The organism is Cellulosimicrobium sp. Marseille-Q8652 (assembly GCF_965112045.1).
In genome coordinates this window covers 1777095-2005457 of the sequence record NZ_CBCOPS010000002.1, presented here as the reverse complement: position 1 = coordinate 2005457, position 228363 = coordinate 1777095, and the positions used below count along the sequence as shown (strand labels likewise).

General features: G+C 73.7%; 209 protein-coding genes, 7 tRNA genes, 1 other RNA gene and 3 pseudogenes (2 of these 220 running past the window's edge). 108 read left to right on the top strand and 112 right to left on the bottom strand.

The window, feature by feature from the left end; all coding sequences use genetic code 11:
* On the bottom strand, positions 1-1319 hold the 5' portion of the coding sequence (locus ACWPWV_RS19060) for an acetyl/propionyl/methylcrotonyl-CoA carboxylase subunit alpha (RefSeq protein WP_454044453.1). It extends 484 nt beyond the left edge of the window; the window shows 1319 of its 1803 coding nt (coding positions 1-1319); it begins with the start codon at positions 1317-1319; the stop codon falls past the left edge of the window.
* A 183-nt stretch (positions 1320-1502) separates the two neighbouring features.
* Positions 1503-2186: a Maf family protein gene (locus tag ACWPWV_RS19055; protein ID WP_454044452.1), complete on the bottom strand. Its 684-nt coding sequence runs from the start codon at positions 2184-2186 to the stop codon at positions 1503-1505.
* Between the two features lie 158 nt (positions 2187-2344).
* Here ACWPWV_RS19055 and ACWPWV_RS19050 point away from each other — a divergent pair, with 158 nt between their 5' ends.
* Together ACWPWV_RS19050 and ACWPWV_RS19045 are read left to right on the top strand one after the other, a co-directional pair.
* The gene (locus ACWPWV_RS19050; protein WP_454044451.1) at positions 2345-2797 is read left to right on the top strand and encodes a hypothetical protein; all 453 of its coding nucleotides are present in this window, start codon (positions 2345-2347) and stop codon (positions 2795-2797) included.
* A gap of 310 nt (positions 2798-3107) precedes the next feature.
* The gene (locus ACWPWV_RS19045; protein ID WP_454044450.1) at positions 3108-3611 is read left to right on the top strand and encodes a DUF3885 domain-containing protein; all 504 of its coding nucleotides are present in this window, start codon (positions 3108-3110) and stop codon (positions 3609-3611) included.
* A 131-nt stretch (positions 3612-3742) separates the two neighbouring features.
* On the opposite strand, the gene ACWPWV_RS19040 is transcribed toward ACWPWV_RS19045, so the two are convergent.
* Genes ACWPWV_RS19040 through ACWPWV_RS19015 form a run of 6 tightly spaced genes read right to left on the bottom strand, consistent with a single transcriptional unit; the run spans position 3743 to position 9618 of the window.
* Complete coding sequence (locus ACWPWV_RS19040; protein ID WP_454044449.1) at positions 3743-4663, bottom strand: AEC family transporter; 921 nt, start codon at positions 4661-4663, stop codon at positions 3743-3745.
* Between the two features lie 3 nt (positions 4664-4666).
* On the bottom strand, positions 4667-6406 hold the full coding sequence (locus tag ACWPWV_RS19035) for a DUF885 domain-containing protein (protein WP_454044448.1): 1740 nt from the start codon (positions 6404-6406) through the stop codon (positions 4667-4669).
* Between the two features lie 42 nt (positions 6407-6448).
* A complete protein-coding gene (locus ACWPWV_RS19030; RefSeq protein WP_454044447.1) occupies positions 6449-7174 on the bottom strand; it encodes a hypothetical protein in 726 nt (241 codons plus the stop codon).
* On the bottom strand, positions 7171-7425 hold the full coding sequence (locus ACWPWV_RS19025; RefSeq protein WP_454044446.1) for an acyl-CoA carboxylase epsilon subunit: 255 nt from the start codon (positions 7423-7425) through the stop codon (positions 7171-7173). Before ACWPWV_RS19025 ends, ACWPWV_RS19030 begins: the two co-directional genes overlap by 4 nt.
* On the bottom strand, positions 7422-7967 hold the full coding sequence (locus tag ACWPWV_RS19020; RefSeq protein WP_454044445.1) for a hypothetical protein: 546 nt from the start codon (positions 7965-7967) through the stop codon (positions 7422-7424). Before ACWPWV_RS19020 ends, ACWPWV_RS19025 begins: the two co-directional genes overlap by 4 nt.
* Positions 7968-8013: 46 nt before the next feature.
* The gene (locus tag ACWPWV_RS19015) at positions 8014-9618 is read right to left on the bottom strand and encodes an acyl-CoA carboxylase subunit beta (RefSeq protein WP_454044604.1); all 1605 of its coding nucleotides are present in this window, start codon (positions 9616-9618) and stop codon (positions 8014-8016) included.
* 191 nt (positions 9619-9809) lie between these two features.
* Here ACWPWV_RS19015 and ACWPWV_RS19010 point away from each other — a divergent pair, with 191 nt between their 5' ends.
* Complete coding sequence (locus tag ACWPWV_RS19010; RefSeq protein WP_454044444.1) at positions 9810-10688, top strand: biotin--[acetyl-CoA-carboxylase] ligase; 879 nt, start codon at positions 9810-9812, stop codon at positions 10686-10688.
* A gap of 64 nt (positions 10689-10752) precedes the next feature.
* The gene (locus ACWPWV_RS19005) at positions 10753-11937 is read left to right on the top strand and encodes an adenylate/guanylate cyclase domain-containing protein (RefSeq protein ID WP_454044443.1); all 1185 of its coding nucleotides are present in this window, start codon (positions 10753-10755) and stop codon (positions 11935-11937) included.
* Between the two features lie 4 nt (positions 11938-11941).
* Here ACWPWV_RS19005 and ACWPWV_RS19000 read toward each other — a convergent pair whose 3' ends face one another.
* A complete protein-coding gene (locus tag ACWPWV_RS19000) occupies positions 11942-12706 on the bottom strand; it encodes an SOS response-associated peptidase (RefSeq protein ID WP_454044442.1) in 765 nt (254 codons plus the stop codon).
* Between the two features lie 119 nt (positions 12707-12825).
* Between ACWPWV_RS19000 and ACWPWV_RS18995 the strand changes: the two genes are divergently transcribed.
* From ACWPWV_RS18995 to ACWPWV_RS18985, 3 genes are all read left to right on the top strand, one after another.
* Positions 12826-14061: a multidrug effflux MFS transporter gene (locus tag ACWPWV_RS18995; protein ID WP_454044441.1), complete on the top strand. Its 1236-nt coding sequence runs from the start codon at positions 12826-12828 to the stop codon at positions 14059-14061.
* 86 nt (positions 14062-14147) lie between these two features.
* Positions 14148-16436: an esterase-like activity of phytase family protein gene (locus tag ACWPWV_RS18990; protein WP_454044440.1), complete on the top strand. Its 2289-nt coding sequence runs from the start codon at positions 14148-14150 to the stop codon at positions 16434-16436.
* A 139-nt stretch (positions 16437-16575) separates the two neighbouring features.
* Positions 16576-17901: an LCP family glycopolymer transferase gene (locus ACWPWV_RS18985; RefSeq protein ID WP_454044439.1), complete on the top strand. Its 1326-nt coding sequence runs from the start codon at positions 16576-16578 to the stop codon at positions 17899-17901.
* A 6-nt stretch (positions 17902-17907) separates the two neighbouring features.
* On the opposite strand, the gene ACWPWV_RS18980 is transcribed toward ACWPWV_RS18985, so the two are convergent.
* Positions 17908-19146 (bottom strand): pyridoxal phosphate-dependent aminotransferase, encoded by a 1239-nt coding sequence (locus ACWPWV_RS18980; protein ID WP_454044438.1) that lies wholly within the window; start codon positions 19144-19146, stop codon positions 17908-17910.
* A 202-nt stretch (positions 19147-19348) separates the two neighbouring features.
* On the opposite strand from ACWPWV_RS18980, the gene ACWPWV_RS18975 reads away from it, so the two are divergent.
* The 16 genes from ACWPWV_RS18975 (at position 19349) to ssrA (ending at position 32770) form a co-directional block, all read left to right on the top strand.
* The gene (locus ACWPWV_RS18975) at positions 19349-20635 is read left to right on the top strand and encodes a CpaF family protein (RefSeq protein ID WP_454044437.1); all 1287 of its coding nucleotides are present in this window, start codon (positions 19349-19351) and stop codon (positions 20633-20635) included.
* Between the two features lies 1 nt (position 20636).
* A complete protein-coding gene (locus ACWPWV_RS18970) occupies positions 20637-21497 on the top strand; it encodes a type II secretion system F family protein (protein WP_454044436.1) in 861 nt (286 codons plus the stop codon).
* Positions 21494-22435, top strand: a complete 942-nt coding sequence (locus ACWPWV_RS18965; RefSeq protein WP_454044435.1) for a type II secretion system F family protein — start codon at positions 21494-21496, stop codon at positions 22433-22435. The genes ACWPWV_RS18970 and ACWPWV_RS18965 overlap by 4 nt, the downstream gene beginning before the upstream one ends.
* A gap of 120 nt (positions 22436-22555) precedes the next feature.
* Positions 22556-22774 carry a hypothetical protein gene (locus ACWPWV_RS18960; RefSeq protein WP_454044434.1) on the top strand — a complete coding sequence of 73 codons (219 nt, stop codon included), beginning with the start codon at positions 22556-22558 and terminating at the stop codon, positions 22772-22774.
* Between the two features lie 125 nt (positions 22775-22899).
* A complete protein-coding gene (locus ACWPWV_RS18955) occupies positions 22900-23247 on the top strand; it encodes a TadE/TadG family type IV pilus assembly protein (RefSeq protein WP_454044433.1) in 348 nt (115 codons plus the stop codon).
* On the top strand, positions 23244-23807 hold the full coding sequence (locus ACWPWV_RS18950) for a pilus assembly protein (protein ID WP_454044432.1): 564 nt from the start codon (positions 23244-23246) through the stop codon (positions 23805-23807). The genes ACWPWV_RS18955 and ACWPWV_RS18950 overlap by 4 nt, the downstream gene beginning before the upstream one ends.
* On the top strand, positions 23804-24355 hold the full coding sequence (locus ACWPWV_RS18945; RefSeq protein WP_454044431.1) for a pilus assembly protein TadG-related protein: 552 nt from the start codon (positions 23804-23806) through the stop codon (positions 24353-24355). The genes ACWPWV_RS18950 and ACWPWV_RS18945 overlap by 4 nt, the downstream gene beginning before the upstream one ends.
* Before the next feature lie 173 nt (positions 24356-24528).
* The gene (locus tag ACWPWV_RS18940; protein WP_454044430.1) at positions 24529-25182 is read left to right on the top strand and encodes a hypothetical protein; all 654 of its coding nucleotides are present in this window, start codon (positions 24529-24531) and stop codon (positions 25180-25182) included.
* A gap of 144 nt (positions 25183-25326) precedes the next feature.
* Positions 25327-26541, top strand: a complete 1215-nt coding sequence (locus ACWPWV_RS18935) for a hypothetical protein (RefSeq protein WP_454044429.1) — start codon at positions 25327-25329, stop codon at positions 26539-26541.
* Between the two features lie 85 nt (positions 26542-26626).
* Positions 26627-27751 carry a peptide chain release factor 2 gene (gene prfB, locus ACWPWV_RS18930; protein ID WP_454044428.1) on the top strand — a complete coding sequence of 375 codons (1125 nt, stop codon included), beginning with the start codon at positions 26627-26629 and terminating at the stop codon, positions 27749-27751.
* 150 nt (positions 27752-27901) lie between these two features.
* Positions 27902-28795, top strand: coding sequence for a cell division ATP-binding protein FtsE (gene ftsE / locus ACWPWV_RS18925; RefSeq protein ID WP_454044427.1), 894 nt, complete (start codon positions 27902-27904; stop codon positions 28793-28795).
* A 5-nt stretch (positions 28796-28800) separates the two neighbouring features.
* On the top strand, positions 28801-29712 hold the full coding sequence (gene ftsX / locus ACWPWV_RS18920) for a permease-like cell division protein FtsX (RefSeq protein ID WP_454044426.1): 912 nt from the start codon (positions 28801-28803) through the stop codon (positions 29710-29712).
* 1 nt (position 29713) lies between these two features.
* Entirely contained in the window at positions 29714-31165 is a 1452-nt protein-coding gene (locus ACWPWV_RS18915) for a peptidoglycan DD-metalloendopeptidase family protein (RefSeq protein ID WP_454044425.1), read from the top strand.
* Positions 31166-31286: 121 nt separating this feature from the next.
* Positions 31287-31757: an SsrA-binding protein SmpB gene (gene smpB, locus ACWPWV_RS18910; RefSeq protein ID WP_454044424.1), complete on the top strand. Its 471-nt coding sequence runs from the start codon at positions 31287-31289 to the stop codon at positions 31755-31757.
* A gap of 121 nt (positions 31758-31878) precedes the next feature.
* Positions 31879-32292, top strand: coding sequence for a hypothetical protein (locus ACWPWV_RS18905; RefSeq protein ID WP_454044423.1), 414 nt, complete (start codon positions 31879-31881; stop codon positions 32290-32292).
* A gap of 111 nt (positions 32293-32403) precedes the next feature.
* Positions 32404-32770, top strand: a transfer-messenger RNA (tmRNA) gene (ssrA, locus tag ACWPWV_RS18900).
* A 571-nt stretch (positions 32771-33341) separates the two neighbouring features.
* Here the strand turns inward: ssrA and ACWPWV_RS18895 are convergent.
* Entirely contained in the window at positions 33342-33590 is a 249-nt protein-coding gene (locus ACWPWV_RS18895) for a hypothetical protein (RefSeq protein WP_454044422.1), read from the bottom strand.
* Positions 33591-33680: 90 nt separating this feature from the next.
* Here ACWPWV_RS18895 and ACWPWV_RS18890 point away from each other — a divergent pair, with 90 nt between their 5' ends.
* Together ACWPWV_RS18890 and ACWPWV_RS18885 are read left to right on the top strand one after the other, a co-directional pair.
* A complete protein-coding gene (locus ACWPWV_RS18890; RefSeq protein ID WP_454044421.1) occupies positions 33681-33890 on the top strand; it encodes a type II toxin-antitoxin system HicA family toxin in 210 nt (69 codons plus the stop codon).
* Positions 33887-34333 (top strand): hypothetical protein, encoded by a 447-nt coding sequence (locus tag ACWPWV_RS18885; protein WP_454044420.1) that lies wholly within the window; start codon positions 33887-33889, stop codon positions 34331-34333. The genes ACWPWV_RS18890 and ACWPWV_RS18885 overlap by 4 nt, the downstream gene beginning before the upstream one ends.
* A gap of 61 nt (positions 34334-34394) precedes the next feature.
* Here the strand turns inward: ACWPWV_RS18885 and ACWPWV_RS18880 are convergent, their stop codons facing one another.
* The 14 genes from ACWPWV_RS18880 to ACWPWV_RS18815 form a co-directional block, all read right to left on the bottom strand.
* Entirely contained in the window at positions 34395-37364 is a 2970-nt protein-coding gene (locus ACWPWV_RS18880) for a fibronectin type III domain-containing protein (protein ID WP_454044419.1), read from the bottom strand.
* 158 nt (positions 37365-37522) lie between these two features.
* Positions 37523-37792 carry a hypothetical protein gene (locus tag ACWPWV_RS18875; RefSeq protein ID WP_454044418.1) on the bottom strand — a complete coding sequence of 90 codons (270 nt, stop codon included), beginning with the start codon at positions 37790-37792 and terminating at the stop codon, positions 37523-37525.
* A 3-nt stretch (positions 37793-37795) separates the two neighbouring features.
* Positions 37796-38707 carry a peptidoglycan recognition protein family protein gene (locus tag ACWPWV_RS18870; RefSeq protein WP_454044417.1) on the bottom strand — a complete coding sequence of 304 codons (912 nt, stop codon included), beginning with the start codon at positions 38705-38707 and terminating at the stop codon, positions 37796-37798.
* A 68-nt stretch (positions 38708-38775) separates the two neighbouring features.
* Positions 38776-39021, bottom strand: a complete 246-nt coding sequence (locus tag ACWPWV_RS18865) for a hypothetical protein (RefSeq protein ID WP_454044416.1) — start codon at positions 39019-39021, stop codon at positions 38776-38778.
* Between the two features lie 15 nt (positions 39022-39036).
* Complete coding sequence (locus tag ACWPWV_RS18860) at positions 39037-39483, bottom strand: hypothetical protein (protein ID WP_454044415.1); 447 nt, start codon at positions 39481-39483, stop codon at positions 39037-39039.
* Complete coding sequence (locus ACWPWV_RS18855; RefSeq protein WP_454044414.1) at positions 39476-39631, bottom strand: hypothetical protein; 156 nt, start codon at positions 39629-39631, stop codon at positions 39476-39478. The genes ACWPWV_RS18860 and ACWPWV_RS18855 overlap by 8 nt, the downstream gene beginning before the upstream one ends.
* Positions 39631-40263: a hypothetical protein gene (locus tag ACWPWV_RS18850; protein WP_454044413.1), complete on the bottom strand. Its 633-nt coding sequence runs from the start codon at positions 40261-40263 to the stop codon at positions 39631-39633. Before ACWPWV_RS18850 ends, ACWPWV_RS18855 begins: the two co-directional genes overlap by 1 nt.
* Positions 40264-40266: 3 nt before the next feature.
* Positions 40267-40488 (bottom strand): hypothetical protein, encoded by a 222-nt coding sequence (locus tag ACWPWV_RS18845; protein WP_454044412.1) that lies wholly within the window; start codon positions 40486-40488, stop codon positions 40267-40269.
* 8 nt (positions 40489-40496) lie between these two features.
* Complete coding sequence (locus ACWPWV_RS18840) at positions 40497-41351, bottom strand: hypothetical protein (RefSeq protein WP_454044411.1); 855 nt, start codon at positions 41349-41351, stop codon at positions 40497-40499.
* Positions 41348-42505, bottom strand: coding sequence for a DUF5047 domain-containing protein (locus tag ACWPWV_RS18835; RefSeq protein ID WP_454044410.1), 1158 nt, complete (start codon positions 42503-42505; stop codon positions 41348-41350). The genes ACWPWV_RS18840 and ACWPWV_RS18835 overlap by 4 nt, the downstream gene beginning before the upstream one ends.
* A gap of 9 nt (positions 42506-42514) precedes the next feature.
* Positions 42515-43318 carry a hypothetical protein gene (locus tag ACWPWV_RS18830; protein WP_454044409.1) on the bottom strand — a complete coding sequence of 268 codons (804 nt, stop codon included), beginning with the start codon at positions 43316-43318 and terminating at the stop codon, positions 42515-42517.
* A gap of 1 nt (position 43319) precedes the next feature.
* Entirely contained in the window at positions 43320-46091 is a 2772-nt protein-coding gene (locus ACWPWV_RS18825) for a phage tail tape measure protein (protein WP_454044408.1), read from the bottom strand.
* 269 nt (positions 46092-46360) lie between these two features.
* Positions 46361-46780 (bottom strand): DUF7426 family protein, encoded by a 420-nt coding sequence (locus tag ACWPWV_RS18820; protein ID WP_454044407.1) that lies wholly within the window; start codon positions 46778-46780, stop codon positions 46361-46363.
* On the bottom strand, positions 46780-47259 hold the full coding sequence (locus ACWPWV_RS18815; protein WP_454044406.1) for a phage tail tube protein: 480 nt from the start codon (positions 47257-47259) through the stop codon (positions 46780-46782). The genes ACWPWV_RS18820 and ACWPWV_RS18815 overlap by 1 nt, the downstream gene beginning before the upstream one ends.
* Before the next feature lie 148 nt (positions 47260-47407).
* Here ACWPWV_RS18815 and ACWPWV_RS18810 point away from each other — a divergent pair, with 148 nt between their 5' ends.
* Positions 47408-48220: a hypothetical protein gene (locus ACWPWV_RS18810; RefSeq protein ID WP_454044405.1), complete on the top strand. Its 813-nt coding sequence runs from the start codon at positions 47408-47410 to the stop codon at positions 48218-48220.
* Positions 48221-48442: 222 nt separating this feature from the next.
* On the opposite strand, the gene ACWPWV_RS18805 is transcribed toward ACWPWV_RS18810, so the two are convergent.
* The 3 genes from ACWPWV_RS18805 to ACWPWV_RS18795 form a co-directional block, all read right to left on the bottom strand.
* The gene (locus ACWPWV_RS18805; protein ID WP_454044404.1) at positions 48443-49405 is read right to left on the bottom strand and encodes a hypothetical protein; all 963 of its coding nucleotides are present in this window, start codon (positions 49403-49405) and stop codon (positions 48443-48445) included.
* Between the two features lie 422 nt (positions 49406-49827).
* A complete protein-coding gene (locus tag ACWPWV_RS18800) occupies positions 49828-50058 on the bottom strand; it encodes a hypothetical protein (protein WP_454044403.1) in 231 nt (76 codons plus the stop codon).
* 637 nt (positions 50059-50695) lie between these two features.
* The gene (locus tag ACWPWV_RS18795; RefSeq protein WP_454044402.1) at positions 50696-50950 is read right to left on the bottom strand and encodes a hypothetical protein; all 255 of its coding nucleotides are present in this window, start codon (positions 50948-50950) and stop codon (positions 50696-50698) included.
* Positions 50951-51012: 62 nt separating this feature from the next.
* On the opposite strand from ACWPWV_RS18795, the gene ACWPWV_RS18790 reads away from it, so the two are divergent.
* Together ACWPWV_RS18790 and ACWPWV_RS18785 are read left to right on the top strand one after the other, a co-directional pair.
* Positions 51013-51828 (top strand): hypothetical protein, encoded by an 816-nt coding sequence (locus ACWPWV_RS18790; RefSeq protein ID WP_454044401.1) that lies wholly within the window; start codon positions 51013-51015, stop codon positions 51826-51828.
* Positions 51829-51926: 98 nt separating this feature from the next.
* Positions 51927-53069 carry a PIN-like domain-containing protein gene (locus ACWPWV_RS18785; RefSeq protein ID WP_454044400.1) on the top strand — a complete coding sequence of 381 codons (1143 nt, stop codon included), beginning with the start codon at positions 51927-51929 and terminating at the stop codon, positions 53067-53069.
* A gap of 38 nt (positions 53070-53107) precedes the next feature.
* Here the strand turns inward: ACWPWV_RS18785 and ACWPWV_RS18780 are convergent, their stop codons facing one another.
* The 17 genes and pseudogenes from ACWPWV_RS18780 to ACWPWV_RS18700 all read right to left on the bottom strand — a co-directional run bounded on the left by ACWPWV_RS18780 (position 53108) and on the right by ACWPWV_RS18700 (position 64296).
* Positions 53108-53488, bottom strand: coding sequence for a hypothetical protein (locus ACWPWV_RS18780; RefSeq protein WP_454044399.1), 381 nt, complete (start codon positions 53486-53488; stop codon positions 53108-53110).
* Positions 53488-53949 carry a hypothetical protein gene (locus ACWPWV_RS18775; protein ID WP_454044398.1) on the bottom strand — a complete coding sequence of 154 codons (462 nt, stop codon included), beginning with the start codon at positions 53947-53949 and terminating at the stop codon, positions 53488-53490. The genes ACWPWV_RS18780 and ACWPWV_RS18775 overlap by 1 nt, the downstream gene beginning before the upstream one ends.
* Positions 53949-54164: a hypothetical protein gene (locus ACWPWV_RS18770; RefSeq protein WP_454044397.1), complete on the bottom strand. Its 216-nt coding sequence runs from the start codon at positions 54162-54164 to the stop codon at positions 53949-53951. Before ACWPWV_RS18770 ends, ACWPWV_RS18775 begins: the two co-directional genes overlap by 1 nt.
* Before the next feature lie 177 nt (positions 54165-54341).
* Positions 54342-54554: a hypothetical protein gene (locus tag ACWPWV_RS18765; protein ID WP_454044396.1), complete on the bottom strand. Its 213-nt coding sequence runs from the start codon at positions 54552-54554 to the stop codon at positions 54342-54344.
* Entirely contained in the window at positions 54551-55822 is a 1272-nt protein-coding gene (locus ACWPWV_RS18760; protein WP_454044395.1) for a replicative DNA helicase, read from the bottom strand. The genes ACWPWV_RS18765 and ACWPWV_RS18760 overlap by 4 nt, the downstream gene beginning before the upstream one ends.
* Positions 55819-56658, bottom strand: a complete 840-nt coding sequence (locus tag ACWPWV_RS18755) for a hypothetical protein (RefSeq protein WP_454044394.1) — start codon at positions 56656-56658, stop codon at positions 55819-55821. The genes ACWPWV_RS18760 and ACWPWV_RS18755 overlap by 4 nt, the downstream gene beginning before the upstream one ends.
* Positions 56658-57131, bottom strand: a complete 474-nt coding sequence (locus ACWPWV_RS18750; RefSeq protein WP_454044393.1) for a hypothetical protein — start codon at positions 57129-57131, stop codon at positions 56658-56660. Before ACWPWV_RS18750 ends, ACWPWV_RS18755 begins: the two co-directional genes overlap by 1 nt.
* On the bottom strand, positions 57128-57511 hold the full coding sequence (locus ACWPWV_RS18745) for a hypothetical protein (protein ID WP_454044392.1): 384 nt from the start codon (positions 57509-57511) through the stop codon (positions 57128-57130). Before ACWPWV_RS18745 ends, ACWPWV_RS18750 begins: the two co-directional genes overlap by 4 nt.
* The gene (locus tag ACWPWV_RS18740) at positions 57508-59154 is read right to left on the bottom strand and encodes a DNA cytosine methyltransferase (RefSeq protein WP_454044391.1); all 1647 of its coding nucleotides are present in this window, start codon (positions 59152-59154) and stop codon (positions 57508-57510) included. Before ACWPWV_RS18740 ends, ACWPWV_RS18745 begins: the two co-directional genes overlap by 4 nt.
* Positions 59155-59311: 157 nt before the next feature.
* Entirely contained in the window at positions 59312-59770 is a 459-nt protein-coding gene (locus ACWPWV_RS18735; RefSeq protein ID WP_454044390.1) for a single-stranded DNA-binding protein, read from the bottom strand.
* A 1-nt stretch (position 59771) separates the two neighbouring features.
* Positions 59772-60017 (bottom strand): glutaredoxin family protein, encoded by a 246-nt coding sequence (locus tag ACWPWV_RS18730; RefSeq protein WP_454044389.1) that lies wholly within the window; start codon positions 60015-60017, stop codon positions 59772-59774.
* Between the two features lie 417 nt (positions 60018-60434).
* On the bottom strand, positions 60435-60614 hold the full coding sequence (locus tag ACWPWV_RS18725; RefSeq protein WP_454044613.1) for a helix-turn-helix domain-containing protein: 180 nt from the start codon (positions 60612-60614) through the stop codon (positions 60435-60437).
* Between the two features lie 166 nt (positions 60615-60780).
* Positions 60781-61017 (bottom strand): annotated as a pseudogene (locus ACWPWV_RS18720) (DUF2637 domain-containing protein); the annotation flags it as partial.
* Between the two features lie 56 nt (positions 61018-61073).
* Complete coding sequence (locus ACWPWV_RS18715; protein ID WP_454044388.1) at positions 61074-61214, bottom strand: hypothetical protein; 141 nt, start codon at positions 61212-61214, stop codon at positions 61074-61076.
* A 195-nt stretch (positions 61215-61409) separates the two neighbouring features.
* Positions 61410-63110 (bottom strand): phage recombination protein Bet, encoded by a 1701-nt coding sequence (bet, locus tag ACWPWV_RS18710; protein WP_454044387.1) that lies wholly within the window; start codon positions 63108-63110, stop codon positions 61410-61412.
* Between the two features lie 217 nt (positions 63111-63327).
* Positions 63328-63576 (bottom strand): hypothetical protein, encoded by a 249-nt coding sequence (locus ACWPWV_RS18705; protein WP_454044386.1) that lies wholly within the window; start codon positions 63574-63576, stop codon positions 63328-63330.
* Between the two features lie 252 nt (positions 63577-63828).
* A complete protein-coding gene (locus tag ACWPWV_RS18700) occupies positions 63829-64296 on the bottom strand; it encodes a hypothetical protein (protein ID WP_454044385.1) in 468 nt (155 codons plus the stop codon).
* Positions 64297-64497: 201 nt separating this feature from the next.
* On the opposite strand from ACWPWV_RS18700, the gene ACWPWV_RS18695 reads away from it, so the two are divergent.
* Together ACWPWV_RS18695 and ACWPWV_RS18690 are read left to right on the top strand one after the other, a co-directional pair.
* On the top strand, positions 64498-64890 hold the full coding sequence (locus ACWPWV_RS18695; RefSeq protein ID WP_454044384.1) for a helix-turn-helix domain-containing protein: 393 nt from the start codon (positions 64498-64500) through the stop codon (positions 64888-64890).
* A 12-nt stretch (positions 64891-64902) separates the two neighbouring features.
* Positions 64903-65349: an ImmA/IrrE family metallo-endopeptidase gene (locus tag ACWPWV_RS18690; protein ID WP_454044383.1), complete on the top strand. Its 447-nt coding sequence runs from the start codon at positions 64903-64905 to the stop codon at positions 65347-65349.
* 19 nt (positions 65350-65368) lie between these two features.
* On the opposite strand, the gene ACWPWV_RS18685 is transcribed toward ACWPWV_RS18690, so the two are convergent.
* The 3 genes from ACWPWV_RS18685 to ACWPWV_RS18675 form a co-directional block, all read right to left on the bottom strand.
* The gene (locus tag ACWPWV_RS18685) at positions 65369-65830 is read right to left on the bottom strand and encodes a tyrosine-type recombinase/integrase (RefSeq protein WP_454044382.1); all 462 of its coding nucleotides are present in this window, start codon (positions 65828-65830) and stop codon (positions 65369-65371) included.
* 894 nt (positions 65831-66724) lie between these two features.
* Complete coding sequence (locus ACWPWV_RS18680; protein ID WP_454044381.1) at positions 66725-67078, bottom strand: hypothetical protein; 354 nt, start codon at positions 67076-67078, stop codon at positions 66725-66727.
* On the bottom strand, positions 67071-68075 hold the full coding sequence (locus tag ACWPWV_RS18675) for a DUF4349 domain-containing protein (protein WP_454044380.1): 1005 nt from the start codon (positions 68073-68075) through the stop codon (positions 67071-67073). Before ACWPWV_RS18675 ends, ACWPWV_RS18680 begins: the two co-directional genes overlap by 8 nt.
* A 108-nt stretch (positions 68076-68183) precedes the next feature.
* On the opposite strand from ACWPWV_RS18675, the gene ACWPWV_RS18670 reads away from it, so the two are divergent.
* The 9 genes from ACWPWV_RS18670 to ACWPWV_RS18630 all read left to right on the top strand — a co-directional run bounded on the left by ACWPWV_RS18670 (position 68184) and on the right by ACWPWV_RS18630 (position 78074).
* A complete protein-coding gene (locus ACWPWV_RS18670) occupies positions 68184-69107 on the top strand; it encodes a PfkB family carbohydrate kinase (RefSeq protein WP_454044379.1) in 924 nt (307 codons plus the stop codon).
* A 155-nt stretch (positions 69108-69262) separates the two neighbouring features.
* The gene (locus ACWPWV_RS18665) at positions 69263-70423 is read left to right on the top strand and encodes an ROK family protein (protein WP_454044378.1); all 1161 of its coding nucleotides are present in this window, start codon (positions 69263-69265) and stop codon (positions 70421-70423) included.
* 202 nt (positions 70424-70625) lie between these two features.
* Entirely contained in the window at positions 70626-71957 is a 1332-nt protein-coding gene (locus tag ACWPWV_RS18660; RefSeq protein WP_454044377.1) for an extracellular solute-binding protein, read from the top strand.
* A gap of 91 nt (positions 71958-72048) precedes the next feature.
* Positions 72049-73014, top strand: a complete 966-nt coding sequence (locus ACWPWV_RS18655) for a carbohydrate ABC transporter permease (RefSeq protein ID WP_454044376.1) — start codon at positions 72049-72051, stop codon at positions 73012-73014.
* A complete protein-coding gene (locus ACWPWV_RS18650; RefSeq protein WP_454044375.1) occupies positions 73011-73925 on the top strand; it encodes a carbohydrate ABC transporter permease in 915 nt (304 codons plus the stop codon). The genes ACWPWV_RS18655 and ACWPWV_RS18650 overlap by 4 nt, the downstream gene beginning before the upstream one ends.
* Position 73926: 1 nt before the next feature.
* Positions 73927-74964, top strand: a complete 1038-nt coding sequence (locus ACWPWV_RS18645; protein WP_454044374.1) for an ROK family protein — start codon at positions 73927-73929, stop codon at positions 74962-74964.
* A complete protein-coding gene (gene nagB, locus ACWPWV_RS18640; RefSeq protein WP_454044373.1) occupies positions 74964-75746 on the top strand; it encodes a glucosamine-6-phosphate deaminase in 783 nt (260 codons plus the stop codon). Before ACWPWV_RS18645 ends, nagB begins: the two co-directional genes overlap by 1 nt.
* 142 nt (positions 75747-75888) lie before the next feature.
* A complete protein-coding gene (locus ACWPWV_RS18635) occupies positions 75889-76224 on the top strand; it encodes a DUF3039 domain-containing protein (protein ID WP_454044372.1) in 336 nt (111 codons plus the stop codon).
* Positions 76221-78074, top strand: a complete 1854-nt coding sequence (locus ACWPWV_RS18630) for a DEAD/DEAH box helicase (RefSeq protein ID WP_454044371.1) — start codon at positions 76221-76223, stop codon at positions 78072-78074. The genes ACWPWV_RS18635 and ACWPWV_RS18630 overlap by 4 nt, the downstream gene beginning before the upstream one ends.
* Before the next feature lie 35 nt (positions 78075-78109).
* Here the strand turns inward: ACWPWV_RS18630 and ACWPWV_RS18625 are convergent, their stop codons facing one another.
* A complete protein-coding gene (locus ACWPWV_RS18625) occupies positions 78110-79540 on the bottom strand; it encodes a nicotinate phosphoribosyltransferase (RefSeq protein WP_454044370.1) in 1431 nt (476 codons plus the stop codon).
* Between the two features lie 98 nt (positions 79541-79638).
* Here ACWPWV_RS18625 and clpS point away from each other — a divergent pair, with 98 nt between their 5' ends.
* The 6 genes from clpS to ACWPWV_RS18595 all read left to right on the top strand — a co-directional run bounded on the left by clpS (position 79639) and on the right by ACWPWV_RS18595 (position 83874).
* The gene (gene clpS / locus ACWPWV_RS18620; protein WP_454044603.1) at positions 79639-79941 is read left to right on the top strand and encodes an ATP-dependent Clp protease adapter ClpS; all 303 of its coding nucleotides are present in this window, start codon (positions 79639-79641) and stop codon (positions 79939-79941) included.
* On the top strand, positions 79938-80624 hold the full coding sequence (locus ACWPWV_RS18615) for a DUF2017 family protein (protein WP_454044369.1): 687 nt from the start codon (positions 79938-79940) through the stop codon (positions 80622-80624). The genes clpS and ACWPWV_RS18615 overlap by 4 nt, the downstream gene beginning before the upstream one ends.
* 87 nt (positions 80625-80711) lie before the next feature.
* Positions 80712-81515, top strand: a complete 804-nt coding sequence (gene murI, locus ACWPWV_RS18610) for a glutamate racemase (RefSeq protein ID WP_454044368.1) — start codon at positions 80712-80714, stop codon at positions 81513-81515.
* A complete protein-coding gene (locus ACWPWV_RS18605; RefSeq protein WP_454044367.1) occupies positions 81515-82345 on the top strand; it encodes an MBL fold metallo-hydrolase in 831 nt (276 codons plus the stop codon). The genes murI and ACWPWV_RS18605 overlap by 1 nt, the downstream gene beginning before the upstream one ends.
* A gap of 39 nt (positions 82346-82384) precedes the next feature.
* On the top strand, positions 82385-83149 hold the full coding sequence (rph, locus tag ACWPWV_RS18600) for a ribonuclease PH (protein ID WP_454044366.1): 765 nt from the start codon (positions 82385-82387) through the stop codon (positions 83147-83149).
* Between the two features lie 53 nt (positions 83150-83202).
* Positions 83203-83874 (top strand): non-canonical purine NTP pyrophosphatase, encoded by a 672-nt coding sequence (locus ACWPWV_RS18595; protein WP_454044602.1) that lies wholly within the window; start codon positions 83203-83205, stop codon positions 83872-83874.
* Positions 83875-83919: 45 nt separating this feature from the next.
* Here ACWPWV_RS18595 and ACWPWV_RS18590 read toward each other — a convergent pair whose 3' ends face one another.
* On the bottom strand, positions 83920-84390 hold the full coding sequence (locus tag ACWPWV_RS18590; RefSeq protein ID WP_454044365.1) for a DUF3054 domain-containing protein: 471 nt from the start codon (positions 84388-84390) through the stop codon (positions 83920-83922).
* 93 nt (positions 84391-84483) lie between these two features.
* Here ACWPWV_RS18590 and ACWPWV_RS18585 point away from each other — a divergent pair, with 93 nt between their 5' ends.
* Positions 84484-86118 (top strand): ABC-F family ATP-binding cassette domain-containing protein, encoded by a 1635-nt coding sequence (locus ACWPWV_RS18585; RefSeq protein WP_454044364.1) that lies wholly within the window; start codon positions 84484-84486, stop codon positions 86116-86118.
* A gap of 35 nt (positions 86119-86153) precedes the next feature.
* On the opposite strand, the gene ACWPWV_RS18580 is transcribed toward ACWPWV_RS18585, so the two are convergent.
* From ACWPWV_RS18580 to ACWPWV_RS18560, 5 genes are all read right to left on the bottom strand, one after another.
* Positions 86154-86693, bottom strand: a complete 540-nt coding sequence (locus ACWPWV_RS18580; protein ID WP_454044363.1) for a flavodoxin domain-containing protein — start codon at positions 86691-86693, stop codon at positions 86154-86156.
* Between the two features lie 164 nt (positions 86694-86857).
* Positions 86858-87541 carry a Pr6Pr family membrane protein gene (locus tag ACWPWV_RS18575; protein ID WP_454044362.1) on the bottom strand — a complete coding sequence of 228 codons (684 nt, stop codon included), beginning with the start codon at positions 87539-87541 and terminating at the stop codon, positions 86858-86860.
* Entirely contained in the window at positions 87538-88107 is a 570-nt protein-coding gene (locus ACWPWV_RS18570; protein WP_454044361.1) for an NUDIX hydrolase family protein, read from the bottom strand. The genes ACWPWV_RS18575 and ACWPWV_RS18570 overlap by 4 nt, the downstream gene beginning before the upstream one ends.
* Before the next feature lie 45 nt (positions 88108-88152).
* The gene (locus tag ACWPWV_RS18565; RefSeq protein ID WP_454044360.1) at positions 88153-89832 is read right to left on the bottom strand and encodes a pyridoxal phosphate-dependent decarboxylase family protein; all 1680 of its coding nucleotides are present in this window, start codon (positions 89830-89832) and stop codon (positions 88153-88155) included.
* The gene (locus ACWPWV_RS18560; protein ID WP_454044359.1) at positions 89801-91258 is read right to left on the bottom strand and encodes an MFS transporter; all 1458 of its coding nucleotides are present in this window, start codon (positions 91256-91258) and stop codon (positions 89801-89803) included. Before ACWPWV_RS18560 ends, ACWPWV_RS18565 begins: the two co-directional genes overlap by 32 nt.
* Positions 91259-91369: 111 nt before the next feature.
* Here ACWPWV_RS18560 and trxA point away from each other — a divergent pair, with 111 nt between their 5' ends.
* Positions 91370-91753: a thioredoxin gene (trxA, locus tag ACWPWV_RS18555; protein ID WP_454044358.1), complete on the top strand. Its 384-nt coding sequence runs from the start codon at positions 91370-91372 to the stop codon at positions 91751-91753.
* Between the two features lie 104 nt (positions 91754-91857).
* On the opposite strand, the gene ACWPWV_RS18550 is transcribed toward trxA, so the two are convergent.
* From ACWPWV_RS18550 to bcp, 3 genes are all read right to left on the bottom strand, one after another.
* Entirely contained in the window at positions 91858-95136 is a 3279-nt protein-coding gene (locus tag ACWPWV_RS18550; RefSeq protein ID WP_454044357.1) for a glycosyl hydrolase, read from the bottom strand.
* Between the two features lie 192 nt (positions 95137-95328).
* Positions 95329-95410, bottom strand: a tRNA-Leu gene (locus ACWPWV_RS18545).
* A 110-nt stretch (positions 95411-95520) separates the two neighbouring features.
* Positions 95521-96015: a thioredoxin-dependent thiol peroxidase gene (bcp, locus tag ACWPWV_RS18540; RefSeq protein ID WP_454044356.1), complete on the bottom strand. Its 495-nt coding sequence runs from the start codon at positions 96013-96015 to the stop codon at positions 95521-95523.
* A 120-nt stretch (positions 96016-96135) separates the two neighbouring features.
* Between bcp and ACWPWV_RS18535 the strand changes: the two genes are divergently transcribed.
* From ACWPWV_RS18535 to ACWPWV_RS18505, 7 genes are all read left to right on the top strand, one after another.
* Positions 96136-96432: a GroES family chaperonin gene (locus tag ACWPWV_RS18535; RefSeq protein ID WP_454044601.1), complete on the top strand. Its 297-nt coding sequence runs from the start codon at positions 96136-96138 to the stop codon at positions 96430-96432.
* 87 nt (positions 96433-96519) lie between these two features.
* Positions 96520-96595: transfer RNA gene (locus tag ACWPWV_RS18530), tRNA-Lys, on the top strand.
* Positions 96596-96708: 113 nt separating this feature from the next.
* Positions 96709-96784 (top strand) — tRNA-Lys (locus ACWPWV_RS18525).
* Positions 96785-97021: 237 nt separating this feature from the next.
* Entirely contained in the window at positions 97022-100834 is a 3813-nt protein-coding gene (locus ACWPWV_RS18520) for a hypothetical protein (RefSeq protein WP_454044355.1), read from the top strand.
* 99 nt (positions 100835-100933) lie between these two features.
* Entirely contained in the window at positions 100934-101725 is a 792-nt protein-coding gene (gene trmB, locus ACWPWV_RS18515) for a tRNA (guanosine(46)-N7)-methyltransferase TrmB (RefSeq protein ID WP_454044354.1), read from the top strand.
* A 183-nt stretch (positions 101726-101908) separates the two neighbouring features.
* Positions 101909-102259 carry a DUF485 domain-containing protein gene (locus ACWPWV_RS18510; RefSeq protein ID WP_454044353.1) on the top strand — a complete coding sequence of 117 codons (351 nt, stop codon included), beginning with the start codon at positions 101909-101911 and terminating at the stop codon, positions 102257-102259.
* Positions 102256-103902: a solute symporter family protein gene (locus tag ACWPWV_RS18505; RefSeq protein WP_454044352.1), complete on the top strand. Its 1647-nt coding sequence runs from the start codon at positions 102256-102258 to the stop codon at positions 103900-103902. The genes ACWPWV_RS18510 and ACWPWV_RS18505 overlap by 4 nt, the downstream gene beginning before the upstream one ends.
* A 109-nt stretch (positions 103903-104011) precedes the next feature.
* Here the strand turns inward: ACWPWV_RS18505 and ACWPWV_RS18500 are convergent, their stop codons facing one another.
* Positions 104012-104287, bottom strand: a complete 276-nt coding sequence (locus ACWPWV_RS18500) for a hypothetical protein (RefSeq protein WP_454044351.1) — start codon at positions 104285-104287, stop codon at positions 104012-104014.
* 162 nt (positions 104288-104449) lie between these two features.
* Between ACWPWV_RS18500 and ACWPWV_RS18495 the strand changes: the two genes are divergently transcribed.
* Positions 104450-106033 (top strand): dihydrolipoyl dehydrogenase family protein, encoded by a 1584-nt coding sequence (locus ACWPWV_RS18495; protein WP_454044350.1) that lies wholly within the window; start codon positions 104450-104452, stop codon positions 106031-106033.
* Between the two features lie 56 nt (positions 106034-106089).
* Positions 106090-107013 (top strand): ATP-grasp domain-containing protein, encoded by a 924-nt coding sequence (locus tag ACWPWV_RS18490; protein ID WP_454044349.1) that lies wholly within the window; start codon positions 106090-106092, stop codon positions 107011-107013.
* 109 nt (positions 107014-107122) lie between these two features.
* Here ACWPWV_RS18490 and ACWPWV_RS18485 read toward each other — a convergent pair whose 3' ends face one another.
* The 7 genes from ACWPWV_RS18485 to ACWPWV_RS18455 all read right to left on the bottom strand — a co-directional run bounded on the left by ACWPWV_RS18485 (position 107123) and on the right by ACWPWV_RS18455 (position 111729).
* Complete coding sequence (locus tag ACWPWV_RS18485) at positions 107123-108037, bottom strand: ABC transporter substrate-binding protein (protein ID WP_454044348.1); 915 nt, start codon at positions 108035-108037, stop codon at positions 107123-107125.
* Between the two features lie 82 nt (positions 108038-108119).
* Positions 108120-108851 (bottom strand): ABC transporter permease, encoded by a 732-nt coding sequence (locus tag ACWPWV_RS18480; protein WP_454044347.1) that lies wholly within the window; start codon positions 108849-108851, stop codon positions 108120-108122.
* Positions 108848-109489, bottom strand: a complete 642-nt coding sequence (locus ACWPWV_RS18475; protein ID WP_454044346.1) for an ABC transporter permease — start codon at positions 109487-109489, stop codon at positions 108848-108850. The genes ACWPWV_RS18480 and ACWPWV_RS18475 overlap by 4 nt, the downstream gene beginning before the upstream one ends.
* Positions 109486-110307: an ABC transporter ATP-binding protein gene (locus tag ACWPWV_RS18470; protein WP_454044345.1), complete on the bottom strand. Its 822-nt coding sequence runs from the start codon at positions 110305-110307 to the stop codon at positions 109486-109488. Before ACWPWV_RS18470 ends, ACWPWV_RS18475 begins: the two co-directional genes overlap by 4 nt.
* A 231-nt stretch (positions 110308-110538) precedes the next feature.
* Positions 110539-110614, bottom strand: a tRNA-His gene (locus ACWPWV_RS18465).
* Between the two features lie 86 nt (positions 110615-110700).
* The gene (gene orn, locus ACWPWV_RS18460) at positions 110701-111402 is read right to left on the bottom strand and encodes an oligoribonuclease (RefSeq protein ID WP_454044344.1); all 702 of its coding nucleotides are present in this window, start codon (positions 111400-111402) and stop codon (positions 110701-110703) included.
* Between the two features lie 177 nt (positions 111403-111579).
* Positions 111580-111729 (bottom strand): hypothetical protein, encoded by a 150-nt coding sequence (locus ACWPWV_RS18455; protein WP_454044343.1) that lies wholly within the window; start codon positions 111727-111729, stop codon positions 111580-111582.
* A gap of 244 nt (positions 111730-111973) precedes the next feature.
* Between ACWPWV_RS18455 and ACWPWV_RS18450 the strand changes: the two genes are divergently transcribed.
* From ACWPWV_RS18450 to ACWPWV_RS18440, 3 genes are read left to right on the top strand one after another with little or no spacing between them, the layout of a single operon-like run.
* On the top strand, positions 111974-112768 hold the full coding sequence (locus ACWPWV_RS18450) for a phosphatase PAP2 family protein (protein WP_454044342.1): 795 nt from the start codon (positions 111974-111976) through the stop codon (positions 112766-112768).
* 43 nt (positions 112769-112811) lie between these two features.
* Positions 112812-113453: an ArsR/SmtB family transcription factor gene (locus ACWPWV_RS18445; RefSeq protein ID WP_454044341.1), complete on the top strand. Its 642-nt coding sequence runs from the start codon at positions 112812-112814 to the stop codon at positions 113451-113453.
* Positions 113450-114727 carry an MFS transporter gene (locus ACWPWV_RS18440; protein ID WP_454044340.1) on the top strand — a complete coding sequence of 426 codons (1278 nt, stop codon included), beginning with the start codon at positions 113450-113452 and terminating at the stop codon, positions 114725-114727. The genes ACWPWV_RS18445 and ACWPWV_RS18440 overlap by 4 nt, the downstream gene beginning before the upstream one ends.
* Positions 114728-114788: 61 nt before the next feature.
* Here the strand turns inward: ACWPWV_RS18440 and ACWPWV_RS18435 are convergent, their stop codons facing one another.
* From ACWPWV_RS18435 to ACWPWV_RS18415, 5 genes are all read right to left on the bottom strand, one after another.
* Positions 114789-115397, bottom strand: coding sequence for a CbiQ family ECF transporter T component (locus ACWPWV_RS18435; protein ID WP_454044339.1), 609 nt, complete (start codon positions 115395-115397; stop codon positions 114789-114791).
* Positions 115394-116155, bottom strand: coding sequence for an energy-coupling factor ABC transporter ATP-binding protein (locus ACWPWV_RS18430; protein ID WP_454044600.1), 762 nt, complete (start codon positions 116153-116155; stop codon positions 115394-115396). Before ACWPWV_RS18430 ends, ACWPWV_RS18435 begins: the two co-directional genes overlap by 4 nt.
* A gap of 86 nt (positions 116156-116241) precedes the next feature.
* Positions 116242-117492, bottom strand: coding sequence for a thiolase family protein (locus tag ACWPWV_RS18425; protein ID WP_454044338.1), 1251 nt, complete (start codon positions 117490-117492; stop codon positions 116242-116244).
* 26 nt (positions 117493-117518) lie between these two features.
* Positions 117519-119021 (bottom strand): class I adenylate-forming enzyme family protein, encoded by a 1503-nt coding sequence (locus ACWPWV_RS18420; RefSeq protein ID WP_454044337.1) that lies wholly within the window; start codon positions 119019-119021, stop codon positions 117519-117521.
* A 20-nt stretch (positions 119022-119041) separates the two neighbouring features.
* Positions 119042-119641 (bottom strand): biotin transporter BioY, encoded by a 600-nt coding sequence (locus ACWPWV_RS18415; RefSeq protein ID WP_454044336.1) that lies wholly within the window; start codon positions 119639-119641, stop codon positions 119042-119044.
* A 312-nt stretch (positions 119642-119953) separates the two neighbouring features.
* On the opposite strand from ACWPWV_RS18415, the gene ACWPWV_RS18410 reads away from it, so the two are divergent.
* Entirely contained in the window at positions 119954-120427 is a 474-nt protein-coding gene (locus tag ACWPWV_RS18410; RefSeq protein ID WP_454044335.1) for an Hsp20/alpha crystallin family protein, read from the top strand.
* 5 nt (positions 120428-120432) lie between these two features.
* Here ACWPWV_RS18410 and ACWPWV_RS18405 read toward each other — a convergent pair whose 3' ends face one another.
* The 10 genes from ACWPWV_RS18405 to ACWPWV_RS18360 form a co-directional block, all read right to left on the bottom strand.
* Positions 120433-121341 (bottom strand): FHA domain-containing protein, encoded by a 909-nt coding sequence (locus ACWPWV_RS18405; protein ID WP_454044334.1) that lies wholly within the window; start codon positions 121339-121341, stop codon positions 120433-120435.
* The gene (locus ACWPWV_RS18400; protein WP_454044333.1) at positions 121338-122618 is read right to left on the bottom strand and encodes a VWA domain-containing protein; all 1281 of its coding nucleotides are present in this window, start codon (positions 122616-122618) and stop codon (positions 121338-121340) included. Before ACWPWV_RS18400 ends, ACWPWV_RS18405 begins: the two co-directional genes overlap by 4 nt.
* 140 nt (positions 122619-122758) lie before the next feature.
* Positions 122759-124165 (bottom strand): PP2C family serine/threonine-protein phosphatase, encoded by a 1407-nt coding sequence (locus tag ACWPWV_RS18395; protein WP_454044332.1) that lies wholly within the window; start codon positions 124163-124165, stop codon positions 122759-122761.
* Positions 124162-126534 carry a tetratricopeptide repeat protein gene (locus tag ACWPWV_RS18390; protein ID WP_454044331.1) on the bottom strand — a complete coding sequence of 791 codons (2373 nt, stop codon included), beginning with the start codon at positions 126532-126534 and terminating at the stop codon, positions 124162-124164. The genes ACWPWV_RS18395 and ACWPWV_RS18390 overlap by 4 nt, the downstream gene beginning before the upstream one ends.
* Positions 126531-127637: a hypothetical protein gene (locus ACWPWV_RS18385; protein ID WP_454044330.1), complete on the bottom strand. Its 1107-nt coding sequence runs from the start codon at positions 127635-127637 to the stop codon at positions 126531-126533. The genes ACWPWV_RS18390 and ACWPWV_RS18385 overlap by 4 nt, the downstream gene beginning before the upstream one ends.
* Positions 127634-128680, bottom strand: a complete 1047-nt coding sequence (locus ACWPWV_RS18380) for a glutamate ABC transporter substrate-binding protein (RefSeq protein WP_454044329.1) — start codon at positions 128678-128680, stop codon at positions 127634-127636. Before ACWPWV_RS18380 ends, ACWPWV_RS18385 begins: the two co-directional genes overlap by 4 nt.
* The gene (locus ACWPWV_RS18375; RefSeq protein ID WP_454044328.1) at positions 128677-130017 is read right to left on the bottom strand and encodes a hypothetical protein; all 1341 of its coding nucleotides are present in this window, start codon (positions 130015-130017) and stop codon (positions 128677-128679) included. Before ACWPWV_RS18375 ends, ACWPWV_RS18380 begins: the two co-directional genes overlap by 4 nt.
* Complete coding sequence (locus ACWPWV_RS18370) at positions 130014-131687, bottom strand: AAA family ATPase (protein ID WP_454044327.1); 1674 nt, start codon at positions 131685-131687, stop codon at positions 130014-130016. Before ACWPWV_RS18370 ends, ACWPWV_RS18375 begins: the two co-directional genes overlap by 4 nt.
* Positions 131684-132241, bottom strand: coding sequence for a hypothetical protein (locus ACWPWV_RS18365; protein WP_454044326.1), 558 nt, complete (start codon positions 132239-132241; stop codon positions 131684-131686). The genes ACWPWV_RS18370 and ACWPWV_RS18365 overlap by 4 nt, the downstream gene beginning before the upstream one ends.
* A 97-nt stretch (positions 132242-132338) precedes the next feature.
* Positions 132339-133556, bottom strand: coding sequence for a toxic anion resistance protein (locus tag ACWPWV_RS18360; protein ID WP_454044325.1), 1218 nt, complete (start codon positions 133554-133556; stop codon positions 132339-132341).
* Between the two features lie 317 nt (positions 133557-133873).
* Between ACWPWV_RS18360 and ACWPWV_RS18355 the strand changes: the two genes are divergently transcribed.
* Together ACWPWV_RS18355 and ACWPWV_RS18350 are read left to right on the top strand one after the other, a co-directional pair.
* Positions 133874-134617: an SDR family NAD(P)-dependent oxidoreductase gene (locus ACWPWV_RS18355; protein WP_454044324.1), complete on the top strand. Its 744-nt coding sequence runs from the start codon at positions 133874-133876 to the stop codon at positions 134615-134617.
* Between the two features lie 46 nt (positions 134618-134663).
* On the top strand, positions 134664-135098 hold the full coding sequence (locus ACWPWV_RS18350) for a PPOX class F420-dependent oxidoreductase (protein WP_454044323.1): 435 nt from the start codon (positions 134664-134666) through the stop codon (positions 135096-135098).
* Between the two features lie 42 nt (positions 135099-135140).
* On the opposite strand, the gene ACWPWV_RS18345 is transcribed toward ACWPWV_RS18350, so the two are convergent.
* Positions 135141-135213: transfer RNA gene (locus ACWPWV_RS18345), tRNA-Arg, on the bottom strand.
* A gap of 158 nt (positions 135214-135371) precedes the next feature.
* Between ACWPWV_RS18345 and ACWPWV_RS18340 the strand changes: the two genes are divergently transcribed.
* The 7 genes and pseudogenes from ACWPWV_RS18340 to ACWPWV_RS18310 all read left to right on the top strand — a co-directional run.
* The gene (locus ACWPWV_RS18340) at positions 135372-137051 is read left to right on the top strand and encodes a GTPase (RefSeq protein WP_454044322.1); all 1680 of its coding nucleotides are present in this window, start codon (positions 135372-135374) and stop codon (positions 137049-137051) included.
* On the top strand, positions 137048-138634 hold the full coding sequence (locus ACWPWV_RS18335; RefSeq protein WP_454044321.1) for an ABC transporter: 1587 nt from the start codon (positions 137048-137050) through the stop codon (positions 138632-138634). The genes ACWPWV_RS18340 and ACWPWV_RS18335 overlap by 4 nt, the downstream gene beginning before the upstream one ends.
* 46 nt (positions 138635-138680) lie before the next feature.
* Positions 138681-139139, top strand: coding sequence for a single-stranded DNA-binding protein (locus ACWPWV_RS18330; protein ID WP_454044320.1), 459 nt, complete (start codon positions 138681-138683; stop codon positions 139137-139139).
* A 118-nt stretch (positions 139140-139257) separates the two neighbouring features.
* Positions 139258-140940 (top strand): energy-dependent translational throttle protein EttA, encoded by a 1683-nt coding sequence (gene ettA, locus ACWPWV_RS18325; protein WP_454044319.1) that lies wholly within the window; start codon positions 139258-139260, stop codon positions 140938-140940.
* Between the two features lie 332 nt (positions 140941-141272).
* Positions 141273-143342 (top strand): dynamin family protein, encoded by a 2070-nt coding sequence (locus tag ACWPWV_RS18320; RefSeq protein WP_454044318.1) that lies wholly within the window; start codon positions 141273-141275, stop codon positions 143340-143342.
* Positions 143339-145096, top strand: coding sequence for a GTPase (locus ACWPWV_RS18315; RefSeq protein ID WP_454044317.1), 1758 nt, complete (start codon positions 143339-143341; stop codon positions 145094-145096). Before ACWPWV_RS18320 ends, ACWPWV_RS18315 begins: the two co-directional genes overlap by 4 nt.
* Positions 145097-145275: 179 nt before the next feature.
* Positions 145276-145725: pseudogene (locus tag ACWPWV_RS18310) on the top strand (acyl-CoA thioesterase); the annotation flags it as partial.
* Here ACWPWV_RS18310 and ACWPWV_RS18305 read toward each other — a convergent pair.
* The 7 genes from ACWPWV_RS18305 to ACWPWV_RS18275 all read right to left on the bottom strand — a co-directional run bounded on the left by ACWPWV_RS18305 (position 145644) and on the right by ACWPWV_RS18275 (position 159540).
* On the bottom strand, positions 145644-148541 hold the full coding sequence (locus ACWPWV_RS18305; RefSeq protein WP_454044316.1) for a glycoside hydrolase family 9 protein: 2898 nt from the start codon (positions 148539-148541) through the stop codon (positions 145644-145646). The pseudogene ACWPWV_RS18310 and the gene ACWPWV_RS18305 sit on opposite strands and share 82 nt — an antisense overlap.
* 104 nt (positions 148542-148645) lie before the next feature.
* Entirely contained in the window at positions 148646-150232 is a 1587-nt protein-coding gene (locus ACWPWV_RS18300; RefSeq protein WP_454044315.1) for an SDR family oxidoreductase, read from the bottom strand.
* Positions 150229-151212: a DNA topoisomerase IB gene (locus ACWPWV_RS18295; protein WP_454044314.1), complete on the bottom strand. Its 984-nt coding sequence runs from the start codon at positions 151210-151212 to the stop codon at positions 150229-150231. The genes ACWPWV_RS18300 and ACWPWV_RS18295 overlap by 4 nt, the downstream gene beginning before the upstream one ends.
* Positions 151213-151355: 143 nt before the next feature.
* Positions 151356-154091 (bottom strand): cellulose binding domain-containing protein, encoded by a 2736-nt coding sequence (locus tag ACWPWV_RS18290; protein ID WP_454044313.1) that lies wholly within the window; start codon positions 154089-154091, stop codon positions 151356-151358.
* A 257-nt stretch (positions 154092-154348) separates the two neighbouring features.
* Positions 154349-155821, bottom strand: coding sequence for an endo-1,4-beta-xylanase (locus ACWPWV_RS18285; protein WP_454044312.1), 1473 nt, complete (start codon positions 155819-155821; stop codon positions 154349-154351).
* A gap of 184 nt (positions 155822-156005) precedes the next feature.
* Positions 156006-158306 carry a glycoside hydrolase family 6 protein gene (locus tag ACWPWV_RS18280; protein WP_454044311.1) on the bottom strand — a complete coding sequence of 767 codons (2301 nt, stop codon included), beginning with the start codon at positions 158304-158306 and terminating at the stop codon, positions 156006-156008.
* Positions 158307-158418: 112 nt separating this feature from the next.
* Positions 158419-159540 carry a LacI family DNA-binding transcriptional regulator gene (locus ACWPWV_RS18275; RefSeq protein WP_454044310.1) on the bottom strand — a complete coding sequence of 374 codons (1122 nt, stop codon included), beginning with the start codon at positions 159538-159540 and terminating at the stop codon, positions 158419-158421.
* 69 nt (positions 159541-159609) lie between these two features.
* Here ACWPWV_RS18275 and ACWPWV_RS18270 point away from each other — a divergent pair, with 69 nt between their 5' ends.
* Positions 159610-162426 (top strand): substrate-binding domain-containing protein, encoded by a 2817-nt coding sequence (locus tag ACWPWV_RS18270; protein WP_454044309.1) that lies wholly within the window; start codon positions 159610-159612, stop codon positions 162424-162426.
* A 107-nt stretch (positions 162427-162533) separates the two neighbouring features.
* Positions 162534-165275 (top strand): glycoside hydrolase family 48 protein, encoded by a 2742-nt coding sequence (locus tag ACWPWV_RS18265; RefSeq protein ID WP_454044308.1) that lies wholly within the window; start codon positions 162534-162536, stop codon positions 165273-165275.
* Between the two features lie 39 nt (positions 165276-165314).
* Here ACWPWV_RS18265 and ACWPWV_RS18260 read toward each other — a convergent pair whose 3' ends face one another.
* The 3 genes from ACWPWV_RS18260 to ptsP form a co-directional block, all read right to left on the bottom strand.
* The gene (locus tag ACWPWV_RS18260; protein ID WP_454044307.1) at positions 165315-166268 is read right to left on the bottom strand and encodes an acyl-CoA thioesterase; all 954 of its coding nucleotides are present in this window, start codon (positions 166266-166268) and stop codon (positions 165315-165317) included.
* Between the two features lie 67 nt (positions 166269-166335).
* Positions 166336-166764: a globin gene (locus ACWPWV_RS18255; RefSeq protein WP_454044599.1), complete on the bottom strand. Its 429-nt coding sequence runs from the start codon at positions 166762-166764 to the stop codon at positions 166336-166338.
* A gap of 106 nt (positions 166765-166870) precedes the next feature.
* Positions 166871-168568: a phosphoenolpyruvate--protein phosphotransferase gene (ptsP, locus tag ACWPWV_RS18250; protein ID WP_454044306.1), complete on the bottom strand. Its 1698-nt coding sequence runs from the start codon at positions 168566-168568 to the stop codon at positions 166871-166873.
* Between ptsP and ACWPWV_RS18245 the strand changes: the two genes are divergently transcribed.
* On the top strand, positions 168542-168997 hold the full coding sequence (locus tag ACWPWV_RS18245) for a glucose PTS transporter subunit EIIB (RefSeq protein WP_454044598.1): 456 nt from the start codon (positions 168542-168544) through the stop codon (positions 168995-168997). The genes ptsP and ACWPWV_RS18245 overlap by 27 nt on opposite strands.
* A 2-nt stretch (positions 168998-168999) precedes the next feature.
* Here the strand turns inward: ACWPWV_RS18245 and ACWPWV_RS18240 are convergent, their stop codons facing one another.
* Complete coding sequence (locus ACWPWV_RS18240) at positions 169000-170070, bottom strand: mechanosensitive ion channel family protein (protein WP_454044305.1); 1071 nt, start codon at positions 170068-170070, stop codon at positions 169000-169002.
* 72 nt (positions 170071-170142) lie between these two features.
* Here ACWPWV_RS18240 and malQ point away from each other — a divergent pair, with 72 nt between their 5' ends.
* Entirely contained in the window at positions 170143-172323 is a 2181-nt protein-coding gene (malQ, locus tag ACWPWV_RS18235; RefSeq protein ID WP_454044304.1) for a 4-alpha-glucanotransferase, read from the top strand.
* Positions 172324-172445: 122 nt separating this feature from the next.
* Here malQ and pepN read toward each other — a convergent pair whose 3' ends face one another.
* Complete coding sequence (gene pepN / locus ACWPWV_RS18230; protein WP_454044303.1) at positions 172446-175040, bottom strand: aminopeptidase N; 2595 nt, start codon at positions 175038-175040, stop codon at positions 172446-172448.
* A gap of 221 nt (positions 175041-175261) precedes the next feature.
* Between pepN and ACWPWV_RS18225 the strand changes: the two genes are divergently transcribed.
* Together ACWPWV_RS18225 and ACWPWV_RS18220 are read left to right on the top strand one after the other, a co-directional pair.
* A complete protein-coding gene (locus ACWPWV_RS18225) occupies positions 175262-175891 on the top strand; it encodes a mycothiol-dependent nitroreductase Rv2466c family protein (protein ID WP_454044597.1) in 630 nt (209 codons plus the stop codon).
* A gap of 842 nt (positions 175892-176733) precedes the next feature.
* Positions 176734-177198, top strand: a complete 465-nt coding sequence (locus tag ACWPWV_RS18220; RefSeq protein ID WP_454044302.1) for a hypothetical protein — start codon at positions 176734-176736, stop codon at positions 177196-177198.
* Between the two features lie 122 nt (positions 177199-177320).
* Here the strand turns inward: ACWPWV_RS18220 and ACWPWV_RS18215 are convergent, their stop codons facing one another.
* On the bottom strand, positions 177321-179378 hold the full coding sequence (locus ACWPWV_RS18215) for a M13 family metallopeptidase (RefSeq protein WP_454044301.1): 2058 nt from the start codon (positions 179376-179378) through the stop codon (positions 177321-177323).
* Positions 179379-179438: 60 nt separating this feature from the next.
* On the opposite strand from ACWPWV_RS18215, the gene ACWPWV_RS18210 reads away from it, so the two are divergent.
* Positions 179439-179900 carry a ribose-5-phosphate isomerase gene (locus ACWPWV_RS18210; protein WP_454044300.1) on the top strand — a complete coding sequence of 154 codons (462 nt, stop codon included), beginning with the start codon at positions 179439-179441 and terminating at the stop codon, positions 179898-179900.
* Position 179901: 1 nt separating this feature from the next.
* Entirely contained in the window at positions 179902-180954 is a 1053-nt protein-coding gene (locus ACWPWV_RS18205; RefSeq protein WP_454044299.1) for an Fpg/Nei family DNA glycosylase, read from the top strand.
* A gap of 8 nt (positions 180955-180962) precedes the next feature.
* Here the strand turns inward: ACWPWV_RS18205 and ACWPWV_RS18200 are convergent, their stop codons facing one another.
* Complete coding sequence (locus ACWPWV_RS18200; RefSeq protein WP_454044298.1) at positions 180963-182339, bottom strand: GNAT family N-acetyltransferase; 1377 nt, start codon at positions 182337-182339, stop codon at positions 180963-180965.
* 112 nt (positions 182340-182451) lie between these two features.
* Here ACWPWV_RS18200 and ACWPWV_RS18195 point away from each other — a divergent pair, with 112 nt between their 5' ends.
* Positions 182452-182844: an MGMT family protein gene (locus ACWPWV_RS18195; RefSeq protein ID WP_454044297.1), complete on the top strand. Its 393-nt coding sequence runs from the start codon at positions 182452-182454 to the stop codon at positions 182842-182844.
* Positions 182845-182871: 27 nt separating this feature from the next.
* On the opposite strand, the gene ACWPWV_RS18190 is transcribed toward ACWPWV_RS18195, so the two are convergent.
* The 4 genes from ACWPWV_RS18190 to ACWPWV_RS18175 all read right to left on the bottom strand — a co-directional run bounded on the left by ACWPWV_RS18190 (position 182872) and on the right by ACWPWV_RS18175 (position 186225).
* Positions 182872-183909 carry an LLM class F420-dependent oxidoreductase gene (locus ACWPWV_RS18190; RefSeq protein ID WP_454044296.1) on the bottom strand — a complete coding sequence of 346 codons (1038 nt, stop codon included), beginning with the start codon at positions 183907-183909 and terminating at the stop codon, positions 182872-182874.
* A gap of 166 nt (positions 183910-184075) precedes the next feature.
* A complete protein-coding gene (epsC, locus tag ACWPWV_RS18185; protein ID WP_454044596.1) occupies positions 184076-184699 on the bottom strand; it encodes a serine O-acetyltransferase EpsC in 624 nt (207 codons plus the stop codon).
* A 10-nt stretch (positions 184700-184709) separates the two neighbouring features.
* The gene (gene cysK, locus ACWPWV_RS18180; RefSeq protein WP_454044295.1) at positions 184710-185645 is read right to left on the bottom strand and encodes a cysteine synthase A; all 936 of its coding nucleotides are present in this window, start codon (positions 185643-185645) and stop codon (positions 184710-184712) included.
* 509 nt (positions 185646-186154) lie between these two features.
* Positions 186155-186225 (bottom strand) — tRNA-Gly (locus tag ACWPWV_RS18175).
* Between the two features lie 155 nt (positions 186226-186380).
* Here ACWPWV_RS18175 and ACWPWV_RS18170 point away from each other — a divergent pair.
* From ACWPWV_RS18170 to clpX, 6 genes and pseudogenes are all read left to right on the top strand, one after another.
* Positions 186381-186454, top strand: a tRNA-Pro gene (locus tag ACWPWV_RS18170).
* 41 nt (positions 186455-186495) lie between these two features.
* Positions 186496-186870: a cupin domain-containing protein gene (locus ACWPWV_RS18165; RefSeq protein ID WP_454044294.1), complete on the top strand. Its 375-nt coding sequence runs from the start codon at positions 186496-186498 to the stop codon at positions 186868-186870.
* Between the two features lie 202 nt (positions 186871-187072).
* Complete coding sequence (gene tig, locus ACWPWV_RS18160; RefSeq protein ID WP_454044293.1) at positions 187073-188536, top strand: trigger factor; 1464 nt, start codon at positions 187073-187075, stop codon at positions 188534-188536.
* 225 nt (positions 188537-188761) lie between these two features.
* The gene (locus ACWPWV_RS18155) at positions 188762-189409 is read left to right on the top strand and encodes an ATP-dependent Clp protease proteolytic subunit (protein ID WP_251153923.1); all 648 of its coding nucleotides are present in this window, start codon (positions 188762-188764) and stop codon (positions 189407-189409) included.
* A gap of 37 nt (positions 189410-189446) precedes the next feature.
* Positions 189447-190163 carry an ATP-dependent Clp protease proteolytic subunit gene (locus tag ACWPWV_RS18150; RefSeq protein ID WP_454044292.1) on the top strand — a complete coding sequence of 239 codons (717 nt, stop codon included), beginning with the start codon at positions 189447-189449 and terminating at the stop codon, positions 190161-190163.
* A gap of 241 nt (positions 190164-190404) precedes the next feature.
* Positions 190405-191636, top strand: a pseudogene (clpX, locus tag ACWPWV_RS18145) (ATP-dependent Clp protease ATP-binding subunit ClpX); the annotation flags it as partial.
* A gap of 94 nt (positions 191637-191730) precedes the next feature.
* Here the strand turns inward: clpX and ACWPWV_RS18140 are convergent.
* A complete protein-coding gene (locus ACWPWV_RS18140) occupies positions 191731-193548 on the bottom strand; it encodes an AMP-dependent synthetase/ligase (RefSeq protein WP_454044291.1) in 1818 nt (605 codons plus the stop codon).
* Positions 193549-193690: 142 nt separating this feature from the next.
* On the opposite strand from ACWPWV_RS18140, the gene ACWPWV_RS18135 reads away from it, so the two are divergent.
* Positions 193691-194059, top strand: a complete 369-nt coding sequence (locus ACWPWV_RS18135; protein WP_454044290.1) for a chorismate mutase — start codon at positions 193691-193693, stop codon at positions 194057-194059.
* Positions 194060-194189: 130 nt separating this feature from the next.
* On the top strand, positions 194190-195389 hold the full coding sequence (locus tag ACWPWV_RS18130; RefSeq protein WP_454044289.1) for a baeRF2 domain-containing protein: 1200 nt from the start codon (positions 194190-194192) through the stop codon (positions 195387-195389).
* Positions 195390-195456: 67 nt separating this feature from the next.
* Here ACWPWV_RS18130 and valS read toward each other — a convergent pair whose 3' ends face one another.
* Complete coding sequence (valS, locus tag ACWPWV_RS18125; protein ID WP_454044288.1) at positions 195457-198288, bottom strand: valine--tRNA ligase; 2832 nt, start codon at positions 198286-198288, stop codon at positions 195457-195459.
* Between the two features lie 91 nt (positions 198289-198379).
* Between valS and ACWPWV_RS18120 the strand changes: the two genes are divergently transcribed.
* The 3 genes from ACWPWV_RS18120 to ACWPWV_RS18110 are packed head-to-tail and all read left to right on the top strand — an operon-like array spanning position 198380 to position 200684.
* A complete protein-coding gene (locus ACWPWV_RS18120) occupies positions 198380-199384 on the top strand; it encodes a TIGR03557 family F420-dependent LLM class oxidoreductase (protein ID WP_454044287.1) in 1005 nt (334 codons plus the stop codon).
* The gene (cofE, locus tag ACWPWV_RS18115) at positions 199381-200271 is read left to right on the top strand and encodes a coenzyme F420-0:L-glutamate ligase (RefSeq protein ID WP_454044286.1); all 891 of its coding nucleotides are present in this window, start codon (positions 199381-199383) and stop codon (positions 200269-200271) included. The genes ACWPWV_RS18120 and cofE overlap by 4 nt, the downstream gene beginning before the upstream one ends.
* Before the next feature lie 26 nt (positions 200272-200297).
* Entirely contained in the window at positions 200298-200684 is a 387-nt protein-coding gene (locus tag ACWPWV_RS18110; protein WP_454044285.1) for a hypothetical protein, read from the top strand.
* Positions 200685-200721: 37 nt separating this feature from the next.
* Here ACWPWV_RS18110 and ACWPWV_RS18105 read toward each other — a convergent pair whose 3' ends face one another.
* The 4 genes from ACWPWV_RS18105 to ACWPWV_RS18090 form a co-directional block, all read right to left on the bottom strand.
* Positions 200722-201087 carry a VOC family protein gene (locus ACWPWV_RS18105; RefSeq protein ID WP_454044284.1) on the bottom strand — a complete coding sequence of 122 codons (366 nt, stop codon included), beginning with the start codon at positions 201085-201087 and terminating at the stop codon, positions 200722-200724.
* Between the two features lie 81 nt (positions 201088-201168).
* A complete protein-coding gene (locus tag ACWPWV_RS18100) occupies positions 201169-202383 on the bottom strand; it encodes an AI-2E family transporter (RefSeq protein ID WP_454044283.1) in 1215 nt (404 codons plus the stop codon).
* Positions 202384-202453: 70 nt separating this feature from the next.
* The gene (locus tag ACWPWV_RS18095) at positions 202454-203515 is read right to left on the bottom strand and encodes a glutathione S-transferase family protein (RefSeq protein WP_454044282.1); all 1062 of its coding nucleotides are present in this window, start codon (positions 203513-203515) and stop codon (positions 202454-202456) included.
* Between the two features lie 62 nt (positions 203516-203577).
* Entirely contained in the window at positions 203578-204174 is a 597-nt protein-coding gene (locus ACWPWV_RS18090) for an HhH-GPD-type base excision DNA repair protein (protein WP_454044281.1), read from the bottom strand.
* Between the two features lie 86 nt (positions 204175-204260).
* Here ACWPWV_RS18090 and ACWPWV_RS18085 point away from each other — a divergent pair, with 86 nt between their 5' ends.
* Positions 204261-204839 (top strand): AMIN-like domain-containing (lipo)protein, encoded by a 579-nt coding sequence (locus tag ACWPWV_RS18085; protein WP_454044280.1) that lies wholly within the window; start codon positions 204261-204263, stop codon positions 204837-204839.
* Positions 204840-204930: 91 nt separating this feature from the next.
* Here ACWPWV_RS18085 and ACWPWV_RS18080 read toward each other — a convergent pair whose 3' ends face one another.
* Complete coding sequence (locus tag ACWPWV_RS18080; RefSeq protein ID WP_454044279.1) at positions 204931-205332, bottom strand: nitroreductase family deazaflavin-dependent oxidoreductase; 402 nt, start codon at positions 205330-205332, stop codon at positions 204931-204933.
* A 49-nt stretch (positions 205333-205381) separates the two neighbouring features.
* Between ACWPWV_RS18080 and ACWPWV_RS18075 the strand changes: the two genes are divergently transcribed.
* Entirely contained in the window at positions 205382-205885 is a 504-nt protein-coding gene (locus tag ACWPWV_RS18075) for a metallophosphoesterase family protein (protein WP_454044278.1), read from the top strand.
* Between the two features lie 8 nt (positions 205886-205893).
* On the opposite strand, the gene ACWPWV_RS18070 is transcribed toward ACWPWV_RS18075, so the two are convergent.
* Positions 205894-206853: an AraC family transcriptional regulator gene (locus tag ACWPWV_RS18070; protein ID WP_454044277.1), complete on the bottom strand. Its 960-nt coding sequence runs from the start codon at positions 206851-206853 to the stop codon at positions 205894-205896.
* Positions 206854-207001: 148 nt separating this feature from the next.
* Here ACWPWV_RS18070 and ACWPWV_RS18065 point away from each other — a divergent pair, with 148 nt between their 5' ends.
* From ACWPWV_RS18065 to ACWPWV_RS18050, 4 genes are all read left to right on the top strand, one after another.
* A complete protein-coding gene (locus ACWPWV_RS18065; protein WP_454044276.1) occupies positions 207002-207949 on the top strand; it encodes an NmrA family transcriptional regulator in 948 nt (315 codons plus the stop codon).
* Entirely contained in the window at positions 207946-208404 is a 459-nt protein-coding gene (locus ACWPWV_RS18060) for an anthrone oxygenase family protein (RefSeq protein WP_454044275.1), read from the top strand. The genes ACWPWV_RS18065 and ACWPWV_RS18060 overlap by 4 nt, the downstream gene beginning before the upstream one ends.
* Before the next feature lie 65 nt (positions 208405-208469).
* Positions 208470-208910 (top strand): CoA-binding protein, encoded by a 441-nt coding sequence (locus ACWPWV_RS18055; protein WP_454044274.1) that lies wholly within the window; start codon positions 208470-208472, stop codon positions 208908-208910.
* Complete coding sequence (locus tag ACWPWV_RS18050; RefSeq protein WP_454044273.1) at positions 208907-209335, top strand: TIGR03667 family PPOX class F420-dependent oxidoreductase; 429 nt, start codon at positions 208907-208909, stop codon at positions 209333-209335. The genes ACWPWV_RS18055 and ACWPWV_RS18050 overlap by 4 nt, the downstream gene beginning before the upstream one ends.
* A 4-nt stretch (positions 209336-209339) precedes the next feature.
* Here ACWPWV_RS18050 and ACWPWV_RS18045 read toward each other — a convergent pair whose 3' ends face one another.
* Genes ACWPWV_RS18045 through ACWPWV_RS18035 form a run of 3 tightly spaced genes read right to left on the bottom strand, consistent with a single transcriptional unit; the run spans position 209340 to position 212433 of the window.
* Positions 209340-210272: an ATP-binding cassette domain-containing protein gene (locus tag ACWPWV_RS18045; protein WP_454044272.1), complete on the bottom strand. Its 933-nt coding sequence runs from the start codon at positions 210270-210272 to the stop codon at positions 209340-209342.
* A complete protein-coding gene (locus ACWPWV_RS18040) occupies positions 210269-211342 on the bottom strand; it encodes a putative F420-0 ABC transporter permease subunit (RefSeq protein WP_454044595.1) in 1074 nt (357 codons plus the stop codon). Before ACWPWV_RS18040 ends, ACWPWV_RS18045 begins: the two co-directional genes overlap by 4 nt.
* Positions 211343-211347: 5 nt before the next feature.
* A complete protein-coding gene (locus ACWPWV_RS18035) occupies positions 211348-212433 on the bottom strand; it encodes a putative F420-0 ABC transporter substrate-binding protein (protein WP_454044271.1) in 1086 nt (361 codons plus the stop codon).
* Between the two features lie 276 nt (positions 212434-212709).
* Between ACWPWV_RS18035 and ACWPWV_RS18030 the strand changes: the two genes are divergently transcribed.
* Positions 212710-213546 (top strand): SDR family oxidoreductase, encoded by an 837-nt coding sequence (locus ACWPWV_RS18030; protein ID WP_454044270.1) that lies wholly within the window; start codon positions 212710-212712, stop codon positions 213544-213546.
* 39 nt (positions 213547-213585) lie between these two features.
* Here ACWPWV_RS18030 and ACWPWV_RS18025 read toward each other — a convergent pair whose 3' ends face one another.
* Entirely contained in the window at positions 213586-214404 is an 819-nt protein-coding gene (locus ACWPWV_RS18025) for a class I SAM-dependent methyltransferase (protein ID WP_454044269.1), read from the bottom strand.
* A 179-nt stretch (positions 214405-214583) separates the two neighbouring features.
* Between ACWPWV_RS18025 and ACWPWV_RS18020 the strand changes: the two genes are divergently transcribed.
* The 12 genes from ACWPWV_RS18020 to ndk form a co-directional block, all read left to right on the top strand.
* Positions 214584-215261: a winged helix-turn-helix transcriptional regulator gene (locus ACWPWV_RS18020; RefSeq protein WP_454044268.1), complete on the top strand. Its 678-nt coding sequence runs from the start codon at positions 214584-214586 to the stop codon at positions 215259-215261.
* Positions 215262-215279: 18 nt separating this feature from the next.
* Positions 215280-216818 (top strand): molybdopterin-dependent oxidoreductase, encoded by a 1539-nt coding sequence (locus tag ACWPWV_RS18015; RefSeq protein WP_454044267.1) that lies wholly within the window; start codon positions 215280-215282, stop codon positions 216816-216818.
* A gap of 296 nt (positions 216819-217114) precedes the next feature.
* Complete coding sequence (locus tag ACWPWV_RS18010; protein WP_454044266.1) at positions 217115-217405, top strand: hypothetical protein; 291 nt, start codon at positions 217115-217117, stop codon at positions 217403-217405.
* Between the two features lie 155 nt (positions 217406-217560).
* Positions 217561-221004 carry an isoleucine--tRNA ligase gene (ileS, locus tag ACWPWV_RS18005; RefSeq protein ID WP_454044265.1) on the top strand — a complete coding sequence of 1148 codons (3444 nt, stop codon included), beginning with the start codon at positions 217561-217563 and terminating at the stop codon, positions 221002-221004.
* 110 nt (positions 221005-221114) lie between these two features.
* Positions 221115-222419 carry a bifunctional folylpolyglutamate synthase/dihydrofolate synthase gene (locus tag ACWPWV_RS18000; protein WP_454044594.1) on the top strand — a complete coding sequence of 435 codons (1305 nt, stop codon included), beginning with the start codon at positions 221115-221117 and terminating at the stop codon, positions 222417-222419.
* A gap of 100 nt (positions 222420-222519) precedes the next feature.
* A complete protein-coding gene (dhaK, locus tag ACWPWV_RS17995; protein ID WP_454044264.1) occupies positions 222520-223515 on the top strand; it encodes a dihydroxyacetone kinase subunit DhaK in 996 nt (331 codons plus the stop codon).
* 94 nt (positions 223516-223609) lie between these two features.
* On the top strand, positions 223610-224257 hold the full coding sequence (gene dhaL / locus ACWPWV_RS17990) for a dihydroxyacetone kinase subunit DhaL (protein WP_454044263.1): 648 nt from the start codon (positions 223610-223612) through the stop codon (positions 224255-224257).
* Positions 224258-224259: 2 nt separating this feature from the next.
* Positions 224260-225009, top strand: coding sequence for a dihydroxyacetone kinase phosphoryl donor subunit DhaM (gene dhaM / locus ACWPWV_RS17985; RefSeq protein ID WP_454044262.1), 750 nt, complete (start codon positions 224260-224262; stop codon positions 225007-225009).
* A 66-nt stretch (positions 225010-225075) separates the two neighbouring features.
* A complete protein-coding gene (locus ACWPWV_RS17980; protein WP_454044261.1) occupies positions 225076-225705 on the top strand; it encodes a TetR/AcrR family transcriptional regulator in 630 nt (209 codons plus the stop codon).
* A gap of 119 nt (positions 225706-225824) precedes the next feature.
* Complete coding sequence (locus tag ACWPWV_RS17975) at positions 225825-227567, top strand: MDR family MFS transporter (RefSeq protein ID WP_454044260.1); 1743 nt, start codon at positions 225825-225827, stop codon at positions 227565-227567.
* 4 nt (positions 227568-227571) lie between these two features.
* Entirely contained in the window at positions 227572-228072 is a 501-nt protein-coding gene (locus tag ACWPWV_RS17970) for a DUF4233 domain-containing protein (protein WP_454044259.1), read from the top strand.
* Between the two features lie 51 nt (positions 228073-228123).
* Positions 228124-228363: the 5' portion of a nucleoside-diphosphate kinase gene (gene ndk, locus ACWPWV_RS17965; RefSeq protein WP_454044258.1), read on the top strand. It continues 213 nt past the right edge of the window; the window shows 240 of its 453 coding nt (coding positions 1-240); its start codon is at positions 228124-228126; its stop codon lies beyond the right edge, outside the window.

Below are 228363 nucleotides of genomic sequence, written 5' to 3'. Positions count from 1 at the left end.
CCCGCGGGCACGAACGCCTCGGCGTCGAGCACGGCGCGGTGGAACGGGACGACGGTCGGGATGCCCTCGATCTCGAGCTCGCGCAGCGCGCGGCGCGACCGCTCGACCGCCTGCCGGCGCGTGGCACCCGTGACGATGACCTTGGCGATCATCGAGTCGAACGCGCCGGAGATCGTGTCGCCCTCGACGACGCCCGAGTCGACGCGCACGCCCGGACCGGACGGGAAGCGCAGGGTCGAGATGCGGCCCGGCGCGGGCAGGAAGTTCGCGGCCGGGTCCTCGCCGTTGATGCGGAACTCGATCGAGTGCCCCCGCGTGGCGACGGACGTGTACCCGAGCGGCTCGCCCGCGGCGATGCGCAGCTGCTCACGCACGAGGTCGATGCCGCTGATCTCCTCGGACACGGGGTGCTCGACCTGGAGACGCGTGTTGACCTCGAGGAACGAGATGGTGCCGTCGGCGCCGACGAGGAACTCGCACGTGCCCGCACCGACGTACCCGGCCTCGCGCAGGATCGCCTCGGACGCCTTGTAGAGCTCGGCCTCCTGCTCGGCGGTGAGGTACGGCGCGGGTGCCTCCTCGACGAGCTTCTGGTGCCGCCGCTGGAGCGAGCAGTCGCGCGTGGACACCACGACGACGGTGCCGTGCTCGTCGGCGAGGCACTGCGTCTCGACGTGGCGCGGGGTGTCGAGGTAGCGCTCGACGAAGCACTCGCCCCGCCCGAACGCGGCCACGGCCTCGCGGACCGCCGACTCGTAGAGCTCGTCGATCTCCTCCGCGACGCGCGCGACCTTGAGGCCACGGCCGCCGCCGCCGAACGCGGCCTTGATCGCGATCGGCAGGCCGTGCTCGGCCGCGAAGGCGTGCACCTCGCTCGCGTCGGCGACGGGGTCGGACGTGCCCGGGACGAGCGGCGCGCCGGCGCGCTGTGCGATGTGGCGCGCGCTCACCTTGTCGCCGAGCGCGTCGATCGCGGCGGGCGGCGGGCCGATCCACACGAGACCGGCGTCGATCACGGCCTGCGCGAAGCCGGCGTTCTCCGCGAGGAAGCCGTACCCGGGGTGCACCGCGTCGGCACCGGAGCGCCGCGCGACGTCCAGCAGCTTGTCGACGTCGAGGTAGGTCTCGGCCGCGCGGGCGCCGCCCAGCGCGAACGCCTCGTCGGCGACGCGCACGTGCAGGGCCTGACGGTCCGGGTCCGCGTAGACCGCGACCGACGCGACGCCGGCGTCGGCGCACGCGCGGGCGATCCGGACGGCGATCTCGCCGCGGTTCGCGATGAGGACCTTGGTCAGGGGGCGGGAGGGGTTCGCGGGCACGGCTCACGGTAACGCGTGGCCGGACCGCCGATCACGCTCCGGCGCCCGGTACCGGACAAGATTGGAGATGCGGCCAAGGCGCGTCCGGGGTGGTTGGAGGAAACCTCCATAGCGATCCCCGTACGGGAGCCTCGCGCGACACGAGGTTGTCCGGCACCGACAACTCCGCGCGCTCGTGAGGGCTCAGCCGCGGAGCTCGTGCCAGGCCACGCCGACCTCGTCGAGCATCTCCCGGACGAGCGGCAGGCTGATGCCGACGACGTTGTGGTGGTCGCCCTCGATGCGCTCGACGTACGGGCCGCCGATCCCGTCGACGGTGAACGCCCCGGCGACGTGCAGCGGCTCGCCCGTCGCGACGTAGGCGTCGATCTCCGCGTCGGTCAGGTCGGCGAAGTGGACGGTCGTCGAGGCGGTCGCGCCCAGCGTCGCTCCGGTGCCGCCGTCGTCGTGGTGGCGCAGGTCGACCAGCCAGTGGCCGGTGTGCAGCACGCCCGCGCGTCCGCGCATCGCGCGCCACCGCTCGCGCGCGTCGTCGGCGTCGCGCGGCTTGCCCAGGATGTCGCCGTCGAGCTCGAGCATCGAGTCGCACGCGACGAGGAGGTCGGCGTCGGCACCGTCGGCAGCTGCTCCGTCCACGGCGTCGTCCGCGCCGGCCTCGGCGTCGAGGACGCGCGCGACCTCCTCGGCCTTGGCGCGCGCCAGCACGAGCACGGCGTCGACGGGGGCGAGGTCGCCGTAGCGCTCCGCCGCGTCCCGCAGGACGGCGTCCTCGTCGACGTCGGACACGCGGACCGCCGGGTCCACGCCGGCCGAGCGCAGGGTCGTCAGGCGGGCAGGGGAGCGCGAGGCGAGCACGAGTCGGAGCACCCGCGCAGACTACCCGCCGCGCTGGTGCCACGAGCTGCCGACAGCCGTGTCAGTGGTCCGATGCCCAGTCGTCGGGCCGGAGCGGGGTGAGCGGTGGCATCGTCTCGCCGGGGACCGACCGCAGCCATCACTGCCACCCGCTCCGCTACAGTCCGAGCATGTCGAGGTTCGCATCGGGGCGCTGCAGCGTTGCCATCGCAGTGGTGTTCGGTGGTGCGGCCCTGGGCGGTTGTGCGGGGGTACCCGCCGGTTCTCTCGTCGCCGCACCAGCCGCCGATGCCGAGCCGGCCCAGGTGGTCCAAGCGGTCGTCGACGCCGTCAACGACCGCGATGCGGAGCTCGTCGCAGAGATAACGACGTCGGGCTTCCTCGACAGTTTGGAACGGACCTGGCTGGCCCACGGGTACCTGACCGAGGCGACCATCGGCGCGACGGTCGATGATGCGGGCACAGGAACTGCGTACGACGAGGCGAACACCGCTGCGGTGAACCTGACATTCACGCCCGAACAGGCCGACAGCTCGATGACGAACGGGGAGCCAGTCACCTGGGCCGTCCTGCTCGTGGAGCAGGGCGGCCGCTGGGTGGTCTTTGACATGGGAGCCGGCTAGGGCGCGTCTCCGTCATTCCGGGTGAGGCTCGCGGTGCTCTTGGCAGGGGCGTGTGCGTGATCGTCTGGAGTGATGGGCTGGCTTGCCGAGGGCCGCTACGCTCCCGCCCATGCGTCCGCCGCCAGCGCTCGATCTGCTTCGCTCCGGGCTTGAGTTCAGGGTCATGGGAGCGCGTGGTGCAGTGGCGAGCCTCTGGCGGCTCCTGCGAGGGCGCCATGGCGCGTTCACACGAGGAGAGGTCAGTGCGCGTGCGGTGCGACTCACCGCTATGTGGGAGCGCAGGTGGCCCGCTGTGGAGCCGCTGAGTCACATGGTGCGGGTCGAGTACCCCGACCGGTGGGTCCGGTTTCACAGCCTGAGCGAGTCGAGGCGATACGCGGAGAACGCGACCGACGACGAGGAGATCCTGCGACGGCATCGCACCGTCCTGCACGAGTTGCTCGGCTCTGCCGACTCCCGCGTCTGGAACGGCCTGCACGTGATCGGCGTCGACTGGGACTGGCGGGACGTGGCCGCGGGCTGGTCGAAGCGTCACCTGCCAGGGGCTTGGCCCTGGCGGATCAGCGATCCAGACGGCGACGACGGCCAGAGCTACCTCTGGGCAACGTCAGATCTGTCAGAGCAGGAGATCGAGGCACTCCTGCTCAGGGCAGCAGACGGCCAGTCTCACATCGTCATCGGCGCTCACGATCTCTCGTGGCTCTACTGCCCGTACGGCGGCGGAACCGACGTTCTGCTCCCGAGCACGGTCGAACGCGACGCCCTGAGAGGGCGCCACGCCGACTGGCTGTCGTCGTATCCAGGCGGACTCTGAACCAACCAGCGGCCCGGAGCGTCAAGGCTGAGGTAGCGAGGAGCGTCCTCGGTCGGTTCGCCGCAGAACGCACAGAGGTACCCAGGGTGGCTCACCGGCCGATCAGTCATGCTCGTGACCGTGAGTACTCCTCAGGACAGCAGCACGGCCGCGACGACGAGCACGACGGGTGACGCGAGCGTCGTGACGAGGATCGTGTCGCGCGCGAGGATCTCGCCGCGGCCGAACCGCGCCGCGTAGTTGTAGACGTTCTGGGCCGACGGCAGCGCGGCGAGCGTCACCGCGGCGGCGACCGCGGCGTCGTCGAACCCGAAGGCGTACCGCGCGACGACGAAGACGACGAGCGGCATGACGAGCAGCTTGACGCCGCTCGCGACCCAGACCGCCGCGCGCGCCTCGCCGCGCCGCAGCGGCCGGGTCCCGTGCAGCGACATCCCGAACGCGAGCAGGATCATCGGGATGGCCGCGCCGCCGAGGATGTCCAGCGGCGCCATGACGGCGACCGGCGGGGTCCAGCCCGTCAGCGAGACGACGGCGCCCGCGGCCGACCCGAGGATGATCGGGTTGCGCACGGGCTGCGCGAGGACGAAGCGCCACGACATCCGGCCGCTCGTCGTCGCGTCGAGGACGAGCAGGGCGACGGGCGCGAGGACGAGCAGCTGCAGCAGGATGACCGGCACGACGGCGGTCGCGTCGCCGAGCACGTAGACCGCGACGGGCAGGCCGATGTTGTTCGCGTTCACGTAGCCGGAGCCGACGGCGCCGACGGTGGCCTCCGGCGCGGGCAGGCGCAGCCACAGGCGGTTCGCGAGGACGAACACGCCGGCGGCCACGACGGCGCCCACCGCCGCGACCGCCAGCGGCGCCTGGACGAGCGCCGCGACGTCGGCCCGCGCGAGCACCGTGAACAGGAGAGCCGGGCTCGCGACGAAGAAGCCCACCTGGTTGAGCGCGGTCCTCGCGTCCGGGCCCCCGATGCGCAGCCGCGCGCACAGGTACCCGGCCGCGACGACCACGGCGATGATCGCGAAGCCGACCAGGACGTCCGTCACGCGTCAGGCCAGCGCGCCGCGCAGCACGTCCAGACCGACGGAGCCGAGGTTGAGCGCGCGCTCGTGGAACGCCTTGACGTCGAACGTCTCCCCGCGAGCCTCGGCGGCCGCGCGGGCCGCGTCGCGGGTCTGCTCCCACAGGCGCTGGCCGACCTTGTACGACGGCGCCTGGCCGGCCCACCCGAGGTAGCGGTCGAGCTCGAAGCGCACGAAGGACTCGGGCATGTTGACGTTGGCCCTGAGGAAGGTCCACGCCTTGTCCGCGTCCCAGATCCCGCCACCCCACTCCTCGGGCGCCGGCAGGCCGAGGTGGACGCCGATGTCGAGCACGACGCGCGCCGCGCGCATGCGCTGGGCGTCGAGCATGCCGAGCCGGTCGCCGTCGTCCTCGAGGAAGCCCAGGTCGGCCATGAGGCGCTCCGCGTACAGGGCCCAGCCCTCGCCGTGTCCGGAGACCCAGCACGCGAGGCGGCGCCACGTGTTGAGCGTGGCCCGCGCGTACACCGCCTGGCCGCACTGGAGGTGGTGGCCGGGGACGCCCTCGTGGAAGACCGTCGTCTTCTCGCGCCACGTGTTGAACTCCGTGACGTCGGCGGGGACCGACCACCACATGCGGCCGGGGCGCGAGAAGTCGTCGCTCGGCGGCGTGTAGTAGATCCCGCCGGTCTGGGTGGGCGCGATCATGCACTCGAGGTCGAGGACCGGCGCGGGGATGTCGAAGTGCGTGCCGTTCAGCGCCGTGATGGCGGCGTCCGAGGTCTCCTGCATCCAGGACCGCAGGGCGTCGGTGCCCGTGAGCGTGCGGGACGGGTCGGCGTCGAGCGCGGCGACGGCGTCCTCGACGCTCGCGCCGGGGCCCGCGATCCGCTGCGCGATCTCCTCCTGCTCAGCGACGACGCGCGCGAGCTCCTCGAGCCCCCACGCGTACGTCTCGTCGAGGTCCACCTCGGCGCCGAGGAACGTCCGGGAGAGCAGCGCGTACCGCTCGCGCCCGACGGCGTCCTCGGTGCGCGCCTGCGGGGCGAGCGTCGTCTCGAGGAAGTCGGCCAGCCGCCCGTACGCCTCGCGCGCCGCGGCGGCACCGCGCTCGAGCTCGGCGCGAACGAGCGAGCACGCCGAGGAGTCGTCGAGGACCGCCGCGGCCTCCTCGCCCTGGACGAAGGTCGTGAAGAACGAGGTCTGCGCGTCGGCGAGCTCGCGCGACTGCTGCACGCCGATCCGGACCTGGCGGATCGCGGCGACGTCGCCGCGCGACGCGGCCTCGGCGAGCGACGCCATGTACCCGTCGACCGCGCTCGGCAGCCCGTTGAGGCGGGCCGCGACGTTCTCCCACGCCTCGACCGTGCCTGTCGGCATGAGGTCGAACACGTCGCGCAGCTCCTGCACGGGCGACGCGATGTTGTTGAGGCTCGCGAGCGTCTCGCCGGCCTCGTGCAGCTCCAGCTGGAGCCCGACGCGCTCGCGCATCGCGGCGAGGGTCACGCGGTCGACGTCGTCGACGGGCTCGAGGCCGTCGAGCTCGCGCAGCACCGCGCGGTCCGCCTCGGCGCGGGCCTCGTGGCCGGCGGGGGACAGGTCGGTCACCAGGTGGTCGTACCCGGTGAGGCCCATCGCCGTCGCCTGGAACGGGTCGAGCTCCGCGAGACGTGTCGTGTAGGCCTCGGCGACGGCGTCGATCGCGGTCGGCTCGCGGGTCACGGCGGGAGCGGCGGCAGGGTTACCGGAAGGGGTGGTGTCGGTCACGCCGCAGAGCCTACTCGCGCCGGCCCGGCTGCCTGCAGGTGGTCAGGCGCCGGGGCCCTGGTCCGGCGGCGCCTCGTGCCCGGCCGTGTGCGCGTCGTCGTCCCTGTCAGGCGTCCCCAGCGCGGCGAGGAGGTCGTCCGCCCAGTCCCGGTGGTAGCGCACGAGCAGGACGCCCGTGGCGTCCTCGTCGTCCCGAGCGTGCCAGACGGCGAGCGGGTCGCCTGCGCGCGGGCCGACGACCCCCGCCGGCACGACGACGCGCACCGGCCGGGAGAAGGTGTCGCCCGACGCGGGGGTCACGGTGAGAAGGCCGGCGACGGGAGCGTCCGTCGGTCGTGCCGACGGCGACGGCTCGGCGTCGCGTCGAGCGTCCGTGCCGCTGCCCGGCACCGGGCCCGTGGGCGTGAACGTGCCCGTCGCGCGGACCGGTGCGTCGAGCAGCGCCCGACGTCCCCGTCCGACCGCGGCCGCGCCGCGGTCGTCCAGGTAGCGCACGAGCGCGAGGAGCGCGGTCACGGCCAGCCCGATCGTCGCGGCGACGACGACGGCCTCGGGCACGGGCCAGTCGCGGCCGACCGCGAGGCGCTGGTAGACGATGAGGGCGACCGTCGGGACGAACGCGACCGCCCAGCCCCAGCGCCGCCAGGCGGCGACCCGGTCGGGCGCGGGGAGCGACGTCGGGTCGGTCTCCACCGCGTCCGGGGACGCCGGGAGCTCGACCAGGACCGATCGCACGGGCAGCCGGCGGATGCGCGCGCCGGCGCTCACGAGTGCAGGCTCCAGCGCCACGCGTCCGCGTTGTGGCGGCCCGACCGGCCGCCGAAGCTCTTCGCCGTCGCCCCGGCCCCGGTGCCGCGCAGCCCGCGGACGCGGTTGGTCCACTCCTCGACGGGTGCGACGTCGTCGGGCAGGTCCGACGCCGCCGCAGCGGCCGCGAGGCCCGCGACCAGCGCCGCGACCTCGACCTCGTCGGGCGTGCCGCGCACGACGCGCACGCTGGCACCGCGCTCCTCGGTCACCGGCCGCCCTCCGTCCCGTCGTCCTCGTCGTCCAGGTCGTCGAGCGCGTCGCCGCGCGACGCCGTCCACTCCACGACGTCGAAGCCCGAGTCCACGAGCCGCGCGACCACGGCGGAGCCGGCGTCGTCGAGGAGGCCGACCACGTCGTCGAGACCGACGTCCGTCGTCCCCGCCGGCGGTGCGACGACGAACCCGAGGTAGAACTCCTCCGCCACCTCGTCGCGCGACGTCTCGTCCCGCGGCGCAGCGTCCTCCGCGCCCTCCTCGGGCTCCCACACCGACGACGTGAGGTCGGGGTGCATGCCGAGCGACCCGTGCAGCGCGTCGAACAGGCGCGCGTTGAGCGTCCCGACCCGCTCCTCGAGCGCGAGGATGCGCGGGTCCTCGTCGGCCTCGTGCGCGCCGAACTCGGCGCGCACGCCGACCGCCGCCCCGACGTACTCGTGCAGCGCCGCCGCGAGGGCGTCGACCGCGGCGTGCATCGGCGCCGGGTCGACCGACCCCAGCGGGGCCGGCCCGTGCGTCGCGTCCTCGTGGCTCATGCGCGCTCCCTCCCCGTCGTGCGTGCCTGATCGTGCGTCCCGGCGCTCACAGCGGGATGTTCCCGTGCTTCTTCGGGGGCAGGCTCGCGCGCTTGGTGCGCAGCGCCCGCAGCGCGCGCACGACCTGCACGCGCGTCTCCGACGGCCGGATCACCGCGTCGACGTAGCCACGCTCCGCGGCGTCCCACGGGTTGACGATCGCGTCCTCGTACTCCGTGACGAGCCGCGCGCGCTCCGCCTCCACGTCCTCGCCCGCCTCGGCCGCCCGCTTGAGCGCGGCGCGCTGCAGGATGTTCACCGCGCCCCCCGCGCCCATGACGGCGACCTGCGCCGTCGGCCACGCGAGGTTGACGTCCGCGCCGAGCTGCTTGGACCCCATGACGATGTACGCGCCGCCGTACGCCTTGCGCGTGATGACGGTGACGAGCGGGACAGTGGCCTCGGCGTACGCGTAGATGAGCTTCGCGCCCCGGCGGATGATGCCCTGGTGCTCCTGGTCGACGCCCGGGAGGAAGCCCGGCACGTCGACGAGCGTGAGGACGGGGATGTTGAACGCGTCGCACGTGCGCACGAACCGCGCCGCCTTCTCCGCGGCGTCGATGTCGAGCGTCCCGGCCATCGACAGCGGCTGGTTCGCGACGACGCCCACCGACTGGCCCTCGACGTGCCCGAACCCGACCACGACGTTCTTCGCGAACAGCGGCTGCACCTCGAGGAACGCGCCCTCGTCGAGCACGTGCTCGATCACCGTGCGCATGTCGTAGGGCTGGGAGTCGGAGTCGGGGACCAGCGCGTCGAGCTCGAGGTCCTCGTCGGTCACCTCCAGCTCCGTGTCCTCCGGCGGGAACGACGGCGCGTCCGAGAGGTTGTTCTGCGGCAGGTAGGAGACGAGGTGGCGCACGTAGTCGATCGCGTCGTCCTCGTCCGTGCCCATGTAGTGCGCGACGCCCGACGTCGAGTTGTGCGTCAGCGCACCGCCCAGCTCCTCGAAGCCCACGTCCTCGCCCGTCACCGCACGGATGACGTCCGGGCCCGTGATGAACATGTTCGACGTCTTGTCCGCCATGACGATGAAGTCCGTCAGCGCGGGGGAGTACACGGCACCGCCCGCGCTCGGGCCGAGGATCAGCGAGATCTGCGGGATCACGCCCGACGACGCGACGTTGCGCCGGAAGATCTCCGCGAACTGCGTGAGCGCAGCGACGCCCTCCTGGATGCGCGCACCACCGCCGTCGCTGATGCCGATCAGCGGGACGCCCGTGCGCAGCGCGAGGTCCTGCACCTTGGTGATCTTCTGGCCGTGCACCTCGCCGAGGCTCCCGCCGAACACCGTGAAGTCCTGGCTGTAGACGCAGACCTGGCGCCCGTCGATCGTCCCGTGACCGACGACGACGCCGTCGCCCGCGAGCCGCTTCTTCTCCAGGCCGAAGTTGACCGAGCGGTGCTTCGCGAACGCGTCGAGCTCGACGAAGCTGCCCTCGTCGAGCAGGGCGTCGATCCGCTCGCGCGCCGTCTTCTTGCCGCGCGCGTGCTGCTTCTCGCGCGCCGCCTCCTCGGGGACGGCCGTCGCCTCGGCGCGCCGGCGGTCCAGGTCGGCGAGCTTCGCGGCCGTCCCGGTGAGGCGGGAGGCGTCGCCGTCCGCGGTCGTCACGGGCGCGTCGGTCGTCGTGGCAGGTTCGGTCACGACGTCGAGCCTAGTTGGTGGGTCGGACCACCTCGATGCGGTCCTCGCCAGCGCGGTGGGGCGCGACGTTGGTGGATGTCGACAAGCGTCGCGTCGTCCGCCGGCCCCGCCCGACGGCTCGGCGTGCCGGGATCGGCCGGTGGTGCAGGATGGGCGGCATGGTGAGCGTGCCCGACGGCGAGGACCGGCCCGGCGACCCGGCGCGGCCCGCGCTGCGGGCGGAGTTCCTGCGCGAGCTGCTCGTCCGGCCCGCGGGCCCGCTCGCGCGGCTCGAGGTCGTCGAGGAGTCGACGTCGACGAACGCCGAGCTCGCGCGGGCCGTCGCCGCGGACCCGGGCGCGTGGCCCGCGCCGGCGCTGCTCGTCGCGGAGCACCAGGGCGTCGGCCGGGGCCGGCTCGGGCGCTCGTGGACGACGCCGCCCCGCGCCGCGCTCCTCGGCTCGCTGCTCCTGCGGCCCGACGTGCCGCGCGAGGCGCTGAGCTGGCTGCCGCTGCTCGCCGGCCTGGCGACGGTCCGCGCGCTGCGTGCGACGGCGGGCGTCGACGCCGTCGTCAAGTGGCCCAACGACGTGCTCGTGCCGGACCCGGGCGCCGGCACGACGAGACCGCTGCGCAAGGTCGCCGGGATCCTCGCGGAGGTGCTCCCCGACGGCGGCGTCGTCGTGGGCGTCGGGCTCAACGTGACGCAGACGCGGGACGAGCTGCCCGTGCCGACCGCGACGTCGCTCGCCCTCGCCGGTGCCGCGACGACCGACCGCGAGGTGCTCCTCGTCGCGCTCGAGGAGGCGTTCCACGAGGTCGTGGTCCGGTGGCGGGACGCCGGCGGGGACGCGGGCCTCGCCGGGCTCGACGCCGACCTCGTCCGGGTCTGCACGACCATCGGCACCCGCGTGCGCGTCGAGCGGGTCGGCGGGGACGACCTCGTGGGCACGGCGACCGGGCTCGCCCCCGACGGCGGGCTCGTCCTCCGCCACGAGGACGGCACCACGAGCGTCCAGCGCAGCGGCGACGTCCACCACCTGCGGCCGCAGCCCTGACGCGCTCCTGACCCCGTCCCGGGGACCCCCGGACCCGGGCCTCGGCAGGTCGTAGGATCGCGGGGTGCCCGAGGAGAACGACGACGCCGCAGTCCGGAACGACGACGAGACGCGCCCGTCCGGCACGGGGAGCACCCCCGCGCACGCCTCGGGCATCGCCGCCGCCGCCGATGCCGATGCTGCTGACGCGGGCCTCGGTGCCGCGGCCGGTGCCGATGCCCGCGCCGGTGCCGACGACACCGGCGGCGCGGCCACCGAGGCCGTCCTCGACGAGGCGCTCCTCGGCGGGCCCCGCACGCTCACGGCCGAGCGCCTCGCGCAGCGCGCGGGGGTCGACGAGGCGCGGCTCCGCGCCTACTGGCAGGCCCTCGGGCTGCCGATCACGGAGGGCGAGGAGCGTGCGTTCACCGAGCTCGACGCCGAGGCGCTCGCGGACGTCTTCGCGTTCGCCGAGGCCGAGCAGCTCGACGAGCGCGCCCTGACGACGCTCATCCGCTCCACGGGCCACACGACGGAGCGCCTCGTCCTGTGGCAGGTCGAGGCCCTCGTGGAGCACCTCACGCGCCGGTTCGACCTCGACGACACGAGCGCACGGCTGCTCGTCCTCGACCGCCTGCCGGACCTGGCGCCGGTGCTCGAGGAGCAGCTCCTGCACGCGTGGAGGCGCCAGCTCGCCGCCGTCGCGGGGCGGTTCGCCGTCGAGTTCTCCCAGGCGCGCGACACGGCCGTCGACGAGCACGCCCTGCCGCTGCCGCGCGCCGTGGGGTTCGCGGACATCGTGTCGTTCACGCAGCGCACGCGCGGCCTCGGCTCGAGCGAGCTCGCCGAGTTCGTGCAGCTCTTCGAGACCAGCGCGCGCGACGTCATCACGGCCGCCGGCGGCCGGGTCGTCAAGACGATCGGGGACGCGGTCCTCTACGTCGCGGACGACGTGGCGACGGGCGCGCGCGTCGCGCTCGGCCTGGCGGCGGCCGGTGGCCGGGAGGAGGACGTCGACGTCCCGCCGGTCCGCGTGAGCCTCGTGTGGGGCAGGGTGCTCTCGCGGTTCGGCGACGTGTTCGGGCCGAGCGTGAACCTCGCGGCCCGCCTCGTGGACATCGCGGACCCGACGACGGTGCTCGTCGACCGCGACACCGCGGGCATGCTCGCGCGCGACCAGCGGTTCGCGCTCACCGCACAGCCGGAGCGCGAGGTCCAGGGCCTCGGCACGGTCGAGCCGGTCCGGCTGCAGTGGGCGTACCGGGGCTGACCGCTCAGACCGTCGCGAGCAGTCCGGGACCGTCGTTCGTCACCGCGTTGACGAGGGTCGAGACCTCGCGCGCCACCATCGGCACGTCGTCGTGCGGGCCGCCGAGGCCGAGGAGGTCCGCCGCGCCCTTCGCGTCGACGGCCGGGTCGAGCCAGGCGTCCCATGCGTCCGGGGGCAGCACGAGCGGCATGCGGTCGTGGATCTCGGCGAGGTACGGGGCGGCGTCGGTCGTGACGATCGTCGTGGACACGAGCCAGCGGTCGGGGTCGTCGTCGGCCTTGGTGCGGTCGCGCCAGAACTCGTAGAGCCCGGCGAACGCGGCACCGCGGCCCTCACCGGGCTCGATGTAGTACGGCTGCTTCGGGGTCCTGCCCCGCCGGGGCCGGGACTCGTCGCCCGCCGGGGACGCGCCGTCGGGCAGGGGCCGCCACTCGTAGTAGCCGTCCGCGGGGACGAGGCAGCGGCGGACGCCGAACGGCTTCGCGAACGCGGGCTTGTCGAGGATGGTCTCAGCCCGCGCGTTGATCATGCGGGCGCCGCCCGCGGGGCTCTTCGACCACGAGGGGACGAGTCCCCAGCGCGCGACGCGCAGCGAGCGCCGGACCTCGCCCGTGTCCTTCGCGGCGCGCTCGACGACGATGCGCACCGGGTCCGTGGGCGCCAGGTTCCACGACGGGGGCAGGAGCCGGGCGTCGTCGGCCACGTCGGCGACGGCGAACTCGTCGGCGAGGTCCTGGGCGTCCCGGAAGGAGGCGTAGCGTCCGCACATGCCTCCAGGGTGCCGCACGGCGCCCACAGACGTGCGGGCCGACGCACAGCACGTGGGGGAGAGCGGAATCACGTCGCCCGAGGCGACCACATCGTGATCGAATCGATACGATATCGACCATGCCCACCCCCTCGGTCGAGCCCGCCATGCCCCGACCGAGGTCCTCCGCACGCTGGGTCCTGCTGCTCGGCGCGCTCGCGACCCTCCCCGCGCTCACCGTCGACATGTACCTGCCGCTCCTGCCGGAGGTCGGCGCCGAGCTCGGGGCCCCGGACTCGCTCGCGCAGCTCACGCTGTCGGGCATGCTCGTCGGCGGCGCGGTCGGACAGCTCGTCATCGGCCCGCTCTCCGACCGGTACGGCCGCCGCCTGCCGGTGATGGTGGGCCTGACCCTGCACGTCGTGACGTCGCTGCTGTGCGCGCTCGCGCCGAACATCGGCATGCTCATCGCGCTGCGCGTCCTGCAGGGGTTCTTCAACGCGTCCGCCTCGGTCGTCGCGATCGCCGCGATCCGTGACCGGTTCACCGGGTCCGACGCCGCGCGCGTCCTCTCGCGGCTCATGCTCGTCATCGGCCTCGCACCGCTCCTCGCGCCGTCGATCGGCTCCTTCATCGGGGCGCACGCGTCGTGGCGGGCCGTGTTCTGGGTGCTCGCGCTGGGCGGGATCGTGCTCGCCGCGATCGTCGCGCTCTGGATGCCGGAGTCCCTGCCCCTCGAACGCCGTCGCCCGGCGGGCGCCCGGACCGTGCTGCGCGGGTACGGCAGCCTCCTGCGCGACCGGCACTTCGTCGCGCTCGCGGTCCTGCCGGGTCTCGGGCAGGCGGTCCTCATGAGCTACGTCGTGGGCTCGCCCTTCGTGCTCCAGGAGGGCTACGGGCTCAGCCACGGGCAGTTCGCCGCCCTGTTCGCGGTCAACGGCATCGGGCTCGTGCTGTCCGCGCAGCTCAACGCGTCCCTCGTGCGGCGCGTCGCGCCGATCCGGCTCCTGCGCACGGCGCTCGTCGTGCAGGGCGTCTTCGCGGTCGGGCTCGTCGTCGTCGCCGTGTCCGGCGCGGGCGGCCTCGGCGGGATCCTCGTGGCCCTCTTCCTCGTGCTCTCGTTGCAGGGGCTGATCCCGGCGAACGCGTCCGCGCTCGCGCTCTCGCGCCACGGCGAGATCGCGGGCACCGCCGCCGCGGTCATCGGCGCGTTCCAGTCGGGCGTGGCGGGTCTCGTGAGCCCGCTCGTCGGCGTCCTCGGGGGCGACGCGGTCGCCATGGCGACGGTCATGCTCGGCGCCGTCGTCGCCTCGCTGCTCGTGCTCGGGCTCGCCACGCCCGCGTTCCGCAAGGGCGGCTGGCACACGCCGGTCTGAGGTCGTCACCCGGCGGCCACCGAGTCGTCGTCGCCGCGTCGCCCGCAGGACATGCGGACGACGCCCGGCGGCGTTCTGCTGTCCTCATGAGACCCACAGCCGTGCTCAAGGTCGTCGCCGCCACGGTCGCCGCGACGCTCCTCCTCCCCGTGACCGCCAGCGCCGCACCGGCCCCGGGCGCCCCCTCCGACGCAGCGCGGAGCCAGGGCTCCGACGGGCAGGTCGGCGGGCACAGCGGCGGGCAAGGCCCCGGCCGCACCTGGACGACCGTCCCCACCCTGGTCGCCCGCGCCACCCTGTCGGCGGACCACCTCGAGGAGGGGCCGCCGTCGGGTGCTCTCGTGACGCCGGCCAACGGCCGGCAGGGCCCGTTCGCCGGGCAGGTCATCCCCGGCTTCTCGGCGACGGTCGACAACGGCGACGGCACGTTCTGGGCCCAGCCGGACAACGGCTTCGGCGCCAAGGGCAACTCGGCCGACTTCCTCCTGCGCCTGTACCGGGTGACGCCGCACTGGGAGACGGCGCGCGGCGGGGCGGGGGAGATCGAGGTCGGCGAGCACATCTCGCTGCGCGACCCCGACCACCGGCTCGACTTCGCGATCGTCCACGAGGACACCGACGAGCGGCTCCTCACGGGGGCCGACCTCGACATCGAGTCCGTCGTGCGCGCGAAGGACGGCAGCTTCTGGATCGGCGAGGAGTTCGGGCCGTTCCTCGTGCACGTCGACGCGACCGGCAAGGTCCTGTCCGCACCCGTCCCGTCCCCCGACGGCAAGTCACCCGCCAACCCGTACCTCGCGCCGGGCGAGACGCCGCGCGTCGGGTCGAGCCGCGGCTTCGAGGCGCTCGCCGGCTCGCGCGACGGCCGCTACCTCTACCCGGTGCTCGAGGGCGCGCTGCTCGGCGACGACCCGCGCGACCGCGTCGTGCGGCAGTTCGACACCCGTGCGGGCCGCTACACGGACCGCACGTGGACCTACCGCGTCGACACCGACGCGAACGTCGTGGGCGACGCCTTCCTCGTGGGCAAGGACGAGCTGCTCCTCGTCGAGCGCGACGACTTCGAGGGCGAGCAGTCCGTCATCAAGCGCGTGTACCGCGTCGACCTGAGCGAGCGCGACCGGGCCGGGAACCTGGAGAAGGAGCTCGTGCTCGACGCGCTGAAGATCGCCAACCCGCACGGCATCGGTGCCGGCGACGGCTACGGCACGGGCGCCCCGTTCGCGCTCCCCGTGCAGTCGTTCGAGACCGTGGTCCAGCTCCGCGACGGGCGCCTGCTCATCGGCAACGACAACAACTACCCGGGCAACGACGCGCGCGTCCCCGGCACGCCCGACGACACGGAGCTGGCCGTCGTCGAGCTGCGCCGCGAGAAGGTCGCCACCGACGACGTCACGGTCGTCGCGCACCGCGGCGCGAGCGGCTACCGCCCGGAGCACACGCTCGCCGCCTACGAGCTCGCCATCCAGCAGTGCGCCGACTACATCGAGCCGGACGTGGTCTCCACGAAGGACGGCGTGCTCGTCGCGCGGCACGAGAACGAGATCGGCGGCACGACGGACGTCGGCGCGCGAGCCGAGTTCGCCGACCGCCGCACGACCAAGGTGATCGACGGCGTGAGCCTCACCGGGTGGTTCACGGAGGACTTCACCCTCGCCGAGCTGCGCACGCTGCGCGCCAAGGAGCGCATCCCCGCCGTCCGGCCGGGCAACACCGCGTTCGACGGCCTCTACCCGGTCCCGACGCTCGCGGAGGTCCTCGACCTCGCCCGCCACTCCGAGACGTGCGACGGCGAGCAGGTCGGCGTGTACCCGGAGACCAAGCACCCGACGTACTTCGACTCGATCGGGCTGTCGCTCGAGGAGCCGCTCGTCGCGGCGCTGCGCGACGCGGGTCTCGACTCGAAGAAGGCCCCGGTGATCGTCCAGTCCTTCGAGACCTCCAACCTGCGCGAGCTCGACCGGATGACGAAGGTCGACCTCGCCCAGCTCGTCAGCAGCGCCGGCGCCCCGTACGACCTCGTCGCCGCCGGCGACCCGCGCACCTACGCCGACCTCGTGACGCGCTCCGGGCTGCGTGACATCGCCCGCTACGCCGACGGCGTCGGGCTCGAGAAGAACGTCATGATCCCGCGCCGCGCCGACGGCACCCTGGGCGAGCCCACCGGCGTCATCCGGGACGCCCACCGTGCGGGCCTCGAGGTGCACGGGTGGACGTTCCGCGCCGAGAACCAGTTCCTCCCGGCCGAGTTCCGCTCGAGCACCGACCCCGCGGCGCACGGCGACCTCGCGGGAGAGATCCGCCGGTTCCTCGACGCCGGGATGGACGGGTTCTTCACCGACCACCCGGACCTCGGGGTGGCCGCGACCCGCTGACGCGCGATCGTTCCTCGCCCCCGCGGGGCGTCGTCGGGCATCGTCCGACGGCGCCCCGCGGCGTCGTCTTCGCGTCCTCTTCACCGGTTCGGCGAGACGTCGCGCGCATGCCTCCCCGTGCTGGCCCTACCCTCAGGGGGTGCCCAGATCTTCCGAGCCGACAGCGCCCCGCGCATCGGGTGGCCCGCACCACGCCCGCAGGCTCGCCTCCCACCGCGTCGCGCGGGTCGTCGGCCTGGTCGTCACCGGTGCCCTGAGCTTCGCCGCCGTCGGTGCCGCGGCCGTCTACGTCGACCTCAAGTCGAAGATCACGGTGAGCGACGTCTCCGACCTCGTGGTGGGCGGACCGACCGTCGAGCCGCCGAAGGACCCCGACGACCCCTTCGCCGGCCGAGCCCTCAACATCCTCGTCATGGGCACCGACTACCGCGACGCCGAGAACGCGGCGCTCGCCGGCGAGGAGGAGGGGATGCGCTCCGACACGACGTTCATCGCGCACGTGTCGGGGGACCGCACGCGCATGGAGGTCGTCTCGATCCCGCGCGACTCGCTCGTCGAGATCCCGGCGTGCACCCTGCCCGACGGGTCGATGTCCTCGCCCCAGTTCGGCATGTTCAACTCCGCGTTCGAGATCGGCTCCGGCGGGGTCGACGACCTCGACCACGCCGCCGCGTGCACCATCACGACCGTCCAGGCGCTCACCGGCGTCCCCATCACGAACCACGTCGTCGTGAAGATGTCCGGCGTCATCGGCGTCGTCGACGCCATCGGCGGCGTGACGATGTGCTTCCCCGAGGACGTCGTGGGCGGGGTCCACTCGCCCGCCCTGAACATCCCCGCCGGCCAGCACGACCTCGACGGCCGGACGTCCATCGAGTTCCTGCGCGCGCGCAAGGGCCAGGGCATGGGCCTCGAGATGGGCAGCGACCTCGCCCGCATCCAGCGCCAGCAGGCATTCATCGACTCGGCCGTCCGGGAGGTCCTGTCGAAGGACCTCATCACCAACTCGCCGCAGCTCTACGGCATGATCCAGGCCGTGCTCAGCTCGATCAGCGCCGACCAGACCATCGCGGACCCGACGGCGCTCGCCGGGCTGGCGTTCAGCCTGCGGAACATCAACCCGTCCGAGGTCGTGTTCACCGAGCTCCCCGTGGTCGACTCGCAGCGTCAGCAGTACCGCGTCGAGTGGACCGCGGAGGCGGACGCCATCTGGCAGCGCCTCATCGCGGACGCGCCGCCGCCGGGCCACGAGGCGCCCGCCGACCCGCGCGACGACGCGACGACGGGCGACGGGGCGCAGGACCCGGGCACCGGCACGGAGCCCCCGGCCGACGGCGGTCAGCCTCCGGCCGACGCCGGGCAGCCGCCCGCCGACGGCGGGACCGACCCCGGGACGACCGACCCGGGCACCGCGCCCGCGGAGCCCACCCCGGAGGAGACGCTGCTGCCCGGGGTGTGCGGCTGACCCACCTCAGGGCCGACGCGTCGCGTCGAGGCGGGCCAGGCGGCCGACCGCCTCGTGGAGCACGTCCTCCCTCTTGACGAACGTGAAGCGGACGCGCGAGGCGAGAGCGCGGGCCGTCGTCGAGCCGGGCGTGCAGAACGCGCTCACCGGGACGCCCACGACGCCCGCGAGCCCGGGGAGCGCCCGGCACAGGGCGACGCCGTCGTCGAAGCCCAGCGGGGCGCCGTCGGCCACGACGAAGTAGGTGCCCTGCGGTACGAGGACCTCGAACCCCGCTGCGACGAGGCCCGCGCACAGCAGGTCGCGGCGCGCGGAGAGCGAGTCGGCGAGGGCGCGGGGCGTCTCGTCGTCGGACAGCGCGTCGGCGATCGCGGGCTGGAACGGCGCGCCCGACGTGTAGGTGAGGAACTGCTTGACCGTGCGCACCGCGGTGACGAGCGGCGCCGGGCCGTGCAGCCAGCCGATCTTCCAGCCGGTGAACGAGAACGTCTTGCCCGCCGACGAGATGGTGATCGTGCGGTCCCGCATCCCGGGGAGCGTCGCGATCGGCACGTGCTCGGTGTCGTCGAACGTCAGGTGCTCGTAGACCTCGTCGGTGACGACGACGGCGTCGTGACGGCGCGCGACGGCGGCGATCGCGTCGAGCTCGTCGAGCGTCAGCACCGTGCCCGTCGGGTTGTGCGGGGTGTTGACGAGGATGAGGCGCGTGCGGTCGGTGACGGCGTCGCGCAGGGCCTCGACGTCGAGGTGGAACCGGTCGGCGCCCGGGACGAGCGGCACCGTGACGTGGCGCGCCCCGGCGAGGGCGATGCTCGCCGCGTGGGAGTCGTAGAACGGCTCGAGCGTCACGACGTCGTCGCCCGGCCCCGCGAGCGCGAGGACCGTCGCGGCGATCGCCTCCGTCGCGCCGGTGGTCACGAGCACCTCGGTGTCCGGGTCGGGGTCGAGCCCGTAGTGGCGGTACTGGTGAGCCGCGATCGCGTTGCGCAGCTCGAGGATCCCGGGCCCCGGCGGGTACTGGTTGTGCCCCTCGTCGATCGCGCGCTGCGCCGCGTGCTTGACCGTCGCAGGGCCGTCGACGTCGGGGAAGCCCTGCCCCAGGTTGATCGCGCCCGTGCGCCGCGCGAGCTCGGTCATCTCGGCGAAGATCGTCGACGCGACCGTGCCGTCGGCGCGCAGGAGCCCCGTCGCGCGGGCGGCGTCCTGCCAGCGGCCGGGCGGGAGGGAGCCGGTCGGGGGAGTCATGCGCCGACCCTACTGGGCCGCCCCGCGCCCAGGATGTGGGACGCGCGGTGCGGTGCGCCCAGGGGGAACGGCGGGATTCCGCGGCTCACGCTGCCCTGTCCACAGGGGGTCTGCCGGAAGCGTCCGACATGCCCTACTCTCTGGCGCAGTTCGATCGGTGCGCGGCAACGGCTGCCGGGCAGGGGGAGCGGGGGACGCTCGGATGTCAGTCGACGCGCACGGCATCGCCGTGCTCGAGAGCGAGGTGCGCGAGCTCGTCCGGCGCCGCGGGGTCGACCCGGCGCGGGACCGGGCCGCGGTCGACCGGCTCGTCCGCGACGCGATCGCCGACTACGAGACCCGCAGCGCGATCGGGGCCGTCGCCCCGATCGTCGACCCGACCGGTGCCGGCCGCGCGGTGGTCGACGCCGTCGCCGGGCTCGGGCCGCTCCAGCAGTACCTCGACGACCCCGAGATCGAGGAGATCTGGATCAACGCACCGCACCAGGTGTTCGTCGCGCGCGGCGGCGAGTCGGAGCTGACGACGACGATCCTCACGCGTCAGCAGGTGCGCGACCTCGTCGAGCAGATGCTGCGCTCGTCCGGCAGGCGGCTCGACCTGTCGAGCCCGTTCGTCGACGCCGCGCTGCCCGGCGGGGAACGCCTCCACGTGGTCATCCCCGACGTCACCCGGGCCGACCTCGCCGTCAACATCCGCAAGCACGTGGTCCGGGCGGCGCACCTCGACGACCTGGTGCGCCTCGGGTCGCTCACCGCGCAGGCCGCGGCGTTCCTCGACGCCGCCGTGCGCGCGGGACTCAACATCCTCGTCGCGGGGGCGACCCAGGCGGGCAAGACGACGATGCTCAACGCGCTCGCCGGCTCCATCCCCCCGACGCAGCGCGTCGTCACGTGCGAGGAGGTCTTCGAGCTGCGGTTCGCCGTGCGCGACCTGGTGTCGATGCAGTGCCGCCAGCCGAGCCTCGAGGGGACGGGCGAGATCCCGCTTCGTCGCCTCGTGAAGGAGGCGCTGCGCATGCGCCCCGACCGCATCGTCATCGGCGAGGTCCGGGAGGCGGAGAGCTTCGACCTGCTGATCGCCCTCAACGCTGGAGTTCCGGGCGCGTGCACGATCCACGCCAACTCCGCCCGCGAGGCTCTCGCCAAGATGTGCACGCTGCCCCTGCTCGCGGGTGAGAACGTGTCGGACCGGTTCGTCGTGCCGACCGTCGCGTCGGCGATCGACGTCGTCGTCCACCTCGGCGTCGACGTGGACGGTCGGCGGCGGGTCCGCGAGATCCTCGGGGTCCCCGGCCGGGTCGAGGAAGGGGTCGTCGAGACGTCGGAGCTGTTCGTGCGGTCGGGCGATCGTCTGGTGCGTGCGGACGGGTACCCGCCCGCCGTCGACCGTTTCGCCCGGGCGGGGATCGATCTCGGTGCGGTGCTGCGCCACCCGCGACCCGACGAGCCCGGCGCGCTGCACGACGCCGCGTGGTCGGGGGTGCGCTGACGTGGGCGTCGTCGTCGGTCTGCTGCTCGGTGCGGGGCTCTTCTGCGTGTGGTGGTCGTGCTGGGAACCCGCGCCACGTCGCCCGCGTCGTGACGACGGCTGGTACGCCCGGACGCAGGACCTGCTCGTCCAGGCCGGAGCGCCGTCGGTCACGCCGGGCGCGCTCGTCGTCAGCAGCGTCGGGGTCTGCCTCGTCGTCGTCCTCGTGGCCGGCGTCCTGACGCGGTCGCTGACCATCGCGGCCTGCTTCGCCCTGATCGCCGCCTCGGCGCCCGCCGTGCTCGTCCGGTCCCGCGCGCGACGGCGGCGCGCACGGCTCCGCGACGTGTGGCCGGAGGTCGTGGACCACCTGGCGTCGGGCGTGCGCGCGGGTCTGTCGCTGCCCGAGGCCGTCGGCCAGCTCGGTGACCGGGGTCCCGCCGAGCTGCGGGGGCCGTTCCTGCTCTTCGCGCAGGACTACCGCGCGAGCGGGCGGTTCGGTGACTGCCTGGACGCCCTCAAGGGGCGCCTCGCGGACCCCGTGGCCGACCGCATCGTCGAGGCGTTGCGCCTCACCCGCGACGTCGGCGGGACGGATCTCGGACGGCTCCTGCGCACCCTGTCGGCGTTCCTCCGGGAGGACGCGCGGACGCGCGGCGAGCTCGAGGCGCGCCAGTCGTGGACGATCAACGGCGCGCGCCTCGCCGTGGCGGGACCGTGGGTGGTCCTCGCCTTCCTCGCGACCCGCCCCGAGACCGCCGCGGCGTACAACTCGGTGACCGGGGCGCTCGTCCTCGCCGGTGGCGCGGCGTGCACGGTCGTCGCGTACCAGCTCATGCTGCGGATCGGCCGGCTGCCGGAGGAGGAGAGGGTCCTGCGATGACCGCCTCCGACGTCTCCTGGGCCGGTGCTGCCGTCGGGGCGCTCGCCGGCCTCGGCATCCTCCTGGTCGCGTCGGGGGTGCGTGGTCGGGCCATCCGGCTCGACGAGCGGCTCGCGCCGTACCTGCGCACGCACGACGCGACCTCGGCGCTGCTGCGGGACCAGCCGGTGCGCACGCCGTTCCCGACGCTCGAGCGCCTCCTCGCGCCGTGGCTCGCGGACGCGGGACGGGCGTTCGACAGGCTCGGCTCCACGCGGGCCGAGATCCGGCGTCGGCTCGACCGGGCAGGTCGACGCGAGAGCGTCGACCAGTTCCGCGCGCGCCAGCTCGTGTGGGGCGTTCTCGGGCTGGCGGGCGGCACCCTGCTCGCGGTGCTGCTCGCCGCGACGCGCGGGTCCTCGGTCGTCGCGCTCCTGCTGCTCGCCCTGCTGTGCGGTGTGGGCGGGGTCCTGGCGTGCGACCAGCACCTCGCGCGCGCGGTCCGGCGGCGCGAGGAGCGCATGCTGGCGGAGTTCCCGACGGTGGCCGAGCTGCTCGCCCTCGCGGTGAGCGCGGGCGAGGGCCCCGTGGCCGCGTTGGAGCGGGTCGCCACGACGGCCCGTGGCGAGCTCTCGGCCGAGCTCGCGACGACGCTCGCGTCGGTGCGTGCTGGCACCCCGCTCACGCGGGCGCTCGAGCAGCTGGCCGACCGGACGTCTCTCGCGAGCCTGACGCGGTTCGCCGAGGGCGTGGCCGTCGCCGTGGAGCGCGGGACGCCACTCGCGGAGGTCCTGCGTGCCCAGGCGCAGGACGTCCGCGAGACGGGTCGTCGGTCGCTCATGGAGTCCGGAGGGCGCAAGGAGGTGCTCATGATGGTCCCGGTCGTGTTCCTCATCCTGCCCGTGACCGTCGTGTTCGCCGTCTTCCCCTCCGTCGCGACGCTGCGGATCGGCTTCTGACCAGCACGGGACGGCGGACCGGACGGACCGGGACGCCGGGCGGAGGGCGCCGCACGGACGACGGCGCACGGTGGGACGAACGGACGACCGAGACGCGGTCGCCGCGAAGGAGGGCACGAGATGCAGGGGTTCGTCAGCAGGGTCGCAGGAGCACCGTCCGCCGTCGCCCGGCGAGCGGTCCGGCGGTTGTCGGGGAGCGACGCAGAGCGCGGCGACGTCCCGGGCTGGGTGCTCATCACGCTCATGACCGCGGGTCTGGTCATCGCGCTCTGGGCGGTGGCAGGACCGGCGCTCACGGCCGCGTTCAGCGAGGCGATCAGCAGCGTCAGCGGACCCTGACCGTGTCGCGGTTCTCGCCGGCCCAGCGATCCTGGCCACCCCGTCGGTACGTGCCACGCCGGCGGTGTGCGCCGGCATCGGGGCCCGTCGCCCGGGCGCGGCGTGGTGAGCGCGGGTCCGCCGTCGTGGATTTCACCCTCGTCTCGATCCTCGTGCTGGTCCTGTTCCTGGGAGTGGTGCAGGTGGCTCTCGCGGTGCACGTGCGGTCGACCCTCGTCGACTGCGCAGCGGAGGGAGCGAGGCTCGCGGGACGCTCGGACCGGAGCCCTGCCGACGGCGTCGCCCGGACGAGAGAGCTCGTCGCCGCGTCGTTGTCGCAGCGCTACGCGCAGGACGTGACGGCCCGGGCGACCACGCTCGACGGGTTGGCGGTCGTCGAGGTGACGGTCTCGGCGCCGCTGCCCGTGGTCGGCCTGCTCGGTCCGTCGGGAGCGATCACGGTCGAGGGGCACGCGCTCGAGGAGGGCTCGTGAGGCGGTCGACGCGGTCGCCGCTGTCGACGGTGGGCGCACCGGTCCGTGGAGCGGTGCGCGGGGTCCGTCGCGCGCTGGGCGCCGTGGTCGGCCGCGCGGTCGGCCGGCGCCGCGCTGCCGACGATCTCGTGGAGCGCGGCAACGCCGTCGTGGAGTTCCTCGGTGTCGCGCTCGTGCTGCTCGTCCCCGTCCTGTATCTCGTGCTCACGCTGGGCAGGGTGCAGGCGGCGACGTTCGCCGTGGAGGGTTCGGCCCGGGAGGCGGCCCGCGCGTTCGTCACTGCGCCGTCGAGCGCCGACGGCGCGTCGCGCGCGGTCACGGCCGTCAGGATCGCCCTCGGTGACCAGGGGTTCTCGGACGTCGACCCCGCGGCCGCCCTCACGGTGACGTGCTCCGCGCAACCGTGCCTCGAGCCCGGGAGCGAGGTCGCCGCCCACGTCCGGGTCGAGGTCCCGCTGCCCCTCGTCCCGGCGTTCGTCCGGGACGCCGTGCCCCTGGCCGTGCCCGTCGAGGCGCGCTACGTGGCGGCGGTGGACGAGTACGCCGCGAGGCGACCGTGAGAGGGCGCGCGCAGTGGCGGCAGATGCCGGCGGCCCTGCCACGGCGTGCGCTCCGCGCGACCGTCCCGGGCGCCGGGAGGTCGGCCGGCGTCGTCGCCGGCGACCGGGAGAGCGGCCAGGTCACGCTCCTCACGTCGGCGTTCGTGGCGTTCGCGCTGCTGCTCGTGACGGTCGTCGTCAGCGCGACGCAGGTGCACCTCGAGCGCAAGCGCCTGTTCGACCTCGCCGACGCGCTCGCCCTGACGGCGGCGGACTCGATGACCCACGAGACCTTCTACCTCGGCGACGCGGTCCGGCCCGAGGAGGGTGCCGTCCTCACGCTCTCGGACGCGGACATCAGGTCGGACGTCCAGGAGTACCTGGAGCGTCACCCCGACGCCGTCGCCGGTCTCCACGACGTGCGCGTGGTGGCTTCGTCGACCCCCGACGGCCGCACCGCGGAGGTCTCGCTCGTCGCCGTCGCGCGACCCGCGATGGTCAGCTGGGTGACTCAGCTCTGGTCAGATGGCATCATCGTGCGTGCGGAGTCACGCGCAAGGGCGTGGTAGCCGTCGACCCGTTCGACGACGAACGATCAGGGAAGGACAGTGCGCAAGGGTGCGCGAGCGATCGCCCACCTCTTCGTTCACTTTCTTAACTTTGGTCGACCACCCATGTCCTTCCCTGTGCAACCGCGTGGTTCACCGTTATGGTGATCCGGTCCGACAACACCACTCCAACGATGGAGATCAACAACATGAATGCACGAGCAAGGAAGCAGCTCGTCGCCGGGGGTGCCCTCGGTGCGATGCTCATCGGCACGGTCGCTCTGTCGTCGGCCGCGTCGGCCGACCCGGGCGACACCACCGACGTCGAGGTCTCCGTCTCGATCGAGTCGACCGTCGAGCCGGGCAACCTCGCGTTCAGCGTGGCCGCCGACTCGACGTCGCTGAGCGAGGTCGACACGACGGTCGAGGGGACCCGCGAGTTCACGGGCACCCTGCCGACCGTCACGGTGACCGACACCCGCACGGCCGAGGAGGTCCCCGAGGGTGCCGCGTGGTACGTCCTCGGTCAGGCCACCGACTTCACGGGCACCGAGGGCCAGGAGCCCATCGGCGCCGAGAACCTCGGCTGGGCGCCCCAGCTCGAGGACGGCGGCGAGACCGGCCTGGTCGAGGCCGGCGAGCCGGTCGACCCGGCGCTCGAGGGTGACGACGACGAGTTCAACAACGTCGGCCTCGTCGACCAGGAGCTCCTCGTCTCGACCTTCGACTCGGCCGAGGTCAACCCCGAGGGCTCGTGGAGCGCGAACGCGGACCTCACGCTGCGCACCGCCGAGGACGTCGAGGGTGGCGACTACTCGTCGACCATCACGCTCTCCCTCTTCGAGTGAGCGTCGGCTGACCACCGGCAGCCCGGTCGCTGACCGGGCACGCACCGCCTGAGCGACGGCGGGTCGGGTCTCCTGTCGGCCACGTGCCGAGCGGAGCACCGGCCCGCCGTTCGCATGATCCCAGCACCGAGAAGGCACTTCCCCGTGAGCCCTGCACGAACCGTCCCCGCACGCCCCGTCCCCGAGCGAGACCGCGTCGTCGCACGCGCCGTGAGGACCCGTCGCCGCGCCGCGGCGACCCTCGCCGCGCTCGCCGTCGCGCTCCTGCCCGTCGGCCCGGCGCTCGCGAACCCGTCGGCGGACGTCGGCGCGACCGTGCCGCGCGACGTCGAGGACACCGTCACGTGGAGCGTGGCGCCCGCGGACGCGGACGGGCCCGACGGGCGACGCTGGGTCGAGCAGACGGTGGACCCCGGCGCGACCGTCGACGAGCACCTCGCCGTGACGAACTTCGGCGACGTCGCGGCGACGTTCGCCCTGGTGGCCGCCGACGGGTACCTGACCGACAAGGGTCGTTTCAACATGCTCCCCGCCGACCGGGAGTCCGTCGACGCCGGCACGTGGATCACGGTCCAGGAGGACGTCGAGGTCGGCCCGGGCGAGACGGTCGTCGTGCCGTACACCGTCACCGTGCCCGACAACGCGACCCCCGGCGACCACCCCGCGGGCATCGCGGCCTCGGTGAGCAGCGCCGGGACCGACGAGGGGGGCAACAGCGTCGGCGTGACGAGCCGCGTCGGCTTCCGCGTCATGACGCGGGTGACGGGCGAGGTCCAGCCCACGCTCACGGTGCCCGACGTCAGCGCCTCGTACGAACCGTCGTGGAACCCGTTCGCGCCGGGTTCGGTGCGCGTCTCCTACGACGTCGTGAACGACGGCAACATCCGCCTCGGCGCCGACAGCTCCGTCGAGACGTCGGCGCTCTTCGGGCTCGCGACGCAGGACGCCGCGGCGGAGCCGATCGCCGAGATCCTCCCGGGCGGGTCGCTGAGCCGCACGGTCGAGATCGACCAGGTCTGGCCGCTCGGCCCCGTCACCACCACGGTCACCGTCACGCCCGTCGCGGTCGCGGAGGACGAGATCGACGCTCCCCTCGAGCCGGTCACCACGACCGTCACCACGTGGGCGGTCCCGCTGCCGCAGCTCCTGCTGCTCGCGATCCTGCTCGTCCTGTTCCTCGGCATCCGCGACGAGCGCCGCCGCCGGCGCAGGCGGCTCGAGAACCTGCTCGCGAAGGCGCGCGACGAGGGACGCCAGGCCGCGGCCGGCGGCGCCGCGGCGGGCGCCGCTCCCGCGACGTCGCCGGAGCAGCCGGCGCCGACCTCGGGAGCACCGGGGAAGGGCGACCCGACGGCCTGAGTGCCGGTCGCCGTCGGGCACCTACGCCCATCACCGGACGCCAGGCGGCGACCCGCGCCCGCGAGGTCGCGTAACCTTGAACCTCGTGGCCACCATCGACTTTCCCGCCGAGATCAAGGCGCTGCGCAGCACGCTCCAGTCCATCGAGAGCGTGAGCGACCCGGAGGTCCTGCGCGCGAAGATCGCCGACCTGTCCGAGAAGGCGTCGGCGCCCGACCTGTGGGACGACCCGGACGCGGCGCAGAAGGTCACGTCCGCGCTCTCCTCCGCGCAGGGCGAGCTGGAGCGTGTGCGGAGCCTCGGCCAGCGCATCGACGACGTCGAGACCCTCGTCGAGATGGGTCAGGAGATGGGTGACGACCCGGACCTCGCCGCCGCCCTGGAGGAGGCCGAGGGGGAGATCGCCGCGATCCGCAAGGACCTCGACCAGCTCGAGGTGCGGACGCTCCTCGCCGGCGAGTACGACGCGCGCGAGGCCGTCGTGACGATCCGCTCGGGCGCCGGCGGCGTGGACGCCGCGGACTTCGCCGAGATGCTCCTGCGCATGTACCTGCGCTGGGCCGAGCGCCACGGCTACCCGACGACCGTGCTCGACACCTCCTACGCGGAGGAGGCAGGCCTGAAGTCGGCGACGTTCGAGGTCAAGGCGCCCTACGCGTTCGGGCACCTCTCGGTCGAGGCGGGCACGCACCGCCTCGTGCGCATCTCGCCCTTCGACAACCAGGGTCGCCGGCAGACGTCGTTCGCGGCCGTCGAGGTCATCCCGCTCATCGAGCAGACCGACTCGATCGAGATCCCCGAGTCGGAGATCAAGGTCGACGTGTTCCGCTCGTCGGGCCCGGGTGGTCAGTCCGTCAACACGACCGACTCGGCGGTGCGCATGACGCACATCCCGACGGGCATCGTCGTGTCGATGCAGAACGAGAAGTCGCAGATCCAGAACCGCGCCGCCGCGCTGCGCGTGCTCCAGTCCCGCCTGCTGCTCGTGCGCCAGGAGGAGGAGAGCGCGAAGAAGAAGGAGCTCGCGGGCGACATCAAGGCGAGCTGGGGCGACCAGATGCGCTCGTACGTGCTGCAGCCGTACCAGATGGTCAAGGACCTGCGCACGGAGCACGAGGTCGGCAACCCGTCCGCGGTGTTCGACGGCGACATCGACGACTTCATCGAGGCCGGGATCCGCTGGCGGCGCGGGGCTCAGGTCGACGCCTGACCACGCCGTCCACCCGTCCAGCGGGTGACTCGGGCAACGATCAGATGCGCGTGACCGCGGCGTGTCCGCCGCGGACGCTCGTGCGGCCGTGCCTACTCTCGATCGTCCGGCGAACGCGATTCGCTCCCTGACCCGAGAGTTGTGCCTGCCGTGATCCGCTTCGAGAACGTCTCCAAGGTCTACGCGCGCGGCGCGAGGCCCGCGGTCGACGACGTGTCCCTGGAGGTCCGGCGCGGCGAGTTCGTCTTCCTCGTCGGCGCGTCCGGCTCCGGGAAGTCGACGTGCCTGCACCTCATCCTGCGCGAGGAGCGGCCCACGAAGGGCAAGGTCTTCGTCGCGGGCCGCGACCTCGGTCGCCTGTCGTCCTGGAAGGTGCCGCACCTGCGGCGCCAGATCGGGGTCGTGTTCCAGGACTTCCGGCTCCTGCCGAACAAGACGGTCTTCGAGAACGTCGCGTTCGCGCTCCAGGTCATCGGGACGCCGCGGCACACGATCGCGATCACGGTGCCGGAGACGCTCGAGATGGTCGGGCTCAAGGGCAAGGAGAAGCGACGTCCGCACGAGCTGTCCGGGGGCGAGCAGCAGCGTGTCGCGATCGCCCGCGCGATGGTCAACCGACCGCCGATCCTGCTCGCCGACGAGCCGACCGGGAACCTCGACCCCACGACGTCGCTCGGCATCATGCGCCTGCTGGACCGGATCAACCGCACCGGCACCACGGTCGTCATGGCGACGCACGACGAGGAGATCGTCAACCAGATGCGCAAGCGCGTGCTCGAGCTCGACACCGGGTCGCTCGTGCGCGACCAGGCGCACGGCGCGTACGGCGCGCGCGGCCAGGTGATCCCCGACCCGACGGTCCCGCCCGCGCAGGACGCGCCCGAAGGGGTGCCCGAGCCACCGCTCGGCGACCCCGACCCCGTCACGGGGACCACCGGTGCAGCGCCGGGCGGCGCGCCCGCGTCCGCCCCGACGAGCGTCGTCGTCCGCCGCGAGAGCGCCCTGAAGGCCCGGCGGCACGCCGAGGCCGCGGCGGGGGAGTGAGCGGCGTGCGCCTCCAGTTCATCCTCACCGAGATCGGCCAGGGCCTGCGACGCAACCTGTCCATGACGGTCTCCGTGGTGCTCGTGACGTTCGTGTCGCTGACGTTCGTCGGGGCGTCCATGCTCCTGCAGACGCAGATCGACAAGCTCAAGGACGACTGGTACGACAAGGTCGAGGTCTCCGTCTTCCTCTGCCCCGTCGGCTCGCCGGAGCCGACGTGCGCGGCCGGGGAGGCCAGCCCTGAGCAGATCGCCGCCCTCGAGGACGTGTTCGAGGCCGAGCTCGGCGACGAGATCCAGACGGTGTACTTCGAGTCCAAGGACGACGCCTTCGAGGCGTTCACGGAGCGCTACCCCGACGGCTACCTCGGCACCGAGCTCACGGTCGAGGACATGCAGGCCTCGTTCCGGCTCAAGCTCACCAACCCGGAGAACTACGAGGTCGTGAACGACGTCGTCACGGGACGGCCGGGCGTCGAGGTGGTCGAGGACCAGCGCCGCATCTTCGACTCGCTGTTCCTCGCGCTCAACCGGGCGTCCCTGCTCTCCGCCGGGCTCGCGGCGGTCATGCTGCTCGCGGCGGTCCTGCTCATCACGACGACGATCCGGCTCTCCGCGCTCAGCCGGCGCCGGGAGACGGGGATCATGCGCCTCGTGGGCGCGTCCAACCTCTTCATCCAGCTCCCGTTCCTGCTCGAGGGGGCGATCGCGGCCGTCTTCGGCGCGCTGCTCGCCGTCGGGGGGCTCTGGGTCGGGGTCAAGTACCTCGTGACGGACTGGCTGTCGCAGTCGGTCACGTGGGTGGCCTACGTCGACGAGACGGACGTCCTGGCCATCGCGCCGGTCCTCGTCGGCATCGCGTTCCTGCTGGCGGCCATCTCCTCGGTCGTCACGCTCAACCGGCACACGAGGGTGTGAGATGACCTCCACGAACGCTCCCGCACGCCGCGGTGCGGGTCCAGCCGGCCGCCCGCCGCGCGCGTCCCGCTCGCCGCGCCGTCTCCTGGCCGCCGTCCTCGCCGCGGTCGTCCTCGTGACGGGCGTCGTCACGGGTGCGAGCGCCGACGACATCGACGACCGGCGCGCGGCCGCCGAGCGGCGGCAGCAGGAGATCCTCGGCAACCGCGAACAGCTCGCGGCCGAGCTCGAGGGCACCGACGCCGAGCTGCAGCAGGCGGTGCTCGACCTCCAGGAGATCGAGGCGCGGCTGCCCGTCGCGCAGGCCGAGCTCGAGGCGGCCGAGGCCGAGGTCGAGCGCACGCAGCGCGAGGCGGAGCTCCTGGCGCAGCGGCTGGAGGACGCGCTCGCCCAGGAGGCGTCGATCAACCAGGAGATCCAGCAGAGCGCGACCCAGGTGGCCGACGCGCGGTCGAGCATCGCCGAGATGGCGCGGAGCGCGTACCGGGGCCAGGGCGACGTGTCGAGCCTCGGCATCGTCACCGGGGCCGAGAGCACCGAGGAGTTCATCGAGGAGTACGCCGCCTCGTCGACCGCCGCGCGCAGCCAGTCCAGGACGCTCCAGGAGCTCCAGGAGGCGGAGGCGGTCGGACGCAACCGCGAGGCACGCCTCGAAGCCGTCCGCGAGACGATCACCGACCTCAAGGCGCAGGCGGACCAGAACGTCGTTGAGGCGCAGGCCGCCCGCAAGGCCGCTGCCGACCGCAAGGCCGAGGTCGAGCAGCTCATCGTCGAGCAGCAGGCCAAGAAGGCGACGATCGAGGACCGCAAGGCCGCGGCGCTGAAGCAGATCGATCAGAACGAGAAGGACCAGGCGTCGCTGCAGAGCGAGCTCAAGGGCATCATCGCGGAGCAGGCGGAGCGGGACCGCCGGATCGCCGAGGAGGCCGAGCGTCGTCGTCAGGAGGAGGAGCGCCGCCGCCAGGAGCAGCAGAACCAGCAGAACCAGGGTGGCGGCGGCGGTGGCGGCGGCGGGGGAGGCGGCAGCGTCGCGCCCGCCCCGCCCCCTCCGACGTCGAGCGGTCTGTCGTACCCGACGGCCGTGCCGCACATCACGTCGGGCTACGGCATGCGCCTGCACCCGACCCTCGGCATCTGGCGCCTGCACGCCGGGACCGACTTCCGTGCCTACTGCGGGACCCCCATCATCGCGTCGGCGTCCGGCACCGTGCTCTTCGCGCGACGCTACGGCGGCCTGGGCAACCAGGTCCTCGTCAACCACGGCATCATGGGCGGGCAGAGCGTCATGTCGAGCTACAACCACCTGTCGCGGTTCGCGGTCTCGCCGGGCCAGTGGGTCGACAAGGGCTCGATCGTCGGGTACTCGGGCAACACGGGCACCTCGAGCGCGTGCCACCTCCACTTCGAGGTCTACGTCGACGGGAACACCGTCGACCCGATGAGCCGGTTGTAGCCGCACCTGCGGGATAATCGGTACCGGGCGGCGTCGGGCACCCGTAGCCTGACGTGCCGGCGGACGACCGCGCACGCGCAGCCGACGAGCATCATCAGACCCACGAGGACGGTAGGACGACATGGCGAAGGACAGCGGCCGCAAGGTCGTCGCCAGCAACCGCAAGGCACGCCACGACTACGTGATCGAGGACGTGTACGAGGCGGGGATCGTCCTCAGCGGCACCGAGGTCAAGGCCCTGCGGATGGGTCGCGCGTCCCTCGTCGACGGCTACGTCGACGTCGACCGCGGCGAGGCGTGGCTCGAGAACGTCCACATCCCCGAGTACACCGAGGGGACGTGGAACAACCACGCCCCGCGGCGCAAGCGCAAGCTCCTGCTGCACAAGGAGGAGATCCTGCGCCTGGAGGCGAAGACGCGCGAGAAGGGCCACACGGTCGTCCCGCTGCAGCTCTACTTCCTCGACGGCCGCGCCAAGGTCGAGATCGCGCTCGCGCGCGGCAAGAAGGAGTACGACAAGCGCCACGCGCTGCGCGAGAAGCAGGACAACCGCGAGGCCCAGCGCGCGATGCGCCAGCGCGAGATGCGCTGACGCCGGCACCGCTCCCGTCGCGCTCGGACCGGCGGGTCGGGGCTGGTGGACGCGCCCGTGGCGTCGTACGGTCGAGACCGGCCGCCTGCAGGGGCGGCGCCCGTCGTCGACAGGAGGACCCATGGTCAAGCTGCGCCAGTACATCCCGCGTCTCGCCGCAGGCGCGTTCATCCTCAACTCCGGCCTGAGCAAGCGCGACGCCGACGACGAGGCGGCGCAGGGCTACCACGGCATGGCCTCCGGGGTGTACCCGTTCCTCGGCGAGATGGAGCCGAAGCAGTTCACGAAGTCGCTCTCGACCGCCGAGATCGCGCTCGGTGCCGCGCTCGTCACGCCGTTCGTCCCCACGGCCCTCGTCGCACCCGCACTCGCCGCCTTCTCCGCGGGCCTCGTGGGCCTCTACCTCAAGACGCCGGGCATGACGCGCGAGGACGGGTTCCGGCCGAGCGACCAGGGCATCGGCCTCGCGAAGGACGTCTTCCTCCTCGGCATCGCCGGCGGACTGCTCGCCGACGTGCTGAGCCGCAAGAAGTAGCGCGGCGCGGAAATACGGGGGCGTGCGCGCGCGTTGATCCCGTAGGCTGTACCTGCTGCACCACCCGACGGGCTCGTCCCGCCGGGAGGCGCGGTGGTTGACAACTGCACAGGGGGTGATCGGTTTCGACGGTGGTCGTGCTTCGAGGAGAAGCGGGCCGAGGATGCAGACTTATCTCGTAAACGATGTCTGCAAACTACAGGTGCCGATAACAAGCGCACCGACTTCGCACTCGCCGCCTGAGCGAGTCCTGAAGTCCGTCAGCCCGAGCTAGCTCTCGACTCGGATCCTGGCGTCATCTAGAGAGCCACTGCTCGCAGTCCTCGTCACCGGGGCTGCGGGGACTCCTTGGTGACTGAGCCCGTCCGCACCTCGTCTGCGTGAGTGCGGGGGCCGAGAAAAGCTGCAGCAGACTGCGCCCGGAGAAGTCCTCGATCGGCGTCACCGGACCGGGGTTCGATTCCCCGCACCTCCACGAACGTAGTCGCAGGTCAGGCCAGGTTTCTGGTCTCACCTGAATGCAGCGTCAACACACGGTGTCAACATCGCGTGCGGACGAGACTACAACGAATGCCCGCCAGGCCCACAAGGCTTGGCGGGCATTCGTGCATTCGCGTCCTGAGGTAGCCTCCAACGGTGCCTGGCTGGACGAGCCCCGACGACCTCGCCGACGAGTTCGGAGTCACCCCCTCAGCCGTGCGCAGATGGCTGCGGGACAACGTTCCGCGCACTACCCGTGGGCCGTGGCGGATCTCGGACGATGTGGCCGCCCGGGCACGTGAGCACTTCAAGGCGACGGAGCCCGCGCGCACGCGGAGCGCGGGGGTGTGTGAAGTGGAGGGCTGCGAACGCCCCACGACCGCGCGCGGGCTGTGCCGGATGCACTACAACCGGTGGCACCGGACCGGGCGTGTCGACGGCATGGGCTCCGGCGCCCACCAGCTCGCGAAGACGCACTGCCCTCATGGGCACGAGTACACGCCTGAGAACACGATCGTGTACCCCTCGGACGGGCGGCGACGGTGCCGGACGTGCCGGTTCGGGGAGGGTTAGAGCGGCGAGCACGCCTCGGTTCGCACCCATGCCGTCCACGCGCCCCATCCCTCGTACTCGGTGGAGAACGCGAGCAGTCCGCGGGCGCGATGTGTCACGACGCCCTCCACGGTGACGACGGCGCCGCCGTAGGTGAGCGCGCGGCACCTCGCCGGCCGCGGCGGGTCGAACGGTTCGGCGCGCTGCGGCGGGGCGGCCTGCTGCTGGATCAACTTGGAGAAGTCGCGGGTCTCGGGGGCGCGCATGGGTGAAGTCTCGCGCGCGCGTGTGACACGATGGCGAAACCGTCTAGCCCCCCTTGACGATTGACCTCTAGGGGGACTAGAGTTATGGTCATGACGAAGCCGATGAGACTCCGGGACGTGGAGGCCGCGTTGCGCGCCGCAGGCTGCAAGGTCCTGCGCGACAACGGACGCCACACCGTGTGGGGCTGCCCGTGCGGCAAGCACACCGCCCCGGTGCCTCGTCACACGCAGATCACCGCCGGGGTGGTCCGATCGATCATCAAGCAGATGCCCTGCTTGGAGGAGGGGTGGTTGCAGTGAGCACCACGTACACCGCCACCGCGACCCGAGAGGGCCGCTGGTGGGTCATCGAGGTCGAGGGCGTCGGCGCCACCCAGGTCCGTGCGCTGCGCGACGCCGCCGACGAGGCGCGGGACATGGTCGCGATCACGCTCGACGTTCCCGCGGAGGACGTGCTCATCGACCTTCGACCTCAGATCAGCAAGGACGCGCTCGAGGAGATCCAGGAGGCGAGGAGTGCCGCAGAGGCCGCCGCTACTGCTCAGGCTCTCGCGGCCGGCAAGATCCGGCACGCCGCTTCCCGGCTCGAGTGCGCAGGGCTCACGCGCGCCGACGTCGCCGTCGTGCTTGGCGTGTCACCGCAGCGCGTCTCGCAGCTCCTCGCGTCGCTCAAGCTGCCCCACACGCACGTCGCGGAGTCCGCTGCCGGGCTGAGCAAAGACAGCCTGAACCTCGGCTCCTGAACGCACGAACGCCCCCGCCCAGCCGGAAGGCTGAGCGGGGGCGTTCGTGTTACCGGACTCGTCAGGCGATCCCGTATGCCGCCTTCAGGAAGGCCGTGACGTCGGCGACCTCCTGCGTCGTCCACGCGCGGTCGTCGGCGTAGATCTTCGACCACGACAGGGTCTCACCGGCGGCGTAGACCGTCAGGTACTTCATCACCGTGACGTCGGTCCATGATGTGTCGGACGTGGCGTGCGCGACGCCGTTGACCCACAGGGACACCGCGCCGCTGCCGCCCGCGTACGTCATGACGAGCACGGCCGGTGTGGCGGGCGCCAGCACCATCCCGTTCACCGCCTCGCCGCCAGCCGTGCCGCGAGCTGACGTCTTCGTGGTGTCGGCTCCGAGGTACCCGTCCCACTGCGGGTCGGTCCCGGCGGGGCGGATCTGCGCGATCTTCCGGAACGTCGACAGGTCCCCGACCTTGACGACCATCGCGAGGCTGCGCAGGTCTCGGTTCGCCCGGACGTCGTACGCCGTCTGCGTTGCGAACACGGTGTCACCGGTGGCCCACGACTGGCCGCCGGACGTCACGACGGATGCACCCTGGTTCGCGGCCAGCCAGCGGATGAGGTCGACCCCCGTCTCCGTGCCCTGGTTCTGGAACGCGCCGCGCTTCGTCGGAACGTCCGGATGCACGGTGCTAACCGCGGCGTCGTACACGAGCGCGACGCCGTCGATGGGGAAGGCGCCGGGCTCGGGCGTCTCGGCCAGCGTCGAGACGGTCGTCGAGCCGGGCGTCAGGGACTCGTTCCCCGCGGCGTCCACGGCCCACACCAGGACCTCGTAGTCGCGGTCCGGGGTGAGGCCGGTCAGGTCCGCGTACAGGGTCGTGACCTCCTGCTCCGGCACCTCGCCGCCCACCCGGTAGTGGTCGACGCCCTGATCGTCGGTCGCGGCCGACCACGGCACCCGCGCGCTCGTCGTCGTGACGTTGATCGGCGCGCCCACGACGGGCGTGCTCGGCCGGGTCGTGTCGGACGGGGGCGCGGTCGTCGCGGCCGTGTGTGGGTCGGACCACAGCAGCGACGCGTTGCCCGCGGCGTCGCGTGCCTGCACCTCGAACGTGTACGACGTCGACGGCGTCAGCCCCGTGACGGTGCGCGTCGTCCCGGTGAACCACCCTGACGGCGTGCCGCCGTTCGTGCGGGTGCGGTACTGCGCACCTGGCTCGGGCGCCGTCCACACGAGCGTGATCGTCGTGCTCGTCGACGCGGTGTTGTCAAGCCCGGTCGGCGCGGCGGGCGGCGTGGTGTCCACCGGCGGCGTCGTGCCGTCACCGACGGGCATGAGGTCGAGCGCGCGCACGACGGCGCGCACCTTGCGCGCGAGCGCGCGGTGCGCGTTGCCGTTCATGTGCATCCCGTCGGAGAACAGCAGCGACGGCGGGATGTTGCCCGCGGCCAGCGCCGCGGTGTCCTCCGTCGTCGGGGCCACGCCCGACCACGTGAGCGCGTCCGTGCGCAGGAACGTCGACAGGGCGATGTGCCGGCCGCCGAGCGCGGCGCGCAGCGCCTGCTCCGTGCCGGCGTACCGGGCCGGGTTCGCCGGATCGTAAGACGTGATCGCGATGAACCGTCCGGCGTAGTGCCGGTCGACGGCGAGGAACGCGTCGATGCGCTCGGCCTCCGTCACGCCGTGCCCGGCGTCGTTCCCGCCCGAGACCATGATCGCGAGCTTGCCGCGGTGCCCCTGCGCCCGGTCGGAGCGGAACGGGGTGCCGGGCAGCACAGTGACCGCAGGGCCCGGGGTCGTGCGGTGGAACGTCTTCGGGGACTGCGGGTCGGTGTTCCCCGACCAGTGCCCGTGCGCCTCGACGGGCTGCCCGGCGTCGTCGACGCCCGGCACGGTGCCGGAGTGCATCTCGTACTCGGCCTGCAGCGCGCGCGGGTCAGGCTCGAGGGCCACCGTCTGCACGCTGCCTGTCGTGGGGATCGGGCCGGCGAACGTCACGTCGACGCGCAGCGCGCCGGCCATGCCGCCGATCGCCAGCGTGTCCGCGCCGCCGTACCCCTGCCCGGAGACCGGCACGCCGAGCTCGGTCGAGAGCGTCTCGTGGAAGAGCTCGGTCTCGTCGTAGTGCTGATCGGTCGACACGAGAGAGTCGCCGAACACGACGGCCTCGGCGCGCTCGCCACCCGTGCCGCCACCGGGGGCGTCGTCGCCGCGGTCACCCTTCGGGCCCCGCAGATCCTCGAGCTGCACCAGGTCGGTCCACGTCGCGTCGCCCTCGTGACGGGACTGGATCGCGGTCCCGTTGTTGCGCACCTCGAGCTCGCGGCCGTCGTCGCCGGAGATGGCGGCGAGCGCGACGACGTCGGTCCACGTCGCCGCCCCGACGGGCCGGGCCTGCAGGTGAGTCGCGCTCGTGCGCCACTCCGTGCCCGGGCCCGCGTCGCCCTTCGCGCCCTTGAGCGACGCGAGCCACTCGGTGGCCGTGCCGACGAACCCGTTCGCGACCGCGACCTGGTACGCGGACGCACCCGGCTGCCCCTGCGACGGCGGCAGGGCCTCGAGCGCCGCGGCGATCAGGTCGTGCACCTGCTGCTCCGTGAGACCGGCCGGAGGCGGGTTCTCCGTGAGGTAGGCAGCGACGGCGTCCGCGATCGGCAGCGTCTCGACGATCGAGCGCAGCGCGCCGAGCTCGACCGCCCAAGCCGCCTCCGGCTCGGCCGCCGGGTCGAGCGTCTTGGGGTCGACGTCAACGAGGTCGCGGTACCGGACCGGCTCCTCGGAGTCAGGCACGAGCACGTGCCGCTGCTCGCCGCCCTCCGTGTTCTCGAACACGCGCCAGCACCAGCCCGGGCCCGTCGGGTCGACAGTCGCCACGGCCTCACCATCGACGATCTGCACGTCGAAGCTCAGCGGCAGCACCACGACATCGGGATCCGCGTCACGACGACGCGTCGGGGTCCACGTGAGCTTGCCCCGCTTCACGGGTTCGGTGCCGCCGTCGATCGGGCGGCTCAGCGCGATGCGCACCTGGGTCACAGGGTTCTCCTTGGCTCTGGTCCCGTGCTGGGTCGTGCGCGTCCGGGCAAGGCGGTTCGCCAGCGCAGCCCGAGCACGCCGGAGGACCGCTCTCCAAGGCGGAGACGCGGTCCTCCAGGTCGTACAGCCGGCGGTTCGTCACCCACCGGTACTCCTCGTCAGGGTCGAACCTGACCACGCGCTGAGTGCTTGCGCTCGTACGTGGGCTCAGCCCGGGTACCCAGGAGGTAGCCGAACCACGGCCACCGGAGCTCGAGCGCACGCACGGCGGCGTAGTAGGCCGCGGTGATGAGGGCCGTCAGGCCGGAGATGAGGGAGTTCTGCGCGGACTCCTCGACCGGGATCCCTCGCAGCGACAGCCACGAGATGACGAACCCGACGGCGATCGGCACGACGGTGCGGACCAGGGAAAGGACGAAGTTGGTCATCGGTCAGCCCTTCTTCTTCGTGGCCTCGGGGGACTTGGAGATCTGCTCGCGCACGGCGGCGACGGAGAGGTTCTTCGCCATCCACGAGGCGACCTCGGGCTTGGTGGCGGTGCGTCCCAGGAACTCCCGGTAGGCGTACTCGACCGTCGCGCCCTCGGCGCGTGCCTTGCCGAACTCGGCCACGATCTCCTCGGGCTTGAGGTTCTTCTCGGCGGCGGACACGGTCCACCGGTCGACCTCGGCGGTGGAGCCCGAGCGCCCGATGCGGGTGCGGTACAGGGCCTCGATCAGTCCTCGCATGTCGTCGTCCTCCTGGACGTCGGGCACCGGCGCGGGGGCCGGGGCGTGGGTCGTGGTGGTGGGGGTCCGGCCGTCCGTGAGGGCGGGCAGGATCTCGTCGTGGATCTGGTGGATCACGGCGTCGGTCGGGCAGAGCTTTCCTCGTGCGCCGGAGGTCTTGACCCCGAGGGGCGAGCGCTGCAGGCGGCCGCCGAGTCGGCCGGTGGGGAAGTTGCCGTCCACGCCGAGCCGGTGCCAGCCGATCCCGGCGTCGGACGATGTCGCCGCGAGGCGCAGCGGGACGCCGTCGAGCTGGTGCGCGTCGCGGGCCAGGCGGATGAGCGCCTGGACCTGCGCCGGCGTCAGGGGGCCGTCCTTCCCGACGCACTCGACGGAGATGATGTGTGGCGCGCCGAAGTCGGCGGCGGACCGGCACGCGGAGTCGGCGAGCTGCACGGTGCGCCCGTCGCGGAAGATGACGAAGTTCGCGCCCGCGCGACCGGTGCGCCATGTCTCGATCGTTCGGGGGTCGCTCTCGCCGGCGGTGATGTGGACGGCGAGCTGGGTCTTGCGGGTGTGCACTATGGCGTTCATCCACGCCACGGGTGCGCGCTCGGCGCACGGGTACCAGGCCATCGTGGTCCTCCAGACATGACGAGACCCCGGTCGCCGTCGAGCGGGCCGGGGCCTAGGGTTCGGGTGGTTCAGTACTCGGGCCAGTGCCCGAGCTCGTCGTCGGTGGCGCCGTGCTTGACCGCGAGCAGGCGCGTGCGTTGCAGCGACTCCTCGAGGAGCCGACGCGCCTTGGCCTCCTTGTCGCGCTCCGCCCAGGCGGAGCGCTCCTCCTGCTGGCGGCCCTGGAACCACGCGACGATGTTGTCGAAGAGCTTGGTGAGGATGCTGCCCGCGCCCAGTGCGGTCGCGATCGCCACGAATGTTCCGGTGTCCACGCTGCCCCCGGGGGTCTAGAAGTCGGCGGCGGACGTGTCGGCCGGACGGTATGGTCGCTCGCGCACCCGTACCCACCGCACGAGTTGCATGCCCAGGACGAAGAGCACGAACCAGCTCTGCAGGAGGCGGTTGCCTGGCTGCTGCAGGTGCAGTGTGCCGAGGATCGCGAGGTAGATGCCGGCGGCGAGTGCGATCGAGGTGACGGCGGACCGCTCGAGCCAGTAGATGCCCGGCAGGGCGGCGACCGCGCCGAGGGTGCACCCGCCCGCGAGGAGGACGGTGAGCGCGGTCATCGCGGTCGAACCGATCTGTCCCTCGATCGACGTCGGTGGCGTGATGGTCGCGTAGATGCCCGCGCCCGCGCCCGCGAGGTACATGACGAAGTAGACGACGGAGATGACGCGGGGCTCGTTGACGTGCTGCCACAGGGCGCGCACGGCGCGCGTGATCCGGTCAGGCATCGTCCGGCTCCGGCTTCAGCTTCTCCCCGGCCAGGCACCCGCAGTGCGTGCACGTGGGCGCGAACGGGGTCGACGGGTCGTCGTCCTCGACGAGGCTGCCGTGCTGCTGGCACGAGGTGTTGGCGCACAGGTACTGCTGCGTGGTCATCAGGCGGGTCCTTCCCAGGTGGCGACGATGCGGGAGCCGGCGGGCGCGGTGGTCGTGCCGCCTGCGGACTGCGCGGCCAGGACTAGCGGCATCGTGCCGCCCGTGTGCGTGTAGAGGGTCGGGATCGTCCAGGCGCGGATCTCGCTCACTGCCGTGACCTGCAGGTCGGTGGTGAGGTTGTTACCGTCCGCGGAGCCGCGCAGGAACACGCTCGTCGGCGTCGAGCTCGACAGGACGAACAGCCACTCGATCCGGTACAGGCCCGCGGGCGCGCTCGACGGCAGGGACACGTTCGCCAGCGTCGTCATCGACCCGGAGCTGAACGACCCCGAGGTGCTGCGCCGGGTCTCGGCGGAGCGCGAGGAGATCGGGACGTCAGAGGATGCTCGCCACAGGTCGCGCCAGGTGCCGGACACGGCAGCCCAGACGACCAGGCTCGTGCCGGACCCGGTGACGGCGAGCTGCCCGTCCGTGGGGGACGGGTACGCGGTGTTGCGCGCGGCCGTGTTGGAGAACCGCGGGACGGCGCGCTGCAGGAGCGCGTAGTAGATCAGCGCGAGGTCGTCGGGGATCGCGGGCGGGTCGTCGTAGATCGGGAGGTCGACGCCCTGGATGAGGTCAGGGGTGGGCATGGGTCAGGCCTCCTCGGGCACGTGCGGGTCGGGGTAGTCCGCTGCGACGGCGACCACGCCGGTCGGGGTGATGACGAGCGACTTCACGGCGGCGGGGTCGAAGCCCATGGCGCGCATGACGTCGGAGGGCGAGGTGGTGGGGTCCACCGGGGTCGGCTCCTGCGGCGCGGCGGTCGTGCCGTCGCCGGCGAGCTCCTGCCCGCTGGCGTCTGCGTCTTCGGTCACGGGCGCTCCTAGGCGGGTGGGATGTAGTCGATGAGCAGGTCGACGTTGTCGGTCGTGCCCCAGGAGGTGAAGGCCTGGTCGGCTCGGTCGGAGTAGAACCCGACGCCGGTGATGGTCTCGGCGAGCCATGCGGTGACCCACGACGACGTCAGGTACAGGCGGGTGGTCTCGCCGCGGCCGAAGGCGGGGAAGGCCAGGGGCCCGAAGCCGGGGACCCAGTGCGGGGGCTGCCCGCCGCCCGGCGTGGTGCCGTCCATGTTCCCCACGGGCGGGTTGGACGGGGTGTGGTCGTGGCCGTACATGACCGGCGGGACGAGCGCGGGACCGCCGTCGTGCAGGATCCGGTACAGGACGATCGAGACGCCGGTGATCGTCGAACCCGAGGGCACGTGGGACGTGAGCGAGCCGAAGTAGAGCACGTTGGCGCGGTTCTCCATCCGCACCTGGACGTGCCCGACGCCGCCCTCCTGCACGGGGTGCTGGCCGGCCATGACGGTCCGCTTGCCCTCGAGGGTGGGGGAGTCCCACTGGTACCACCAGGGCCCGTAGGCCGCGGTGAAGTTCGCGGGGTTGATCTTCGACCAGTTGTGCACCGGTGCGACCCGGACCTGGGAGTCCTGGGCGACGTCTACCGGTGCGGTGACCTTGCCGTCGACGATCCAGGCCGACGTCGTGGGGGATACCTTGACCAGGTCGCCCACGACGGCCGCGTACCCCGCGTCGTGCTGCAGCCGCGGTGTCACGGTGCCGTCGTCAAACGTCACCGTCAGGCCGCTCGACTCCACCGCTGTCACGACCCCGATCCGGGGAAGCGGCTGGGCGCGGTCGTCGATCATGCGCAGGACCGCGTCGGGTGACGTCATCCGGACACCTCTCCGAGGTCGCGAGTCGTGGCGGTGAACCGGCCACCGGCGGCGACCTCGAGGCTGATGTCGTCGACGATGTGGCGGCTGATCGTCTGCACCACCCGGGAGTGGTCGGTCACGACGTCGACGACGTCCCCGCCGTCCAGCTGGAAGAGCGGCACGGACGTCAGGTCCAGCGAGGTGCCCGCACCGGTGACCTGCGCGAGCTTCGCGCGGGCGACGGCGATGCACTGCCCGCCGTTGGTCAGGGAGGGGATGGAGAAGTGCCTCGTCTTGCGGCCCCACGCGCCCGTCGACGGGTCGCCGAACCGGGTGAGCGAGCCCTGCTGATCATCGACTGCCTGGCCCCAGACGGGCGCGGTGGCGCCGCGGGGGGTGGTGCCGGTAACGACGACGCGGTTCGATACAGGGCGCCGCGAGCGGTGGCCGTTGACGTCGAGCAGTACGCCGCCCGGCCCTGCCTGGAACCGCCACGCCGGGGCGGAGTCGAGGGTCGGGGCGTCGGCGATGACGAAACGCCCGGAGGCGTCCGCGTAGACGACGCATGCGATCGAGTCTGCGAGCTTCACCACGCCGTCAGCCCACCGGTCGCGCTCGACCACGGTCGGCCCCACACGCCGGTCGCGGCGCGTCAGGATCGCGACCTCCGCAGCGGAGAACGACTCGAGGATCAGGTCGCGGATGATCGCGACCGCCGATGGCCCCTGCAGCGTCCGGGGAGCGGGGAAACGGTCGTCCAGGACCCATGCCTCCCGGGAGACACCCGAGACGCGCACCCCGGACTGGCTCAGCAGGGACCCGTCGACGTCGTCGATGCGGAACACCCCGATCGGGCACCACTCGATCCGCCCGCCGGCGTACACCAGGCCCTGCCGGAGCGTGAGCTCCTGCCCGTCCGTGCCGATCGGAGCCGACGTGGTGCGCTCGAGCGGGAACGTCGGCTCGTCCTCGAACACCCGACCCGGCAATCGAGGCGCGATCGTCAGGCTGCACCTGCGCCGTGTCGCCGCACGCGATGACACGGTCACGCTGCCGCCGGTGACGGGCAGCGCTCGGCCGTCGTACAGCGGAACGCCTCCCCGCGTGACAGTCGCGCGGAACACGACCCGGTGCGGGCGGGTGAGCGCGTCACGGTAGGCGTCGGACACCATCCACACGGGCTAGTCCCCCTGCTGCACGTCGAAGTAGGTCGCGTTGGCATCGCGCAACGCCCGGTACGTCGGGTGGCGTTGGCGGGCCGTCTCGTAGGTCGCCCCGGTGAATCCCTGGCCCTCACCGACCGGCGCGGTCGTTCGCGTGAGGGGGAGCGTGAACCAGACCTGACCGGTCCCGGGCTTCCGGACACCGAGCCGTGCGGCGTTCTCCGCGAGCACGAACCAGTACCCAGACGGGATCTCCTCCGGCTGCCCGGTCTGGATGAGCAGGGTCCGTTCGGCGGCGAGCAGCGCGCGCACCCGCGCCGCGTCCTGCGCGCTCTTCGCGATGACCGTGATGGTGCGCGAGTCAGCGTCCACTCCGGACCACTGAGCGATGGCCGACCCCCCGGGCACCTGGTACGCCATGCCCTGGGTGACCGCATTGACCTCACCCGGATCGTGCAGTGCGACCCGGCACGTGAGCTGGGGACGGCCGGGGGCCTTGAGCCACAAGCCCCACTCGGCGCCGGCGACGTCGACCGCGACGGTCGCGACCGCGACCGTGCCGCCGAAGGCGTCCATCCCGGTCGCCGTGTAGGTGCTGGTGGCGTCCATCGGGGCGGCGTCGTCGTACCCGAGGAACCAGCCGCCCGCGACGGCCCGGTTGCGCACCGTGCGCAGCGGCTCGGTCGGCGCCCCGGCCGACGATCGGGTGATCGTCAGTCGGGACACCGGGGCCGGCCACATGCCGCCATCGACGGTCAGCCTCACGAGGTTCTGCACGGCGTCGTAGCTCGCGTCGAGGATCCCGTCGGGGCTCGTCGGCATCTCAGTACCCCCCTGCGTACGGTGCGGCCCGGTCCTGTGACTCCTCGTTCGCCGCGACGCGCGAGTCCGCGACGTCAGCGATGTAGCCGTCGAAGTCACGCGAACCGATGCGCACGACGACCTGCGCGCCAGCGAGCGACACGCGCGGGTTCACGGTCACGGACGGAGCCGCTGGGGCGGGCGGCGGCGATCCGACGAACCCGCCGCCCGCGTAACCCGGGACCGGCAGTGACGCGCCCGCGTTCATGGCCTCGAGCACCGCGCGGTTCGCCGCAGCCGGGCCGGCGCGCACGACGAACTCCTGGCCATGCACGACACCCGCGACGTGATGGGGCGCCATGTCCCCGGTCCAGCCGCCGCCGTCGAACTCGCCGCCGACACCCACGCGCGCGGACACGCTGGCCATGCTCGCGATGATGTCCTGCGCCGTGCGGACGGACTGCTGGATCGCCGCCGAGACCGTGATCGTCACGGACTTGTCGTTGATCGCGTCGATGTTCGCCTGCAGCCCGTCGACGTTGCGGTTGGCCCCGCCCGTCTGCGCGGAAATGAGGGTGTCGACGTTGCCCGGGATGAGCCCGTACTTGTCGGCCAGGGCGTTCGCCTCGTCACCCGTGAGACCCATCTGGGTCATCTGGTTGACGAACGCGACGCGCGCGTTGTCGACCCGGGCTCGCAGTTGGTCCTGGCCCTCACCGTTCGTCTTCGCGGCGAACAGCTGCTCACCGAGAGAGGTCGTGACGGCGCGAACCTGAGCGTCCAGGGCCTGGCCCGAAGCAGACGCGTTGAGGTTCGCGAGGTCGAACCCACCGAGCTTCTCCGTGGTGCTGCCGGCGACGTACCCGACCTGCTCGATCCCCGCAGCCAGACGGCCCGTGGCGTCGTTTAGCGCAGCCTCGGCGACCATCGGAATGGCCATCTCGTTCAGCTTCTGCTGCGCCGGGTCCAGTGCGTTCTGGATGAGGTTGGTCCGCATGTTGTCCGCGACACCGTCGAGCGACTCCTCGGTGTCTTCGAGCCCACGGATCGTGTCGTCGGCCCAGGCGCGGAACTGGTTGCCGCCTTGGTCTCCGGGGAGCGCCTCTTCGAAGCCCATCGCGATGTCGGCGAGCGCGCTGATGAGCTCGGCGACCGGTCCGGAGAGGAAGTCGCCGAACGCCTCGGTGCCAGCGGCGGCGCCGTCGACGACCGCGCGGCCGAAGTCGATGGCGCCGTTCGCGGCGTCCAGGAGGAACATCAGGACGGCTTCGCGGTTCGTCGAGACGAACGTCGCGAACCCTTCGATCTGCGGTGAGAACGCCGTGGCGAGGGCACCCTTGATGCCGTCCGCGGCGACCTCGATGTTCCGCTTCGCGGACTCGATCTTCCCGGCCGTGTTGTCACCGAGCGTGTCGAGTGCGGACTGCGCCGCACCTTCCACCTGGCCGAGCTTGCCGACCGCGGTGGAGACGTCGAGGTTGAGGATCGCGTCCCCGAGGTCCTCCCACTGCGTGCCGATGAGCGCGACACCGGCAGCGTTGCGCGCCTGCGGGTCCTCCATGGCACGGAGCCCGTCGAGGATCTGGTCGAGCCCCTCACGTGCGCCCTCGCCGCCGGCGGCCATCTTGGCCGTCATCTCTTCGGCGCTGAGCCCGATCGCGCGGTAGCCCTCGGCGGACAGCTTCGAGCCGTCGGTCGCGCGGATCTGGAGTTCCTTGAGCGCGTCCGCGACGAGGTCGCTGTTGCGGGCGCCGCCTTCGAGGCCCTGGTTGATCAGCCCGAGTGCCTCCTCGCCGCTGAGGCCGAGCCGCTGGAAGAGCGCGGGGTACTCGGTGAAGGTGTCGAGCAGGTCCTCGGACGCGTTCGCCCCGGTCTGCGCTCCGCGCACCAGGATGTCGAACGCGGCCTGGGAGTCCTTCGCGATGCCGGTGCGCATCATGACGCCGACAGCGCGCGCGGTCGTGCCGATGTCCTCCTCGAGGACGTCGGCGACCCCGGTCAGGGACTGGATGACCTGTTGGGCGTCGTTCTTCGTCGCCTGCGGGTCGAGCAGGCCAGCCTGGATCGCGACCCGCGCGACGTCGATGTTCGCGGCGATGGACTCGCCGAAGTTGTTCGCGTACGCCTCGCCGGCGGCACGGCCGATGCGGGCCGTTGTGGCATCGTCCAGGCCGGTCTGTGCGGCGAACCGGTCCGCGCGGACCTCGTTCTCGAGACCGGACATGAGGGCGGAACCGATCGCGGCGCCGATCCCGATGATCGCTCCCGCGACGGGGATCGTGGCGAGGGCGGCGATGATCTTCCCGGCCATGCCGGCCCCGGCGCCTTCACCGGCCTTCTCGCCCTCCGCAGGCAGGTCGCCGATCGCGTCCTCAGCAGCTGACGTGTCCGCGTCGACGACCATCTCCGCGCGCGCGCCCTTGAGGGCGTCGAGCTCGGCCTCAGCCTTCGACAGCGCGGACTCCGCCTTCGAGATGTCCGCGGACACCTCCGGTGACGGGGACAGCGCTTCGAGCGCCCGCAGGTCCGCCGCGACGCGGCCGAGGTTCGACTCGGCCTTCTCGATCGCGGCGTCGACCTGCGCGACGACGTCCGCGTCGGCGACACGCTTGAGCGCCCGCTCGACCTCGTCGACGGCCTTCTCCGCCTTCGACGCGTCGGCCCCGACCTGAACCTCAGGCGTGGCCTTGTCGAGCGTCTCGACGAGGCGCGTGACGTCCTTGTACTTCTTGTCGAACTGCGCGTCGTCCAGCTCGACGTGCGCCCGCAGGGTTCCGAGGTCGAGATCGGCCACGGGTCACCTGCTTTCTGCGAGAGCGCGGAACGTTCGCGTAGTTGGGGAGGTCAGGAGCCCGGAGATCCGGGCGCGCAGCCAACGCCAGGTGCGGGAGCCCATGAGGCGGTCGTCGTCGACGTCGATTCCGTAGACCTCGTGGAGGTCGTTCTCGACGGCGGACCAGACGCGGATGATGCGACTCCAGGTGATGCGCTGCCCGTGAGCGGCGACCCTGCGCACCTCCTCGGGAGGTGCGTCGTACCACTCGTACAGCCCGGTGACGGGGTCTAGTTCTCCGCGCCCGTACTGGGCGATGTCGTCTTGCTGGGGCGCGGAGTGAGGACTTTTCCCACCGGTGCCACCCAGTAGGAACGCGCGGCAGTCTCGCCGGCGACGATCCACAGGTAGGCCGTCATGCCTGCGTGCTGGATCGCGGTCAGGGGGACGCCGTCGGTGAGCATCTCGTCGTAGACCGGCCCGAGGGCGTCCTGCTCGAGGGTGGTCTCCCACTCGTCGTCGGCGACGGCCTTCGCGTGCGCCGGCTTCGGGTCGGTGCCGGTGTGCCTGGCGGACGCGACGGCGAACGCTGCCTGCAGTCGGAGGCCGACGCGCGCGGGCGGGGAAGGGATCGAGTAGACCTTCCCCGCCACGCGCAGGTCCAGAGACGGCGACAGGTAGTCGTCGATCTCGTCGGTGATCTGCGGCATCAGGACCCCGAGCTCGCCGCCGGGTTCGGGATGGACTCTCGCGCGCCCTGGCCGAGGACCGTGACCTGCACGGAGTTCAGGCCGGTCGGGTCGCCGCCCTGCGGGGCCCACTGCACGAGGCCGTGGCCCTCGTACGCCTCGCCGTTGCCGGCGCCCTGGCGCTCGTACCAACGGACGTGGACGAGGGCGAGGTTGTCCGAGGCGGTGCGCAGGTACTCCTGGCCGGGGTCGTACTCGTTGGTGGACGAGTACTTGCGGAGCGCGGTCGCGACGAGCTGCCACTTGCGCTGGGTGACGGCGTCCGAACCCCAGCCCTCGGAGTCGTAGTCGGACGCGTCCTGCACGGTCGAGTTGACCGCGGGCTGGAACGAGTTGAGGGACCGGACCTGGACCCAGGACGCGGGGCTGCCCTCGGCGGCGGTGTTGACGTCCAGGCGCCACGTGGTGTTGACGGACGGGGTGAGTGTCTCGACGGACATAGGTACTCCTTGCGGGGTGGGTTAGTCCGTCACGTGGGCGGACGGCTGTGCGGTCTCGAGGTAGCACGAGGACGTCACCGACGCGGTACCTGGGTTCGGCGGGGGTGCCGCGGTTGTCGAGGCGCCCGCGGGATGCCCAGACGCGGATGTGTCGGGCGTCGACCGGTTCGCCGAGGCCGCGCAGGAGGCGGGCGGTGTCGGTCGCGCCGAGGAGGAGGTCGTGCGCCTGCGTGAGGAGGTCGTCGCGGCGGTCGTCGAGGGTGACGGCGACCCGGCACGTGTCGCACTTCGCGAGGCTGGACCCGTCCCAGGCGTGGAGCTCGCCGTCGCAGCCGTCGACCTGGCAGGGCCCGGCGTAGGCGCGGTCGGCGGGGCGGTCGATGACGCGGTGCGCGTTGCGGATCGCGGTGTTGATCGCGTCGAAGCAGTCGCGGCCGGCGGTCTGGCGGGAGATCCAGTCGAGGCGCGTGGTGAGGTACTCGGCGAGTCCGTGGAGGGTGTACGCGGGGTGGGACTCGCGGAGTGCTTCGGCGGTGAACGCGGCGGCGCGGGCGAGGGTGACGGTGAGGGCTTGCCGGGTTTCGGAGGCGGTGACGCTGTAGGGCAGGTTGGTGTTGGCGGCAGTGAGCGCGTACTGGGTGTCCTCGTCGGTGAGGGGTGCCCGGTCGGCGGTTTCGCGGGTGAGTTGGTCGGCGAGGCTGGTGGCGAGGCCGGGGATGAGCCGGTCGGGGCCGAGACGAACGGTGATGGTCTCGGTGCGGGTGCCGTCGGCGTCGTTGCCGGGGTCCTTGACCGTGACGGTCCGTTGCTCGGTGGGGCCGGGGATGGTCTCGTCGTGGATGGTGGCGAGGTTGCGTCGCGTGAGCGTGGTGCAGTCCCAGCAGACGGGGCGGTCGGTTGGTCGCCCGCAGTCGCAGAGGAGCGCGTTGTTCCTGGCCATGCGTCTAAGTCTACGGAGTGAAGTGGAGCATCATGGAACTAGAGCGTGTTGACAACCGAACTATACGCAGTAGAGTTGCGCCCATGACCAGGAAGAACGCACACGACCGACCCCCCGGACGCGGCCCACCAGCCAGCTCGCCCCGAGACCCACTCGACGGCGAGCAGGGGAGGCCCACCGTGCCACCACCAAACGCAGAAGACCCCCGGAACCAACAGGTCCCGGGGGTCTTCGCTCTGCGGTCTATCGCCGGCGCCTGCGCGACTTCCGAATGGTCTCTCGCAGGTGCGCCCTCCAGTTCCCGCTGTGAACGATGCGGGTGTAGTCCGCTTCGGGATCGGCAAGCAACTCGATTCGACTCCTCTGGCTAAGCGCCTCCCAGGACTCGTACATCACATAGAGCGCGTTGCCATATGCGAAGTTCTCGAGCACGACGAGGTCGTCTCTGAAAATGTAGGCGAGGTAGCTCTGGTAGCCGCCACCGCCGATTCCGATCTCCCGAGGATTGAACGTCTGCATGTTCCGGATACGCTCCAGTGCGACGTCACGGTTCTGAGCATCATGGTTGCTTCCCAAACGTGATTCAAGCGCCTGGAGGATCTCCGTTGGCTTCAGGCCGGCGGGTAGCAACTCCCATGGCAACTCTCGGGTACGCCGCCAGCGCACTTCGGATTGGTCCGCCGGAACGACGCCGACGTGCTCGAAGCACTCGTTGAGCAGGCGCACGGCCATCAGGAGGTCGGGCGAGTCTGGCCGTGTGGACTTGGCGAAGACGCGGTCGACTCGGACCTCGATTTGCACCTCGTGCTCGTCACTCCGTGGGGCTGCTGTGTACGTGAAGGCGAGTCCCTTGCCGTGCTGGAGCTCCGTAGCTTGGACTTCTCGTGTGTGGAACGCCGAAACCATGGGTTTGCTGGTGTCGCCGTACGGGTAGACGTCAGTCGTCCACGATTTCGCCCGTTTCGGCAGGTCGGGCCGCTTGACTTCGCGACCTTCCCGGTTCCACTTGGACCACCGCCCGCGGTCCTTTGGCGGGAGGAGTGGGCTGGTGAGCTCCAGATCGTCGTCTCCGATCTTGATTCCTAGGTCCTCGTAGTAGCCCTCAAGCACGTCACCGCGGGCAAGCACGAAGACCCTCCCCACTTGGAACTCGTTGGACTTGAGCGCGGCAATCTGAGCCTGTAGTGCTTTGCTGATGGTCGACAACGGGACTCCTCAGGGTCGCTTTCGCAAGTGGTTCCGGGGAGCCTAGCCGCGCTCTGTCGGCGCCGGTAGGGGCCTAAGGAATCGCAGTGGGTGAAAGAACCCGAGCCCTGCGCCTTGATCCTGTGGACTCAAGGCGCAGGGCTCGGCTACTAGACCCGGTCGTCCTCCAGGGGCTCCGGGGTCGAGATCATGGCGTCAACGCTCAGTTCCGCCTCGAAGATCCCCTCGAACATCTTGAGTCCGATCCTCGTGCTCACAGCCCTCGAGTCGCTCCCGATGCGGCTCTGCCTGTGCCGGTATGCCGCGAGGATCCCCCGTGGCCGCGCCCGCGTTCATGTCGTCCATGTCGACGACATGGACCGTCCGGCCGATGTGTTCCGCGGTGAGATCCTTGGGGGGCGAGCTCGGTGTCGTCGATTACGTCAGGCTCCCAGGGTGAGTGCGTTGGGCTCAGGGTAGTCGCCGCGGTTGTACTTCTCGATCTCGACGAGGTCCTCGAGGGATGAGCCGAGCAGCGCGGCGACAGACAGCTGGATCGTCTGCTTGGGCTCGGTGGTGCGCCAGTTGAGGAGGGAGAGCGCGAGGCCGATGCGCTTGGTGAGCTCGGCGGGGTCGGGCTCGGGAAGGTCGAACTTGACCGTGTGTGCCACCATCGTGGTACCACCTTTCGTGGTTCGAACGGCCCGTGCCTGCTCTCCCGCCAAGAAGCTCAGGTGCGGGCCGTCGTCGTGTCCGGGTTCGGCTGGTGCCGGCCGGTGGTTGGAACGTACCTCAGGGGTCTGGCATCGGTTAGCACCTGTGTTCGATCCCCGGGGTGTCAACGACGCTAGGCCGACTGTCCCACTGGCGCAAACAGTCCTGTGCGCAGTCCTGTGCACAGTTCCGCGGAACCTGTGGACAGTGCCTGTGAGTCTGTGCGCACCTGGTGGACAACCGTGTGGACAACGTGGCGTGTCGCCGTGGACCACGGTGTGCATAACGTCCTGACCAGGAACTTCATCAGTCTCAGGGGTGTGGACGAAAGAAAGTTCGACGACACGCCGACGACACGCCGACGGACCTGCGGCGACGCTCGCGCGGCACGCCTTCTCGACGTTGAGGATGTCCGCGCCGGCGTACCCGACGTGGGCGATGACGTCGTTGTAGACGCCACCGTCGATCTTCTGCAGGACCTACGGGTAACTGGAGGCGCCCGTGGTTGCGACACCGGCATGGTGAGAACGACGAACGGCGCACCCCCGATGAGGAGGTGCGCCGTCCTGTCTTGGCAGGCGTCGCACGAGGCTTGGTCTACTCCATCTCGTCCTTTGCAAGCAGATCAACGAGTCGACGCTTCGCATGTGCGAGGCACGCTTCGGCACTGGTCCGCGCGCCGACGCGGCCGTGGACGGCTTCCATGTCGAAGGCCTGCACGTCACGTTCGTACTGACGCACGGTGGCGTCGAGGTCGTCCGCGTGTTCCAGCTCGAGGCGGAGATGCGCGGCGCTGGGCTCCTCCAGCTCGACGGCACGGAGGGCTGAGATGTAGCGACCAGGAAGGCTCATGGAAGCAGTGTCTCGCGATCGTCAATCGCCACGGGTCCCGAAGCCGACTCTAGACTCCGCGTATGGCATGGTCTCCATACTCTGTACGCCGAGGACGACGGGCACCGTTTGAGCACCTCGACGGCGTCCCTGCCCACCTCGCAGGTCCTCTGCTCAAGTGGGTCGAGCAACTACTTTTCGATGAACGCGGACACGCCAGAGAGCAACTCCTCGATGCCGTAATCGTCCGGCTGCAGTTGCCGATAGTTGAGCAAGACGCGTACTACCGCTACCGGCAGGTCGTAAGCGACATGCACACCGACACGGACGTTTTCCTTGATGTCATCGATTTTTTGTGCAAGGTGGCGAGCGAGAAGCGCTTGCAGGATCTCGACACCCTGCTAGACGTCGGCCTGTCGATCCATCGCGTGCGCATGGTGGCCCCTCGCGGGCTCGAAGAACGGGTCGGGGAGGAGGCTCGTTCGGCGGTCATGTCTGCGGCCTCGTACGAGGATCGTGCCGGGGAGGAGATAGGGGCGGCGTGGGCGTTCGCTTACGGGCGCGACCGCGATGCCACCTCGGCATGGAACGCTGCGGTAAAAGCGATCGAGTATCTCTTGAAGCCGATCGTGGAACCCAACAACGATACCGCCAGGTTAGGTGGAATGGTTGCAGCACTGCGAAGCAAGCCGGAGAAGTGGACATTTGCAGTGGCCGCGAGAGATGAGAATGCGACTGCTTTACCGTTCCTTCAGGCTCTCGAGCTAGTGGGCTACGAGCCAGGCCGACACGGAACCGACCCGAAGCGCGCAAGCATCGAGCAAGCCCGAGTAGTCGTGCTGCAGGCGGTGACGATCGTGGAATGGCTTCGATCAGGAGCGCTTAAGCGGGCAGGCTGACGCGGTCCATGGAGTCCCCGCGTGCCGATGCCCGCTGAACCGTGGTCTTGTGGCGTGCAAGAGGTGACACTAGCTACTTCGGTGCGCCAGAATGCAGCGTGCGCTCCTCGCTCCCTCACTCATCCATCACGCAGGACACCGACCGCTTCATTAGAAGCGCAACAATTGTGTTAGATACTAACGTTCTGACCGGTCTGTACCGATTGAGCCTTCCGGCCCGCAAGGATGCGCTAGCGGCTCTGAAGGTCGTCCAGGATCGCCTGTGGATACCTCACCAGGTCGGTGTCGAGTTCCTGCGCAACCTTAACGGAGTGCGCGGTGAGTTGCCGGCGGCGCACTCGAAGGTGCGGGTAGCAATTGACAAGGCGAAGAATGAAGTGGTCGCTGCGTTCGGTGACGAGAAGCGCTTCGCCGAGTCGCGCTCCGCCGTTGCTGAGGCCGTCGACGAAGCCTTGCTCCCCTTGCTGGATAGATTAGCGGAAATCGCGGCTGCGGATCCGGCTAAGTGCTCGCCGGAAGCGGATCCGTTGCTTGAGGACATCGAGAAGTTGCTGGAGGGCCGGGTTGGGGTGCCCAGCGGTCCTGACAGAATCCGCCTCTGGGTTGAAGAATTCATGGCTTGGCGCGCACCCAATCAAATCCCACCGGGCTGGAAGGACGCAGGTTCCGCCAAGAAGCACACGGATCTCCTTCGAGCCGGGGACTACATTCTGTGGCGACAGTTGCTGGAGCATGCTTCAACTGTGAGCGTGCCGTTTCTGTTCGTCACGAATGACGGAAAGGACGATTGGTGGGCCGGGGAGCGCGGGCAGCGTACCGGGGCACACCCTGGGCTGATCGAAGAGTTCGCCGCAGTCAATACGCAGGGTTATCACCAAATGAGTTTCGAGCGGTTCTTGTCCTCTCTCGAGGCGATCGGTGCGAACGCTGCAGCGGCAACGGTCGAAGAGGTCGCCGAAGGTGCTGCGCTTGACGAGGTGTACCCCGACGTGCTTGATCCTGATGCGCTGCACGGGCTCGTCGAGGAACTGCGGTCGATGCGAGATCTCGGAGTGGTGCCAGACCACGATGGCGTGCTGGCCCTGATTCGGCGGTTTCCAACTCTGCCGCTCTGGACTTTTGAGTTCGCCGTAGAAGCAGTCTTCGGCGACGAGATAACCATTCGCGAGCTCAACGTGATTAAGAGAGCTGTCGGCTACTTCATGACCGGCCTCCTGGCGCGGGAGGGAAGCCAGGACTAGTTCAGCAGTAGAAGAAGACCGCAGTGACCGGCAGGCGATTAGCTCATCATCCCGCCACCTCTGAGCGGCTGCTGGCCTCGGCCAGCGTGCCAGTCGGCGAGGCGGCGGAAGTGCCTGGCGTCGGCCTCGAAGGCGTCGGCGGCGTCGGTGTGGAGGAGCGCGCGCTGCTGGTCGGCGAGTGCCTGGCGGCGGTCGGCGAGCTGGTGGAGTCGTCGGGCCTCGGCCTGGTGCTCGTCGCGGGCGAGGTTCGGGACGGTGCGTGCGGTACGTCCCCCGCGCGACTTCGGGTCGGCGAGCCGCACCGTGTCGGCTGCGTACTGGCGGGCGTGCTGGTCGGCGGTGCGGACCGGGACGGCGCAGCCTTCGTAGTCGGCGCGGTCGACTTCGTGGTACGGCCACACGCTGGCGTGGCGCGGCATCAGGACGCACCCCCGACGCGGGCGCCGCGCTCGACGAGGAGCCGCGCGATGCGGTCGCGCGACCCTTGCCCGGTCGGGATCTCGTTGAGGATCGCGCGGATCGTGGCGACCTGCTCCTCGTCGACGGGCGGGTGCTGCTCGAGGTGGTTGGCGGCGGCGAGGAACGCTCGCGCCCTGCGGCGCAGGTCGTCCGGGTCTTCGAGCGTCGGGTCGAACTCGGAGAACGGCCCGAGCGAGTCGTCGTCGAGGCGCACGATCAGGTTGCCGTGGTCGCGCCCTCCACGGTTCTCGCTGACGACCACCTTGGGCAGCGTTCCGTCGATCACGATGGCGTCGAGCGGGACGACCTGGACCTCGGTGTAGAACGAGGAGTGAGCCAGGATCTCGGCGCGGTTGCCGGGCTCGTCGTCGGGCACGGGAGTCGGCAAGCCGCCGTCCCTGCCCAGGAAGTAGCGGGTCATCACGCCACCTCCGCCGCGGCGTCGCGACGCGAGTACCGGTAGTTCTCGAGCGGCAGGAGGCTGGTCACGTGCGCCCCGATTTGCAAGGCGATCGCGCCGGCCTCGTGGTCGACGTAGGCGACGGTGCGCGGGTCCAGCTCGCGCGTCAGGTGGTCCGCGACATCGCCGGGACGAACGTCGCTCGGCTCGACGTCGATGAACTCGATACGCTTCACGGCAGGAGTTCCTCTCCCGCCCGCAGGCGGAACAGTGGGTATCTGTGGTGGGAACATGCTGGAACTCTACCCGCACAACATGGAACAAGCAACCGGCCAACCATGCGCGTTTCCTGACTAACACGTGGGCCGGTGTCAGCAACTTCCTGCAAGTTCCTGACACCGGCCTGTCGTGTGTCACTTTCGTCGGCGTCCCCAGACCCATCCGCCGCAGGGGCAGTGGTAGACGCTGGCGGTGGGGTTGTGGTTGGGGTGGTTGCGGTAGTGGTCGAGCGCGGTTTCGGCGTCGGCGCGGGCCATGAAGTGGTGCTTGTCGGGGCGGGGGCAGCCCCAGAGCGTGAGTGCGATGTGGGCTCGGCGGACGTGGGGGTCGGCGAGGTCGAGGGTCATCGCTGACCTCCTGCCCAGGCGGCGTTGTCGACGCGTGCGAGGTGTCCGCGGCGCAGGAGCTGGAATGCGCCGGTGGCTCCGTGTCGGTTCTTGGCGACGGCGACGTTGAGGTCGGTGGGGTCGTCGGGGTTGAGGTGGAGGAGGAGGACGACGTCGCTGTCCTGTTCCAGCGCTCCGGACTCGCGGAGGTCGGAGAGGGTGGGGGGTGCGCCGGCGGCGTTGCGGTTGAGCTGGGCGAGGGCGATGACGGGGACTTGCATGTCCTTCGCGAGGAGCTTGAGTTCGCGGGAGATGTCGGACACGACCTCTTGCCGGGGGCGCTTGTCGCCGGGCGGGCCCGTCATGAGCTGCAGGTAGTCGACGACGATGGCGGTGAGGTTGCCGTCGCGGGCGATGGTGCGCGCGTGGGCCTTGATGTCGACGGGCCGGGCGTAGGAGTTGTCGTCGATCGACAGGGGCAGGTCGCGGATGGTCGCGGCGTGCTTGGTGATCTTCTCCCAGTCGTCGGTGGTGAGTTTGCGGTCGAGGATGCGGCCGAGGTGGACGCCGGCGACTTGGGCGGTGACTCGGAACATGACCTCTTGGCGGGACATCTCGAGGTTGTTGAGGGCGACGGTTCCGCCGTGGGCGGCGATGTCGACGGCGGCTTGGGTGGACATGAGGGTCTTGCCGGCGCCTGGTCGGGCGCCGATGACGTAGAGCGCGCCTGGTCGCCATCCGCCGATGAGGTGGTTGAGGTCGGCCCAGGGGGTGGGGGTGAAGGTGGGTTCCTCTTCGAGGGCGTCGAGCATGTCGCCGAGGTGGTCGCGCATGTACCCGGTGGCGGTGGTGGTGTTGGTGGAGCAGGCGTCGATCTCGGCGCGTGCGATCTCGACGGCGTCGGCGGCGGGCACGTTCTCGGTGACCATCTGCCGGATGCGGGTGGCGACGGCGCCGAGGCGCCGGTGGGTGGCGGCTTCGGTGACGATGCTGGCGTAGTGGTCGGCGAGGGTGGTGACAGGTGCGGCGCCGTAGAGGTCAGCGACCCAGACGGGGTCGATGCCGCGGATGTCGCCGCGGAGGTTCGCGAGGATGGTGGCGGGGTCGGTGGGGCGCCGCTGGGTGTGGAGCTCACGGGCGGTGGCCCAGAGCGTGGCGCAGCGGATGTCGGAGAAGTCGCCAGGCTCGAGGCGGACTTCGTCGGCGGTGGCGGGGTCGTGGAGCGCGATGCCGACGATGAGGCGTTCGGCGTCGACGACGGTGAGCTCGTCCCAGGTGGTGGTGCTCATCGTGCGTTGTCCTCCTCGAGGCCGTAGGGGTCGGTGACGCGCTGGTCCCACACGCCGGCGCCTGGTCGGGGGGCGTCGGCGGGTCGGTTGGTGACGCGTGCGGGGAGCGGGTCGTCGCCCCACCGGTCGCCGTTGAGCCACGTCGCGGGGAGTGCGGTGAACGCCTGCTCCCGGTTGGGGTCTGCGGCGTAGCGGCGGGCGCCGAGGATGATCGGGGTGGCGTCGCCGCCGGTGCGCTTGAGTGCGCCGAGGTACGCCTTCTCGGCGTTGCGTTTCGCTTCCTTGCGGGGGTACGCGGCCCAGAAGGTGTCGAAGGATCCGGGCGGTCGCGTGTCCGTCCGCGGAGCGGATGGACGAGAGTTCTTCTCTCTCTCTTTCTCTCTCTCTATTGGCATGCTCGGAGCACTGCTCGATGCAGTGCCCGGTGCATCCGTGGGGGAGGTGCTCGGCGCACTGCCCGGCTCGCCCGCGTTCGCTGTGCTCGCCGCCTGCTCGTAGCGGACCTGCGCTGCCTTGCGCGCCTTGTCGGTGGCCTTCTGCGCCTGCTCGGCGGAGCGGTTGTGCTCGAGGTAGTCGTGCACCTCGGCCTGCCCGTCACCGAGGTCGTGCCACAGTCCGGCGTCGAACAGGGCTCGGACGTCGTCCTGGCTGGCGCCGGTCTTCCGGAGAAGGGTCTTGACGCGGACGACGCCGTTCGTGAGGTGCTGGGCGGCGTACATGATCGAGGCCGCGTGGAGGATGACGGCGTAGGGCTTGTCGTCCTCGAGGAGGGGCCCGACCTTGGGGTTGTCGAGGTAACCGACGTCGAACTTGGCGTAGGCCCGCTTGTCGGCCATCAGGCGTCACCGCCTCGGCGCCACTGGGCGGCGGACTTCTCGAGCTTGACGCGGCGGCCTCGTGCGCCGGCGGAGTCGAACCCGTCGGACATCTCGTCGTCGGGGATCTCGTCGTTGAGGAGGAGTGTTGCGGCGAGGCCGCGGTGTCCGGCGTCGCGGAGCTCTTCGACGAGCCGCTCGGGGGTGAACACAATGCTCGCGTCGGTGTGGGTGTTGATGCGCTCGGTGGCGCCGACGGAGCACTCGCCGTGGCGGGCCATCCACTCGAGGTCCTCGAGCATGGCTTCGGTCAGGATGCGTGGTCGTCCTGGTCGGCCGGTGCCGGATGCGAGGGGGTCGCCGTGGCGGCGGTACCGGTGGTAGTGCGCCATGCAGTACCCGAGGCTCTTGTGCGGCTTGTCGCAGCCGTCGATGGTGCAGGTGTCGGGGCGCCCGGTGCGGCGACGCTGGGTGGGCTCAGCCAGGGTGGTCATGGGTGTGCCTCCGTGAGGGTGATGGTGAGGCGGACGTGCTGGTCCGGGAGCTGGTTGTCGACCTCGTGGGGCTGGATCACGGTGGGTCGGACGTGGCGGTCGTCGTCGTCGGGGAGGACGCCGGCGTCGGTGGCGAATCCGTCGAGGGCGGCCTTGAAGGTGGGTGCCCAGTTCGGGGAGTCGCGCCGGTGGCCGCGCTTGAACTCGAGCTGGTACTCGGCGGTGACGGGTGTGGTGAGGGGTGCCATGCCGTCGGCGGCGTCGGCGAACGCGGCTCGGATCTTGCGGGTGCAGTTCGCGCGGACCATGTGGTGGTAGCGGCCGTTGGCGGTCAGGACCCACTCGACGGGCAGGACGACGGACACCGACCGGGCGCTCATCGGGCCATGCCCTCTCCGGTGATCGCGGCGACGACGGTCGCGACGAGGTCGCGCGCGGCGGGCGGGGTGACGGCGTTGCCGGAGAGCTTCACCTGCTCGCGCCGGTTGCCGACCATGACGTAGTCGCCGGGGAAGGCCATGGCCTGCTTGATCTCGTCGGGCTCGAGCATCCGGAACCGGACGTCGTCGATGTCGACGGTCGGGCGGTCCGCCTGCAGCACGGACTGGTGGCCGCTCGTCGTCATCGTCCGGACCGGCTCGTGCGCCGGCGTCGTCATCGCCGACTGGTCGCCGCGGTTGTTGTTGTGTCGGTGGATCAGCGCGTGACGCGCGAGCGTCGTCACGGTCGAAAGCGCCTCGTCGGCCGGTGCCGCCCGGCCCGTGCCGTAGTACGGCATGACCAGCCCGTGGTGGTTCCCGGACGCGGTGACGGTCGCGAGCGGGTCCGACGCCGCGCGGGCCGTCGAGCCGCCGCCGCGGAGCTCGGCGAGGAACGGCGGGAACGCGAGCCCGTCGGTCTCGCGGGTCGTCCTGGTCGTCATGACTTCACCGGTCGGCTTCGCCCGGTCGTTCCACGTGCCGCCGGCGGGGACCATCAGCGGGTGATACGCGAGTCCCTTCGACTCGCGGGTGTGCATCGTCTGCGTCGGGTCGCTCAGCGGCCACGCCCGGTAGTACGAGTCGGGGTTGCCGAACCCGGGGTGCTTCGGGTCCGCGGCGTCGTAGGGGTTGCCGCCGTTCTCCGCGAGGATCGGGGACCAGTACCGGTCGATGCCGACCTGGATGCGGCGCATCGTCTTCTCTGCGAGCGGCTTGTCCCGATCACCGATCCGCACGCCCGGGTTCGACCAGTCGATGATCGAGGACGCGGGCAGCCACGCCGGCTCGACGATCTCGAGCGCGTGCGCCGAGCTCGGGCACCGGTAGAGGTACTGGGACCGGTAGCGGCCGGGCCGTGCCTGTCCGTCGCCCTTCTTCCACCACTGCATGGCGTCGACAACGACGTCGCAGCGCGGGCAGTACGCGCGCGGACGCTGCATGCGCTCGAAGTCCGGGGCCCGCTCGCCCTCGCGCCAGAATGCGATGTAGACGCGGTCGCGCGACTGCGGTGCGGGGAGTCCGTAGCCCTGGGCGTGCATGGAGTTCATGGACACGATGTGGTGCCGGTACCCCATGGCGTGCATCGCGCCGAGCCACGACTGGAACAGGCCGCCCTTCACGCCCCACTCGGACGACCAGTCGACGACCTCGACGACGTTCTCGACGAGGACCGCGCGGTAGTGGTGGGCCTCGGCGAACCGGACGACGTCCCACATGGTCGCGCGGGACCGCTCGGCAGCTTCGTCGGGCAGGACATCGCCGAACAGGTCGGGCTGTCGGTGGGCCTTGCGGCCCTTCGCGCGGGAGTGGTTCGTGCACTCGGGTGACGCCCAGAGGATGTCGGTCGTCGGGACGTACTTCGGGTCGGTGTTCGAGATGTCGGCCTGCAGGTGGTCGACGTCGGGGTGGTTCGTGTTGTGAGTCTCGATCGCCTTGTCCCAGTGGTTCGCGGCGAGGCGGACGGTGACGCCGGGGACCGACACCGCGCCGGTGGACGAACCTCCGGCGCCGCAGAACAGGTCGGTCATCGTCAGGTTGCTCATGCCGTCACCTCGAGGGTGGCGAGGTGGTTGGCGGCGGCTGGTCGGTGCGTAGTCTGGGTGGTCCCCACGGGGACTCCTTCCGGGTCTGTGATGACGGGTTGGGGTGGGTAGCCCCGCCGCTTCTTGGCGGTTGGGGCGGGGCTACCCGTGTGGCGGTCTAGAAGGGCGGCTCGTCCGTGAAGGAGGCGCCGCCGCCGGTGGACCAGGCGTCGTTGCCGCGCGCGGCGGGGCGCTGCTGGCCGCCGCCCGAGCGCTGGGCGCGGGTGACCTTGGCCGTGGCGAAGGTGAGGGACGGGCCGACCTCGTCGACCTGCAGCTCGACGACGGTGCGCTTCTCTCCCTCGCGGGTCTCGTAGGACCGCTGGACGAGGCGGCCCTGCGCGATGACCCGCATGCCCTTCGTCAGCGACTCCGCGACGTTCTCCGCGGCCTCGCGCCAGAGGGAGCAGCGCATGAAGAGGGTGTCGCCGTCCTTCCACTCGTTCGCCTGCTTGTCGAACGTGCGGGGCGTGGACGCGATGGTGAAGTTCGCGACGGCGGCGCCGGCGGGGGTGAAGCGGAGCTCGGGGTCGGCGGTGAGGTTGCCGATGACGGTGATCTGGGTGTCGCCTGCCATGTCAGTTCTCCTGGTGGGTGGTGGTGAGGGCGTTGATGCGGTCTGGTCGGTACTGGGACCAGTGCTGGTCGCCGGCGATGACGACGGGTGCGGCCTGGTGTCCGAGGGACTGGACGAGGGCGAGGGCGGCGGGGTCGGTGGTGAGGTCGACCTCGGCGTACGGGATGCCGCGCCGTGTGAGCTGGCGCTTCGTGGCGGTGCAGGGCATGCAGTGGGGCTGGGTGTAGACGGTGACGGGTGCGGTCATGCGGGGTTGTTCCTCAGGAAGGTCTCTGCCTTGCGGCACTGGCGCTGGTGGTAGGCGGCGGCGACGGGCGTGCCGCAGTCGGTGCGGCAGACCTCGCAGTGGGCGTCGCGGGTTCGGCACGCGACACAGCCGGTGGGGCACTCGTGGATCGCGACCTTGCCCTCGCCGGTGCTGACGTACCGGGAGATGGGTGGCGGGGCGTCGCAGTGGGTGCAGAGGCCGCCGCGGTGGTCGCGGTCGGCGCCGCACCGGCAGGGTGGCGGGGGAGGGGCGGTGGTCATGCTGCGGCCTTTCGTCGGGGTCCGGTGGTGAGGGCCTTGCAGGTCCGGGGGTCTGTGGATCGGCAGTCGCGGCACGCCCGGTTCGCCTCGTGCATCTCGATGCCGCAGCGGACGCAGCGGTGCTGCTTGGGTCGGGTCATGCGGGTGCTCCAGCGGCGGAGATGACGTTGTGGACGGTGGTCTTGGACACGCCGGTCTCGGTCGCGATGGCGCGGAGGGAGAGTCCGTTGCCGTGGAGCTCGAGGATCCGGGCGTCCCGGTCGCCGACCGTGGGCCGGACAGTCGGGACCGGGTCTGTCCCGACCGGGCTGGACACCTGGACAGGGGCGTCCGGGGTGGTGTCCGTGGCTGGGACAGGGCGGGCGATCATGCGGTCCGCGATCTCGTGGCACCCGAGGAGCGACCCGATCGGGAACAGTGCGGCGAGGGTGGCGCCGACGACCCTGCCATCCGCCGGGGCCGAACGACCACGCGTGCGCGGCGTTCGCCGCGCTGGACACGAGCGTCCAGAGGGCGACCCACGTCCACGGCCGGGCCGCGGACTCAAGCCGCGCCCGCGCTGCCAGCGCCGAGTACGTGTAGACGAGGATGGCGCCGTCGATGAACAGCGGGACGAGCGCGGACAGGTGTCCGGGGACGGCGGCCCACGGGGCGAGAGCGGACAGTCCGGCGAAGGACAGGACGAACGAGATGGACACGAGGGCGCTGGTCGCGATCATGGCTGCGGCCAGCGCGCCTCGGGTGTCCGGGTTGATCCGCGCCGGACGGTGGTCCGTCACTGGCTTCGCCCTTCGATCTGCAGGGGGGCGACAGCACCGGTCTCGTAGGCGATTTCGACGGCGGGGCCGACCTCCTCGAACACGGTCCGCCCGGACGGCAGGACGGTGTGGGGCAGGAACTCGGCCTCGAAGGTCACGATCCCGGCGTCGACGGCCTCGAGCCTTCGCCTTGACCATGAGCGCGAGGGCGCGCCACCGCTGCCGGACGGCCTGCTCGTGCTGCCGCTCGATCTCGGCGTCGGAGCGGCGGGTGCCGCGGGCCGGGGTGTGCGTGAACTCGCGCGCGGCGCGGTCCGGGAGCGGGAGGACGAACCGGATCTGCCGCCCGTCCTTCACGAATCCGATCGCCGCCTTGCCTTCGGTCCACCCGTAGGTGAAGGTGGTCGCGCCGTAGCGTGCGAGCGTGCGCTCGATCTCCGCGCGCGAGCGGTCGGACGAGACGTCCGTGTTCTGCGCGTAGCGCCGGTCACGGTGTGCCCTCGGTGATCTGGTCGGCCTCGTCCGCGGTGAGGCTCGGACGTCGACGTGATCGGACGGCCGAGGCGCGCGGTCAGGGACGCGAGGACAGCGTCCTTGTCCGTCCCGTCCACACCGTCCGCGTCCAGTGCCGCGATGACGGCCTTGCGCTGCTGGGCCGTTGCCGGGACCGGGGCGTTGGCGACGACTTCGGCGTCGACCACGTCGGCGTCGGCCGGCGTGGGCTCGCCGATGATCTCCGACGCCGTCACCCGACCGGCGGGGGTCGGCCCGGCGGGTGCAGGGCGGTCCGCCTGGCGCATCTCCTCGTCGGCGTAGATGCCGCCGAGGTCCTGCGGGAACGCCATTCGCCACGCGAGGGCCTCGGCGCACTTCGCGATCTGACCGGCCGGGCGCTGGGCCCACATCTGGGTCAGGGTCCCGTCGCGCTTGGTCTGCTTGTACTCCTCGAACAGGGCGATCGCGGTGAACGGGTTGCCGTTCCGGTGGATCGTGACCCGCGCGGCGATGGGCTGGCCCCACGACGGGGACCAGACCGGCATCCACTGCCCGTCCTCGCGCGCCCACTCGGGGGCCCCGACCGCGATGGACTCGCCGCTGGCGTTCGCGGCGCGGCGGCCGATGAGGCGGAACCCGTCGATGCCGGTCTGGATGGTGAACTTGGTCCCGTTCGGCGACCAGCGTCCGATCATGTAGATCTGCCGGGCGAACGGGTCGAGGCCGGTGCGGCGCACGACGTGGAAGAACACGTCGAGGTCGCCCTGGGTGGCGTTCTCCACTCCGATGTGGCGGAGGGTCGCGACCTGCTGCTCGGTCCACGCCGACTGGTGCGGGTCGATGGACAGGCCGGTCTGCGTCTGCCCGTGCAGGGCGACATCGGTGCTCACAGGGACTCCTCGATTCGGGTCTGGTACCAGACGGGCAGGGAGACGAGGGCCACCTCGTCGGTGTAGCCGGGCCAGTAGCCGGTGCGCTGGCACTCGGCGAACGTGGCGATGGCCTTGCGGTTCATGCGACGCCCGAGCGACTCGGCCTCCGTGTCGAGGCTCGACGACCGTCACGACGTACGGGGCGGTCTTCTCCTGGACGATGAAGACGAAGGCGGGTGCGGGGTTCGCGAGCCCGAGCGCTTCGACCGCGTCGAGGTACATGGCGTGCTGCATGTGGTAGCCGTAGTCGGCGGCGTTGCTGCGGAACTTCCAGGGGTCAGCGGACACGGCCGTCTTGTAGTCGGGGATGATCGTGCGGCGTCCGGGGACCCGGTTCGGCAGCCAGTCGAGACGCGCGCGCAGCCACACGCCGGTCTCCTGGTCGACCCAGAACAGGGACTGTTCGGCCTTCCCGCTCGCGGGGTTCAGGAGCGCTGACGCGACCGGGTGCTCACGGAGCCTTGGCGGCCATCTCGTGGACCTGCCGGTACTCGGCGGACTTGAGGGGACCGCACCGTCGGCGCGCGCCTTGTCGATGAACTCGCGCGCCTCGGTGGTCGACGTGGCGCCGTTCTTCGCGAGGATCTCCTCGGGGATCTCGCGGAGTTCCGGTCCGGCACCGAGCACGAGCCTTGTGTGCGGCGTGGCCGAGGTCGAACGTCTTCTTGGGCGGTGCCGCGTGGGTGCGGTCGTACTCGAACTTCGCGGGGCAGTCGAGGAGCCTTCGCGGCTCCGGACTTCGACAGGGACCCGGCGGGCACGGGGTCGCCGTGGTAGACGGCGTCCGGCATGTCGTCGTACACGCCGGGCTCGGTGACGACGGTGCGCTCGGTCGTGGTGGACATCAGCGGTTCCCCTTGTCGCGGGAACGCGAGCCCTTGGTCCGGCCGGAGGGGATGACGAGGGTGTTCTTCTTGTAGATGCGGACGCACTCGTCGGAGAACTGGATCCGGCCGCCGGGGAACCTGTGGTGGGGGAGTTCCTTGGTGTGGCGGCGCACCCAGTCGGCGGACCGGTTGATGCGCTTGGCCATCTCGCGCCAGTCGAAGAAGCCCTCCTCGACGGCGGGGCTGGTGAGCGTCTCGGTGCTCATCGGTTGGCTCCCTCGAACGTGCCGATGCCTGCCTGCGGCGGCCGAGGCCCGGCGTCATGGGCGACGCGGCGCCGATGCTGACGACCCGGACGGCGGTCACGGTCTGCTGCTCGACCAGGTGTCCGGTCGGCTCGTAGTAAGTGAGGGTCTTCTCGGGCTCGGCGCGGTTGTCCTGCCAGGACTCGCGGTCGTACTCGGCGTGCTGCTCGTCTGCGCAGTAGCAGACGGCCCACGCCGTGCTGGTGGTCTGGCTCATCGGGCGTTCCTTCCGGAGACGATGTGGACGCGGGCGAGGATCGCGCCGCCGGCGGCGATGAGGGTGGGGGCGGCGATGAGGTTGGCGCCGTCGAGGGGCTTCGCGACGAAGGCGATGACCAGTCCGGCCGCGATGAGGAGGAAGGCCAGGGCAAGGACCATGGCGACGCCGAGGGGGTTCACGCGGCGACCTCCTGCACGGCGCACGAGCGGCAGAGCCTCGGTGTCGTCGGCGGGGTCGCCACACTCGACGCACTCGCGTGGCAGTCCGTGCGCGGCGAGACGCTCGGTCTCGTTCGCGAGGTAACGCTCGAAGGCGTCCATGGGTAGGCTCCTGTTCGTAGTGGGGTCCCGGTCGTCTGTGGTGGATGAAGCCGGGGCCCCTCTGCTGTTCCTGGAACCAGTGGGTCGAACATGGAACTCGATCTCCCACCCGTTCCCGGTTGATGTTCCATACTCTTCCACGACGACGTGGAACTGTCAACGGGACAACGTGGAACACCCCACGAAACTACATCGCCGGTGTGTTTAGTTGACGGGCGCCGTTGCCCGCGGTGTGTATGGTCCTTCCAGCCCTAGTTCCACCGTGTACAACACGCTGACCTGGGGTGTTCCATCGATCCGATGCCAGGAAGGCATACATATGACCGACGCGAGGGGATCCCCATGGCCGCCGAGAGCAGCCGGCAGACAGCGATCGAGATGGTTCGTGTCGCGATGAGCGAGCGGGGACTGACCGCAGCGTCCCTGTCCCGGGACACGGGAGTTCACGTCGACACCATCCGCGACTTCGTGAACGGCAAGCGCTGGCCGCGCGCCGCCAGCCTGCGCAAGATCGAGGACAACTTCGGATGGGCGACCGGCTACATCGACCGCGTCGCACGCGGCGTCGAGCAAGCGGATGTCACCGCCGGTGCCAACACTGGCCACGGCGTCTACCTCGACGTAGACCCCAAGGTCCTCGAGGACCTCAGCCCCGAGGAGCGGGAGGAGGCCCTCACCGCAACGAAGGCTCGCGCTGCTCCAGAAAGCGCGAGAGCCTCCGATCGAACTGAGTAGTGAGGGGGCCGGGTGGGTCGATACAACCCATGGGCTGACGCTGCAGCCCGACACCCGGACGTACAGATCGAACGATGCGACATCGCCCCAGTGCGCGGGGCGTGGGTGCACGAGGTGAAGGTGATCCTGCTCGAGCGGACGCTGCGGCGCGTCGAGCGGAACGCGACCCTCGCGCACGAGATCGCGCACATCGACCTCCGGCACCACGAGCACAACCCGCCAGGGCGGTGGTTCGCGGTCCGGTGCGAGATCGAGGCCGACGACCTAGCGACCCGCCGGCTTCTGCATGACGTGGACGAGGTCGCCGAGGCGATGGCCCTGCACCCGCAGGACCTCGCCGCGGCGGCCGACCACCTCGAAGTCACGCCGCACGTCTTGATGCGCCGCCTCGACGGGCTGACCCGCGCGGAACAGGCGATCGTCGTCGAACGCCTGGACCGCGTCGAACGCGCCTGCTGACTACGCCGCTTCGGGCCCCTCAAGGCTCGGGCAGCGCGGCACCGAGCGCGGCACCCAGAGCACCAGCCGCCATCGCGAGGTGCGCCGGTTCCATGTGCCCGTACCGGTCCACCGTCGTGGTGATGGACTCGTGCCCCAGGTGGCGCTGAATCACCGGCAGCGGCAGGCCGGCGCGGATCATCCACGAGGCGCAGGTGTGGCGCATGTCGTGCACGCGCGGTGTCTTGCCCAGGGGTCTGGGTGTCGCGTTGTGCTGGTTCGCGGCGCGCAGGGCTGGCTGCCACACGGTCTCGTGCCACCTGTTGCGGCGCCATGGTCGCCCGGCGGTGTTGGTGAACACGAAGTCCTCCGGCGCCATGCCGGTGACGCGGCGGGCGAGGATGTCCACGACCTGGGGTGGCAGGGCGATGGTGCGCCGTGAGCGTGTGGTCTTCGGTGCCCCAAGGGTAGGTATGGAGCGCGCCCCTCGGCGTACTTCCACGAGCGGGACACCGTCAGGGTGCGGGCCTCGACGTCGACGTCACGGGCCTGCAAGGCGGTGATCTCTCCGAACCGCAGCCCGGTAGCGGGGAGCAAGGCAGCCATGTCCTGGGCGTGCGGGTGGATGTGTGCGAGGAAGATGGCGAACTCGTCCGGGGTGAGGAAGACCATCTCTTCGCGCACCGTCTTCGGGATGCGCGTCCCGTCGCACGGGTTGGAGTCGATGACCCGCGCGCGCACTGCGCCCTTGAGTGCGCCGGACAGGAAGCCGTGCCGGTTCGCGATCGTCTTCCCGGACAGGCCCGACCGCGCCTGCGCGTTCACCCACTTCGCGATGGCAGGCGGCGCCACGGCGTCGACGGGGAGCCGATCGAGCGGGGACGGCTGCTTGTCCACGATGAGCCGGTACCGCGCGCGCGTCCCGTCCTGCACGCCGGTGAGCCTGCTCGATGTAGTCCAGGCACCACTCGCGGAGCGTGGGCGTGGATGCGTCGGAGCCCTCGCGCGCGCGGAGGATCTCGAGTGCTTCGGTGGCTCCGAGGTCGTCGACGAGGCGCTTGAAGTCCCGTGCGGCTCTGTCGTCGGTGAAGGTCTCGGAGGTCTGGCGGTCGTCGTGGCGGAACAGGACCTGCCACGAGACGGTGCCGTCGCGGAGTGTGCGGTGTCGGATGCTGGCCATGTGGTCTCCTCCTCCGCGCTCGTTGACGGCGTCAACACCGAGTGCGGATGTTCCTACATCTTATGTGCCATGTTCCGACTAGTCCAATGTGATACGGAGCCCTGGAATCGGTGGTATTCCGCGGAACTGTAGTTAGTTCCGGGCGGTGTTCGATTCCCCGCACCTCCACCCCTGCGACGGACGGCCCGCACCTCTCGGTGCGGGCCGTCCGTCGTCTCACCAGCCGTGGCGCGCCCAGGCGGTCTCCGCCTCGCGGCCCGCGAGCCACTGCACGTGCAGGACGTCGCCCGCGAGCGTCAGCGTGTCGTCGTGGCGCCCCACGCACGGGGCGTCCGGGTCGTCGCAGTAGACGTCGTCGCGGGCCGGGTCGTCGAGGTGGACCCGCCACTGCACGCGCGGTTCGGGGTTCACGTGACGCGGGAACGCGTGCGGACCGACGGTGTCCCAGTGCGTGCACTCGCGGGTCACCAGGTACCCCACCGCGCGGCCGTCGGGGCCGCCCGGGTCCCCGGCCCAGAGCCGCGCCACCTCGCCGCGAGCGCGGTCCGGGACCGTGGGGCCGTCAGTCACGCGTCGCCCCGACGAGCGGCGTCCCGGACCGGGCACCCTCGCCGGACGCTCCTCCGGGACCCGCGTCGGGCCCGGCCGGGTGACCCGTCGCCGGAGGGGTCCCGCCGGCCGAGGCGCGCCGACGACGGCGCAGCACCCACCGGACGACGAGCGCGACGGCTCCGCCCAGCACGAGCCACGGGAGCAGGGCCCCGAGGACCACGACGAGCCCGTTGAGCGTGGCGAGCAGGGCGTTCCAGCCGTTCTCCAGCCCACCGAGGAACCCGCCGGGGGAGAGCTGCTCGACGGGGGCGACCTGCACCAGCGAGACGGTCACCGTCGACATCGCGACCTGGTCGGTCAGCGCGGCCCGCTGCGACTGGAGGGACTCGAGCTCCGCCTGGCGGGTCGTCAGCTCCTCCTCGGCCGCGAGCAGGTCCTCGGTGCTGTCGGCCGAGCCCATGAGCGTGCGCAGACGGTCGACGGACGTCGTCAGCGCCTCGATCCGCGCGTCGAGGTCGCGCGCGGTGCCGGTCACGTCGACCGCCTCGACCGACAGGTCGTCCACCTCCCCGACCTGCTCGAGCGCGTCGAGCGTGGCCGTCGTCCGCTCGGCCGGCACGCGGATCGTCAGCTCGGCGCGCGCGGACCCGTCGTCGACGGCACCGGACTGGTTCCGGGTCTCGACGCGCCCGCCGGCGCTCTCCGCGAGCTGCGCGACCTCCGCCGCGCCGGCGACGGGGTCCGCGGTCACGACCGTGACCCACCCGGTCGTGACGACCTCCCGAGCGGCGCCGGCGCGGACGGCCTCGTCCCCCGCCGCGATGCCCGACACGGCGCCCGCGACGCCCGCCTCGGCCGGCTCACCCCCGGGGTCGGCCTGCACGGCGCGGTCCTCGGCGGCGAGGGGCGCAGCGCCCGACTCCGCGTCGCCGCCGCCGGAGCAGCCCGCCAGGAGCGTCCCGCCGAGCAGGAGTGCGACGGCGAGGGCGGGGAGCCGTCGGGTGCTGGTGCGCATCCTGCGAGCGTAGGGGGCCAAGCGTGCGAACCGGACACGTCCCCGGACATCGTGACCGTGTTGTGAACTGGTCGTGACCTGGTCGCCACACGAGGGCAGGATGGGCACGTGCTGGTGTGCTGCGGGCTCCTGACGCTCGACGTCGTGCAGGTCGTCGACCGCCTGCCCGCGCCCGACGAGAAGGTCGTCGCCCGGTCGCTCGCCGTGACGTTCGGCGGTCCCGCCGCCAACGCCGCGGCGACGGCGGTCGCCCTCGGCGTGCCGACCCGTCTCGTGGCGGCGGTCGGCGCCGGCCCGGTCGCGGACGCGGTCCGGGCCGACGTCGTCGCGGCCGGGGTCGAGCTCGTCGACGCCGTCCCGGCCGCGCGCCGGGGCGCCGTGCAGCCGGCGGTCTCGACCGTGCTGGTCACGGCGGGGACGGGGGAGCGGGCGGTGGTGAGCACGAACGCCTCCGCGGTCGGCGACGTCGTGCAGGGACGCGGTGCGGACGACGTCGACGCCCTCCTCGGACCCGTGGGCCCGGGCGACGTCCTGCTCCTCGACGGCCACGTCGCCCCCCTCGCGCTCGCGGCGGCGCGCCGGGCCCGGGACGCGGGGTGCGCCGTCGTGCTGGACGGGGGCTCGTGGAAGCCGGGCACGCCGGAGCTGGTCGCGCTCTGCGACGCCGTCGTGCTGTCGGCGGACTTCCGGGTGCCGGGCGTGCCGGTCGACGACGAGGACCCTTTCGGTCGGGGGTCGGACGCGCTCCTGGCGGACGTCGCGCGGCGCGGCCCGCGCTTCGTCGCCCGGACGCGGGGCGCGCGCTCCGTCGAGGTCCTCGACGAGGGACGCCGGTCGCAGGTGGACGTGCCGGCGCCGCGCCGGGTCGTCGACACGCTGGGGGCGGGCGACGTCGTCCACGGGGCGTTCGCGGCCGCGCTGTGCGCGGGGGAGCCCGGCGCCGCCGCCCTGGCGAGCGCCGTCGCCGTCGCGACACGGTCGGTGGAGCACGCGGGCGCGCGCGGCTGGATCGGAGTGCGGTCCGACGACTGAGCGAGGTCACGGGGGCGACGCCGGGACGTCCGGCGCGCGCGGCGGCACCCGCCCGGTGCGGCCGCGTCTCGGCCCGGTCTCCGCTCGACAACGGTTCGGTCACGACGGTCGGAGCGGGTTGACACCCACTTAGTAAAGGCGGTCTACTAACAAACATGACGACGGCAGCCACCGGGACCGGCGCACCGCGGAGGAGGCTGAGCTCAGGGCTCAGGCCCACCTCCAAGGTGCTCCCCGAGCACGCTCGGGCCCACAACCGCTCCCTCGTGCTGCAGCACCTCTTCCACGAGGGACCCACCTCGCGGGCCGACCTCGCCCGCGCGACGTCGCTGACCCGCGTCACCATCTCGGACCTCGTCTCGGTGCTCATCGCCGAGGGCCTCGTCGAGGAGCTCGGCGTCCGTCCCGGCCAGCGGGTCGGCAAGCCCGCCATCCTCGTCGGCATGCGCACGAGCGCCTACCAGATCGTCTCGGTGGACCTCACCGACGACGAGGTCCTGCGCGGCGCCGTCCTCACGCTCACGGGTGACTTCGTGGTGCGCCAGAGCCTCGCCGTCGACGGCAGGACGGGCTCCGAGCTCGTCGACCTGCTCACGCGGTTCTGCCGCGGGCTCATCGCCTCCGCCACCCAGCCGGTGATCGGCGTCGGCATCGGCTCGCCCGGCGTCGTCGACGCCGTCGGCCGTGTCGTCGAGGCGCCCAACCGGCGCTGGTACGACGTGCCTCTCGCGGCGCAGCTCACCGAGCGCCTGGGCCTCGCCGTGCACGTCGCGAACGACGCGAACATCGCCGCCCTCGGCGAGTTCACGTTCGGCGGCGCGGCGGGGGACGGGCTCCTCGTCCTCACCGTGGGCGAGGGCGTGGGCGCCGGCATCATGGTCGACGGCGGCAGGGTGCGCGGCCACGGCGACGCGGCCGGCGAGCTCGGTCACGTGACCGTCGTCGAGGACGGCGACCTGTGCGCCTGCGGGCGCCGGGGCTGCCTGGAGACCGTCCTGTCCGTCCCGGCGCTGCGGCGCGCGGTCGACGGGCTGGACGCCGAGACCTCCGACGCCGCCCTGGTGTCGGTCGGCAGGACCTTGGGCACGGCCCTCGCGCCTGTCGTCAGTGCGCTCAACCTCGCCGAGGTCCTGATCAGCGGTCCGGCGGACCTGCTCGACGGTCCGCTGCGCGAGGCCGCGCTCGAGACCATCCGCGCCCGCACGATGCCGGTCATCGGCAGCGGGCTCCAGGTGCGGATGGCCACGCTCGACGAAGACGTCGTCCTCGCAGGGGCCGCCGTCCTCGTCCTGTCCGGACAGCTGGGGGTCTCGTGAGCGCCACGCCCACCTGACCTCCCTGCCCGACCGGGCCGGGTCGACCACGAGACCCGTCCCACCCGCACGCCCGGCGCCCCGGAGACCCCAGTGCTGCACCCTCCGGACGCGGGGCACCGCACGCCCTGAATAACGCAGGACCCCTGCCACATCTCGTGCGCCGTCATCGAGGACACCGCACAGCATCGAGAGGAAGCACCCAGTGAAGAGGAACCGTCTCGTCGCCACGTCCGTGGCGTCGACGATCACCCTGGCGCTCGCGCTGACCGCCTGCAGCTCCGGCGGCACCACGGGCGACGACGCCACCAGCAGCGAGGACGCGACTGCTGAGCCCGGCGACATCACGCTCTGGCTCGCCGGCCCCGACACGCCGCAGGAGCTCCGCGACTACCTCGTCGAGACGTTCGAGACCGAGAACCCGGGCTCGACCCTCACAATCGAGCAGAAGGAGTGGCCGGACCTCGTCACGTCGCTCACCACGGCGCTCCCCGACGCGGCGAACACGCCCGACGTCACCGAGATCGGCAACACGCAGTCGTCGACCTTCAGCACGGTCGGCGCGTTCCGCGACCTGAGCCCCCTGTACGAGGAGCTCGGCGGCGAGAACCTGCTGCCGTCGTTCGTCGAGGCGGGCAAGGTCGGCGACCAGAACTTCGCTCTCCCGTACTACTTCGGCTCGCGCTACATGTTCTACCGCAGCGACATCTGGAGCGCGGCGGGCCTCGAGGTCCCCGAGACGCTCGCGGAGTTCACCGACTCCGTCAAGGCGCTGCGCACGGACACCCAGTCCGGCTTCGCGATGGGCGGCCAGGACTGGCGCAACGGCATCTCCTGGGTCTTCGCGAACGACGGCGAGCTCGCCGTCGAGGAGGACGGCCAGTGGACGTCCACGCTGAGCGACCCGAACACCATCAAGGGTCTCGAGCAGTGGCAGGAGATCTTCGAGGGCGCCTCGAACGTCCCCGCCACCGCCAAGGACGTCGCCTACTGGGAGTTCCTCAACGACGGCCCGGAGGGCGAGGCCCCGGAGGCCGCGACGATCATGGCTCCGGGCTGGGCCCGCTGGTCGATCGGTGACCTCACGAAGAACGACGACGGCGAAGAGGTCCGCGACGGCATGGTCGACGAGGCGAAGTTCGACATCTTCGCCCTCCCCGGCGTCGACGGCGGCGTGGCCCCGGTCTTCGCGGGCGGGTCGAACATCGCGGTCTCGGCGAAGTCCGAGCACCCGGAGCTCTCCGAGAACCTGCTGCGCATCATCTTCTCCCCGACGTACCAGACGATGCTCGGCGAGAACGGCCTCGGGCCGGCCAACAGCGAGTACGTCTCGGCGCTCGGCGACGACAAGTTCGCCTCGACGATGGTCGCGACGGCCGCCGACTCCAAGCTGACCCCGCCCGCCCCGGGCTGGGCCGCGGTCGAGGGCGCGCTCGTGTACGAGGAGCTCTTCCAGGCCATCGCCGAGGGCGGGGACGTCACCGAGCTCGCGGCGGAGTACGACGAGAAGATCACGCCGATGCTCAACAACGGCTGACGCCAGGCCTGATCGGAACTCGAGCATCCTGCACCTGCGCCGGTCCGGACGGAACCGTCCGGGCCGGCGCAGGCCGGGAGGAGCCCCACGCATGAACACCACCGTGTCACCGCCCGTCGAGGCGGTCCTGCCCTCGGGCGACGGCGCGACGCCCGCGCCCCGACGGGCACGCCGGCGACCTCGCGCCCCGTACGTCCTCCTCGTCCCCGGGGTCCTCGTGATCCTCCTGGGCATGGGGTACCCGGTCTACTGGCAGGTCGTCACGTCCCTGCAGGAGTACGGCCTGGCCCAGCAGTTCGGACAGCCGCCGACCTTCGTCGGCCTGGACAACTACGCCCGGATCTTCACCGACAGCACGATGTGGGCCGTCGTCGTGCGGTCGATCGCCTTCTGCCTCGTCAACGCCGGGCTCACCGTCGTCCTCGGCACGCTCGTCGCGCTCCTCATGAAGGCGGCGGGCAGCGTGCCGCGCATCCTGCTGCAGGTCGCGATGCTCCTGGCGTGGGCCATGCCCATGGTCGCCGCGGTGACCGTGTTCAAGTGGCTGTTCAACTACCGCTCGGGCGTCGTCAACTGGTTCCTGGTCCAGCTCGGCCTCGACCAGTTCCAGGGCTACGAGTGGCTCGCGCAGCCCCTCACGTTCTTCCTGGTGGCGACCCTCGTCATCGTGTGGATGTCGGTGCCGTTCGTGGCGCTGTCCGTCTACGCGGCGCTCACGCAGGTCTCCGACGAGGTGATGGAGGCGGCAGCGCTCGACGGCGCGAGCGGCTGGGGCAAGTTCTGGCACATCGTCGTCCCGATGATCCGTCCCGTGCTGGCGATCGTGCTGCTGCTCCAGATCATCTGGGACCTGCGGGTGTTCGCCCAGATCCGTCTCCTGCAGGACGGCGGCGCACCGATCTCCGAGACCAACCTCCTCGGCAACTACATCTACGAGCTCGGCGTCGGGCGCCAGGACTTCGCGAGCGCCGCCGCCGTGTCGATCTTCGTCCTCGCGCTCACCATCGCGCTGAGCTGGCCCTACGTCCGCAGCCTGCTGAAGGAGGACGAGGCATGAGCGCGACCACGACCTCGACCGACGCCGCACCCGTCCGTCACCGGGCGCCGGGGACCACGTCCCGTCGCCCCGCCCGCCCCGTCCGTGCGGGGAAGCTCGGGGCGGGGGTGCTCGCCGTCGCCGTCGCGCTGCTGTGGGTCTTCCCCGTCTACTGGATGATCAACACCTCGCTCCTTCCGCGCACGCAGGTGCAGGCGCGCACGCCGACCTTCTTCAGCGCCGACGCGGGCGTCTTCAACTACGCGCGCGTGCTCGACGGGGACTCGTTCCTCGCCGCCCTGCGGATGAGCGTCGTCGTCACCCTCTCGACGGTGCTGTTCGTGCTGGTCTTCGCGTTCCTCGCCGCGCTCGCGATCAGCCGCTTCCGGTTCCGCGGGCGCAAGTCGTTCATCATCGCGATGCTCTTCATCCAGATGCTGCCGGCCGAGGGCCTGTTCATCGCGCAGTACCGGATGCTGTCGAGCGCGAACCTGCTCAACTCGGCGATCGGGCTCACCGTGCTCTACACGGCGGCCGTCGTGCCGTTCACGGTCTGGATGCTGCGCGGCTTCGTCGCGGGCGTCCCGGCCGAGCTCGAGGAGGCGGCGATGGTCGACGGCCTGAGCCGCACCGGCGCCTTCCTCCGCATCACGTTCCCGCTCCTCGCGCCCGGTCTCGTCGCCGCAGGGGTCTACGCGTTCCTGCAGGCGTGGAACGAGTTCACCATCGCGCTCGTCGCGCTGCCGTCCAACCAGGCGCAGACGCTCCCGCTGTGGCTGCGCGGGTTCCTCAACTCCAGCGTGAGCCAGGGGGTGAACTGGGGCGAGGTGATGGCGGCGTCGACGCTCATCGCGGTCCCGGTCATCATCTTCTTCCTCGTCGTGCAGGGGCGGATGACCGGCGGCCTCGTCTCGGGTGCGGTGAAGGGCTGACGTGAGCGACCTGACCACGACCGCCTCGCCGTCGGGCGAGGCGGCCGCACCGAGCGCGGTCGGCGTGACCCCGGGGCCGAGCCCCGTGACCGGGCTCGTCGACCGGTCGGGCGCCGGCTGGACCGCCGGCCTCGACATCGGCGGGACGAAGGTGCTCGCGACCGTCCTCGGGCCCGACGGCGTCGCGCACGAGGCCGTGCGCGTGCCCACGGTCCGCGGACCGCAGGGCGTCGTGGCGAGCGCCGCGCGCGCCGTGCGCGAGGTCACGCGCCGGGCCGGCGTCGACCTCGCGTCGCTCGACGGGATCGGCGTCGGGGTCCCGGGCCTCGTGGACCCGGAGGACGGCTCCGTGACCCACGCGGTGAACCTCGGGATCGAGGGTGCGCGCTTCCCGCTGTCGCGCGCGCTGTCGGACGAGGTCGGAGGACTGCCCGTCCGCACGGACAACGACCTCAACGTCGCCGCGCTCGGGGCGTCGCACCTGCGCGGTCCCGACGGGGGAGACCTCGCGTTCCTCGCGCTCGGCACGGGGCTCGCCGCCGGCATCGTCCTGGGCGGAGAGCTCCGGCGGGGCGTGAGCGGCGCGGCGGGGGAGATCGGGCACATCCCCATCGACCCGCGCGGGCCGCTGTGCGCGTGCGGGCAGCGCGGCTGCGTCGAGGTGTACGCGTCCGGTTCCGCGCTCAGCGCGCGCTGGCCGTCGCGGCACGGCCGGCCCGCGCCCGCCGAGCTGTTCGAGGCCGCGGCCGCGGGAGACCCCGAGGCCGTGCGCATCAAGGCCGAGTTCGCGTCCGCCGTCGCGAGCGCGGTGCGTATCCTCGAGCTGACCGTCGACGTGCGCCACGTCGTCCTCGGCGGCGGCGTGTCGGCGCTGGGCGAGCCGTTGCTCGACGCCGTCCGCGCCGCACTCGAGGACCAGTCGCGCACGTCCCCGTTCCTGTCGTCGCTGCGGCTCGCGGACCGTGTGTCCCTCGCGCCCGACGACGTGCCCGTCGCCGCCGTGGGCGCAGCCCTCGTCGGCCGTCGAGAGGTGTCCTGATGGAAGTCGTCATCGCTCCTGCCGCGAGGCTCGCCGAGATCGCCGCGGACGCGGTCGACGCGCTCGTGCGCGAGCGCCCCGACGCCGTGCTCGGTCTCGCCACGGGCTCCAGCCCGCTGAAGGTGTACGACGAGCTGGCGCGCCGGCACGAGCACGGCGGGCTGAGCTTCGCCCGGGCCCGCGCGTTCATGCTCGACGAGTACGTGGGCCTGCCCGCGGACCACCCGGAGCGGTACCGCAACGTCATCGAGACGGAGATCGCGTCGCGCGTCGACTTCGCGCCCGGCGCCGTGCAGGGCCCCGACGGCAACGCGGCGGACCTCCCCGCGGCGTGCGCGGCCTACGAGGCGGCGATCGCCGAGGCCGGCGGCGTCGACCTGCAGATCCTGGGGATCGGCACCGACGGGCACATCGCGTTCAACGAGCCCGGCTCGTCGCTCGCGTCGCGCACCCGGATCAAGACGCTCACCGCCCAGACGCGCGAGGACAACGCGCGGTTCTTCGGCGACGACGTGGACCAGGTGCCGCGGCACTGCCTCACGCAGGGCCTCGCGACCATCATGTCGGCCCGGCACCTCGTCCTGCTCGCCACGGGCAAGGGCAAGGCCGAGGCCGTGCACCAGCTCGTGGAGGGCCCGATCAGCGCGCTGTGGCCCGCGACGATCATGCAGATGCACCCGCACGCGACGGTGCTCGTCGACGACGCCGCGGCCTCGCGACTTCAGCTCGCGGACTACTACCGCCAGACCTACGCCTCGAAGCCGGGGTGGCAGGGTCTCTGAGCACGGCCCGCGCCCGGGTCCCCGGGCTGCGGGCACCTTGGCCGCCCGTCGGCGCCGGTCACGCCCCTGACCGGTGCCGGCGGGCTCTCGTGCACCCGGGGCCGAGGACGGGCTGTCGGCGCGGCGACGTAGACTGCTGGCCATGACCGAACTCCGCGCGAGCACGCCCCCCGGCGGTCCCGAGGACCCGTTCCGGAGCCCAGCGACCGAGCCGACCACCGGCACGTCGACGGGGGTCCTCGAGCGCGAGGAGACCCAGGAGCAGACCGAGCCGGGGGACCACGAGCGCTTCGCGCACTACGTGCGCAAGGAGAAGATCATGGAGTCGGCGATGTCCGGCAAGCCGGTGATCGCGCTCTGCGGCAAGGTCTGGGTCCCGGGCCGTGACCCGAACAAGTTCCCCGTGTGCCCCACGTGCAAGGAGATCTACGACGGTCTGCGGGAGCCGCAGGACGGCGAGGGTGACTCCGGCAAGTGAGCGGCACGCCCCACTCGTCGTCCACCTCCCCGCACTCTCCCCGCACCACCTCCGGCGCCGCGCCGGCCGCACCGCAGAGCCCGTCCTCCGCAGCGGCCTCGCACCTCTCCCCGGCCTTTCCGCGCCGGGCCCCGTGGGGCTCGGCCTCCCGGCTGCGCGCGTGGCAGGCCGAGGCCCTCGAGCTCTACCGCACGCGCGCACCGCGTGACTTCCTCGCCGTCGCCACCCCCGGCGCCGGCAAGACGACGTTCGCGCTGCGCGTCGCGACCGAGCTCCTCGAGCAGGGGGTCGTGCGGCGCGTGACGGTCGTCGCCCCGACCGAGCACCTCAAGCACCAGTGGGCCGACGCCGCGGCGCGCGTCGGCATCCGCATCGACCCGAACTTCCGCAACAGCCAGGGCCGGCACGGGTCGCACTACGACGGCGTCGCGCTGACGTACGCGCAGGTGGCGGCCAAGCCCGCGCTGCACGCCGCGCGCACGACCGCGGACCGCACGCTCGTGATCCTCGACGAGGTCCACCACGGCGGGGACGCCCTGTCCTGGGGCGAGGCGGTGCGCGAGGCCTTCGAGGACGCGACGCGCCGGCTCAGCCTGACCGGCACGCCGTTCCGCTCCGACACGGCAGCCATCCCGTTCGTGGAGTACGAGCGCGGCCCCGACGGGATCCGCCGCTCGAAGGCCGACTACACGTACGGCTACGGCGAGGCGCTGCGCGACCACGTCGTGCGGCCCGTGCTCTTCCTCACGTACTCGGGCCAGATGCGCTGGCGCACGAAGGCCGGCGACGAGGTGAGCGCGCGTCTCGGGGAGCCGCTCACGAAGGACATGACCGGCCAGGCGTGGCGCACGGCGCTCGACCCGAACGGCGAGTGGATCCCGTCCGTCCTCGCCGCGGCCGACAAGCGCCTGTCCGAGGTCCGGCGGGCGATCCCCGACGCGGGCGGTCTCGTCATCGCGACGGACCAGACGGACGCGCGCGCCTACGCGGGTCACCTCGCGCGCCTCACCGGGCAGTCGCCGACGGTCGTGCTCTCCGACGACGAGGGCGCCAGCGGGCGCATCGAGGAGTTCTCCGACGGCGACCAGCGGTGGATGGTCGCGGTGCGCATGGTGTCCGAGGGCGTGGACGTCCCGCGCCTGGCCGTCGGCGTGTACGCCACCTCGACCTCGACCCCGCTGTTCTTCGCGCAGGCCGTCGGGCGCTTCGTGCGTGCGCGGCGGCGCGGCGAGACCGCGTCGGTGTTCCTCCCGAGCGTCGCACCGCTGCTCGAGCTCGCGAACGGGCTCGAGGTCGAGCGCGACCACGCCCTCGACCGCCCGCTCACGGCGGAGGAGCAGGGCGAGGGGTTCGACCCGGAGGCAGCCGAGCTCGCGGCGGCGAACCGGGAGGACAAGGCCTCGGGCGAGCTCGTCCAGGGGTCCTTCGAGGCGCTCGAGGCGCAGGCGTCGTTCGACCGCGTCCTGTTCGACGGCGGCGAGTTCGGCACGGGCGCGGACGTCGGCTCCGACGAGGAGCTCGACTTCCTCGGCCTGCCGGGCCTGCTGGACGCGGACCAGGTGACGAGCCTCCTGCGCCAGCGGCAGGCCGACCAGATCAGCGCGCGGTCGAAGAACGGCGTCACGGCGGAGCGCGAGCGGTCCGAGATGGACCACCGGCGCGCGGCCGAGCTGCGCAAGGAGCTCCAGCAGCTCGTCTCGGCGTGGGCGCGCCGCAGCGGGCAGCCGCACGGGACGGTGCACAACGAGCTGCGCCGTCGCTGCGGCGGGCCGGAGGTGCCGCTCGCGACGGTGGAGCAGCTCGACGCGCGCGTCAGCCTCGTCCGCGGCTGGTTCGTCGGCAAGAGGTAGGCACGAGCCACCGGGCCCGGCCGGGCCTCGGCGGGTCAGCCGAGCGTGCGGACGACGGTCGGGATCGCGGGGTCGCCGGCCGAGAGCCGGCGTGCGCCGCGCGGCAGCTCGGCCCGCGCCTCGCGGTGCCGGTCCGCCGCGTTCTGCACGCCGTACGACCCGACCCAGCGCGAGTCCACCGCGCCGTCGACCACGAGCGGGACGTGCAGGGGACGCACGTCGCCCTCCTCGGTGTCGGGGTCCCAGTCCCGGACGGCGAGGTCGGCACCCGTGACCACGAGCTCTTCGACGGCGCGGCCGTCGTCCCCGTAGCGCCGGGCGGCGACCTTGCGGCCGCCGGTGCTCGTCTTGGCCGTCGAAGCCTTGGCGACCGGCTGCAGCACGCCCGAGGAGTCCTCGCGTGCGACGAGCTTGTAGACCATGCCGCACGTCGGCGCCCCGGAACCGGTGACGAGCGAGGTGCCGACGCCGTACGAGTCGACGGGTGCCGCGGCGAGCGCCGCGATCGCGTACTCGTCGAGGTCGGAGGTCACGGTGATCCTCGTGTCGTGTGCGCCGAGCGAGTCGAGCTGACGACGGACCTCTACGGCGAGGACGCCGAGGTCGCCCGAGTCGAGCCGCACCGCCCCGAGCCCGGTCCCCGCGGCGCGCACCGCGTTCGCGACGCCGCGGTGCACGTCGTAGGTGTCGACGAGCAGCGTCGTGCCAGGGCCCAGGGAGGCGACCTGGGACGCGAAGGCCGACTCCTCGTCGTCGTGCAGGAGCGTGAACGCGTGCGCCGCGGTGCCGATCGTGTCGAGGCCGTAGCGACGCCCCGCCTCGAGGTTGGACGTGCCGGCGAAGCCCGCGACGACGGCGGCGCGTGCCGCGGCGACCGCCGCCTGCTCGTTGGCGCGGCGCGCGCCCATCTCGAGGCACGGGCGCTCGACGGCCGCGCTCGTCATGCGCGACGCGGCGGACGCGACGGCCGAGTCGTAGTTGAGGATCGACAGGACGAGGGTCTCGAGCACGACCGCCTCGGCGAACGCGCCCTCGACGACCATCACGGGCGACTGCGGGAAGAACATCTCGCCCTCGGCGTACCCGTTGATCGAGCCCGTGAACCGGTAGCCCGCGAGGTAGTCCAGCGTGCGGTCGTCCACCACCGAGCTCGCGTGCAGCCAGTCGAGCTCGCGGGCCGAGAACCGGAAGGACCCGAGGGCCTCGAGGACCCGTCCGGTCCCCGCGAGGACGCCGTAGCGTCGTCCCGCGGGCAGGCGCCGGGTGAACACCTCGAACAGGCAGTGGCGGTGGGCGGTGCCGTCGGCGAGCGCCGCCTGGAGCATCGTCAGCTCGTAGCGGTCCGTGAGGAGGGCGGTCGAAGGGCTGGGGCCGGTGTCCGCGGGTGCCGTCGCGCCGAGCGCGGCGTCGAGTCCAGGGGCGAGGGCGGCCCGGAGGGCAGCGGTGCCCCGGTCGTTCAGGCTCATGCGGAACACGGTAGGGCAGACGGCCCGGTCGCGGGCGGTGACCGGCCCGCGAATACAGTGGTGGGGTGAACCTCCCCCCGATCTCCACGCGCGCCGTCGTGCCCCGGGCGTCCGTCGCGGTCCCTGCCGAGGCGACGCGCACCGAGCCCGAGGTGGCCCTCGACCAGCCGTGGGTCACCCTCGTGTGGAACGACCCCGTCAACCTCATGAGCTACGTCGCGTACGTCTTCGAGTCCTACTTCGGCTATCCCACGCCCCGGGCGAACGAGCTCATGCTGCAGGTGCACCGCGAGGGGCGCGCGGTGGTGTCGACCGGGACGCGCGAGCGCATGGAGGTCGACGTCCAGGCGATGCACGGCTTCGGTCTCTGGGCCACGATGCAGCGGAGCGACGAGGCATGAGGCCGTTCCGCGCCGACGAGCTGGGGTACGTCGCCGAGCTCGAGCCGTCCGAGCGCATCGTGCTGGCGCAGCTCGCGGGCGACGTCGCGCAGATGCTGCAGGAGCACGCACCGGTCGACGGACCCGTCGGCCCCGAGGAGCACGGCGGCGACTGGGCCCCGCCGGGGTGGACCGGCCCCGTCCCTCGCGCGCCGGAGGCGGGGGCGCCGGGACCGGGGCGCAGGGCGCCTCTCGACCCGGCGGTGAGCCGGCTGCTCCCGGCGGCGTCGGACGACGCCGCCGTCGCGGCCGAGTTCCGCCGCTTCACGCAGGACGACCTGGCGGGGGAGAAGATCGGCCGGCTCGTGCTGCTCGGCCAGATGCTCGTCGACGGCGAGCCGGCGCACGCCGCGCCGTTCGTCGTGCCGCGCGACACGGCGAAGCGGGTGGCCGGCGCGCTGACGGACGTGCGCCTCGTGCTCGCGGAGCGCCTCGACCTGCGGACCGACGAGCAGGTCGAGGGCCTGTACGACGAGCTCGACGCGGAGGGCGACGACGGCCCGGACGACGCCTCCGACGTCGACGGGCTCGCCGCGCGGCGGTTCCTCGTCAGCGTGTTCCTCCTCACCGGGCTGCTGCAGGAGTCGCTCGTCGACGGCATGCTCGCCGACCTGCGGGCGAGACGCGGTCGCGCCGGGGACTGACGGCCGCGTCGCGCTGTGGGCGCTGCCACAGCCCGACGGCGCGCGCACGGGCGGTCGTCCGGCGCTCGTCGCACTAGGCTCGGGCGCGTGAACGACGCTCCCATCGGCATCTTCGACTCGGGCGTGGGCGGGCTCACGGTGGCCCGCTCGATCCTCGACCAGCTGCCGAACGAGTCGCTCCTCTACATGGGGGACACCGCCAACGGCCCGTACGGCCCGAAGCCCCTCGCGGCGGTGCGCGCGATGGCGCTCGCGGTCATGGACCGGCTCGTCGACGACGGCGTGAAGATGCTCGTCATCGCGTGCAACTCGGCGTCGGCCGTCGTGCTGCCGGACGCGCGCGAGCGGTACACGGTGCGGCGGGGCATCCCGGTGGTCGAGGTCGTCCTGCCCGCCGCGCGCCGCGCGGTGCTCGCGACGCGCTCGGGCCACATCGGGGTCATCGGCACCAAGGCGACCGTGGACTCGCGGGCCTACGACGACGCGTTCGCCGTCGCGCCGGGGCTGCAGATCACGACGCAGGCGTGCCCCGCGTTCGTCCCGCTCATCGAGGAGGGCGTGACGTCCGGCCCCGAGGTGATGGCGGTCGCGCACGAGTACCTCGACCCGGTCCGGGCGGCCGGGGTGGACACGCTCGTGCTGGGCTGCACGCACTACCCGCTCCTGACGGGCGCGATCTCCTACGTCATGGGGGAGGACGTCACCCTCGTGTCGAGCGCCGAGGAGACCGCGAAGGACGTCTACCGCACGCTCGTGGCGCACGACCTCGAGCGCTCGCGCGACGCGGGGCCGCCGCTGCACCGCTTCCTCGCGACGGGCAGCGCCGAGCCGTTCGAGCACCTCGCGCGCCGGTTCCTCGGGCCCGAGGTCCTCACCGTGGAGGCGGCCTGATGCGTCTGGTCACGGTCGGGTGCTCCGGGTCGTTCGCGGGACCGGCCTCGCCCGCGTCGTCGTACCTGGTCCAGGTGCCGGCCGCCGAGGCCGCTGCCGCGGGTCACGAGGAGCGCGACTGGAGCGTCGTGCTCGACCTCGGGAACGGCTCGCTCGGCGCGCTGCAGCGGTTCGTCGACCCGCTCGACCTGGACGCCGTCGCACTGTCGCACCTGCACCCCGACCACTTCGTCGACGTGTGCGGGCTGTACGTGTACCTGCGGTACCACCCGGCGCGCGGCTCCGCCCGGACCGGGGTGCCGTCGCGGCTGCCCGTGCTCGGGCCGTCGGACACCGTGCCGCGCCTCGACGCCGCCTACGGCGCGGAGCCCGGTGACGGGCTCGCCCACGAGCTCGACGTGCGGACGTGGGAGCCCGGGACGGCGGTCGCCGTCGGGCCCCTGACCCTGGAGCCGTACCGCGTCTTCCACCCCGTCGAGGCGTACGGGGTGCGTGTCACGGGTCCCTCGACGCTCCGCCCGGGGGAGCGGGGGGTCCTCGCCTACACGGGCGACACCGACGTGTGCGACGGCGTCGTCGAGCTCGCGCGCGACGCCGACCTGCTGCTGTCGGAGGCGGCGTTCCACGAGGGCCGCGACGACGCCGTCGAACGGGGCATCCACCTCACGGGGAGGCGCGCGGGGCAGGTCGCGACCGCGGCGGGCGCGCGACGCCTCGTGCTCACGCACCTCCCGGCCTGGAACGACCCCGAGCGCTCCCGTGCCGAGGCGCGCGAGGTCTACGCCGGTCCGGTCGACGTCGCGACGACCGGCGCCGAGTTCCTCCTCTAGCCGCTCAGCGGGGGGCGGGGCGGTCGGTAGGGTGGGCGCATGACCTCCCCCGACATCTCCGGCGGCTCCGTGCTGCGCGTCGACGGCCGTGCGGCCGACCAGCTCCGTCCCGTGACCATCACGCGCAACTGGCTCGACCAGGCGGAGGGCAGCGTCCTCGTCGAGTTCGGGCGCACGCGCGTGCTGTGCGCCGCGTCGTTCACCGAGGGCGTCCCGCGCTGGCGCAAGGGCTCCGGCGAGGGCTGGGTCACGGCCGAGTACGCGATGCTCCCGCGCGCGACGAACGAGCGCAGCCAGCGCGAGTCGGTCAAGGGCAAGATCGGCGGCCGCACGCACGAGATCTCGCGCCTGATCGGGCGCTCGCTGCGCGCGGTCATCGACGTCTCCGCGCTCGGCGAGAACACGATCGTGCTCGACTGCGACGTGCTCCAGGCGGACGGCGGCACGCGCACCGCGGCGATCACCGGTGCCTACGTCGCGCTCGCCGACGCGGTCGCGTGGGGCCAGCGGCACGGGCACGTGAAGTCGGGCGGGAAGGCCGTGCTCACGGACTCCGTGGCGGCGGTGAGCGTCGGCATCGTCGACGGCGTGCCGCTGCTCGACCTGCCGTACGTCGAGGACGTGCGCGCCGAGACCGACATGAACGTCGTCACCACGGGCTCCGGGACGTTCGTCGAGGTGCAGGGCACGGCCGAGCACGCGCCCTTCGACCGCGCGGAGCTCGACGCGCTCCTCGACCTCGCCGTCGCCGGGACGGCGCAGCTCACGGCGATCCAGCGCGCGGCGCTCGAGGCGCACGCGTGAGCGGGACGGGACCGGCGGACGCCGCTCCCGCACCGGGCGGCGCGCCCGTCCGGGTGCCCGACGGTGCGCGCCTCGTCCTCGCGACGCACAACCGCGGCAAGCTCGCCGAGCTCCGCGCCATCCTCGCGGCCGAGCTCGACGCCCACCCGGGGCTCGCGCTCGCGCCCGAGCAGATCGTCAGCGCCGGGGACGTCGGCGCGACCGAGCCCGTCGAGGACGGCGTGACGTTCGCCGAGAACGCGCTCGTCAAGGCCCGCGCGCTCGTCGCGGCGACCGGCCTCCCGGCGGTCGCCGACGACTCCGGGCTCGCCGTCGACGTCCTCGGCGGCGCGCCCGGCATCTTCAGCGCGCGCTGGGCGGGCCGGCACGGCGACGACGTCGCGAACCTCGAGCTCCTGCTCGCGCAGCTGCGCGACGTGCGGCCCGAGCACCGCGGCGCGGCGTTCGTGTGCGCCGCGGCGCTGGTCACGCCCGACGGCCGCGAGGTCGTGCGGACGGGGGAGATGCGGGGCGTGCTCCTCGACGCGCCGCGCGGCGAGAACGGGTTCGGCTACGACCCGGTCCTCGAACCGACGGAGCAGCCGGGCGCGGTGTCGTCGGGCGCGGGCTCGGCGCGCCGCTCGGCCGCCGAGCTGAGCCCGGCGGAGAAGAACGCGATCAGCCACCGCGGCACGGCGTTCCGCGCGCTCGCCCCGGAGATCGTGGCCGCCCTGTCGCCCGCGTAGGGCACGGTCCCCGACGCCCGGTGGAGCCGGGCCGGTCCGATGACCTCAGCGGCCGGAGAGCGCGCGCTCGCGGCGGCGCCGGTCGGCCGGTCGCAGCACGTCGACGAGCGCGACGACCGCTCGCCAGCCGAGCATCGTCACGCCGAGCACGCTGAGCGACACGAGCTGGAACGCCGGCGCGACGCCCTGGCCGGTGAGCACGCGCAGCAGCACCCCGAGCGCCCACGCGCACGCCCACACGACCACACCGGTGGGCCAGAGCCGCCAGGGCCGGCGCCACGCGCGCGTGACGAGCCACCCCACGAGCGCCCCGGCGGCGAACGGCCAGGCGACGTACAGCAGCCGCACGACGCCCTCACCCGGCGTGTGCGCCGCGAGACCGCCGGTCGCGAGGACGAGGACGCACGCGACGTCGGCCAGCGCGGCGAGGACGACGAGCCCGGCCCGCGGCCGAGCGGCGCCTTGCGGGGACGTCGGTGCGAGGCCGTGCGTGCGGCCGTCGGGCGCGGTGCTCATGGACCGACCGTACCCGCGGGACCGACCCGCACGGGAGCCGCCCGGCACCGGGAGGTGCGTGCGTCCCCGCCCGCGCCGCCTAGGGTTGTCCCCGTGCACCTCGCCGCCGACGACCTCGCCTTCTCCTACCCGGGGCGTCCCGTGCTCGACGGCGTGAGCGTGCGCGTCGCGGAGGGCACCCGCCTCGGCGTGGTGGGGGAGAACGGGACGGGGAAGTCGACCCTGCTGCACGTGCTGTCCGGGGACCTCGTGCCGAGCAGGGGCGAGGTGCGACGTGCGGGCGACCTGGCCGTCGTCGAGCAGGAGCTCGCCGTCGCCCCGGGGCAGACCGTGGGCGACCTCGTGCGCGCGACGCTCGCCGAGCTGCGCGCGGTCGCCGCCGACCTCGACGCCGCGGCCCGGGACTTCGACCACGACACGGGCGACCTCGCCGAGCTCACCGCGATCCTCGCGCGCGCCGAGCACCTCGCGGTGTGGGACGCCGACCGCCGCGTCGACGTCGCCCTGTCCCGGCTCGGCGCGTGCCGCGACCGCGACCGCGAGCTCGCCACCCTGTCCGTCGGCGAGCGCTACCGGGTGCGGCTCGCGTGCCGCCTCGCCGAGCGCGCCGAGCTCCTGCTCCTGGACGAGCCGACGAACCACCTCGACACGAGCGGGATCGACTTCCTCACGGGCGAGCTCGTCGCCTGGCGCGGCGGGGTCGTCATGGTCACGCACGACCGTCAGCTCCTCGACGACGTCGCCACCGAGATCCTCGACCTCGACCCCTCGATGGACGGCCGACCCGTCCTGTACGGCCAGCCCGGCTACCTGTCGTACCGGTTCGCGAAGAACCAGGCCCTGCACCGCTGGCGCCAGCGCTACCGCGCCGAGCGCAAGCGCGCCGAGAAGCTCGCCGAGGTGCTCGACGCGTCCTACGAAGGGCTGTCCGACGAGTGGCGCCCGCCGAAGGGCAGCCAGAAGCACCGCCGCGCCACGCGCGCCCGCATCCACGTCAAGGCCGCCGACCGGATGATCCAGAAGCTCGAGGCCGAGTCGGTCGAGGTCCCCGTGCCGCCGCTGCAGCTGACGTTCCCCGAGCTGCCCGCGATGTCGCCGGGGTGGAACCCGGCCGAGCCCGTCGTGGAGCTGCGCAGCCCGCGCGTCGGGGGCGGCGACGACCCGCGCCTCGACCTGCCGGGCACGCGGGTCGCGATCCCGCCGTCGGGACGCCTCCTCGTCACGGGACCCAACGGGAGCGGCAAGTCGACGTTCCTCGCGGCGCTCGCGGGCCGCGTCGCCCTCGACCGGGGCGTGCGGTCGGCGGTCGACGGCGTGCGGCTCGGGATCGTCGCCCAGGAGGGCCCGGACCTGCCGGCCGGCGCCGAGGAGCGGACCGGCTTCGACGAGTACGCGCGCGAGGCGCTCGAGCTGCTCGACGCCGGGCGGCTCGACACCGACCACCTCGTGCCCGTCGCGTTCCTCGGCCTGCTCACGGAGGAGGACCTCGACCGGCCGCTGCGCGAGCTGTCGGCGGGCCAGCGGCGCCGCTTCGACCTCGCGCGCGCCCTGCTCGCCGCCCCGCACGTGCTCGTCCTGGACGAGCCCACGAACCACCTGTCGATCGACCTGGTCGACGAGCTCACGCAGGCGCTGCGCGTGACGCCCGCGGCCGTGGTCGTCGCGACGCACGACCGCCGAATGCGCGAGGACTTCGAGGACTGGCCCCGGCTCGAGCTCGCGGGCTGACCGGGCGGTCCCGACCGCGGCGGGCCGGTCCGGGGTCAGACGCGCGGCGGCGCCACCGCCGGCGCGAGGGCGGCGGCCAGCGACCGCCCCCACGACTCGGCGCGGTCCAGCTCGCCCTCGTCGAGCGGGCCCTCGACGTCGCCGACGTAGAACGAGGCGGGCGGCGTGAGCATGCGGAAGCCCGCGCGGCGCAGCACCTTGGCGGCCCCGCGCGCCGCCGAGCCCGGCAGCGGCTTGACCTTCGTGACCCGCGTGTCGAACGTCGCCGCGAGGCCCGCGTCGGCGGAGCGGGGCAGCGCCTCGACCCACTCGCGCAGGCCGCGGGTCCGTCGCGAGACCTCGCCGGTCGCGCGCTGCACGGCGTCGGCACGCGTCGCCGGGCGCGTCATCCCGAACGCGTGCGTCGGTCCACCCGCGACGAGCAGGTCGGCCCCGGGCAGCGCGCCCGGTGCGGCGGCCGGGTCGTCGACGTCGAGCACCGTGACCCGCACCCCGTCGGCCAGCCCTCGCGCGACCGCGCGCGCGACGCGCTCGCTGTTGCCGTACATCGACTCGTACACCACGACCGCGTCCATGACCGCTCCCTCGTCCCCGTGCCCGACGTGCGGGCGTCCTCCTCCCACGCTCGCGGTCAGTGCGCGAGACGACCAGGGACGCCGGTCACGTCGTGCGGGGACCTCGGTCCCGGACGCCTGCGCGGTGCGGTGTCCTCGCTCGGCCCGGCGTCAGGGAGCGGGTGTCAGGGCGCGGGGCGCAGGCGCGCGTCGACGAGCCGCACGAGCCACGCGAGGGCGAGGAAGACCACGGCGACCACCGCGGTGTTCGCGAGCGCGCGCCCGTACCCGAGCGCGCCGACGTCGAGGAACGGGTACGGGTACCAGCCCACGACCGCACCCCGGACGAACGTGTACGCGATCCACGCGAGCGGGTACGCGACGGACCACCAGACCGTCTCCGACGTGACGCCCGGCCGTGGGCCCACCAACCCCCATGCCGCGACCGCCAGGAGCGGGGAGAGGAGGTGGAGCAGCAGGTTGGACACCTGCCCCGCGGCGGACAGGTCCTGCAGCCCGCGCAGCACCGTGTTGTAGACGATCCCCGTCACCGCGATGCACAGCAGGGCGTCGAGCCGCGCGACGCGGAAGACCCGGCCGTCGCGCCGGGGGTCGAGCGCGAGCAGCAGCGACACGAGCCCGACGAGCACGTTGGACTGGATCGTGAAGTAGCTGAAGAGCCGGACGACCCGCTCGGCGTGGCTCGGCGCGGTCCCCGCCCCGCCGGTGAGCGCGATGACCAGCTCCATCGCGACGCCGGTGAGCGCGACGAGCGCGACGAGCGCGTGCAGGGAGCGCGCGACGCCCGTGCCGGCCCGGACCGGCGGCGCGACGACGTGACCCGCCGGGGACCCGGCGGTGTCGGTCACGGGAGGCGGCCCACGTGCGCCATCGCCTGCCGGAGCAGCACGCCCTGGCCGCCGCGCATCTCGAGCTGCACCTCGTCGCTGCAGGCCTGCTCCGGCGTGAGCCACGCGAGCTCGAGCGCGTTCTGCTGCGGGCGGCAGTCGCCCGAGACCGGGACCACGTACGCGAGCGAGACCGCGTGCTGGCGGGGGTCGTGGTAGGAGGTGATGCCGGGCGTCGGGAAGTACTCGGCGACCGTGAAGGGCTGCGGCGAGGGCGGGACCTGGGGGAGCGCGACCGGGCCGAGGTCCTTCTCGATGTGCCGCAGCAGGGCGTCGCGGATGCGCTCGTGGAACATCACGCGCCCCGAGACGAGCGCGCGCGTCATCATCCCGTCCGGCGCGACGCGCAGCAGCAGCCCGACCGCGACGACGTCCCCCGAGTCGTCGACGCGCACGGGGACGGCGTCGACGTAGACGAGGGGGAGCTGCGAGCGCACGACGGCGATCTCCTCGGGCGTGAGCCACCCCGCGGGCCGGGGGTTGTCGTTCGAGAAGTCGTCGGGCGGGAAGTCGGCGGTGTCGGTCACGCGACTGTTCTACCCCGCGCGACGGGTCGGAGCGAGTCCGCCGCCTCAGCGGCCGGGGACGACGGGCTCGCTGAAGCGTGCGACGAGCTCGACGAGCAGGCGTTCGGCGACAGGACCCGGCAGCGCCTCCATCACGGCGAGCAGGGGGGCGAGGCTCCCGGGCAGCGCCAGGTCGCCCGGCTCGTCGGCTCCGCGCCCTTCGTCGTCCGGACCGTCGCCCGCGCCCTCGTCGCCCGACCGCTCGCCGCCCGGCCCGTCGAGCAGCGCGCCGCGCAGGACCGCCCAGACCTCGTCCGAACCCGCCCCCGCGAGGTGCGCGACGGCCTCCTCGGGGCCCGCGCCGAGCGCGGACGCGATCCCGGCGAGCACGACCTCGGTCGCGGGCCGGGCGACGCCGCGCGCGGTGTCCGCCCCCGCGCGCAGGGCGACGACCAGGTCGTCCACCACCGACTCCGTGACCGGGGTGACCGTCAGGTGCGTGGTGTGCGGCAGGCGGGTGCCGTCGTCCTGCACGAGACCGGGCTGGGGCTGCAGCACCCAGCCGTGCGCGCGGACGGCGTCGGCCCACACGTGCGGGTCCACCCGGCGCGCGGGGGCGACGGTCTCGTCCGTGGCGACCGCGAGGAGCGGCCCGCTCGGTGCCCCCACCACGCGCAGCCCGTCGATCTCGCCCACGGCTGCGGCGAGCGCGCTCGTCGCGCGGACGCACCGGGCGGTGAGCGCGGTGTAGCCGGCCGTGCCGAGCGCCTGGCTGACGGCCCACGCCGCGGCGAGGGGAGCGGCCGACCGCGAGCCCGACGTCGTCGCGTTGACCACCGGGTACCCGGGCCACGCGGTCGTCGCGAAGAACTGCCGGCGCTGCCGGTCCCGACCGCGCACGAGCAGGACCGACGCCCCCTTGGGCGCGTAGCCGTACTTGTGCACGTCCGCGGAGATGCTCGTCACGCCGGCCACGGAGAAGTCGAACGCCGGCAGCGGGTCGCCGCCGGCGTCCTCCCAGAACGGCAGGACCCAGCCGCCGACGCACGCGTCCACGTGCACCGGGACGCCGACCTCGCGGGCCGCGCCCGCGATCTCGGCCACGGGGTCCACGACGCCGTGCGGGTACGACGGCGCGGACACGACCACGAGCGCGACGTCGCCGGGCCCGCCGCCGGGACCGCGCCGCAGCTCCGCGAGGGTCCGCGCCACGTCGGCACGGCCGGTCGCCGCGTCCACCGGGAGCGCCGTCAGCCCGACACCGAGGTACTGCGCGGCCTTGCGGAACGCGGCGTGGACGCTCGTGGGGACGACGATGCGCGGGCGCACGCCCGGGTGCTCGGCGACGAACGCGTCGCGCGCGATCTTCACCGCGAGGAGGCAGCTCTCCGTGCCGCCGGACGTCACCGAGCCGACGACCACGTCCGGGCCGTCGGCCGGTCCGCGGAGCATGCTGCGCGCGAAGCCGACGAGCTCGCGCTCCATGACCGCGACGGAGGTGAACGTCGTCGGGTCGAGCCCGTTCACGGGCTGCACCGCGCGGGCCGCGGCGGCGGCGAGCTCGTCGAGCTCCGCCAGGCCGGGGTCGTAGACGTAGGACAGCACCCGGCCCCCGTGCGTCGGCGCGTCGGCGGCGCGCAGCGCGGCGAGGCGGTCGAGGATGCCGTCGGTCCGGACGGGGACCGACGTGTCGTCGGGGCGGCGCGCGCCCGGCTCAGTCGGGTCGGCGCTCGGCAGGATGGTCACGCGGCAGCTCCGGTGGGGTGTCGTCGATGTCCCCCTGGCGCAGACCGTACCGCAGGAGCGGCACGAGGCTGGTTAGCACCAGCACGGCCGGCACGAGCGAGAACGACAGGGCGATGCCGTCCACGGCGGCGGTCGGCTGGGCGACGGTGTCACCCGCCCGGGTCGAGACGTAGCCGGTGAGCACGAGGACGGCGGAGAGCACGGCGGGGCCGAGCGCCATCCCGGTCGTCTCGCCCGCCGTCCAGACGCCGCTGAACGTCCCGCCCCTGCCCGAGCCCTGCGCGCGGGCGTCGTGGTCGATGACGTCGGGGAGCATCGCGAGCGGGAGGGCCTGCATGCCGGCGTACGCGACGCCCGCGAGCGCCGTCGGCACGTACACCCACGGACCGGGTGCCCAGGCGAGCGGGACCATGCCGAGCGTCGCGACCGCGAACAGGACGGTCGCGACGACGAAAGCCCGCTCCTTGCCGTCGCGGCGCGCGAGCCGCGTCCACAGGGGCATGCACGCGAGAGCGGGCGCGATGAGCGCCGCGAAGAGGAGGCTCACCGCGGCCTCGTCGCGCAGGACGTACCGGGCGACGTAGGCCGCGCCGGCGAGCATGAGGCCCGTCGCGACGGCCTGGAGGAAGAACGTGCCGAGGAGCGTGCGGAACGGCCGTGAGCGGCGCAGCGCGCCGACCGCCTCGCGCACCGCGGCCAGCCACGCGCCGCGGGCCGTCCCGGTTCCCTCGCCGGTCGCGGCCGCAGCGGTCGCGGCCGCAGCGGGTGCCGCCGCCGTGCGCGGCGCCGTCCGGGAGGCGACGAGCATCCCGGCACCGATGACGGCTCCCGCGACCACGCCCATGAGCAGGTAGCCCGACAGCGCGTCGCCGTCGCCCCGCAGGAGCGGGCCGCCCGCCCCGAACAGCAGGATGGCGAACGCCAGCGCGGCGACGCGCCACGCGAGCAGGCGCGTGCGCCCGTCGTAGGAGAGGCCCATCTCGGCGGGGAGCGCGATGTACGGGATCTGGAAGAGGCTGAACGCGGTCGCGGAGAGCAGGAACGCCACGAGGACCCAGAGGGCCGCGGCGGTCGGCCCGGCGGACGCGGGGACGGCGAACGTCAGCGCGAAGAGCACCGGGAGGGTCAGCGCGCCGACCAGCATGAACCGCCGGCGCGACCCGGTCCGGGCGAGGTCACGGTCCGAGGCGTGCCCGATGAACGGGTCCACGAGGACGTCCCAGACCTTGGCGCCCGTGACGATCAGTCCCGCGACCGCCGCCGGGACGGCGAGCGCGTCCGTCAGGTACACGAGGAGCACGAGGCCGGGCAGGGTGCCGAAGCCGCCCGTCCCGACCGAGCCGGCGGCGTACCCGGCGATCGTGCGGCGCGTCGGGCCCGTGCCGCCGACCGTGCGCCGATCGGAGGGCGTGGTGGCGTTCGTCACAGCGTCAGCGTAGGGGGTGGCGTGCCCGTGCCGGCAGCAGGGCGGCGGGGAATACCCGCGTGCGTGCGGTTGCTGCACCCTCTGGACCCCGAGACCTCCTGGAGGACAGCCATGGCCACGCAGACCCTCACCGAGTCGACCTTCGAGCAGACGATCACGGACAACGACATCGTCCTGGTCGACTTCTGGGCGGACTGGTGCGGACCGTGCAAGATGTTCGCGCCCGTGTTCGAGGCGTCGTCGGAGGAGAACCCCGACGTCGTGCACGGCAAGATCGACACCGAGGCCGAGCGTGCGCTCGCCGCGGCGGCCAACATCACGTCGATCCCGACGCTCATGGCGTTCCGCGAGGGCATCCTCGTCTTCTCGCAGCCGGGGGCGCTCCCCGCACCGGCGCTCAAGCAGGTCGTCGACGCCGTGAAGGGCCTCGACATGGAGGACGTGCGCCGGCAGATCGCCGCGGCGGGCGACGCGACGCCGGCTCAGGACGCCTGAGCCCGTCCCGCACGGCCGCGCCCGGGTCGCTCCCGGGACGACGACGCGAGGCTCCGCCCGACAGCCGGGCGGGGCCTCGCGTCGTCCTCGGACCGGGCCGTTCGTCAGGCGCAGTCGAGCGCGGCGAACGCGACGTCCGTCGAGGACGTCCGTCCGTCGGCGCTCGCCGCGGCGCGAGCGGTCCCTGCGTCGACGTGGACCGTGCGCACCGCGAACGACTGGTAGGCGGACCGTCCGGGCCGGAGGCCCGCGACCGTCCGGGAGCCGTACGGCGTCTCGAGCACGACGTCGACGGGCACGGCGTCGTCGTTGGTCGACCTGAGCGCGACGTAGGCCCGGCCGCCCATGCACCGGACCTGGCTCGTCGTCGTCACGCGCGGGCCGTCCGGGGCGGGCTCCGCCGCCTCGAGGGGGACCGTGAGGGTCGCCGTCGGCCCGGTGCCGAGCGTCGGACGGCCCGTGCCGAGCACGCTCCACACCTCGAGCCGCACCGTGCCGCCGTCGAGGTCGCCGAGGGCGCCCGCGGCCCGGACCTGACGCCCGGCGCTCGTGTACGTCTCCGGCCCGGGGACCGGGTCGGTCGCGAAGTACGCGTACGTCTCGCTGCGGTCCCACGTGCCGTCGCCCGTGAGGTCGTAGCTCACGCGCGCCTGGACGGCCAGGCCGACCGTCGTCCCGGCGTCGACGGGCAGGGAGAACGCCGTCGACCCGCCGTCGTACGACGCCGTCACGTCCGTGGCGACGAACGTGGCGGGCTCGTGGGGCGTGCCGTCCCTCGTCTCGCCGCGGGCCGACGCGAGCTGGACCGTGCCCGCGGCACCCGGTGACGCGGTGAGCGCGCCGTCGGCGGACACGTGGAGCGTCGAGGCGAAGTCGCCCGGGTCGGGATCCGGGTCCGGGTCGGGGTCCGGGTCCGGGTCCGGGTCGGGATCCGGGCCGGGACCGCCGACGGCGCCCCCGCCGCTCCACGTGCTCGCGCCCGTGGTCGCCGTGGTGCCGGGCGCGACGTCCAGCGTCGTGCCGTCGGAGAACGTCACGGTGAGGTCCTGCGCGGAGACGTTCGACGCGACGTACGTGCGGGCGCCGTCGCGGACGAACGTCGCGGCGAGCGGGTGGTCCGCCGTGACGACCGTGTCCACGGTGCCGAGGCGGGCGAGGTTCGCGACCCAGTGGAACGTGTGCGCCCGCGACTCGCCCTCCTCGGGCGTCGGGTAGCCGGCGCGGACCTTCGCGAGCGCGGCGTCGGCGTCCCCGAGAGCGAGGAAGCTCCACAGGATGTCCTGCCAGACCGTCGGCGGGCCACCGTTCACCGCCTCGAGGTGGGCGTACAGCTCGCGCACGCGCTCCGGCGCGTAGCCGAGGTACAGGTGCGAGCCGGTGATCGGGAGCGTGTTGATGCCCTGGATCATCTCGGCCTCGGCGCTGAACCACGTCGCGTACGCGCCGCCGTCGCCCCAGACCATGCCCACCGTCTCGTGGTCGAAGCCCTCGGGGAACGTGGTGCCGTCGGCGTCGAGCCAGTACTGCTGGATCGCCGCGGCCTGCGTCGTGTAGAGGTAGACGCCCGCGTCGCGGACCTCGCGGTTCCCCGTCGCCTCGCCCCACTGGACCAGGGCTCCCGCGAAGTTCATGCCCTCCGACGACGACTCCTGGTTGTTGCCCGCCGCGAACGCCCCGTGGCCCGACGCCCAGTCGTGGCCCGCGTAGACGTCGAAGTCGCGCAGGTACGGGAACCGCGTCTCGTCCCGGTCGTAGCCGTTCGCGTCGCGCACGAGCAGGTCCACCATGCCCCCGTACTCCTGCGCCCACTGCGGGTCGAAGCGCGCGAGCGTCGCGGCCGCGGCGACGAAGTAGCCGTAGTGGAAGTGGTGGTCGTTGAGCTCCTTGTCGGAGCCGTAGGAGGCGGGGTAGCCGATGAGCGTGCCCCACGCGTCGTCGTACGCGAAGACGCGCGCGGTCTTGCCGGGCGTCGCGGTGAACCAGTCCGTCAGCACGTCCCGCACGGCGTCCAGCGCGGCGTCGCGCTGGCCGGTGCGCCCGAGCTGGTCGGCGATCTCGACGACGCGCGTCGCACGCCCGAGCGCCTTGCCCGTCCAGTACGTGTCCCCGCCCAGCTGGCCGAGCGGGTCGCCCGCGACCTGGTCGAGGTACGCCTCGAGCTGCGCGCGGTCGGCGCCGGACGACGTCGCGACCGCCGGGACCTCCGGCAGGACGCCGCGGAACACGTCGCGCGTCGTGAACGCGTCGACGCCCGCGAGGACCGTGAGGTCGCCGCGCGCCGACGTGTACGTCGCGTCGAGCGGTGCGGAGGACGGCGACGTCCCGGCGAGGTGCGCCGCCTGGTGCGGGTACAGCGCGGCCACCGTGCCGGACGCCGCGGGGGTGCCCGGCCACGGGGTCGTCTCGAGCGCGTACGTCGTCGTGACACCCGCCGTCGCCTCGTCGTACGCGTAGTCCGCCGTCGTCCCGGTCACGGGCGCGTACGCGGCGGCCGCGTAGACCTCGGCGAGGCCGGCGCGCGCGGAGGGCTCGCCGTCGGGCAGCACGGCGACCGAGAAGAAGCCGTCGCCGCCGAGCGGGGCGGTGAAGGTCGTCCCCGAGCGCGTCCACGACGCCCCGGGCGGGGCGAACGCCACGTAGTCGTGCCCGTTGACGCTCAGGCCGAGGCGCGCGCCGTCGGACAGCCACACCTGGGGCGCGGCGCTCGCGGTGAGCACGGCGTCCCCGCCCGTGGCCTCGAACCAGGCGAAGGGGAGCCCGTGGCCGATCGTCGCGCGCAGGGTGCGGGCGCCGTCGTCCCAGAGGGGCGAGACGGTCCAGTCGGTCCAGTCGTCGACGGCGACGTGCGGCGCCGCGAGGCCCGAGACCCCGGCGCGCAGGTCCTCGACGTACGGGTAGTGGTACTCCGAGACGCCGGCTCCCGAGCCGGAGATCGCCGGCGTGGTCGTGTACGAGATCCCGAGGCCCTGCGGTCCGGGCTGGTACGACGCCGGGTGGGCGTGCAGCGGGGCGCTCCACGCGCAGTCGAGGCGCTTGTAGGCGAGCGACGTCCACCAGTCGTTGGTCGGCAGGGGAGTGCTCGGGGCGTCGTCGGTGACGAACGCGCGGGGGTCGGCCTCGACGGCGGCGCAGCCCTCCGGCGTCGGACCGACGGGGTCCGTCGTGTAGCTCCCCGAGCCGACCGGGACGGTGTCGGCCGCGGCCGACGTCGCCTGCGTCACCGCGAGCCCGCCGGCGGCCAGCGCGGACGCGAGGAGCGCCGCCGTCAGCCGGCGGCGGGACCGGCCCGCACGGGTCGCGGGGCGCGGCCGGTCCGCGGGGACGGGGCGGGCCGGCGGGTCGGACGGGTCGGGTCGGTTCGTTCGTGCTCTGTCGTGGGACACGGCGTCTCACCTCGGAGGGTCACGCGCGGCACCTCGTCGTCCCGCGCTCGTCGCCCGGCGTCGTCGCCGGACCGGGGCGCTGCTTGGGAGCGCTCCCACATCCACGGTACGAGGGTGCGGAGCGTGCGCAAGCCGGGAGGGGTCGCGGGCGGGCACGGGGCGTCCGGGACGCGGGGCCGAGGGGGCGCAGGGTGCGCGAGGCGGGACTCGAACCCGCACGTCCGAGGACACCAGGACCTAAACCTGGCGCGGCTGCCAGTTACGCCACTCGCGCGCGGTGGTCAGTCTACGGGCGACGACGAGCGCTGCGTCCCCGGCCGAGCGCTGCGTCCCGGGACGCAGCGCACGAGCGGGGACGCAGCGCTCGCGCTCGGCCGCCCGGGGCTACCGCGGGTCGATCCCGAGGTCGCGGCGCAGCTTCGCGACGTGGCCCGTCGCCTTGACGTTGTACTGCGCGAGCTCGACCTTGCCTTCCGGGTCCACGACGACGGTCGACCGGATCACGCCGACCACCGTCTTGCCGTAGAGCGACTTCTCGCCCCACGCGCCGTAGGCCTCGAGGACCGTCCTGTCCTCGTCGGACACGAGCGGGAACGTCAGCTGCTCGGCCTCGACGAAGGCCGCGATCTTGTCGACCGGGTCGGGGGAGACGCCGACGACGGAGTAGCCCGCACCCTGGAGCGAGGCGAGGTTGTCGCGGAAGTCGCACGCCTCGGTCGTGCAGCCGGGCGTGCCCGCGGCGGGGTAGAAGTACACGACGACGTGCTTGCCGCGCAGGTCCGACAGCGTCACGGTCGAGCCGTCGGCGGCGGGCAGGGTGAAGTCGGGGGCGGTGTCGCCGACGGCGAGACGCTGGGGCTTGGCGGTCGTGGCTGACATGGATCTCCTTCGGTCCGGGACTCTGGTGTCCTTCCGAGGGTAGGTGACCCGGGTAGCGTTGTGGCTGTGAGCAAGACGACGTCCGCCCCCGCGCCGCGCCCCGCCGACCTCCCCGTCCGCATGCTGCACGACCGCCTCCTCGTGGACCCCGAGGTGGACGCGAGCGAGCGGCAGAGCTCGGCGGGCCTCGTCATCCCGGCGACGGCGGTCGGGCCGAAGCGCCTCGCGTGGGCGGTCGTCGTGGCCGTGGGCGAGCACGTGCGCCAGGTCGCGGTGGGGGACCGCGTGCTGTTCGACCCGGACGAGCGCGCCGAGGTCGAGCTGGGCGGCAAGGACCTCGTGCTGCTGCGCGAGCGCGACGTGCACGCGGTGTCCCAGGAGGTCGAGGAGGGCGGCTCGACCGGCCTGTACCTCTGAACGGCGCGCCGTGTCGCCCACGTCACACGTCGGTGGCCAGGGAGGATTTCCGCCCGCGGTCGGGCTGCTGCTAGTGTTTTCTCTCGCGCGCCATTAGCTCAATTGGCAGAGCAGCTGACTCTTAATCAGCGGGTTCGGGGTTCGAGTCCCTGATGGCGCACCACCATCGACGCAGGCCGTTCACCTTCCCGGGTGGGCGGCCTCGGTCGTGGCCGGCCGAGGGGGAGACGGCCGGGGCGGTGCCCGGGGGGCGCTGCTGCTAGTGTCTTCCCTCGCGCGCCATTAGCTCAATTGGCAGAGCAGCTGACTCTTAATCAGCGGGTTCGGGGTTCGAGTCCCTGATGGCGCACCACCGCGGCACGCGCCGCTCGCAGGCCGTCCACCCTCCGGGTGGGCGGCCTGAGTCGTCCCCGCGGCCGACGGCGCGTGGCGACCGCGCCGCGCACCGGACCGTCGCCGGTCGTTCGTCACCCGTTCGTCCCGTCTCGTCCGGGAGTTCACCCCCGCCCGGAAGGGTCCGGTCCGGGTGCGGACGCTCGGACGCCGGACGGCCGCGCCCTTTCGCCTGTCGACGACGAAAGGACACCCGATGCACGCCCTCGTGCACACGACCTGGACCCGGGGAAGACGACGCGCGCTCGCCGCCGCGCTGGGAGCGAGCCTCGCCGCGGGAGCGCTCGTCCCCGCGGCGGCCACCGCGGCACCCGGTACGGCGCCCGGTCCGGCGCAGGGCGCGGCCAGGACCGTGGCGGCGGGACCGGAGGAGCCCAGCGGGACGCCGGTCCTGCACCCGACGGCGGGGACCTACGTCGACGGCACGGTGCCCGTCGCGGCCCAGCCGGTGATGGCCGGCGACCCGGTCGCCGAGCTCGCGGTCGACGGCTCGCCTCTCGCCGCGACGCCCCTCCCGGCGACCGCACGGCTGCTGTTCGACGTCGGCAGCAACTCGGTCGAGCGCCGCTACGGCAGCTACGTGCTGGTCAACGGCACCCGGATCGACCTCGACCGCGACATGGTGTCGGAGCGCGTGGCGCTAGACGTCCCCGCGGACCTGCTGGTCCAGGGCGTCAACGACGTCCGGTTCGTCGTCGGCACGGTGGAGACGGCGTGCGGCACGAACTACGACGACTACGACGTCACCGAGGTCTCGCTCGAGCTGCTCGGCGAGGCCGCCGACGGCTCGGCCAACAGCTTCTCCTACGCGTTCGGCGACGGGTCGTGCGGCACGAACACCGCCCGGGTCCAGAGCGCCGACCTGACCTTCGACCTCGCGCAGGACCCCGCGGCCACGACGGGCCTCGCCGCCGAGCTCGACACCACGACTCTCGAGAACGGCGCGCACACGCTCACCGCGACGACCGCTGCCGGCCTCACGGCGACGAGCGCGGTCACCGTGAACAACTCCGCGCCCGGCGCGCCCGCGATCACGCCCGCCGACGGTGCGCTGCTTGCCGGCCCGCAGACCGTCCTCGCGACGCCGCCCGAGGGCGCCGACGCGCCGACCGGGATCGCGGTGGACGGGACGGCGCTGGACGCCACCGAGACGCTCGGCGCCGGGTCGTCGGTCTTCGCCTTCACGGTCGGCTCGAACTCGATCGAGGCGCGGTACACCAACCACCTCCTGGTCAACGGCCAGCGCATCGAGCTCGTCGACCGCGACTACGTGAGCGAGACGGTGCGCCTCGACGTGCCGAACGCCTTCCTCGTGCCGGGCCGCAACACCGTCCGGTTCGTCGCGGGCACGTTCCCGACGGCGTGCGGCGACAACCGCGACGACTTCGCGATCTCGGGCATCGCGCTCGAGCCGAGCCACGGCACCGCGGCGCCCGTCGGCGTCGCCCCCTCGTACTCGCTGGGCGACGGCGACTGCGGCACGAGCACGACGAAGCCGCGCGAGGTCGACCTCGTGTTCGACGTCGTCCGCGACGACGACGCCCCGGCGCCCGGCCTGCGCGCCGACCTCGACACCGCGACGCTCGCGGACGGCGAGCACACGATCACGTCGGCGACGGCCGCGGGCGCCGCGGCGTCCCGCACGGTGACGACCGACAACACGGGTCCGGCGATCGCGACGAGCACGCCGACCGCCGGTGCGGAGCTCGCGACGGCCACGACGCTCGCCGTCGAGCTCACCGACGCGTCGGGCGTCCTCGACGGCCCGCACGTCACGCTGGACGGCGAGGCCGTCGAGCCGGGCGCGCTGGTCGGCCCGGGTCTCGCGCCGGGTGCGCACGCGCTCGTCGTCACGGCGACGGACGTGCTCGGCAACGCGAGCACGCACGAGATCGCCTTCTCCAGCCGCGGGATCCCGGACGTCCCCACGGAGCTGACGCCCGCGGACGGGACGACCGGCGTCGAGGGGTCGGTCGAGCTGGGCGCGCGGGTCGCCGTCCCCGGCGGCGGCGACGTCACGGCGACGTTCTCCCGCGCCGAGACCAGCGCCCCGGTGCTCGCGGCGCAGGGCGAGACGACGTCGCTCCCCACGACGCTGCACGTCGAGGGCGAGCAGTCCGCACCGGTCGACGCGCTCGTCCCCGGCGACGACGCGACGCTCGACTCCGCGAAGAGCCGTGACGTCGCCTACCAGCGGTTCGAGATCCCTGCCGAGGGGGACGCGACGGGTCAGGTCGTGCGCTGGGAGGGCGTGGTCGACCCGCAGCGTCTCGCGACGCTCCACGTGTGGGACGGCACCGCCTGGGTCCCGCTCGGGTCCGCGCGCGGCGCGGTCGAGGGCACGACGGAGCTGACCGCGGTCCTCGGCGCGGGACACGCCCACGACGGGACCGTGCACGTGCTCGTCACCGGCACCGACCCGTTCGCCGACGACATCGCCGCGGGCGGCTCGCGCGACGAGACCGACTTCGCCCCGCGCGACTCGTACGACTTCTCGATGGTCCACTTCACCGACACGCAGTACCTGTCGGAGGGCGCCGTCGAGCAGGAGACGCCCGAGGAGCGCGCCGTGTGGGCGAAGACCTACACGGACCTCGTGCAGTGGGTCGTCGACAACGCCGAGGAGCGGAACATCGCCTACGTCGGCCACACGGGCGACGTGAACGAGAACTACACCCGGGTGCCGGCGGACGCGGCGATGGCGGCGCAGGTCCGCGGCGAGTTCGAGTTCTCGTCGTCGGCGCAGCGCCTCCTCGACGACGCGAACATCCCCAACGGCGTCCTCGCGGGCAACCACGACAACCTCACGGGCCAGGACAACGGCCCGGGAGCGCTGTTCAACGAGTTCTACGGGCCCGACCGCTACGCGGCGCTGTCCGAGGGCTGGGAGGACGCCTCCTACGGCGGCCCGTGGCGCGAGGGCGACAACCAGAACCACTACGACCTCTTCACGGCGGGTGGTCTCGACTTCGTCGCGGTGTACCTGTCGTACGGCGTGACCGACGAGGAGGCGGCGTGGGCCGACGGCGTGCTCGAGCAGTTCGCCGACCGCAACGCGATCGTCCTCACGCACGACTACCTCGTGCCGAGCCCGAGCCCGGACGGTCGCGGGTCGGAGATCTCGACGCCGGACGGCCGGCTCGTGCACGCCAAGGTCGTCGAGCCGAACGAGAACGTGTTCCTCGTGCTCGCCGGCCACCGCCACGGCGTGGGCATCAACGTGCGCCAGGACACCGGCTCGGGCAGCGGCGTCGTGGAGCTCCTCGCCGACTACCAGTTCTACGAGGTCACCGCCGAGGAGGCGGGGCTCACGCAGGTCGGCGGGTACGCGCCCGACGAGGGGCTGCGGCTGGGCGCGAGCTTCCTGCGCCTGCTGCAGTTCGACGTCGACCGGTCCGAGATGATCGTCGACACGTACTCGCCCTGGCTCTCGGACTTCGGCGCCACCGAGTACGACGACGAGCAGCGGTACGACGGCCGGGAGGACGACTTCACGGTCCCCGTCGACCTCACGAGCCGCACGACGACCCTCTCGACGGACGCGGTGTCGCTGTTCGGCCAGGCCGAGGAGATCGGCTCCGCGACCGTGACCTCGGGCGAGGTCGCGACCGTGACGTGGGACGGGCTCGACGCGGGCACCCGGTACGCGTGGTCCGTCACGGCCACGAGCGCGGGCGGCGGCACCACGGTCTCGCCCGTGCAGTCGTTCTCGACGGCGCCCGGCCCCGACGGCCTCGTCGTGTCGACGACGGCGCGCGCGCAGTGCCTGGCAGGGAAGGCGTACGTCGCCGTCCGCGCGACGAACGACGACACCGTGCCGGTGGACGTCACGCTCGCGACGCCGTTCGGCTCGCGCACGGTGACCGACGTCCAGCCCGGACGGTCGGCCTACCAGGCGTTCGCCGTCCGCTCCGGCTCGGTCGAGGCGGGCACCGTCCAGGTGACGGCGACGGGTGACGGGCGCACGTTCGCCGCCGACGTCGAGCACGACGCGCTGACCTGCGGCTGACCACCCGCCGATCAGCGGCTCCGGCCCCTGGACCGACCGGTCCAGGGGCCGGACCTCTCGGGGCGAGGGTGCGTCGGGGCGCGCGCGTACCCTGGTGCGGTGCCCGAACCGACCCCCACGTCGACCCCCACGTCGACCCCCACGGCCGGCCCTGCGACGCAGGGCGCGCGCTACCGCACCCAGCCGGTGTCCTTCGTCCGGCGCAGCGGTCGTCTCGGCAGCCGGCAGCAGCGTGCCTGGGACGAGCACCGCGAGCGGTACGTCCTCGACGTGCCGCGCGACGTCGCCCGCACATCGGTCGACCCGTCGTTCGTGCTCGACGCCGCGACGCTCTTCGGGCGGTCGGCGCCCCTCGTCGTGGAGATCGGCTCGGGACTGGGCGAGGCGGTCGTGGCCGCCGCGGAGGCGGATCCCGCGACCGACTTCCTCGCGGTGGAGGTCTACACGCCCGGGCTCGCCCAGACGGTCCTGCGCGCGGCGCAGCGCGACCTGACGAACCTGCGCCTCCTGCAGGTGAACGCGGTCGAGGTGCTCGCCACGACGCTGCCGGCGGGGAGCGTGGACGAGCTCTGGGTCTTCTTCCCGGACCCGTGGCACAAGTCGCGCCACCACAAGCGCCGGCTCGTCACGCCGTCGTTCGCGACGCTCGCCGAGCGCGTGCTGCGCACGCCGGACGGCGGGGAGCCGGGCGGGACGCTGCGGCTCGCGACGGACTGGGTCGAGTACGCGGAGCAGATGCTCGACGTGCTCGACGCAGCACCCGGGCTCCGCAACGCGCACGGCCCGCGCGGCGTCGCCCCGCGCTTCGACGGCCGCGTGCTCACGGGCTTCGAGCGCAAGGGCACGGCCGCCGGGCGTGTCATCACGGACCTGGAGTACGCACGCCGCTGAGGCTTCCGGGGCGAGGTCGTCCGCTCGATGGCCGACCGGCGGACCGGGGTCCTTGCGGACCAAAGTGATCTACGGCACATTGTGCCAGGGGCGAGAACGTCGCCCCGAGCACGCAGCGTCGCGTGCGCGTCGAGCGTTCGGCGCGTCACGTCGTCGTGCTCTCCATGAGCCAACGGAGGCGTCATGACCGACGTACCGGCCGCACCCGGACAGGTGCCCGCCGAGGAGACCGACTACCAGCGCGTGCAACGCTCGCCGGAGTTCCAGGACCTGCGCAGACGCTTCCGGAACTTCGTGTTCCCGATGACCGCGCTGTTCCTCGTCTGGTACTTCGTCTACGTGCTGCTCGCGAGCTACGCGCACGACTTCATGAGCATCCGGGTCGCCGGGAACATCACGGTCGGGCTGCTCTTCGGGCTGGGACAGTTCGTGTCCACCTTCGCCATCACGATGATCTACGCCCGCTGGGCGAACCGACGCTTCGACGCCGGCGCCGACGAGCTGCGTCGCGAGATCGAGGAGGACGTGCTGTGAACCCCCACCTCCTGGCCGCCGAGGCCACCGACGTCGGCAACCCCGTCGTCAACGTCGCGATCTTCGCCGTCTTCGTCGCCGTGACGCTCGTGATCGTGCTGCGCGCCTCCCGGCAGAACAAGTCCGCCGCGGACTACTACGCGGGCGGCCGCAACTTCACGGGCCCGCAGAACGGCACCGCGATCGCGGGCGACTACCTGTCCGCGGCGAGCTTCCTCGGCATCTGCGGCGCCATCGCGATCAACGGCTACGACGGGTTCCTGTACTCGATCGGCTTCCTCGTCGCGTGGCTCGTCGCGCTGCTGCTCGTCGCCGAGCTCCTGCGCAACACCGGCAAGTTCACGATGGCCGACGTGCTGTCGTTCCGCCTCAAGCAGCGGCCGGTCCGCATGGCGGCCGCGCTCGCGACGCTCGCCGTCGTGTTCTTCTACCTGCTCGCCCAGATGGCCGGGGCGGGCGGTCTCGTCGCGCTCCTGCTCGGCGTCGACTCGACCGTCGGCCAGAGCGTCGTCGTCGCGGTCGTCGGTGCGCTGATGATCCTCTACGTCCTCGTCGGCGGGATGAAGGGCACCACGTGGGTGCAGATCATCAAGGCCGTGCTGCTCATCGCGGGCGCCGCGGTCATGACCTTCTGGGTGCTCGCGAAGTTCGGGTTCAACCTCTCCGACCTGTTCCAGGGCGCGATCGACATGGCCGGCCCCGGCGGCGAGGCGCTCGTCGAGCCGGGCAAGCAGTACGGCGCGAGCGGCACCACGAAGCTCGACTTCCTCTCCCTCGCGCTCGCCCTGGTCCTCGGCACCGCGGGCCTGCCGCACGTCCTCATGCGGTTCTACACCGTGCCGTCCGCCAAGGAGGCCCGCCGGTCGGTCGTGTGGGCGATCTGGCTCATCGGCATCTTCTACCTGTTCACGCTCGTCCTCGGGTACGGTGCGGCCGCCCTCGTCGGGCCGGAGACCATCGCCGCCGCACCAGGAGGCGTGAACTCCGCGGCGCCGCTGCTCGCGTTCGCGCTCGGCGGGGAGATCCTGCTCGGGTTCATCTCGGCCGTCGCGTTCGCGACGATCCTCGCGGTCGTCGCGGGCCTGACGATCACGGCCGCGGCGAGCTTCGCGCACGACATCTACGCGAACGTCATCAAGCGGGGCGAGGTCAAGCCCGACGGCGAGGTGCGGGTCGCGCGCATCACGGTCGTCGTCATCGGGATCCTCGCGATCCTCGGCGGCATCTTCGCGCAGGGCCAGAACGTCGCGTTCCTCGTCGCGCTCGCGTTCGCCGTCGCGGCGAGCGCCAACCTCCCGACGATCCTCTACTCGCTCTTCTGGAAGCGGTTCAACACCTCGGGGGCGCTGTGGAGCATGTACGGCGGCCTGATCTCGTGCGTCGTGCTCATCGCGTTCTCGCCCGTCGTGTCGGGCAAGGTCGACCCGGTGACGGGCGCGAGCCTGTCGATGATCAAGAACACCGACGTCGACTTCGCGATCTTCCCGCTGAGCAACCCGGGCATCGTGTCCATCCCGCTGGCGTTCCTCCTCGGGATCCTGGGGACGTACCTGAGCAAGGAGAAGCCGCACCCCGAGAAGTTCGCCGAGATGGAGGTGCGGTCCCTCACCGGCGCCGGCGCCGAGAAGGCGACGGTCCACTGACCGGTCCACCGGCCGACGCGCGGGCCTCGTCGTGAGGCCGGTCGCGCACCGCGGGGCGGACGTCCGTCCCGGGGTGCGCGACCGGCCGGCACGACGGTCGCCGGCACCGTCAGGGGAACGTGTCGCCCACCGCGTAGCGCTCGTAGTCGTCCGGGCTGACGCGCACCCAGCCCCGGTCGCCGTCGCCGTCCTGCACGCGGAGCATCCAGCGCTCGTCCCGGTGGCACCGGAAGCTGGAGCACCTCCAGGCGTCACGGTCGGACTTCTCGACCACCACCCCGCCGTCGATCCCGTCGGACCACGTCGAGAAGAGCACCGCCGCGACGACCGCGACGCCCACGACCCCGAGGAACCACAGGAACATCACCCGCGTCGTCCGCTTCATCGCGCCCCCTCGTCCCGACGTCCCGTCCCGGCCACCGACCGCGGACGGGCTCCCGGCGTGTGCTGGCGGTCGTCCGAGGGTAGGACGGGGCGACGCCGTGGCTCACGCCCTTTTCCTGTGGTTCCGGGAGCGGCCGGCCGAGGGAGCGGTCAGGATGAGGGCATGACGACGACGGACGTTCCCGAGGCGAGCCAGCAGACCCGGTCGACGGGCGGGGACGACGCCGCCGACGCCACCTACGACGTGATCGTCCTCGGCGGGGGACCCGTCGGGGAGAACGTCGCCGACCGGGCCGGGCGCACCGGTCTCTCCGTCGCGCTCGTCGAGGCCGAGCTCGTCGGCGGCGAGTGCACCTACTGGGCGTGCATGCCGTCCAAGACGCTGCTGCGGCCGGGCGCCGTGCGCGCCGAGGCGGCAGGGGTCCCGGGCGTAGCCACGCCGGGGAGCCTCGACGTCGCGGCGGTGCTCGCCTGGCGCGACTCGATGGTCTCCGACTGGGACGACGAGGGCCAGGTCGGCTGGGTCGAGGGCGCGGGCATCTCGCTGGTGCGCGGTCTGGGGCGTCTCGTGGGGGAGCGCCAGGTCGAGGTCGTCGCGGAGGACCCGGACGCCGACGTCGACGACCTGCCCCGGTCCCGGGTGCTCACCGCCCGGTACGCCGTCGTCGCGGCGACGGGCAGCGTGCCCGTCCTGCCCGACGTGCCCGGGCTCGCCGAGGTGAGCCCGTGGACGAGCCGCGAGGCCACGGCCGTGGAGGACGTGCCGGAGTCCCTCGCGATCATCGGCGGCGGCGTCGTCGCGTGCGAGATGGCCTTCGCGCTCACGGACCTCGGCGCACGCGTGACCGTCCTGTCGCGGGGCGGTCTGCTCGGCCGGACCGAGCCGTTCGCGGGGGAGGCCGTCGCCGCGTCCCTGCGCGCCGCCGGGGTCGACGTGCGGCTCGGCGTCGGCGCGAGCGCCGTCGAACCCCGGCCCGACGGCGGCGCGCGCCTCGTGCTCGCGGCCACCGGGTCGGCGGCGTCCCCGGACGAGGGACCGGACCTGACCCCGGTGGACGTCGCCCGGGTGCTCGTGGCGACGGGCCGCGCGCCGCGCACGCAGGACCTCGGCGTCGACGTCCTCGGCCTGCGGCCGGGCCGCGCGCTCGAGGTGGACGACTCGATGCTCGTCCAGGGCGTGGACGGCGGCTGGCTGTACGCCGCGGGGGACGTGACCGGCCGCGTCGCGACGACCCACCAGGGCAAGTACCAGGGCCGTGTCGCGGGCGACGTGATCGCCGCGCGCTTCGGTGACGCCGGCACGACGGACGCCCCCACCTCCGGGGAGCCGGCGCCGGCCGCGGGCGAGGCGCCCGCCCCGTGGACGCGCTACGCCGCGACGGCGGACCACGTCGCCTCTCCCCAGGTCGTGTTCACGCGCCCCGAGGTGGCCGCCGTCGGCCACACCGAGAGCTCCGCGCGCGACGCCGGCCTCGACGTGCGCGTCGTGCGCTACGACCTCGCGAACGTCGCCGGGTCCTCCGTCCGGGCGACGGACTACGCCGGGGCAGCCCAGATCGTCGTCGACACCGCGCGCGACGTGATCGTCGGGGCGACCTTCGTCGGCCCCGACGCCGCGGAGATGCTGCACGCCGCGACGATCGCGGTCGTCGGCGAGGTGCCGCTCGCGCGCCTGTGGCACGCCGTGCCGTCCTACCCCACGGTGAGCGAGGTCTGGCTCCGGCTCCTCGAGGAGCAGGGGCTGTGACGCGCTCGTCGGCGGCACGACCCCCGCGACCGGGCCGCGTCACCTAGTCTCGACCCGTGACGACCGAGAACTCCGCCCCGCGCGTCGCCCTCGCGACCTGCTCCGTCCTGCCCGACCTCGACCCGGACGACGCCCCGCTCGTGCGCGCGCTCGACGCGCGCGGTGTCGGCGCCACGCCCGCCGTCTGGGACGACGCGGACGTCGACTGGGACTCCTTCGACGCCGTCGTCGTGCGCTCCACCTGGGACTACTCCGCGCGTCGGGACGAGTTCGTCGCGTGGGCCGCGCGCGTGCCGCGGATCCTCAACACCGAGCGCGTCCTGCGGTGGAACACCGACAAGGGCTACCTGCGCGGGCTCGAGGAGGCCGGGGTGCCCGTCATCCCGACGCTCTGGCTCGACCCGGCGCGCAACCTCTCGTCGCGCGCGATCCACACGCGGCTCCCCGCGCAGGGCGACTTCGTCATCAAGCCCGTGGTCAGCGCGGGCGCCAAGGACACCGGGCGCTACCAGTCCGGCGAGGCGCACTCGCGCGGCCTCGCCATCCAGCACGCGAAGAACCTCCTGGTCTCCGGCCGCGAGGTCATGGTGCAGCCCTACGTCACGAGCGTCGACACCGCGGGGGAGACCGGCCTCGTCTTCGTCGACGGCGAGCTCTCGCACGCCGTGCGCAAGAACGCCCTCCTCACCGGGCCGCACCGTCCGACGCGCGGCCTGTACCAGCAGGAGGAGATGAGCCCGTTCACCGCGAGCGACGAGCAGGTCGCGGTCGCGCGGAACGCGCTCGCGGTCGCCGCCGACGCGGTCGCGGACGGGGACGCGTCGTCGTTCCTCTACGCGCGCGTCGACCTCGTCTCGGGCAACGACGGCGGGCCCGTCGTCATCGAGCTCGAGCTCACGGAGCCGTCGCTCTTCATGGCGCTGGCACCCGGCGCGCTCGACCGCTTCGCCGACGCGATCGCGGCGCGCGTCCGCCGCTGAGCCGACGGGCGCGCGAGCGGGCCGGTCCCGCCGAGCCCGGCGGGTCGGGGACCCACCGTTCCCGGTCGCCCCGGAGCACCCGGGGCGACCGGAGGAGGCCTCAGGCGCCTCAGGCCAGGTCGTTCTCCGCGAGCCAGTCGGCGGCGATGTCCTCCGTCGAGCGCTGGTCGACGGTCGACTGGACGTTGAGGTCGACGAGGCCCTCCGGCGTGAGCGCGGCGCTCACGGGGTTGATGACGTCGGCGATCTCGTCCGCGACGTCGGCGTTCACGAGCGGCACGACGTTCGACGCGAGGAACAGGCCTTCGGGGTCGTCGAGCGTGACGAGGCCCTCGGTCTGGATCTGCGGGTCGGCGCTGAAGACGTTCGCGACGTTGACCGTGCCGGCGACGAGGTCCTGGACCGTCGTGTCGCCGGTCGCGACGAACGACACCTCGACGCCGTAGACGTCCTGCAGGCCCTTCGGCCCGTACGGGCGCTGCTCGAGCTCGGCGGGTCCGCCGAGGGTGAGGTCGACGTCGAGGTCCGCCAGGTCGGCGAGGCTGCTCACGTCGTACTGCGACGCGAAGTCCTCCGTGACGTTGTACGAGTCCTGGTCGCTGGCCTCGGACTGGTCGAGGACCGTCAGGCCCTCGGGCAGCGCCTCCTGGAGCTCGGCGTAGACGTCCTCCGGCGAGGTCGCCGTCGTCTCCGGGTCGAAGAACTGCAGGAGGTTGCCCGTGTACTCGGGGAACAGCGTGACCTCGCCGTCCTCCAGGGCCGGCATGTAGGCGTCGCGCTGGCCGATGCTGAAGTTGCGCTCGACCTCGAAGCCCTCGGCCTCGAGGGCCTGGGCGTAGATCTCCGCGATGATCTCGTTCGAGTAGTAGGCCTGGGAGCCGATGACGATCGTGTCGGAGGTGGCGGAGCCGCCTCCGTCGCCGGTGTCCTCGTCGAGCGGGTCGGAGCTGCTGCAGGCGCCGAGGGCGAGCGCGGCGGTCGCGGCGCCGGCGACGAGGGTGAGGGTGCGGCGGGGGGTGCGCATGGGTGGTGTCCCTTCTGAGGTGCGTCCCGGGGGACGGTCTCGGTTCCGTGCGGTCGAGGGGCGGGCAAGAGGGTCTGACCGGTCACGCGGGGTTCGGGGCCGTGGCGGTGCGCCGTCGACGGCGGCCGGGGCTTTCCGTCGTGCGACCGGCGGCGACGCCGCGGGGGACGACGAAGCGCTGCAGGAGCGCGAAGACCGCGTCGAGCAGGAGCGCGAGGACGACGACGAGGAGCGCAGCCCCGAGGATCTGCGCGAAGTCCCGGATCTGGATGCCCTGGATGATGTAGAACCCGAGGCCCCAGTTGCCGACGTACCCGGCGAGCGTCACGGTCGCGACGACCTGGAGCGTCGCGGAGCGCAGCCCGCCGATGAGCAGGGGCAGGCCGAGGGGTGCCTCGACCTTGTGCAGCACCTGCCAGGGCGTCATGCCCACGGAGCGCGCGCCGTCGACGACGCGGCGCTCGACCGCCTCGACGCCGGCGTACGCGCCCGCGAGGATCGGCGGGATGGCGAGGAGGACGAACGCCGTGATCGACGCGCCGATCTTGTGCGTGACGCCGAGGACGAGCACGAGGAGCAGCACGAGCCCGAACGACGGCACGGCGCGCGCCGCCCCGGAGAGGGCGACCGCGATCTCGCGCCCGCGGCCGGTGTGGCCGATGAGCCAGCCCGCCGGGACCGCGATGGCGGCGGCGATGAGGACCGAGACGAAGGTGAAGGCGAGGTGCGTCCAGATCGCCTCGGAGAGCGGCAGCGAACCCTCCGCGCGGTCGGGCGAGAAGATCCAGGCGACGGCCTCGGCGAACAGGTTCATGCGCGCACCGTCCGGGTCCAGGGCAGCACCAGCCGACCGAGCAGGACCAGCAGCCCGTCCACGACCAGGGCGATGACGACCACGGCGACGACCCCCGCGAGGATCTCGGCGACGATCTGCCGCTGGTAGCCGTTCGTGAACAGGTAACCGAGGTTGTCGATCCCGATGAGGATGCCGACGGTGGCGAGGGAGATGGTCGAGACCGCGGTGACGCGCAGGCCGGCGAGCACCACGGGTCCCGCGAGGGGGAGGTCGACCTGCCAGAACCGGCGCCAGGGTCCGTACCCGACGGCGACGGCGGCCTGCCGCACGACGGCGTCCACGGAGTCGAGTGCGTCCGCGACGAAGCGCGTCATGATCGCCACCGCGTAGATCGTCAGCGCGATGACGAGGTTCACCTCGGACAGGAAGCTGATGCCGAGGATCGGCGGGAGCAGCGCGAACAGGGCGAGCGAGGGGATCGTGTAGAGCAGCCCGACGAGCGTGAGGACGAGGCCGCGCGTGAGCCGGAAGCGGTAGGCGAACCAGCCGGCGGGGATCGACACGAGGAACCCCAGCAGGATGGGCACGGCGCTCTGCCGCAGGTGCTCGACCGTGAGGCGCCCGATGAGGTCGAGGTTGTCGGCGACCCAGGTCATGCGCCGTCCTCGACCAGGACCCCCTGGGTCCGGCCGGTCGTGTCGACGAGGACGGTGCCGTGCGCGGTGCGCTTGGTGTGCAGGGCGCGGGCCCCTCGCTCCACGCCGATGAAGCTCGCGACGAAGTCGGTCGCGGGGTTCTCCATGATCTCGCTGGGAGAGCCGACCTGGGCGACCTTCGCGCTCTTCTCGAGGATGACGACCTGGTCGCCGAGCAGGAACGCCTCGTCCACGTCGTGCGTGACGAACACGATCGTCTTCTGCAGCTCCTGCTGCAGGCGCAGCGTCTCGGTCTGGAGCTCGGCGCGGACGATGGGGTCGACCGCGCCGAACGGCTCGTCCATGAGGAGGATGTTCGGGTCCGCCGCCAGGGCTCGGGCCACGCCGACGCGTTGCTGCTGCCCGCCGGAGAGCTGGCTCGGGTACCGCTCGGCGAGGCCGCGGTCGAGCCCGACCGTGTCGAGGAGCTCGAGCGCGCGCTCGCGCGCCACGCGCTTCGGGGTCTTCTCCAGCCGCAGCACGGTCGTGACGTTGTCCATGACCGTGTAGTGCGGCAGGAGGCCGCCGTTCTGCAGCACGTAGCCGATGCCGCGCCGCAGCCGCACCGGGTCCTTGTCCGCGATGGGCTCGCCGTCGATCTCGATGACGCCCGCCGTCGGGTCGACCATGCGGTTGATCATCCGCAGGAGCGTCGTCTTGCCGCTGCCCGAGGACCCGACGAGCACCGTCGTGCGGTGCGGTGGCACGACCAGGCTGAAGTCGTGGACCGCGGCGGTGCCGTCGGGGTAGGTCTTGCTGACCGAGCGGAATTCGATCACGGGGCGATTCCTCCGACCGTCGTGGTTCCGGCGCCCCAGCCGATCACAGTCCGTCGTCGTGCGCGAGCCGGTCACGGGGCGCGGCGCGGATCGTTACCCGACCGTATGTCGATCGACGCGTCGGCGCCGTCGCGGCGCTCCGTCCGACGGCGCGCCGTCGAGCATCCTCCGGGTGGGCGCGGAGGGTCCGCGGACGACAACAGGGCCCCTCGCGGACGAGGGGCCCTGCGCTGGGGTGAGTAACGGGACTTGAACCCGCGACCCCCTGGACCACAACCAGGTGCTCTACCAGCTGAGCTATACCCACCAGGTGCGACCGCCCTCGAGGGGCGGACCGCCGGGCCGGAGCGTGAGCACCGGCCGTCGAAAAGTGTACTAGGTCCGCGAGGGGGTTCAGGACCGGGGGGCGCCGTCGGCCGGGTCGGCGTCTGTGACGGTGGCCACGGCGGGCTCCTCCGCCCGCGGGGCGACGGGACGCGCGACGGAGGTGGCCTTGATCCGCGCGGCGATCTCCCGGGCGGTCGCCGAGTCGGGCCCCGGCTGCGGGACGAAGACGGCCTCGCGGTAGTACCGGAGCTCGTCGATGCTCTCGAGGATGTCGGCCAGCGCCCGGTGACCGCCGTTCTTCTCGGGCGACGCGAAGTACGCGCGCGGGAACCACCGGCGCGAGAGCTCCTTGACGGAGGACACGTCGATGATCCGGTAGTGCAGGTGGCTCATGAGCGCGGGCATGTCGCGGTCGAGGAAGCCCTTGTCGGTGCCCACCGAGTTGCCCGCGAGGGGAGCCTTGCCCGGCTCGGGGACCCAGGCGCGGACGTAGTCGAGCACCCGCTGCTCGGCCTCCGCGAGCGTCAGCCCGGTCGCGAGCTCGTCGAGCAGGCCGGAGGTCGTGTGCATCTGCCGCACGAAGTCGCCCATCTGCTCGACGGCCTCGGCGGGGGGCCGGACGAGGACGTCCACGCCCTCACCGAGCACCGTGAGCTCGGAGTCGGTGACCACGGCGGCGACCTCCACCAGGGCGTCCGCGCCCAGGTCGAGACCGGTCATCTCGCAGTCGATCCACACGATGCGTTCGTTGGCGTTCACGGGACTCACGCCCGACAGCCTAGTCGCGAGTCCGCGCGGCGCCGTCCGGCACGGTCGCCGGGACGGGCTGCGGGACGACGAAGGCCCCGGGTGCACGGACCGTGGTGGGTCCGGGCGTCCGGGGCCTTCGGGGTGAGCCGCCATCCGTCGGGGAGGAGTCCCGGGCGGGTGCGCGGTCGGTGCGCGTCATGCGGTGCGACGCGGCAGGCGGGCCTGCCGGGTGCGCGACGGGACGCGGGTCGTGGTGCGGCGCAGCTGCTCGCGGCGCAGGGTCTGCTCCTGCAGCTGCTCGCGACGGCTGAGGGCCGCCACGTCGTAGGTGATGAGGGGATGCATGGTCCTGCTCTCGTGACGTCGGAACGCTGGGTCTGGCCGGACCCTCCACCGCCCGGTACGGACCGGACGGACGTCACCGCGGTGTGTGACCACAGAACCACGCGCCGCACGGGTGGTGCACCTGATTTACGCGCACGGCGTCGGCGTCGGCGCCGGCGCCGTGCGCCGCGGGCCGGCCGCCGGCGCGCCCGCGCTCCGGCGGTCCCGACCTGCGAGGACGTGACGCCGTGCGTAACGTCCGGGGATGAGCGGCGCGCAGGAGCAGGGTGAGGTGGTCGGCGCGAGCGGGGGAGCGCAGCACGGGGCGGGGCGCGAGACCGCCCCGGAGGACGCGGGACGGCTGCGCCAGGCGACCCACGTGCTGGTCCGCGTGTGGCCCGGGGTCGCGCTCCTGGTGCTCGGGGTGCTCGGGTTCGCCGCACTCTTCGACGCGGTCCGTGAGCGCGAGGACCTGTGGGCGCTCGACGAGCCGCTCCTCGCATGGCTGGTCGCGCACCGGACCCCGGCCGTGACGTCGGTGCTCACGGTGGTGACGAACCTCTTCGGGCCGTTCGTGCTGCCCGTGCTGGTCGCCGTCGGCTGCGTGGTGTGGGCGCGCCGTTCCGGGACGTGGTGGGAGCCCGGCCTGCTCGCCGGCGCGATGGTGCTGGCCACCCTCACGTCGACGGTGCTCAAGGCCGTGATCGCGCGGCCGCGGCCGCCGGACGCGTCGATGGTCGTCGCGGGGGTCGAGCGGTCCTTCTCCTTCCCCTCGGGCCACACCATCGGTGCGGCGACGCTCGTCCTCGTGGGCGGCTACCTTGTGTGGCACCGGCACCACAGCGGGCGGCTGCTCGCCGGCTGGGTGCTGGTGTCGGTCGTCGTGGTGGCGGCGGTCGCGGGCAGCCGGCTCTACCTCGGGTACCACTTCCTCACCGACGTGCTCGCGGGGGTCTCGCTCGCCGTGGCGGTGCTCGGCGTGGTCGTGGTGGTGAGCCGTCTGCACGACGACCCGTCCCCGTCTCGTCGGGGGCACGACACCCTGGGCGGGCCTTCCTAAAGAACTCTTGCGCAAGACATCTTTCGCGTCCTAGGGTCGACGCATGACCTCGCCCGCGCACGCGCCCGGCCCCGACCGCCGCCCGCTCGTCACGTCCGACCCGGAGCGCCTGCGCGCGCTCGCGCACCCCCTGAGGCTGCGCATCCTCACGCTGCTGGACGACGAGGGAGAGGTCACCGCCACGCGGTGTGCCGAGGTGACGGGGGAGTCGGTGGCGAGCTGCTCGTTCCACCTGCGGATGCTCGCCAAGTACGGGTTCGTGGAGGCCGCGGACCGGCGTGGCAAGGAACGGCCGTGGCGCGCCGTCGGGCAGGGACGTCAGACGCGCTTCGACCCGGACGTCCCGGGGTCGCTCCCGGCCGCCGGCGCCGTGGCCGCCCTGCTGCTCGACCAGGAGGCGGACCGCGTGCGGGACTGGCTCGCGCGCTCCGGCTCCGAGGCGCCGGAGTGGCTCCTCGCCTCGACGCTCACCACGGCGTCGTTCTGGGCCACGCAGGAGGAGCTCGCCGACCTCGCGCGCGAGGTCGAGGGCCTCACCGACCGGTTCGCCGGGCGGTGGGACGACCCGTCGCTGCGGCCCGCCGGGTCACGGCAGGCGCGCCTGCTCGGCATCGTCAACGCCGACCTGCCGGCCGGCGACGTCGTCGATCGCGTGGACGACGCCCGGCCGGGAGCCGAGCGATGACCGGCGAGCGGGCCGCCGGACGGACGCCGACCGCTGGCGTCGCCGGCCCTGCCGACGGCTCCGCCGACGGGTCTGCCGTCGACGCGCGGAGCGCCCTCAGGTCGCGACCGTTCCGGCTCCTCACGGTGGGGTGGGGGTTCACCAACTTCGCCGACTCGGTCCTCGCGATCATCCTCGCCGTCTGGGTCAAGGAGCTCACCGGCTCGAACGGTGCCGCAGGGCTCGTGTTCGCCGCGCTCGGGCTCCCCGCGCTCGTCTCACCGCTCCTCGGCCAGGTCGCGGACCGCGTGTCGCGCCGCCGCATGCTCGTCGTGTCCTATCTCGTCGGCGCGCTGACGCTCCTGCTGCTCCTCGCGGTCCGCGGGCCGGGGCAGGTGTGGCTCGTCCTCGCCGTCACCGTCGTGTACTCGGGCGTCGGCTTCGCCACGGCGGCGGCGCAGTCGGGGCTGGTGCGCGACATGCTGCCCGACGACGCGCTCGCGCCCGCCAACGGCCGGCTCACGACGATCGACCAGGTGTTCCGCCTCCTCATGCCGGTCGCCGGCGCCGGCGCCTACTCGCTCGCGGGTCCGGTCCCGCTCGTCCTCGCGGCGTCGGGTGCGTTCGCGGCCGCCGCCCTCGTCGTCGGGCGCATCGAGCTCGTCGAGACGCCGCCCGCCGCGGCGGCGGACCGCGAGCCGTTGCTCGCCGAGGCGACCGCGGGCTTCCGGCATCTCGTGCGGACGCCTCCGCTGGGCGCCCTGACGGTCGCTCTCGTCGTCGCGTTCGCCGCCGTCGGACTGCTCAACGCGGTGAGCTTCGCCATCATCGAGGACGGGCTCGGGCTGGCGCCCGCGCTCCTGGGCCCGATCGCCTCCGTGCAGGCCGTGACGGGCATCGTCGCCGGGCTCACCGCGGCACGGCTCGTCGCGCGCTGGGGCGCGCAGCGCCTCGTGGCCGTCGCGCTCGTCGTGCTGGGCCTCGGTGTGGTCCCGACGACCGGGTCGGACCTCGTCGCGATCATGGTGGGGCTCGGGGCGGTGGGGCTCGGCGTCACGTGGGCCGTCGTCGGCTTCGTCACCGAACGGCAGCTGCGCACGCCTGCCGGGCTGCAGGGCCGCGTGTCCGCCGCGACGAACATGCTCCTCAACGTCCCGCAGCTGGGACTGACGGTGCTGGGCGCGGCGCTCGTCGGGGCGGTGGACTACCGCGCGATGCTCGTCGTCACGGTCGTCGTCATCCTCGTCGCGGCCGTCCTCGCGCTCCGGGGTCGCTCCTCCGCGTCGTCGACGTAGCGCCGCGGTCACGTCGCGCAGCCCGCCGGGCCCTCGCGGGCCGGGTCGCGCGGTGCGCGGCTCAGTCCTCGAGGCCCCGTGCACGCAGCGCGTCGCCCGTCGCGTCGGCGTGCCGCAGCGAGGCGACGACGAGCGGGACGGCGTAGGCGCGCACGTCGTGCTCGCGCCCCCGTGCGCGGCACGCGTCCCGCACGCGCCCGGCCAGCGCGGCGACCACCGGGACCGCGCGCACGGCGAGCGAGAGCACGAGGGCGACGCGCGCGACGTCGACCCCCGCGCGACCGAGCGGCCGCAGGCCGCGCTCGATCGCCGCGAGCACCTCCGAGGTGCGCGTCGTGACGAGCACGAGCCCGGCGAGCGCGACGAGGACGACGAGGCGGGCGGTCAGCACGACGGCGGTCGCGGGGCCGAGCGTGAACCACTGCACCAGGAGCAGCACCGGCACCACGAGGCGCAGCGCCCGGACCTGGCTCCACAGCACGCGCGGGCCCGCGCCGGCGACCGCGTAGAGCGCGACGACGACCAGCGCCGCCGCGCCGACCGCGAACGGCTCGGTGAGCAGGAGGACGCCCGAACCGGCGGCGGCGAGGCCGGCGAGCTTCGCACCGGCCGGCGCACGGTGGAGCGGCGAGGGCCGCGGAAGGGGTGCGGCCGCGCCGGGCCCGCTCATCCGGTTCCGCCGTCCGCGGCGTGGGGCGGCCGGACCCGCGTCGCCGGTGGTCGCTGCGCCGCGTGGTGCCGCGGGGCCGGCGGGAGGTCGTCGTCGACGAGGCGGCGGTAGCGGGCGAGCGCCGCGCCCGGCTCGTCGTCGGCCACGACCCGCCCGCCGTCGACGACGAGGACGCGGTCCATGGCGGCCACGAGCTCGAGGTCGTGCGAGACGAGCACGACCTGCTGGGGCAGCGACGCCAGCTCGGCGGCGACGCGGCGCGTGTTGCGTCGGTCGAGGAGGGTCGTCGGCTCGTCGGCGACCACGAGGTCGGGCTCGGTGACGAGCACCGACGTCAGCGCGAGCAGCTGCTTCTGCCCCCCGGAGAGGAGGTGCGCCGGGTGGTCGGCGTGGTCCGCGAGCCCGCGCGCCTCCAGCGCGGCGTGCACGCGGGCGTCGCGCGCCGTGCCCGCGGGGACGCCCCGCAGGGAGTACGCGACGTCCTCCGCGACCGTCGGCATGACGATCTGCGCGTCCGGGTCCGTGAAGACGAAGCCCACGCGACGACGCACGCGCGCGCCGTGCCGGCGGGTGTCCAGGCCGTCCACGAGCACCCGACCGCTCGTCGGGACCACGAGACCGTTGAGCAGCCGGGCGAGCGTGCTCTTGCCCGACCCGTTCGCCCCGACGACGCCGATCCGCCGCTCGCGCAGGACGAGGTCGATCCCGCGCAGCACCTCGCGATCGCCGAGCCGCACGTGGACGTCTTCGAGCGTCACGACGCAGCCGCGCGTGCCGGGCCGGTGGGGATCCTCCTCGGTCCCGGACCCGGTCCCGGCACGGTCGGCCCGCGCGCGCCGCCACCTCACCGGACCACCTCCACGAGCGCCGCGACGCCGAGGCCCCCGCCCGCCGCGGCGGTGGCCAGCCCGCGCGTCCCGGCCGGGGCCCCCGCGCGCACGAGGCGCGAGAAGAGCCGGACGACGGACACGGCCCCGCTCGCGCCCCACGGGTGACCGAGCGCGAGCGCCCCGCCGTCGGCGCACACGCGCGCGTCGGTGCCCAGTGGGTCGAGACCGAGCGCGTCGGTGACGGCGAGCACCTGCGCGGCGAACGCCTCCACGACCTCGACGGTCGCCAGGTCGCCGACGGACCACCCCGCCCGGTCGAGCACCGTCCGGGTCGCGGGCACCGGGCCCCAGCCCGGCTCGGCGGGGTCGCACCCCACCGTCGCCGACGCCACCACGCGCAGTCCAGGGACACCGAGCGCGCGGCGCAGCGCCTCGGGGACGACGGCGACCACCGCCGCGCCGTCGCTCACCGGGCTCGCGGTACCTGCCGTCACCGTCCCGCCGGTCGTGAACGCCGCGGGCATCCGTGCGAGGCGCGACGGGTCGAGACGCCGCGCCCGCTCGTCACGGTCGAGCGGACCGCGGGCTCCGGCCGGCGCGCGGGAGGGTCCCGTGGAGGACGTGGCTCGCGACGTCTCGCGCGGCCCCCGGCTCGACGAGCCGCCTCGTGCCGTGCCGATCCCCACGGTCTCCGCGTCGAACCGCCCCGCCGCGTGCGCGTCGAGCGCCCGCGCGTGGCTGCGGGCCGCGTACGCCTCCTGGCGCTCGCGCGTCACCCCCCGCGAGCGCGCGAGGGAGTCGGCGGCCGCCCCCATCTCCGGGTCGGCCCACGGCGCCGGCGTGAAGGCCGCGCGCGCGGACCCGGTGGCCGGGCCGCTTCCCGGCGTCCGGGTCCGCGCCGTCGACGCGCTCTCCGTCCCGCCCGCGAGGACGAGCCCGGCGCCGCCCGCACGGACCTGCTGCGCGGCCAGCAGCACGGCCGCGAGCCCGGAGCCGCACTGCCGGTCCACCGTGAGCCCGGGCACCTCGACCCCCAGGCCGGAGGCGAGCGCCGCGACCCGCGCGACGTTGCCGCCCGGCCCGGTGCAGCAGCCGAGCACGACGTCGGCCACGTCGGCCGCGATCCCGAGCGCCCGGGCGTCGTCCACGACGGCCCGCAGGACCGCCGCCGCGAGGTCGACCTCCGTGCGCGCGCGGTGGCCGTGGCCCGCCGTGCCGATCCACGTGCGCCGCGCGGCGACGACCACGGGCGCCGTCCCTGGCACGGTCCCGTGCACCGTGCGGTCGGGCGTCACGGCAGCGGGACGAGGTCGGCGGGGTGCCGCTCGAGCGTCCCGAGCGCCTCGCTCAGCACGCCGCGCGCGGGCTTGCCCGACGGCGTGCGGGGCAGCGCGGCCGTCGCGTACCAGCGGCGCGGGCGCTGGCTCGGCGCGAGCGCCGACCGCGCGACGCGCTCGAGGTGCGCGCGCAGGCCGGGTCGCGCGTCGCACTCCACGACGGCGGTGACGACGGCGCCGAGCCGGCGGTGCGGCGTGCCGAGCACCACGACGTCGCGCACCCCCGGCACGGCCCGCAGGACGACCTCGACGTCCTCGGGGACGACCGTCGCGCCACCGGTGAGGATCGCGCCGTCGCCGCGGCCGCGCAGGACCAGGCCGGCGTCACGGAACGGTGCTGCGTGCGTACCGGCGGGCGGCTCGGCAGGCAGATCAGCAGGCAGGTCCGCGAGGTCTCCGACCGTCGACCATCCGCCCTCGCGGCGCAGCGGCCCGGTCGCGTGGGCGAGGTACCCCCGGGCGACCCAGGGGGAGCGCACCCAGACCTCGCCGACGCTCGCGCCCGCGAGCGGGCGTACGTCGAGCTCGACACCCGGGAAGGCGCGCAGCCCGGCGCCGTCGGGGTCGTGCGCGACGAACGAGAGCTCGACCGCGCCGTAGTACGCGAGGACGGCGAGCCCGTGCCGGGCGGCGCGCTCCCGCACGCCCGCCGGGAGGGACGCACCCCCGACGACGACCTGCCGCAGGCGCGCCGGCGCGCCGGCGTCCAGCGCGTCGAGGACCTCCTCCAGCACGGACGGGACGAGGTGCACGACGTCGCAGCGCGCGAGCGCGGCGGTCGCGGCGGCGGGCGTGCGCGTGAGGAACGCGCACGCCCCGAGGGCGAGCGTGTGGACCGCCGCGAAGCAGTACAGCGACGACGCGAGCGGGCCGGGGACGAGGACCGTGTCGGCCGGGGTGGTGCCGGTCAGCCGCGCGACGTCGTCGAACGAGTCGACCCACGACGCCCGCGTGCGCACGACGGCTCGCGGACGACCGGTGCTGCCCGACGAGAACCCCGCCCACGCGAGGTCGTCGGGCGCGGGTCCCGAGGCGCCCGCGGCCGCCGCACCCCCCTGCGGTGCGGCGCTCGCGTGCGCCGACGCCCCCGGTCCCCCGGCCGACTCCTCGTCCCGCACCGTCCCGCGCGGGAGCGGGACCTCGACGAACGTGCGGGGCCGGACCGCGCGCAGCACCTCGGCGCGGTGCGCCCGCGGCCAGGCCGGGTCGCACACGAGCGGCGTCGCACCCGCGAGGTCGACGGCGAGGACGGCGGTCAGCAGGTCGACCGGGTCCGGCAGCGACAGCGCCACGAGGTCGCCCGGCGCGGTCCCGGCGGCGCGGAGGAACGTCGCCCCGGCCCGCGCGTCGGCGCAGAGCTCCGCGTAGGTCCGGGAGCGTTCCGTCGTGCGCAGCGCGACGCGGTGGCGCGCGACGGGGTCGGCGGCGTGGCGCAGGACCTGCGGGGCGACGGGCACGGGCACACTCTCGCAGGTCGTCAGGGGCGCGCGGGCCGGGCGCCCGGGTACGCGCGCAGGACGCCGACGGTCACCGCTGCGGCCGCGACGGACTTGAGGACGTCGCCGGGGAGGAACGCGAGGGAGAGCTGAGCGGTCGTGGGCAGCGGGACGCCGGTGACCAGCGCCTGGACGGGGATCCCGACCGCGTAGACGACCGCGACGCCTCCCACGAGGCACGCGCCGAGGACGGGCCAGAAGGTGGGCCGGCGGAGCCGGTCGACGAGGAGGCCGATCGCCGCGGCGCCCGCGAGGAAGCCCACGAGGTAGCCCGCCGAGGGCCCCACGAAGACGGCGACCCCGCCGCGCCCGCCCGCGAGCAGCGGCAGGCCGGCGGCGACGAGCGCGAGGAACGTCGCGACGGAGAGGGCGCCGAGCCGGGCGCCGAGCACCGCGCCGGCGAGCATCACGCCGAGCGTCTGGAGCGTCACGGGGACGGCGTTGCCGAACAGCGGGAGCGACCCGGGCGCGCCGAGCGCGGCGATCAGGGCGGCGAACGTCGCGACGCGCGCCGCGTCGCCCGCCGAGAGCGCGAGCGGGCGCGGTCGTGCCGCGGGGACAGCGGGGTGGGCGTCGGTCACGGTGCTCCGGTCGTCGTCGGGACGGTCAGCACCACTCTGCTGCGCCGGTGCGCACGGTGCCGCCGGGCTCGGGCACGACCCCGGGCCGCTGCCGTGCACGGAACGCACAACCGTTTGGAGGATCCCGCCAACGAACGGTGCGGAGCGGTGTGGCGGTCGTGCAGCGGAGGTCGTGCCGCACCTCTTGGCACTCGCCGGGGAGGAGTGCTAATACTGGAGACGTAGCCGCCGCGGGGCGCCTGCCTCGCGGGACACCGAGCGGTCCCGGACGGTCCGGGACCGACCGTCGAGGAGGTGAGAGGTGTGGCTGCGATGATGGAACCGTTCGCGAGCACCCTGGACGCGATGGACCGTCTGATGGGGCAGGTGGCCACGGGCGGACGCGTGGCCGGCGCGTCGGGAGCGATGCCGCTCGACCTGTTCCGCGCAGGGGACCACTACGTCCTGACGATGGACCTGCCGGGCGTGGACCCCGGCACCATCGACGTCTCGGTCGAGGACCGGACGCTGACGATCCGTGCCGAGCGGAGCCCCCGGACCGACCCCGACGTCCAGTGGCTCGCCCGGGAGCGTCCCGCGGGGACCTTCGCCCGCCAGCTCACGGTGGGTCGCGGGCTCGCGCTCGACCGCATCACGGCGTCCTACGAGGACGGCGTGCTGTCCCTGACGATCCCCGTGGCCGAGGAGGCGCGACCGCGCCGCATCGAGGTGACGCACCGCGCCGGCTCCGGTACGACGCAGATCGGCGCGGGCTCGCCGTCCGAGCCCGCGCCGCACGAGGCCTGAGCGCGTCAGGCCTCGCCGGGCAGCGCCTTGCGGACCACGAGGCGCGTCCACGCGCCGAGGTACACCCGGTCCCCGTCGGCCAGCTCACGCCGCTGGCCGGCGGGCACCGGGTCCGTGGGCAGCGCCTCACCGGCCGGGCTGACGTACGTCCCGTTCGAGGACTGCAGGTCCTCGACCCACCACCGCTGACCGTCGGTGCTGAGCTGGCAGTGTCGCCGGGACACCCCCGTGTCGGTCCCGCAGTCGACCTGCGGGTGGATGCCGCGCGAGGCGGACGGCCGGCCCACGAGGACGCTGCGCTCGCGCAGCACGACGAGCCCGGGCAGCCCCGCCGACGGCATCGGGTCCTCGGGCTGCTGGGCGGCGTACCAGTCCGGGTCGATCCAGATCTCGACGACCCACCGGTCCGGGCCGGGCACGGGCGGGGTGGGCAGGTGGCTGCCCGTCGAGCCGGCCGACGTCGACAGGCCGGACGCCGCCTCGGGCGCACCGGTCTCGCCGGCGACCGGCAGGGGCGCACCCGCCGGCGTCTCGGGCGCGGGCACCGCGGCCGAGTGCGCCGGGTCTGCGGTGGGCGGCCCGCTCGGGGCGGGGGAGCCCGACGACGGCCGCACCGGCGTGCCGGAGGCCTGCGGGTCGAGCGAGAGCGCCGACGGCGGCTCCACCGGGTCGGGCAGTGCCCCGGTCGTGAAGTCGTACCCGCAGTTCTCGCAGAACAGCGCGCCCGCAGCGGCGGGGAAGTCGCAGTTCGGGCACGTCGTCGCCGGGCTGGGTGACGCGACCGCGGGCGACGAGGTCTCCCGCGCCGGCGGGGCGGCCGGGCCGCCGGTCGACGCCGCGATCGGCTCTCCGCACACGTCGCAGTAGTCGGTGGACTCCGACGGGTGCCCGTTCGGGCACACGACCGCGCTCACCGGCGCACCCGCGTCGTCTTCGTCGAGGCGGTGTCGAGCGCCATCTCGTCGAGCGTGGAGGTGTTGCGCTTGAGCCGGACGGTGCCCTGCTCCTCGCTGTCGATCTCGACGACCTTGCGCAGTCGCGTCGTGGCCTCCGCGTTGCCGGTCTGCTGCGCGAGCTGGACCGCGCGGCCGAGCTTGACGGTCGCCGTCGCCTCGTCGCCCGAGGCCTTGGCCGCGAGCCCTTCCTGGATCGCCGCCGCGAGCTCGGTCTGACCCGTGTAGTGCGCGACCTCGGGGTTGATGCGCGTGGTGAGCGAGTCGTCGTCGGACCACTTGGCCTTGACCAGCCCGGACGAGACGACCTCCCCGTTCACGGCGAGCTGGACGCGTGCCGCGAGCTGCTCCGACCCGACGGGCTTCGACGCGACGCGCACCGCCACGTGGTAGTCGCGCGACTCGTCGCCCCAGGATCCCGTGGGGTACGAGCCGGTGAGCGGGTTGACGTCGCTGCGCCGGGTCGTGAGGTCCTCGACCGTCGGGGCGACCTGGCGCACGAACAGCACCTGGGCTCCCTGCGGGGCCCACACGCGCAGGTCCGCCGACGCCACGCCGCGCGCCATCGACGCGCGCATGAGTGCCTCGAAGTCCGCCGCGATCTCGCTCGGGTCGGCGATGAGGTCCACCGATCCGAGCAGCGCGGTCGCGATCTCGCGGAGCTCGTCGACCTGCCAGCGCGTCCCGACGCCGCGCGCGTCGCACTGGAAGTGCCCGGTGACGTCGCGCACCGCCGCGGAGAGGTTCGCCCGCGGCTCCGACTCGTTCTTGCCGTCCGTCAGGAGGATCGCGTGCCGCTGCGTCGCCTGCGGCACCGTCTCGAAGAGCTGGTCGGCGAGGCGCAGCCACGTGCTCATCGCGGTGCCGCCGCCGGGCGTCATCATCGAGATCGCGCGCTTCGCCTCGGCGCGCGCACCGGGTTCCATCTGCACCATCGCCACGCGCGCGTTCGGGTAGGGGAACGCGCGGTGGGCCACGTGGCTGCCGCCGACGATCGCGAACCACGTGCCGTCGAGGATCTGGTCGACCGCGACCTGGGCCGCGTGCTTGGCCGCCTCGATGTTGCGCCCGGACATCGACCCGGACGTGTCGACCATGATGATCTCGGCCACCCCGCCGGCGGTGCCGCCCCCGGCCGCGCCCGCTCCCGAGCACGTCACGGTGACGATCGCGTGGACGTCGGTCGCGCCGTCGGACAGGAACTCGTTCTGGTAGACCTCGGCGGAGAACTCGGCCATGGGGGCTCCTTCGGTGATGCGGTGTTCGGGCAGGCTATCGGGTCGGTCCGGGCGGGTTCGAGCGGAACGCTCGAGCGGAGGGTCGACGTGGTCGCGGGCACGGCCGGAGGGTGCGGCGGGCGACCGCGGTCGGTGGGTCGTCAGCCGGCGGCCCCCGCGGCGAAGCGGGCCAGGGTGACGGTGATGTTGTCCCGGCCGCCCTGCGCGTTCGCCCAGCGCACCAGGGCCGCGGCGAGCGCCTCGGGGTCGGAGCCGTCCGAGCCCTCGGTCGCGTGGACGAGCGCGGCGAGGTCGCCCGCGGCGGAGCAGTAGTTCCAGAGCCCGTCCGAGCACACGAGGACCCAGCCCGGGCGGTCCGGGATGGTGGCCGCCGTCCGGGCGGTGGGGTCGGGCGCGTCGTGACCCAGCCAGCGCGTGATCGCGTGCGCCTGCGAGGAGGTCTCCGCCTGCGCCCGCGGGACGCCCTGCGCGATCATCTCCTGCGCCCACGAGTCGTCGACGCTGAGCTGGTGCGCCTCGCCGGCGTCGGGCAGCCAGTACGCGCGCGAGTCGCCGACCCAGCCCGTGACGACGAGGGGCCCGTCGACGACCGCCGCGACGAACGTGCACGACGGCGGGTTCTCCCGGTCGGCCGTGCCCGGCACCGCTGCGAGGACGGCCTCGTTGGCGGCGCGTGCGGCGTCGCCGAGCAGGACCGACCAGGCGCTGAGGCGCGCGGTCGTCTCACCCTGCACGCGCGCGCCGCCCGAGGGACCGCCCGCGGCGAGCGTGTCGCGCGCGGCCCGCGCGGCGGCGAGGCTCGCGACGTCCGAGTCGGGCGCGCTCGACACCCCGTCGCACACGACGAGCGCCGCGAAGGGGCGCTCCGCCGGGTCCTCTCCGGCCGGCACTGCGGGCCCGCTCGCGGACCCGGGCCCGCCGACGGGCGCCGGCCCGCTCGCGGCGAGCGCCATGGCGTCCTCGTTGCGGACGTGCCGCACGCCGCGGTCGCACACGCCTGCGACCCAGGCGACCGGTCGCTCGGCCCAGTGGTCGCGCTCGGTCGCGGCGGGCTCGCCGCACTGCGCGCAGTAGCCGTCGTCCGCGATCGTGCCGCCGCAGCGCACGCACGGCCGCGAGCCGTCGGTGCGGGTCCTGCCGTCCGGGTCGTCGGCGTCCGTCGCCGTGCCGGGGTCGGCGGGCGACGTCGCCGCAGCGAGCCCGTCCGCGTCGCCCGCGCCGTCCGCCCCGTCCGCGCCCGAAGCCGTCGGCTCGGGCGGGAACGACGCGAGCGGGGTGCCGCACGCCTCGCAGAACCGCGCGCCGGGGTGCGACGGCTCGCCGCACGCCGGGCAGGCGAGGAGCGCGCTCGTGGCCTCGCCGTCGCCGTCCACCTCCGCCGGGGCCGTCGCCTCCGTGGTGGTCGCGCCCGGAGCCGTCGCACCGGTGCGCTCGTCCGGAGCGGTCTCGTCCGGAGCGGTCTCGTCCGGAGCGGTCTCGCCCGGGGTGCTCTCGTCCGGGGCGGGCGCGTCGGGACCCGGCGACGCGGGTCCGGTCGGGGCGCTCATCGCACGGTCCAGCGGCGGACCTCGTTCGCCTGGTCGACGAGCTCGATGCGCTCGTCGCGGGACTCCGTGAGCGACGCGAGCTCGCGGTACGCGCCCTCGAGCGCGTCCCGCAGCGCCGGCTCGTCCGCGGGGACGCCCGCGATCCGGGTCGTGGGCGACGGGCCGGACTCGGTCACCGTGTCGAGCGCGGAGCGCAGCACCCCGACCGAGAGCTGCGCGCGCTCGCGCGGCGCGATGGTCACGGCGCCGACGCTCGCGAGCGCGTCCGCGAGCGCGGGCAGCCCCCGACCGGAGTCGGCGAGCAGGTGCGCGCGCAGCACGCGCGACTCGACGTACGAGCTGCGGGTCGGCGTCACGAGGTCGAGCGCCTGCAGGGCTCCGTCGAGGTCGCCGCGCTCGCGCCGGATGCGCGTGAGCCCGAAGGCGGACGGCGCCGTGTAGTTCGCGTCCGACCGGGCGCAGATCACGTAGAGCGACTCGGCGATGTCGGGCTCGCCGCTGAGCTCGCACGCCGTGGCGAGCGCGAGCTTCGGCGCGAGCTCGCCCGGCACCTGGCCGTAGACGGCGTTGAACGACGCGCGGGCCGCGACGGAGTCGCCGCGCGCGAGCTCGTCGAGACCGCCGAGCCATGCGGCGCGCCACTCCCACGGGTCGTCCGCGAGGATCTCCGCGATGGTCGCCTGCACGACGTCGCGTCGTCCCGCCTCGATCGCGGCGCGGGCACGGGCGAGGCGCACCTCGACGGTGTCCTGCGGGGCGTCGGCGAGCGCCGCGAGCCGCGCGTCGGGGTCCGCGACGTTGACCCCGGCGAGCCAGCTCGCCATCGGGTCGTGCTCGTCGGCGCGCAGCACGGGCAGCTCGTCCCAGTCGAGCGGACGCTCCGCGACGTCGGACACCGGCGCCTCGAACAGGACGGACGCCGCCGAGTGGAGCGCCGCGTTGCCCGGGCCCCGGTCGGTCGCGACGACCTCGCGCAGGACGCCGACGAGCTGTGCCCGCATCTCGTCGACCGTCGCGAACCGGTCGGACGGGTCGAGCGCGCACGCCTTGGCGAGCAGCCGGTAGAACGAGTCGTACGCCTGGAACACGGGCGTCTCGGCGACCGGCGGGAGCGACGCGACGTACGTCGTGGTGTTCCCCCGGAAGTCGAGCACCAGCGTCGCGAGCGTGCGGCCGATCGTGTAGATGTCCGACGCGACGGACGGACCGACCTCCGCGACCTCGGGCGCCTGGTAGCCCACCGTGCCGAAGATCGCGGACTGGAGGTCGTCGAGCCGCCGCACGCCGCCGAGGTCGATGAGCTTGACCCCGTCGCCCTGCTGGATGACGTTCTCGGGCTTGAAGTCGCAGAAGATCAGGTCGTGGTCGTGCAGGTACGCGAACGCCGGCAGGACCTCGAGGACGTACGCGAGGGCCTGGTCGACGGGCAGCGGGTCGATGACCCCGCCGTTCGCGTCGCGCCGGTCCTGCAGGATGTCCTTGAGGGACTTGCCGCCGACGTACTCCATGACGGTGTAGCCGGCACCGTCGTGCATGGCGAAGTTGTAGATCTCGACGATGAGCGGGTGCTCGACCTCGGCGAGGAACTGGCGCTCGGAGATCGCCGCGGCGTAGGCGTCCGGGTCGCCCGAGTTGAGCAGGCCCTTGAGCACGACCCAGCGGCCGGACACGTTCTGGTCGCGTGCGAGGTAGATCCAGCCGAGGCCGCCGTGCGCGAGGCAGCCGACGACCTCGTACTGGCCGCCCACGACGTCGCCGGGGGAGAGCTGGGGCGAGAAGTCGAACCTGTTGCCGCAGTGCGGGCAGAAGCCCGAGGTGCGGCCCGGCTGGCCGTCGCGTCCGCGGCCCACCTTCTCGCCGCACGTGGGGCAGAAGCGCTTGCGCTCGGCGACCTCGGGCACGGCCATGACGGCCTGCAGGGGGTCCGTCACGGGTGCGGAGGGCACGGTGGTCAGACCGGCGCCGAGGCGGTGGCCGCGCAGGCGCGTGGAGGAGGTGCCGACGCGGCGGGTCGCCTTGGAGCCCGTCGCGGCCGTGCGCGCGGACCCGAGCGCGGCCGTCGCGAGGCGGCTCGAGCTCGTGCGGCCCGTGCGCGTGGACCGCTCGGCCTCCGGGTCGGACGCGCCGGGCGGGACCGCGCCGGTCCTGCCCTGGACGAAGCCCGTGCCGAGCATCGCCGACGGCGACGCGGCGGTCGCGGAGGCGGCGCCCCGGGTCCGCCCGGTCGACGGACCGGCAGAGGTGCCCGCGGTCGCGGACGTGCCGCCCGAGGTGCCGCCGGCCGGCGCCCCGCAGACGTTGCAGTAGCCGTCCTCGATGGTGCCCGGGCAGCCGGGCTCCGAGCACGGGACGGTCGCGGTGGTCGTCACGACGACGCTCCTTCCGAGGTGGGCAGGTCACGGGTGAGGAAGTGGTACTGCTCGACGAGGAAGCGCGCGAGCACGACGTCGCACGGCGTCGCCTCGACGGCGTCCCGGGCCTCGGCGAGGCCGGAGCGGACGGTGGGGGACGTGGAGCGGCCGTTCGCGTCGGCCTTCGCGGCGAGCTTGTCGAGGCTGTACCGCAGCTCGGCGCGCTCGCGCAGGGGCCGGGTGTACGCGTCCTCGACGGTCTGGACCGCGCGCGCGACCGCGTCGAGCCGCGCCGAGTACGCGTCGAGCTCGAACCGCGAGTCCGGCACGGGGCCGAGCCGGGACACGTCGGGCACGGCGAGCCGCGGCGGGTGCGCGATCTCGCGCCGGCAGCGCGTCACGAGCTCGCGCAGCGCGGGTTCGCGGGCCTCGAGCGCGTCCCTGCGCTCGGTCGTCCGCGCGCGGTCGCGGCCGAGCTCCCGGCGCTGCGCCGACGCGACGATGAGGTCCCGCTCGGCGCGGGCCACCTCGGTCTCGAGCTCCGCGAGCGGGCCCGAGACGTCGGCGCCGCGCGCGGCCTGCGCGACGAGCCGGTCGAGCCGCCCTCGCAGCGTCCCGATGCGCCCGCGCGCGTCGGCGTCCGACCCGGCGAGGTCCTCGCAGCGCACGAGCTCGGCGCGCACGCCGCGCAGCCGCGCCACCTGGTCGGCCGTGTGCGAATCGAACGACAGGCGCGTGCGGAGCTGGACGACGAGCGCGTCGCACAGCTTGACGGCCTCGACGAGGGAGACGAGCGCCGCGCCCGAGCCCGAGTCGAGCCGGCCCCACACGAGGACCGACATCTTCTCGCGCGCGACCGCGTCGACGCGGCCCGAGTCCCACGTGACCCGCAGCTCGTCGGCGCGCCCGCGGATCGCCTGCCACAGGGAGAGGGCCAGGACGAGGTCGGCGGTGTACGCGTCGGGCGTCGCGGCGGCCTGGGCGGCGGCGTCGAGCCGGTCGAGCTCGGTCCGTCGCGCGTCGAGCCACGTCTCGAGCGCGCCGAGGTAGGCGAGGAGGTCGGCGGCGGGGATGGCCTCGCCGAGCCGTCCCGGCGCCTCGGGTGCGACGGGACGGCTCACGGCGTGCGGCCGTAGACCGGTGCCGGGGGCGTCGGGGCGTCGCCGAGCACGCCGAGCCAGCGGTCGTAGCTGGCGGCCCACGTCCCGTCGCTCTTCATCCGCTCGAGGACGCCGTTGACGAAACGCACCATGTCCACGTTCCCGGCCGGGACGCCGACGCCGTACGGCTCGTCGCTGATGGCCTCGCCCACGACCTTCGCGTACGGGTCCTGCGCGGCGAACCCGGCGAGGATCGTGTCGTCGCCGGTGATCGCGTCGACCCGGCCCTGCTGGAACAGCACGAGGCACTGCGTGTGCGTCGTGGCCGGGACCGCCTCGATGCCGGGGTACTCCTCGAGCCGCGTGATCGTCGTCGTGCCCTCGGGGGCGCACACGCGCTGCCCCTCGAGGTCCGCGATGCCCGCGGCCTCAGAGTCGCGCGTCACGAGGACCTTCTGGCCGGCGTGGTAGTACTCCGCGGAGAAGGCGATCTGCTCCCAGCGGTCGCAGTTGATGGTGAACGCGCGCGCGACGAGGTCGACGTCGTCCGGGTCGTCGCCCTCGAGGACCTCGATGCGCTGGCCCGACGTGATGACGCGGAACTGGAGCCGGTCCGGGTCGCCGAAGATCGCGCGCGAGACCTCGCGGAGCACGTCGATGTCGAACCCCTCGATGTCGCCCGACAGCGGGTCGCGCGAGCCCATGAGGAGGGTGTCCGCCGACACGCCGACGCGCAGCACGCCGCGCTCGCGGATCTCGGCCATCGTGCTGCCCGCAGGGAGCGCGTCGGGGCCGGGCAGCGCGCCCTCGGGCGCGTAGGACGCCAGCGGGTCCGTGCACTCGGCCGGTGCGGCGGCAGCGGGCGGCGCGCTCTCCTCGGCCGGCGGCTCCTCGGCGGCGAGGCGCAGGTCGTCGGCGCCGCTCGGACCCGTGCAGGCCGCGAGCACGAGCGTCGTCGCGGCCAGCGCCGCGGCGAGGCCGGTCCGCACGCGGGCGCGGCGCGGTCCGCCGCGGTGGGCGTCGGCACCCGTGGTGGCCGCGAGGGCGGCGTTCGTGGTCCTCACCGGTACTCCTCCAGTCGTGCCGTCATGCCGCGCCACGCGAGCAGGGCCGCGACGAGCCCGGCGACCAGCAGCAGCCACCCGGCGACGGCCGCGCTCGTGGCGGCCGACGCGAGGTCGTCACGGGTCGCTGCCGCGTTCGTCTCGATGTCGTCGCGCGCCGCAGCGGAGAACGTGTCGAACGCGGCGTTCGCGCTGTCGGGCTCGGTGCTCGTCGCGAGCGCGACAGCACCGTCCCAGTCGCCCTCGTCGTCGGCCGCGCGGATCTCGTCGTGCCGGACCACCCACGCGTCGAGCGCCTCGGCCGTCGTCCCGTCGAGGATGCCGTCGGCCGCGGCGGTGTCGAGGCGCTCGCCGGCGTCGTCGACCGCGGCCCGGAACTCCTCCTCGTAGACCTGGCCCGACCCGCGCTTGATGAGGGTGAAGGCCTCCATCGACTTCGCCTCGTTGCCGAGCGCGTAGGCCTGCGACGCGGCGAGCGTCGCGGCGTACGGGCCGGTCCGCACGTCCTGCGCCCGGCCGGACGCCTGCGACAGCAGGATCGTGCCCACGAGCCCCACGACGAGCACGACGCCCGTCGCCGTCGCGAGGCCGACGTTGAGCACGCGGTGCGTCCGGCGCGCGAGCCACACCTGTCCCAGGACGAGCACCGCGAGCGCGAGGAGGCACCCCGCGAGGACCCACAGGGCGTTGCGCACGCCCGAGAAGTCCGCCGCGACGCGGTCGGCGTCGTCGAGCACGACCTCGTCGAGAGCGGGCAGCATCTCCTCGCGCAGGATCGTGGACGCCTGGTCGAGGTATGCGGCGCCGACGGGGAAGCCCTGCCGGTTGTTCGCGCGCGCCTGCTCGACGAGCCCCGTGTACACCGTCAGGTCCGCGGCCACCTGCCCGAGCAGCTCGGCGTCGGCCTCGTTGCTGCCGGACAGCGTCGCGAGGTCGGCCGCGGCCTGGTCGACGAGCTCGTCGTAGCGCGCCCGCTGCTCGGCCGGCTCGAGCCCGCCGACGAGGAACGCGCCGGTCGCGGTCGCGTCGGCGGCCACGAGCGCGTTGCGCACGTCCTGCACGCCGACGAGCTGCGCCGAGTCCTCGGCCGCGGCGTCGAGCGCCCGCGACTGGACGCTGCCGGCCTGGAAGCCGAGCAGACCCAGCGCCAGGCAGGCGAGGACGGACAGCGCGAGGACGAGGCGCAGGCGGCCGGGCGTGCGGCGCAGCGCGCCCCGCGCGCGGGCGACGGACGCGCTGCCCAGGGGCTGCACGGCCTGGCCGGCCGGCGCCGCGGGCGCCACGATAACGGTGCCCGACGGCGGGGGCGCCGCCTGGCGGACCGGGGTGGTCGTCATGCGTTCTCCTCGACGGTGGGGTGGACGGGAGGTGCGGTCGGGTCGTCGGGCGCCTCGGGCGCCTCGGGCGCCTCGGGCGGGTCGAGCGACGCGAGCAGCCCGGGCGCGCCCTCGGCGTCGACGACGTCGGCGGGCAGCAGGAGGCGCAGCTCGTCCACCGTCGGGGCGGGCACGTCCCGCAGCCGCCACGCGTGGCGGGCGATCGCGGCGTCGAGCACGTTGCGGGCCCAGCGCGCGTTGCCGAATCCCTCGGTGCGTGCCTGCGCGGCGGCGAGGCGCCCGAACGTCTCGAGCGCCTCGGGTGTCGGCTCGAAGTCGGACCTCTCGGCCATGCCGGCGAAGATGTCGCGCAGCTCGTCGTCGGTGTAGTCCTCGAACGTGATGGTCGTCGAGAAGCGCGACTCGAGACCCGGGTTCGTCCCGAGGAAGTCCGCCATGGGCCCCGGGTATCCGGCGACCACGACGACGAGCTCGTCGCGGTGGTCCTCCATGTCCTTGACGAGCGTGTTGATCGCCTCGGCGCCGTACTGGTCCTCCGCGAGGCCGTACGCCTCGTCGACGAACAGCACGCCGCCCAGCGCGGTGGCCACGACCTCCGACGTCTTCACGGCGGTCTGGCCGAGGTAGCCCGCGACGAGCTCGGAGCGGTCCACCTCCACGAGGTGGCCCGTCGCGAGCAGGCCGAGCGCGCGGTAGATGCCCGCGACGAGGCGCGCGACCGTCGTCTTGCCCGTGCCCGGGTTGCCGAGGAACACGAGGTGCCGCGTGAGCGTCGGGCGCGTGAGACCGGCGTCGGTCCGCAGCTTCTCGACGCGCAGCAGCTCGGTCTGGCGGTGGATCTCGTCCTTCACGCGACCCAGCCCCGTGAGCGCGTCGAGCTCCGCGAGCAGCTCCTCGAGGGGGCGCGCGGGCTCCTCCGCGGGCGCGGCCGCCTGCGCGGGGGTCGTCTGCGCGGTCGTCGCCGGCGCTGCTCCCGCCGTCCCGCTCGCGTCCGTCCCGGTCGGTGCGGTGCCCGACGGCGCAGGGTCGCCCGGGGTCGTCGGCGTCCCGTGGCCGCGCGCGCCGAGCGCGTCGAGGATCGTCTCGACGGACGGGACGTCGGGCGGGACCGGGCGGGCGCCCGGGAGCCGTGAGCCGAGGTGGGCGAGCTCGCCGAGGTCGAACGGGTTGGCGGACGCCGGGCGGGTGCCGAGCGGACCTCCGGCCGACGGGGCCGTGGGCCCGGGCGCCGTCGGGACGGGCGCCGGCGAGGTCGTGACGGGCGGGCGTGCCCCGGCCGACGCCGAGCGCTGCACCGCCGCGGTCGCCGCGGCGCTCCCGGCGACGTGCGGACCGGGCGAGCCGAGGGACGCGGCCGCCGTCGCGACGTCGGCCAGCGCCGCGCCGTAGGCGCCGGCTCGTGTCGAGCGGGCGGCCACGAGACCGGCGAGCACGTCGGTGGGGGCCGAGCGCCAGCGCCGCGCGCTCGAGGCCGCCGTGAAGAACGCGCCGGTCGCGGCGGGGTCGTGACCGAGCGCCGCGAGCCACGCCGCGGGAGCGCCGGTCGAGGACTCGGCGACCGCGGCCGCGAGCCGTGCGCCCTCGTCGCGCGCGGCCTCCTCGTCGACCCCGGCGTCGCGCGCGGCGGCGGCGAGCGCGGTGAGCGCGGAGGCCAGGTCGGACGTCGTCACGGGGCCTCCAGGCGTCCGGTCAGGTCGGGCGGCGGCGTGCCGGCGCCGGCCCCGGGCGAGAGCGCGATCGAGGAGTCGCGGAACTTGTCCGCGAGGAACTGGCCGTGCGCCACGAGCGCCGCGGCGTCGGCCCGGGACACCGCGTCGGAGATCTTGTCGAGCGTCACGCCGAGCAGGTCGAGCTGGTCGCACAGGAGCATGAGGGACGTCTTGCCGTGGGCCACGACGCGACGGTCGGCGAAGTCGCGCGGCAGACGCAGGTACGCGCCGACGGCCTCGGGCAGGTAGCTCGTGGCGGTCGCGACGACCGTGTGCGCCTGCTGCGACCCGCCGCCGAGGCGGTCGAGGCGCGGCACCATCTCCTCGACCGTGCCCGTGATGCGGTGCACGCGCGCCGTGACGGCCGGCGGCACGCGGCCCTCGATCTGCCGCTCGATCCTCTCGACGGAGTCGAGGATGTCGACGCTCGTCGGGGGCGGGGGCAGCACGAGAGCCGGTTCGGTCGTGCGGGATCGACCGCCCATGCGGGCGACCACGTCGGAGAACCAGCCCATCTAGGCGACCGTCCAGCTCGGGGTGCGTACGGGAAGAGACAGAGGGAACTGCGGTGGTGCTGCTGCGGGTGCGGGCGCCGTCGTCATACGGGGCGGCTCAGAGCCGGCCGATGTCGAGCGAGCCGTTGCCGGCCTGCGACACGTCGGAGCGGCGCGCGCGGTCGAGGTACTCGTTGGCCTTCGTGGTCTCGGTCTCGAGGACGCCGATCGTCTGGGCCATCGAGTCCAGCGCCTGCGTCTTGAACGTCGAGATCGAGTCGAGCGTCGCGTAGATGTTCGCGAAGGCCTGCTGGAGCTGGGGCAGCCCGACGGTCGCGCTCGCCGCCTGCGACTGGATGGTCGCCGACTGGTCCGCGAGCATCTTCGACGTCGACGCGATCATGTTCGACGTCGTCGTGTTGAGCGCGGTGATCTGGTCCAGCACGAGCTTCTGGTGGGCGAGCGCCTGAGCGACGATGACTGCCGTGCGCAGCGCCGAGATGGTGGTCGTCGTGGCGCGGTCCACGCCCTTGATGAGCTCGAGGTTGTTCTTCATGATGATGTCCATCGCGAGGTAGCCCTGGATGGACACCGCGAGCTGCGTGAGCAGGTCCTGGTGCTTCTGGCGCACGTAGAACTGCACGTCCTCGCGCAGCGCCTGGGCCCGCTCGGGGTCGGTCGTGTCGAGCTGCGCGATCTTCGTGGAGAGCTCGGTGTCGAGGCGCTCCGCGATGAAGATGTACTGGTTCAGCCGCCCCATGGTGTCCCAGAGGTTCTGCTTCTCCAGGTTGAGCGCGGCGTTGTCCTTGCGGAGCTCGTCCTGGCCGTTGTAGAGCGACTGGACGATCGCGTTGAGCTGGGACTGAGAGCTCTCGTAGCGACGGAAGTAGTCCTGGATCTTGCCGCCGAACGGGAAGATGCCGAGCAGCTTCTTGCCGATCGGCGCCTCGCTCGGGTCGAGGTCCTCGACCGTGCGGCGCAGCTCGAGCAGCGACCGGCTGATCTTCGAGCTGTCGGACACGCCGCCCTCGCGGAGCTCCTTGACCGGCATGTCGAGCATCCGGTTGGACACGTCCGCGGCGGCGCGGATGTCCGCGTCGCCCATCTTGCGGACGTCGTCGGCCTTGGCGGCGAACTCGGGCGAGCGCGTGTCCGCGGACAGGAGCTGGTCGAGGTACGAGCCGACCTTGGCCTCGAGACCCGGGATCGCGGCCTCGTCGACGCGCGGCGCGAGCGAGGGGGCCTGCGTGGCGGCGACGGGCTTGACGGGTTCCGGCGCCGTGAGCGTGAGCGTCTCCGTCGGGGCGGGGGGCTGGAGCGGTGCTGCCTCGGTCATCTCGATCCTTCGCTCGTGCGTGCCGTCGTTCGCCGTCGGTGGCGGCCGGGAGAGGGCTGTCGCACGCCCCCGGGTACCCGGGCGAACCGGGCCGAACCGGCCCACGGGCCGGTCCGGCGAGTATATCTACGAGGGGTGGCCCGATCTTTACCCTTTCCGACCCCGGGAGGGTGAGAACTCCCCATGCCGAGCACAACGTGCGCGGCGCCGATGAGTTCCGTCCCCGGGCGCCGTCGTCCCTGTCGCCCGCTCAGCGCGGGCACGCGCGCCGGCATCACCGCCGACGTGCCCGCGGACACCGGACGAAGGAGACGACCGTGCAGCTCGCCGGGAGGAACGCCGTGGTCTACGGGGCCGCCGGGTCGATGGGGTCGGCGGTGAGCCGGGCCTTCGCCGCCGCCGGCGCCCGCGTCTTCCTCACCGGGCGGACGGCCGCGACGCTCGACGCGCTCGCGGCCGAGATCCGGGCGGCCGGGGGAGCCGCCGAGACCGCGGTGGTCGACGTCGACGACCTCGGCGCGGTGCGCGACCACGCGGCACACGTCGTCGCGACGGCAGGGAGCCTCGACGTGTCGTTCAACGCGGTCGGGATGGACGCCGTGCAGAACGTGCCCTTCGTGGACATGGACCCCGACGACGTCCTCGTCCCGGTGACGCAGGCCGTGCGACGCCACACGCACACCGCGGGCACCGCGGCGCGGCACATGGTCGCGCAGGGCTCGGGCGTCGTCGTGGTGCTCTCGACGACGGCCGCGCAGGAGTCGCGGCACGAGATGGGCGGCTTCAACGTCGCGTGCGCCGCGCTCGAGGCGCTCGTGCGCGGGCTCGCGGGCGAGGTCGGGCGGCACGGGGTGCGCGTCGTCGGGCTGCGGCCGAACTTCACGCCGGAGACCGCCGGGGCGAAGGACGAGGACCTGCCCGACCTCGTGGACGACACGCTGCTCGGCCGGCTGCCGCGCCTCGCCGAGGTCGCGGGCAGCGCCGTCTACCTGGCGTCCGACGCCGCGGGCGCGACGACGGGCGTGGTCCTCGACCTGTCGTGCGGCGCGATCGTCGGCTGACCCGTCCCGACCGATGAGTCGTGGTCCCGCCGCCGGTCGGGACACCATGACCGACCACAGCGCGTCCACCACCCGGTCCGCGCCCGGGCCCGCACACGTCCCCGAGGGTGCTCGGGCACTCGTCGCGGGGCCGCACGTCGCGCACCTCGCGACCGTCCTGCCCGACGGCGCCCCGCACGTCGTGCCCCTCTGGGTCGCCTGGGAGGGCGACCGGCTCGCGTTCCTCACCGGACCGCGCTCGCGCAAGGCCCGCAACCTCGCGCGCGACCCGCGCGTCGCCGTCTCCGTGACCGACACGGGGAACCCGTACGTCATGGCGACGCTCCGGGGCCGCGTCGTCGAGGTGCTCGACGGCGAGGCCGGCTGGGCGGTCGTGGACCGCCTCTCCGTCCTCTACACGGGCGGTCCCTACCCGCGCGGCGAGGAGCGGCACGCGTTCCTCGTGGAGGTCGAGCACGCCGACGCGCAGTCGTTCGCCTGACCGGCGCCCGCGGGCACGAGGGGCGCCGGGGAGGCGGTGCGGTGCCCCGAGCAGGACTCGAACCTGCAACCTACGGATTAGAAGGCCGTTGCTCTATCCATTGAGCTATCGAGGCGCGCAGCCATCGTAGTGTGCGGCGCGCGAGCCCCGCAGGTCGCGACCGGCGCCCGACGCGGCCCCCGACGGGCGCCCGACGTGCGGCCGACCCGCAGCCGACCTGCACGGACGGCGCGTACGTTTGGCGGGGTCGGGTCCAGGCGTCAGGATGAACCCGTGAGAACCCGAGACGTCGCGACGGGCGCCCAGAGCGCCGCAGGCCCGGGCGGCGCGACGGGCCGCGGCCGTGCCGAGCAGGGCGAGGAGCTGGGCGTCACCGTCTTCGACGTGGCCCGTGACCTGCGGCGCGACGTGGCCGCCGTCGAGCTCCCGCTGGCGATCGAGGGGTCCGACGAGGCGGCGGCGTCGCGCGACCGGCTGCTCACCCAGCTCGACGAGCACCTGCTGCCGCGCCTCAAGGAGCTGTCCTCGCCGGCGGTCGTCGTGGTGGCCGGCTCCACCGGTGCCGGCAAGTCGACGCTGTACAACTCGCTGCTCGGCGAGGAGGTGTCGCAGGCCGGCGTGCTGCGCCCGACGACGCGCGAGCCCGTCCTCGCGTTCAACCCCCTGGACGCCGACGTGATCGTCGAAGGGCCGGCGACGCGCGTGTCGCGCGTCATCGACCACGACGGCGTCCCGCGCGGCACCGCGCTGCTCGACGCCCCCGACCTCGACTCCCTCCTGTCGGAGAACCGCGAGACCGCCGGCCTGCTGCTCGAGGCGGCGGACCTGTGGCTGTTCGTCACGACGGCGTCGCGCTACGGCGACGCGCTCCCGTGGAAGGCCCTGAGTCGCGCGATGGAGCGTGGCGCGAGCGTCGCGATGGTCCTCAACCGCGTCCCGCCCGACACGCTCACGACGATCCGGGGGGACCTGCTCCAGCGCCTGCGCGACCACGGCATGGACGGCGTGCCCCTGTTCGTCGTGCCGGACGTCGGCCCGCACGAGGGGCTCCTGGACCGGTCGGTCGTCGCGCCGGTCGCGCGCTGGCTGACGATGCTCGCCGGGCCGGACCGCTCGCGCGCGGTGATCGTGCGCACCCTCAAGGGATCGCTGGCGGCCCTGCCGTCGTGGGTGACCGGCGTCTCCGACGCCGTCGAGCGCCAGATCGAGGCCGCCCAGGTGCTGCGGGACACCGCGACCGCGGCCCTCCCGCCCGTCCGTGCGCAGGTCCGCGAGGCCGTCCTGCGCGGCGACCCCTCGCGCGGCTCGCTCGCGGCGCGCTGGTCCCAGATCACCGGCGCCGACAAGGTCGACCGCGTCAAGGTGCGCGGCGGCGTCGTGCGCTCGACGCGTCGCCGTGGCCGGGCGCGCGACACCGCGCTCGCACCGCTGCGCGACGAGGTCCGCACCGTCGTCCGGCGCACCCTCGCGGCGGACGGCGTGCTCGCGCACGAGGCGCTGCGCGCGGCGCTCGACGGGACCCGTCGCGTGCCCGGCGGGTCCGCCGTCGTGCCCGACGGCGAGTCGGCCGCCGCCCCGCGCGAGGCCGCTGCGGCTCGCCACGTGGACGAGTGGGTGGCACGCGCCGACGAGGTGGTCGCCCAGCTCGCACGCCCCGACGCCGCGGAGGCGGCCCGCGCCGCGGTCAAGGCGTTCGGGGAGAACGGCCTCGCGGCGCTCCTGCTCGCCGCGGCGGCCGGGAGCGACGACGCCGCGGCCCTCGTCCGCACGTCCCTCGCCGACACCGCCGACGACGCCCTCACCGCCCTGACGACGGACCTCGCCGACCGTGCGGAGGCGATGGTCGACCGGGAGGCCGAGCCGGTCCTCGCGGCGCTGGACGTGCCGGCGCTCGCGCCGGACGCCGCCGTCGCCCTGCGCCTACGACTCGCCGAGCTGAGGAGGCTCATGTGACGTCCCACGACGCCCAGCTGCGCGCCCGCACCGAGGACCTCGAGCGCGCGGTGGACCTCGCGGGCGACCGGCTCGACCCCGCCGTCGCCGCCCAGGTGCGCGACGCGGTCGGCGGGGTGCGCGAGCGCCTCGCGCTCGGCGTCGACCACACGGTCGTCGCGCTCGCGGGCGGCACCGGCTCGGGCAAGTCCAGCCTGTTCAACCGCGTCTCGCGCCTCGACTTCGCGGACGTCGGCGTGAAGCGGCCGACGACGGCCCGCATCACGTCGTGCGCGTGGAGCGACGAGGCCACGGCGCTGCTCGACTGGCTCGAGGTCGACGCGGAGCGCCGCATCACGCGCGACGGCATGCTGGACGCCGACGACGAGTCGGCGCTCGGCGGGCTCGTGCTGCTCGACCTGCCCGACCACGACTCCATCGAGCCGGCGCACCGTGCCGTCGTGGACCGGGTGCTGCCGCTGGTCGACCTGCTGGTGTGGGTCGTCGACCCGCAGAAGTACGCCGACGACGCGCTCCACTCCGGCTACCTCCAGAAGTCCGCGGGGCTCGAGGGGTCGATGGTCGTCGTGCTCAACCAGATCGACACCGTGCCCGAGAGCCGTCGGGCGTCGCTCGTCGAGGACATGGACCGCCTCCTCGGCGAGGACGGGCTCACCGGCGTCTACGTCACGACGGTGTCCGCCCGCACGGGAGAGGGCCTGGACGAGCTGCGCGACCTGCTGGAGCAGGCCGTCGCCCGGCGCAGCGTCGCGGCGAGCCGGGTCGCCGGCGAGCTCGACCGCGCCGGCGCGCTGCTCCTCGCGGAGATCCCGGGCGACGTGCCGTGGACCATGAGCGCGGCGGTCGAGGAGGAGGTCGACGGGCTCGCCGCGGCCACCGGCCTCGCGGCCGTCGCCGGCCAGGTGGGCGCGGCGGTCCGCAACGGCTACGGCCGTCCCGAGTTCTCCCCGCCGCAGCCCGACGCGGTCGCGCTGTCGCGCTCGCGCTGGATCGAGCGGGCGGGACGCGCGCTGCGGCCCGGCTGGCGACAGGCTCTCGACGAGGCGGTGGCGCCGGCGAAGGGGATCACCGAGGCGACCGTCGCGGCGCTCTCCAAGATCCCGCTCGACACGCGCGGCCCGGCGTCCGCCCGGCCGACGCGTCGCGCGGCGTGGGCGGCCCTCGCGGTCGGCGTGGTCGCGGGGGTGCTCGCGGTGCTGGGGTCGCTCGGCGTGGTCGACCTGTCGGGCGTGCTCGTCACGGTGTGCGCCGTGGTGGCGGCCGTCGCGGTGCTCGGCGCGGTCGTGTGCTTCCTCGCGGTGGTCCAGGTGCGCCGCACGCTCGCCCGGCGACGCGAGCAGCAGGTCCTCGCCTCGGGCCGCGGCGCGATCGAGCGGGTCGTGCAGGTGGCGATGGGGCGGCCCACCCAGGACCTGCTCGACACGCACCGCCAGGTCCGCGAGCTCGCGCAGTCGGCGCGGGACCTCGCGCCCGCGGCGCCGCTGACCGGGTCGCTACGGCTACCCACAGGCCCGGATCTGGGCGCGTCGTCCACAGGCGAGCGTCCGACGTCGGACGGCGCCACCCCGCGCAGCGCACCCTGAGGCGGCCGCCGGGAACGCCCCGGCGCAGCGGTCCTCAGGAGGCACCATGCACGGTGACGTCACCGTCACGCTCTCGGGCTTCGTCGCGACGACGCCCACGCTCTTCACGTCCGAGTCCGGCACGGACTTCACGAGCTTCCGCATCGCCCAGACCCGGCGCTATCTCGACCGCGAGCGCGGCGAGTGGGTCGACGGGCGCACGCTCTGGTTCACGGTCAAGGCGTTCAAGCACGTCGCGCGGAACGTCGCGACGTCGCTGCACAAGGGCGACCCCGTCGTCGTCACCGGGCGGCTGTCGGTGGACGAGTGGGCCGGCCCGGACGGCCCGCGCACCAGCCTCGTCGTCGAGGCGACGTCCCTCGGGCACGACCTGACGCTCGGCGAGTCCCGGTTCGCACGCACGGTGCACCGGCGGGAGGACGCGTCCCCGGCGGCGCTCGACGCGACCGAGGGCGCCGTGGAGGAGGAGGCGCCCGCGGACGAGGAGCACCTCGCGACGGTGTGACCGGTCCCGCCGCACGGCGTGCCGTCCGTCAGGACCCGTGCGGCGGCCCGACCGCGTAGGCTGAGTGGTCGGCAATCCCGACCCACTCCAGACCGACCGAACGGTGGAAGCACAGGCTGTGGCTGAGTTCATCTACTCCATGTACAAGGCGCGCAAGGCGCACGGCGACAAGGTCATCCTCGACGACGTGTCGCTCAACTTCTACCCCGGTGCCAAGATCGGCGTCGTCGGCCCGAACGGCGCGGGGAAGTCCACGATCCTCAAGATCATGGCCGGCCTCGACACGCCCTCGAACGGCGAGGCGCGCCTCTCCCCGGGCTACAGCGTGGGGATCCTGCTGCAGGAGCCGCCGCTGAACGAGGAGAAGACCGTCCTGGGCAACGTCCAGGAGGCCGTCGCCGACATCCTCGCCAAGAAGCACCGCTTCGACGAGATCTCCGCCCTCATGGCCGAGCCCGACGCCGACTTCGACGCGCTGCTCGCCGAGATGGGCACGCTCCAGGAGGCCATCGACGCCGCCGACGCGTGGGACCTCGACTCCCAGCTCGAGCAGGCGATGGACGCCCTGCGCTGCCCGCCGCCGGACGCCGACGTGTCCGTGCTCTCCGGCGGCGAGCGCCGCCGCGTCGCGCTGTGCAAGCTCCTCCTCGAGAAGCCGGACCTGCTGCTCCTCGACGAGCCCACCAACCACCTGGACGCCGAGTCCGTGCTGTGGCTCGAGCAGCACCTCGCGACCTACCCCGGCGCCATCCTCGCCGTCACGCACGACCGGTACTTCCTCGACCACGTCGCCGAGTGGATCTGCGAGGTCGACCGCGGCCGCCTCTACCCCTACGAGGGCAACTACTCGACCTACCTCGAGAAGAAGGGCGAGCGCCTCCAGGTCCAGGGCAAGAAGGACGCCAAGCTCGCCAAGCGCCTCAAGGAGGAGCTCGACTGGGTCCGCTCCAACGCCAAGGGCCGCCAGACCAAGTCCAAGGCGCGGCTCGCCCGCTACGAGGAGATGGCGGCCGAGGCGGAGCGCACGAGGAAGCTCGACTTCGAGGAGATCCAGATCCCGCCGGGCCCGCGCCTCGGCAGCCTGGTCCTCGAGGCGAAGAACCTCCAGAAGGGCTTCGGCGACCGCCAGCTCATCGACGGCCTGAGCTTCACCCTGCCGCGCAACGGCATCGTCGGCGTCATCGGCCCGAACGGCGTCGGCAAGACCACGCTCTTCAAGACGATCGTCGGGCTGGAGCCTCTCGACGGCGGCGACCTCAAGGTCGGCGAGACCGTCTCCATCTCGTACGTCGACCAGTCGCGCGGCGGCATCGACCCGAAGAAGACGCTGTGGGAGGTCGTGTCCGACGGGCTCGACTTCATCAAGGTCGGCAACGTCGAGATCCCGTCGCGCGCCTACGTCGCGTCGTTCGGCTTCAAGGGCCCGGACCAGCAGAAGCCCGCGGGCGTGCTGTCCGGCGGCGAGCGCAACCGGCTCAACCTGGCTCTGACGCTCAAGCAGGGCGGCAACCTCCTGCTGCTCGACGAGCCCACCAACGACCTCGACGTCGAGACCCTCGGCTCGCTCGAGAACGCGCTGCTCGAGTTCCCCGGCTGCGCCGTCGTGGTGTCCCACGACCGGTGGTTCCTCGACCGCGTCGCGACGCACATCCTCGCGTACGAGGGCACCGAGGAGAACCCGGCGAGCTGGTACTGGTTCGAGGGGAACTTCGCGTCGTACGAGGAGAACAAGGTCGAGCGCCTCGGCGCCGACGCGGCGCGTCCGCACCGCGTGACGTACCGCAAGCTCACGCGCGACTGATCGGTCCCGACGACGCCGGGCGAGTGCAACCCGCCCGGCGTCGTCGTGTCTGCGTGCGGTTCGGGGCGGCTACCTCCGCCCGGCGTCCACGACGGCGCGCGCGGGTCTACCATCCGGCCGCTCGTGCCTCGCGGCCTCCCGCCAGACCCGCCACGACCCGCGCGCGCCGTCGATCCCGCCGGGCTTGCGTGCCGTCTCGCCTCCTCGTCGTCCACAGGGGGTTCGTCCCTCCTCTCGTCCACGGCCCGTGCCTGTCGCGGATGGGATCGTCCGTTCTCGCGGTGGCGGGCCGTCCGCGCGCCTGGCCTGGGGCGTTGCGGCAGACTGGCGGGATGACCGAGCCCGGAACGCCTCGTGCCGACGCCGCTGCCGGCGATGCGGAGGAGCGCGGAGGCGAGGTGCCGGCGCTGTCGGCCGCCGGGGCGGGGACCGCGGGGCTGGTCGAGGCGCTGGAGATCCTGCGGGGACGCCTCGGGGCACTGCGGCTGCCGCTCGAGGTGCCGGGCGTCGCGACGGCGCGGCACGACCTCGCGCTCGCCGTCGACCAGCTGGACGACTACCTCCTGCCGCGCCTGCGGTCGCACGCCGCGCCGCTGCTCGTCGTCGTCGGCGGGTCGACCGGGGCGGGCAAGTCGACGCTCGTGAACTCGCTGCTCGGCGAGCACGTGTCCGCGCCCGGGGTGCTGCGGCCCACCACGCGGGCGCCGGTGCTGGTCCACCACCCGCTGGACGAGCGGTGGTTCTCGACCGACCGCGTCCTGCCCGGCCTCGCGCGCGTGAGCTCGCACCGCGCCGACGGCTCCGGCGCCGGGAACGGGACCGGAGAGCCCGGCGGCGGCGCGGACCTGTCGCGCTCGCTGCGGCTCGTGGCGAGCGACGCGCTGCCGCAAGGGCTGGCGCTCGTCGACGCTCCCGACGTCGACTCGGTCGAGACGGCCAACCGGGAGCTCGCCGCGCAGCTGCTCGGTGCCGCCGACCTGTGGCTCTTCGTCACGACCGCCGCCCGCTACGCCGACGCGGTGCCGTGGGACCTGCTGCACCGCGCCGCCGAGCGGCGGGCGCAGGTCGCGATCGTCCTCGACCGCGTGGACCCGGGCGCCGAGGCGGTGGCCGACGACCTGCGGCGCATGATGGACGAGAACGGGCTGGGCGCCTCGTCGCTCTTCGTCGTCGGTGAGTCCGACCTCGTGGACGGGTTCCTGCCGGAGCAGTCCGTCGCCGAGGTGTCGGCGTGGCTCACGGAGCTGGGCGTCGACGCCGACGCCCGGGACCGGATCGCGCTCGCGACGCGCGACGGCGTCGTCGACGACCTCGTGCGTCGTGCGGTGCTCGTCGCCGGGGCCGCGGACGCGCAGGGCACCTCGGACGCGCGGCTGCGCGACGTCGTCGAGCGGGCGTACGCGGACGCGGCGGCCCAGGTCGACGCCGCGACGAGCGACGGCGCCCTGCTGCGCGGCGAGGTCCTCGCACGGTGGCAGGACTTCGTCGGCACGAGCGAGATCTTCCGCGCCGTGGAGCAGGGCGTCGGGCGGGTGCGGGACGCGGTCGCGTCGTTCTTCCGAGGCAGGCCCGCGCAGGCCCCGCAGGTCGAGCAGGCCATCGCCCACGGCCTGGAGGCGGTCGTCCTCGACGCCGCGGACACCGCCGCCGAGCGCGCCCACGGCGCGTGGCGTTCCGACCCGTCGGGCCTGGAGCTGCTGGACGGCCTCGACCTCTCCCGCTCGTCCGTCGCCTCGCGGGGTGAGGTCGCCGCGCAGATCCGGGCGTGGCAGGGCGACGTGCTCGAGCTCGTGCGCGAGCAGGGCGCCGGCAAGCGCGGGGCTGCGCGGGCGCTCTCCTTCGGGATCAACGGTCTCGGGGTGAGCCTCATGGTCCTCGTCTTCGCGTCGACGGGCGGCATCACGGGCGCCGAGGTCGGGATCGCGGGCGGGACGGCGATCGTCGCCCAGAAGCTCCTCGAGGCCGTGTTCGGCGACGACGCCGTGCGACGCCTCACGCGCACGGCCCGGGAGCGGCTCGCCGAGCGCGTCGACGAGGTGCTCGGCGCGGAGGCACGACGCTTCACCGCGCAGCTCGACGCACTGGGCAGCGCGGACGCGACCGCAGCGGCCCAGGGCGTGCGGGACGCGGCGCACGCGGTGGAGGCCGCCGCGCGCGCCGAGCGGGCCGGGCGCCCCGCTCCCTCGGGGAGGACGCCCGGTCGGCACGCCGCGCGACCGCTGCGTGGCGCCGGCCGCACGACCGCCGACGAGGCGGCACCCGACGCGGTCCTCGACGACGGCGCGCGGACAGGCTTCTGGCGCCGGCTCTTCGGCCGGCCGGCACGTGGCGACGCCCCGGGCTCCGGCGTCCCGGACGCCCCACCGCTCCCGGCACCGGTCGACGGGGAGGACGGGTCGTGAGCATCGACCTCGCGGACCGGACAGCCGCGCTGGAGTCGGCCCTCCTCGCGGGCGACGGACGGCTCGACGCGTCCCTCGCCGCCGACGCGCGGGACGTCGTCGGGCGTGCGCGCGAGCGCGCCGGGCTGTCGGCCGACCACACGGTGGTCGCGCTCGCCGGCGCGACCGGCTCGGGGAAGTCGTCGGTGTTCAACGCGCTGGCCGGCGGCGAGCTCGCGGCCGTGGGCGTCCAGCGGCCGACGACGTCCCACGCGCTCGCGGCCGTGTGGGGGACCGGCGGAGCGGGCCCGGCCGGCGCTCTGCTCGACTGGCTCGAGGTGTCCCGACGGCACGAGATGGGGACGCCGCTGGCGTCGGGCGACACCGCGGAGCAGGACGCGAGGCCGGGCGGCCTGCGCGGGATCCTGCGCGGCACGGGCCGCCGCCCGGCCGAGCTGACGAGCGGCCTCGTGCTGCTCGACCTGCCCGACCACGACTCCGTCGTCACCGAGCACCGGGTCCGCGCCGAGCGTCTGGTCGAGCGGGCCGACCTCCTCGTCTGGGTCGTCGACCCGCAGAAGTACGCCGACGCCGCGCTCCACGAGCGCTACCTGCGGCCTCTCGCCGGGCACGCGGCCGTCGTCGTCCTCGTGCTCAACCAGGTCGACCGGCTCTCGCCGGCCGACGCCGAGGCGTGCCTGGCCGACCTGCGCCGCCTCGCGGCCCAGGACGGTCTCGCCGACGCGCGCGTCCTCGGCGTCTCGGCGCGCACCGGTCAGGGGATGGACGCGCTGCGCGGCCTCCTCGCCGACGCCGCGGCGCGCCGTCGGGCCGCGAACGACCGGCTCGCCGCCGACGAGCGGGCCGTCGCCCGCCGCATCGCCGACGCGTGCGGCGACCCGCCCCCCGAGCGCGCGGGTCAGCGTGCCCGCGACGGTCTCGTCGACGCGCTGGAGGCCGCCGCGGGCGTGCCGACCGTCGTCGCCGCGGTCCGCGGCTCCGCCGTGCGCGACGCCCGCGCGGCGACCGGGTGGCCCGTGACCCGCTGGCTCGGGCGGTTCCGGCCCGACCCCCTGCGCCGCATCGGCCTGCGCTCCGGTCCGGCGCCCGGCTCGCGCGCTGCGCGGGCGGCGAAGGAGCTGGGCGGCGCCGAGCCGGCCGGTCCGGCGCGCGACGACCTCGCGCGCACGTCGTTGCCCGCCGTCCCCGCGGCGCTGCGCGCGGGGGCGCAGACCGCGGTGCGCGACTACGTGGACGCCGCGACGCGCGGGGTGCCCGACGCGTGGGCGCTCGCGGCCCGCCGACGGGCCGGGGAGGGCGCGGCCGACCTCGCCGACGAGCTCGACCGTGCCGTCGCGGGGACGGAGATCGAGGCGGCGCGCCGACCGGTCTGGTGGCGCGTCGTCGGGCTGCTCCAGTGGCTCGTGCTCGCCGCCCTCGTCGCCGGGCTGGTGTGGCTCGCCGTGCTGTGGCTCTTCGCCTATCTCCGCCTGCCCGAGCCGCCGACGCCCGTCCTCACGCTCGGCGCGGCGGGTGCCCCAGAGCTCCCGTGGCCGACGCTGCTCGTGCTCGGCGGCGTCGTCGTCGGGGTCCTGGTCGCGCTCGTCGCGCGGGTCGCGGCGGCGGTCGGAGCCCGGCGCCGGGCCCTGCGTGCCCGACGACGCCTTCGTGCGGCGGTCGGCCAGGTGGCCGACGCCGTCGTGCGCCTGCCCGTGGGGGAGGAGCTCGCGGCGCTCGCCCGGTGCCGGGCCGGGGCGCTCGTCGCCGCCTCCTGAGCGGGCCACCCCGGCTGCCGAACACGACCTGAAGGCCGCGAAGACGTCCAGAACGACCTTCAGGTCGTGCTCGGCAGCGCGTCGGGGCGTGCTCGGCGGTGCGGGACGCGGGCAGAATGGGCGACGCCTGGCACCACGCCGTCGGGCCGAGCACCGCCCGCAGCACCGAGAGGACCTCCATGACCCGCCTGCACGTCCCCGTCCCGCTGCGGTGGTCGGACCTCGACGCCTACGCCCACGTGAACAACGTCGAGATGTTCCGGCTGCTCGAGGACGCGCGCATCACCGCGTTCTGGACGCACCCCGAGGCGGGGGAGGACGCGTGGCCCACCGCGGTCCTCGAGACCGGTCCGCACGCGACCAGCCACACGCTCGTCGCCCGCCAGGAGATCCAGTACCTGCGACCGCTCGGGTTCACGCGCACGCCCGTCAGGGTCGAGCTGTGGGTCGGGCACCTCGGCGGCGCGAGCCTCGAGGTCTGCTACGAGGTGCACGACGGCGTCCCCGGTGGCTTCGGCCGCACCGGCCCCACCTCCGGCGGCGAGGCCTACGCGAAGGCCACGACGACGATCGTCGTGGTCGACGCCGCGACCGGCAGGCCGCGCCGCCTCACCGACTCCGAGCGCGCGCCGTGCGTCACGTTGAACCCCACCTCGACCGAGCCGCCGGGCAGCACCGTCCCGTTCCAGCTCATGGAGCGCGCGGTGACGACGGCCCCGGTCTGCGACCACGCAGCGCTCCAGCCGTTGGTCAGGGTCTGGCCGGCCGGGAAGGTGAAGCCGATGGTCCAGCCCGAGAGGGCCGTCAACCCGCTGTTGGTCAGGCGCAGGGTCACGGTCCCGCCGCTGCCCCAGTCGCTCGACGTCCACCGCACCGCGCACGCCGCAGTCGCCGGTCGCTCGGCCGTCGTGAACGACGTCGCCGCGCTCGGTGCCGAGGCGTTGCCCGCGCGGTCGGTGGCGACGACGCTCACGCGGTAGGCGGTCTCGGGCTCGAGCCCGGTGAGCGTGTGGCTCGTGCCGGTCACGGTGGCGACGCGCTCGCCCTCGAGCAGCACGTCGTAGCCGGCGACCCCGGTCCCCGCGTCGGTGGACACGGCCCACGTGACGGTCGCGCCGGCCGCGGTGACGTCGCGCACGGCGGGCGTCCCGGGCGTCGTCGGCGGCGTCGTGTCCGCGACCGGCGCTTCCGCGGTGGTGAACGACGTCGCGGCGCTCGGTGCCGAGGCGTTGCCCGCGCGGTCGGTGGCGACGACGCTCACGCGGTAGGTGGTCTCGGGATCGAGCCCGGTGAGCGTGTGGCTCGTGCCGGTCACGGTGGCGACGCGCTCGCCCTCGAGCAGCACGTCGTAGCCCGCGACCCCGCTCCCCGCGTCGGTGGACGCGGACCACGCGACGGTCGCGCCGGCCGCGGTGACGTCGCGCACGACGGGCGTGCCGGGCGTCGTCGGCGGTGTCACGTCGTCTGGGTCCGGCCCCGACGAGCCCGGCTCGGCGCCCCACAGGAGCTCGTCGCCCTCGTACAGCGTGATCCTCTCGTTGTCCGTGAGCGTCTCGCCCGTCGCGACACCGGCGAACGACCAGTCGTCCGTCGCGTCCCACACGTCTGCGGTGACCCGGAACTGGACCTCCCGACGGTGCTGCGACTGGCCACCGGGAGAGACGATCGATCCCGAGCAGTCGATCTCGACGTAGTACTGGTCGCCGCCCGCGTGCCCGACGGTCGCGGTGGCGCCAGGGCACTCGGAGTAGTTCGTCGTGGCGCGGACCGTCGAGGGGTTCGCGCCCTCGTCGAGCGTGAACCAGTAGCGCAGGCGGACGTCGTCGAGGACGCGCGCCGGGAAGGCGGAGCGGTTGCGCAGGACCGTCTTCACCTCGGTGAACGCCGTCCCCGGCTGGTTGAGCCGGGACTCGACGACGAACTCGTCGAGGTCGGGCGTCTCCGGCTGCGGGAACCCGGCGAGGGGCGTGCCGCCGTGCCGCCCGACGAGGTGCGCGAGCGCCGACGTGAAGCCGGCGTTGTAGTCCGTCGCGACCTCGTTGGCGACGTAGTCGGTGCGGCTGTCGACGTACGCGTCGTCCGGCGACCCCGGTCCGCCGACGAGCGCCCCGTACAGCACGTGCCGCGTCTCGACGGGCTGGGCGAGCGAGTCGAGCCACGAGCCGTGCGCCGTGCGGTGGTGGGGGTTCTGCGGGGGGTTCTCGCCGTACCCGACGACGTACGAGGCTCCGCGCGGGTTGTCCCCGAGGGCGTAGTCGACCTGCCGCTGCCCGAAGTCCTGGTACCTGTCGGCGCGCGCGGTGTCGCCGCGCGCGCGGAGCCAGTCGCCGTAGGTCAGCGCGACGAACGCGGTGTTCGTGGCGTAGCGCAGCGAGCCCCACGAGTCGAGGAACGCCTGGCCGCCGGGGGAGTAACGCACCCGCTGGCCCTGGTGGCCGGTTGTCCAGAAGTCGAGCCACCGGTTCGCGTCGTCGACGTACTGCTGCTTGCCGGTCGCCTGGGCGAGCAGCGCGTACGCGCCGTACGTCTTGTCGTCCCACGCGATCGTCCACCGGTACGAGCGCGTGCTCGTCTGCGGCTCGGTCGACAGGCCCGCGTACTCCGTCTCGGCCTTCACGAGGTAGGCCGGGTCGCCCGTCGCCTCGTACAACCAGTACGCGCCCCACACGAGCTCGTCCTGGTAGCCGGACCACGAGTTGTAGAAGCTCCCGACCGGGACGCAGTCGGAGTACCTCCCGCGGTACGTGTCGGCGAAGTCGTAGAGGTCGACGGCGTGGCGGCGCAGCTCGGCCGCGTACGCCGGGTCGGAGTCGGCGAAGACGATCGCCGACGCCGCCATGGCCGCCGCCGTCTCGCCCGCGACGTCGCTGCCGGGGCACGAGGGGTCGACCCTGTAGGCCGGTCGCGCCATCCGCATCGCCTCGGCCGGGCCCCACCACTTGTGGTCGGCGTCCCCGTCGCCGACCTGCGCGTAGAGCACGTCCGGCTCCGGGTGGGCCTTGACGAAGTAGTCGTTCACCCAGCGCAGCGAGTCGAGCAGCTCGTCCTCCTGGCCCGACGCCGTGTACCCGTCCGGGCTCGCGATCGCGCCCCACGCGAGCATCGTCGTCGTGAACGCCATGGGCAGCCCGAACTTCACGTGGTCGCCCGCGTCGTACCAGCCGCCGGTGAGGTCGAGCCCGACGTCGGCACCGTCGTCGAGCGCGGAGTCGCCGCGCCAGCTCACGCGGAAGTCCTCCGGCAGGTCCCCCGAGCGCTGCGCGTCGTAGAAGAACAGCGACTTCTGGAGCGCCTCGGCGTAGTTCGGGTCCGCGGCGGCCGTCGCCGGGGCGGCGACGGCCGTGAGGCCCCCGGCGAGCAGCGCGCACGTCGTCGCGACGGCGGCGGTGCGTCGGAGCGCGTCGCGGGCTGCCGCACGGCGGCGCACGAAGGGTCGTGGGTGCATGGCTGCCTCTCGGTCCGCCCACGCGTCCTCCTCGACGCGCGGGTCGCCGCCACTGTCCGGACCTCGCGACGCGGACGTCAAGGAGGCGCCGGCCCGCGAAACGTTTAGACCCGGGAGCCCGCGCCCGCGACGGGCGCCTGGTCCTCGCCCCCGGAGCGGGCGGCCCGCTCGGCCGCCTCCGCGATGTTGCGCTGCATGCCGCCGAACACGACGCCGTGGAACGGCTTCACGGACCACCAGTAGAGCTGGCCGGCGAGGCCGTGCGGGTGGAAGAGCGCGCGCTGCGCGAAGTACGTGCGTCCCGGTCCGCTCGCGTCCTCGGGCGACGGGCCGGGAGCGTCGGGGTCCGTCGCGTCCTCGAGCTCGGCGGCGGCGTCGTCGACGCGCAGCTCGAGCCACGCCAGACCGGGCAGCCGCATCTCGGCGCGCAGCAGGAGCCGTCGGCCCGGCTCGATCGCCTCGACGCGCCACCAGTCGAGCTCGTCGTCGACCCGGAGGCGGTGCTCGTCGCGCCGCCCGCGCCGCAGCCCCGGCCCGCCCACGACGCGGTCCATGAGTCCGCGCACGCGCCACGCGAGGGACCACGAGTACCAGCCGCCCTGGCCGCCGATCTCCTCGATGACGCGCCACAGCACGTCGTGGGGCGCGTCGACCACCGTGCGCCGCTCGTCCACGTACAGCGACCCGCCCGCCCAGTCCGGGTCGGTGGGCAGCGGGTCCGACGGCGCACCGGGCACGGACGCCGACGACCACCGCGTCGTGACCTCGCCGTCGTGGATGCGCTGCAGCGCGAGCCCGACGGCCTGGTCGAAGCCGAGGAGACCGCCCGGCGGGTCGGGGACGTACCGGGCGATGTCGTGCTCCTGGCACACCACCTCGTGCTGGAGCGACTCGACGAGCGGTCGCGCGATGCCGCTGGGCACCGGGGTGACGAGGCCGACCCAGTGCGAGGACAGCTTCGGCGTGAGCACCGGCACGCTGACGATCCGGCGTCGCGGCAGGCCGGCGACGCGCGCGTAGCGCTGCATCATGTCCCGGTACGTGAGCACCTCCGGCCCGCCGATGTCGAAGGCGCGCGAGACGTCGTCGGGCATCGACGCGGAGCCGACGAGGTAGCGCAGCACGTCGCGGACCGCGATCGGCTGGATCCGGTTGTCCACCCACCTGGGCGTCGTCATCGCGGGCAGGCGCTCGGTGAGGTAGCGCATCATCTCGAAGCTCGCCGATCCCGACCCGAGGATGACGGCGGCCTGGAGCACCGTCGTCGGGACGCCCGACGCGAGCAGGATCTCCCCGACCTCCTTGCGCGACGCGAGGTGCGGCGAGAGCTCGCCCTCCGGCACGTCCGGGAACATCCCGCCGAGGTAGACGATCCGTCGCACACCGGCCTCGCGCGCCGCGCGCGCGAACGTCAGCGCGGTGCGCCGGTCGCGCGCCTCGAAGGTGGGACCGGTGCCGAGAGAGTGGATGAGGTAGTACGCGACGTCGGTGCCCTGGAGCGCCGAACGGATCTGGTCGAGGTCGCTCGCGTCCGCCTCGACGAGCTCGACCTGCGACGACCCGGCCCACTCGCGCCCGGCGAGGCGCTCGGGGTGGCGCGCGAGCGCCCGGACCTCGTGCCCGGCGTCCAGCAGCTCGGGGACGAGCCGCCCGCCGACGTACCCGGTGACACCCGTGACGGCGATCTTCATCCCAGCAGCTCCAAGACTTCTCGTTCGGCACGTGACGGCGACCGGGTGGACCCGATCGTCTCGCCACGCTCCCACAGGTCGAACAACCGCGGGTCGATGTACGACGACCGGGCCACCGCGGGCGTGTTGCCGAGCTCCTCGGCGACGTCCTTGACGATCGCCGTCACGATGCGGCGCCGGGCGCGGTCGGAGCGCGGGGCGGCGCCGGCGTCGGCGAGCGCGCGCGCCGCCAGCACCGTGGCGTGCCAGGTGCGGAAGTCCTTGGGGGTCGCGTCCGGCCCCAGGCGCTCCTTGATCGCGGCCTGCACGTCGGCGCTGGTCACGTCGTGCCACACGGCTCGTCCGGCCACGTCCTCGCGCCACGCGAGGAGCTCGACGCCACCGCGGCGTCGCTTGAGCGTCGACACGAGCTCCGCGACGACGGGGTCCTCCACGACGACGTCGCGCACCTGGCCGGACTTCGCCGGGTAGTGGAAGTGCACGCTCCCGTCGCGGCGGACGCGCGCGTGTTCCTTGCGGATCGTCGCGAGCCCGTAGCTCTTGTTCTGCTTGGCGTAGACCTCGCCGCCCGCGCGGAAGTAGGCGAGGTCCAGGAGGCGGAACGCGAGCGCCAGGACCTTCTCGCGGCCCATCCCGGGCAGCTCCAGGTCGCGCGCGACGTGGCGACGTGCGGCGGGCAGCCGGCGCCCCACGTCGAGCACGTGGTCGTGCTTGCGGCGCGAGCGCGTGCGCTGCCACTGCTCGTGGTAGAGGTACTGGCCGCGCCCTGCGGCGTCGCGGCCGAAGGCCTGGATGTGGCCGTTCGGGAACCGGCAGATCCACACGTCCTGCCACGCCGGCGGGACGGCGAGGTGCGTGCAGCGCTCGAGCTCGTCCTCGTCGGTCAGGGGCAGGCCGTCGACGTCGAGGAACACCCACGCGTCGCCCTTCGGGCGGCGCGAGTACCCCGGGGAGGTCACGGACACACGGCGCAGTCGCACCCGGTCAGTGTGGAGTCGCGTCCCGCCGCACGCAGCCGGGAGCCGTGGCCCGTAACAGGTCGCCGGACGCCGCGGTGCGGGTGGCAGGGCAGAAGTCCTGCCCGCCACCCGCACCGGGAGGTGTCACGTCACGTCACCTCACGTCACGAGGCCGTGCACCCCTCGCCGTCCAGGGCGAAGGACTCGGGCGTCCCCGCGCTGCCCGCGCCGATGAGCCCGACGTCCGCGGACGCGCCCGGGGCGAGCGTGGAAGCCCAGCCCGGTGCCGCGACCCGCACCGAGGTGCCGGTCTGCGTCGCCGTCCCGCCCCACGCCTGGGTCACCCTCTCGCCCGCCGTGAACCGCCAGGTGAGGTCCCACCCCGCGACCGGGGCGTCGCCCGTGTTCGTCACGCGCGCGGTCGCCTGGAAGCCGCCCGGCCACGAGCCGACGACGTCGTACGCGACCGAGCACGCGGCGTCGCCCTGCTCCTCGGTGGGCTCCTCCGTCGGCTCCTCGGTGGGCTCCTCGGTCGGCTCCTCGGTGGGTTCCTCCGTCGGGTCGGTCCCCGGGTCGCCCGCGAGCTCCCCGACGACGACGCCGCGCCCGTTCGTCCCGACGTACACCCGGCCGTAGACGTCGGGGTCGCCCGTGACGACCGATCCGGTCCAGGCCCACTGGTGCTCGTCGTCGTTGACGCGGACCCACGACGCACCGGCGTCGTCGGAGCGGAAGACGCCCCGCACGCCGTCGATCCTCGACGACGTGTAGACCGCCGGGTAGTCGGCGCCCGGCGCGGCCCGGCCGAACCCGACCGCGTCGCCCTCGTCGACGTCCGCGAGGCGTGTGAACGTCGCGCCCCGGTCGGTCGAGCGCCACATGCCGTAGGTCGCGCCGGTCGTCCCGCCCGCGAGCCACACGTCGCCCGCGTGCCCCGGGACGGCCGCGAACCGGACGTCGCCCTCGGCGGGCAGGCCCGACGCCGCCGACGCGGTGAAGGAGGCACCGCCGTCGGTGCTCACGTAGAAGGTGCCCGCCGCGACGGCGTAGAACACCTCCGGGTCCACGCGGTCCGCCTCGACGCGCGCGCCGGCCGGCACGCCGGTCGACGCCGTCCACGTCGAGCCGAGCGTCGTGGACACGTGCACCCCGGTGCCCTGCGGGCTCCACACGATGCGGCCGCCGTCGGCTCCCACCGCGACGGTCCCCGCGCCCGTCACCCCGGACGGCTCCTGGCCGGCCCACCAGGACGACCCACCGCTCGTCGAGACGCCGATGTGGGACGCGACCGCGCCGTCGACCCCCTGGCCGACGCGCACGACGGTCGAGGGCGCGAGCTCCGCGTAGTCGAGGCTGTGGACGGCGCCGTGGTACGGCTGCGTGAACATCATGTCGGGCACCTGCGTGATGTCGTCGTGGACGAACCCGCCGATGTCGCCGAGCCCGGAGATCACCTCCGCGCCACCGGGGGGCGCGACGAGGTCGAGCACGGCGGTCTCCTCGATGCCCTGCGCCTTCACCGAGATGTCGACGGTCCCGCCCGTGTCCCAGTCCGTGAGGTCCGTGCCGCCGTAGACGGTCGCACCGGTGCCGTAGTAGAAGCGGTCGGAGTCGAACGGGTCGATCTCGAACGACTCGGTCATCCAGCCGAGCTTGGGGCTCGGCTCGGGCGGCGCGGGCTGCTTGTCGAACGTCAGCCACGGCACGCCCGAGATGTCGAGCGAGTAGCGCAGGTCGCGGTCCGGGTATCCGGACCACTCCCAGATCGACGTCCACGTCTCGCCGCGGTCCGTGCTGCGGTACACCTGGATGTCCGGCCACCACGACATCTGGCTCACGACCATGAGCGTGTCCGGGTCCTGGCGGTCGACCGTGAGGCCCGAGTAGCCGAAGTGGGCGTCGGCGCTCGACGACGGGACAGGGCTGATCTGCGTCCACGTACCGGACGCGGTGTCGAGGCGCCAGACGTCGCCCTTGCCGCCGTCGTACGGGCCGCCCGTGTCGGACGTCGCGAGGTACAGCTGGCCGCCCTCGTCGTCGAGGACGACCTTGTGCGGCAGGTAGCCGGTCGGGGCACCGGGGACGGCCTCCCACGTCGCGCCCGCGTCGGTCGAGCGGTAGAGCGGGTCCTCCGTGTCCGCGACCCCCACGTAGAGGGTCGGGGTTGGGGAGCCGGGGGTCCCGGTGGAGGGGTCGGGCACGATCGTGACCACGCCCTGGTTCGCCGTGAGGTAGTCGTTCGGGTCGGTGGGGTCCTGGACGTAGCTCCCCGGGTTGGGGAACGACGTGACCTCCGACCACGTGACGCCCGCGTCGGTGCTGCGCCACAGCCCGTTGCCGCCCTCGGTGCCGAGGTACAGGACGTCGTGGTCGTGGGGGTCGACCACGAGGCGCTCGCCCATGCCGCGGCCCGGCATGTTGCCGCCGACCTTGAACGGCAGGTCGGTGCGCTGCCACGTCTCGCCGCGGTCGGACGACCGCAGGACGGCACCGGGGTTCGGGTCCCACGAGTTCGTGTACGTGCCGACGACCGCGTAGACGTTGTCCGGGTCCACCGGGTCGGTCGCGATGCTCTGCACGCCGGTGTGGCCCCAGTCGTCCCAGCCCACGTGGTCGAGCAGCGGGACCCAGCGCTGCGTCCGCTCGTCGAGGCGGTACGCGCCGCCGATGTCGGTGCGCGCGTAGACGAGTCCCGGCTCCGTCCGGTTGAACACGATCCCCGGGACGAACCCGCCACCGACGATCTCGACGTTCCCCCAGTCGTACTCCGCCGCAGCGGTCGTGCTCGTGCTCGCGGCGGACCCTGCCGCGGCGCCGGGGACGGCCGCCGCGGCCGCCCCCAGACCCGTGGCGAGGAGCCCGCACCCGACGAGCGCGGCGATGGCTGGTCGCATGCTCATCCGTCTCCCACTCCTTCGTGCGTGAGGCGGGGGCGAGCCCCCGGGCACGTCGTCGTGCCGTCCGCCACGCTAGGCGAAGCGCTTCGACGGACGGGGCCCCGAACCGTTTAGGGTCCTCGGCCGAGCGGCGGACGAGCCGCGGGGACGTGGCGGCCCCGGTTCCGGGGGCGCGGCCGGGGCCGCCACGTGCTCAGGGGGCCCTCGTGCTCAGGGGACCCTCGTGCTCAGGGGACCTCGTGCTCAGTTGAGCCTCGGGCTCATGCGCAGGGGACGCCGTCGAGCGCGAACCGGGCGGGTGCGGTGTTCACGCCGCCGTGCGAGCCGTTGAAGCCGACGCTCACGCTCGCGCCGGGGGCGATCGCCGCGTTCCACGGCGCGTTCGTGACCGTCACGTCCGGCCCGGACTGGGCGTACGTCGCCGACCAGCCCTGCGTCACCCGCTGCCCGTCGGCGAACGAGAACGTCAGGCTCCAGCCGTCGAGCGGCGCCGTGCCCGTGTTCGTCACCGTGAGGTTCGCGGTGAAGCCCGTGCCCCAGCCGTTCACGGTGTAGGCGACACGGCACGCGCCCGGTCCGGTGGGGTCGGTCGGGTCCGTGGGGTCGGTCGGGTCGGTGGGGTCGGTCTCCTCCGCGCCGAGGACCTCGGCGACGGCCGCGTACGCGGGCTTCGGCGCGTACGCGTCGTCCCACACGAGCGCGGCACCCTGACCGGGGAAGGTGCTCGGCACCCAGGAGTACCTGTCGGTGATGCCCCACAGCGTGACGCCCGTGCAGCGGTCCACGGCCAGGCACGCGCGGAACACCGTCGCGTAGTCCGACGCCTGCTGGGCGAGCTTCCGCTGGTCGGCCGGTGTGCTCATCCGGATGTCGAGCTCGGTGATGCGCACGTCCACGCCCAGGTCGGCGAACCGCTGGAGGTTCTGCGTCATCGTGGACGGCACCTGCCCGACGACGAGGTGGGCCTGGAAGCCCACGCAGTCGATCGGCACCCCCCGGGCCCGGAAGTCGCGCACGAGCTCGTAGATCGCGGTGCTCTTCGCGTTGATGCCGTCGGTGCTGTAGTCGTTGAGGCACAGGTCCGCGTGCGGGTCGGCGGCGCGCGCGGCGCGGAACGCCTCCTCGACGTACCCGTCGCCCAGCCGTTGCTGGAACACGCTCTGGCGGCGCGACCCGTCGTCCTCGAACGCCTCGTTGACCACGTCCCACGCCGCGACGTCGCCGGCGTACCGGCCGGCGACGGCCGTCACGTGGTCGGTCATCGCGGTGCGCAGCGCGTCCGCGCTCGGCAGCGCGGACACCCATCCCGGGAGCTGGGAGTGCCACACGAGCGTGTGCCCGTACAGGTCCGCGCCCTGGGACGCGGCGTAGTCCGCGACCCGGTCGGCGCCGCCCCACGTGAACGAGCCCCTGCTCGGCTCGGTCGCGTCCCACTTCATCGCGTTCTCCGCGACGACGAGCGAGAACTCGCGGTCGGCGACGTCCCGGTAGGCGCCCTCGGACAGCCGCCCCGGGTCGAGCGCGAAGCCGACGGTCCTGCCGTGGCGAGCGGCCGCGTCGGCGAGCGGCTCGGTGCCGGTCGCGGCCGCCGTCGCGGGGACGAGCGTCACCGCGGTCAGAGCCGCGGCGATGAGCGCCGTCGCGGTGAGGGCCGCGACGGTGCGGCTCGCCGTGGCGAGCGCCGCCCCGGCGAGCCGTGCCCGGAGAGGTCGTGTGCTGGGGGTCCTGCGCATGGTGCACGCTCCAAGCCCGGGCCGGCGGAGCGGCCCGCGTCGGTGGATCGGGCCCGTCGTCGCCGAAGGGCTCGATATCGTTATCGAACGCCTGCCGCGCGTCCTCGTGACGACGCCGCACGCGGGGGTGTGGACGGTGCGGTGGCCGGGACGCCCCTGCGCGACCCGGCCACCGCTCGTCCGGTCAGGCGACCGTGCAGGCCGCCCCGTTCAGCTCGAACGCGGTCGGCGCGCCGTTGGTCCCGGTGTGGGAGCCGTTGAAGCCGACCTCGACGCTCGCGCCCGCGCCCAGCGTGGTGTTCCACGCCGCCGGGGTGACCGTCACGCGCGAGCCCTGCTGGGCGAACTGGGCCGACCACCCCTGGGTGATCGTCTGGCCGTTCGCGAAGGCGAACGTCAGGCTCCACCCCTGGAGCGGCGTGGCCGAGCCGTTCGTGATCCGCAGGGACCCGGTGAACCCGGTGTTCCACGAGCTCGCCGTGTACCGGACGGTGCACGACCCGACCGGCGTCGTGCCGCCGTCCTCGGTCGTGCCGGTCACGGTGCCGGACGTCGCGGACACGTTGCCCGCGGCGTCGAACGCCCGCACGGCGTAGACGTGCGCCGTCCCCGCCGCGAGGCCCGTGTCGGTGAACGACGTCCCGGCGACCTCCGCGACGGCGGTGCCGCCGCGGTACACGCGATAGCCCGTCACGCCGGTGTCGTCGCTCGAGGCGTTCCACGCGAGCGAGACGGAGGACGTCGTGACGCCGGAGACCCGGAGACCTGCCGGGGCCGTGGGGGCCTGCGTGTCCCCGCCGGGTCCGGAGCCCTCGTCGGTCGTGACCGAGAGCGGCGCCGACGCGGCGGAGACGTTGCCGGCCGCGTCGCGGGCGCGCACCGTCACGGCGTACGTGGTGTCCGCGGCGAGGCCCGTCACGGTGTACGACGTCGAGCTCGTCGTGCCCACGGGCGCACCGTCGACGAGGACGGTGTACGCGGTCACGCCGCTGTCGTCCGTGGACGCGGTCCAGCTCACGGACGCGGACGTCGCGGTGGTCGCGCCGGCCACGAGGCCGGCCGGGACGGTCGGCGGCGTGGTGTCCTCGGGGACCTCGCCGTCGGGGTCGATCACCGGGTAGGCGTTCTCGACGAGCATGCGGAACTGCGACTCGAACCACTGGCCGGCGAGCGGGGCGTCCGGGAGGGCGCCCGTGAGCTGGTTGGCCAGCTTGGGCGAGACGAACGTCGGGTCGCACATGCGGTCGAACCGCTTGCCCTGGTCGTTCGGGATGTCGCTCGACGCGCCGTCGGACTCGCCCGGGGGCTTGACCCACACGTACGCGTGCAGGTGCGACTCGGGGAAGCCTGCCGGCGTGGCCTGGGGGCGCTCGCCGATGCCGGCGCCCGCCGGGTTGCACCACGCGCCGCGGTGGATGCGCTGGTCCACCCGGGACTCGTTCACGTACGTGTTGTGGTTGGTGGAGGTGCTCACCGCGGTGGGCCGGTCCTCACCGCCCCAGCCGTTGCGCGACGTGTCGACGAGCATGCCGATCGACGAGGGGAAGCCCTCGGCGACCAGCAGGTCGTAGAGGTGCGCCGTCCAGTCCGCCTCGTCGAAGTCGGCGTTCCACTCGTAGAACGTCGCGGAGCGCACCGGCGTGCTGCCGATCTGGACGTCCTCGAGGAACGGCTCGTGGAGCGGCGTCGAGTTGGCGGTGTTCGTGACGAAGCCGGTGACCGACGCGTACCCGGCCGCGGTCGAGGTCACGACGTCCTTGAAGAGCTTCGCCGCCGGGCCCGCGTTGCTGGGCCAGCCGAGCCAGCCCGCGTGCGCGGCGTCGATGTACGAGTAGACGTTCCCGACCGTGTAGAGCTCGTCGAGCGCGTACCTCACGCCCGCGCGGTAGTACGGCGCGGACTGCTGGCACTCGGGCGTGCTGATGTTCGTGATGAGGTTCGGCAGCGAGTCGGGCTCGATCGTCGCGGCGATGCGCAGCGGCTCGTACTTCGGGTCGTCGAGGATGTCGACGATGGCGTCGATGTACTCGGTCTTGTAGCGGGCGAGCCCGGCGTCGGTGGCGGGCAGCTCGCCGTTCGAGGCGAGCGCGTAGCAGTCGCGGCCCGGCAGGTCGTAGATGACGAGGTTGAAGACCATCGGCACGCCCGGCTGCTTCTGCGCGAGCGCCTCGTCGAGGTGGGACCGCAGCCCCGGACCGTCGACGTTCCCCTCGATCGCGCTGATGCGGTCCATCCAGACCGCGGTCGGCTCCTCGGAGATGGCGAGCATCCGGGACCCGAGCTCGCCGCCGGCGCGCGTGGCCGCGGCCTCGACGTTCTCGGACCAGTGGGGGTTGACGTACTGGGTGGCACCGGCGAACGGGTTGGTCACTCGGGGCTCGGCGGCGTTCGCGGGCACCGTGGTGGCGACCAGCGGGGCGCCGAGCAGCGCGAGGGACGCGACGACCGTCGCGCCCTTGCGCAGTCGACTCGTACGGGATGGCACGGGGTCCTCCAGCGGGATCGGGGGACGCGGACGGAGGTCCGCGTGCCGGGCGAGGAGCCCGACGGGCACCACCGTGATCACCTCGACCCGGGAAGCACACCGTGCGAAACGTTTAGGCGTTCCGGGGTGGCGCGGTCGTCCCGCGCAGGACGAGCTTGGCCGCCGGGGGCGGGCCGAACCGCTCCCCGGCCTCGGCGCCGTCGGGCCGGACGACGGTGCGTCCGAGGCCGAACCGGCGCACGAGCGTCTCGGCGACGTGGGCGCCGAGCGGGACGAACGGGCGATGGACCGCGGTGAGCGCCGGGGCGACGAGCCGGCACGTCGCCGAGTCCTCCCCGGACAGGACGGACAGGTCCCACGGCACCTCGAGCCCACGACGCCGGGCCGCCTCGAGCACGGCCAGCGCGCTGACGTCACCGTCGGTGAGGACCGCGGTCGGCCGGGACGCGTGCGCGAGCAGGCGCGTGGCGGCCGCCCGCGTCTCCTCCCACGTGCGGCACTCCACGACCTCCACCCGCGTCTCGGGCCCGCCCGCCACGCTCAGCGCGTCGTGCAGCGCGCGCGCCACGTCGTCGTGGGCGTCGGACACGAGGAGGGCGACGCGGCGGTGCCCGAGCGCCACGAGGTAGCGCGCCGCGCGCTCGTCGGCGTCGCCCCCGAACCACACCGGGGCGTCGGGCCCGCTCCCCGGCGGCACCCCGGGGCGGTCGCCGGGCCCTCCGCCGTCCGCGACCTCGACGAGCGGGATCGTGCCGTCCCGCGCGACGCGGCGTCGCGGGTCGCGCTCGTGCACGCCGGTGACGACGAAGGCCGCGTGCCGCCGCTCCGACCAGCCCGTCTCGATGTCGCGGCCACCGTCCTCGCGGTCGGAGACGACCTCCACGCTGAGCGCGAGGTCGTGCTCCGCGAGCGCCGGCCGCATCCCGGCGGCGAGCGCGACGGCCCGGGCCGGTCCGGGTGCGCCCTCCGGGCCGTGGACCACCTGCAGGCTGACGCTGCGGGCGCGCGCCCGCAGCGAGCGCGCGGCGGCGCTGGGCCGCCAGCCCAGGTCGGCGGCGGTCCGCAGGACGTGCCGCCGCGTGCGCTCGGAGACCCCCGGGCGGTCGTTGAGCGCGTACGACACGACGGCGATCGAGACGCCCGCCGCGCGCGCGACGTCCGTGATCGTGATGCGCCGCTCACCGGGCGTCGGGGGGCCGGCGGACGGGGGCCCCGGCGGGAGATTTGTGGTCACGCTCCCACACTGTGCCCGGTTTGGGTGCATGATGCATATCAGGACTCGACGACGAGGACGGTGGGGGACATGTCGACGGACGCGACGAGGCGACCGAGGCCGGCAGGGGACCAGCTCACGTTCGGTGTGCTGTGCCCGGTGGTGGGGGGCTTCTACTTCGGACGGTCGCTGGCCGGGATCGCGAGGGTGCTGCGCTCGCACGGACATCGCGTGGTCGCGCTGCAGACCTACCCGGCGGACCTCGACCGCGACGAGTTCCCCGGGCCGCCCGGCCGCAGACCGGTCCTCGGGCGGTCCTCCTTCGACGGCTTCGTGGTCATGACGACGGCGCTCGCCGACGCCGAGCTCCGCGAGCTCGACGCCTCGGGCGTCCCGCTCGTGCTCCTCGGCGTGCGCGCGGAGGGCCTGCGCGCGCCGACCGTCGCCCCCGACAACGCGGGCGGCGTCCGTGCGGCGGTCGACCACCTGGCCGGCCACGGTCACCGCAGGATCGGCTTCCTCGGCAACACCGAGCAGCGGGACACGCTCGAGCGGTTCGACGCCTACCGCGCGGCCCTCGACGCGCACGACCTGCCGTTCTCGCCGTCCTGGGTCTACCGGACGCGCGACAACCAGGAGGCGAGCGCCGAGGCCGTCGCGCGCCGCCTCGCCGCGCGCGGCCTCCCGACCACGGCGACCCTCGCGGCGACGGACCGCAACGCGATCGGCTTCATGCGCGGGCTGCAGGCGGGCGGCCTGGACCTGCCCGCGGCACAGGCCGTCGTCGGGTTCGACCACGCCGACGCCGGCGCGCGCTCGCGTCCACGCCTCTCGACGGTGGACCCCCTGCACGACCAGGTGGGTGAGCGGGTCGCGGAGCTGCTCGTCGCCCGCGTGCGGGGCGAGAGCGTGGTCCGGGAGAACCGCCTGGGCCGCGCGGCGCTCATCCGTCGCGAGTCGTGCGGGTGCCTCGAGGGGACCCAGGGCGAGCTCATCCGGACGGGCGCGCGCTCCGACGCGGCCCGTGAGGCGGCGGCCGGGCTGCCGTCGGTTCCCGCGCCCCCCGTGCCCGCCGAGCAGCACGGGGTCCGCCCGCTCGACGACGTCGCCCGCGTCGTGTTCGCGCACGTCGCCGAGCGCGGCGACGTGCGCGGGGCCCGACGCCGTCCCCGGCCGGGGGACGGGGCGCGGCGCACGTCGCCGCTCGACGCCTGGCTCCTCGTGCTGCGGCACATGCTGCGTGCGGCGGCCGAGGGGGGCGCGGTGCCCCCGGCGTCGGCGCTGCGCTCCTTCGCCGACCGCACCGCCGCGCTGCGCCCGTCGCAGGAGGCGCTCGAGCAGCTCGTGCCGGCGCTCGAGGCGGAGGTCGCGGACCTCGTGCGCGAGGTGCGTCGGCGCCGGGCGAGCGCCGCCGCGACCCAGCTCGGCCGGACGGTGCTCGCGCGCAGCGGCCACCGCGACCGGCCGCCGCTCTCCGCGACCGCCCGGGCGGAGGCGCTGCGCGCGACGGCGACGGAGGTCGTGGTCGCGCTCGCGCGCGGGTGCGCCCACGGCGCCCTCGCCCGGACGGGCCGGCTCGAGCAGGACCTCGTGGACCTCTACGAGGTCGACCTGGGTCTGCTCCGGGGCGACGGGGAGGCGCTGCGCCGGCTCGACTGGCTGCCCCGCGGTGTCGGCGGCACCGCGGCCCTCGCCCTGTGGGACGACGCCGACGACGGCAGCTCGCGGCGGGTCCTGCGGATCGTGGGGGTGCGCGGCGGCGGGACCGCCGTGGAGCGCCTCGCGGGCGCCACGTTCCCGACCGCGGAGTTCCCGCCGCGCGAGCTCCTCGACCCCCGGTCGATGACGGTCGTCGCGCCGGTCGCGTTCGGGCGGTCCGACTGGGGCTTCCTCGTCGTGGGCGGTCTGCTCGACACGCGGTCGACCAGCACGCGGGAGCGCTACAACCACTGGGCCGCGATGCTCGCCGTCGCGCTCGACCAGGAGGCGCTGCTCAGCTCGCTCCAGGACCAGCAGCGCGCCCTCGCCGACGCGGCCGAGCGCGTGCGGGAGCTCGCGCTCGAGGTCGAGGCGGGCGCCGAGCGCGCCGCCCTCGTCTCCATCGCGTCCCACGACGGGACCTGGGAGTGGGACGTCGAGGCCGGGACCGTGCAGTACTCCCCGGCCTGGGCGCAGATCGTGGGCTGCGAGACCCAGGACCTGCGGGACGACCCCGACGAGTGGCTCGGGCGCGTGCACCCGGCGGACGTGCAGGCCGTCCACGCGGCGCTGGCCGCGCAGCTGGCGGGCACGACCGAACCCCTCGACGTCGAGCACCGGCTGCGCTGCGCCGACGGCGAGCACGTCCGGGTGCGCTGCCGCGCCGTGACGGTGCACGACGCGGGTGGACGCCCCGCGCGCATGGTCGGCGCGCTCGCGGTCCTGTCCGACGTCGAGCGGTACCGCAGCGAGCTGCGCGAGCGCGTGCTCGTCGACCCCGACTCCGGCGTCCTGCACCGGGAGCTCTTCGTGGACCGTCTCGCGCAGTCGGTCGACCGCGCGCGCCACGTCGCCGGCTACGACGCGCACGTGCTCGCGGTCGGCTTCGCGACGGCCCCGACGGTGCCCGCGCTCCATCGCCTGCGCGGCGCCGTCGGCGACGCGGGGTCGGTGTGCCGGCTCGCCCCGGACGACTACGTCGTGCTCCTGGACGGCGCGAGCGGCGACGACGCGGTGCGGACCGCCGCCCGGGTGGGCGCGACGCTCGGGGCGGGCGTCGTCGTCGAGCACGTCGGCGCCGTGACCACCGCTCCCGACGCCGGCGAGCTGCTGCGCCGGGCGGGCGCCGGGCTCGCGCGTCGCCGTGCCCGGGCGCACCTGCCGACGCTGTCACGCCTGCGGGTCCCCGAAACGTTTCGGCCGTTGTGACCGCGCGGCGCCCGTGACGACAGTCGAGCCCACCCGCCGCGGCGGGCCCGCCGACGAGGGCGGGCCCGGACCCGGTGCGACGGGGCTCGACGACGAGAGGGAGCACGATGTCACGGACCGCCTGGCGCGCCGCGCCGCCACCATCACCGCACGGACCGACGACGAGAGCCCTGCGGGCCACGGCGCGCGGTGAGATCCGGCAGGGCCGCCGCGGTCGCGCGGCTGCGGCCGCGCTCACGGCCTGCGCGACGCTCGTCGCGTTCGCCGCGGCCCAGCCGGCGAGCGCCGAGCCGACCGCCCCCGCCGCGGAGGCGGCCGTCACGCTCGCCGTCGACGGCGAGCACACGCAGCGCTTCCTCGAGCTCTACGCCAAGATCCACGACCCGGCGAACGGCTACTTCTCCCCGCAGGGCATCCCGTACCACGCGGTCGAGACCCTCATGGTCGAGGCGCCCGACTACGGTCACGAGACGACGTCGGAGGCGTACTCGTTCTGGCTGTGGCTCGAGACGTCCTACGGGCAGGTCACCGGGGACTGGGAGCCGTTCAACCACGCGTGGGACACGCTCGAGCAGTACATGATCCCCACGACGGAGAACCAGCCGACCAACGCGGCGTACAACCCGAACAGCCCCGCGACCTACGCGGCCGAGCACAACCACCCGAGCGGCTACCCGTCACAGCTGTCGACCGGCGTCACGGTCGGCAGGGACCCCATCGGCGCCGAGCTGCGCCAGACCTACGGGACGTCCGAGATCTACGGCATGCACTGGCTCGCCGACGTCGACAACGTGTACGGCTTCGGCGCAGCCCCCGGCTCGTCGACGCTCCTCGGTCCCGACCACGAGGGCACGTCGTACATCAACACGTTCCAGCGCGGCCCGCAGGAGTCGGTCTGGGAGACCGTCCCGCAGCCGTCCATCGACGACTTCAGCTTCGGCGGCGAGAACGGCTACCTCGACCTGTTCACCGGTGACGCGTCGTACGCGAAGCAGTGGAAGTACACGAACGCGCCGGACGCCGACGCGCGCGCCGTCGAGGCCGCGTACTGGGCGAACAAGTTCGCGACCGAGCAGGGCCAGCCGGAGGCCGTCGCCGAGACCGTCGGCAAGGCCTCGAAGATGGGCGACTACCTGCGCTACGCGCTGTTCGACAAGTACTTCAAGACCCCGGGCTGCGCGTCGACGTCGTGCGCCGCCGGCACGGGCAAGGACAGCGCCCACTACCTCCTGTCCTGGTACTACGCGTGGGGCGGCGCGCTCGACACGGCGAGCCCGTGGGCGTGGCGCATCGGCTCGAGCCACGCGCACTTCGGGTACCAGAACCCCATGGCGGCGTGGGCGCTCGCGAACGACCCCGCGCTCGAGCCGTCCTCACCGACGGCCGCGGACGACTGGAGCAAGAGCCTCGACCGCCAGGTCGAGCTGTTCCAGTGGCTCCAGGCGCCCGAGGGCGGCATCGCGGGCGGCGGGACCAACTCGTGGGACGGCGCGTACGCGGCCCGGCCCGCCGGGACGCCCACGTTCTACGGCATGGCCTACACCGAGGCACCCGTCTACCACGACCCGCCGTCGAACCAGTGGATGGGCATGCAGGGATGGGGCATGGAGCGCATCGCGCAGCTCTACCACGAGACCGGCGACGAGCGGGCCGAGGACATCCTCGACGGCTGGGTGCCGTGGGTCGTGGACAACATCACGGTCACCGAGGACTCGTGGCAGATCCCGTCCGAGCTCACGTGGACCGGCAAGCCCGACACGTGGGACCCCGCGAACCCCGGTGACAACTCCGGTCTGTCCGTGAGCGTCAAGAGCTACGGCCAGGACGTCGGCGTGGCCGGCGCGCTCGCCCGCACGCTCATGTACTACGCGGCCGCGTCGGGCGACACCGTCGCCCAGGAGACGGCGCGCGACCTGCTCGACGCCATCTGGGAGCAGAACAGCGACCCGGTGGGCGTCGCGACGGACGAGACGCGCGGCGACTACGGGCGCTTCGACGACGTCCTGACCTCCACCACGGGCAACGGCACGTACGTCCCCGCGGGCTGGTCCGGCACGATGCCGAACGGCGACGTGATCGAGCCGGGCGTCTCGTTCCTCGACCTGCGGTCGTTCTACCTCGACGACCCGGACTGGGACAAGGTCCAGGCGCACCTCGACGGCGGTCCCGCGCCCCAGTTCCGGTACCACCGGTTCTGGGCGCAGACGGCGGTCGCGACGGCGCTCGCGGACTACGACCGGCTGTTCGGCGAGGACGTCCCGCCGGACGACACGGAGGCACCGACCACCCCGACCGGCCTCGCGGTGACGGGGACGACGTCGTCGACCGCGGCGCTGTCGTGGACGGCCTCGACCGACGACGTGCGGGTCGTGGGCTACGACGTCCTGCGGGACGGCGTGCGGGTCGGGACCGCGTCGGGCACGACGTACACCGACGAGGACCTCGCGCCGGAGACGACGTACCGCTACGCCGTCCGGGCGCGCGACGCGGCGGGCAACATCTCGCCCGTGTCGCTCGCTGTCGAGGCGACCACGGCCGAGGACGACGGCGGGCCGGAGCCCGGTGCCTGCACGGCGGCCTACGCGACCCGCGGGTCGTGGGGCGGCGGCTACCAGGGCGAGGTCACGGTGACCGCCGGTTCCTCCGGCGTCGCCGGGTGGACGGTCGCGCTCGACCTCGCGCCGGGCGGGCTGTCGCAGGCCTGGAACGCGACGACGAGCGTGAGCGGGGGAGTGCTCACCGCGTCGAACGTCGGCTGGAACGGCACGCTCGCGGCCGGCGCGAGCACGTCGTTCGGGTTCATCGGCACCGGCGCCCCGCCGGCCGACACGTCGGTCACGTGCGGCTGACGCCCCGCTGAGGACGCCGAACGGTCCGCCTCCCGGTGCTCACAGCGCCGGGAGGCGGACCATGCCCTCCTGCGCGATGGACGCGACGAGCGTCCCGTCCTGGGCGAACACGCGGGCGGCGCCGAGGCCGCGCCCGCCCTGCGCGCTCGACGCGGACTGCACGTACAGCAGCCACTCGTCGACGCGCACGTCGCGGTGCCACCACATGGCGTGGTCGAGGCTCGCGATCGAGATCCCCGGCGTGACCCACGCGATGCCCGCCTCGCGCAGGATCGGCTCGAGCATCACCTGGTCGCACGCGTAGGCCATGAGCGCGCGGTGCAGGAGCTGGTCGTCGCCCACGTCGCCCCGCGCGCGCATCCACACCATCTGGTGGTCCTTGGGCTCGCCGTCGGGGCCGAGGTAGAGCGAGCCGCCGACGTGGCGCAGCTCGAACGCCGAGTGGTGGGACCAGAAGCGGGCGATGGGGTGGTCGATCCCGCCGAGCACGTCGAGCGCGGACGGCACGGTCTCCGGGTCGGGCGCGTCGGGGACGGGCGACGAGTGCTCGATCCCGCCCTGCTCCTCCTGGAACGACGCGATCATCGACAGGATCGGCTTGCCGTGCTGGATCGCGTGCGTGCGGCGCGCGCTGAACGACCGGCCGTCGCGCAGCCGCTCGACGGCGAGGTCGATCGGCACGGAGAGGTCTCCGGGTCGCAGGAAGTACCCGTGCAGGGAGTGGGGCAGGCGTCCCTCCGGGACGGTACGGCCCGCGGCGAGGACCGCCTGCGCGAGCACCTGGCCCCCGTACACGCGTCCCGTCGGCTGGTGGACGCTGACGCCGCGGAAGTGCTCCGGGTCGGCCGCGGACCCGTCGCCGTCCCCGACGCGCTCGAGCTGCAGCACCTCGAGGAGGTGGCCCAGCGGGTTGGGGACCTGCGCGGCCGGGGCGGCGTCCGACGTCGGGCCGGGCGACGGCGCGGAGTCGGTCTCGGGGTGCTCGGAGGTCACGGGTCGGTCTCCTCGGCTCGGCGTCGGTGGCGTGGGCGGCGTGCGCGGCCGTGTGCGAACTGGCGGCTCAGTCGTCGAAGGTGTTGAGGAGCGAGTGCGCGGCGCGCTCCAGATAGTCCCACAGCGTGGCCTCGTGGATCGGCGCGAGCCCGAGCGTGCCGACGGCGGCGCGCATGTGCGTTAGCCAGCGGTCGCGCGCGTCGGGGTTGACCTTGAAGCCGCCGTGGCGCATCCGCAGGCGCGGGTGCCCGCGCTGCTCGCTGTAGGTCGTGGGCCCGCCCCAGTACTGCTCGAGGAACGCGGTGAGGCGCCAGCGGGCGGGACCGAGGTCCTCCTCGGGGTACATGGGGCGCAGCACCGGGTCGGTCGCCACGCCCTCGTAGAACGCGTCGACGAGCCGGACGAACGTCTCGTGGCCGCCGACCTCGTCGTAGAACGACCGGCTCGGTCGGGTCGGGGAGGACGCCGGGGCGGCGGGCGCGGCACCGTTCGTCAGTCCGGCGACCGGCAGCGTCGTGCGGGGGGTGGGCTCCGTGGTCACGCCCCCATCCTCGCACCGGGCGCGCGTGCGGCCGCTCCCGCCGGGTGGCGTGCGGCCAGGATCACAGGCCGAGCCCGACGAGCTGCGGGAGGTTCTCCCGGACGACCGCGCGCGCGGCGGCGGCGCTCTCGGCGTCGAGGGCGAGCCGAGCCAGACGGCGGCACTCGCCGAGGTCGACCTCGCGCAGGAGCGCCGCGACGTCGGGGATCGCGCGCGCCGTCATCGACAGGGACGACACGCCGAGCCCGACGAGCACGACCGCGAGCACGGGGTGCGACGCGGCCTCCCCGCACACGCCGACGGGGCGGGCCTGCTGCGCACCGCCCTCGCACGTCGCCGCGACGAGGCGCAGCACCGCCGGCTGCCAGGGGTCCGACAGCTCGGCGAGCGACCCGAGGAGCCGGTCGGCGGCCATCGTGTACTGCGTGAGGTCGTTCGTGCCGATCGACGCGAACGCGGCGCGGGCGAGGATAGGGCCGGCGAGCAGGGCGGCGCTCGGCACCTCGACCATCACCCCGGCCACGTCCAGCCCGTGCGCGTGGCACCGCTCGACGAACCACTCCGTCTCGCCGACGGTCGACACCATCGGCGCCATGACCCAGACCTCGGCCTCCTCCGCGGCGGCGGCCTGCGCGATCGCGTCGAGCTGCTGCTCGAGCAGGTCGGGCCAGCGCGCCGCGGTGCGCAGCCCGCGGACCCCGAGCGCGGGGTTCTGCTCGTCGGCGACGGTGAGGAAGTGCAGGGGCTTGTCGGCGCCCGAGTCGAGCGTGCGGACCACGACCTTGCGCCCGGGGAACTCGCGCAGGACGGCGCGGTAGGCCTCGACCTGCTCCGCGACCGAGGGCGGCTCGTCACGGTCCAGGAAGCAGAACTCGGAGCGGAAGAGGCCGACGCCCTCGGCCCCGGCCGCGGCGGCCGGCGCGGCGCCGGCCGGGTCGCCGACGTTCGCGAGGAGCTGGACGCGGTGCCCGTCGCGCGTGCGGCCCGTGCCGTCGAACGTGCGCGCCTGCTGCCCGCGGGCGCGCGCCGCCTCGACCTGCTCGGGCGACGGGTGCACGACGACGGTCCCCGCCGAGCCGTCCACGAGGACGAGGTCGTCGGGCGCGAGCGCGGCGCTCGCCCCGACGGCCGCGACGACCGCCGGGATGCCCTTGGCGTTGGCGACGATGGCCGTGTGGGACGTCGGACCGGCTCCGTCGGTGACGATCGCGAGGACGCGCGCGGGGTCGAGCGCCGCGGTGGCCGACGGCGCGAGGTCGGGGGCGACGAGCACGAACGGCTCGGCGTGCTCCGGCACGCCGGGCGCGGGTCGGCCCGTGAGCGCGGCGACCAGCCGGTCCCGGACGTCCGCCACGTCGCGCGCCCGCTCCGCGAAGTACCCGCCGAGCTCGACGAGACGGCGCGCGACGTCGTCGGCCGCCTCCCAGACGGCGCGCTCCGGGACGAGGTGGTCGTCGAGGACGCGGCGGCGCGCGTCCGCCGCGAGCGTCGGGTCGGCCGCCATCGCCGCGGTCGCCTCGAGGACGTCGTGGCTCTCGCCGTGCGCCGCCGCGGCGGCGCGCTCGAGGTCGGCGACGACCTGCCGCGCCGCGTCGTCCACGCGGCGCGCCTGCGCCTCGTGGTCCGCGCGGGGCGGCAGACGCAGTCCCGCCGCCGGCTCGGCGACGGGCTCCGGCATGAGCACGACCGGTCCGACGACCGTCCCGGCGCACACACCGATGCCGGTGATGACCTGCCGCGCCTCGTCCTGGGATCCCACGACCTCGCTCCTGTCCGCCTCCGCGTCACGGGAGCACACGCGCGTTGCGCCCTCGTTTCACCGTGGCGTCGATCCGGTGACAACCGTGCCAGGAGACTAGGCTGTCCCCAGGGTGCACGGCACCCCGACACCCCGGATCCGCGGTCCGGGGCCCTCCCGCACTCGCCTCAGGAGACGACTTCGATGAGCACCCCCTCGGACCAGAAGGCCCAGCAGATCCTCGACGCCCTCGGGGGCCAGGGGAACGTCGTGGACCTGGAGCCCTGCATCACGCGCCTGCGCGTCGAGGTCACGGACCCGGAGCTGGTCGACGAGGCGCGGCTCAAGGCCACGGGCGCGTTCGGCGTGGTCCGCTCGGGCCGCGTCGTGCAGGTCATCGTCGGCCCCGAGGCCGACAACCTCGCGGCGGAGCTCGACGGCCTGCGCTGACGTCAGGCCGGGCCGCCCGCGCCGGGACGCGGGGCGGCCGCGGCGGCCGCGGCGGCGCCCCGTGCGGCCGCCCGTCCCGCGGGACGGGCGCCGTCGTCGTCCCGCTCCGCGGGGGAGTGGTCGAGGACGACCACCTGCTGCGCACCCGCGAGCGGGATCTGCGCGTCGTCGAGGGCGTCGCGGACCGCGGCGCGCAGCGCACGGCCCACCTCCCACTGCATCGCGGCCTGGGTCTTCATCTGCACCTTGAGCAGCATCGCCTCGGCCGTGAGCTCCTCGATGCCGAGCACCTCGGGGGCCTCCGTGACGGAGGCGCCGAGCACCGGGTCCGCACGCACGCCCTCGGCGGCCTGGAGGAGCACCGAGCGCACCTGGGCGACGTCGGCCCAGTACGCGACCCGGACCTCGACCACGGCGCGGCCCCACTCCTGGGTGAGGTTCCCCGTCCGCAGGATCTCGCCGTTCCGGACGTACCAGAGCGTCCCGTCGCCCGCGCGCACCTTCGTGACCCGCAGGGCCACCTCCTCGACGGTGCCGACCACCTCGCCGAAGTCGACGACGTCGCCGACGCCGTACTGGTCCTCGAGCAGCATGAAGGTCCCGGACAGGAAGTCCTTGACGAGGCTCTGCGCGCCGAAGCCGAGCGCGACGCCCGCGATCCCGGCGGACGCGAGGAACGGACCGATGTTCAGACCCAGCTCGGCGAGGACCATGAGCACGACCGTCGTGCCGATGATGATGTTCGCGGCCGACCGCAGCACCGAGCCGATCGTGCGCGCCCGCGCCGCGCGCCGCGCGTTGGCGAGGGGGTTCGCGCGCAGCAGCGCGCTGCCGACCTCGGTCTGGCCGAGGCCCTTGAGACGCGCGCCGCGCAGGGTGGCCGTGCCGTCGGCGATGTGGTCGGTGACGCGACGGATCACCCGGCGCAGGAGAGCGAGCGCGATCGAGCCGATCGCGACGATGAGGATCACGCGCAGCGGGACGCCGACGAACCACGTCAGCCAGTCGTCGGGGTTGCTCGCGTCGAAGCCGCCCGTGTCGGCCGCGGGGACGGTCAGGAAGGAGGGGAGCATGGGCGGCAGGCTACCCGTCGCTGCTGGGCGCGCCGGGGCGAGGACCTGCCCCGATGCCCCCGTTCTGGCAGGATGCAGTGCGTGAGCGAACCCTCTCAGACGGACCTGCCCGAGCCGTTGGTCCAGCTGGCCGACGCCCACGGCGTGGCGTCCGACTTCTGGGGCTTCGACGGCACGAGGCGACAGGTCCGCGCGTCGACGCTGGTCGCGGTCCTCGAGGCGCTGGGGGTCCCGGCGTCGTCGCCGGAGAAGGTCGCGGTGTCGCTCGAGCACTCCCGCGACGACGCGTGGCGGCACATGCTCCCGCCCACGGTCGTGGTCCGGCAGGGCGAGGCCGTCACCGTCCCGGTGCACGTCACCGACGGCGCTCCGGTCGAGGTGTGGGTCGAGCTCGAGGCCGAGCAGCGTCCGGCACGGCCGCACGCGCGCAGCGCGCGCGAGCGGCGGGAGCTGGACCAGCTCGACGTCTTCGTCGAGCCGCGGACGGTCGACGGGCGCCCCGTGGGACGCGCGACGTTCGAGGTCCCGGCGGACCTCCCGCTCGGGTGGCACGACCTGCACGCGCGGAGCGGGGAGACGCAGGCCCGTGCGACGCTCGTCGTCACGCCGCGGCGCCTCGAGCTGCCGGAGGCCGTCGCCGACCGTCCCACCTGGGGTTTCATGGCGCAGCTGTACTCGGTGCGGTCCCGCGCGTCGTGGGGCGTCGGCGACCTCGCGGACCTCGCGGACCTCGCCTGGCTGGCTGCCCGCGAGGCGGGGGCCGACTTCGTGCTCGTCAACCCGCTCCACGCCGCCGAGCCGCGGACCCCCATGACGCCGTCGCCCTACCTGCCCACGAGCCGGCGGTTCGTCAACCCGCTGTACCTGCGCGTCGAGGACATCCGGGAGACCGCGTACCTCTCCGCCGCGGACCGCTCCCTCGTCGAGTGGGCGGTCGACCCGGTGCGCGACCTGTGCACCGACCCGGGCCCGATCGACCGGGACGCCGCGTGGGAGGCGAAGAAGGCCGCCCTCGAGGTCGTGTTCGCGGCCCCGCGGTCGACGGCGCGACAGGCGTCGTTCGAGGCGTTCCGCTCCGAGCAGGGCCGGGGCCTGGAGGACTTCGCGACGTGGTGCGCGCTCGTCGACCACTACGGCGACCGCGACTGGCCGCCGGGGGCGACGGACCCCTCGAGCCCGACGGTCGCCGCGCTCCGCGAGCACGTCGCGGACCGGGTCGACTTCTACTGCTGGCTCCAGTGGGTCGCTGACGAGCAGCTGCGCGTCGCGCAGCGCACCGCGCGCGAGGCCGGCATGACGGTCGGGATCATGCACGACCTCGCGGTCGGCGTGCACCCCGAGGGTGCCGACGTCTGGGCGAACCGGGGCGTGCTCGCGACCGGCGTGTCCGTCGGTGCGCCCCCGGACATGTACAACCAGCAGGGGCAGAACTGGTCTCAGCCGCCGTGGCACCCGCGCGAGCTGGCGCGCGCCGGGTACGCGCCGTACCGCGACATGCTGCGCACCGTGCTGCGGCACGCGGGCGCGATCCGCATCGACCACGTCATCGGCCTGTTCCGCCTCTGGTGGATCCCGGGCGGAGCGCGGGCCGACGCCGGGGCGTACGTCCGCTACGACCACGAGGCCCTGATCGGCATCCTGTGCCTCGAGGCGCACCGCGCGGGCGCGATCGTCATCGGCGAGGACCTCGGCGTCTTCGAGCCGTGGGTGCGGGACTACCTGGCCGAGCGCGGCGTCCTCGGCACGTCGGTCCTGTGGTTCGAGCGCACCGAGGACGGAGCACCGCTGCCCCCCGAGGAGTACCGGCCGCTCACGCTCGCGACCGTCACGACGCACGACCTGCCCCCGACGGCGGGCTACCTCGCGGGCGAGCACGTGGAGCTGCGGGAGCGGCTGGGCGTCCTCACGGAGCCCGTCGCGGACGTGCGGCGCGCCGCGCGCGCCGAGCGTGACGCGATGCTCACGTTCCTGAGGGAGCGCGGTCTCGTGGGTGAGGACCCGTCCGAGCGCGAGCTCGTCGAGGCGCTGCACCGCCTGATCCGGCGGACACCGGCCGCGCTGCTCGGCGTCTCGCTCGCCGACGCGGTCGGGGAGCGGCGCTCGCAGAACCAGCCGGGCACGAACACCGAGTACCCGAACTGGAAGGTGCCCCTCGGCGACGCGTCGGGGAACGTCGTCCTGCTCGAGGACCTCTTCGACAACGCGCGCCTGCGCTCTCTCGCCAAGGCGATGAACGCGCCCGAGCCGACGTAGCACCCCGGTCGGCGAGGCAGTACCCCGGTCCGCCGAGGCAGTACCCCGGTCCGCCGAGGTAGTACCGCTGTCACGACCGGGGTACTACCTCGGCTGCTGCGGTACCACCTCGGCGGGTCGGGTCAGGCGTCGGCGGCCTGCGCGGCGAGCGCGCGCTCGACCCCGGCGAGGTTCTCGACGACGAGGCGGCGCAGCGCGGGGGCCGCCTCCGCGTTGGCGTCGAGCCACTCCCGCGTCGCGTCCCGCAGCGCGGCGGTGGCGAGCGGCGCGGGGTACAGGCCTGTGACGAGCGCCTCGGCGATGTGGTACGACCGCTCGTCCCACAGCGGGAGCAGGGCGTCGAAGTACGCGCCGACCAGGGGAGCGAGCGACTCCGGGTCGTTGACGTGCTGGAACCCCTGCGTCGTCGCCCGGACGATGGCGTTCGGCGCGCCGTCGGTGGCGACGAGCCGGTCGAACGCGGCCCGCTTGGCGTCCGCCGTCGGGACGGTGGCCCGGGCGCGGGCGGCCGACTGCTGGCCGGTCGCCGTCGAGTCGGCGGTGAGCGTCTCCTCGATCTCCGCGTCGTCCGCGAGGTCGAGGAGGACGAGGCCCTCGAGGATCTCCCACCGCAGGTCCGTGTCGATCTCGAGGCCGTCGAGCCCGGCCGAGCCGTCGAGCAGGCCCCGCAGCGCCTCGCCGTGCGCGGGCGTGGACGCGAGGTGCGCGAAGAACTTCACGAGCTGGAACTGCAGGTCGGAGCCCGGGTCCGCCTCCTGGGCGAGGGACCACAGCGTGTCGCCGACCTCGACGAGCGTGTCCGCGCGCCGCTCGGGCGCGACGTACGTCTTCGCGGCGAGCGCGAGCTGGTTGAGGGTCGTGCGGATCGTCGTGGACTCGGTCTCGCGCGCGATGTTGCCGAGCACGAGGCGCACGTAGTCGCTCGCCGGTGCCTCGCCGTCGCGCGTCGCGTCCCAGGCGGAGCCCCACACGAGCGAGCGCGCGAGCGGGTCGACGAGGTCGGCGAGGTGCTCGGTCGCGACGGCGAGCGAGGCCGGGTCGAGCCGGATCTTGGCGTAGGCCAGGTCGTCGTCGTTGAGCAGGACGAGCTGCGGCCGGTCGACGCCGCGCAGCTCGGGGACCTCGGTGCGCGCACCGTCGACGTCGACCTCGACGCGGTGCACGCGCGTGAGCGTCTCGCCGCCGTCCGGGCCGCGGTCGAGGTCGTAGAAGCCGATCCCGAGGCGGTGCGGCCGCAGGGTCGGGTGCTCCGGTGCAGCCGACTGGAGCACCGCGAAGGACACGATCCGGCCGTGGGCGTCGAGCTCGATCTCCGGGCGCAGCGTGTTCACGCCCGCGGTCTCGAGCCACTTCGCCGACCAGTCGGTGAGGTCCCGCCCGCTCGTCGTCTCGAGCTCGACGAGCAGGTCGCGCAGCTCCGTGTTCCCCCACGCGTGCTTGCGGAAGTAGGCCGCGACCCCGGCGAGGAACTGCTCCTGGCCGACCCACGCGACGAGCTGCTTGAGGACGGACGCGCCCTTGGCGTACGTGATCCCGTCGAAGTTGACGAAGACGTCCTCGAGGTCGTTGATCGTCGCGACGATCGGGTGCGTCGAGGGCAGCTGGTCCTGGCGGTACGCCCAGGACTTCTCCATGGCCGTGAACGTCGTCCAGGCCTCGGTCCACTCGGTCGCCTCGGCCGTCGCGAGCGTGGACGCGTACTCCGCGAACGACTCGTTGAGCCACAGGTCGTTCCACCACTTCATGGTCACGAGGTCGCCGAACCACATGTGGGCGAGCTCGTGCAGGATCGTCACGACGCGACGCTCCTTGACCGCGTCCGTGACCTTGGAGCGGAACACGTACGTCTCCGTGAACGTGACGCAGCCCGCGTTCTCCATCGCGCCCATGTTGTACTCGGGCACGAAGAGCTGGTCGTACTTGTCGAACGGGTACGGGTGCTCGAACGCCTCCTCGAAGAAGGCGAACCCCTCGCGGGTCTTCTCGAACACGTAGTCGGCGTCGAGGTGCTCGGCGAGCGAGGCCCGCGCGAAGACGCCGAGGGGGATCGTGCGGCCGTCCGAGGACGTGAGCTCGCTGCGCTCCACGACGTACGGCCCGGCGACGAGCGCCGTGATGTAGGACGAGATGCGCGGCGTCGGCTCGAACACCCAGCGGGCCACCTCGACGTCGCCCGCGCCCGTGCCGGTCGGGTCGCCGACCGTGCCGAGCGCCTCCGGCTCCGGCGTCGGCTGGTTGCTCACGACCTGCCACGCCGCCGGGGCCGTGACGGTGAACGCGAACGTCGCCTTGAGGTCGGGCTGCTCGAACACCGCGAACACGCGGCGGGAGTCCGGCACCTCGAACTGCGTGTAGAGGTAGACCTCGCCGTCGACGGGGTCGACGAAGCGGTGCAGGCCCTCGCCCGTGTTCGTGTAGCCGCAGTCCGCGACGACGCGCAGCTCGTTCTCCGCAGCCAGCCCGTCGAGCGCGATCCGCGAGTCCGCGAAGACCTCGGCCGGGTCCAGCGAGCGTCCGTTGAGCACCACCTCGCGGACCGACGGCGCGACGAGGTCGACGAACGTCGACGCGCCCTCCGTCGCGGTGAACCGGACCACGGTCGTCGAGGCGAACGTCGTCGCACCCGTCGTGAGGTCCAGTGCGACGTCGTAGGAGCGGACGTCGACGATCGCCGCGCGCTCGCTCGCCTCGGCGCGGGTGAGGTTCTCTCCGGGCACTGCATCTCCTCGGTATCGATGGGGCTCGGTCACGGCCTGTGAGCCAGGGACGATCATCCCACGCGTGCTCGGACGCACCCCCGGGAATACCTGGGGCCCGCTCGGTGTCGGGTAAGACGACCCACGCCCGGCGACGCGTCCGCCCGGGCGACCCCGCACGAAGGAGAGCTGAGCCCGTGAGCCGTGCCGCGACGTCGGACCCGACCACCCCCGCCACCGCCCTGGACGACCCCGCCGCCCCGCGGTCCGGCGTCCAGGTCGCCGACTTCTGGTTCGACCCCGTGTGCCCCTGGGCCTGGATGACGAGCCGCTGGATGGGTGAGGTGGAGCAGGTGCGCGACGTGTCCGTGCGCTGGCACGTCATGAGCCTGGCCGTCCTCAACGAGGGACGCGAGCTGCCCGCGACGTACCGCGAGCTCATGGACAAGGCCTGGGGACCGGTCCGGGTGGTCACGGCGGCGCGGGTCGAGCACGGCGACGAGGTCGTCAAGCCGCTGTACGACGCGATCGGCACGCGCCTGCACCCCGGCGGCCGCGACGACTACGACGCCGTCCTCGCCGAGGCGCTCGCGGAGGTCGGCCTGCCCGCGTCGCTCGCGGAGGCCGCGACGAGCGACGCCTACGACGAGCAGCTGCGCGCGTCGCACGCGGAGGGCATCGGGCGCGTCGGCGAGGACGTCGGCACCCCGGTCGTCGCGTTCGGCGGCACCGCCTTCTTCGGCCCCGTCGTCACCCCGGCGCCGAAGGGCGAGGCCGCGGGCCGGCTGTGGGACGGCTGCGTGCTCGTCGCGGGCACGCCCGGCTTCTTCGAGATCAAGCGGACGCGGACCCAGGGCCCCGTCTTCGACTGATCCGGGGGCGCGCCGTCGCCGCGACGGCGCGCCCGCAGGGTCCCCCCAGGATCCGTCGAGGTTCGACCGGCGGCCCGGCGCCGTGCCATGCTTCATCGGTTGCGGGCCCGCCGACACAGAGGCCCGCGCGTCGCCCGGCGACGGCCGGGCGGGTCCGACGAGGAGTCCGCAAGGAGCCGAGCATGTCCCCGAACGCACCCGTGCCGCCCCCGCCGCCGCCCCCCGGCGGCGTCCCGGGGACGCCGGCCGGACGTCGTGAGGACACGCAGGTCACCGGCACGGCTGCGTGGTCGGTGGGCGCCCCGCCGGCCTTCGCGCCGTCCGCACCGGCGCACCGCTCGCCAGAGCCCGCGTACACGGACGGGCCCGCGACCGTCGTGCAGCCGGCGGTAGGGTCCCCGGTCCACGCGACGTCCGCCGCGGTCCCCCCGCAGCGCGTGCGGTACGCGACCGACCAGCCGGGTTCGCCGCGGTCGCGCCGCAGTCCCCGGCCTACGCACCGCAGCCGGCCCACGCGCCGCAGCCCGCCCACGCACCGCAGCCTGCCTACGCGGCGCCCCCGGCGTACGCGCCGTCGCCCGCCCCGTCACGGGGTCCCGCCGCGGCGGCGGCCGGCCCGGCCCCCCAGCCCGCGTACCACCCGCCGGCCACGGCCCCCGCGCCGGCGACCCCGGCTCGGGGCCCGGCTTCCGGCGGCGGCCCGGCCTCGCCGCCGCCCCCTGGGGCGGGGGAACGGTGGGGGTGGCGGTGGCGGTGGCCGTGGCGGTGGACCGTCCGGGCGGCTGAGCCCGGGCTGGATCGCGTTCATCGTCGTCGACCTCCTGCTCGTCGTCGGCGCGGTCGTGTTCGCGATCTCGCTCCTCGGCGGGGGAGGCGGCGCGGACGACCCGGCCGACCCGGGCGCTGCACCGTCCGCCGGCACCACCCAGGACGCCGAGCCCACGACCCAGGCCCCGACGGTCACCGAGACCTTCGCGTCCGAGACGCGCAACATCGCGTGCGAGATGACCGACGTCGGCGTCACGTGCTCGATCGCCGAGCTGGCGACGCAGCCCGCTCCGGTCGCCGGCTGCGACGGGAGCGTCGGGTACCGCGTGGTGCTCGACGACGCCGGGGTGAACCAGCCGTGCGTGCCGGCCGCCGAGCAGCCGCAGCCGGCCGCGGCCGACGTCGAGGTGCTTCCGTACGGGGAGTCGAAGACCGTCGGCGGCTTCACGTGCGACAGCGAGAACACGGGCGTCACGTGCCGCGACGACGCGACCGGCAAGGGGTTCACCGTCGCCAAGGCGGGCATCCGCTCGCTCTGACCGCGGCGCCGCGGCCGTCGCCACACCGTCGCCATCGCCTCGCCGTCGTCCGCGGACGACGGCGAAGGGGTGGCGCCGGGACCGTCCCGGTCCCGGCGCCACCCCCGTTCGCCACCCGTCTCTCACCAGATGCGCACGCGCTCCTCGGGGGCGAGGTAGAGCGCGTCGCCGGGCTGGACGTCGTAGGCCTCGTAGAACTCGTCGACGTTGCGCACGACCCCGTTGCACCGGAACTCGTTGGGCGAGTGGGGGTCGGTCGCGATGCGTCGCACGACCTCCTCGTCGCGGCCCTTCGACTGCCACACCTGGGCCCAGCCGAGGAACACGCGCTCGATGCCGGTCAGGCCGTCCACGACCGGTGCGTCCGCGAGCGGCCGGCCGAGCGCGATCCGGTACGCCTTGAGCGCGATCGACAGGCCGCCGAGGTCGCCGATGTTCTCCCCGATGGTCAGCGCGCCGTTGACGTGCGGCCCGTCCTCGGAGAGCTGCGCGGGGCGGTACGCGTCGTACTGGTCGATGAGCGCCCTGGTGCGCTTCTCGAACTCGTCGCGGTCCGTGGGCGTCCACCAGTCCTCGAGCCGGCCGGCGCCGTCGTACTTGGAGCCCTGGTCGTCGAACCCGTGGCCGATCTCGTGACCGATCACGGCGCCGATCCCGCCGTAGTTCACGGCGTCGTCGGCGTCCGGGTCGAAGAACGGCGGCTGGAGGATGGCCGCGGGGAAGACGATCTCGTTCATCCCCGGGTTGTAGTAGGCGTTGACCGTCTGGGGGGTCATGAACCACTCGTCGCGGTCGAGGGGCTTGCCGATCTTGCCGAGCTCCCGGTCCTGCTCGAAGGCGTGCGCCCTGCGGACGTTGCCCACGAGGTCGTCCGGCTCGACGACGAGCGCCGCGTAGTCGCGCCACTTCACGGGGTACCCGATCTTGGGGGTGAACGCCTCGAGCTTCGCGAGCGCCTTGGTCTTCGTCTCCTCGGTCATCCAGTCGAGCCCCTGGATCGACTCGCGGTACGCCGCGACGAGGTGGGCGACGAGGTCCTCCATCCGGGCCTTGTGCGTGGGCGGGAAGTGTCGGGCGACGTACTGCGCCCCGACGGCCTCGCCGAGCGCGCCCTCGACGACGGACACGCCCCGCTTCCAGCGCTCGCGCACCTCCTGCGCGCCCGACAGCGTGCGGCCGTAGAAGTCGAAGTTCGCCTCGACGACCTCGTCCGCGAGGTACGGCGCGCGGGCGGTGACCAGGTGGTACACCATCCACAGCTTCCAGTCCTCGAGCGGCTCGGACTCCCACAGCGCGGCGAAGCCGGTGGCGAAGTCGGGCTCGCGCACGACGACGTCGTCGAGCGACCCCTCCGGCGCGCCCAGCGCGAGGACCCAAGCGCGCCAGTCGAAGCCGGGCGCCTCGTCGGCCAGCGCGACGAGCGTGCGGGGGTTGTACGTGAGGTCGGCGTCGCGGTCGCGCACGACGTCCCAGTGCTTCGCGGCGAGCTTCGTCTCGAGCGCGACGACGCGCTGCGCCGCCTCCTCGGGCGGTGCGCCCCAGGTCTCGGTCGTGACGCCCACGATCGCGAGCATCCGCGCCACGTGGTGGACGTACTTCTCGCGCACGGGCGCGTACTGGTCCTCGCGGTAGTACGCCTCGTCGGGCAGGCCGAGGCCGGACTGGTAGAGGTACGCGACGTACCGCTCGGGGTCCTTCGCGTCGTTGTCGACCCAGAACCCGAGAGCGCTCGCGCCGCCGGTCCGCTGGAGCGCGCCGAGGGCTCCGGTCAGCTCGGCCTGCGTGGTCGCCGCGGCGACGAGCGCCAGGTCCGGCTGCAGCGGCGTCGTGCCGAGGGCCTCGATGCGCTCGGTGTCCATGAAGCTCGCGTACAGCGCGCCGACCTTCGCCGCGTCGGGCCCGACGTCCGCGGCTCCCGACGCCACGGCCTCGCCGAGGTCCGTGATGATCTCCCGCACGTGCACCTCGGCCTGGTCGTGCAGGGCGCGGAAGGCGCCGTCCATCGCGCGGTCCGCGGGGATCTCGTGGGTCGCGAGCCAGCGGCCGTTCACGTGCCGGTACAGGTCGTCCTGCGGACGGGTCCCGGCGTCGAGGGCGGTGAGGTCGATGCCGGACCCCTGCCCGGCGGGTGCGGCTCCGGTCGGGGACGGCGGTGTGGTCGACGGGGAGGTCTGTGTCATGCGTCTCAGGCTACGGCCTCCTCCCGACGGTCCGGGGTCCGGCTGCGGCATGATGGGCGCATGCGCGTTCACATCGCCTCCGACCACGCCGGGTACGAGCTCAAGGTCCATCTCGTGGAGCACCTCGGGGCCGCCGGCCACGACGTGGTGGACCACGGGGCGCACGAGTACGACGCCCTCGACGACTACCCCTCGTTCTGCTTCGCGGCGGGCGAGGCCGTCGTCGCCGACCCGGGCTCGCTCGGCGTCGTCATCGGGGGGTCGGGCAACGGCGAGCAGATCGCCGCGAACAAGGTGACCGGGGTCCGTGCCGCGCTCGCGTGGAACCTCGAGACCGCGCGCCTGGGCCGCCAGCACAACGACGCGAACGTCGTCGCGGTCGGCGCCCGCCAGCACCCGGTCGACGAGGCGGTGGAGCTCGTCGACGCGTTCCTCGCGGAGCCCTTCAGCGGCGACCCGCGTCACCAGCGCCGCATCGACCAGCTCGCCGCGTACGAGGCGTCGCGCGGCACGACCGCCTGAGGTGCCGGAAGGGCACACCGTCCACCGGCTGGCGCGCACGTTCGCGGAGCTCTTCACCGGGCAGCGGCTCGCCGTGACCAGCCCGCAGGGACGGTTCGCCGCCGGTGCGGCGCTCCTCGACGGCCACGTGCTGGTGGCGAGCGAGGCCTGGGGCAAGCAGCTGTTCCTCGGCTTCGCGCCAGGTCCCGCGGACGGGCCGGGGGAGCCGTGGTCCGGGGACGCGGCGCCTGCTCGGTGGCTGCGGGTGCACCTCGGCCTGTACGGCGCGTGGACGTTCTCGGGGGACGGGAGCGCCGTCGTCGTGCACGCGATCGGGGCGCCCCGGCGTCGTGTCGGTGAGCGGGAGACCGTCCCGGCGCTCGACCCGTCGGCCCGTGCCTTGCTGCCCGACGACGCGTGGTCGCCACCGCCGCCGCGCGGGGCGGTGCGGGTGCGGCTCGTGGGCGACCACGCCGTCGCGGACCTCACCGGGCCCACCGCGTGCGAGGTCGTGACGGGCGACGAGAAGCGCGCCGTCGAGGCGCGGCTCGGGCCCGACCCGATCCGCGACGTCGGACCGGGGGAGCCGGACCCGCGGGAGGCGTTCGTCGAGGGCGTGCGGCGCTCGCGGAGCCCCGTCGGCCTCCTGCTCATGAATCAGGACGTCGTCGCGGGCGTCGGCAACATCTACCGCGCCGAGTCCCTGTTCCGTGCCCGCCTGGACCCGCTGCGGCCCGGCCGGGACGTGCCCGTCGACGTCCTGAGGGACCTGTGGGACGACCTCGTGGTGCTCATGAAGGAGGGGACGCGCACCGGCGCGATCGTCACGACGCGACCGGAGGACCGTGACGGCGGCCCCGCGCCGACGAGCGTCGGCGACGGCCTCGGGCCGGCGGGGCGCGGCCGGTCGCGGGTCCGCCAGAACACCGACGGTGCGCCCGACGCGGTCCCGGCCGACGAGGCGTTCTACGTCTACCACCGCGACGGGCTCCCGTGCCGCGTGTGCGGCGCGACGGTCCTCCGGTCGGAGCTCTCCGGCCGCAGCCTCTACCGCTGCCCGGTGTGCCAGGCCTGAGCGGCTGCTCAGAACACCCAGCTGCACACCGGCGCCACGGGCCAGGAGAACGCCGCGCTCGCTCCGGCGAGCGCGCCCGGCGTGTGCTCCGTGACGAACCCGGCGACGGCGAGCGACGCGAGCGTCACCCCGCCGAGGTACGCCGCGCCGAGCTCGCGGACGTCGAGCGAGAGGTCCGCGGCGTCGTCCGTGCGCCCCGCGCGGGCGGTGCCGAACGCGTCGGCGCGGACGCGCCAGCGGCCCGCGTTGTCCGGGAGGCTCGCGTCGGTCACGTGCAGCACGACGTCGACGTCCGTGGCGTAGCGCCGCGCCGCCAGCGCCGCGGCGACGTCGACCACTCGCACCCACAGGTTGTCCGCGAGGCGCGGCGACGCGGACCGCGGGTCGACGAGGAGCTGGGTGAGCGGGTCGTCGACGGGGATCATGAACGGCGTGACCTCGTGCGAGAGGTCGAGGTCGGTGAGCACGCCCCAGAGGGCTCGCGCAGCCGCCGCGTCGAGCGCGACGACCTCCCCGGCCGACACGGTGCCGCGCGGACCGGCGGGCTCCCACGACAGCGTGCGACGGAAGCGCGCGTACCCGCGCGGTTCGCCGTCGAGCTCGACGACCACGATCCGCATCGACTCCTTCCCCCGGCGGAACGCGGGCGGGTCGCCCCAGAACGTGGCGTCCAGCTCGGCGGTCTCGCGCGTCGCCCAGCCGGGGCGGTTGAGGATCCCGTCCGCGCCGCGACCCGTCGGGTCGCTGCCGGCCCGCTCGTGCAGGGCGGCGACCAGGTCGCCGTGCCGCGCACGGTCCGCCTGCTCGATCCGCACGGTGTGCCGCTCCGCGCCGGGGACGTCGCGCAGCCGCGCGCCGCGCGGGACCGCGACGCGCAGGTCGTCGGCCGCCCGGCCGTAGCCGAACCGCCCGTAGATCGGCGCCTCCGCGGCGAACAGCGCCGAGACCGCCTCGCCGCGTGAGCGGCAGTCCGCGAGGTGCCGGTGCATCATCGCGGTGAGCAGGCCGCGGCGCCGGTGCGCCGGGTGCACTCCGACCCACGTGAGCCCGGCGACGGGCGTCGTCGCGCCCGGCACGGGGAAGCGGGAGAACGGGTAGGACGAGTGCAGCCCGACGAGCTCGCGCCGCACCGGGACGGCGCCGTCGACGGGCTCGGCGTCGGCGTCCTGCGTGTCGCGCACGACGCCGACGGTGCGCGACCACGTGAGCGGCGACGGGAGGTCGAGCAGGTCGTCGACCGCGACGGGCGACGGGAACGCCCACGCGTCGAGCTCGAGCACGTCCCGCAGGTCCTGGGGCCCGAGCTCGGTGAACGTGCAGCCGTCGGGCAGGGCGGGTGCGTCGCCGGGGCGCGGCGACGCACGGCCGGTGTCGTGGTGGCTCATGCGCCGATCCTGGCCGTCGGGGCGCTCCCGCGCCAGGGGATTGCCGCCCGACGGACCTCGCGGGCGCGGCCGGGGACGGGGCGTGACGGGGGCGGGTCGTAGAGTGCCGGACGTGCCCGCCGACGCCCGTCCCACGACCGCCTCCCCGGCGGAGGAGTACGCGGGCGCCGTGCTCGCGCTGGTCCGGCAGATCCCCGCAGCGCGTGCCATGACCTACGGCCTCGTGGCCGAGATCGTCGCCGAGTCGCTGCACCGCGGCGGTCCGCGCCAGGTGGGCGCCGTGCTGGCGGGGTCGGCGGGGGTGGACGACGACGGCGCGCCGGTCCCGTGGTGGCGCGTCGTGAACGCGGCGGGGTCGCCGCCGGCGCACCACCTCGACGCGGCGCTCACCGAGCTCCGGGCGGAGGGGTGCCCGCTCTCGCGGGACGGCCGGCGCGTGGACCTGCGTCGCGCGGTGTGGTTCCCCGAGCCCGACGAGCTCGACGAGGCGGGCCCGGCGGGCTGAGCGGACGCGCGGTGCGCGCACCGCGCGTCAGGGCGTGAGAAGACCCGCGAGCGTGCGCACGGCGGTCGCGTCGCCCTGGACGAGGAGCGTCGTGACCGCGGTGGCCCGCCACGCCTCGAGCTCGCGGCCGATCTTGTCGGCCGGTCCGACGAGCGCGACGTCCTCGACCATCGCCGTCGGCACGGCCGCGGCGGCGAGGTCCTTGCGGCCTGCGAGGTAGTGCGCCTGGATCTCGTCGCACGCGTCGGCGTACCCGAGCCGGTCGAGCGCGTCCCGGTGGAAGTTCGCCCCCTTCGCGCCCATGCCGCCCACGTACAGGGCGAGGAACGGGCGCACGCGGTCGGCGGCGCGCTCGACGTGCTCGTCGACGACGACGGGCACGGTCGCGCTGACCTCGAAGTCGGCGACGGGGGAGCGCTCCGGCGCGCGCCGGGCGAAGCCGTCGGCGAGCAGCTCGCGGAACGCGTCGTCCATGCGGGGGGAGTAGAAGAGCGGCAGCCAGCCGTCGGCGATCTCCGCCGCGAGAGCGATGTTCTTGGGGCCCTCGGCCGCGAGATGGATCGGGAGGTCCGCGCGCAGCGGGTGGACCGTGGAGCGCAGCGCCTTGCCGAGACCGGTGCCCGCGCCGTCGGGCAGGGGGAGCGGGTAGTGCGGGCCGGCGCTCGTGACGGGAGCCTCCCGGGCCAGGACCTGCCGGACGACGTCCACGTACTCGCGCGTGCGGGCGAGCGGGCGGGCGTAGGGCTGCCCGTACCACCCCTCGACGACCTGGGGGCCGGAGACGCCCAGGCCGAGGACGAAGCGTCCGCCGGAGAGGTGGTCCATCGTGAGCGCGGCCATGGCGGTCGCGGTGGGGGTGCGCGCCGAGATCTGGGCGACGGCCGTGCCGAGGCGGATCCGCGACGTGCGCGACCCCCACCAGGCGAGCGGCGAGAAGGCGTCGGACCCGTAGGCCTCGGCCGTCCAGACCGAGTCGACACCGAGCCGGTCCGCTGCGACGACCGCGTCCTCGACGCCCTCGGGAGGGCCGGCGGACCAGTAGCCGGTGTGGATGCCGAGGCGCAAGGCGACTCCTCGTCGTCGAGGGCGGACGGGTGCGTGAGCGCGGTACCCGGGCCGGCGTGACGGGCAGGGGGATATCCGAGACGCCGCGTCCCGGGTACCGCACGTCCTACCCTAGCGGACCCCCGGCCGTGCTCGGGCACCCCGGCCGGGTGCCCGAGCCGACGGGTCAGATCACGTACTCGATGAGCAGGGACGGGTCCTCGACGGGGTCCGCCCCCCGGTGCGCGGCCGGCATCCGGACGCGGGCGGGCACCCCGACCGCGACCGCGCCCGCCGGGACGTCCTTGACGACGACGGCGTTCGCCCCCACCTGCGCGTCGTCGCCGACCCACACCGGTCCGAGGATCTTGGCGCCCGCTCCCACGACCACCCGGTCCCCGAGCGTGGGGTGCCGCTTGCCGCGCTTCATCGACCGCCCGCCGAGGGTGGACGTGTGGAACAGCACCACGTCGTCGCCGACGACCGCCGTCTCGCCGACGACGACCCCCATGCCGTGGTCGATGAAGAGGCGTCGGCCGATGCGCGCCCCGGGGTGGATCTCCACGCCCGTGAGCGCCCGCGCCACCTGGGACAGGAGCCGCGCCGGGAGGCGCAGCACCGGCTCGCGCCACATGCGGTGCGCGAGCCGGTACGCCCAGACCGCGTGGACCCCCGGATAGGCGAGGGCGACCTCGAGGCGGCTGCGTGCCGCGGGGTCGCGGTGCCGGGCCGCCTCGAGGTCCTCGGCGAGGACGCGCAGGAACCGCCGCACCCGGGACGGGGTGACGGCGGGTCCGCGCGCGGGTCGCAGGTCGGTCACGTCAGTCCAGCAGGTCCGCGTAGAGGATCGAGGACAGGTACCGCTCGCCGAACGACGGGATGATCGTCACGATGAGCTTGCCCGCGTTCTCCGGGCGCGCGGCGAGCTGCAGCGCCGCAGCGATCGCCGCGCCGGAGGAGATGCCGACGAGCAGGCCCTCCTCCTTGGCCGCGCGGCGCGCGAACTCGACGGCGGTCTCCGCGTTGACGTCGATCACCTCGTCGTAGACGGAGGTGTCGAGGATCTCGGGGACGAAGTTCGCGCCGATGCCCTGGATCTTGTGCGGACCGGGCGCGCCTCCGTTGAGGATCGCGGACTCCTCGGGCTCGACGGCCACGATCTGCACGCCCGGCTTGCGCTCCTTGAGCACCTGGCCGACCCCGGTGATGGTGCCGCCCGTGCCGATGCCGGCGACGACGATGTCGACCTGACCGTCGGTGTCCGCCCAGATCTCCTCCGCCGTCGTGGCGCGGTGGATCGCCGGGTTGGCCTCGTTCGCGAACTGGCGGGCGAGGATCGCGCCCGCGCGCTCGGCGACGATCTCGTCGGCCTTGTTCACCGCGCCCTTCATGCCCTCCGACCCGGGCGTGAGGATGAGCTCCGCCCCGAAGGCGCGCAGCAGGGCGCGGCGCTCCTTGGACATCGTCTCCGGCATCGTCAGGACGACGTCGTAGCCGCGCGCCGCGCCGACCATCGCGAGCGCGATGCCCGTGTTGCCGGACGTCGCCTCGACGATCGTCCCGCCGGGCTTCAGCTCGCCCGACGCCTCGGCCGCGTCGATGATCGCGACGCCGATGCGGTCCTTGACGGAGTTCGCCGGGTTGTAGAACTCGAGCTTGCCGACGACGGTCGCGCCGACGCCCTCGGTGAGCTTGTTGAGGCGGACGAGCGGGGTGTTGCCGACGAGCTTCGTGACGTCGTCGTAGATGCGTGCCATGGCTTCCTCTTCTGTCGACGGCTCGGGACGAGCCAGGGGGACCAACGGGGGGTGCGACGGTGCGGGGGCACCGGGTGCTGCGGGATGAGGGCTGCGGGGCTCCCGGAGAGCCTGCTCCGAGGGTCCGGCGTCGCGCGGCGACTCGCGCGGCGGACCGGCACGGGGGCGACCGTCCGGTCGTGCGGCGGGTGCGCGGGACGTCGGTCGCGTCCGACGGTCGTCAGCGACAGCCGTGACAGCGACAACAGGAGGTGCGCGCGAGGGCGCGACGGGGCGATGCGGGACGCGCGGCGATCGCGGTCATTCCTCGCTCCTCCTGCTCGACGGCGCCCGCGGGTCGTCGGGTCGACGTGCTCGGCAGGGGGTGCCCGGCCGCGCCGGGGCGCTCGATGGTCCGAGGGTATCCGTCCACGTCGTGGGGCGGCAACGCGGTCCGCCGACCGGACGACGACGGGCGCCCCACCGGGGAGGTGGGGGCGCCCGTGGGACGTCCTGCGATGACGCGCCGGAGCGGGCGACGGGAATCGAACCCGCGTAATCAGTTTGGAAGACTGAGGCTCTACCATTGAGCTACGCCCGCGTCGGTCGGTCGTGCCGACCCGCGGCGCCACCCTAGCAAACGGGAGCGGTCCTCCGGTCGGGGGCCCGCCCGGCCGTCGCGGAGACCGCGCCGTCGACGTCGCCGGTCCCACCCACCCGTACACTTGCGCTGGCCCGCCGTCGCCGGCGGGTGCACGGGGTGTGGCGCAGGTTGGTAGCGCGTCCGCTTTGGGAGCGGAAGGTCGCAGGTTCGAATCCTGTCACCCCGACACGACGGGACCGGACGAACGAGGACGGCGGACGCGGCATCGTGAGGATCTTCGAGGTGCCGCGCCGGGACGTCGACGCGTTCGGCAGCGAGGGCGTCGTCATGGACTTCCTCCCCCGCGCCGTCGCCGGCGAGGGCGCGGGGGAGACGCGTGTCCACGTCGCCCGCGTGGCTCCGGGCGGCACGGTCGGGCGGCACGCGGCGACGTCGGCCCAGGTGTTCGCCGTGGTCTCGGGCGAGGTCGAGGTCTGCGGCCCGGACGACGTCCGCCGGACGCTCGCGCCCGGCCTGCTGGCCCTCTGGGAGACGGGCGAGGAGCACCGGTCGTGGACCCGGGACGACTCCGAGGGTGCCGTGGTCGTGATCGTCGAGACGACCGGCACCTACTCGCTGCCGGCGGCGTTCCGCGAGGTCTGACCCGAGGGAGCGGTCGGCGTCGCCGCCGCCGCGCGACCGTCCGCGCCGGCGCTGCGCCGCGGTGGCGTAGGCTGGACGGGTTGCCCGTACGCCCCCAGGGGCCGCACGTGGGTCCGCACGGACCCGCCGGCCTCCCGGCGGAGCGCGCAGCTCGTCCCGTAGCCGCACGCCGGCCCGCCCCGATCAGTTGGAGATCATCGAAGTGAAGAGCGCCGTCGAGACCCTGGACCCCACCAAGGTCAAGCTGACCGTCGAGGTGGAGTACGACGAGCTCAAGCCGAGCATCGACCACGCCTACCAGCACATCGCGGAGCAGGTGAACATCCCCGGCTTCCGCAAGGGCAAGGTCCCGCCGCGCATCATCGACCAGCGCGTCGGTCGCGCCGCGGTCCTCGAGCACGCCGTGAACGACGGGCTGTCCGGCTTCTACCGCCAGGCCGTGAGCGAGTCGGGCATCCGCCCCCTCGGCCAGCCCGAGGTCGACGTGACCGAGGTCCCGCTCGACGCCGAGGGCCCGCTGAAGTTCTCGGCCGAGGTCGAGGTCCGCCCCGAGCTCGACCTGCCCGAGCTGTCGTCGCTCGCCGTGACGATCGACGCCGCGGAGGTCTCGGACGAGGACGTCACGGAGCGCCTCGACGCGCTGCGCGAGCGCTTCGGCACGCTCGTCGGCGTGGACCGCCCGGCCGCCGAGGGCGACTTCGTCGTCCTCGACCTCAAGGCCGTCGTCGACGGCGAGGAGGTCGACTCGGTCTCCGGCATCAGCTACCAGATCGGCTCGGGCAACATGCTCGAGGGCCTCGACGAGGCGCTCACCGGCCTGTCGGCCGACGAGACCACGACGTTCACGGCGCCGCTCGCCGGCGGCGAGCACGAGGGCAAGGACGCCGAGGTCACGGTCACCGCGACGACCGTCAAGCAGCGCGACCTGCCCGAGGCCGACGACGACTTCGCGCAGCTCGCGTCGGAGTTCGACACGCTCGCGGAGCTCGAGGCCGACCTGCGCGAGCAGGTCGCGAGCATCAAGACGTCCAACCAGGCCGTCGCCGCGCGCGACGAGCTCCTCAAGGCGCTCAACGACGCCGTCGAGATCCCCGTGCCGTCGGGCGTCGTCGAGGCCGAGGTGCACCGTCACCTCGAGTCCGAGGGCCGTCTCGAGGACGACGCGCACCGCGCGGAGGTCACCGAGGAGGCGACGACCGCGATCAAGAACCAGATCCTGCTCGACACCCTCGCGGAGAAGCTCGAGATCCAGGTCGCCCAGAACGAGCTGCTCGAGTACCTCGTGCAGGCCTCGCGCCAGTACGGGATGGACCCGAACCAGTTCATCCAGTCGCTCGACCAGGGCGGCCAGATCCCGGCCATGGTCGGCGAGGTCGCGCGCTCCAAGTCGCTCGCCGTCGCCCTGCGCCAGATCGAGGTCAAGGACTCCGCGGGCAACGTCGTCGACCTGACCGAGTTCATCGGCTCGGACGAGGACGACGCCGCGGGCGAGGTCGCCGAGATCGTCGAGGAGGCCGCCGAGGTCGCCGCTGCCGAGGCCGTCACCGAGGAGCTGGCCGAGGAGGCCGTCGCCGAGGTCGAGGCCGAGGAGGCCGAGGAGAAGGCGGCGAAGAAGAAGGTCGCGAGGAAGTCGACGAAGAAGGCCGCGGAGAGCACCGAGGCCTGACCCGGCGAGAGCCGTCGGCACGGCCCCCGCACCCCGTCCCGGGGTGCGGGGGCCGTCGTCGTGGCGGCGGTATGCGCCGTCAGCGAAAAGGGGCCTGGTCGGGACGAACGGCGGATGCCGTCCACGTTAGGGTCACTGCAACGGCGACGTCCCGGGCCGTACCGCACAGGCCGGTGGACGTCGCGACCGGGGCCCCGGCCCCGGAGACGAGGAGCGACGAAGGAGATGGACGTGAACGATCAGCTGCTGCGGACGGACGCCGCAGGTCCCCTGGCCCGAGCGGAGGGCGCCGGTCTCGGCCTCAACGACTCCATCTACAACCGGCTCCTCAAGGAGCGCATCATCTGGCTCGGCTCCGAGGTGCGCGACGAGAACGCGAACGCGATCTGCGCGCAGATGATGCTCCTCGCGGCGGAGGACCCGGAGAAGGACATCTGGCTCTACATCAACTCGCCGGGCGGCTCGATCACGGCCGGCATGGCGATCTACGACACGATGCAGTACATCCAGCCCGACGTCGCGACGATCGCGATGGGCATGGCGGCCTCGATGGGCCAGTTCCTGCTCTCGTCGGGCACCAAGGGCAAGCGCTACGCCACGCCGCACGCGCGCGTCATGATGCACCAGCCCTCGGGCGGCATCGGCGGCACGGCGACCGACGTCCGCATCAACGCCCAGCTCATCATGCACATGAAGCGGGTGCTCTCGGAGCTGACGGCCGAGCAGACCGGGCAGTCGCTCGAGCAGATCATCAAGGACAACGACCGGGACAACTGGTTCACCGCCGAGGAGGCGAAGGAGTACGGCTTCGTCGACCACGTCGTCACGAACGCCTCGTCGGTGACCGGCGGCGGCGGCACCACGGCCTCCTGACCCGCGACCGGACCCAGACTTCACCCGAGGAGAACCCGTGAGCTTCAGCGCCGAGTCCCAGTACCTGTCCACCGCGCAGCGCCTCGCCGGCGCGGGCGCCCGTCCGGGCGGCGTCGCGCTGCCCGGCGGCGCGCCGTCGGCCCGCTACGTGCTCCCGCAGTTCGAGGAGCGCACGGCCTACGGCTTCAAGCGCCAGGACCCCTACACCAAGCTGTTCGAGGACCGCATCATCTTCCTGGGCGTCCAGGTCGACGACGCGTCCGCCGACGACGTCATGGCCCAGCTCCTCGTGCTCGAGAGCCAGGACCCCGACCGCGACGTCATCCTGTACATCAACTCGCCGGGCGGGTCGTTCACCGCGATGACCGCGCTCTACGACACGATGCAGTACATCAAGCCGCAGATCCAGACCGTCTGCCTGGGGCAGGCGGCCTCCGCCGCGGCCGTCCTGCTCGCGGCGGGCCAGCCGGGCAAGCGGCTCGCGCTGCCCAACGCGCGCGTGCTGATCCACCAGCCCGCGATGGAGGGCGGCGGCTACGCGCAGGCGTCCGACATCGAGATCCACGCGAACGAGCTGATCCGCATGCGCGAGTGGCTCGAGGACACCCTCGCGCTGCACTCGGGCAACCCGGTCGAGCAGGTCCGCCAGGACATCGAGCGCGACAAGATCCTCACCGCCGCGCAGGCGAAGGACTACGGCCTGGTCGACCAGGTGCTCGAGAGCCGCAAGGCCGTCGTGGTCAACAAGCCCTGACGACTCGCACGGCACGCACGAGCCGGGACGATCACCACCGCGCCGCCGACTCCTCCGGGAGCGGCGGCGCGGTGCGTTCCGGGTGACGGACGTTGCAGAGATGTGACCTGCGCACGGGGAGCCCACCTGACAACGGGGGTCGCGTGGTGTGGAATGGGAAGAAGGACCCGCTCGGACGTGGCACCGGTCCGGACGTCGCGTGCGACGGCCCGGCCGGCCCACCCGGACAAGGAGACGCGTAGTGGCTCGTATCTCGGACGGCGCTGACCTGCTGAAGTGCTCGTTCTGCGGGAAGTCGCAGAAGCAGGTCAAGAAGCTCATCGCGGGCCCCGGCGTGTACATCTGCGACGAGTGCATCGACCTGTGCAACGAGATCATCGAGGAGGAGCTCGCCGAGGCGACGGAGCTCGGGCTCGTCGACCTCCCCAAGCCCCGCGAGATCTTCGACTTCCTCGGGCAGTACGTCATCGGCCAGGACCCCGCGAAGCGCGCCCTGGCCGTCGCCGTCTACAACCACTACAAGAGGATCCAGGCGGGCGAGTCGGCGAAGACGTCGTCCGACGACCCGGACCACGTGGAGCCTGGCGAAGTCGAACATCTTGTTGATCGGTCCGACGGGGACGGGCAAGACGTATCTGGCGCAGACGTTGGCGCGGATGTTGAACGTGCCGTTCGCGATCGCGGACGCGACGGCGCTCACCGAGGCGGGGTATGTCGGTGAGGACGTGGAGAACATCTTGTTGAAGCCTGGTGCAGGCGGCGGACTTCGACGTGAAGAAGGCCGAGCAGGGGATCATCTACATCGACGAGATCGACAAGGTGGCCAGGAAGGCGGAGAACCCGTCGATCACCCGGGACGTGTCGGGTGAGGGTGTGCAGCAGGCGTTGTTGAAGATCATCGAGGGCACGAGCGCGTCGGTGCCGCCGCAGGGTGGGCGCAAGCACCCGCACCAGGAGTTCATCCAGGTGGACACGTCGAACGTGCTGTTCATCGTGGCGGGGGCGTTCGCGGGGTTGGACGACATCGTGGCGGCGCGGGCGCGCAAGCGCGGGGTGGGGTTCGGTGCGCCGATCGACACGGGGGCGGGGGAGGACCTGTTCGCGCAGGTGCGTCCGGAGGACCTGCACCGGTACGGGTTGATCCCGGAGTTCATCGGGCGTCTTCCGGTGATCGCGTCGGTGGGGGCGTTGGACGCGGAGGCGTTGGTGCGGATCTTGACCCAGCCGAGGAACGCGTTGGTGCGTCAGTACCAGCGGATGTTCGCGATCGACGGGGTGGAGCTGGAGTTCACCGACACCGCGGTGGAGGCGGTCGCGGAGCAGGCGTTGCTGCGCGGGACGGGGGCGCGGGGGCTGCGCGCGATCATGGAGGAGGTGCTGCAGCAGGTGATGTTCGACGTGCCGTCGCGCGACGACGTGGAGCGGGTCGTGATCACCCGTGAGGTCGTGCTCGACAACGTCAACCCGACCATCGTGCCGCGCGCCACGACCCGCACCCGCACCCCCGCGAGAAGTCCGCCTAGGTCCACGGGGCCGAGCTCGTCGTCCGTCGACCCCGGGGTGCAGGTCAGGCGTCGGAGCCGACCCTCGCGCCGTACAGGTCGTCGATCGTGGCGGCGAAGTCGTCGATGACGCGGGCGCGCTTCACCTTGAGCGACGGCGTGAGGTAGCCGTTCTCCTCCGTGAAGTCCGTGTCGAGGACCGTGATCTTGCGGATCGACTCCGCGCGCGAGACGGCGTCGTTCGCGCGCTCGACGGCGCGGTCCAGGGCCACGAGCACCCGCGGGTCCTTCGCGGCCGTGGCGACGTCCATCTCCGGCAGCCCGTGCGTCGAGAGCCAGCCGGGCAGCATCTCGTGGTCGAGCGTCACGAGCGCACCGATGAAGGGTCGCTGGTCGCCCACCACGACGACCTGGCTGACGATCGGGTGGGCGCGCAGGCGGTCCTCGAGGACCGCCGGGGCGACGTTCTTGCCACCGGCGGTCACGATGATCTCCTTCTTGCGCCCGGTGATGCGCAGGTAGCCGTCGGCGTCGAACGAGCCGAGGTCGCCCGTGCGGAACCACCCGTCCTGGAGGGCCTCCGCGGTGAGGTCCGGCCGGTTGCGGTAGCCCCGGAACACGTGGTCGCCCTTGACCAGCAGCTCGCCGTCGGCGTCGATGCGCAGGGACGTGCCGGGGAAGGCCGGCCCCACCGTGCCGATCTTCGTCAGCCCGGGCAGGTTCACGGCCGTGGGAGCGGTGGTCTCGGTGAGGCCGTAGCCCTCGAGGATCCGCAGCCCGACACCCCGGAAGAAGTGCCCGAGCCGCTCGCCGAGCGGGGCGCCCCCGGAGATCGAGTGCGTGAGCTGCCCGCCCATCGCGCCGCGCAGCGTGCGGTAGACGAGGCGGTCCGCGACGGCGTGCTGCACCCGGAGGGACAGCGACGGGCCGCGTGCCGTGTCGAGCGCGCGGGAGTAGGAGATCGCCACCCTCGCCGCCCAGTGGAACGGCTTGGCCCTCCCGCCGGCGCGGGCCTTGTGCTCGGCCGAGTTGTAGACCTTCTCGAAGACGCGCGGCACGGCGAGCAGGAACGTGGGCCGGAACGTCCCGAGGTCCGCGACGAGGTTCTTGGTGTCGGAGCTGTGCGCGAGCACCGCGTCCGCCGCGACGACGACGACCTGGATGAAGCGCGCGAACACGTGCGCGAGCGGCAGGAACAGCAGCGTGCGCGCGCCGGGGGAGTCGAGGATCTCGGCGAGACCGGCACGGCCGTTCGTCGCGAGGTGGACGAAGCTGCGGTGCGTGAGCTCGACGCCCTTGGGGCGTCCGGTCGACCCCGACGTGTAGATGATCGTCGCGAGGTCGTCGGCGGACTGCGCGGAGCGACGACGGTCGATCTCCTCGGCGGCGACGTCCCGGCCGGCGGTCCGCAGCGCGTCGACCGCGCCGTCGTCGATGACGAGGACGTCCCCGAGACCGGGCAGGTCGGCGCGGACGGACGCGACGGCCGTGGCGTGCTCGGCGGTCTCCACGATCGCGAGGCGCACGTCGGCGTCGGAGCAGATCCAGTGCACCTGCTCCGGGGACGACGTCTCGTAGACGGGGACGGGGACGGCGCCGACGGCCCACGCGGCGAAGTCGAGGAGGGTCCACTCGTACCGCGTGTGCGACATGATCGCGACGTGGTCACCGGGCGCGACACCGCGCGCGACGAGCCCGCGCGCCACCGCCAGGACGTCGTCGGCGAACTCCTGGACCGTCATCGTGGTCCATGCGGCGCCCGGTGCGTCCCGTCGCTCGATCATCGGGGCCGACGCCGCCCGCGCGACGCGGTCGAGCAGGAGCGTGCTGATCGTCGCGCGGGGGGAGACCTCGACGAGGCTCGGCGACACGTGTTCCGTCATGAGGACTCTCCGCTGAGTGGGACGGTCAGGGTGGGACGGCGTGCCACTTTACTCCGTACTCGCGGTACTGCGTTCCATCGTCCCGGTGGCGCTCCCGCGGTCCGACGCCGACGACGGTGCGCGCCGGACCTAGGATCGGGGCGTGACGACGAACCCCGAGCAGCCGGCGCCGTCGGGCGCGCAGGACCTGCCTCCCGAGATCCTCACGCTGCGCGCCAGCATCGACAACATCGACGCCGCCCTCATGCACCTCCTCGCCGAGCGGTTCAAGTTCACCCGGCGGGTGGGCGAGCTCAAGGCGGCGGGCGGTCTCCCGCCCGCGGACCCCACCCGGGACCGGCAGCAGATCGACCGGCTCACCGGCATCGCGTCGGCGGCCGGCCTCGACCCGGACTTCGCCGAGGCGTTCCGCGAGTTCATCGTGCACGAGGTCATCCGTCACCACGAGCACATCGCCGCGGAGCACGCGGCGACGGGCGGTTCGGTCCCCGTCCTCGACACGTACTCCTGACCAGCGCCGGGCCGGGTGCGCGGTGGCGGGGCCTGGGGATCTGACGGACCCTGGGTGGGACCGAGGGTGGGCCGCCACGGTCCGTGACGCGGTCCGCCCGTCCAGCCGACGGACGTCATGAGGTGTTCGCATGAAGATCGATTGGCTCAAGCCCCTGCTCGGCCACCCCGGCCCCTTCGCCACCGTCTACCTCGACGCGACGCGGGCCAACGAGGCCGGGTACCGCGAGGTCGAGAACCGGTGGAAGGGCGTGCGCAGGGAGCTCCACCAGGAGGGAGCACCCGACGGGGTGCTCGACGACCTCGAGGAGGTGGTCCTGCGGCCGACGAGGGTCGCGGGCCCGCACGGGCGGGTGCTGATCGCCGACGAGACGGGCGTGCTCGTCGACCGTGTGCTCGACGCGCCGCCGCCGCTCACGTCCGGCACGTGGAACCGCGTGCCGGCGCTCACCCAGGTCGCTCGGGCGGCCGACCAGGCGGTGCGCCACGTGCGCGTGGCGGTCGACCGGACGGGCGCCGACCTCTTCTGGTCCGACGACGCCGGGCACGTGGGCGGCGGCAAGCCGGAGACCGTGGAGGGCGACCACGACGTCATCAACAAGGTGAGTTCCGGGGGATGGGGCCAGCGCCGCGTCGAGACCCGGGCCGAGGACTCCTGGGAGCGCAACGCCGAGACGGTCGCCGCCGAGCTCGAGCGCCAGGTCGCCGAGCACAGGCCCGAGCTCGTCCTCCTCACGGGGGACGTGCGAGCGGTCCCGCTGGTACGTCGCGCGCTGCCCCACAGCGTCGAGGAGATCACGGTCGAGGTCGCCGGCGGAGGGCGCGCCGCAGGCATCCACGAGGGCGCCTTCGAGGCGCACGTCGAGGACGCGCTCGACAGCTTTCGCGAGCGTCGACGCGAGAAGGTGCTCGCCGCGTACCGCCAGGAGCAGGGACGCGAGTCCGGGGCGGTGACGTCCGTCGACGACGTCGTCGCGGTGCTCTCCCGCGGCCAGGTCGCGGAGCTCGTCCTCGCCGACGCGAACGGGCAGGACGCCGGCCCGGACGGTCGCACGCTCTGGATCGGCCCGAGCCCGATGCACATCGCGGGCAGCCGCTCCGACATCGAGGCCCTGGGCGTGACCGAGGGGATCGAGGAGCTGCCGGCGACCGTCGCCCTCCTGCGTGCCGCCGTCGGGCAGGACGCCGGCCTGACGTTCGCCCCGGAGGGCAGCGTGGAGCTCATCGAGGGCGTCGGCGCGACCCTGCGGTGGACGGACGAGGGGACGCCGCGCGAGGTCGCGGCGACGATGTCCGGGGACGACTCGCGGCTGCGCGGCGAGATCATCTGACCGACGCGCGACGCCCTCCTCGCCGAGAGCGAGGAGGGCGTCGCGCTGCGTGGCCGAGGCGGCCGGCTCAGGCCTTCTTGCGGGCCTCCGGCTCGCCGAGCTCCGAGGAGACGACGACGATCCCGCCCTGGACGGCGGGGTCGCCCTGGCCCTCGCCTGCCGGGACGAGGTCGAGCGAGCCCGTCACGCGACCGCCGTTGCGGACGTCGACGACGGCGGCCTCCACCCCGGAGAGCGACGCCGCGGGGACGGCGACGGTCGCGGCGAGGATCGGCGTGCGCATCGACACCTTGGCCTCGGACTTGACCTTGCGCAGCGCGGCGAGCGCGTGGCCCGCGGCGGCGAGCACGGCGGGGTCGGCCGCGTCGGCGCCGGGACCGCGGGAGGCTTCCCGCGCGACGTCGGGCGTGGGCCACGGGGCGCGGTGGATCGACCCCTCGGACGCACGCCACCACGACCAGACCTCCTCGGTCGCGAACGGCACGAACGGCGCGAAAAGGCGCAGCAGCGTGTCGAGGGCGATCGCGAGCGCGACGCGGGCGGACCGCGTCTCGGGCGACACCTCCGACGCCGCGGCACCGGCCCCGTAGGCGCGGTCCTTGACGAGCTCGAGGTAGTCGTCGCAGAACGTCCAGAAGAACGTCTCGGTGGTCTCGAGGGCGCGCGTGTGGTCGTACGCCTCGAACGCCTCGGTGGCGCGCTCGACGACCGACGCGAGCCCCGCGAGCATGGCGCGGTCGAGCGTCTCGGTGACGGCTGCGGGGTCCAGGACGATCTCCCCGGTGCCCGTCTCGGCGTCGACGCCGAACGAGAGCGCGAACTTCGACGCGTTGAGGATCTTGATGGCGAGGCGGCGCCCGATCTTCATCTGGCCGACCTCGAACGCGGCGTCCGTGCCGAGGCGCGCCGAGGCGGCCCAGTAGCGCACCGCGTCCGAGCCGTGCTCCTCGAGCAGCCCCATCGGCGTGACGACGTTGCCCTTGGACTTCGACATCTTCTTGCGGTCGGGGTCGAGGATCCAGCCCGAGATCGCGGCGTTCCGCCACGGCAGCGAGCCGTGCTCGAGGTGCGACCGCACGACGGTCGAGAACAGCCACGTGCGGATGATGTCCTGGCCCTGGGGGCGCAGGTCCATGGGGAACACGCGCTCGAACAGGTCGGGGTCGACCTCCCAGCCGCCCGCGATCTGCGGTGTCAGCGAGGACGTCGCCCACGTGTCCATGATGTCGTTCTCGCCGACGAAGCCGCCCGGCTCCCCGCGCTGGTCCTCGGTGTACCCGGCGGGCACGTCGGACGACGGGTCGACAGGGAGGTCGTCCTCGGACGGGACGATCGGTCGGTCGTGGACGACCTCGCCCGCCTCGTCCACGGGGTACCAGAGCGGGATCGCGACGCCGAAGAAGCGCTGGCGCGAGATGAGCCAGTCGCCGTTGAGCCCCCCGACCCAGTTGTCGTAGCGCACGCGCATGAAGTCGGGGTGGAAGTCGAGCTCCTTGCCGCGCTGGAGCAGCTCGGCTCGCAGGTCGCGGCGCGAGCCGTCCCCGAGGGTCCAGTCCCGGCCGCCGTTGCGGATGTACCACTGGCGCGACGTGACGATCTCGAGCGGCTTGTCGCCCTTCTCGAAGAAGTTGGCCTTGCGCTGCGTCGCGACCGGCTCGCCGTCGAGGTCGCCGGAGGCGCGCAGGGCGTCCACCACGACCTGGCGGGCCGAGAACGTCGTCTTGCCGGCGAGGTCCTCGAACGCCGCGCGGCCGTGCGCGGACACGATCCACTCCGGGACCTCGCGGACGATGCGGCCGTCGCGCTGGATGATCGAGCGCGTCGGCAGCTGCAGCTCGCGCCACCACTGCACGTCGGTGAGGTCGCCGAACGTGCAGCACATCGCGATGCCCGCGCCCTTGTCGCGCTCGGCGGCGGGGTGCGCGAGGACGGGGAGCTCGACGTCGAAGAGCGGCGAGCGCACGGTCGTGCCGAACAGGTGCTGGTAGCGCTCATCGTCGGGGTGGGCCACGAGGGCGACGCACGCGGCGAGCAGCTCCGGTCGCGTGGTCTCGATGAAGACCTTCTCGCCGTCCGCGGCGTCGTCGCCCGCCTCGGCGTCGACGCGGTGGAACGCGACCTTGTGGAAGTGACCGGGGTAGTCGCGGGCCTCGAGCTCGGCCTGGGCCACGGCCGTCTGGAACGTCACGTCCCAGAGGCCGGGGGCCTCGGCCTGGTACGCCTCGCCGCGTGCGAGGTTGCGCAGGAACGCGCGCTGCGCGGCCGTCCGGGAGCGCGCGTCGATGGTCTGGTAGTGCTGCCCCCAGTCGACGGACAGCCCCAGGCGGCGCCACAGCTCCTCGAACTGCTTCTCGTCCTCGGACGTCAGGCGCTCGCAGAGCTCGATGAAGTTGCGACGGCTCACGGGCACCTGGTCCGCAGCCTTGACCGACTTCCCCTCGCCCCCCTCGTGCGGGGGCTCGAAGCCCTCCACGTAGGGCAGCGTCGGGTCGCAGCGCACGCCGTAGTAGTTCTGCACGCGGCGCTCGGTGGGCAGGCCGTTGTCGTCCCAGCCCATCGGGTAGAAGACCTCGAGCCCTCGCATGCGCTGGAACCGCGCGACGACGTCGGTGTGCGTGTACGAGAACACGTGCCCCACGTGCAGCGACCCGGACACCGTCGGCGGGGGCGTGTCGATCGAGAAGACCTGGTCGCGGGTCCTCGTGCGGTCGAACGCGTACGTGCCCTGCTCCGTCCAGCGCGCGTCGTAGGTCGCCTCGAGGCCGTCGAGGCTCACCCGGTCGGGTACTCCCGCGACCACCGCGCGGACGACGTCGCCGGCTGCCTGGCCGGCGGTGGGGGTCGTTGCTGCGGCGGGGTCTGCCGCGCCTGCGGGCGCGTTCGTCGGGAAGTCGCTCATGGTTCGACATTCTCCCAGATCCCGGCATGCGCGCCGACGACGTCTCGTGACCGTCTCGTGGTCCACTAGCGCCGGGCATAGGCTCGGCGACATGTCCTCTGACCTCACCGTCGGCTACGCAGCCATGCTCGAGCAGTTCCACCCGACCGAGGCCGTCGAGCTCTCGGCGTACGCCGAGGAGCACGGCTTCTCCGGCACGATGGCCGCCGACCACTTCCAGCCCTGGGTCCCCGCGCAGGGGCAGTCGTCGTTCGTGTGGAACGTGCTCACGGCGCTCGGCGAGCGCACGTCCGGCGACCTCGGACCGGGCGTCACCGCCCCGACGTTCCGCTGGCACCCCGCGATGGTCGCGCAGGCCTCCGCGACGCTCGCGGCGATGTACCCCGGTCGGCACTGGCTCGGGCTCGGCTCGGGCGAGGCGCTCAACGAGCACGTCGTCGCGGGCTACTGGCCCGAGGCGCCCGAGCGCATCAACCGCATGTTCGAGGCGATCGACGTCATCAAGAAGCTGTTCACGGCCTCGCTCGCGGGCAAGGACGTCAAGCACGCCGGGCAGTTCTACAAGATGGAGTCCACGCGGCTGTGGACGATGCCCGAGGTGCCGCCGGAGATCCTCGTCGCCACCGCCGGACCGGTGACGGCGAAGCGCGCGGGCCGGCACGCCGACGGGCTCATCACGGTCGGTGCGCCGCTCGAGAAGATCTCGATGCTCTTCGGCAAGTTCGACGACGGCGTGCGCGAGTCCGGGCGCGACCCGCAGTCCATGCCCAAGGTGCTCCAGCTCCACCTCTCGTGGGCGCGGACGGACGAGGAGGCGCTCGCCAACGCGATGCACGAGTGGCCCAACGGCGGCATGAAGTTCCCGAAGGCCGACATCCGGTCGCCGCACGACTTCGAGCAGATGGCCAAGCTCGTGCGCCCCGAGGACTTCGAGGGCCGCATGGTCATCTCGGCGGACCCGGACGAGCACCGCGCGTACATCCAGAAGTTCGTCGACCTCGGGTTCGACCGCATCTACCTGCACAACGTGGGGCGCAACCAGCGCGAGTGGATCGAGACCTTCGGGCGCGACGTCCTGCCGAAGCTCTCCCGGTGACGGCGTCCGCGGGCGGAGGGGACGACGCCGCGCGCCTGGCGGCGTGGGCGCCGTCGGGCCTGGGCGAGGTGCGCCCCGGCGACGACCTCGCGGTGCTGGTCGGCGACCTGCTCGCGGCCGGTGAGCCGCTCGCCGAGGGCGACGTCGTCGTCGTGACGAGCAAGGTCGTGTCCAAGGCGGAGGGCCGCGTGGTGGCCGCCGACGACCGCGAGCAGGCCATCACCGACGAGACCGTACGGGTCGTCGCGACGCGCGCCCGGCCGGGTCTGCCGCCGCTGCGGATCGTCGAGAACCGGCTCGGGCTCGTCATGGCCGCCGCCGGCGTGGACGCGTCGAACACGCCGGAGGGCACGGTGCTGCTCCTGCCGCGCGACCCGGACGCCTCGGCCCGCTCGTTGCGTGCCGCCCTGCGCGTGCGGTTCGGGATCGAGCGCCTGGGCGTGGTCGTGACCGACACGATGGGTCGCGCCTGGCGCGACGGTCTCGTCGACGTCGCGATCGGTGCGGCGGGGGTCACCGTCGTCGACGACCTGCGCGGCGGCGTCGACGCGCACGGCCGCCCGCTCTCCGTGACGGTCACGGCCGTCGCCGACGAGATCGCGTCGGCGAGCGAGCTCGTGCGCGGCAAGGCCGACGGCCGGCCGGTCGCGGTCGTGCGCGGGCTCGGTGCTCACGTGACCGCCGACGACGGTCCCGGCGCCCGGGCGCTCGTGCGGCCGTCCGCGGACGACCTGTTCCGCGAGGGCAGCGCCGAGGCGCACGCGCGGGGACGGGACGACGGGTACGCGGTGGGCTACCGCGACGGGTTCGCCGAGGCGTTCCGGGAGGGCTCGCCCGGACCGGAGGGGGGACCTCCGGGAGACGACGGGCGAAAGAGCTGGCCCTGACGTCGACGGGTGCCTAGCCTGCCGGGATGCTGCCCTCCACGTGGATCGAGCACCGCCGACCGGACGACCGCGAGCCCGTGGGCTGGATCCGCCCCGAGGGGGACGACTGGGTGGCCGTCTCCCTGCTGGGGCGAGACCTCACGGGTCCCGTCGACTGGCTCGCCGCGGAGGAGGCGCTCGAGGCCACCGGGCTGTCCTGGCTCGCCGACGTCTGGACGCTCGAGCAGGAGGGCGGCGAGCCGCTCCGGGTGCGTCTCGTCGAGGTCACGCCGGACCGGGTCGTGGTCCAGACCGACGACTTCGGCGCGATCGACGTCCCCGTCGTCCGGCACGAGCTGCCGTGGCCGGCCCCCGACGCGCTGCGGCCACGGCGTGCGGGGGACCCCGACGGCTGGGCGCAGGCCGCCGGCTGAGGCCCGAGGGGGGCGCTCGTCCCGCGCCGAGCCCTCGTCAGCCGGCGTCCGTGGTCCCCTCGTAGAGCCCGACGTGGTTGCCGTCGGGGTCGGTGAAGATCGCCCACCACGACGTCGGGCTGATCTCCGAGCGCTCCATGACGACGGTCCCGCCGCTCTCGCGCACCTTGGCGAGCGTCTCGTCGATCGAGTCCACCTCGACGTAGCTGCGCGGCTGCGTGAAGCCGTCGGAGCGCGGGGCGAGACCTCCGCCGCTGATCCGGTTCGGGGCCTGCCACATCGGGTAGCCCTCGAACCCGGGGACCTCGGCGATCTGCCAGCCGAACAGGCCGCTGTAGAACGACGTCGCCCGTCCCATGTCGGTGACCGGGATGTCGATGTGCGTGATGTCGCCGTGCGCCACGATGCCTCCAAGGCCGGTGCCAGCGCGAGCGGGACCGCCCGCTCTCGTCAGGCTAGGACCGGACCGGTCGTCGCACCAGGGTCAGGGGTCGACGCGCTCCGGGCTGTCGACGGCGACATCGGACTCGCCGAGGTCCTGGCCGGCGTCGTCGGGCTCGGGGGCCGGCTCGGTGACGGTCGCCGCCGTGGGTGGGCCGTCCGGCAGCGCGGCGAGCCCTGCCTCCGAGCGGACCGCGTCCCCGGAGAGCCAGCGCAGCCACGTCGCGCGCGGGTCGCCCTCGACGAGCACCGCGCGGACGAGGAGCGTGAGCGGGATCGCGAGGATCGCGCCCAGCGGGCCGATGACGAACGTCCAGAACACCACGGACACGAAGCTCAGGGTCAGGCTGAGGTTCACGGCGTCGGCGACGAACTTGGGCTGCACGAGCACCTGCAGCACCACGTTGACGACGCAGTAGACCGTCACGACGGCGAGCGCGAGCGGCCACCCGCCGACGACGAACGCCATGACGGCCGGCGGGACCAGACCGAGCACGAAGCCGATGTTCGGGACGAAGTTGGTGACGAACGCGAGGATCGCCCACACGACCGGCGCGGGGACGCCGAGCATCGCCAGCGCGATCCCGTCGACGACCGCGACGACCGCGCCGAACGAGGCGTTGACGACGAAGTAGCGCCGCACGCCGCCGCTGAAGCGCGTGGCCCGGCCGATCTCGTCCGCGCGCGAGTCGCCGAAGACGCGGGACGCGGTGGAGTACCGCGCGGCGTCGGCGGCCATGAAGATCGCGTACGCGAGGACGAAGAACAGGGCGGTGACGATCCCGAGGACCGTGCCGCTGATGTCGCCGGCGAGCGAGAGCACGCGGGACGGCTCGAGCCACGACGTCAGCGTCGCGGCGAGGTCGGTGTCGATGCCGAGGCCGTCGAGCGCGTCGACGGCGTCGACCACCGACGACTGCAGCTGCGGGAGGTAGTCGCGCACGAGCCCGGCGAACTGGAACCCCGCGAACACGAGCATCGCGAGGAGCGCCGCGAGGATGAGGTAGGCCACCACCACGACCGCGGTCGTCGCGGCCCAGCGCGGCCAGCCGCGGGCCTCCAGCGGGAACCGCACGGGGTGGCAGATGATGACGATCACCGCGGCGAGCAGGATCGGCGCGACGACCTCGTTCGCCGCGTGCAGCCCGGCGAGCACCACGATCCCCGCGGCGAGCGTCAGCAGGGTCCGCGTCGCCGGGACGAGGGTCGTGGGCTGCGGTGGCAGGCTCGGCGTCGTCGCGCCCGGGTCCGAGGTCACGCGCCGACCCTAGCCGTCCGGGGCTCCGGGCAGGCGGCGCCGCGCGACGGACGTCGTCGAGCGGCCGCGGTCAGGGCGCGGAGCGAGCGAGCGGTGAGTGCCCGGCCGGGACCCGCTCGTCCTCCCGGACCGGACCAGGCGGCGTGCCGTCGCCGAACGGGCGACCGCCCAGCGCCTCGCGCCCGTGCGGCGTGAGCCAGCCCGTGAGGTCCGGGCCCGCCGGCACGATCCCGGACGGGTTGAGGTCCCGGTGCACCACGTAGTAGTGCTGCTTGATCTGCACGAAGTCGACGGTGTCGCCGAAACCCGGTGTCTGGAACAGGTCGCGCGCGTACGCCCACAGGACCGGCATCTCGGCGAGCTTCTGCCGGTTGCACGCGAAGTGCCCGTGGTAGACGGCGTCGAAGCGCACGAGCGTGGTGAACAGGCGTACGTCGGCCTCGGTGATCGTGTCGCCCACGAGGTAGCGACGGTCGGCCAGGCGCTCCTCGAGACCGTCGAGCGCGGCCCACAGCCGGGCGTACGCGGCGTCGTACGCGGCCTGGGAGCCGGCGAAGCCGCACCGGTACACCCCGTTGTTGACCTCCGTGTAGACGTGGTGCATCACCGCGTCCAGCTCCTCGCGGTGCGCGGCCGGGAGGAGGTCCGGGGCCCCGTCGCGGTGGTACGCCCGCCACTCGGTCGACAGGTCGAGCGTGATCTGCGCGAAGTCGTTGGTGACCACGGCGCCCGTCGTCGTGTCGACGACCGCCGGGACCGTGATGCCGCGGTCGTACCCCGGGTCGCGCCGGAGGTAGGCCTCCTGCAGCCGTTCGACGCCGAGCACGGGGTCCTTCCCGCCCGGGTCGAGGTCGAACGTCCACGACCGCTCGTCGTGCGTGGGGCCGGCGAGTCCCATCGAGAGCGCGTCCTCCAGGCCGAGGAGCCGGCGCACGATGATCGCGCGGTTCGCCCAGGGGCACGCGCGGGCCGCGACGAGGCGGTACCGCCCGGGCTCGACGGGAAAGCCGTCGCCGCCGTCCGCCGTGATCCGCGTGGGGATGTACCGGGTGTCGCGCGTGTACTCCTTGCCGGGGACGGAGTACGTCCCGCCGCGCGCGTGCTCGTCGTGCCGGGTCTCGCTCGTCGCCATGGCCCGAGACTACGAGCGGTCGCGGTCACCGGCGCGCGGTCCGCCGTGGTCCGGCGGGACGCTCAGCCCTTCGCCGCGCGCGCCGCGGCCTTCGCCGCCTTCTTGGTGGCGCGCACCTCGTCGAGGGACGTCTGGTCGGTCACGTCCGCGATCGAGCGTCGCGACCCGTCCTCGCCGTAGGCGCCGGCCGCCTCGCGCCAGCCCGCCGGCTGCACGCCGTACTGCTTGCCGAGCAGCGCGACGAAGATGCGGGCCTTCTGGTCGCCGAACCCGGGCAGCGCCTTGAGCCGCTTGAGGACGAGCGCGCCGTCGGGCGCGTCACCGCCCGGGCCGGGGTCGGTCCAGATCCGCGTGACGTCGCCGTCGTAGTCGTCGACGACGGCGCGCGCCACCGCCTGCACGCGGCCCGCCATGGAGCCGGGATAGCGGTGGATCGACGGCGGCGTCGACGCCATCGCGGTGAACTCGTCGGGGTCGGCGTCGGCGATCGCGCGGACGTCCCAGCGCCCCATGCGGTCGGCGATCTTGGCCGGGCCGCCGAACGCGATCTCCATCTGCACCTGCTGGTCGAGCAGCATGCCCACCAGCAGCGCGAACGGGTCGGTGGACAGGAGCTGGTCGGCCTCCGGGTCGCCGGTGAGCCACAGGTCGCGTGCCATGCGAACCATCATGGCAGCCCCTCCCTGAGGGCATTGACAGGCCGCGCCAGCCGGAGGACCGTGAGATGGGTACTAAGGGGTGCGCCATGCGTCGTCGAGTGCTCGTCTGGATGTCCGTCCTGTCGCTGCTGCTCACGGGAGCGTTGCTGACGGGGACCGTCGCCACGGCCCCCGCGGCGTCGGCCCATCCGTACTGCGGGCAGGTCTGGGGCTCGCTCGCGAAGAGCGCGCCGGGCATGTCCGCCGGTCGGCTGACCGACGTCCGGGCCGGTCGCCACGGCTGCTACGACCGGCTCGTCCTCGACGTCGACGCCCGGATCACCGGGTGGTCGGTGCGCTACGTCAACCAGGTCGTCATGGACGGCTCGGGAGCCGTCGTGCCGGTCCGGGGCGGAGCGCGGCTGGAGGTCGTGGCACGGGTCGGCGTCGTCCCGACCGACGCGTTCTTCGTCGGCGCGGGAGGCACGCTCGTCGACACGTCGGGCTACCGCACCTTCCGTCACGTCGCGTGGGCCGGCAGCTTCGAGGGCGTGACGACGATCGGGCTCGGCGTGCGGGCGCGGCTGCCCTTCCGCGCGTTCGTCCTTGCCGGCCCGGGGGCCGGGTCCCGTCTCGTCGTCGACGTCGGGCACGAGTGGTGCGCGACGGGCCACCGGGACTGCTGAGGTCCGGGCAGACACGCCGAGACCTGCCGGAGACCTGCCGACCTGCCGAGACGTGCCGGAGACCCGGGACGGGCGGGGCCCGGCTCCGGTGTCAGGGCAGCGTACGGAGCCGACCGGTGCGGAACTCGTCGACGCCGGTGCGGCGCAGGACGGCGCTCGTCCAGCCCGGCAGGAGCGCGAGGCCGCTCTCCCCGGTGAGGCGGCGGACGTCGTCGACCGCGTAGTCGACACCGCGGCGCTCGAGCACGAACGACCCGGCGGCGTCGACGTTGCGCACCCAGTCGACGTCCGGGCCGTACGTGAGGGCGAGGACCACGCGCACGTGCTCGCCCTCGCGGTAGGCGAACGCGAACACGGGCGTCCGGTACTCGCGCCCGCTGCGCCGTCCGACGTGGCGGACCACCGCCATCGGCCCGATCCCCGTCGCGACCCGCAGCATCACGGGGTTGAGCACGTGCTTGTTCGTCCGGGTGACCCAGTGCGGCATCGGCATGTCCCATGGTCCCGCGGCGGGGCGAGGTCGCGCGACCTATCGTGACGAGGTGCCGACCCGACTGCTGCTCCTCAGCGACACGCACGTGCCCGCACGCGCCCGGGTGCTCCCCGACCAGGTGTGGCGCGCCGTCGACGCCGCGGACGTCGTCGTGCACGCGGGCGACTGGGTGACCGTGGACCTCCTCGACGCGCTCGAGGAGCGTGCGGCGCGGCTCGTCGGCGTGGCGGGGAACAACGACGGTCCGGAGCTGCACGCGCGGCTCCCGGAGGTGGCACGGACGACGGTCGACGGTCTGCGCGTCGCCGTCGTGCACGAGACCGGGGGCAAGGACGGGCGCGAGCGCCGCGCGGACGCCGCGTACCCGGACGCCGACCTCCTCGTCTTCGGGCACAGCCACATCCCGTGGGACACGGTCTCGCCGGCCGGCATGCGCCTGCTCAACCCCGGGTCGCCGACGGACCGCCGTCGGCAGCCGGTCGGCACCTACCTCACCGCGGTCGTCGACGGCGGCGTGCTGCGCGACGTCGCGCTCGTGCCGGTCGAGCGCTGACCGACCCGTCAGGCGGCTCCGGCGCGTGCGCGGTGGGCGGCCGGGCTCACGCCCCGCACGCGCTTGAACGCGGCGCTGAGAGCGAAGGGCGTGCCGTACCCGACGGCGCGCGCGACCGACGCGACGGTCGCGTCGTCCGCGAGCAGGAGGTCCGCGGCGAGGTCGAGCCGCCATCCCGTGAGGTAGGCCATGGGCGGCTCCCCGACGAGCTCGGTGAACCGCCGCGAGAACGCGGCGCGCGAGAGCCCGACCTCGCGCGCGAGCGACTCGACGGTCCACGGCCGCGCCGGGTCGTGGTGGACGAGGCGCAGCGCGCTGCCGACGACGGGGTCGGCGTCCGCGCGGTACCAGCCGGGGGCGTCGGGCCCGGAGAGCCACGTCCGCAGGCACGAGATGAGCAGCAGGTCGAGCAGCCGGTCGAGCACGGCCTCCTGCCCGGGCAGGTCCTGCACGACCTCGCGCGCGAGCAGCTCGACGAGGGTCGCGTCGACCTCACCCCGGCGCAGCACGACCCGCTGCGGCAGCACCCGCAGGACCCGGCGGCCGACCTCGCCGTCGAGCGGATAGGTGCCGGTGATGATGACGGTCTCGCCGTCGGGGTCGTTGCCCCACGAGCGCACGCCGAGCACGGTCATGGGGGAGGGGCCGCCGTCGACCGCGCGGCACTCCTCGGTCGGGCCGATGACGACCTGGGGCGCGGTCGTCGGGGAGTCGGCCACGACGTAGTGGTCGGGGCCGCGGAAGAGCACGACGTCGCCCTCCTCGACGTGCACGCCGGGATCCGCCTCGCGCACCGGTCGCGACGAGCCCTCGCCCGGCCCGACCCACGCCGAGCCGCGCAGCACCGGGACGATCGTCAGCGGCGCCTCGTCCTCGATGCGCAGGCCCCACGGCGCGCTGAGGTGGCTCCGCAGGAGGAAGGCGCCCCGTGCGCGAGGCCCGTCGAGCAGTCCGGCGACCACGTCCATGGGACCCACGCTAGCCGAGCACGAGGCGGAGGTCGAGACGATCTCGTATGCCGGCGAGCGTCTGGACGATGGATCGTCTCGCCACGGGCCGCTTGACTGGCGGTGCTCGGTACGCAGCACCCCCTTCCGCACCCCCCAGGAGATCCTCATGACCTCGCCGTCCTTCCTTTCCGCCGATCGCTCCGCAGTCCCCCCGGACGCCGCCTCTGCCGTTCCCTCGGCCACCGCCGCGCTCGACACCGGCGCGCGCGACGGGACCGTCCTCGTCCTCGGGGCGACCGGCAGGTCGGGTCGCCGCGTCGCGGACCGTCTCGACGCGCTCGGCGTCCCGGTCCGCCGCGGCTCGCGCACCGGGACCGGGTCCGACCGGTTCGCGTGGGACGACGAGACCACCTGGTCGCCGGCCCTCGACGGGGTGGACGCCGTGTACGTCGCTTACGCCCCCGACCTCGCGATCCCTGGCGCGCCGGAGACGGTCACGCGCTTCGCCACCCTGGCGCGCTCCGCGGGGGCGCGCCGGCTCGTCCTGCTCTCCGGGCGTGGCGAGACCGAGGCGCAGCGCGCCGAGGCGTCCGTCGCGGAGGTCTTCCCGGGCCGCGTCGTCGTGCGGTGCGCGTTCTTCGACCAGAACTTCAGCGAGAGCTTCCTCCTCGACCCCGTGCTCGAGGGCACCCTCGCGCTCCCGGTGGACGACGTCGTCGAGCCGTTCGTCGACCTCGAGGACGTCGCCGACGTCGCGGTCGCCGCCGTGACCGACGACGGCCACGCCGGCCAGGTCTACGAGCTCACGGGGCCGCGTCTGCTCACGTTCGCGGACGCCGTCGCCGAGATCGCCGCGGCGAGCGGGCGCGACGTGGCGTTCGTGCCGATCCCGACGGACGAGTTCACGGGCGGGCTCGCGGCGGCCGGTCTGCCGGACGACGTCGTGGACCTCCTGCGGTACCTGTTCGTCGAGGTGCTCGACGGGCGTGGCGCCCACCTGACCGACGGCGTCCGGCGGGCGCTCGGCCGCGAGCCGCGGGACTTCGGGGAGTTCGCGGCGCGCGAGGCCGCGGCGTGGTCCGCCGGCACGCGCGACACGGCGGGGGAGCGGTGAGCGCGTTCGAGGCCCTCGTCATCGCGGCGGCGGTCGCGACGGGGCTCGCGGGCGGGGTGCTCTACGCGTTCTCGGCGTTCGTCATGGCGGGGCTGCGGCGGCTCGACCCCGGCGAGGGCGCCGCGGCGATGCGGTCGATCAACGTGACCGCCGTGCGGCCGCCGCTCATGCTCCTGCTCGCCGCGTCCGTGCTGCTGCCGGCGGGCGCGGCCGTCGTCGGGCTCGTGGGCGGCGAGGCCGGTGCGGGGTGGGCGCTCGCGGGCGCGGTCGTCGCGCTCGTCGGCGTCCTCGGGATCACGGCCGTCGGGAACGTCCCCCTCAACGACCGCCTCGACGCCGCGACCGACCCGGCGGCCGAGTGGTCGACCTTCGTGCCGCGCTGGCTCGCGTGGAACCACGCACGCACCGCCGCGGGTGCGCTCGCGACGGCGCTCCTGGCCGTCGCCCTCGTCTGACGCGGCCTCGACCGGGTTCCTGGCGGTCCCGGAATGCCGGTGCCGGTGTCGCCGTTGTGCACGTCATGACCACCGCAGAGCACGGGACGAGCCTGCCGACCGACGACGACACGATCCGCCGGGTCCTCGAGGAGACCGAGACGTGGGCCGTCGTGGGCCTGTCGAACAACACCGCCCGCGCGGCGTACGGCGTCGCGCGCGTGCTGCAGCGGGAGGGCAAGCGCGTGGTACCGGTCCACCCGTCGGCCGAGACGGTGCACGGCGAGCAGGGGTTCGCGTCGCTCGCGGACATCCCGTTCCCCGTGGACGTCGTGGACGTCTTCGTGCGCTCGGAGCTCGCGGGCGACGTCGCCGACCAGGCCGTCGCGATCGGCGCGAGGGCGGTGTGGTTCCAGCTCGACGTCGTCGACGAGGCCGCCGCGCGGCGCGTGCGGGACGCGGGCCTCGACATGGTCATGGACCGCTGCCCGGCGATCGAGCTGCCGCGGCGGGGGAGGGCGGCATGAGCGCCGTGGTCGACCGGGGCACCGCGCTGGGCCGGCGCGCGGCCGAGCGCCTGACCGACGAGCGCGTGGTCTGGCTCGTGACCGTCGACCCCCACGGGACGCCCCAGCCGACCCCGGTGTGGTTCCTGTGGGGAGCCGAGGGCGACGTGGTCCTGCAGAGCCAGCCGCGGACGGCGAAGCTGCGCAACGTCCGCGCGAACCCCCACGTCGCCGTGCACCTCAACAGCACCCGGTCCGGCGGCGACGTCGTCGTGCTCACGGGCACCGCGACGGTCGACGACGGCGGCCTGACCTCCGCCGAGCGCGCCGCGTACGACGAGAAGTACGGCGCCGACATCGAGGGCCTCGGCACGACGCCCGACGCCTTCCACGCCGACTACTCCGTCACGGTCCGGGTCCGGCCGGAGAAGCTGCGGGGCTTCTGACCGGTCAGTCCCGCGGCGAGAACGTGAGGACCGGCCGCCCGGTGCGCGGGTGCACGAGCACGTCGCACCGCACGCCGTAGACCGGCTCCAGCACGTCGGGCACGAGCACGTCGTGGACACCCCCGGCGGCGACCACGCGACCGGCGGACAGCAGCACCACGTGGTCGCACGTCTGCGCCGCGAGGGTGAGGTCGTGGAGCGCCGCGAGCACGGTCACGCCCTCGTCGGCGAGACGTCGCAGCACGCGCATCGCGTCGAGCTGGGCCGCGATGTCGAGGTGGTTGGTCGGCTCGTCGAGCAGGATCAGCGCCGGCTCCTGGGCGAGCGCGCGGGCCATGTGGACGCGCTGGCGCTCGCCGCCGGAGAGCGTCGCGACCCCACGATCCGCGAACGCCTCCATGCTCACCGTCGCGAGCGCCGCACGGGCGACCTCGCGGTCGCGCGCCGAGTCGCCCGCGAGCAGCGAGCGGTGCGGGATGCGGCCGAGGAGGACCGCGTCGAGCACGGTCAGCGGCAGGTCGGTGGTCGCGTCCTGCTCGACGAGCGCGAGCACCCGTGCCCGACGGCGCCGCGAGAGGCCCAGGAGGTCCTCGCCGCCGAACCGGACCTGGGCAGGCGCCCGCGTGGCGGCCGGGGCCGACCGGACGGACGGGGCTGACGGTGGCTGGGCCCCCGCGAGCACGCGCAGGAGCGTCGACTTGCCCGAGCCGTTGGGACCGAGCAGGCCGCTCACGGCCCCAGGCGGTGCCGTGGCGTCGACGCCGTCGAGGATCAGTCGACCCTCGACGGACCACGAGACCCGGGCCGCGTCGAGGCCGGCGCCGTCCCCGTCGACCCGCCCGCCGACGACGTCGCGGGCCTTCGGCGCGGACGGTGCAGGCACCGGGCTCGCGACCGTGGACGGCGGGCCGGGTGTCGTCGTGCGGGTCTCGGTCATGCCGTCCTCCTCCCGCGCCACAGGAGCAGCGCGAACACGGGCGCGCCGATCGCGGCGGTGACGATGCCGACGGGCAGCTCGCGCGGCGCGAAGACCGTGCGCGCGAGCGTGTCGGCCCAGACGAGGAACGACGCGCCGAACAGGGCGGACAGCGGGAGGAGCAGCCGGTGCCGGGCCCCGGTGAGGAGGCGGACGGCGTGCGGCAGGATCAGGCCGACGAAGCCGATCGACCCCGACTGCGAGACGAGCGCCCCGGTGAGCAGCGCGACGCCGACGAGCAGGACCCAGCGCACGCGCTGGACGTCCACCCCGAGGGCGGACGCCGCGGTGTCGCCGAACGTGAACGCGTCGAGCACGGACCCGGTCGACGCGAGGAGCGTGCCGAGCACGAGCGTCGCGGTGCCCGCGACGGCCACGGACGTCCACGTCGCGCCCGCGACCGAGCCCATGAGCCACGACAGGATCTCGCGGTAGGAGTCGCCGGTCGCCGACCAGAAGATGACGAAGCTCGTCGCCGCGGCCGCGAGCTGGCTCACGGCGAGTCCCGCGAGGACGGTGCGGCTGGGCGTCAGGGCGCCGACGGCCCCCGCGAGCGCGAGCGTCGCGACGAGCGCCGTGACGGCACCGCCGAACGCCGCGACGGGGAGCAGCACAGTCCAGCCGACGACGAGCACGAGCACGGCACCGAGCGACGCACCGGACGAGAGGCCGAGCAGGTACGGGTCGGCGAGCGGGTTGCGCGTGAGCGACTGCATGACGACCCCGCACACCGCGAGCCCCGCCCCGACCGCCGCCGCGGTGAGCACCCGCGGCAGGCGCAGCTGCCACACCATGCCGTCCTGCAGCGGGCCGAGCGGCTCGAGACCGAGGATCCCGCCGAGACCGACGTGGGACGCGACGGACCGCCAGACCTCGCCCACCGCGAGGTCGGCCGGCCCGACCGTCACCGCGACGAGCACCGTGACGACGAGGACGGCGACGCTCGTGGGCACCCACCACGCGGCGCCGCGACGCGCGGACGAGCGCCCGCGCGCCGGGGGCGCGGGTGCGGCGTCGGGCCGGGTGCGCAGCGTCGTCACAGGTCGAGCGCCTCCAGCTGCGCGGCGAGGTCCACGACGGCGTCGACGTTGCGCACGCCGGCCTCCGTCGCCGGGAAGGGGATCGTCAGGTAGCGACCCTCGCGGACCGCGCTCATCTCGGCGGTCGCGGCGTTCGACTCGAGGCGCTCGATCTTCGACTCCGCGGTGTTCCACGCGGCGTCGACGAGGACGAGGACGTCGGGGTCGGCGGCGACGGCCTCCTCCCACGCGTAGGAGGTCCACGTGTCCTCGACGCCGCCCGCGACGTTCTCCAGCCCGACGGCGTCCATGATCATCTGCGGTGCGCCGATCCCGGCCCCGACGTACGGGATGTCGTCGCCCGACGAGTACCAGAGCGCCGTCAGGCCGCGGTCGTCCGGCGTGACACCGTCGAGGGTCGCGGTCTGCTCGGCGACGAGGTCGGCCGCCGCGTCCTGGGCGTCGAAGATCTCGCCGACCTCGGTGATCTCGGCGAACACGTCGTCGAACGTCAGCGGGTTCGGCATGTACGCCGGCGCCTTGCACGCGGCGGGGGAGACGTACGTCGCGACCCCGAGCTGTGCGAGCGTGCCGCGGTCGCCCGCGCCGTCCGCCGTGAGGTTCGACTCCCAGCCCGCGTACACGAGGTCGGGCTCGAGGGCGAGGACGGCCTCGGCACCCGGCACCTGGTCGGACAGGGGCTCGGCGACGGCCGGCACCTGCGCCGCGGCGTCGGCGAGCGAGGCGGGGACCGGCCCGTCGAGGAACGCCGACGCGACGATCCGGTCGCCCAGCCCCAGGGCGAGGAGCATCTCCGTGGTGCTCGACTTGATCGTCACCACGCGCTCGGGCGCCGCGTCGAACGTCACCTCGACCCCGCAGTCGTCGACGGTGAGCGGGTACTCCGTCGCCGTCGTGCCGTCGCCGGTGGTGCCCGACGGCGCGGCCTCGCCGTCCGCGGTCGGGTCGCCCCCGCCCGCGGTCCCCGACGAGCACGCGGCGAGCAGGACGGCGAGCCCGACGGCGCCCAGGGACGTCGCGGCGGCGCCACGGCGAGCACGACGGGGACGAGGGACGGCGGACGACGTGGGGCGTGACGGCACGGATGCATCTCCGGGGACGAGGCGGGTCGGAGCCGCACGACGGGTCCCGGGGACGCCGGTGCGGGCTCGGTACGGTGCTCGACGCGCCATCTCGCGTCCTGCGGACCCGCGACCCAGGACGGGGTCGCTCCGGCGGGCCAGATCAGCGGCCCGCGGTCCACCGTCCAGCCTACACAGCGCCCGGCCGCAGGGGGGTGGGCGACGACGGCGGCGACCCGCGACGCGGCCCGGTGGACGCGGCGGCCCACCCCGCCGCCGCGTGGCAGAGTGTCCGTCGTGACCGAGCCCGAAGACCTGCCTGCCGACACCTCCACGTCCTCACCCCTGCGCGCCGTGGTGACGGGCGCGTCGTCGGGCATCGGCGAGGCGTGCGTGCGCCACCTGCGGGCGCGCGGCTGGGACGTCGTCGCGTTCGCGCGGCGTGCGGACCGCCTGGCGGACGTCGCGGAGCGCACGGGAGCGCACCCGGTCGTGGGTGACGTGACGTCCGACGAGGACGTCTCGCGCCTCGTCGCCGAGGCCTCCGCCCGCGGCCCGGTCCACGCGCTGCTCAACGTCGCGGGCTTCGGGCTCGGCGTCGACCACGTCGACGAGGCGAAGGTCGACGAGTGGCGCGACATGTACGAGACGAACGTGCTCGGCACGGTCCGCGCGACGAAGGCGTTCCTCCCGCTGCTGCGCGCGTCGCGCCGCGGCGACATCGTCCTCATGACGTCGACCGCCGGCCACGACACGTACGTCGGCGGGTCCGGGTACGTCGCGTCGAAGCACGCGCTCCTCGGCGTGGCCAGGACGTTGCGGCTCGAGCTCGTCGGCGAGCCGATCCGCGTCATCGAGATCGCGCCCGGGCTGGTGCACACGCCCGAGTTCTCCCTCAACCGCTACCACGGCGATCAGACGGGGGCCGACGCGGTGTACGCGGGCGTCGAGGACCCGCTGACCGCCGACGACGTCGCCGACGTCGTGACGTTCGCCGTCACACGACCGCACCACGTAAACATCGACTCGCTGATCCTGCGGCCGGTCGCGCAGGCGTCGACGTACTCGCTGTGGCGGGCCCCGCTCGAGCCGAAGGGCGTCCCGGCGCACGACGACGCGCACCGGGACGCCTGACCCGCCGGGCCGGACGCCGGGAGCGTCAGGCCACCGGGCTCAGGCCCGGGTCGCCACGAGGAGCAGGTACTCCCAGCGCATCGCCCCGTCGGCGTCGAGGGACCGGTCCCCGAGGTCGCGCAGCGCCGCGTCGAGCTCGGCCAGCCGGTCGGGGTCGCCCTCGAGGCTCCGGCGCACCGCGATGGTGGGCCCGTACCGGGAGGCGAAGTACGCGCGGAACTCCTCGCCGTCCGCGAACAGCGTGACGGGCAGCGTCCGCAGCTCCGCCCGGACGTCGGTCACGCGGTCGCCCAGCAGCGACCGCACGTGCGCGTCGTCGCCCCACCGGGGCGGCGGCTGGGCCCCCGGCGGGGGAGCGGGCGCGAAGGGCTTCATCGTCGCGAACATCTGCCCGATGAACCCGCCGGGCGTCCAGCTCGCCAGCGCGATCGTCCCGCCGGGGCGCGCGACGCGCACGAGCTCGTCCGCGGCCTCCTGGTGGTGCGGCGCGAACATGACGCCGATGGCCGAGAGGACGACGTCGAACGACGCGTCCTCGAACGGGAGCTCCTCGGCGTCCGCCTGGCTCCACACGAGGTCGACGCCGCGCTCGGCGGCCACCTGCCGCCCGGCGTCGAGCAGCTCGGGGGTGAGGTCGGTCGCGACGACGTCCGCGCCGCGCGCCGCGGCCGCGATCGCCGCGTTGCCCGTCCCCGCCGCGACGTCCAGCACGCGCTGGCCCGCGTGCACGCCGCACGCGTCGACGAGGTCCTCGCCGAGGTCGTGCACCACCTCGGCCGCGACGGCCGGGTAGTCCCCGGACGCCCACATCGCGCGGTGCTTCGCCTTGAGGTCCGAGAGGACCACGGTGTCCGTCATCTGCTTCTCCTGCTGCCGTGCCCGCGGTGGCGGGCCGTCGGGGTGGGTCACGTCACCCCAGGCTCGCGCTCCCTCCTCGTGGCATCCAGTGCTGGATCTGTACCGTCACGCCCGCTCCGCGGGCACTGGTGCGGTTCCGTGCCGGGGCGTCTACTGGAGGAGCGGACGAGGAGGCGGCGATGGCGACGTACGGCCAGTTCTGCCCGGTGGCCAAGGCCATGGAGGTGCTCGACGAGCGCTGGACCCTGCTGGTCGTGCGCGAGCTCCTCGCCGGGAGCACGCGCTTCAACGAGCTGCGGCGCGGGAACCCGAAGATGTCGCCGGCGCTCCTCGCCAAGCGCCTGCGCACGCTCGAGCGCGCGGGCGTGGTCCGCCGCTCCGAGGCCGGGGGCCGGTCGGCGTACCGGCTGACGGCGGCCGGCGAGGAGCTGCGCCCCGTCGTCGAGTCGCTCGGTGCGTGGGGCGCGCGCTGGATCAGCGAGCTCGGCGAGGAGGACCTCGACCCGCACCTGCTGTTCTGGGACGTGCGGCGCACCGTCCCGGTGGCCACCTGGCCGCGCGAGCCCACCGTCGTCGAGTTCCGGCTCGACGACGTCGAGGCGCGGGTCGCACGTTGGTGGCTCGTCGTGCGCGACGGTGACGCGGACCTGTGCGACGTCGACCCCGGCCTCGACCCGGCGGTCGTCGTCCGCTCCGGTCTGCGCGCCCTCACGCACGTGTGGCGGGGCGACACGACGTGGGAGCGCGCGCTGCGCAGCGGTGACGTGGTGCTCGACGGACCGGTCGCCGCACGCCGCAGCCTGCCCGCGTGGCTCGGGCAGTCGGACCTCGCGCGCGTGCCCCGGCCCGCCGCGTAGGCGTGCCAGGCTGGAACCATGACCTCCCACCGGCACCCCTCGCTGCTCGCGGCGCTCGCAGGCGTCGTCGCCGCAGCCGTCGGGTTCGCCGTCGCCGAGCTCGTGGCCGCGCTGGTCGCGCCCGGGTCGAGCCCGCTGTTCGCCGCCGGGGCGGGCGTCGTCGACGTCGTCCCCGCGCCGCTCAAGGAGTGGGCCATCGCCACGTTCGGCACGGCGGACAAGGCGGTCCTGCTCGGGACGATGGGGGTCGTGCTGGCGGCCGGGGCGGCCCTCGCGGGGTGGCTCGAGCTGCGCCGTCCGCCGGGCGGCTCGGTGCTCCTGGGTGCCGTGGGAGCGGTCGGCGCGGTCGTCGCCGGGACCCGGCCGGGGGCGAGCCCCGCGTGGGCGCTGCCCACGGTGGTCGGGGTCGTCGTCGCCGTCCTGCTGCTGCGCGCGGAGGTGGGCACCCTGCGCGCCACGGCGCCCACGCGGGCGGCGGGGGGTGGTCTCGACCGGCGGCGCTTCCTCCTGGTCGCGGGCCTCGCCGCCGCGGCGGGCGTCGTGGCCCTCGCGACGTCGCGCGCCGTGTCGGCCGGGTCCCGCGCGGTGACCGCCGCGCGGGAGGCCCTGCGGCTGCCCGCGCCGTCGGTCGCGGCCCCTGCCGTCCCGGCCGGCGCCGACCTGGGCGTCCCCGGCCTCGCCCCGTACGTCACGCCGAACGACGACTTCTACCGCATCGACACGGCGCTGCGCGTGCCGCAGGTCGACCCGGGCTCCTGGACGCTGCGCGTCACCGGGCTCGTCGACGAGCCGTTCGAGATCACGCTCGACGAGCTCCTGGCGCTCCCGCTCGTCGAGCACCACCTGACGCTCACGTGCGTCTCGAACCCGGTCGGCGGCGACCTCGTGGGCAACGCGCTGTGGCTCGGCTACCCGGTGCGCGACCTCCTCGCACGCGCCGGCGTGCAGGCCGGCGCCGACATGGTCCTGTCCACGAGCGCCGACGGGTGGACCGCGAGCACCCCGCTCGACGTGCTCCAGGACGAGGGGCGCGAGTGCCTCCTCGCGGTGGGGATGAACGGGGAGCCGCTGCCCGCCGAGCACGGGTTCCCCGCGCGGCTCGTCGTCCCGGGCCTGTACGGGTACGTCTCCGCGACGAAGTGGGTCACGGAGCTCCGGGTCACGACGTTCGCCGACGACGTCGCCTACTGGTCCACCAGAGGGTGGAGCGAGCGCGGCCCGATCAAGATCGCGTCCCGCATCGACACGCCGCGCGCCAGCACGTCCGTCGACGCGGGCGAGGTCACCGTCGCGGGAGTCGCGTGGGCGCAGCACGCCGGGATCGAGGCCGTCGAGGTCCGGGTCGACGACGGCCCGTGGGAGCGCGCGACCCTCGCCGAGACGGTCGGCCCGGACACCTGGCGGCAGTGGTCGTACGCGTGGGACGCCGATGGCGGCGACCACCGCCTGACGGTCCGCGCGACGGACGCGGACGGCGAGGTGCAGACCGCCGACGTCGCGGCTCCCGCACCCGACGGCGCGAGCGGCTGGCACGAGGTGGACGTCCGCGTCGGCTGATGGCAGCATGTCCGCGTGACCTCCACCGCGCGCCCCACGAGCAGCACGCTCGTCGTCGCGCGCGCGCAGGTCGCCCCGGCCTCGTCCTGTTGTTGACGGCTCGCGGCGCCACGCGCAGCCGACCAGGTGTCCGCGAGCAGCCTCCCGCCCCTCCCTCCCGGTAGCCCGACGAACCCGCCGGGCACGGCGCGCAGGGGCGCGACGGTCGCCGGTCTCCCGTGAGAGCCATCGATGACTCGCACGCGCGGAACCGGTCTGCCTCCCTGACGCCCGTCACCGAAGGACGCGAGACCACCATGTACCTCCCCGGCATCCCCGCACCGAGCCGTCGACCCGCCGGTCGGCCCGCACCGCAGGACGCGCCGCCCGCCACGCCGCCGCTGACGCTCGAGTGGCTCGTCGCGCGCGACATCGACGCGTACTCCGCCCGGCGCCGCGCCCGGGCCGTCGACCCCGCGGAGCGGCGCGCCGGGTTGCACGCCCCCGCTACCATGGACGCACAGGCGTCGACCCGGCCATCACCGGCGAGCCTCCGGAAGAACGGGACCCGCGCCGTCGCGCACGCGTCGGAGAGCGGTCCTCAGTAGAACCGGACGGGGCAGGCCCGTCACAGCCTTCGACGAGCGGTCGGCGTCCGCGCCGGCAAGCGAGGTGGTACCGCGGCACCCATCCCTCCGGGGCTGGGACGTCGTCCTCGCAGGAGAGCACGACCCGGACCACCACTCATCGGAGCCTCGAGACCATGGCCTACCCGCTGCACCGTCCGCCCGCCCCTGCCGAGGGCACCGTCGAGACCCATGCCGGCGCGTCGTTCGGCGTCCCCGCGTCGCCGGACCTCCCGGCGATCGAGCGCGAGGTCCTCGCGTACTGGGAGGCGGACGACACGTTCCGCGCGTCGGTCGAGCGCAACCCCGCGGGCGACGACGGCGCCAACGAGTTCGTCTTCTACGACGGCCCGCCGTTCGCCAACGGCCTCCCGCACTACGGCCACCTGCTCACCGGGTACGCGAAGGACGTCGTGCCGCGCTACCAGACGATGCGCGGCAAGCGTGTCGAGCGCCGCTTCGGGTGGGACACGCACGGCCTCCCGGCCGAGCTCGAGGCGATGGACCAGCTCGGGATCAAGACCAAGGAGGAGATCCTCGAGCTGGGGATCGAGCGGTTCAACGACGCGTGCCGCGCGTCGGTGCTCCGGTACACGGGGGAGTGGCGCGACTACGTGACGCGCCAGGCGCGCTGGGTCGACTTCGAGCACGACTACAAGACGCTCGACCCGACGTTCATGGAGTCGGTAATGTGGGCGTTCAAGCAGCTGCACGAGAAGGGCCTCGTCTACGAGGGCTTCCGTGTGCTGCCGTACTGCTGGAACGACCAGACGCCGCTGTCCAACCACGAGCTGCGCATGGACGACGACGTGTACCAGGTTCGCCAGGACCCGGCCGTCACCGTCGGCCTGCGCCTCGTGACGGGCGAGCTCGCGCTCGTCTGGACGACGACGCCGTGGACGCTCCCGTCCAACCTCGTCGTCATGGTCGGTCCGGACGTCGACTACGTCGTCGTCGAGTCGTCGGCGACCGGCGTGAAGGAGCGCTACGTGATCGCCGAGGCGCGCCTGCAGGCGTACGCGCGCGAGCTCACCGACCCCGGCGCGGACGGCACCGAGGGCGACGTCACGACCCAGGTGGTCGAGCGGCTCAAGGGCACCGACCTCCTCGGCCGCTCGTACACCCCGCCGTTCTCCTACTACGCCGGCCACGCGAACGCGCACCGCGTCGTCGAGGCCGACTTCGTCACGACGACGGACGGCACGGGACTCGTGCACGGCGCCGGCGCGTTCGGCGAGGACGACAAGCTCGTCTCGGACCGCGAGGGCATCGAGCCGGTGCTGCCGGTGGGTCCCGACGGGAAGTTCACCTTCCCCGTGGTCGACTACGAGAGCCTGCAGGTCTTCGACGCGAACGCGCTCATCATCGACCACCTCAAGGGGCGGACGCGCCACGACGCCGCCCGGCTGCGGTTCGGTCGCGACAGCGAGCAGGTGCCCGACGTGGCGCTCGGTGCGACGAGCCCGGGAACGGTCCTGCTGCGCCGCGAGTCGTACGCGCACTCCTACCCGCACTGCTGGCGCTGCCGGCAGCCGCTCATCTACATGGGCGTCTCCTCCTGGTTCGTCGCGGTCTCGACGTTCAAGGACCGCATGGTCGAGCTCAACGAGCAGATCGCGTGGACGCCGGAGCACATCCAGCACGGCCAGTTCGGCAAGTGGCTCGAGAACGCGCGCGACTGGTCGATCACGCGCAACCGCTTCTGGGGCAGCCCGGTGCCCGTGTGGAAGTCCGACGACCCCCAGTACCCCCGCGTCGACGTCTACGGGTCCTTCGAGGACATCGAGCGCGACTTCGGCACGCTGCCGCGCGACGAGGACGGCGTACCGGACCTGCACCGGCCGTTCGTCGACCGGCTGACGCGTCCCAACCCGGACGACCCGACCGGCCGCTCGACGATGCGCCGCGTCGAGGACGTCCTCGACGTGTGGTTCGACTCCGGGTCGATGCCCTACGCGCAGGTGCACTACCCGTTCGAGAACGCGGACTGGTTCGAGCACCACAACCCGGGCGACTTCATCGTCGAGTACATCGGCCAGACGCGCGGCTGGTTCTACACGCTGCACGTCCTCGCGACGGCCCTGTTCGACCGTCCGGCGTTCCGCTCCGCCGTGTCGCACGGCATCGTGCTCGGCTCGGACGGCCGCAAGATGAGCAAGTCGCTGCGCAACTACCCGGACGTCAACGAGGTCTTCGACCGCGACGGCTCCGACGCGATGCGCTGGTTCCTCATGAGCTCGCCCATCCTGCGCGGCGGGAACCTCGTGGTCACCGAGGACGGGATCCGCGACTCCGTGCGCCAGGTGCTGCTCCCGCTCTGGAGCACCTACTACTTCTTCACCCTGTACGCGAACAGCTCCAAGGCCCAGGCGCGTGCCGGGTCGTCGGACCCCGGCACCGGCGGGTACGTCGCCCGGCGCGTCGAGCCCGACCGCGTGCCCGGGCTGCCGGCGCTCGACCGGTACCTGCTCGCGCGCACGCACGACCTCGTCGCCCGCGTCACCGCCCAGCTCGACGCGTACGACATCGCCGGCGCGTGCGAGACGGTGCGCGACCACCTCGACGTGCTGACCAACTGGTACGTGCGCACGCAGCGCGACCGGTTCTGGGCGGAGGACGCGGACGCGTTCGACACCCTGTACACCGCGCTCGAGACGCTCACGCGCGTCATGGCGCCGCTCGCGCCCCTGCTGTCCGAGGAGGTCTGGCGCGGCCTCACCGGCGGCAGGTCCGTGCACCTCGTCGACTGGCCGACGGTCGACGGCGCGGAGGCGGACGCGGGCCTGGTCGCCGACGACGCGCTCGTCGCCGCGATGGACGAGGTGCGGGCGGTCGCCTCGTCCGCGCTCGGCCTGCGCAAGGCGCACCAGCTGCGCGTGCGCCAGCCCCTCGCCCGGCTCACGGTCGTCGTCGACGACCCGGCGGCGCTCGCGCCGTACACGGACCTGCTCGCGCGCGAGCTCAACGTCAAGAGCGTCGAGCTCGAGCCCACGGACTCCGACGCGGCCGAGCGGTTCGGCGTCACGCAGCGCCTCGCGGTCAACGCCCGCAAGGCCGGTCCGCGTCTCGGGCGCGGCGTGCAGGCGGCGATCCAGGCCGCGAAGGCCGGGGCGTGGCGCCAGGACGAGGACGGCACCGTCGTCGTGACGACGCCGGACGGCGACGTGCCGCTCGTCGAGGGCGAGTACGAGCTCGCGACGGTCGTGGCCGCACGTGACGGAGGGGACGCGGCCGACGGCGGGCCGACGGTCGCGGCCGCGGTGCTGTCGGGTGGCGGGTTCGTCGTGCTCGACCTCGTGCTCGACGACGCGCTCCTCGCCGAGGGCTACGCGCGCGACGTCGTCCGGGACGTGCAGGACGCGCGCAAGGCCGCAGGGCTCGACGTCGCCGACCGCATCCACCTGTCGCTCGACGTGCCTGCGCAGTGGGTCGGCGCGGTCACGGAGCACCGCGACCTCGTGGCGCGCGAGACGCTCGCGGTGGAGGTCGTGGTCGACACGTCGCCGACGGACCAGCGCGCGGTGCGGGTCGAGAAGGCGGGCAGCCGCGGGACGAGCGAGACGGACGGGGTGACGGCGTGAGCGCGAGGGACGAGAGGCGGCCGACCGGCAGGAGGCCCGCGGCGACGGCACGCGAGAAGGCCGAGGACGCGGCCGCGCAGGAGTCGCTGCGCGAGGTGTACGCGCACGTCATGGCCCGTGCGCCCGAGCACGACATCGACCCGACGCTCGACCGCGTGCGGCGCGTCCTCGAGCTGCTCGGCGACCCGCACCGCGCGTACCGGTCCGTCCACGTCACGGGGACGAACGGCAAGAGCTCGACGGCCCGCGTCGTCGAGCGCCTCGTGCGCGAGCACGGGCTGCGCACCGGTCTCTTCACGAGCCCGCACCTGACCAGCGTCACCGAGCGCATCCAGGTCGACGGGGAGCCGCTCTCCGCGCGCCGGTTCGTCGAGGTGTGGGAGGACGTCGCCCCGTACGTGGGCGTCGTGGACCGGGAGTCGCAGGAGGCGGGCGGGCCGCGCCTCAGCTTCTTCGAGGTGCTCACGGTCATGGCGCTCGCGGCGTTCGCCGACGCTCCCGTCGACGTGGCGGTGGTCGAGGTCGGCCTCGGCGGGACGTGGGACTCGACCAACGTCGTCGACGGCGAGGTCGCGGTGGTCACGCCCGTCGCGCACGACCACGAGCGGTGGCTGGGCAGCACGCTCGAGGAGATCGCCGCCAACAAGGCCGGCATCGTCAAGGACGGCGCGACCGTCGTCGTCGCCGAGCAGGAGCCCGAGGTGCTCGAGGTCGTGCTCGACCGCGCACGCCGGGTCGGGGCCCGGGCGCTGCAGGAGGGCGTCGACCTCGAGGTCGCGCAGCGGCACGTGGCGGTGGGCGGGCAGCTGCTCGACCTGCGCACGCCCGCGGCGCTCTACACCGAGGTCTTCCTCCCGCTGCACGGGGCGCACCAGGCGCACAACGCGCTGCTCGGCCTGACGGCCGTCGAGACGCTGCTGGGCGGGCGCTCGCTCGACGGCGCTCTCGTCGAGGCGGCGTTCGCGGACGTGACGTCACCGGGCCGCCTCGAGGTCGTGCGGTCGAGCCCGGCGGTCCTCGTCGACGCCGCGCACAACGCCGCGGGGGCCGAGGCGCTCGTCGCCGCGCTCGACGAGGCGTTCGACTTCCGTCATCTCGTCGGGGTCGTGGGGATCATGGGGGACAAGGACGCCGAGGCCCTCCTCGCCGCGCTCGAGCCCGTCCTGGCGGAGGTCGTCGTCACCCGGAACAGCTCCGAGCGGTCGGCCGACGTCACCGAGCTCGCCGAGCTCGCCGCGGACGTCTTCGGCGAGGACCGGGTGCGCAGCACGGAGCGGCTCGACGAGGCGCTGCAGATCGCCGTCGACCTCGCGGAGGCCGCCGACCCCGTGGGCGTGGGCACCGGGACGGGCGTGCTCGTGACCGGTTCCGTCGTCACGGTCGCCGACGCGCGCATCCTGCTCGGGCGCGGCTGACACCGGCGCGCGCCGTCCGTCGCCCGGGTGTTTGATGGTCCCAGCGCCGTCGGGCGGGGCAGGCCCGGCGTCGTCGGCGACAGACGACGGAGGGACGACCGTGAAGAAGCTGCTCAACGACGCCCAGGACGCGGTGACGGAGTCGCTCGCCGGCTTCGGTCTCGCCCACGCCGACCTCGTCGAGGTGCACCTCTCCCCGCCGTTCGTCACGCGCGCCGGAGGTGCGGTGGCGGGCAAGGTCGGGCTCGTCTCGGGCGGGGGGTCGGGCCACGAGCCGCTGCACGCGGGCTTCGTGGGCGCGGGCATGCTCGACGCCGCGGTGCCCGGCGCGGTCTTCACCTCGCCGACCCCGGACCAGATCGTGCCCGCGGTCCTCGCGGCCGACTCGGGCGCGGGCGTGCTGGCGATCGTCAAGAACTACACGGGGGACGTGCTCAACTTCGAGACGGCGCTCGAGCTCGTCGAGGCCGAGGGGACGCAGGCCACGAGCATCCTCGTCAACGACGACGTCGCCGTCGAGGACTCGCTGTACACCGCCGGCCGCCGCGGGGTGGCGGGGACGGTGTGCGTCGAGAAGATCGCGGGTGCCGCGGCAGAGCGGGGCGACGACCTGGGGGCCGTCACCGAGATCGCGGGCAGGGTCGTGGCGAACGTCCGCTCGATGGGCGTCGCGCTCACGGCGTGCACCGTGCCCCACGTCGGGCGGCCGAGCTTCGACCTCGGCGACGACGAGGTGGAGATCGGCATCGGCATCCACGGGGAGCCGGGGCGGCACCGCGTGCCCCTCGCTCCGGCGGACGAGGTGACGCAGATGCTGCTCGACCCGGTCGCCGACGACCTCGGGCTCACGGGCGGGGAGGACGTGTTGCTGTTCGTTAACGGAATGGGCGGTACCCCGTTGTCCGAGCTGTACGTCGTCTATGGTCGGGCGAGGAGACTGCTCGAGGAGCGCGGCGTGCGTGTCACGCGGTCGCTCGTGGGCAACTACGTCACGTCGCTGGAGATGCAGGGGGCGTCGGTGACCGTGCTGCGCCTGGACGACGAGCTCACCACGCTGTGGGACGCTCCCGTCCGCACGCCTGCGCTGCACTGGTGACCGACCGGGTGCCGGTCATCGGTCGCCCGTCCGCGACGAGCGTGGTCTCCGGAGCCGGCGGCACCGCCGGTTCTGCGGCAAGGAGAGGTGGGGCATGACGCTGGACGTGGCCTGGGCGGACCGTTGGGCTCGGCTGAGCGCCGAGCGGATCGCGGCGTCGAAGGACGAGCTGACGGAGCTGGACCGGCAGATCGGGGACGGCGACCACGGCGAGAACCTCGACCGGGGCTACCGGGCGGTGGTGGCCAAGCTCGACGTGACGGAGACGCCCGAGCAGATCGGGGACGTCCTCAAGCTCGTCGCGACCACGCTCATGTCCTCGGTCGGCGGTGCCTCCGGCCCTCTCTACGGCACCGCGTACCTGCGTGCCGCCAAGGTCACGGGCCTCGCGGAGCTCGACCCCCAGGGTGTCGTCGCGCTGCTCGAGGGCGCGCTGGAGGGCATCACCGCGCGCGGCAAGGCGGTCGTGGGGGAGAAGACCATGGTCGACGCGTGGCAGCCCGCGGTCGACGCCGCCGAGGCGGCGGCGCACGACGGCGCGACGACCGCCGAGGTGCTCGACGCCGCGGCGCGCGCCGCGCGGGCCGGTGCCGAGGCGACCGTGCCGCTCGTGGCCACGAAGGGGCGGGCGAGCTATCTCGGGGAGCGCAGCGCGGACCACCAGGACCCGGGCGCGACGTCCACGGCGATCCTGCTCGAGGCCGCGCGCGACGCGGCCGCGGGATCGCGCGGGGCGGCCTGAGCATGGCGGGCGGTGGTCCGGCGCCCGCGCGCGCCCGCGTGGCGCTCGTGCTCGTCTCCCACTCCCAGCGACTGGCCCAGGGCGCGGTCGAGCTCGCCGCCCAGATGGCCCCCGGCGTCCTGCTGCTCGCCGCCGGCGGGACGGACGACGGCGGGCTCGGGACGAGCTACGACCGCGTGGCCGGCGCCGTGTCGGAGGCGCTCGCGGTGGCGGACGGCGTGGTCGTCCTGGCCGACCTCGGGTCGGCCGTCATGACGGTGGAGTCGGTGCTCGACGTCGAGGAGGACCTGGACGGGCGCGTCGCGCTCGCCGACGCCCCGTTCGTCGAGGGTGCGGTGGCCGCGGCCGTGACCGCCCACGGCGGAGGGACGGTCCCGGAGGTCCTCGCCTCGGCGGAGCACGCGGGGAGCACGTTCGCCCCGGCCCGCGTCGACGACGCGTCGGAGGCGGCGCCGGACGGCGGCGCGGCCCCGACGGGCGAGGGGACGGACGGTGGAGGTGCCGTCGCCCGCGTGACCCTGCGCAACCCGCTGGGCCTGCACGCCCGTCCCGCGGCTGTCCTGGCGCGGCTCATCGCCGGCTACGACGCCTCCGTGACGATCGAGGGCGTGAACGGCGCGAGCGTGCTCGAGCTCATGAAGCTCGGTGCCACGGGCGGCCAGGAGCTCACGGTGCGCGCGGACGGGGTCCAGGCACGCGAGGCGCTGGACGCCGTCGTCCGAGCGGTCGAGGGTGGCTTCGGCGAGGTCTGAGCGTGTGACGGAGCGCACGTCTTCTTGCAGCTGGTGCAAAATTGCGTCGGCTGCAATAATCGACGGGTGATCACCACCTCGTCGACCCCCGACACCGCGAGCGGGCTCCGCGCCCGCAAGAAGCGGCGCCGGCACGACGAGCTCGTCGGCGCCGCCCAGCGCCTCGTGCTCGAGCGCGGGCTCGACGCCGTGACCGTCGACGACATCTGCGACGCCGTCGGTGTCTCGCCCCGCACCTTCTTCAACTACTTCCCGTCGAAGGACGACGCCGTGCTCGGCCTCGAGCCGTTCGAGATCCGGCCCGAGGTCGCCGCGGCGTTCGTCGACGGTGGACCGACCGGCGTCCTCCTGGACGACCTGTCCGTGCTCGTGGCGGACGTGCTCGGCCGTCAGGTGGTCACGCCGGAACGCATGCAGTGCACGCTCGAGCTCGTCACGCGCGAGCCGCGGCTCCTCGTGCGGCACGTCGCCTGGGTCGAGGAGCACCGTGCCGAGATGGTCGAGCTCTTCACCGCGCGCCGGCTCGCCCTGCCGTACGCGGCCGACCCGGAGCTGCTCGCCCTCGTCGTCATGACCCTGCTGCGCGTGAGCGCGCTGGAGTGGCAGAAGGGCGGCGGCGAGGGCAGCCCCGTGGACCACCTGGAGGACGTGGTGAGCCAGCTCCGCTCGCTCCTCGCCCCCGCGCCGCACGACTGACCGCGCCCGCGCGATCCCCCCGACCGGCAGGCCTGCCGGCCCACCCCGCACCATCCCCCGACGACGGGCCCGCGAGCCCGGCGGCGCGCGTGCCCCGTCCCGACCGAAGTGGAACCCCCATGTCCAGCCCTCAGACCGCCTCGCCCGCGGCCCCGACGGACGGCGGCAAGCCGCTCGTCGTGCTCACCCCGCGCACCGTGTGGGTGATCTTCGGCGCCCTCATGGCGTCGATGTTCCTGTCCTCGCTCGACCAGTCGATCGTCGGCACCGCGATGCCCACGATCGTCGGGGAGCTCCACGGCGTGGAGCACCAGGGCTGGGTCATCACCGCGTACATCCTCGCGATCGCGATCGTCATGCCGCTCTACGGCAAGTTCGGCGACCTGTGGGGCCGGCGCTGGCCGTTCCTCGTCGCGATCGGCCTGTTCACCGTCGCCTCCGCGGGGGCGGGGTTCGCGCAGTCGTTCCCCGAGCTCGTCGCGTGGCGCGGCGTGCAGGGTCTCGGCGGCGGTGGCCTGATGATCCTCTCGCAGGCCATCATCGCGGACATCGTGCCCGCCAAGGACCGCGGCAAGTACATGGGCCCGATGGGCGCCCTGTTCGGCATCGCCGCCGTGATCGGCCCGCTCCTCGGCGGCTGGTTCACCGAGGGGCCCGGCTGGCGCTGGGCGTTCTGGATCAACGTCCCGATCGGCATCGCCGCGTTCGTCGTCGGCTGGGTCGCGCTGAAGCTCCCGACGCACCGCTCCGGGCGCAGGATCGACGTCGCGGGCATCTTCTTCATGGTCGTCGCGACGTCGGGCATCGTCCTCGTCACGAGCTGGGAGTCGCTCACCTCGTCGCGCGGCTACGACTGGTCCGACCCGTGGCTGCTCGGCCTCGTCGCGGCGGTCGTCGTGTCCGTCGCGGCGTTCGTCGTCGTCGAGAACCGCGCCGAGGAGCCGCTCCTCCCGCTGCACCTGTTCAAGAACTCGACGTTCACCATCGCGACCCTCATCGGCCTCGTGCTCGGCATGGGCATGTTCTCCGCGCTCGCGTTCCTCCCGACGTTCCTGCAGATGTCGACCGGCGCGGGCGTGACCGAGTCCGGCTTCCTCATGCTGCCGATGATGGTCGGCGTCATGCTCACGGCCATCGGCTCGGGGATCGCGATCACGAAGACCGGTCGCTACCGGGTCTTCCCGATCGCGGGCCTGGCGATCACCGCGCTCGGCATGATGTGGCTCACGCAGATCACCGGCGACATGTCGATGTGGCTGTTCGGCGCGATGATCTTCGTCATGGGCGCGGGCATGGGCCTCGTCATGCAGACGATCGTCCTGGCCGTCCAGAACTCCGTCGACCCGCACGAGATCGGCACCGCGACCAGCGCGAACAACTTCTTCCGCGAGATCGGCGCGGCCGTCGGCACGGCGCTCTTCTCGACGATCTTCACGTCGCGCCTCGCCGACAACCTCGAGGGCGTGCTCGCCGGCCTGCCGGCGGGTGCCGCGCCCGCGGGCGCGGAGGGCTCGTCGCTCACGCCGGAGGTGGTGCAGGCGCTCCCCGAGCCCGTGCACACCGGCGTCGTCGACGCCTTCACCGACGCGCTCGCGCCGGCGTTCTGGTACCTCGTGCCGCTCGTCCTCGTCGGGTTCGTGCTCGCGCTGTTCCTCAAGGAGGTCCACCTGTCCGACGTCGCGGGGATGGTCGCGCGCGGCGAGGCCGTCGCCGACCCGGGACAGGCCCGGCCCGTGACCGACGGCGAGCAGGGCGAGCCCGCCGTGGCCGTCGTCGGCAGCGAGCCCGCCGACGCCGCGGACGACCGCGGACCGGAGACGCCGTCGGGCGACCGCCCGCGCGACGGCGCGCCGGTATCCTGACGGGGTGAGCTCCACCCCGTCGTCGCCGGCCCCCGCCCCGCAGCCGCCCCGCCACGGCCGCGCGGCGGGGCCGGTGCGCCCGTCCCCGGGCGACCGCATCAAGCCCAAGAAGTCGGCGAAGGAGCAGTTCGCGTCGACGACGCTCCTCCTCGAGGCCTTCGTCGTCGTCTTCGCGACCCTGGTCGCCTACGGTCTGCGGGACATCCCCTACTCGCGCGGACCTCTCGAGCTGCCGACCCCCGCGTCGATCTGGATCGTCGGGGGAGCGCTCTTCGTCGTGCTCGTGGTCCTGTCCCGGATGGTCGGCACGCCCGGCGGGTACGTCGGCGGGTCGGTCGTGCAGGTGCCCGTGCTCGGCTTCGGCCTCGTCGTCCCGATGATGTTCGTCGTGGGCGGCATCTTCGTCGCGCTGTGGATCGTGTCGCTGCGCCTCGGCGGCCGCATCGACCGCGAGCGCGCCGCGTACGACGCCGAGCACCCCGAGACGGCACCGAACGCCGGCTGAGCCGTCCGGACGGTTGGGGGACGCGCGACGCTCCCCGGTAGGCTCGCCGCCATGACCGACGTCGCACCCGCCGTGACCGAAACGATCGAACGCACCCTCGTCCTCGTCAAGCCCGACGGCGTCCGCCGCGGGCTGTCCGGCGAGATCCTCCGCCGCGTCGAGACCAAGGGCTACACCCTCGCCGCCGTCCGCCTGCTCGACGCCACGCCGGAGCTGCTCGCCGCGCACTACGCCGAGCACGAGGGCAAGCCCTTCTTCCAGCCGCTCGTCGACTTCATGCTGTCGGGCCCG

Excerpts from the sequence above, each read along its gene's own strand:
- bcp (WP_454044356.1), bottom strand. The coding sequence starts at position 96,015 with ATGTCAGCCACGACCGCCAAGCCCCAGCGTCTCGCCGTCGGCGACACC.
- ACWPWV_RS18815 (WP_454044406.1), bottom strand. The coding sequence starts at position 47,259 with ATGTCCGTCGAGACACTCACCCCGTCCGTCAACACCACGTGGCGCCTG.
- dhaM (WP_454044262.1), top strand. The coding sequence starts at position 224,260 with ATGGCGGGCGGTGGTCCGGCGCCCGCGCGCGCCCGCGTGGCGCTCGTG.
- ACWPWV_RS18800 (WP_454044403.1), bottom strand. The coding sequence starts at position 50,058 with ATGGTGGCACACACGGTCAAGTTCGACCTTCCCGAGCCCGACCCCGCC.
- ACWPWV_RS18365 (WP_454044326.1), bottom strand. The coding sequence starts at position 132,241 with ATGGGCTGGTTCTCCGACGTGGTCGCCCGCATGGGCGGTCGATCCCGC.
- ACWPWV_RS18080 (WP_454044279.1), bottom strand. The coding sequence starts at position 205,332 with ATGCCGATGCCGCACTGGGTCACCCGGACGAACAAGCACGTGCTCAAC.
- ACWPWV_RS18360 (WP_454044325.1), bottom strand. The coding sequence starts at position 133,556 with ATGACCGAGGCAGCACCGCTCCAGCCCCCCGCCCCGACGGAGACGCTC.
- ACWPWV_RS18895 (WP_454044422.1), bottom strand. The coding sequence starts at position 33,590 with ATGCGCGCCCCCGAGACCCGCGACTTCTCCAAGTTGATCCAGCAGCAG.
- ACWPWV_RS18980 (WP_454044438.1), bottom strand. The coding sequence starts at position 19,146 with ATGACTCCCCCGACCGGCTCCCTCCCGCCCGGCCGCTGGCAGGACGCC.
- ACWPWV_RS18025 (WP_454044269.1), bottom strand. The coding sequence starts at position 214,404 with ATGACGGACACCGTGGTCCTCTCGGACCTCAAGGCGAAGCACCGCGCG.
- ACWPWV_RS18840 (WP_454044411.1), bottom strand. The coding sequence starts at position 41,351 with ATGACGTCACCCGACGCGGTCCTGCGCATGATCGACGACCGCGCCCAG.
- ACWPWV_RS18780 (WP_454044399.1), bottom strand. The coding sequence starts at position 53,488 with ATGCCGCGCCACGCCAGCGTGTGGCCGTACCACGAAGTCGACCGCGCC.
- ACWPWV_RS18705 (WP_454044386.1), bottom strand. The coding sequence starts at position 63,576 with ATGAGCACCGAGACGCTCACCAGCCCCGCCGTCGAGGAGGGCTTCTTC.
- ACWPWV_RS18795 (WP_454044402.1), bottom strand. The coding sequence starts at position 50,950 with ATGAGCCTTCCTGGTCGCTACATCTCAGCCCTCCGTGCCGTCGAGCTG.
- rph (WP_454044366.1), top strand. The coding sequence starts at position 82,385 with ATGACCTCCCCCGACATCTCCGGCGGCTCCGTGCTGCGCGTCGACGGC.
- ACWPWV_RS18940 (WP_454044430.1), top strand. The coding sequence starts at position 24,529 with ATGGAGATCAACAACATGAATGCACGAGCAAGGAAGCAGCTCGTCGCC.
- ACWPWV_RS18765 (WP_454044396.1), bottom strand. The coding sequence starts at position 54,554 with ATGACCCTCGACCTCGCCGACCCCCACGTCCGCCGAGCCCACATCGCA.
- ACWPWV_RS18010 (WP_454044266.1), top strand. The coding sequence starts at position 217,115 with ATGTACCTCCCCGGCATCCCCGCACCGAGCCGTCGACCCGCCGGTCGG.
- ACWPWV_RS18535 (WP_454044601.1), top strand. The coding sequence starts at position 96,136 with ATGCTGCACGACCGCCTCCTCGTGGACCCCGAGGTGGACGCGAGCGAG.
- ACWPWV_RS18750 (WP_454044393.1), bottom strand. The coding sequence starts at position 57,131 with ATGACCACCCTGGCTGAGCCCACCCAGCGTCGCCGCACCGGGCGCCCC.
- ACWPWV_RS18915 (WP_454044425.1), top strand. The coding sequence starts at position 29,714 with ATGACCTCCACGAACGCTCCCGCACGCCGCGGTGCGGGTCCAGCCGGC.
- ACWPWV_RS18590 (WP_454044365.1), bottom strand. The coding sequence starts at position 84,390 with ATGAGCACCGCGCCCGACGGCCGCACGCACGGCCTCGCACCGACGTCC.
- ACWPWV_RS18215 (WP_454044301.1), bottom strand. The coding sequence starts at position 179,378 with ATGACACAGACCTCCCCGTCGACCACACCGCCGTCCCCGACCGGAGCC.
- ACWPWV_RS18875 (WP_454044418.1), bottom strand. The coding sequence starts at position 37,792 with ATGACCAACTTCGTCCTTTCCCTGGTCCGCACCGTCGTGCCGATCGCC.
- ACWPWV_RS18050 (WP_454044273.1), top strand. The coding sequence starts at position 208,907 with ATGAGCGCCGTGGTCGACCGGGGCACCGCGCTGGGCCGGCGCGCGGCC.
- ACWPWV_RS18070 (WP_454044277.1), bottom strand. The coding sequence starts at position 206,853 with ATGGACGTGGTCGCCGGACTGCTCGACGGGCCTCGCGCACGGGGCGCC.
- ACWPWV_RS18480 (WP_454044347.1), bottom strand. The coding sequence starts at position 108,851 with ATGAACCTGTTCGCCGAGGCCGTCGCCTGGATCTTCTCGCCCGACCGC.
- smpB (WP_454044424.1), top strand. The coding sequence starts at position 31,287 with ATGGCGAAGGACAGCGGCCGCAAGGTCGTCGCCAGCAACCGCAAGGCA.
- ACWPWV_RS18485 (WP_454044348.1), bottom strand. The coding sequence starts at position 108,037 with ATGCGCACCCCCCGCCGCACCCTCACCCTCGTCGCCGGCGCCGCGACC.
- ACWPWV_RS18775 (WP_454044398.1), bottom strand. The coding sequence starts at position 53,949 with ATGACCCGCTACTTCCTGGGCAGGGACGGCGGCTTGCCGACTCCCGTG.
- ACWPWV_RS18045 (WP_454044272.1), bottom strand. The coding sequence starts at position 210,272 with ATGACCGAGACCCGCACGACGACACCCGGCCCGCCGTCCACGGTCGCG.
- trxA (WP_454044358.1), top strand. The coding sequence starts at position 91,370 with ATGGCCACGCAGACCCTCACCGAGTCGACCTTCGAGCAGACGATCACG.
- dhaL (WP_454044263.1), top strand. The coding sequence starts at position 223,610 with ATGACGCTGGACGTGGCCTGGGCGGACCGTTGGGCTCGGCTGAGCGCC.
- ACWPWV_RS18350 (WP_454044323.1), top strand. The coding sequence starts at position 134,664 with ATGACCGACCACAGCGCGTCCACCACCCGGTCCGCGCCCGGGCCCGCA.
- ACWPWV_RS18110 (WP_454044285.1), top strand. The coding sequence starts at position 200,298 with ATGCTGCCCTCCACGTGGATCGAGCACCGCCGACCGGACGACCGCGAG.
- ACWPWV_RS18440 (WP_454044340.1), top strand. The coding sequence starts at position 113,450 with ATGACCGGCGAGCGGGCCGCCGGACGGACGCCGACCGCTGGCGTCGCC.
- ACWPWV_RS19050 (WP_454044451.1), top strand. The coding sequence starts at position 2,345 with ATGTCGAGGTTCGCATCGGGGCGCTGCAGCGTTGCCATCGCAGTGGTG.
- ACWPWV_RS18675 (WP_454044380.1), bottom strand. The coding sequence starts at position 68,075 with ATGCGCACCAGCACCCGACGGCTCCCCGCCCTCGCCGTCGCACTCCTG.
- ACWPWV_RS18975 (WP_454044437.1), top strand. The coding sequence starts at position 19,349 with ATGTCAGTCGACGCGCACGGCATCGCCGTGCTCGAGAGCGAGGTGCGC.
- ACWPWV_RS18870 (WP_454044417.1), bottom strand. The coding sequence starts at position 38,707 with ATGGCCTGGTACCCGTGCGCCGAGCGCGCACCCGTGGCGTGGATGAAC.
- ACWPWV_RS18860 (WP_454044415.1), bottom strand. The coding sequence starts at position 39,483 with ATGCCTGACCGGATCACGCGCGCCGTGCGCGCCCTGTGGCAGCACGTC.
- ACWPWV_RS18320 (WP_454044318.1), top strand. The coding sequence starts at position 141,273 with ATGACCGAGCCCGGAACGCCTCGTGCCGACGCCGCTGCCGGCGATGCG.
- ACWPWV_RS19010 (WP_454044444.1), top strand. The coding sequence starts at position 9,810 with ATGGTGAGCGTGCCCGACGGCGAGGACCGGCCCGGCGACCCGGCGCGG.
- ACWPWV_RS18755 (WP_454044394.1), bottom strand. The coding sequence starts at position 56,658 with ATGGCCGACAAGCGGGCCTACGCCAAGTTCGACGTCGGTTACCTCGAC.
- ACWPWV_RS18265 (WP_454044308.1), top strand. The coding sequence starts at position 162,534 with ATGTCACGGACCGCCTGGCGCGCCGCGCCGCCACCATCACCGCACGGA.
- ACWPWV_RS18285 (WP_454044312.1), bottom strand. The coding sequence starts at position 155,821 with ATGCGCAGGACCCCCAGCACACGACCTCTCCGGGCACGGCTCGCCGGG.
- ACWPWV_RS18155 (WP_251153923.1), top strand. The coding sequence starts at position 188,762 with ATGGACGTGAACGATCAGCTGCTGCGGACGGACGCCGCAGGTCCCCTG.
- ACWPWV_RS18650 (WP_454044375.1), top strand. The coding sequence starts at position 73,011 with ATGAGCGCGACCACGACCTCGACCGACGCCGCACCCGTCCGTCACCGG.
- ACWPWV_RS18095 (WP_454044282.1), bottom strand. The coding sequence starts at position 203,515 with ATGGCGACGAGCGAGACCCGGCACGACGAGCACGCGCGCGGCGGGACG.
- ACWPWV_RS18760 (WP_454044395.1), bottom strand. The coding sequence starts at position 55,822 with ATGAGCACCACCACCTGGGACGAGCTCACCGTCGTCGACGCCGAACGC.
- ACWPWV_RS18300 (WP_454044315.1), bottom strand. The coding sequence starts at position 150,232 with ATGAAGATCGCCGTCACGGGTGTCACCGGGTACGTCGGCGGGCGGCTC.
- ACWPWV_RS18635 (WP_454044372.1), top strand. The coding sequence starts at position 75,889 with ATGACCGAACTCCGCGCGAGCACGCCCCCCGGCGGTCCCGAGGACCCG.
- ACWPWV_RS18495 (WP_454044350.1), top strand. The coding sequence starts at position 104,450 with ATGACGACGACGGACGTTCCCGAGGCGAGCCAGCAGACCCGGTCGACG.
- ACWPWV_RS18855 (WP_454044414.1), bottom strand. The coding sequence starts at position 39,631 with ATGACCACGCAGCAGTACCTGTGCGCCAACACCTCGTGCCAGCAGCAC.
- ACWPWV_RS18375 (WP_454044328.1), bottom strand. The coding sequence starts at position 130,017 with ATGACGACCACCCCGGTCCGCCAGGCGGCGCCCCCGCCGTCGGGCACC.
- ACWPWV_RS18625 (WP_454044370.1), bottom strand. The coding sequence starts at position 79,540 with ATGAGCCTGAACGACCGGGGCACCGCTGCCCTCCGGGCCGCCCTCGCC.
- ACWPWV_RS18210 (WP_454044300.1), top strand. The coding sequence starts at position 179,439 with ATGCGCGTTCACATCGCCTCCGACCACGCCGGGTACGAGCTCAAGGTC.
- valS (WP_454044288.1), bottom strand. The coding sequence starts at position 198,288 with ATGAGCGACTTCCCGACGAACGCGCCCGCAGGCGCGGCAGACCCCGCC.
- ACWPWV_RS18140 (WP_454044291.1), bottom strand. The coding sequence starts at position 193,548 with ATGACGGAACACGTGTCGCCGAGCCTCGTCGAGGTCTCCCCCCGCGCG.
- ACWPWV_RS18085 (WP_454044280.1), top strand. The coding sequence starts at position 204,261 with ATGCGTCGTCGAGTGCTCGTCTGGATGTCCGTCCTGTCGCTGCTGCTC.
- ACWPWV_RS18960 (WP_454044434.1), top strand. The coding sequence starts at position 22,556 with ATGCAGGGGTTCGTCAGCAGGGTCGCAGGAGCACCGTCCGCCGTCGCC.
- ACWPWV_RS18410 (WP_454044335.1), top strand. The coding sequence starts at position 119,954 with ATGATGGAACCGTTCGCGAGCACCCTGGACGCGATGGACCGTCTGATG.
- ACWPWV_RS19045 (WP_454044450.1), top strand. The coding sequence starts at position 3,108 with ATGGTGCGGGTCGAGTACCCCGACCGGTGGGTCCGGTTTCACAGCCTG.
- ACWPWV_RS18615 (WP_454044369.1), top strand. The coding sequence starts at position 79,938 with ATGAGGCCGTTCCGCGCCGACGAGCTGGGGTACGTCGCCGAGCTCGAG.
- ACWPWV_RS18130 (WP_454044289.1), top strand. The coding sequence starts at position 194,190 with ATGAAGATCGATTGGCTCAAGCCCCTGCTCGGCCACCCCGGCCCCTTC.
- ACWPWV_RS18305 (WP_454044316.1), bottom strand. The coding sequence starts at position 148,541 with ATGCACCCACGACCCTTCGTGCGCCGCCGTGCGGCAGCCCGCGACGCG.
- ACWPWV_RS18500 (WP_454044351.1), bottom strand. The coding sequence starts at position 104,287 with ATGAAGCGGACGACGCGGGTGATGTTCCTGTGGTTCCTCGGGGTCGTG.
- ACWPWV_RS18435 (WP_454044339.1), bottom strand. The coding sequence starts at position 115,397 with ATGAGCGGGCCCGGCGCGGCCGCACCCCTTCCGCGGCCCTCGCCGCTC.
- ACWPWV_RS18290 (WP_454044313.1), bottom strand. The coding sequence starts at position 154,091 with ATGAGCATGCGACCAGCCATCGCCGCGCTCGTCGGGTGCGGGCTCCTC.
- ACWPWV_RS18090 (WP_454044281.1), bottom strand. The coding sequence starts at position 204,174 with ATGGCACGCGACCTGTGGCTCACCGGCGACCCGGAGGCCGACCAGCTC.
- ACWPWV_RS18905 (WP_454044423.1), top strand. The coding sequence starts at position 31,879 with ATGGTCAAGCTGCGCCAGTACATCCCGCGTCTCGCCGCAGGCGCGTTC.
- ACWPWV_RS18605 (WP_454044367.1), top strand. The coding sequence starts at position 81,515 with ATGCGTCTGGTCACGGTCGGGTGCTCCGGGTCGTTCGCGGGACCGGCC.
- ACWPWV_RS18990 (WP_454044440.1), top strand. The coding sequence starts at position 14,148 with ATGAGACCCACAGCCGTGCTCAAGGTCGTCGCCGCCACGGTCGCCGCG.
- ACWPWV_RS18965 (WP_454044435.1), top strand. The coding sequence starts at position 21,494 with ATGACCGCCTCCGACGTCTCCTGGGCCGGTGCTGCCGTCGGGGCGCTC.
- ACWPWV_RS18695 (WP_454044384.1), top strand. The coding sequence starts at position 64,498 with ATGGCCGCCGAGAGCAGCCGGCAGACAGCGATCGAGATGGTTCGTGTC.
- ACWPWV_RS18475 (WP_454044346.1), bottom strand. The coding sequence starts at position 109,489 with ATGACCTGGGTCGCCGACAACCTCGACCTCATCGGGCGCCTCACGGTC.
- ACWPWV_RS18445 (WP_454044341.1), top strand. The coding sequence starts at position 112,812 with ATGACCTCGCCCGCGCACGCGCCCGGCCCCGACCGCCGCCCGCTCGTC.
- ACWPWV_RS18510 (WP_454044353.1), top strand. The coding sequence starts at position 101,909 with ATGACCGACGTACCGGCCGCACCCGGACAGGTGCCCGCCGAGGAGACC.
- ACWPWV_RS18745 (WP_454044392.1), bottom strand. The coding sequence starts at position 57,511 with ATGAGCGCCCGGTCGGTGTCCGTCGTCCTGCCCGTCGAGTGGGTCCTG.
- ACWPWV_RS18835 (WP_454044410.1), bottom strand. The coding sequence starts at position 42,505 with ATGGTGTCCGACGCCTACCGTGACGCGCTCACCCGCCCGCACCGGGTC.
- ACWPWV_RS18820 (WP_454044407.1), bottom strand. The coding sequence starts at position 46,780 with ATGCCGCAGATCACCGACGAGATCGACGACTACCTGTCGCCGTCTCTG.
- nagB (WP_454044373.1), top strand. The coding sequence starts at position 74,964 with ATGGAAGTCGTCATCGCTCCTGCCGCGAGGCTCGCCGAGATCGCCGCG.
- ACWPWV_RS18065 (WP_454044276.1), top strand. The coding sequence starts at position 207,002 with ATGACCTCGCCGTCCTTCCTTTCCGCCGATCGCTCCGCAGTCCCCCCG.
- ACWPWV_RS18450 (WP_454044342.1), top strand. The coding sequence starts at position 111,974 with ATGAGCGGCGCGCAGGAGCAGGGTGAGGTGGTCGGCGCGAGCGGGGGA.
- ACWPWV_RS18790 (WP_454044401.1), top strand. The coding sequence starts at position 51,013 with ATGGCATGGTCTCCATACTCTGTACGCCGAGGACGACGGGCACCGTTT.
- ACWPWV_RS18735 (WP_454044390.1), bottom strand. The coding sequence starts at position 59,770 with ATGGCAGGCGACACCCAGATCACCGTCATCGGCAACCTCACCGCCGAC.
- ACWPWV_RS18995 (WP_454044441.1), top strand. The coding sequence starts at position 12,826 with ATGCCCACCCCCTCGGTCGAGCCCGCCATGCCCCGACCGAGGTCCTCC.
- ACWPWV_RS19020 (WP_454044445.1), bottom strand. The coding sequence starts at position 7,967 with ATGAGCCACGAGGACGCGACGCACGGGCCGGCCCCGCTGGGGTCGGTC.
- ACWPWV_RS18015 (WP_454044267.1), top strand. The coding sequence starts at position 215,280 with ATGACCTCCCACCGGCACCCCTCGCTGCTCGCGGCGCTCGCAGGCGTC.
- ACWPWV_RS18455 (WP_454044343.1), bottom strand. The coding sequence starts at position 111,729 with ATGCATCCCCTCATCACCTACGACGTGGCGGCCCTCAGCCGTCGCGAG.
- ACWPWV_RS18890 (WP_454044421.1), top strand. The coding sequence starts at position 33,681 with ATGACGAAGCCGATGAGACTCCGGGACGTGGAGGCCGCGTTGCGCGCC.
- ACWPWV_RS18655 (WP_454044376.1), top strand. The coding sequence starts at position 72,049 with ATGAACACCACCGTGTCACCGCCCGTCGAGGCGGTCCTGCCCTCGGGC.
- ACWPWV_RS18240 (WP_454044305.1), bottom strand. The coding sequence starts at position 170,070 with ATGCTCCCCTCCTTCCTGACCGTCCCCGCGGCCGACACGGGCGGCTTC.
- cysK (WP_454044295.1), bottom strand. The coding sequence starts at position 185,645 with ATGGCACGCATCTACGACGACGTCACGAAGCTCGTCGGCAACACCCCG.
- ACWPWV_RS18000 (WP_454044594.1), top strand. The coding sequence starts at position 221,115 with ATGGCCCGTGCGCCCGAGCACGACATCGACCCGACGCTCGACCGCGTG.
- ACWPWV_RS18330 (WP_454044320.1), top strand. The coding sequence starts at position 138,681 with ATGCACGGTGACGTCACCGTCACGCTCTCGGGCTTCGTCGCGACGACG.
- ACWPWV_RS18520 (WP_454044355.1), top strand. The coding sequence starts at position 97,022 with ATGCACGCCCTCGTGCACACGACCTGGACCCGGGGAAGACGACGCGCG.
- ACWPWV_RS18395 (WP_454044332.1), bottom strand. The coding sequence starts at position 124,165 with ATGAGCGCCCCGACCGGACCCGCGTCGCCGGGTCCCGACGCGCCCGCC.
- ACWPWV_RS18580 (WP_454044363.1), bottom strand. The coding sequence starts at position 86,693 with ATGGACGCGGTCGTGGTGTACGAGTCGATGTACGGCAACAGCGAGCGC.
- ileS (WP_454044265.1), top strand. The coding sequence starts at position 217,561 with ATGGCCTACCCGCTGCACCGTCCGCCCGCCCCTGCCGAGGGCACCGTC.
- ACWPWV_RS18400 (WP_454044333.1), bottom strand. The coding sequence starts at position 122,618 with ATGGCCGAGTTCTCCGCCGAGGTCTACCAGAACGAGTTCCTGTCCGAC.
- ACWPWV_RS19000 (WP_454044442.1), bottom strand. The coding sequence starts at position 12,706 with ATGTGCGGACGCTACGCCTCCTTCCGGGACGCCCAGGACCTCGCCGAC.
- ACWPWV_RS18730 (WP_454044389.1), bottom strand. The coding sequence starts at position 60,017 with ATGACCGCACCCGTCACCGTCTACACCCAGCCCCACTGCATGCCCTGC.
- ACWPWV_RS18740 (WP_454044391.1), bottom strand. The coding sequence starts at position 59,154 with ATGAGCAACCTGACGATGACCGACCTGTTCTGCGGCGCCGGAGGTTCG.
- ACWPWV_RS17975 (WP_454044260.1), top strand. The coding sequence starts at position 225,825 with ATGTCCAGCCCTCAGACCGCCTCGCCCGCGGCCCCGACGGACGGCGGC.
- ACWPWV_RS18270 (WP_454044309.1), top strand. The coding sequence starts at position 159,610 with ATGTCGACGGACGCGACGAGGCGACCGAGGCCGGCAGGGGACCAGCTC.
- malQ (WP_454044304.1), top strand. The coding sequence starts at position 170,143 with ATGCAGTGCGTGAGCGAACCCTCTCAGACGGACCTGCCCGAGCCGTTG.
- ACWPWV_RS18665 (WP_454044378.1), top strand. The coding sequence starts at position 69,263 with ATGACGACGGCAGCCACCGGGACCGGCGCACCGCGGAGGAGGCTGAGC.
- ACWPWV_RS18020 (WP_454044268.1), top strand. The coding sequence starts at position 214,584 with ATGGCGACGTACGGCCAGTTCTGCCCGGTGGCCAAGGCCATGGAGGTG.
- ACWPWV_RS18830 (WP_454044409.1), bottom strand. The coding sequence starts at position 43,318 with ATGCCGACGAGCCCCGACGGGATCCTCGACGCGAGCTACGACGCCGTG.
- ACWPWV_RS18120 (WP_454044287.1), top strand. The coding sequence starts at position 198,380 with ATGTCCTCTGACCTCACCGTCGGCTACGCAGCCATGCTCGAGCAGTTC.
- ACWPWV_RS18055 (WP_454044274.1), top strand. The coding sequence starts at position 208,470 with ATGACCACCGCAGAGCACGGGACGAGCCTGCCGACCGACGACGACACG.
- ACWPWV_RS18850 (WP_454044413.1), bottom strand. The coding sequence starts at position 40,263 with ATGCCCACCCCTGACCTCATCCAGGGCGTCGACCTCCCGATCTACGAC.
- ACWPWV_RS18200 (WP_454044298.1), bottom strand. The coding sequence starts at position 182,339 with ATGAGCCACCACGACACCGGCCGTGCGTCGCCGCGCCCCGGCGACGCA.